General features: G+C 54.4%; 242 protein-coding genes, 5 tRNA genes, 1 other RNA gene, 7 pseudogenes and 1 riboswitch (2 of these 256 cut by a window edge). Of the genes and pseudogenes, 188 read left to right on the top strand and 67 right to left on the bottom strand.

Annotated elements, in window-relative coordinates; translation table 11 throughout:
* Positions 1-442: the 5' portion of a 5'-3' exonuclease gene (locus THINI_RS16070; protein WP_002709609.1), read on the bottom strand. It extends 437 nt beyond the left edge of the window; the window shows 442 of its 879 coding nt (coding positions 1-442); its start codon is at positions 440-442; its stop codon lies off the left edge, out of view.
* 113 nt (positions 443-555) lie between these two features.
* Between THINI_RS16070 and THINI_RS16075 the strand changes: the two genes are divergently transcribed.
* Positions 556-1146, top strand: coding sequence for a DUF1131 family protein (locus THINI_RS16075; protein ID WP_002709610.1), 591 nt, complete (start codon positions 556-558; stop codon positions 1144-1146).
* A 42-nt stretch (positions 1147-1188) separates the two neighbouring features.
* Here the strand turns inward: THINI_RS16075 and THINI_RS16080 are convergent, their stop codons facing one another.
* Positions 1189-1455: an oxidative damage protection protein gene (locus THINI_RS16080; RefSeq protein ID WP_002709611.1), complete on the bottom strand. Its 267-nt coding sequence runs from the start codon at positions 1453-1455 to the stop codon at positions 1189-1191.
* Between the two features lie 21 nt (positions 1456-1476).
* Entirely contained in the window at positions 1477-2520 is a 1044-nt protein-coding gene (gene mutY / locus THINI_RS16085; protein ID WP_002709612.1) for an A/G-specific adenine glycosylase, read from the bottom strand.
* Positions 2521-2574: 54 nt separating this feature from the next.
* Here mutY and THINI_RS16090 point away from each other — a divergent pair.
* The 22 genes and pseudogenes from THINI_RS16090 to THINI_RS16190 all read left to right on the top strand — a co-directional run bounded on the left by THINI_RS16090 (position 2575) and on the right by THINI_RS16190 (position 17920).
* Positions 2575-2648 (top strand) — tRNA-Gly (locus THINI_RS16090).
* Between the two features lie 228 nt (positions 2649-2876).
* Positions 2877-4109: a tyrosine-type recombinase/integrase gene (locus tag THINI_RS16095; RefSeq protein WP_002709613.1), complete on the top strand. Its 1233-nt coding sequence runs from the start codon at positions 2877-2879 to the stop codon at positions 4107-4109.
* Positions 4110-4179: 70 nt separating this feature from the next.
* On the top strand, positions 4180-4713 hold the full coding sequence (locus tag THINI_RS16100; protein WP_002709614.1) for a ProQ/FINO family protein: 534 nt from the start codon (positions 4180-4182) through the stop codon (positions 4711-4713).
* A 15-nt stretch (positions 4714-4728) separates the two neighbouring features.
* Positions 4729-4932: pseudogene (locus tag THINI_RS27370) on the top strand (type II toxin-antitoxin system RelE/ParE family toxin); the annotation flags it as partial.
* Entirely contained in the window at positions 4910-5218 is a 309-nt protein-coding gene (locus tag THINI_RS16110) for an addiction module antidote protein (protein WP_002709616.1), read from the top strand. The pseudogene THINI_RS27370 and the gene THINI_RS16110, both read left to right, overlap by 23 nt.
* A gap of 399 nt (positions 5219-5617) precedes the next feature.
* On the top strand, positions 5618-6664 hold the full coding sequence (locus THINI_RS16115; RefSeq protein WP_002709617.1) for a phage major capsid protein, P2 family: 1047 nt from the start codon (positions 5618-5620) through the stop codon (positions 6662-6664).
* Between the two features lie 3 nt (positions 6665-6667).
* On the top strand, positions 6668-7525 hold the full coding sequence (gpM, locus tag THINI_RS16120) for a phage terminase small subunit (RefSeq protein WP_002709618.1): 858 nt from the start codon (positions 6668-6670) through the stop codon (positions 7523-7525).
* A gap of 18 nt (positions 7526-7543) precedes the next feature.
* Entirely contained in the window at positions 7544-8272 is a 729-nt protein-coding gene (locus tag THINI_RS23650) for a GPO family capsid scaffolding protein (RefSeq protein ID WP_002709619.1), read from the top strand.
* A 154-nt stretch (positions 8273-8426) separates the two neighbouring features.
* Positions 8427-9407, top strand: a complete 981-nt coding sequence (locus tag THINI_RS16130; protein WP_002709620.1) for a hypothetical protein — start codon at positions 8427-8429, stop codon at positions 9405-9407.
* 129 nt (positions 9408-9536) lie between these two features.
* Entirely contained in the window at positions 9537-9944 is a 408-nt protein-coding gene (locus THINI_RS16135) for a hypothetical protein (RefSeq protein WP_040839502.1), read from the top strand.
* Positions 9941-10222, top strand: coding sequence for a hypothetical protein (locus tag THINI_RS16140; protein ID WP_002709621.1), 282 nt, complete (start codon positions 9941-9943; stop codon positions 10220-10222). The genes THINI_RS16135 and THINI_RS16140 overlap by 4 nt, the downstream gene beginning before the upstream one ends.
* Entirely contained in the window at positions 10219-10515 is a 297-nt protein-coding gene (locus THINI_RS16145; RefSeq protein ID WP_002709622.1) for a helix-turn-helix transcriptional regulator, read from the top strand. Before THINI_RS16140 ends, THINI_RS16145 begins: the two co-directional genes overlap by 4 nt.
* The gene (locus THINI_RS16150; protein ID WP_002709623.1) at positions 10512-10715 is read left to right on the top strand and encodes a hypothetical protein; all 204 of its coding nucleotides are present in this window, start codon (positions 10512-10514) and stop codon (positions 10713-10715) included. The genes THINI_RS16145 and THINI_RS16150 overlap by 4 nt, the downstream gene beginning before the upstream one ends.
* A complete protein-coding gene (locus tag THINI_RS16155; protein ID WP_002709624.1) occupies positions 10709-11017 on the top strand; it encodes a hypothetical protein in 309 nt (102 codons plus the stop codon). The genes THINI_RS16150 and THINI_RS16155 overlap by 7 nt, the downstream gene beginning before the upstream one ends.
* Complete coding sequence (locus THINI_RS16160) at positions 11014-13044, top strand: replication endonuclease (RefSeq protein WP_002709625.1); 2031 nt, start codon at positions 11014-11016, stop codon at positions 13042-13044. Before THINI_RS16155 ends, THINI_RS16160 begins: the two co-directional genes overlap by 4 nt.
* Positions 13041-13502, top strand: a complete 462-nt coding sequence (locus THINI_RS16165; protein ID WP_002709626.1) for a hypothetical protein — start codon at positions 13041-13043, stop codon at positions 13500-13502. The genes THINI_RS16160 and THINI_RS16165 overlap by 4 nt, the downstream gene beginning before the upstream one ends.
* Positions 13503-13702: 200 nt before the next feature.
* Positions 13703-14050, top strand: coding sequence for an IS66 family insertion sequence element accessory protein TnpA (tnpA, locus tag THINI_RS16170; RefSeq protein ID WP_002706643.1), 348 nt, complete (start codon positions 13703-13705; stop codon positions 14048-14050).
* Between the two features lie 102 nt (positions 14051-14152).
* Entirely contained in the window at positions 14153-14500 is a 348-nt protein-coding gene (tnpA, locus tag THINI_RS16175) for an IS66 family insertion sequence element accessory protein TnpA (RefSeq protein ID WP_002706643.1), read from the top strand.
* A 60-nt stretch (positions 14501-14560) separates the two neighbouring features.
* Positions 14561-14770, top strand: coding sequence for an IS66 family insertion sequence element accessory protein TnpB (gene tnpB, locus THINI_RS16180; RefSeq protein WP_281054679.1), 210 nt, complete (start codon positions 14561-14563; stop codon positions 14768-14770).
* A gap of 177 nt (positions 14771-14947) precedes the next feature.
* The gene (gene tnpC / locus THINI_RS16185; RefSeq protein ID WP_050988073.1) at positions 14948-16525 is read left to right on the top strand and encodes an IS66 family transposase; all 1578 of its coding nucleotides are present in this window, start codon (positions 14948-14950) and stop codon (positions 16523-16525) included.
* 1046 nt (positions 16526-17571) lie between these two features.
* Positions 17572-17736: a hypothetical protein gene (locus THINI_RS25330; RefSeq protein WP_002709629.1), complete on the top strand. Its 165-nt coding sequence runs from the start codon at positions 17572-17574 to the stop codon at positions 17734-17736.
* Positions 17717-17920, top strand: coding sequence for a hypothetical protein (locus THINI_RS16190; RefSeq protein ID WP_002709630.1), 204 nt, complete (start codon positions 17717-17719; stop codon positions 17918-17920). Before THINI_RS25330 ends, THINI_RS16190 begins: the two co-directional genes overlap by 20 nt.
* Positions 17921-17936: 16 nt before the next feature.
* Here THINI_RS16190 and tnpC (THINI_RS16195) read toward each other — a convergent pair.
* From tnpC (THINI_RS16195) to tnpA (THINI_RS25335), 6 genes and pseudogenes are all read right to left on the bottom strand, one after another.
* A pseudogene (tnpC, locus tag THINI_RS16195) lies at positions 17937-19561 on the bottom strand (IS66 family transposase).
* Between the two features lie 35 nt (positions 19562-19596).
* Positions 19597-19965 carry an IS66 family insertion sequence element accessory protein TnpB gene (tnpB, locus tag THINI_RS16200; RefSeq protein ID WP_002706841.1) on the bottom strand — a complete coding sequence of 123 codons (369 nt, stop codon included), beginning with the start codon at positions 19963-19965 and terminating at the stop codon, positions 19597-19599.
* Positions 19965-20126, bottom strand: coding sequence for a hypothetical protein (locus THINI_RS24465; RefSeq protein WP_245536635.1), 162 nt, complete (start codon positions 20124-20126; stop codon positions 19965-19967). The genes tnpB (THINI_RS16200) and THINI_RS24465 overlap by 1 nt, the downstream gene beginning before the upstream one ends.
* A gap of 53 nt (positions 20127-20179) precedes the next feature.
* Entirely contained in the window at positions 20180-20548 is a 369-nt protein-coding gene (locus THINI_RS26705; protein WP_081485865.1) for a transposase, read from the bottom strand.
* Between the two features lie 178 nt (positions 20549-20726).
* The gene (locus tag THINI_RS26710; RefSeq protein WP_040838909.1) at positions 20727-21107 is read right to left on the bottom strand and encodes a helix-turn-helix domain-containing protein; all 381 of its coding nucleotides are present in this window, start codon (positions 21105-21107) and stop codon (positions 20727-20729) included.
* A 43-nt stretch (positions 21108-21150) separates the two neighbouring features.
* Complete coding sequence (gene tnpA, locus THINI_RS25335) at positions 21151-21315, bottom strand: IS66 family insertion sequence element accessory protein TnpA (protein WP_245536636.1); 165 nt, start codon at positions 21313-21315, stop codon at positions 21151-21153.
* An 89-nt stretch (positions 21316-21404) separates the two neighbouring features.
* Between tnpA (THINI_RS25335) and THINI_RS24760 the strand changes: the two genes are divergently transcribed.
* Together THINI_RS24760 and THINI_RS16220 are read left to right on the top strand one after the other, a co-directional pair.
* The gene (locus tag THINI_RS24760; RefSeq protein WP_002709631.1) at positions 21405-23282 is read left to right on the top strand and encodes a hypothetical protein; all 1878 of its coding nucleotides are present in this window, start codon (positions 21405-21407) and stop codon (positions 23280-23282) included.
* 173 nt (positions 23283-23455) lie between these two features.
* Positions 23456-23737: a hypothetical protein gene (locus THINI_RS16220; RefSeq protein WP_002709633.1), complete on the top strand. Its 282-nt coding sequence runs from the start codon at positions 23456-23458 to the stop codon at positions 23735-23737.
* Between the two features lie 181 nt (positions 23738-23918).
* On the opposite strand, the gene THINI_RS16225 is transcribed toward THINI_RS16220, so the two are convergent.
* The 3 genes from THINI_RS16225 to THINI_RS16235 form a co-directional block, all read right to left on the bottom strand.
* Positions 23919-24602, bottom strand: a complete 684-nt coding sequence (locus THINI_RS16225) for a hypothetical protein (RefSeq protein ID WP_002709634.1) — start codon at positions 24600-24602, stop codon at positions 23919-23921.
* A 2-nt stretch (positions 24603-24604) separates the two neighbouring features.
* Complete coding sequence (locus THINI_RS16230; RefSeq protein WP_002709635.1) at positions 24605-25075, bottom strand: hypothetical protein; 471 nt, start codon at positions 25073-25075, stop codon at positions 24605-24607.
* Between the two features lie 144 nt (positions 25076-25219).
* Entirely contained in the window at positions 25220-25411 is a 192-nt protein-coding gene (locus THINI_RS16235) for a hypothetical protein (RefSeq protein WP_040839504.1), read from the bottom strand.
* Positions 25412-25701: 290 nt separating this feature from the next.
* On the opposite strand from THINI_RS16235, the pseudogene THINI_RS24475 reads away from it, so the two are divergent.
* Positions 25702-26711 (top strand): annotated as a pseudogene (locus THINI_RS24475) (ISAzo13 family transposase).
* Here THINI_RS24475 and THINI_RS16250 read toward each other — a convergent pair.
* Positions 26629-28407, bottom strand: coding sequence for a sodium:solute symporter family protein (locus THINI_RS16250; protein ID WP_081485866.1), 1779 nt, complete (start codon positions 28405-28407; stop codon positions 26629-26631). The pseudogene THINI_RS24475 and the gene THINI_RS16250 sit on opposite strands and share 83 nt — an antisense overlap.
* 12 nt (positions 28408-28419) lie before the next feature.
* Positions 28420-28677, bottom strand: a complete 258-nt coding sequence (locus THINI_RS16255) for a DUF4212 domain-containing protein (RefSeq protein ID WP_002709636.1) — start codon at positions 28675-28677, stop codon at positions 28420-28422.
* Positions 28678-29079: 402 nt separating this feature from the next.
* Here THINI_RS16255 and glnL point away from each other — a divergent pair, with 402 nt between their 5' ends.
* Together glnL and ntrC are read left to right on the top strand one after the other, a co-directional pair.
* A complete protein-coding gene (gene glnL / locus THINI_RS16260; protein ID WP_040840959.1) occupies positions 29080-30117 on the top strand; it encodes a nitrogen regulation protein NR(II) in 1038 nt (345 codons plus the stop codon).
* 2 nt (positions 30118-30119) lie between these two features.
* On the top strand, positions 30120-31538 hold the full coding sequence (ntrC, locus tag THINI_RS16265; RefSeq protein WP_002709638.1) for a nitrogen regulation protein NR(I): 1419 nt from the start codon (positions 30120-30122) through the stop codon (positions 31536-31538).
* On the opposite strand, the gene THINI_RS16270 is transcribed toward ntrC, so the two are convergent.
* From THINI_RS16270 to THINI_RS16310, 9 genes are all read right to left on the bottom strand, one after another.
* Complete coding sequence (locus THINI_RS16270; protein ID WP_002709639.1) at positions 31510-33138, bottom strand: sulfatase-like hydrolase/transferase; 1629 nt, start codon at positions 33136-33138, stop codon at positions 31510-31512. The genes ntrC and THINI_RS16270 overlap by 29 nt on opposite strands.
* Before the next feature lie 80 nt (positions 33139-33218).
* Positions 33219-34448: a glycosyl hydrolase family 18 protein gene (locus tag THINI_RS16275; RefSeq protein WP_169314635.1), complete on the bottom strand. Its 1230-nt coding sequence runs from the start codon at positions 34446-34448 to the stop codon at positions 33219-33221.
* Positions 34449-34519: 71 nt separating this feature from the next.
* Positions 34520-35929, bottom strand: a complete 1410-nt coding sequence (gene glnA / locus THINI_RS16280; protein ID WP_002709641.1) for a glutamate--ammonia ligase — start codon at positions 35927-35929, stop codon at positions 34520-34522.
* A gap of 127 nt (positions 35930-36056) precedes the next feature.
* Positions 36057-38231 (bottom strand): glutamine synthetase III family protein, encoded by a 2175-nt coding sequence (locus THINI_RS16285; protein WP_002709642.1) that lies wholly within the window; start codon positions 38229-38231, stop codon positions 36057-36059.
* A gap of 187 nt (positions 38232-38418) precedes the next feature.
* Positions 38419-39612: a cation diffusion facilitator family transporter gene (locus THINI_RS16290; RefSeq protein WP_002709643.1), complete on the bottom strand. Its 1194-nt coding sequence runs from the start codon at positions 39610-39612 to the stop codon at positions 38419-38421.
* Complete coding sequence (locus THINI_RS16295) at positions 39609-40775, bottom strand: homoserine kinase (protein WP_002709644.1); 1167 nt, start codon at positions 40773-40775, stop codon at positions 39609-39611. The genes THINI_RS16290 and THINI_RS16295 overlap by 4 nt, the downstream gene beginning before the upstream one ends.
* Before the next feature lie 4 nt (positions 40776-40779).
* The gene (locus tag THINI_RS16300) at positions 40780-41079 is read right to left on the bottom strand and encodes a hypothetical protein (RefSeq protein WP_002709645.1); all 300 of its coding nucleotides are present in this window, start codon (positions 41077-41079) and stop codon (positions 40780-40782) included.
* A 2-nt stretch (positions 41080-41081) separates the two neighbouring features.
* A complete protein-coding gene (locus tag THINI_RS16305) occupies positions 41082-41807 on the bottom strand; it encodes an LOG family protein (RefSeq protein WP_002709646.1) in 726 nt (241 codons plus the stop codon).
* Between the two features lie 36 nt (positions 41808-41843).
* A complete protein-coding gene (locus THINI_RS16310; protein WP_002709647.1) occupies positions 41844-42080 on the bottom strand; it encodes a BolA family protein in 237 nt (78 codons plus the stop codon).
* A 107-nt stretch (positions 42081-42187) separates the two neighbouring features.
* Here THINI_RS16310 and THINI_RS16315 point away from each other — a divergent pair, with 107 nt between their 5' ends.
* The 3 genes from THINI_RS16315 (at position 42188) to sctL (ending at position 44068) form a co-directional block, all read left to right on the top strand.
* Complete coding sequence (locus THINI_RS16315) at positions 42188-42682, top strand: Crp/Fnr family transcriptional regulator (protein WP_002709648.1); 495 nt, start codon at positions 42188-42190, stop codon at positions 42680-42682.
* Between the two features lie 95 nt (positions 42683-42777).
* Entirely contained in the window at positions 42778-43473 is a 696-nt protein-coding gene (locus THINI_RS16320; protein ID WP_002709649.1) for a SctK family type III secretion system sorting platform protein, read from the top strand.
* Positions 43451-44068 carry a type III secretion system stator protein SctL gene (gene sctL / locus THINI_RS16325; protein WP_002709650.1) on the top strand — a complete coding sequence of 206 codons (618 nt, stop codon included), beginning with the start codon at positions 43451-43453 and terminating at the stop codon, positions 44066-44068. The genes THINI_RS16320 and sctL overlap by 23 nt, the downstream gene beginning before the upstream one ends.
* Here sctL and sctO read toward each other — a convergent pair.
* The 10 genes from sctO to THINI_RS16375 all read right to left on the bottom strand — a co-directional run bounded on the left by sctO (position 44022) and on the right by THINI_RS16375 (position 53683).
* The gene (gene sctO / locus THINI_RS16330; protein ID WP_002709651.1) at positions 44022-44444 is read right to left on the bottom strand and encodes a type III secretion system stalk subunit SctO; all 423 of its coding nucleotides are present in this window, start codon (positions 44442-44444) and stop codon (positions 44022-44024) included. The two genes, sctL and sctO, sit on opposite strands and share 47 nt — an antisense overlap.
* A gap of 5 nt (positions 44445-44449) precedes the next feature.
* Positions 44450-45784 carry a type III secretion system ATPase SctN gene (sctN, locus tag THINI_RS16335; protein WP_002709652.1) on the bottom strand — a complete coding sequence of 445 codons (1335 nt, stop codon included), beginning with the start codon at positions 45782-45784 and terminating at the stop codon, positions 44450-44452.
* A complete protein-coding gene (locus tag THINI_RS16340) occupies positions 45781-47832 on the bottom strand; it encodes an FHIPEP family type III secretion protein (protein ID WP_002709653.1) in 2052 nt (683 codons plus the stop codon). The genes sctN and THINI_RS16340 overlap by 4 nt, the downstream gene beginning before the upstream one ends.
* 27 nt (positions 47833-47859) lie before the next feature.
* Positions 47860-48387 carry an NfeD family protein gene (locus THINI_RS16345; protein ID WP_002709654.1) on the bottom strand — a complete coding sequence of 176 codons (528 nt, stop codon included), beginning with the start codon at positions 48385-48387 and terminating at the stop codon, positions 47860-47862.
* 81 nt (positions 48388-48468) lie between these two features.
* Positions 48469-49521, bottom strand: a complete 1053-nt coding sequence (locus THINI_RS16350) for an EscU/YscU/HrcU family type III secretion system export apparatus switch protein (RefSeq protein ID WP_002709655.1) — start codon at positions 49519-49521, stop codon at positions 48469-48471.
* Complete coding sequence (sctT, locus tag THINI_RS16355) at positions 49518-50300, bottom strand: type III secretion system export apparatus subunit SctT (protein ID WP_002709656.1); 783 nt, start codon at positions 50298-50300, stop codon at positions 49518-49520. The genes THINI_RS16350 and sctT overlap by 4 nt, the downstream gene beginning before the upstream one ends.
* Positions 50300-50572 (bottom strand): type III secretion system export apparatus subunit SctS, encoded by a 273-nt coding sequence (gene sctS, locus THINI_RS16360; protein ID WP_002709657.1) that lies wholly within the window; start codon positions 50570-50572, stop codon positions 50300-50302. Before sctS ends, sctT begins: the two co-directional genes overlap by 1 nt.
* Before the next feature lie 4 nt (positions 50573-50576).
* Positions 50577-51230 carry a type III secretion system export apparatus subunit SctR gene (gene sctR, locus THINI_RS16365; protein ID WP_002709658.1) on the bottom strand — a complete coding sequence of 218 codons (654 nt, stop codon included), beginning with the start codon at positions 51228-51230 and terminating at the stop codon, positions 50577-50579.
* Entirely contained in the window at positions 51230-52291 is a 1062-nt protein-coding gene (gene sctQ, locus THINI_RS16370; RefSeq protein WP_002709659.1) for a type III secretion system cytoplasmic ring protein SctQ, read from the bottom strand. Before sctQ ends, sctR begins: the two co-directional genes overlap by 1 nt.
* Before the next feature lie 135 nt (positions 52292-52426).
* Positions 52427-53683 carry a hypothetical protein gene (locus THINI_RS16375; protein ID WP_002709660.1) on the bottom strand — a complete coding sequence of 419 codons (1257 nt, stop codon included), beginning with the start codon at positions 53681-53683 and terminating at the stop codon, positions 52427-52429.
* A gap of 237 nt (positions 53684-53920) precedes the next feature.
* Here THINI_RS16375 and THINI_RS16380 point away from each other — a divergent pair, with 237 nt between their 5' ends.
* The 7 genes from THINI_RS16380 (at position 53921) to sctJ (ending at position 58113) form a co-directional block, all read left to right on the top strand.
* Positions 53921-54598 (top strand): hypothetical protein, encoded by a 678-nt coding sequence (locus tag THINI_RS16380; RefSeq protein WP_002709661.1) that lies wholly within the window; start codon positions 53921-53923, stop codon positions 54596-54598.
* Positions 54599-55981 (top strand): type III secretion system inner membrane ring subunit SctD, encoded by a 1383-nt coding sequence (gene sctD, locus THINI_RS16385; protein ID WP_002709662.1) that lies wholly within the window; start codon positions 54599-54601, stop codon positions 55979-55981. It abuts the gene before it with no gap.
* On the top strand, positions 55956-56168 hold the full coding sequence (locus THINI_RS16390) for an EscE/YscE/SsaE family type III secretion system needle protein co-chaperone (protein ID WP_002709663.1): 213 nt from the start codon (positions 55956-55958) through the stop codon (positions 56166-56168). The genes sctD and THINI_RS16390 overlap by 26 nt, the downstream gene beginning before the upstream one ends.
* Before the next feature lie 117 nt (positions 56169-56285).
* Positions 56286-56459, top strand: a complete 174-nt coding sequence (locus THINI_RS25340; RefSeq protein WP_002709664.1) for a hypothetical protein — start codon at positions 56286-56288, stop codon at positions 56457-56459.
* A gap of 77 nt (positions 56460-56536) precedes the next feature.
* Positions 56537-56899 carry a tetratricopeptide repeat protein gene (locus tag THINI_RS16395; protein WP_040839506.1) on the top strand — a complete coding sequence of 121 codons (363 nt, stop codon included), beginning with the start codon at positions 56537-56539 and terminating at the stop codon, positions 56897-56899.
* Between the two features lie 16 nt (positions 56900-56915).
* Entirely contained in the window at positions 56916-57476 is a 561-nt protein-coding gene (locus THINI_RS16400) for a hypothetical protein (RefSeq protein ID WP_002709666.1), read from the top strand.
* A gap of 34 nt (positions 57477-57510) precedes the next feature.
* Positions 57511-58113, top strand: coding sequence for a type III secretion system inner membrane ring lipoprotein SctJ (gene sctJ, locus THINI_RS16405; protein WP_002709667.1), 603 nt, complete (start codon positions 57511-57513; stop codon positions 58111-58113).
* Here the strand turns inward: sctJ and THINI_RS16410 are convergent.
* The 4 genes from THINI_RS16410 to THINI_RS16425 are packed head-to-tail and all read right to left on the bottom strand — an operon-like array spanning position 58107 to position 61274.
* Positions 58107-59018, bottom strand: a complete 912-nt coding sequence (locus THINI_RS16410) for an LpxL/LpxP family acyltransferase (RefSeq protein ID WP_002709668.1) — start codon at positions 59016-59018, stop codon at positions 58107-58109. The two genes, sctJ and THINI_RS16410, sit on opposite strands and share 7 nt — an antisense overlap.
* Complete coding sequence (locus tag THINI_RS16415) at positions 59015-59755, bottom strand: competence/damage-inducible protein A (RefSeq protein ID WP_002709669.1); 741 nt, start codon at positions 59753-59755, stop codon at positions 59015-59017. The genes THINI_RS16410 and THINI_RS16415 overlap by 4 nt, the downstream gene beginning before the upstream one ends.
* On the bottom strand, positions 59752-60864 hold the full coding sequence (hemH, locus tag THINI_RS16420; RefSeq protein ID WP_002709670.1) for a ferrochelatase: 1113 nt from the start codon (positions 60862-60864) through the stop codon (positions 59752-59754). The genes THINI_RS16415 and hemH overlap by 4 nt, the downstream gene beginning before the upstream one ends.
* Positions 60861-61274 (bottom strand): phosphate-starvation-inducible protein PsiE, encoded by a 414-nt coding sequence (locus tag THINI_RS16425; RefSeq protein WP_002709671.1) that lies wholly within the window; start codon positions 61272-61274, stop codon positions 60861-60863. Before THINI_RS16425 ends, hemH begins: the two co-directional genes overlap by 4 nt.
* Positions 61275-61322: 48 nt before the next feature.
* Here THINI_RS16425 and THINI_RS16430 point away from each other — a divergent pair, with 48 nt between their 5' ends.
* From THINI_RS16430 to THINI_RS16440, 3 genes are all read left to right on the top strand, one after another.
* A complete protein-coding gene (locus THINI_RS16430; RefSeq protein WP_245536638.1) occupies positions 61323-62117 on the top strand; it encodes an inositol monophosphatase family protein in 795 nt (264 codons plus the stop codon).
* 3 nt (positions 62118-62120) lie between these two features.
* Positions 62121-62924: a glutamate racemase gene (murI, locus tag THINI_RS16435; RefSeq protein WP_002709673.1), complete on the top strand. Its 804-nt coding sequence runs from the start codon at positions 62121-62123 to the stop codon at positions 62922-62924.
* A 121-nt stretch (positions 62925-63045) separates the two neighbouring features.
* On the top strand, positions 63046-63588 hold the full coding sequence (locus THINI_RS16440; protein WP_002709674.1) for a protein disulfide oxidoreductase: 543 nt from the start codon (positions 63046-63048) through the stop codon (positions 63586-63588).
* Here the strand turns inward: THINI_RS16440 and THINI_RS16445 are convergent.
* The 3 genes from THINI_RS16445 to THINI_RS16455 are packed head-to-tail and all read right to left on the bottom strand — an operon-like array spanning position 63585 to position 65923.
* Positions 63585-64295: a sulfite exporter TauE/SafE family protein gene (locus THINI_RS16445; RefSeq protein WP_002709675.1), complete on the bottom strand. Its 711-nt coding sequence runs from the start codon at positions 64293-64295 to the stop codon at positions 63585-63587. The genes THINI_RS16440 and THINI_RS16445 overlap by 4 nt on opposite strands.
* The gene (gene hspQ, locus THINI_RS16450) at positions 64295-64624 is read right to left on the bottom strand and encodes a heat shock protein HspQ (RefSeq protein WP_002709676.1); all 330 of its coding nucleotides are present in this window, start codon (positions 64622-64624) and stop codon (positions 64295-64297) included. The genes THINI_RS16445 and hspQ overlap by 1 nt, the downstream gene beginning before the upstream one ends.
* Positions 64625-64675: 51 nt before the next feature.
* Entirely contained in the window at positions 64676-65923 is a 1248-nt protein-coding gene (locus tag THINI_RS16455) for a multifunctional CCA addition/repair protein (RefSeq protein ID WP_040839508.1), read from the bottom strand.
* A 209-nt stretch (positions 65924-66132) separates the two neighbouring features.
* Here THINI_RS16455 and THINI_RS16460 point away from each other — a divergent pair, with 209 nt between their 5' ends.
* The 5 genes from THINI_RS16460 to THINI_RS16475 all read left to right on the top strand — a co-directional run bounded on the left by THINI_RS16460 (position 66133) and on the right by THINI_RS16475 (position 70201).
* The gene (locus tag THINI_RS16460) at positions 66133-67404 is read left to right on the top strand and encodes an NAD(P)/FAD-dependent oxidoreductase (protein WP_002709678.1); all 1272 of its coding nucleotides are present in this window, start codon (positions 66133-66135) and stop codon (positions 67402-67404) included.
* 70 nt (positions 67405-67474) lie between these two features.
* Entirely contained in the window at positions 67475-68305 is an 831-nt protein-coding gene (nadC, locus tag THINI_RS16465) for a carboxylating nicotinate-nucleotide diphosphorylase (RefSeq protein ID WP_002709679.1), read from the top strand.
* Positions 68302-68415 carry an LPS translocon maturation chaperone LptM gene (lptM, locus tag THINI_RS24480; protein WP_002709680.1) on the top strand — a complete coding sequence of 38 codons (114 nt, stop codon included), beginning with the start codon at positions 68302-68304 and terminating at the stop codon, positions 68413-68415. The genes nadC and lptM overlap by 4 nt, the downstream gene beginning before the upstream one ends.
* A 3-nt stretch (positions 68416-68418) precedes the next feature.
* On the top strand, positions 68419-69669 hold the full coding sequence (gene lysA / locus THINI_RS16470; RefSeq protein WP_002709681.1) for a diaminopimelate decarboxylase: 1251 nt from the start codon (positions 68419-68421) through the stop codon (positions 69667-69669).
* A gap of 187 nt (positions 69670-69856) precedes the next feature.
* Positions 69857-70201 (top strand): FecR family protein, encoded by a 345-nt coding sequence (locus tag THINI_RS16475; protein WP_002709682.1) that lies wholly within the window; start codon positions 69857-69859, stop codon positions 70199-70201.
* 4 nt (positions 70202-70205) lie between these two features.
* Here THINI_RS16475 and THINI_RS16480 read toward each other — a convergent pair whose 3' ends face one another.
* Positions 70206-71144 carry a zinc ABC transporter substrate-binding protein gene (locus tag THINI_RS16480; protein WP_002709683.1) on the bottom strand — a complete coding sequence of 313 codons (939 nt, stop codon included), beginning with the start codon at positions 71142-71144 and terminating at the stop codon, positions 70206-70208.
* A 27-nt stretch (positions 71145-71171) separates the two neighbouring features.
* Here THINI_RS16480 and znuC point away from each other — a divergent pair, with 27 nt between their 5' ends.
* The 4 genes from znuC to THINI_RS16500 all read left to right on the top strand — a co-directional run bounded on the left by znuC (position 71172) and on the right by THINI_RS16500 (position 73702).
* On the top strand, positions 71172-71945 hold the full coding sequence (znuC, locus tag THINI_RS16485) for a zinc ABC transporter ATP-binding protein ZnuC (RefSeq protein WP_002709684.1): 774 nt from the start codon (positions 71172-71174) through the stop codon (positions 71943-71945).
* Entirely contained in the window at positions 71938-72726 is a 789-nt protein-coding gene (locus THINI_RS16490) for an iron chelate uptake ABC transporter family permease subunit (RefSeq protein ID WP_002709685.1), read from the top strand. Before znuC ends, THINI_RS16490 begins: the two co-directional genes overlap by 8 nt.
* A 111-nt stretch (positions 72727-72837) precedes the next feature.
* On the top strand, positions 72838-73353 hold the full coding sequence (gene coaD, locus THINI_RS16495; protein WP_002709686.1) for a pantetheine-phosphate adenylyltransferase: 516 nt from the start codon (positions 72838-72840) through the stop codon (positions 73351-73353).
* 97 nt (positions 73354-73450) lie between these two features.
* Positions 73451-73702 (top strand): YfhL family 4Fe-4S dicluster ferredoxin, encoded by a 252-nt coding sequence (locus THINI_RS16500; protein ID WP_002709687.1) that lies wholly within the window; start codon positions 73451-73453, stop codon positions 73700-73702.
* 73 nt (positions 73703-73775) lie between these two features.
* On the opposite strand, the gene THINI_RS16505 is transcribed toward THINI_RS16500, so the two are convergent.
* On the bottom strand, positions 73776-74234 hold the full coding sequence (locus tag THINI_RS16505) for an META domain-containing protein (RefSeq protein WP_002709688.1): 459 nt from the start codon (positions 74232-74234) through the stop codon (positions 73776-73778).
* 154 nt (positions 74235-74388) lie between these two features.
* Between THINI_RS16505 and THINI_RS16510 the strand changes: the two genes are divergently transcribed.
* The 5 genes from THINI_RS16510 to THINI_RS16530 are packed head-to-tail and all read left to right on the top strand — an operon-like array spanning position 74389 to position 80229.
* A complete protein-coding gene (locus THINI_RS16510) occupies positions 74389-74889 on the top strand; it encodes a HugZ family pyridoxamine 5'-phosphate oxidase (protein WP_002709689.1) in 501 nt (166 codons plus the stop codon).
* A gap of 3 nt (positions 74890-74892) precedes the next feature.
* Positions 74893-75657, top strand: coding sequence for a YdcF family protein (locus tag THINI_RS16515; RefSeq protein WP_002709690.1), 765 nt, complete (start codon positions 74893-74895; stop codon positions 75655-75657).
* Entirely contained in the window at positions 75658-76374 is a 717-nt protein-coding gene (tsaA, locus tag THINI_RS16520) for a tRNA (N6-threonylcarbamoyladenosine(37)-N6)-methyltransferase TrmO (RefSeq protein ID WP_002709691.1), read from the top strand. It begins immediately after the preceding gene.
* A gap of 19 nt (positions 76375-76393) precedes the next feature.
* The gene (dacB, locus tag THINI_RS16525; RefSeq protein ID WP_002709692.1) at positions 76394-77878 is read left to right on the top strand and encodes a D-alanyl-D-alanine carboxypeptidase/D-alanyl-D-alanine endopeptidase; all 1485 of its coding nucleotides are present in this window, start codon (positions 76394-76396) and stop codon (positions 77876-77878) included.
* Positions 77879-77931: 53 nt separating this feature from the next.
* Entirely contained in the window at positions 77932-80229 is a 2298-nt protein-coding gene (locus THINI_RS16530) for a hybrid sensor histidine kinase/response regulator (RefSeq protein WP_081485868.1), read from the top strand.
* Here the strand turns inward: THINI_RS16530 and THINI_RS16535 are convergent.
* From THINI_RS16535 to THINI_RS16545, 3 genes are read right to left on the bottom strand one after another with little or no spacing between them, the layout of a single operon-like run.
* The gene (locus THINI_RS16535) at positions 80197-80535 is read right to left on the bottom strand and encodes an Hpt domain-containing protein (protein ID WP_002709694.1); all 339 of its coding nucleotides are present in this window, start codon (positions 80533-80535) and stop codon (positions 80197-80199) included. The genes THINI_RS16530 and THINI_RS16535 overlap by 33 nt on opposite strands.
* A gap of 10 nt (positions 80536-80545) precedes the next feature.
* Complete coding sequence (locus THINI_RS16540) at positions 80546-81166, bottom strand: response regulator transcription factor (protein WP_002709695.1); 621 nt, start codon at positions 81164-81166, stop codon at positions 80546-80548.
* A 12-nt stretch (positions 81167-81178) separates the two neighbouring features.
* The gene (locus THINI_RS16545) at positions 81179-81928 is read right to left on the bottom strand and encodes a hypothetical protein (protein WP_002709696.1); all 750 of its coding nucleotides are present in this window, start codon (positions 81926-81928) and stop codon (positions 81179-81181) included.
* 235 nt (positions 81929-82163) lie between these two features.
* On the opposite strand from THINI_RS16545, the gene THINI_RS16550 reads away from it, so the two are divergent.
* On the top strand, positions 82164-82526 hold the full coding sequence (locus THINI_RS16550; protein WP_040839516.1) for a cystatin domain-containing protein: 363 nt from the start codon (positions 82164-82166) through the stop codon (positions 82524-82526).
* Positions 82527-82556: 30 nt separating this feature from the next.
* Here THINI_RS16550 and THINI_RS27375 read toward each other — a convergent pair.
* From THINI_RS27375 to THINI_RS16560, 3 pseudogenes are all read right to left on the bottom strand, one after another.
* A pseudogene (locus tag THINI_RS27375) lies at positions 82557-82715 on the bottom strand (IS1595 family transposase); the annotation flags it as partial.
* Between the two features lie 3 nt (positions 82716-82718).
* Positions 82719-83944: pseudogene (locus tag THINI_RS16555) on the bottom strand (ISL3 family transposase).
* Between the two features lie 31 nt (positions 83945-83975).
* Positions 83976-84770, bottom strand: a pseudogene (locus THINI_RS16560) (IS1595 family transposase); the annotation flags it as partial.
* Between the two features lie 145 nt (positions 84771-84915).
* Here THINI_RS16560 and THINI_RS16565 point away from each other — a divergent pair.
* The 10 genes from THINI_RS16565 (at position 84916) to THINI_RS16610 (ending at position 98430) form a co-directional block, all read left to right on the top strand.
* Entirely contained in the window at positions 84916-85275 is a 360-nt protein-coding gene (locus THINI_RS16565) for a lysozyme inhibitor LprI family protein (RefSeq protein ID WP_002709698.1), read from the top strand.
* A 110-nt stretch (positions 85276-85385) separates the two neighbouring features.
* Entirely contained in the window at positions 85386-85841 is a 456-nt protein-coding gene (locus THINI_RS16570) for a LysM peptidoglycan-binding domain-containing protein (protein WP_002709699.1), read from the top strand.
* Between the two features lie 123 nt (positions 85842-85964).
* Complete coding sequence (locus THINI_RS23655) at positions 85965-87833, top strand: clostripain-related cysteine peptidase (protein ID WP_050988076.1); 1869 nt, start codon at positions 85965-85967, stop codon at positions 87831-87833.
* Between the two features lie 100 nt (positions 87834-87933).
* On the top strand, positions 87934-88371 hold the full coding sequence (locus THINI_RS16580) for a DUF302 domain-containing protein (protein WP_002709701.1): 438 nt from the start codon (positions 87934-87936) through the stop codon (positions 88369-88371).
* 60 nt (positions 88372-88431) lie between these two features.
* The gene (locus tag THINI_RS16585) at positions 88432-89097 is read left to right on the top strand and encodes a porin family protein (RefSeq protein ID WP_002709702.1); all 666 of its coding nucleotides are present in this window, start codon (positions 88432-88434) and stop codon (positions 89095-89097) included.
* Between the two features lie 72 nt (positions 89098-89169).
* On the top strand, positions 89170-91095 hold the full coding sequence (locus THINI_RS16590) for a hypothetical protein (RefSeq protein ID WP_002709703.1): 1926 nt from the start codon (positions 89170-89172) through the stop codon (positions 91093-91095).
* 78 nt (positions 91096-91173) lie between these two features.
* Entirely contained in the window at positions 91174-92310 is a 1137-nt protein-coding gene (locus THINI_RS16595) for a ComEC/Rec2 family competence protein (protein WP_169314636.1), read from the top strand.
* A gap of 86 nt (positions 92311-92396) precedes the next feature.
* The gene (locus tag THINI_RS23660) at positions 92397-92894 is read left to right on the top strand and encodes a DUF2799 domain-containing protein (protein ID WP_169314637.1); all 498 of its coding nucleotides are present in this window, start codon (positions 92397-92399) and stop codon (positions 92892-92894) included.
* A gap of 170 nt (positions 92895-93064) precedes the next feature.
* Complete coding sequence (locus THINI_RS16605; RefSeq protein ID WP_002709706.1) at positions 93065-94837, top strand: autotransporter assembly complex protein TamA; 1773 nt, start codon at positions 93065-93067, stop codon at positions 94835-94837.
* On the top strand, positions 94834-98430 hold the full coding sequence (locus THINI_RS16610) for a translocation/assembly module TamB domain-containing protein (RefSeq protein ID WP_002709707.1): 3597 nt from the start codon (positions 94834-94836) through the stop codon (positions 98428-98430). Before THINI_RS16605 ends, THINI_RS16610 begins: the two co-directional genes overlap by 4 nt.
* A gap of 2 nt (positions 98431-98432) precedes the next feature.
* Here the strand turns inward: THINI_RS16610 and THINI_RS16615 are convergent, their stop codons facing one another.
* Positions 98433-99758 (bottom strand): UDP-glucose dehydrogenase family protein, encoded by a 1326-nt coding sequence (locus THINI_RS16615; protein WP_002709708.1) that lies wholly within the window; start codon positions 99756-99758, stop codon positions 98433-98435.
* 185 nt (positions 99759-99943) lie between these two features.
* On the opposite strand from THINI_RS16615, the gene THINI_RS16620 reads away from it, so the two are divergent.
* From THINI_RS16620 to zapD, 54 genes are all read left to right on the top strand, one after another.
* Positions 99944-100028: transfer RNA gene (locus THINI_RS16620), tRNA-Tyr, on the top strand.
* A 65-nt stretch (positions 100029-100093) separates the two neighbouring features.
* Positions 100094-100167 (top strand) — tRNA-Gly (locus tag THINI_RS16625).
* Between the two features lie 28 nt (positions 100168-100195).
* A tRNA-Thr gene (locus tag THINI_RS16630) sits at positions 100196-100271 on the top strand.
* Positions 100272-100304: 33 nt separating this feature from the next.
* The gene (tuf, locus tag THINI_RS16635; protein ID WP_002709709.1) at positions 100305-101495 is read left to right on the top strand and encodes an elongation factor Tu; all 1191 of its coding nucleotides are present in this window, start codon (positions 100305-100307) and stop codon (positions 101493-101495) included.
* Positions 101496-101554: 59 nt separating this feature from the next.
* Positions 101555-101630 (top strand) — tRNA-Trp (locus THINI_RS16640).
* Positions 101631-101729: 99 nt separating this feature from the next.
* Complete coding sequence (gene secE, locus THINI_RS16645; RefSeq protein WP_281054702.1) at positions 101730-102134, top strand: preprotein translocase subunit SecE; 405 nt, start codon at positions 101730-101732, stop codon at positions 102132-102134.
* Entirely contained in the window at positions 102134-102667 is a 534-nt protein-coding gene (gene nusG / locus THINI_RS16650; protein ID WP_002709711.1) for a transcription termination/antitermination protein NusG, read from the top strand. Before secE ends, nusG begins: the two co-directional genes overlap by 1 nt.
* 54 nt (positions 102668-102721) lie before the next feature.
* Positions 102722-103153, top strand: coding sequence for a 50S ribosomal protein L11 (gene rplK / locus THINI_RS16655; protein WP_002709712.1), 432 nt, complete (start codon positions 102722-102724; stop codon positions 103151-103153).
* A 1-nt stretch (position 103154) separates the two neighbouring features.
* Positions 103155-103850 (top strand): 50S ribosomal protein L1, encoded by a 696-nt coding sequence (rplA, locus tag THINI_RS16660; RefSeq protein WP_002709713.1) that lies wholly within the window; start codon positions 103155-103157, stop codon positions 103848-103850.
* A gap of 266 nt (positions 103851-104116) precedes the next feature.
* Positions 104117-104635 carry a 50S ribosomal protein L10 gene (rplJ, locus tag THINI_RS16665; RefSeq protein ID WP_002709714.1) on the top strand — a complete coding sequence of 173 codons (519 nt, stop codon included), beginning with the start codon at positions 104117-104119 and terminating at the stop codon, positions 104633-104635.
* 28 nt (positions 104636-104663) lie between these two features.
* On the top strand, positions 104664-105041 hold the full coding sequence (gene rplL, locus THINI_RS16670; protein WP_002709715.1) for a 50S ribosomal protein L7/L12: 378 nt from the start codon (positions 104664-104666) through the stop codon (positions 105039-105041).
* Between the two features lie 153 nt (positions 105042-105194).
* Positions 105195-109280, top strand: a complete 4086-nt coding sequence (gene rpoB, locus THINI_RS16675; RefSeq protein WP_002709716.1) for a DNA-directed RNA polymerase subunit beta — start codon at positions 105195-105197, stop codon at positions 109278-109280.
* 18 nt (positions 109281-109298) lie between these two features.
* Complete coding sequence (rpoC, locus tag THINI_RS16680; protein WP_002709717.1) at positions 109299-113492, top strand: DNA-directed RNA polymerase subunit beta'; 4194 nt, start codon at positions 109299-109301, stop codon at positions 113490-113492.
* Between the two features lie 170 nt (positions 113493-113662).
* Complete coding sequence (gene rpsL, locus THINI_RS16685) at positions 113663-114037, top strand: 30S ribosomal protein S12 (protein ID WP_002709718.1); 375 nt, start codon at positions 113663-113665, stop codon at positions 114035-114037.
* 22 nt (positions 114038-114059) lie between these two features.
* Positions 114060-114530, top strand: a complete 471-nt coding sequence (gene rpsG, locus THINI_RS16690; protein ID WP_002709719.1) for a 30S ribosomal protein S7 — start codon at positions 114060-114062, stop codon at positions 114528-114530.
* Between the two features lie 18 nt (positions 114531-114548).
* Positions 114549-116654: an elongation factor G gene (fusA, locus tag THINI_RS16695; protein WP_002709720.1), complete on the top strand. Its 2106-nt coding sequence runs from the start codon at positions 114549-114551 to the stop codon at positions 116652-116654.
* 2 nt (positions 116655-116656) lie between these two features.
* Positions 116657-117847 (top strand): elongation factor Tu, encoded by a 1191-nt coding sequence (tuf, locus tag THINI_RS16700; RefSeq protein ID WP_002709709.1) that lies wholly within the window; start codon positions 116657-116659, stop codon positions 117845-117847.
* Between the two features lie 5 nt (positions 117848-117852).
* Positions 117853-118164 (top strand): 30S ribosomal protein S10, encoded by a 312-nt coding sequence (gene rpsJ, locus THINI_RS16705; protein WP_002709721.1) that lies wholly within the window; start codon positions 117853-117855, stop codon positions 118162-118164.
* A gap of 142 nt (positions 118165-118306) precedes the next feature.
* Positions 118307-118939 (top strand): 50S ribosomal protein L3, encoded by a 633-nt coding sequence (gene rplC / locus THINI_RS16710; protein WP_002709722.1) that lies wholly within the window; start codon positions 118307-118309, stop codon positions 118937-118939.
* Positions 118940-118950: 11 nt separating this feature from the next.
* Positions 118951-119553, top strand: coding sequence for a 50S ribosomal protein L4 (gene rplD / locus THINI_RS16715; RefSeq protein ID WP_002709723.1), 603 nt, complete (start codon positions 118951-118953; stop codon positions 119551-119553).
* Complete coding sequence (gene rplW, locus THINI_RS16720) at positions 119550-119843, top strand: 50S ribosomal protein L23 (RefSeq protein WP_002709724.1); 294 nt, start codon at positions 119550-119552, stop codon at positions 119841-119843. Before rplD ends, rplW begins: the two co-directional genes overlap by 4 nt.
* Before the next feature lie 14 nt (positions 119844-119857).
* A complete protein-coding gene (rplB, locus tag THINI_RS16725; protein ID WP_002709725.1) occupies positions 119858-120685 on the top strand; it encodes a 50S ribosomal protein L2 in 828 nt (275 codons plus the stop codon).
* A 12-nt stretch (positions 120686-120697) separates the two neighbouring features.
* The gene (gene rpsS, locus THINI_RS16730; RefSeq protein ID WP_002709726.1) at positions 120698-120970 is read left to right on the top strand and encodes a 30S ribosomal protein S19; all 273 of its coding nucleotides are present in this window, start codon (positions 120698-120700) and stop codon (positions 120968-120970) included.
* 9 nt (positions 120971-120979) lie between these two features.
* A complete protein-coding gene (gene rplV / locus THINI_RS16735) occupies positions 120980-121312 on the top strand; it encodes a 50S ribosomal protein L22 (protein ID WP_002709727.1) in 333 nt (110 codons plus the stop codon).
* Positions 121313-121321: 9 nt separating this feature from the next.
* Positions 121322-122014 carry a 30S ribosomal protein S3 gene (rpsC, locus tag THINI_RS16740; RefSeq protein WP_002709728.1) on the top strand — a complete coding sequence of 231 codons (693 nt, stop codon included), beginning with the start codon at positions 121322-121324 and terminating at the stop codon, positions 122012-122014.
* 12 nt (positions 122015-122026) lie between these two features.
* Positions 122027-122440 carry a 50S ribosomal protein L16 gene (rplP, locus tag THINI_RS16745; RefSeq protein WP_002709729.1) on the top strand — a complete coding sequence of 138 codons (414 nt, stop codon included), beginning with the start codon at positions 122027-122029 and terminating at the stop codon, positions 122438-122440.
* Positions 122440-122637: a 50S ribosomal protein L29 gene (gene rpmC / locus THINI_RS16750; RefSeq protein ID WP_002709730.1), complete on the top strand. Its 198-nt coding sequence runs from the start codon at positions 122440-122442 to the stop codon at positions 122635-122637. Before rplP ends, rpmC begins: the two co-directional genes overlap by 1 nt.
* An 8-nt stretch (positions 122638-122645) precedes the next feature.
* Positions 122646-122915, top strand: a complete 270-nt coding sequence (gene rpsQ, locus THINI_RS16755; RefSeq protein ID WP_040840981.1) for a 30S ribosomal protein S17 — start codon at positions 122646-122648, stop codon at positions 122913-122915.
* 16 nt (positions 122916-122931) lie between these two features.
* Positions 122932-123300, top strand: coding sequence for a 50S ribosomal protein L14 (rplN, locus tag THINI_RS16760; RefSeq protein ID WP_002709732.1), 369 nt, complete (start codon positions 122932-122934; stop codon positions 123298-123300).
* Between the two features lie 30 nt (positions 123301-123330).
* On the top strand, positions 123331-123648 hold the full coding sequence (rplX, locus tag THINI_RS16765; RefSeq protein ID WP_002709733.1) for a 50S ribosomal protein L24: 318 nt from the start codon (positions 123331-123333) through the stop codon (positions 123646-123648).
* An 8-nt stretch (positions 123649-123656) separates the two neighbouring features.
* Positions 123657-124196: a 50S ribosomal protein L5 gene (rplE, locus tag THINI_RS16770; RefSeq protein WP_002709734.1), complete on the top strand. Its 540-nt coding sequence runs from the start codon at positions 123657-123659 to the stop codon at positions 124194-124196.
* 17 nt (positions 124197-124213) lie between these two features.
* On the top strand, positions 124214-124519 hold the full coding sequence (gene rpsN, locus THINI_RS16775; RefSeq protein WP_002709735.1) for a 30S ribosomal protein S14: 306 nt from the start codon (positions 124214-124216) through the stop codon (positions 124517-124519).
* Between the two features lie 15 nt (positions 124520-124534).
* Complete coding sequence (gene rpsH, locus THINI_RS16780; protein ID WP_002709736.1) at positions 124535-124930, top strand: 30S ribosomal protein S8; 396 nt, start codon at positions 124535-124537, stop codon at positions 124928-124930.
* Between the two features lie 14 nt (positions 124931-124944).
* Positions 124945-125484, top strand: coding sequence for a 50S ribosomal protein L6 (gene rplF / locus THINI_RS16785; RefSeq protein WP_002709737.1), 540 nt, complete (start codon positions 124945-124947; stop codon positions 125482-125484).
* An 11-nt stretch (positions 125485-125495) separates the two neighbouring features.
* Entirely contained in the window at positions 125496-125849 is a 354-nt protein-coding gene (gene rplR, locus THINI_RS16790) for a 50S ribosomal protein L18 (protein ID WP_002709738.1), read from the top strand.
* Between the two features lie 58 nt (positions 125850-125907).
* The gene (rpsE, locus tag THINI_RS16795; protein WP_002709739.1) at positions 125908-126417 is read left to right on the top strand and encodes a 30S ribosomal protein S5; all 510 of its coding nucleotides are present in this window, start codon (positions 125908-125910) and stop codon (positions 126415-126417) included.
* A 3-nt stretch (positions 126418-126420) separates the two neighbouring features.
* Positions 126421-126609, top strand: coding sequence for a 50S ribosomal protein L30 (gene rpmD, locus THINI_RS16800; protein ID WP_002709740.1), 189 nt, complete (start codon positions 126421-126423; stop codon positions 126607-126609).
* 1 nt (position 126610) lies between these two features.
* Positions 126611-127048: a 50S ribosomal protein L15 gene (rplO, locus tag THINI_RS16805; protein WP_002709741.1), complete on the top strand. Its 438-nt coding sequence runs from the start codon at positions 126611-126613 to the stop codon at positions 127046-127048.
* Between the two features lie 12 nt (positions 127049-127060).
* A complete protein-coding gene (gene secY, locus THINI_RS16810; RefSeq protein WP_002709742.1) occupies positions 127061-128410 on the top strand; it encodes a preprotein translocase subunit SecY in 1350 nt (449 codons plus the stop codon).
* A 31-nt stretch (positions 128411-128441) separates the two neighbouring features.
* Positions 128442-128555 (top strand): 50S ribosomal protein L36, encoded by a 114-nt coding sequence (gene rpmJ / locus THINI_RS24485; protein ID WP_002709743.1) that lies wholly within the window; start codon positions 128442-128444, stop codon positions 128553-128555.
* Positions 128556-128630: 75 nt separating this feature from the next.
* Positions 128631-128987 carry a 30S ribosomal protein S13 gene (gene rpsM / locus THINI_RS16815; RefSeq protein ID WP_002709744.1) on the top strand — a complete coding sequence of 119 codons (357 nt, stop codon included), beginning with the start codon at positions 128631-128633 and terminating at the stop codon, positions 128985-128987.
* A gap of 32 nt (positions 128988-129019) precedes the next feature.
* A complete protein-coding gene (gene rpsK, locus THINI_RS16820; RefSeq protein WP_002709745.1) occupies positions 129020-129424 on the top strand; it encodes a 30S ribosomal protein S11 in 405 nt (134 codons plus the stop codon).
* Positions 129425-129436: 12 nt separating this feature from the next.
* Entirely contained in the window at positions 129437-130057 is a 621-nt protein-coding gene (gene rpsD / locus THINI_RS16825; RefSeq protein WP_002709746.1) for a 30S ribosomal protein S4, read from the top strand.
* Positions 130058-130083: 26 nt separating this feature from the next.
* The gene (locus tag THINI_RS16830) at positions 130084-131088 is read left to right on the top strand and encodes a DNA-directed RNA polymerase subunit alpha (protein WP_002709747.1); all 1005 of its coding nucleotides are present in this window, start codon (positions 130084-130086) and stop codon (positions 131086-131088) included.
* A gap of 24 nt (positions 131089-131112) precedes the next feature.
* The gene (rplQ, locus tag THINI_RS16835) at positions 131113-131496 is read left to right on the top strand and encodes a 50S ribosomal protein L17 (RefSeq protein WP_002709748.1); all 384 of its coding nucleotides are present in this window, start codon (positions 131113-131115) and stop codon (positions 131494-131496) included.
* Positions 131497-131656: 160 nt separating this feature from the next.
* Complete coding sequence (locus THINI_RS16840) at positions 131657-132034, top strand: hypothetical protein (RefSeq protein ID WP_002709749.1); 378 nt, start codon at positions 131657-131659, stop codon at positions 132032-132034.
* 10 nt (positions 132035-132044) lie between these two features.
* Positions 132045-133016, top strand: coding sequence for a biotin synthase BioB (gene bioB / locus THINI_RS16845; RefSeq protein WP_002709750.1), 972 nt, complete (start codon positions 132045-132047; stop codon positions 133014-133016).
* 9 nt (positions 133017-133025) lie between these two features.
* Entirely contained in the window at positions 133026-134930 is a 1905-nt protein-coding gene (gene mnmG, locus THINI_RS16850; protein WP_002709751.1) for a tRNA uridine-5-carboxymethylaminomethyl(34) synthesis enzyme MnmG, read from the top strand.
* Entirely contained in the window at positions 134930-135502 is a 573-nt protein-coding gene (rsmG, locus tag THINI_RS16855; protein WP_002709752.1) for a 16S rRNA (guanine(527)-N(7))-methyltransferase RsmG, read from the top strand. The genes mnmG and rsmG overlap by 1 nt, the downstream gene beginning before the upstream one ends.
* 13 nt (positions 135503-135515) lie before the next feature.
* Positions 135516-136313 carry a ParA family protein gene (locus THINI_RS16860; RefSeq protein WP_040839522.1) on the top strand — a complete coding sequence of 266 codons (798 nt, stop codon included), beginning with the start codon at positions 135516-135518 and terminating at the stop codon, positions 136311-136313.
* The gene (locus tag THINI_RS16865) at positions 136307-137161 is read left to right on the top strand and encodes a ParB/RepB/Spo0J family partition protein (RefSeq protein ID WP_002709754.1); all 855 of its coding nucleotides are present in this window, start codon (positions 136307-136309) and stop codon (positions 137159-137161) included. Before THINI_RS16860 ends, THINI_RS16865 begins: the two co-directional genes overlap by 7 nt.
* Positions 137162-137248: 87 nt before the next feature.
* A complete protein-coding gene (gene rpsT, locus THINI_RS16870) occupies positions 137249-137515 on the top strand; it encodes a 30S ribosomal protein S20 (protein ID WP_002709755.1) in 267 nt (88 codons plus the stop codon).
* 73 nt (positions 137516-137588) lie between these two features.
* A complete protein-coding gene (gene coaE / locus THINI_RS16875) occupies positions 137589-138188 on the top strand; it encodes a dephospho-CoA kinase (protein WP_002709756.1) in 600 nt (199 codons plus the stop codon).
* 60 nt (positions 138189-138248) lie between these two features.
* Positions 138249-139070 (top strand): cell division protein ZapD, encoded by an 822-nt coding sequence (gene zapD / locus THINI_RS16880; RefSeq protein WP_002709757.1) that lies wholly within the window; start codon positions 138249-138251, stop codon positions 139068-139070.
* A gap of 70 nt (positions 139071-139140) precedes the next feature.
* Here zapD and THINI_RS23665 read toward each other — a convergent pair whose 3' ends face one another.
* On the bottom strand, positions 139141-139671 hold the full coding sequence (locus THINI_RS23665; protein WP_002709758.1) for a DUF2914 domain-containing protein: 531 nt from the start codon (positions 139669-139671) through the stop codon (positions 139141-139143).
* A 164-nt stretch (positions 139672-139835) separates the two neighbouring features.
* Between THINI_RS23665 and THINI_RS16890 the strand changes: the two genes are divergently transcribed.
* From THINI_RS16890 to THINI_RS16905, 4 genes are all read left to right on the top strand, one after another.
* Entirely contained in the window at positions 139836-140087 is a 252-nt protein-coding gene (locus THINI_RS16890; RefSeq protein ID WP_002709759.1) for an exodeoxyribonuclease VII small subunit, read from the top strand.
* A complete protein-coding gene (locus tag THINI_RS16895) occupies positions 140087-140980 on the top strand; it encodes a polyprenyl synthetase family protein (RefSeq protein ID WP_002709760.1) in 894 nt (297 codons plus the stop codon). The genes THINI_RS16890 and THINI_RS16895 overlap by 1 nt, the downstream gene beginning before the upstream one ends.
* A gap of 64 nt (positions 140981-141044) precedes the next feature.
* A complete protein-coding gene (dxs, locus tag THINI_RS16900) occupies positions 141045-142937 on the top strand; it encodes a 1-deoxy-D-xylulose-5-phosphate synthase (protein ID WP_002709761.1) in 1893 nt (630 codons plus the stop codon).
* Between the two features lie 75 nt (positions 142938-143012).
* On the top strand, positions 143013-143636 hold the full coding sequence (locus THINI_RS16905; RefSeq protein WP_002709762.1) for a DoxX family protein: 624 nt from the start codon (positions 143013-143015) through the stop codon (positions 143634-143636).
* Between the two features lie 52 nt (positions 143637-143688).
* Here the strand turns inward: THINI_RS16905 and THINI_RS16910 are convergent, their stop codons facing one another.
* Positions 143689-143946: a hypothetical protein gene (locus tag THINI_RS16910; protein WP_002709763.1), complete on the bottom strand. Its 258-nt coding sequence runs from the start codon at positions 143944-143946 to the stop codon at positions 143689-143691.
* Between the two features lie 134 nt (positions 143947-144080).
* Here THINI_RS16910 and THINI_RS16915 point away from each other — a divergent pair, with 134 nt between their 5' ends.
* The 3 genes from THINI_RS16915 to THINI_RS16925 all read left to right on the top strand — a co-directional run bounded on the left by THINI_RS16915 (position 144081) and on the right by THINI_RS16925 (position 146156).
* Positions 144081-145121 carry a c-type cytochrome gene (locus tag THINI_RS16915; RefSeq protein ID WP_002709764.1) on the top strand — a complete coding sequence of 347 codons (1041 nt, stop codon included), beginning with the start codon at positions 144081-144083 and terminating at the stop codon, positions 145119-145121.
* An 85-nt stretch (positions 145122-145206) separates the two neighbouring features.
* Positions 145207-145680, top strand: coding sequence for a DUF302 domain-containing protein (locus tag THINI_RS16920; protein WP_002709765.1), 474 nt, complete (start codon positions 145207-145209; stop codon positions 145678-145680).
* Positions 145677-146156, top strand: coding sequence for a DUF302 domain-containing protein (locus THINI_RS16925; RefSeq protein ID WP_002709766.1), 480 nt, complete (start codon positions 145677-145679; stop codon positions 146154-146156). The genes THINI_RS16920 and THINI_RS16925 overlap by 4 nt, the downstream gene beginning before the upstream one ends.
* A 14-nt stretch (positions 146157-146170) precedes the next feature.
* Here THINI_RS16925 and THINI_RS16930 read toward each other — a convergent pair whose 3' ends face one another.
* The gene (locus THINI_RS16930) at positions 146171-148195 is read right to left on the bottom strand and encodes a coiled-coil domain-containing protein (RefSeq protein WP_002709767.1); all 2025 of its coding nucleotides are present in this window, start codon (positions 148193-148195) and stop codon (positions 146171-146173) included.
* A gap of 159 nt (positions 148196-148354) precedes the next feature.
* On the opposite strand from THINI_RS16930, the gene rpoH reads away from it, so the two are divergent.
* The 4 genes from rpoH (at position 148355) to THINI_RS16950 (ending at position 151661) form a co-directional block, all read left to right on the top strand.
* Positions 148355-149224: an RNA polymerase sigma factor RpoH gene (rpoH, locus tag THINI_RS16935; protein ID WP_002709768.1), complete on the top strand. Its 870-nt coding sequence runs from the start codon at positions 148355-148357 to the stop codon at positions 149222-149224.
* Positions 149225-149772: 548 nt separating this feature from the next.
* Positions 149773-150354, top strand: a complete 582-nt coding sequence (locus THINI_RS16940; protein ID WP_002709771.1) for an HNH endonuclease — start codon at positions 149773-149775, stop codon at positions 150352-150354.
* A 69-nt stretch (positions 150355-150423) separates the two neighbouring features.
* Positions 150424-151200, top strand: a complete 777-nt coding sequence (locus THINI_RS24765; RefSeq protein WP_002709772.1) for a T6SS effector amidase Tae4 family protein — start codon at positions 150424-150426, stop codon at positions 151198-151200.
* Complete coding sequence (locus tag THINI_RS16950) at positions 151185-151661, top strand: hypothetical protein (RefSeq protein WP_002709773.1); 477 nt, start codon at positions 151185-151187, stop codon at positions 151659-151661. The genes THINI_RS24765 and THINI_RS16950 overlap by 16 nt, the downstream gene beginning before the upstream one ends.
* 10 nt (positions 151662-151671) lie before the next feature.
* On the opposite strand, the gene THINI_RS16955 is transcribed toward THINI_RS16950, so the two are convergent.
* A complete protein-coding gene (locus THINI_RS16955) occupies positions 151672-152196 on the bottom strand; it encodes an SPOR domain-containing protein (protein ID WP_002709774.1) in 525 nt (174 codons plus the stop codon).
* A gap of 98 nt (positions 152197-152294) precedes the next feature.
* On the bottom strand, positions 152295-152900 hold the full coding sequence (locus THINI_RS16960; protein ID WP_040840993.1) for a GNAT family acetyltransferase: 606 nt from the start codon (positions 152898-152900) through the stop codon (positions 152295-152297).
* A 159-nt stretch (positions 152901-153059) separates the two neighbouring features.
* Here THINI_RS16960 and THINI_RS16965 point away from each other — a divergent pair, with 159 nt between their 5' ends.
* The 5 genes from THINI_RS16965 (at position 153060) to THINI_RS16985 (ending at position 156147) form a co-directional block, all read left to right on the top strand.
* The gene (locus THINI_RS16965) at positions 153060-154103 is read left to right on the top strand and encodes an IS701 family transposase (protein ID WP_081485965.1); all 1044 of its coding nucleotides are present in this window, start codon (positions 153060-153062) and stop codon (positions 154101-154103) included.
* Between the two features lie 77 nt (positions 154104-154180).
* Positions 154181-154579: an HIT domain-containing protein gene (locus THINI_RS16970; protein ID WP_169314638.1), complete on the top strand. Its 399-nt coding sequence runs from the start codon at positions 154181-154183 to the stop codon at positions 154577-154579.
* Between the two features lie 144 nt (positions 154580-154723).
* On the top strand, positions 154724-155284 hold the full coding sequence (locus tag THINI_RS16975) for a Uma2 family endonuclease (RefSeq protein WP_002709777.1): 561 nt from the start codon (positions 154724-154726) through the stop codon (positions 155282-155284).
* 22 nt (positions 155285-155306) lie between these two features.
* The gene (locus tag THINI_RS16980) at positions 155307-155528 is read left to right on the top strand and encodes a DUF4926 domain-containing protein (protein ID WP_002709778.1); all 222 of its coding nucleotides are present in this window, start codon (positions 155307-155309) and stop codon (positions 155526-155528) included.
* Between the two features lie 190 nt (positions 155529-155718).
* The gene (locus THINI_RS16985) at positions 155719-156147 is read left to right on the top strand and encodes a DUF4384 domain-containing protein (protein ID WP_040839528.1); all 429 of its coding nucleotides are present in this window, start codon (positions 155719-155721) and stop codon (positions 156145-156147) included.
* Here THINI_RS16985 and THINI_RS16990 read toward each other — a convergent pair.
* The gene (locus tag THINI_RS16990) at positions 156134-157075 is read right to left on the bottom strand and encodes a toll/interleukin-1 receptor domain-containing protein (protein ID WP_169314639.1); all 942 of its coding nucleotides are present in this window, start codon (positions 157073-157075) and stop codon (positions 156134-156136) included. The two genes, THINI_RS16985 and THINI_RS16990, sit on opposite strands and share 14 nt — an antisense overlap.
* Positions 157076-157196: 121 nt before the next feature.
* On the opposite strand from THINI_RS16990, the gene THINI_RS16995 reads away from it, so the two are divergent.
* The 7 genes and pseudogenes from THINI_RS16995 to THINI_RS26715 form a co-directional block, all read left to right on the top strand.
* On the top strand, positions 157197-157640 hold the full coding sequence (locus tag THINI_RS16995) for a caspase family protein (RefSeq protein ID WP_040839529.1): 444 nt from the start codon (positions 157197-157199) through the stop codon (positions 157638-157640).
* 14 nt (positions 157641-157654) lie between these two features.
* Positions 157655-158881, top strand: coding sequence for an ISL3 family transposase (locus THINI_RS17000; protein ID WP_002709781.1), 1227 nt, complete (start codon positions 157655-157657; stop codon positions 158879-158881).
* Between the two features lie 23 nt (positions 158882-158904).
* Complete coding sequence (locus tag THINI_RS17005; RefSeq protein WP_040839530.1) at positions 158905-159621, top strand: LysM peptidoglycan-binding domain-containing protein; 717 nt, start codon at positions 158905-158907, stop codon at positions 159619-159621.
* A gap of 63 nt (positions 159622-159684) precedes the next feature.
* A complete protein-coding gene (gene ybgF / locus THINI_RS23675; RefSeq protein WP_169314640.1) occupies positions 159685-161343 on the top strand; it encodes a tol-pal system protein YbgF in 1659 nt (552 codons plus the stop codon).
* Between the two features lie 62 nt (positions 161344-161405).
* Complete coding sequence (locus THINI_RS25775; protein ID WP_281054703.1) at positions 161406-161681, top strand: HRDC domain-containing protein; 276 nt, start codon at positions 161406-161408, stop codon at positions 161679-161681.
* The gene (locus tag THINI_RS17025) at positions 161662-162669 is read left to right on the top strand and encodes a reverse transcriptase/maturase family protein (protein ID WP_002709783.1); all 1008 of its coding nucleotides are present in this window, start codon (positions 161662-161664) and stop codon (positions 162667-162669) included. The genes THINI_RS25775 and THINI_RS17025 overlap by 20 nt, the downstream gene beginning before the upstream one ends.
* Positions 162593-162796, top strand: a pseudogene (locus THINI_RS26715) (hypothetical protein); the annotation flags it as partial. The gene THINI_RS17025 and the pseudogene THINI_RS26715, both read left to right, overlap by 77 nt.
* Before the next feature lie 194 nt (positions 162797-162990).
* Here THINI_RS26715 and THINI_RS17030 read toward each other — a convergent pair.
* Complete coding sequence (locus THINI_RS17030) at positions 162991-163569, bottom strand: Uma2 family endonuclease (RefSeq protein WP_002709784.1); 579 nt, start codon at positions 163567-163569, stop codon at positions 162991-162993.
* Positions 163570-163849: 280 nt separating this feature from the next.
* On the opposite strand from THINI_RS17030, the gene clpB reads away from it, so the two are divergent.
* A complete protein-coding gene (gene clpB, locus THINI_RS17035; RefSeq protein WP_002709785.1) occupies positions 163850-166462 on the top strand; it encodes an ATP-dependent chaperone ClpB in 2613 nt (870 codons plus the stop codon).
* A 69-nt stretch (positions 166463-166531) separates the two neighbouring features.
* Here the strand turns inward: clpB and THINI_RS17040 are convergent, their stop codons facing one another.
* Positions 166532-166795: a GlsB/YeaQ/YmgE family stress response membrane protein gene (locus tag THINI_RS17040; RefSeq protein ID WP_002709786.1), complete on the bottom strand. Its 264-nt coding sequence runs from the start codon at positions 166793-166795 to the stop codon at positions 166532-166534.
* 240 nt (positions 166796-167035) lie between these two features.
* Here THINI_RS17040 and THINI_RS17045 point away from each other — a divergent pair, with 240 nt between their 5' ends.
* The 3 genes from THINI_RS17045 to THINI_RS17055 are packed head-to-tail and all read left to right on the top strand — an operon-like array spanning position 167036 to position 169897.
* Positions 167036-167833 (top strand): TerC family protein, encoded by a 798-nt coding sequence (locus THINI_RS17045; RefSeq protein WP_002709787.1) that lies wholly within the window; start codon positions 167036-167038, stop codon positions 167831-167833.
* A complete protein-coding gene (locus THINI_RS17050; RefSeq protein ID WP_154724440.1) occupies positions 167830-168771 on the top strand; it encodes an esterase-like activity of phytase family protein in 942 nt (313 codons plus the stop codon). Before THINI_RS17045 ends, THINI_RS17050 begins: the two co-directional genes overlap by 4 nt.
* Before the next feature lie 4 nt (positions 168772-168775).
* Entirely contained in the window at positions 168776-169897 is a 1122-nt protein-coding gene (locus THINI_RS17055; protein ID WP_002709789.1) for a S1C family serine protease, read from the top strand.
* 10 nt (positions 169898-169907) lie between these two features.
* Here the strand turns inward: THINI_RS17055 and thiC are convergent, their stop codons facing one another.
* Complete coding sequence (gene thiC / locus THINI_RS17060) at positions 169908-171797, bottom strand: phosphomethylpyrimidine synthase ThiC (RefSeq protein WP_002709790.1); 1890 nt, start codon at positions 171795-171797, stop codon at positions 169908-169910.
* A gap of 34 nt (positions 171798-171831) precedes the next feature.
* Positions 171832-171925, bottom strand: a riboswitch (TPP riboswitch).
* A 154-nt stretch (positions 171926-172079) separates the two neighbouring features.
* On the opposite strand from thiC, the gene THINI_RS17065 reads away from it, so the two are divergent.
* Complete coding sequence (locus tag THINI_RS17065; protein ID WP_002709791.1) at positions 172080-172367, top strand: hypothetical protein; 288 nt, start codon at positions 172080-172082, stop codon at positions 172365-172367.
* 67 nt (positions 172368-172434) lie between these two features.
* On the opposite strand, the gene THINI_RS17070 is transcribed toward THINI_RS17065, so the two are convergent.
* Positions 172435-172890, bottom strand: coding sequence for a universal stress protein (locus THINI_RS17070; protein ID WP_002709792.1), 456 nt, complete (start codon positions 172888-172890; stop codon positions 172435-172437).
* Positions 172891-173037: 147 nt separating this feature from the next.
* Here THINI_RS17070 and THINI_RS17075 point away from each other — a divergent pair, with 147 nt between their 5' ends.
* From THINI_RS17075 to lpxC, 18 genes are all read left to right on the top strand, one after another.
* Positions 173038-173250, top strand: coding sequence for a hypothetical protein (locus THINI_RS17075; protein ID WP_002709793.1), 213 nt, complete (start codon positions 173038-173040; stop codon positions 173248-173250).
* Positions 173251-173273: 23 nt separating this feature from the next.
* An RNA gene (gene rnpB / locus THINI_RS23925) (RNase P RNA component class A) lies at positions 173274-173627 on the top strand.
* Positions 173628-173901: 274 nt separating this feature from the next.
* Positions 173902-174357 carry a division/cell wall cluster transcriptional repressor MraZ gene (gene mraZ, locus THINI_RS17080; protein ID WP_002709794.1) on the top strand — a complete coding sequence of 152 codons (456 nt, stop codon included), beginning with the start codon at positions 173902-173904 and terminating at the stop codon, positions 174355-174357.
* Positions 174358-174369: 12 nt separating this feature from the next.
* Positions 174370-175305, top strand: a complete 936-nt coding sequence (gene rsmH / locus THINI_RS17085; protein ID WP_002709795.1) for a 16S rRNA (cytosine(1402)-N(4))-methyltransferase RsmH — start codon at positions 174370-174372, stop codon at positions 175303-175305.
* A complete protein-coding gene (ftsL, locus tag THINI_RS17090) occupies positions 175302-175574 on the top strand; it encodes a cell division protein FtsL (RefSeq protein ID WP_002709796.1) in 273 nt (90 codons plus the stop codon). Before rsmH ends, ftsL begins: the two co-directional genes overlap by 4 nt.
* Positions 175575-175624: 50 nt before the next feature.
* Positions 175625-177430, top strand: a complete 1806-nt coding sequence (locus THINI_RS17095; RefSeq protein WP_002709797.1) for a peptidoglycan D,D-transpeptidase FtsI family protein — start codon at positions 175625-175627, stop codon at positions 177428-177430.
* Positions 177427-178920, top strand: coding sequence for a UDP-N-acetylmuramoyl-L-alanyl-D-glutamate--2,6-diaminopimelate ligase (locus THINI_RS17100; RefSeq protein WP_002709798.1), 1494 nt, complete (start codon positions 177427-177429; stop codon positions 178918-178920). Before THINI_RS17095 ends, THINI_RS17100 begins: the two co-directional genes overlap by 4 nt.
* A complete protein-coding gene (locus THINI_RS17105) occupies positions 178917-180263 on the top strand; it encodes a UDP-N-acetylmuramoyl-tripeptide--D-alanyl-D-alanine ligase (protein ID WP_002709799.1) in 1347 nt (448 codons plus the stop codon). Before THINI_RS17100 ends, THINI_RS17105 begins: the two co-directional genes overlap by 4 nt.
* The gene (mraY, locus tag THINI_RS17110; RefSeq protein ID WP_002709800.1) at positions 180263-181345 is read left to right on the top strand and encodes a phospho-N-acetylmuramoyl-pentapeptide-transferase; all 1083 of its coding nucleotides are present in this window, start codon (positions 180263-180265) and stop codon (positions 181343-181345) included. The genes THINI_RS17105 and mraY overlap by 1 nt, the downstream gene beginning before the upstream one ends.
* A gap of 11 nt (positions 181346-181356) precedes the next feature.
* Complete coding sequence (gene murD, locus THINI_RS17115) at positions 181357-182706, top strand: UDP-N-acetylmuramoyl-L-alanine--D-glutamate ligase (RefSeq protein ID WP_002709801.1); 1350 nt, start codon at positions 181357-181359, stop codon at positions 182704-182706.
* On the top strand, positions 182703-183938 hold the full coding sequence (gene ftsW, locus THINI_RS17120; protein ID WP_002709802.1) for a putative lipid II flippase FtsW: 1236 nt from the start codon (positions 182703-182705) through the stop codon (positions 183936-183938). Before murD ends, ftsW begins: the two co-directional genes overlap by 4 nt.
* Entirely contained in the window at positions 183931-185055 is a 1125-nt protein-coding gene (gene murG, locus THINI_RS17125; protein WP_002709803.1) for an undecaprenyldiphospho-muramoylpentapeptide beta-N-acetylglucosaminyltransferase, read from the top strand. The genes ftsW and murG overlap by 8 nt, the downstream gene beginning before the upstream one ends.
* On the top strand, positions 185056-186492 hold the full coding sequence (gene murC, locus THINI_RS17130) for a UDP-N-acetylmuramate--L-alanine ligase (protein ID WP_002709804.1): 1437 nt from the start codon (positions 185056-185058) through the stop codon (positions 186490-186492).
* Complete coding sequence (locus THINI_RS17135) at positions 186489-187409, top strand: D-alanine--D-alanine ligase (RefSeq protein WP_002709805.1); 921 nt, start codon at positions 186489-186491, stop codon at positions 187407-187409. Before murC ends, THINI_RS17135 begins: the two co-directional genes overlap by 4 nt.
* A 74-nt stretch (positions 187410-187483) precedes the next feature.
* Positions 187484-188233: a cell division protein FtsQ/DivIB gene (locus THINI_RS17140; protein WP_169314641.1), complete on the top strand. Its 750-nt coding sequence runs from the start codon at positions 187484-187486 to the stop codon at positions 188231-188233.
* Positions 188214-189461, top strand: coding sequence for a cell division protein FtsA (gene ftsA, locus THINI_RS17145; protein ID WP_002709807.1), 1248 nt, complete (start codon positions 188214-188216; stop codon positions 189459-189461). Before THINI_RS17140 ends, ftsA begins: the two co-directional genes overlap by 20 nt.
* An 18-nt stretch (positions 189462-189479) precedes the next feature.
* Positions 189480-190676 carry a cell division protein FtsZ gene (gene ftsZ, locus THINI_RS17150; protein ID WP_002709808.1) on the top strand — a complete coding sequence of 399 codons (1197 nt, stop codon included), beginning with the start codon at positions 189480-189482 and terminating at the stop codon, positions 190674-190676.
* A gap of 190 nt (positions 190677-190866) precedes the next feature.
* A complete protein-coding gene (gene lpxC, locus THINI_RS17155) occupies positions 190867-191784 on the top strand; it encodes a UDP-3-O-acyl-N-acetylglucosamine deacetylase (RefSeq protein ID WP_002709809.1) in 918 nt (305 codons plus the stop codon).
* Here the strand turns inward: lpxC and THINI_RS17160 are convergent.
* The gene (locus THINI_RS17160) at positions 191781-192200 is read right to left on the bottom strand and encodes a hypothetical protein (RefSeq protein WP_002709810.1); all 420 of its coding nucleotides are present in this window, start codon (positions 192198-192200) and stop codon (positions 191781-191783) included. The genes lpxC and THINI_RS17160 overlap by 4 nt on opposite strands.
* A gap of 97 nt (positions 192201-192297) precedes the next feature.
* On the opposite strand from THINI_RS17160, the gene THINI_RS17165 reads away from it, so the two are divergent.
* The 4 genes from THINI_RS17165 (at position 192298) to THINI_RS17180 (ending at position 198277) form a co-directional block, all read left to right on the top strand.
* A complete protein-coding gene (locus THINI_RS17165; protein WP_002709811.1) occupies positions 192298-193266 on the top strand; it encodes a M23 family metallopeptidase in 969 nt (322 codons plus the stop codon).
* Between the two features lie 116 nt (positions 193267-193382).
* On the top strand, positions 193383-196085 hold the full coding sequence (gene secA, locus THINI_RS17170; RefSeq protein ID WP_040839534.1) for a preprotein translocase subunit SecA: 2703 nt from the start codon (positions 193383-193385) through the stop codon (positions 196083-196085).
* A gap of 37 nt (positions 196086-196122) precedes the next feature.
* Positions 196123-197331, top strand: a complete 1209-nt coding sequence (gene argJ, locus THINI_RS17175) for a bifunctional glutamate N-acetyltransferase/amino-acid acetyltransferase ArgJ (protein WP_002709813.1) — start codon at positions 196123-196125, stop codon at positions 197329-197331.
* Positions 197332-197338: 7 nt separating this feature from the next.
* Positions 197339-198277, top strand: coding sequence for a Nudix family hydrolase (locus THINI_RS17180; RefSeq protein WP_002709814.1), 939 nt, complete (start codon positions 197339-197341; stop codon positions 198275-198277).
* Between the two features lie 18 nt (positions 198278-198295).
* Here the strand turns inward: THINI_RS17180 and THINI_RS17185 are convergent, their stop codons facing one another.
* The 5 genes from THINI_RS17185 to THINI_RS17205 all read right to left on the bottom strand — a co-directional run bounded on the left by THINI_RS17185 (position 198296) and on the right by THINI_RS17205 (position 203703).
* On the bottom strand, positions 198296-198499 hold the full coding sequence (locus THINI_RS17185; protein ID WP_002709815.1) for a YdcH family protein: 204 nt from the start codon (positions 198497-198499) through the stop codon (positions 198296-198298).
* A gap of 15 nt (positions 198500-198514) precedes the next feature.
* Positions 198515-200047: a DEAD/DEAH box helicase gene (locus THINI_RS17190; protein WP_002709816.1), complete on the bottom strand. Its 1533-nt coding sequence runs from the start codon at positions 200045-200047 to the stop codon at positions 198515-198517.
* Between the two features lie 206 nt (positions 200048-200253).
* The gene (radA, locus tag THINI_RS17195) at positions 200254-201615 is read right to left on the bottom strand and encodes a DNA repair protein RadA (RefSeq protein WP_002709817.1); all 1362 of its coding nucleotides are present in this window, start codon (positions 201613-201615) and stop codon (positions 200254-200256) included.
* On the bottom strand, positions 201608-202897 hold the full coding sequence (locus THINI_RS17200; RefSeq protein WP_002709818.1) for an HlyC/CorC family transporter: 1290 nt from the start codon (positions 202895-202897) through the stop codon (positions 201608-201610). The genes radA and THINI_RS17200 overlap by 8 nt, the downstream gene beginning before the upstream one ends.
* Positions 202894-203703, bottom strand: coding sequence for a cytochrome C assembly family protein (locus tag THINI_RS17205; protein WP_002709819.1), 810 nt, complete (start codon positions 203701-203703; stop codon positions 202894-202896). The genes THINI_RS17200 and THINI_RS17205 overlap by 4 nt, the downstream gene beginning before the upstream one ends.
* 136 nt (positions 203704-203839) lie before the next feature.
* Between THINI_RS17205 and ffh the strand changes: the two genes are divergently transcribed.
* From ffh to trxA, 13 genes are all read left to right on the top strand, one after another.
* Positions 203840-205225 (top strand): signal recognition particle protein, encoded by a 1386-nt coding sequence (gene ffh / locus THINI_RS17210; protein ID WP_002709820.1) that lies wholly within the window; start codon positions 203840-203842, stop codon positions 205223-205225.
* Between the two features lie 202 nt (positions 205226-205427).
* Positions 205428-205700 (top strand): hypothetical protein, encoded by a 273-nt coding sequence (locus THINI_RS25350; protein WP_154724441.1) that lies wholly within the window; start codon positions 205428-205430, stop codon positions 205698-205700.
* 323 nt (positions 205701-206023) lie between these two features.
* Positions 206024-206377: a hypothetical protein gene (locus THINI_RS17215; protein WP_002709821.1), complete on the top strand. Its 354-nt coding sequence runs from the start codon at positions 206024-206026 to the stop codon at positions 206375-206377.
* Between the two features lie 241 nt (positions 206378-206618).
* Positions 206619-207866: a hypothetical protein gene (locus THINI_RS17220; RefSeq protein WP_002709822.1), complete on the top strand. Its 1248-nt coding sequence runs from the start codon at positions 206619-206621 to the stop codon at positions 207864-207866.
* 124 nt (positions 207867-207990) lie between these two features.
* The gene (locus THINI_RS17225) at positions 207991-208707 is read left to right on the top strand and encodes a DUF1287 domain-containing protein (RefSeq protein WP_002709823.1); all 717 of its coding nucleotides are present in this window, start codon (positions 207991-207993) and stop codon (positions 208705-208707) included.
* Between the two features lie 169 nt (positions 208708-208876).
* Positions 208877-209131, top strand: coding sequence for a 30S ribosomal protein S16 (gene rpsP, locus THINI_RS17230; RefSeq protein ID WP_002709824.1), 255 nt, complete (start codon positions 208877-208879; stop codon positions 209129-209131).
* A 7-nt stretch (positions 209132-209138) separates the two neighbouring features.
* Positions 209139-209645 carry a ribosome maturation factor RimM gene (gene rimM / locus THINI_RS17235; protein WP_002709825.1) on the top strand — a complete coding sequence of 169 codons (507 nt, stop codon included), beginning with the start codon at positions 209139-209141 and terminating at the stop codon, positions 209643-209645.
* Between the two features lie 5 nt (positions 209646-209650).
* Entirely contained in the window at positions 209651-210400 is a 750-nt protein-coding gene (trmD, locus tag THINI_RS17240; RefSeq protein WP_002709826.1) for a tRNA (guanosine(37)-N1)-methyltransferase TrmD, read from the top strand.
* Positions 210401-210409: 9 nt separating this feature from the next.
* Positions 210410-210754 carry a 50S ribosomal protein L19 gene (rplS, locus tag THINI_RS17245; RefSeq protein WP_002709827.1) on the top strand — a complete coding sequence of 115 codons (345 nt, stop codon included), beginning with the start codon at positions 210410-210412 and terminating at the stop codon, positions 210752-210754.
* A gap of 202 nt (positions 210755-210956) precedes the next feature.
* Entirely contained in the window at positions 210957-212771 is a 1815-nt protein-coding gene (locus tag THINI_RS17250; RefSeq protein WP_245536639.1) for a putative bifunctional diguanylate cyclase/phosphodiesterase, read from the top strand.
* A gap of 15 nt (positions 212772-212786) precedes the next feature.
* Entirely contained in the window at positions 212787-214136 is a 1350-nt protein-coding gene (gene mpl / locus THINI_RS17255; protein WP_002709829.1) for a UDP-N-acetylmuramate:L-alanyl-gamma-D-glutamyl-meso-diaminopimelate ligase, read from the top strand.
* Between the two features lie 12 nt (positions 214137-214148).
* A complete protein-coding gene (locus THINI_RS17260; RefSeq protein ID WP_002709830.1) occupies positions 214149-214772 on the top strand; it encodes a UbiX family flavin prenyltransferase in 624 nt (207 codons plus the stop codon).
* Positions 214773-214796: 24 nt separating this feature from the next.
* Positions 214797-215162 carry a thioredoxin gene (trxA, locus tag THINI_RS17265; protein ID WP_002709831.1) on the top strand — a complete coding sequence of 122 codons (366 nt, stop codon included), beginning with the start codon at positions 214797-214799 and terminating at the stop codon, positions 215160-215162.
* A gap of 52 nt (positions 215163-215214) precedes the next feature.
* Here trxA and THINI_RS17270 read toward each other — a convergent pair whose 3' ends face one another.
* Positions 215215-215823: a metal-dependent hydrolase gene (locus THINI_RS17270; protein ID WP_002709832.1), complete on the bottom strand. Its 609-nt coding sequence runs from the start codon at positions 215821-215823 to the stop codon at positions 215215-215217.
* Positions 215824-216202: 379 nt separating this feature from the next.
* On the opposite strand from THINI_RS17270, the gene aroC reads away from it, so the two are divergent.
* From aroC to THINI_RS17295, 5 genes are read left to right on the top strand one after another with little or no spacing between them, the layout of a single operon-like run.
* Complete coding sequence (gene aroC / locus THINI_RS17275) at positions 216203-217300, top strand: chorismate synthase (protein ID WP_040839537.1); 1098 nt, start codon at positions 216203-216205, stop codon at positions 217298-217300.
* Entirely contained in the window at positions 217297-218490 is a 1194-nt protein-coding gene (locus tag THINI_RS17280; protein ID WP_002709834.1) for an MFS transporter, read from the top strand. Before aroC ends, THINI_RS17280 begins: the two co-directional genes overlap by 4 nt.
* Entirely contained in the window at positions 218474-219259 is a 786-nt protein-coding gene (locus tag THINI_RS17285; RefSeq protein ID WP_002709835.1) for a biotin--[acetyl-CoA-carboxylase] ligase, read from the top strand. Before THINI_RS17280 ends, THINI_RS17285 begins: the two co-directional genes overlap by 17 nt.
* Entirely contained in the window at positions 219259-220017 is a 759-nt protein-coding gene (locus THINI_RS17290) for a type III pantothenate kinase (protein ID WP_002709836.1), read from the top strand. The genes THINI_RS17285 and THINI_RS17290 overlap by 1 nt, the downstream gene beginning before the upstream one ends.
* Positions 220002-220646 (top strand): hypothetical protein, encoded by a 645-nt coding sequence (locus tag THINI_RS17295; RefSeq protein ID WP_002709837.1) that lies wholly within the window; start codon positions 220002-220004, stop codon positions 220644-220646. Before THINI_RS17290 ends, THINI_RS17295 begins: the two co-directional genes overlap by 16 nt.
* A gap of 1 nt (position 220647) precedes the next feature.
* Here THINI_RS17295 and THINI_RS17300 read toward each other — a convergent pair whose 3' ends face one another.
* Positions 220648-220745, bottom strand: partial view of a hypothetical protein gene (locus THINI_RS17300; RefSeq protein WP_002709838.1) — the 3' portion only. Its footprint extends 538 nt past the window's final position; only the last 98 of its 636 coding nucleotides appear in the window; the start codon falls outside the window, past its right edge; the stop codon is at positions 220648-220650.

Raw genomic sequence — 220745 nt, forward strand, 5'->3', positions numbered from 1 at the left:
CATGTTCACCGACTAATTGCGCCAGATCCTTGTCGCCACTGATGATCATGCAGGCGTGGCCGTTTGCCTGATGTTGCTTTGCCCATGTGCCGATAATGTCGTCAGCCTCAAAGTGATGGCTGGCGGCCTGCACGATCCCCAGCGCATCCAGAAAATCACGGCACAGCTGGAACTGGTATTTTAGTTCATCCGGGGCAGGGGGGCGGTTGGCCTTGTAGGCGGGGTAAATCGCCTTGCGTTTGGAAGTATGCAGGCTGGTGTCGAAAGCAAAGCCAATCTGCTGCGGCTGTTCGGTTTGCAGCAGGTTGTAAACAAAGCGCAAAAAACCCAGCACCGCATTGACCGGGTTGCTATCCCTGTCTTGCGGAATATGGCCGCGCACGAACCACGGGCGGAACACATAAATGCTGGCGTCGATCAGCCAAACAGGGCTTTCAGGCACGAGGATTTCCGGTAATAGGGTAAATTCTGGACTATAAACATTCGACTATAAAAATGCACGGGCAGACTTTTTATGAAAGAATTAACGCGAGACCATGAAATAAAGGAGTAGGTATGCTGAATTTGCGCACGGTACAGTGGATGGTTCTGGCGACTTCCGCATTATTCACAGTGACAGGATGCAATGAAAAAATTGGTGCTACAACCCCGGTAGCGGTAAAACCGATAGAAACCTTGTCTGTGGATGGTGTCGGGCCAATCAATGCGGACACGCCGTTCAACCTGCATGAAATTGGCATGGCATTCCAGGGTTTGAATGTAACGCAGCAGACCAATTACAGCGAAGGTCAGCCCTACCACGTTATTACGGTCAAAAAAGATGTCAAGGAGCTGCTGACCATCAACCCGGATGTGAAAGAAGACAAAATCTTTTCCGTTATGGTGCATGACAACTTGGTCGCCAACGGTCTTGGTCACGCCATCGGTATGAAATTCAACGAGATTTATTCATCCGGCAGTACCGAGGAATGCGCAGCCGGGGCGGAGGAGCTTTCCGGGAAAGTACTGTGTTATGCGCCCAAAACCGGCAATATCCTGTATCTGTTTGGTGGTAGCTGGAATGGGCCAGATGGCGCAGTTCCACCCAAGGATGTGTTAGCTGGCTGGCAGCTGGATGCCATTATCTGGAAGCCGCCAGCAAAATAGCTGAAAGTAGAGGGGCGGTTGGACTCCGCCCCCTTACCAACCTCAAACGGGCTTGAAGTTGTCGATCGTGCTCGCGCCTTCGCCGAAGAAGAATTTTTCCATTTCCTCTTCCAGGAATTTGCGGTCTTTGGCGTTGATCGGACTGAGGCGGTATTCGTTGATCAGCATGGTTTGCTGGCGCAGCCATTTCCCCCAGGCTTCCTTGGAAACATGTTCATAAATGCGTGTGCCCAGTACACCGGGGTAGGTTGGGCGCTCCAGCCCTTCTGCTTCGCGCCCCAAGTGGACGCAGTTCACCATGCGTGTCATAAGATTCCTCAGGTTTCTTGCTTACGTATTCTGAAAAAACTGGCGCACTGCCGCTGACAGCCCGCCGCCAAATTGTGTGCCTGCTTTATACCAGAGCCAGCCTTCGCCTTCCATTATCCGTGCTGTTTGCGTGTCGAAATCGACCTGTAACGGATGTAGGTGCAGGCGGTAGTGTGAAAAGGTGTGGGTAAGCGTCGCCAGCCGTTGGGAAATGATGCAGGTTTGTCCGTGTATTTCTAGTAACCAGTCAGCCATGACGTTTTCGTCAGCAAATTCGGGGAAACTCCACAGCCCGCCCCAGATACCGGTCGGTGGGCGTTTCTGGAGCAGGATTTCACCTGCCGGATTGCGTAGCAGCAGCGCGATGGCAGATTTTTCTGGCAAATCCTTTTTCGGGCGCTTGCCGGGGTAATCCTGTGGCGTGCCTTGCTGGAAACCTTGGCAGCCGGATTGCAGGGGGCATAGCAGGCAGGCAGGTTTGCTGCGGGTACAGAGGGTGGCTCCCATGTCCATCATTGCTTGGGTGTAGGCCGCATTGCGGGTAGTTGGCAAGTGTTGTTCGGCATATTGCCAAAGTTGTTGCAAAACGCGCGGTTCCCCCGGCCAGCCGCTGATGGCGTGGTAGCGGCTCAGTACCCGTTTGACATTGCCGTCCAGAATGGCGTGTGGCTGGTTGAGGCTGAGGGATAAAATGGCTCCGGCGGTGGAGCGGCCAATGCCGGGCAGGGCTTGCATGGCGTCAATATCAGTGGGGAATTCACCGGCATATTGCGCTTGCACGATTTGCGCGGCTTTGTGCAGGTTACGGGCGCGGCTGTAATAACCTAACCCTTCCCAGCGCTGTAGCACATCATCCAGCGGCGCATCCGCCAGCGCTTGTACTGCGGGAAAGCGCTGCATAAAGCGCTGGAAGTAAGGGATGACGGTAGCTACCTGGGTTTGCTGCAACATGATTTCCGACACCCAGACACGGTAAGGGGTGGGGTTATGCTGCCAGGGTAAATCCTTGCGCCCGTGCTGGTCGAACCATGCCAGCACGCGGGCAGCGAAATCGGTTTCTGCCATTGTTATCTTGCGGTAAACCTTTTACTATTGCGGGCTGACAGCCTATCTCACTACGCGGGTGTAGTTCAATGGTAGAACGGCAGCTTCCCAAGCTGCATACGAGGGTTCGATTCCCTTCACCCGCTCCAACCCATAATTTCCATATTGCCACAAACGGCTAAAATAGCGCTAAGTGACTGATAAAAAAGAGGCGCTGATTCTACGCAAGACTACCCATAAACACATGAAGCGCAAAACATACCGGGTATGAAAGCGGGTAGAATTTTGTGGGCGGTCTGTCAGGGTGCTTTCAAGCGGGTATGAAAAGCGGGTATATTGCCCTGTATCCGTTGATAGCTAAGGGAGTTCGTTTGCAAATGGGCAAAACCGTCACACTGCTTTCTGATCTGGAAGCGCGTAATGCCGAAGTCAGGGAAACCACCTACCGGATAAAGGATGCGCCAGGGCTATATCTGGAAATAAACCCGAACGGCTCCAAAATCTGGCGGCTACGCTACCGCAACCCGCAGACCAAAAAAGAAACCATGTTCACCGTCGGAACCTTCCCGGAAACGAAATGCGCAGAGGCACGCCCCGCAGCCGAAGAAGCCAAGGCGCTGGTGAGGCAGGGCATAGACCCCAACACCAAAAAGCAACGCGACCGCCTCCGTGGTAGCGGCAAAACCTTTCAGGAGGTTGCGCTCGAATGGCACGAAAACCAGATTGGCCGATGGAAAAAGAGCAACGCTGAACAAGTGATGCGCTCGCTCGAACTGGATGTTTTCCCCCATATCGGCAAGCAACCCATCGACGATCTGGAAGCGCCCGACGTGCTGGCGATACTGCGGCGCATCGAAGGGCGCGGCACTCTGCCCCAGGCGCAAAAGGTCAGGCAGCGCATCAACGCCGTTTTCAGGTTCGCCGTGATCGTCGGCTATATCAAGGGAAACCCTCTGCCTGAAAATATGAAGGGCGCAATCAAGGCGTATAAGCAAAAGCACTTCAAGGCGCTGACGGTTGACGACCTGCCCGAATTCTTGCGCGATCTGGCAGCATACCGCTCGGAAGTGTTGCGCCGCGCCGTGGAATTTACCTTGCTGACCTTCGCCAGGACGGGATCGGTAAGAATGGCCGAATGGCAGGAAATCGACTGGGAAAACGCCTTGTGGCGCATCCCGGCGGAACACATGAAAATGGAAGAGCCGCACATCATCCCGCTATCAAAACAGGCATTGAAACTGCTGGAAGAACTGCGGCCTTTCACCGGGGATTCACACCTGATCTTTTACACATCCCGGCGCAACCAGCGCATCAGCGAAAACGCCATGCTGCAAGTTATCCGGCGCATAGGCTGGAGCGACAACACCACCATCCACGGGTTCCGTGCCATCGCATCCAGCACCCTGAAAGAGAACGGCTTCACCCATGAAGTCGTGGAAAAGCAACTGGCGCACCAAGGGCGCGACAAGATAGCGGGAGCCTATGACTACATGGCCAGGTACATGGGCGAACGCAAAAACATGATGCAATGGTGGGCTGATTTCCTCGACGAACAGCAGCATGGGCGCGGCAAAGTCATCATCGGCAACTTTGCGCAGGGCAGGGCATGAACCTGCTACACTGACCCAATACAACACCGGGCAACCGGGAAACCTTGCCACCACTGAGCGAGTGCAACACATGAGCGACACACCCAAAAAGACACTGACCCTCACCCGCAAACCTGCCAGCACTGGCGCATCGCCATCTGCTACCGTTACACGCACCGGCAAGCGCGTCATCCGGCGCGACGATCTGCCCAACGTCCAGCGACCGGGGAAGGGCGGCAAGCCAGCAGCGGCCAAGGCCAAACCGAAGAAACCACCCCGCAAACCGCAACCCAAAAAGCAGGTAACACCGCCGTCAGAACTCAAGATGCGCGAACTGAACGACCGCCTGAACGGGTTCCGCGTCTGGCTGACCTATCAGCCCTTGGCGCTCGGCATCGAAAAGCACATCTTCAAACTGGTGAACGATGAACACTTTCCCGGTGCATCCAAGAAAGTCGTGCAGAAACTACTGCGGATGCACACCAACCACGGCCTATACCTGCAAGCCATCCAGCGCGGCGGCGCTCGCTACACCCTGGACGGCACGGAAGAGGGCGACATCAGCCAGCAGCACCAGCAGCACGCCGCCGAAACCCTCACTACCCGCCAATCAGCCAGGACATAGACAGTTGGAGATTGGAAACCCGTTGGGGATGGTGTATGTGAACTGCGTGTCGATGTGGGCGCGGGCTACCGCATCTACTATGGGCGGTATGGTGAGGAGCTTGTCATTCTCTTGTGTGGTGGCGACAAAAGCAGCCAGCAAGCCGACATTAAGCAAGCAATCCAGTATTGGAAAGATTTCAAGGCGGAAAAGCATCATGGGAACAGTACCTTACAGTAGCGCTGATTATCTGGTAACAGATGAAGACATCATGGAATACCTGAATGCAGCAATCGAAGATGGCGACAACAGTGTGTTGCTGCTGGCACTGCGTAATGTCGCCATTGCTAAAGGTGGTTTTGCGAAACTGGCAGAAGTTACCGGCCTGAATCGTGAAAGTTTGTATAAGGCATTGTCAGAACAGGGGAACCCGCATTACGGCACTGTGGCGGCAATTATGCGCGGTTTGGGTTTCCGGTTTGCAGTAATGCCAGACCAAGGCAATAATCACTTACAGGCAGCATGAAGGTGACAGGCTGAACAAGCACAAGCGGCGGGAGCCGCTACCAGACCACAACACCACCAGCCGGGACAACCCCGGCTTTTTTGTTTACACCCATAAAAAAATGTTCACAAAAACCGGATGCAATGATTTGCACGAAAATTCACAAATCCTTGCATTTGCAAAAATGCGAAACCAAAGCAGGGCGCGGCCTTGATGCGGTTTTCGTGCATTGCATTTGTGCAAAGTATTTTTAAGCGAGTCCCCCCGCCCCGACACCGTTTAGATTGTAGCAAGGGCTGGTGTAAAACTCCTGATAAATAAGAGACTTGAAAAAATTTATAAGCATGTTTTAATGGAGGCGTGGGCAACCACACAAGCGCGTCGTGAAGACGTTTTAATCCGAATCATGGAAAAACGAAAATGCAAAGCAACACTCGTCTTTGCTTCAATCGTTACCTTGCCGAAGTGGCGACAGCCAACAGACTGGACAAGGCAACGGGAGAAGCATTCAACTACTCACCAGAAGCACAACAATCCTTTTACAAAATGGTCGGGGAAAAAGCCGACTTTCTGAAACGCATCAATCAGATTACCGTCACCGCTCAACTGGGGCAGAAAATCGGGCTTGGCGTAAGCAGACCGATTGCCAGCCGAACCAACACCGACGAATCAGAACGCCAGACCCGCTATGTGGGCGAACTGGACGGCGACACATACCACTGCCAACAAACCAACTATGACACGCACCTGAAATATAGCCTCATGGATTCATGGGCGCACCTGGACGACTTCGGCACGATCTACGCCAGCCAGATTGCAAAACAGGTTGCGCGTGACCGTCTCATGATCGGCTGGCGTGGTGAAAATGCAGCGGCTGAAACCGACGTAACCACAAACACGCTATTGCAGGATGTGAACGAGGGATGGACTACCAAAGTCCGCAAGAAACAGCCTCACCGCTTCATGGGGTACGGGTCAGACGGGAATCCGACCGAAGACACCTACACGGTAGGCGATGGCAGCAAATACGGAACGCTTGACGCGCTGGTGTTCGACATGACAGTGAACCTGTTGGACGCATGGCATCAGGAAGCGGATGACCTTGTTGTGATGGTCGGGCGTGAAATATGGGTAGCGCACGGGCTGGCGCTGCTGGCAAACACCAGCTTGCCGACAGAACGTAATGCACTGCAAACGTGGTTCGCGTCAAAGACTGTAGCGGGCTTGCCTTGCATCATGCCGCCTTACCTGCCAAGCCGTGCCGTGATCGTCACCAGTTACGACAATCTGAGCATCTACCACCAGACGGGAACCCTACGCCGTACCATCATCGACAACCCAAAGCGCGACCGGGTAGAAGAATACCTCTCTGAAAATGAGGCGTATGTCGTGGAAGACTTCGGCAAATTCGCCGGAGTCCGGCACGGTGCAATCTTGCTGCCCGATGGGGCGGGCGGCTGGGCGTAAGCCATGATTTCACCGGCTGCACAACATCGGGTGAAAGTCGAATCAGGGCGGAATCCCGCCCCTGATTCACAGTCTGCCGACCGTACCGCAAACGGCCAGTATCGCGCTTTCCTGTACAAGCTGAAATCTGACCGGAAGCGGCTTTCAAGCATCCGCAGCCAGACCCGGCGCGTGGAAGTGAAACGCGAAATCCTCACGGAATACAGCGACTATCTGGACGGTGTGTTGTCTGCCGACTGTGGCGGGCAAGATAGCGTGGTTGTCTGGTGCGCACTGTGGGCGGCGGATGTGGGCAATATCAGCAGGGCGGTACAACTCGCAGGCTATGCGCTCAAACACGATATGCAGCAACCGGACGGCTTTTCCCGCTCTCTGGTGGAATCCATTACCGAAGAAATCAGCAAGGCGGCACTAGCGGGCAACCCTGCCGACCACCTGCCAGACCTGCAAACACTGTGGGCGCTGGTGGCTGGGCAGGATATGACCGACAGCATAGCCGCCAAACTCTGCAAGGCTTATGGGATGGCACTGGCTGAAACCGACCGGAACCGGGCGGCGGAACTGCTGGAACAGGCACAAGCACTGCAATCGAACATAGGCGTAAAAGGCCACCTGAAAAAACTGCAAGGAGTAAAACCCGTGACTATCACCACCGACACCGCCAAGCGTTACGACCTGCCAACCAGCAGAGCGGCGAAGCTCGCCGGGGTATCAGTCCCGACATTCCTGAAACTGGCCTCACTCAATCCGGCGGAATTGCCTTATGTCTGCTTTGAATCAGGCAAGCACAAGGCTTTTCGATTCTGCCACCGTGACGTTGAAACATTCCTGCAAAAGCGCACACACGGCGCTGCTGCATAAGCAAAAGGACACATGATTATGAAACTGAAAACCGACTTTATCCGCGCAGCCGTCGAAGGCAAAACAGCAGACGGACGCGAAATTACCGGGCAACAAATTGAACAGATGGGGCAAAGCTACAAACAGGACACCTACAACGCCCGTATCTGGCCTGAGCATATCCGGGGCATCATGCCGGATGGTTTATTCAAGGCGCTTGGCGATGTGGTAGAAACCAAGGCCGAACGCATCAAAGAGGGTGCGTTAGCCGGGAAAATGGCGCTCTATGTGAAAATTGAGCCTCACCCAGACCTAATATCAATGGTTCGCAGCGGGCAGAAAGTCCACCTCAGTGCAGAGATACACCCACAATTCCCGACAACGGGCGGTGCGTACCTGATGGGGCTGGGTGTTACCGATTCCCCCGCATCCCTCGGCACGGGAATTATGCAGTTCAGCACCAGCAACCGTACTGATTCAGTATTCACCGACCCGCAGGAAATCACCAGCAACCTGAACCCGGCAGAAACCCCAGAAGAAGCGGAAAAGGCCGCGCATTTCAGCAAGATGGTGGATTACTTCACCGACGAACTGAACCGTGTACGCACAGAACGCGATGCACTCAAGGATGAACTGGAAAAAGTCAAAGCCGATTTTGCAGTGGAACGCGATGATCTCTTAGGTCAGATTCCAGCCGATGGCTACAAATTCCGTCCGCTTACCACGGGTGCAGAACTGGACGGGGAGCATTTGGGGAAATGGCGCTAGGCTAAAGCCACCGGCAACCTGATCAGCACTTGCCAATCGCTGCCGATTGTCACAAAGTCGGCTAAACCGCAGGCAATAAAAAAGGGGAAGTTAGCGGCTTCCCCTTTTTGCGTGTCCCTGTGGATGATCTGACTATCTGACAGGAACTTGGAGTATGGAGCTAAAAAACGATGTTGGCAATCCTTGGGGAATGACCGACGGGGAAATGGAGTATTACGGAAAACTAAGTACCCAGCATCAGGAATATTTGCCGTGGTTGTTTATCAATTATGACGAAGAAGCAGAAAGCAATGCACTCAACATAAAGAAATCAATTAATATAATGCAAAACCGGAAAGCGAATATTAAAGTATGGCAATACCATTATAAATGGAATATTGAGCACGAACGGGCAAAGCATTTTCTTAGTGCTTCAATGTCAATTCATCATTTGGCTATGTTGGTCTTCCCTTTTTTGTCACAAGAGCAAGAATATAAGGTTTTCTGTGGTGCTGTAGTTAGCATGATATGCAATCAATCTATACAAGTAAGTTCATTTCCGTGGCAGGGTGAATATTATCAATTGGTTGAGCCATATATAGGCCAGAAAGCAATAAACGCCTTAACTGATGAACGGTCAAGTATTCAGCTATATTCAAACCTTACTGATAGTGGTTTGAAAAATTTGGCAAAGGTAGCACATGCTGAATTTGTAAGGGCTACTGTGAAGAATTGGCATTTGTCAAAATGTGCAGAAATATGGACAAGTTACCTTGAATATATGACTATACATGGGGCGCTGCCGTCAAGGCTGCATTTCGGTGTTGAATACCGGGGGGAACAGCCGGAAATATTAATTCAGAAGCAAGAAGAAAATCATTTTAAGAGTGCAAAAGAGCGGAGAAATACATTTGCTCGGGAGTTTAAAGAGTATGCAGAACGTCATAGGTTTGATTCTCTAGGCGATATACCACGAGATCATAAGTCAGCATATATAAATGAGTTTGCAGACCGGTATCCGCAGGATCAAAAAGCAGGGGAAAGTAAAGAAGAACGAAGAAATAAGTACATAGCAACTTTGAATAAAGACTGGGAAATTCTACAGCAAGAAAATCCGCCAAGGATAGGGAAGGGTTTCACAACAAATCAGACATAGAACAAAAGCAAAGCAAATCAGAACTTTTTCACGTTTTCGGACATTTTCGGATATTGATTTTCGGACATTGGGCTTAGGCAGAATGAAAAAAGGCCAGCAATGGGGCTGGCCTGAAAAGAGTCTGCCGAAATGATACAACAAACCGCGAACGAATGCGCGAAATCATTCGATTTTTCAGATTTGACCGCCAGCGCAATCAATGCGCAAACTATAGCCGTCCGTAGAAACTACGGACAAACAGCAAAATCCGGTGGCTATCATCCACTCACTTGGCGGCAACACCGCCACCTTTTGCACGGCGGTTTTTTTTCGCCTGTAGAATACGGAAACGGTTTTATGCCGGGCGTCCGTGGACTACAAGACGGTGAAAACCGAAGTAAGCGGGAGGTGTTCCAAGAGAGCCTTGATAGCGTCCGGCAATTTTTGCCAACTATCAAAACTCAACTTGGAGCCGTCATCATGACCGCTATAACTCACCCAATGGGCAACCCTGCCCGCCGTGCGTCTGCACACCTCACTGTCGGAGGTGTCGCATGATCAGCTACAAATCCCCCATTACCTCGATCAGCCTGCACTCATTCGACGATCTGTCGCTGAAAGTCGCAGAACTGGAAGCCATGCTTGCCACTATCACCGATCTGGGCAATGTCGACCCGACAACTGGCTGTCTGATCAGTGCAGCGGAACGCCTCGCCAACTGGCTGCAAGCCGACGTGGAAGCCCTGCACACCGCCTACCGCAACCAGCACGGCGGATACCTGACCAACACCACCCCGTCACAATCCACCGAAGAAGAAGCGGAGGTGTCAGCATGAGCCTGTTACCACCCCGCAAACGCAAAGGCCAGCCGACCACCACCACCAGCGGCGGCAATGATGGCAACCTGCCACCCTCCCTGCCCGTCATTGACGACCGCATCATCAGGAACAAAAAGCCCGATTACGAACTGTCGAAAATCGTCGGCCTTGCCGTCCCAACGATCTACAAGCATGAAGCGCTCGGCACATTCCCCCCCAGGGTGAAAATAACCGGCAAGTCATCCGGCTGGCGCTGGAGCCAGGTCAAGCAATGGATCGAAGGCAAACGTGACTGGAGGGCGGCGCAATGAGTAAGCCAATCACCCCAACGGTGGAAATTTCCACCATTCCTTTCGATGATCGTGTGCAACTGGTGCATGAAGAGATCCAACGCCGCAAGCAGGAAACCATGCCAGAAAATCCGGGTCACTTTGTCGCCCGCCTCTGGATTTCATGGTTGAACAAGAACTTTCTGGACGTGCCAGCAGGCCAGGAGGTGCAATCATGCTGATGAAAAACCTTATCGCCAGCATGACGCCAGCAGAGCGCGTGAAGCTGTTCCTCTCTGACTGCAAGGCGCTGGAAACACACGCGGGCATTGTTGAACTTGGCGTGAATGGCGTTATCGCCAACCGCGCAATGGCTGAATCATCGCTTGAACACGTTGAAACCCTGTTGGCGCACCTTACCGACTTCCTGCAAGTCATCAAGGCCGACATGCAGGCCAGTAGCAAGGCAAAGAACAGCTATCAGCCTCCTCGGCTACTGCTAAAAGAATGTCCGCTGGCGATGTTTGAGGGGATGGAATCATGATGCAGCCAACCAACCACCCGCAAGACTTCGGGTTCATCCAAGAGCAACTAGCCCGCATCCCGGAAGAGTTCCACGGCATGGTAATGTCGCATTACGCGGCAGAGTACCAATCAGGCGAACACGAAGGCGCAGGACGCCGCGACGCCAACAACTGGCTGTTGGACGCCGCAGAGGTCTATGCGCTCGCAGTGCAAAAGCGCCTTGTTGCCCATGAGCGCCTCGCCCTGCTGTCAGCCAAGCATCTGGAGCTTTTCGGGCTGGATGCAACCGCCGCATGGGCGCGTGAGCAAGGCGCTCGCGTGCCACCATACCCAAAAGAACGCGCCGAAGGTGAGCCGCCCGCAGACCCGCACCAGCCAAACAGCCGCGCCGCCGTATCCTCAAAACTCTGCGCCGCCGAATGGTGGAACTGGCAACTGACCCGCCAACACCGCCAGCGCTCGGAACAAGCCCAGCGCAACGCGCTAAACGTCTGCAAGCGTCAATATGGTGGTTCCCCCTACTCTTCAGATGAAGCCGTGGAAAATTACAAGTGGAGCCAGACCCAGCTTGAAGCCTGGAAAAAGCAGGCGTATCTGATCAGTAATGAAGGCGACCAGTTCAGCCTCGACAGTGCCGACCACCAGCACGCCGCCAGCTTCATCAAGTTTGCCGAATTCATGGTACGGGTGAACGGCATGTCCAACATCGCCGCCGATAACTACATCGGCGCTGATGTTATCGGCCTGCTACCGGAAAAGCTGACCGGCGACAAGGGCGAAGGCGGGAGCCTTGCCGACGTATGCCATCTGGCAACGCTGGACAAGGCAGACCCAGAACAATGGATAGGGATTGCATTCACCCTCACCACGCCGTCGCGCTACCACATATTCAGCACGGCGGGCGGCAAGCTGCGCAGGAACCCGCGCTATGACCGCAGCACCACGCCAGCCGACGCCCGCGACTGGCTGCAAGAGACATGGAAGCTCACCCAAACCGCCTGGAAGCGCGCAACCAAACACATCGAATCCATCAACGGGTTCGGTTTCCGCATGGATGAAAGCCACCATGACGGGGTGAGCCATTACCACTATGCCATCTGGGTACAGGCGAAGGATGCGCAGCGCGCCACCCAGATTTTCTATGACAAGGCATTGCGCGGCGGCTACACCGACAGAAGCATCCTTGCCAAGGTACGCGCCGCCACCACCACCGAAGAGGTGCAAAAATGGGAACGTCGCCAGTGCCGTTACGGCCAGGACAAAGACGCCACCGAACCGGGCGCGGATGTGCGCCGCCTCAACTTCAAGGTGATGCGTTCGGCCAATGGCATGGTCAGCTACATGGTGAAATACATCACCAAGGGCTTGACCGGCGCGGACTGGGACGACCTCAAAGCCGGGGAAGCATCCAGCCAGACCATTATCAACATCATGGCGCGAAAATCTGTCTGGGGTTTGCGCCAGTACGCTTTCTGGAATGCCCCCTCTGTCATGGCATGGCGCGAACTGCGCAGGCTCGAAGACGAACAGGATGATCCTGTACTGGAAGCCGCCCGCCTCGCCGCCCGCGCCAGTGACTGGAAGGCATACACCGAAGCCAACGGCGGCGCAGCCTGCCCTGCCAATGAACGCCCCATCCGCATGTTCCGCGAAAACAAGGAAGACTGTGAAACCGGCAGCGACGCCCACAACCGTTACGGCGAAGTCATCCAGCAGGTACGCGGCCTGTTGGTGGAAGGCGTGGAAGTACGCACCCGCCTGAAAGACTGGTATTTGCTGAATATCGGTTCCCTGCAAAAACTGCTGGTGCAGCAGTATCTGCGTCATTCCGACACTGCCCGCGCCGATTTGCCCATCACCTTCTCGGATGACATTCAGGCCGTGATCGAACAGGCCAAGGCGCAAGGCAAGCTTACCCGGCTGGCGGATCACGCAGGCATCGTAATGTTCCCCTCTTCTTCTCTTCCGGGCGGCTCGCCGCCCCTTGGACTCGTTGGAGCATCTTCCCACGGGAAATCAGGCCAAGGTCAGGAGGTGCAGCCATGAGCAAAGACTTACCCAAGTGGATGCAACACGCAAATGGCGACATCCCCGACCCTACCCCGGATGAAATCGCAGAGGATTCTGAACTGCACCACCGCCTGGCGTTCAAGTGGCTGAACAACATCCCGCTTACCCCGGAGGAAAAGCGCCGGGATGATGCGATGTGGGAGGCAATCAGCACCTACTACCAGGGCATGGACGGCAAGGCATCCTCCCTGCTGGCGCGTGTCGACTGGCAGAAGGTGTTCATCGTGACTGCCCGCGCCCTTGCGGTGCTGGCGGTTGGGGCACTCACCTTCCAGTACAGCAAATACTTCGCAGCATTCGGTGCTGGTGCGATTGCCTTCATGGGTCAATTCACCATGGGGATTTTCTTCCTTGTGGCGATCCTACAAAGCACCAACGGTTTGCAAATCATGACGGCAGCACTCGGCTTATACCTGCTGGTAAACAGTTTTTAAGGGCAACAACAAATGAAAATTGATCTTCAAAAAATCCTGAATTCAGGTAACGACGATAGCGTTCTGTTCAATTACAAAGGCAGGGCGATTAAAAACCATAGGCTGATGCAATGTAAGCGCTTCTAAATCCCCCTCCTTTCAGCGCCCCACGTAATCCCGGACACTCAGCCCATCAGCAACAGATTGCATGGGAGAACACGATGAATCCAGGTCAAGATGGGCGTCTGGCGTACTGGCAAGCCCAGCTCCAACGCTTCCAGTCCTCCGGCCTTTCCGGAGTCCAGTATTGTGAACAGGAACAGTTGAGTTACCACGGCTTTGTCTACTGGCGGCGCAAATTATGCGGTACGGCGGGCAAGCCGCCCGGGGATGGCAAACGCCCGGTATTGCCAGAGCCTTCCGGTTTCGTGACTGTCCGCCCGGCGCAGCCGGGGACAGACGCCCGGACGGGCGATGGCCTGGAGCTGTCCCTGCCGAATGGCCTGGTGATCAGGAATATCCACCCCGGCAATGTGGCCTTGCTGCGCCGGTTGCTGGGGCAGTTGTAATGGCCCGTTATTTCGTAAGCGCTTCTAAATCCCCCTCCTTTCAGCGCCCCACGTAATCCCGGACACTCAGCCCATCAGCAACAGATTGCATGGGAGAACACGATGAATCCAGGTCAAGATGGGCGTCTGGCGTACTGGCAAGCCCAGCTCCAACGCTTCCAGTCCTCCGGCCTTTCCGGAGTCCAGTATTGTGAACAGGAACAGTTGAGTTACCACGGCTTTGTCTACTGGCGGCGCAAATTATGCGGTACGGCGGGCAAGCCGCCCGGGGATGGCAAACGCCCGGTATTGCCAGAGCCTTCCGGTTTCGTGACTGTCCGCCCGGCGCAGCCGGGGACAGACGCCCGGACGGGCGATGGCCTGGAGCTGTCCCTGCCGAATGGCCTGGTGATCAGGAATATCCACCCCGGCAATGTGGCCTTGCTGCGCCGGTTGCTGGGGCAGTTGTAATGGCCCGTTATTTCCGCCCCGCCGGGGAGATGCCGGACATTTACCTTTACCGCCCGCCCATTGATTTCCGCAAGGCCGCCCAGGGGGCTGGCGGCGATCGTGGCGCAGGAATTGGGCCACGACCCGTTTGCCGGGGCGCTGTACGCCTTCACCAACCGCCAGCGCACGAAAATCAAATGCCTGTATTGGGAAGACAATGGCTTTGTGCTGTATTACAAAGCCCTGGCGGAAGAGAAGTTCCATTGGCCGCAAACGGGGATGGCGGGGTGATGGCGCTGACGGCCCAGCAGATCAACTGGCTGCTGGACGGTTATGACATCAGCCTGCTCAAAGGGCATAAAAGTTGTGCTACGGGGCGCTGTTTTAGCGACTTATCCTGATGATTTGTTATCATTTAACCCATGGATTTAGCACCGCCGCCAGCCCCAAACCACATCCCATAGCGACCTGGACGCTGCCCGCCTGCGCCAGTTGCTGGCGCAGCAAGAGGCGGAATTTGCCGCCGTCCTGAAACAGCGTGACCACCATATCCAGCTCCTGGAAGAAATGCTGCGCCTGGCCAAAATACAGCGGTTTAGCGCCCAGTCTGAAAAGCTCCCCTTCCAGATTGACCTGTTTGATGAAGCCGAGTTGGCAACCGCGCTGGAGGACATCGCCGGACGACTGCCGGAGGCGGAACCCGCCAGGCCCCGCCCCAGCCAACGCCAGCGCGGCTTCCCGCCCGGGCTGAAGCGCCAACGGGTGGAGCTGTTGTTGGGTGATGCGGAAAAAGCCGGGGCGACCCGCACGTTTTTCACCAAGGTCAAGGAAGAGCTGGACTACATCCCGGCGCAACTGGTGGTGCTGGAATACTGGCAGGAAAAAGCCGTGTTTGCCGCCGGGGCCAGCCAGGATCCCGCCCCGGCAACGGCAGATGGCGGGCCAACGCTGGTCGCCGCCGCCCGTCCGCCCCATCCGTTGGGCAAATGCCATGCCAGCCTCAACCTGCTGACGCAGGTCATCATCGCCAAATACGCCGATGGCCTGCCCCTGTACCGCCTGGAGGGCATTTTCAAACGCCACGGCGCGGAACTCAGCCGCAGCAGCATGGCCCACTGGATCATCCGTCTGGAGGACAGCTTCAAACCCCTGCTCAACCTGCTGCGCGAAACCCAGAACAGCGGCGCTTACCTGCAAGGCGATGAAACCCGCATCCAGGTGCTGAAGGAGGACGGCAAAACCGCCCAGGCCGACAAATGGATGTGGGTGGTGCGGGGCGGCCCGCCGAACCAGGTGGCGGTCTTGTTTGAATACGACCCCAGCCGGGCGGGGAGCGTCCCCGAACGCCTACTGATGGACTTCCACGGCATTTTCCAGGCCGACGGCTATTCCGGTTACGCCGCCGTGTGCCGCAACAACGCCATCACCCGCATTGGCTGCTGGGACCATGCCCGCCGCAAGTTCGTGGAGGCCGTCAAGGCGGCGGGCGGCAAACAGGCCCGTGGCAAACCCACCCTGGCGGATATTGCCCTGGGCATGATCCGCAGGCTCTACCGCATCGAGGACAACATCAAGGGTCTGGACACGGCGGAGAAATACCGCCTGCGCCAGCAGTTGAGCGTGCCCCTGCTCAACGAACTGAAAACCTGGCTGGAAACGCAGGTCGGCAAGGTGATGAAAGGCGGCCTCACCCGCAAGGCGATGGAATACTGCCTCAACCAGTGGGAATACCTGAGTGGCTACTGCCAACGCGGCGACCTGCATATCAGCAATGTGCTGGCGGAGAACGCCATCCGCCCCTTTGCCGTGGGCCGCAAAGCCTGGCTGTTTGCCGACACCCCGCATGGCGCGCGCGCCAGCGCCGCCTGTTATTCCCTGATTGAAACCGCCAAGGCCAACGGCCTCGAACCGTATGCCTATATCCGCTATCTGCTGGAGCATATCGCCCAGGCCGACACCCTGGAAAAATGGGAGGCCCTCCTGCCATGGAATGTGCCGCTGGAGAAATGTGCGAAAAAAGTCCCTTTTTTTGACAAGGGCAAGTAGGGCGATTTAACGGCGCTTACGAAAGACGCATGGATTCAAGCAACGGAATCAGCCTTTCAATCTGGCGTGGAGAAAACTCTTTTGCGTCTGATCAAGCAATTAGGACGCAATCTAAGCGTGAATGTTGATGCTGAATTTCTTGCGAATATGAACACTGAACAGAAATCACCACAAGTTCTGTTTCTGGATGACTTCCGGTAGGAATCCCACTGGGATTCCCTCAAGTGCAATGCAAATGTCCCGTGGCTGTCCCGCTTCTGTCCCGTGGCTGTCCCGCTTCTGTCCCGTGGCTGTCCCGCTTCTGTCCCGTGGCTGTCCCGCTTCTGTCCCGTGGCTGTCCCGCTTCTGTCCCGTGGGACATCCGCATCTTGTCACTGTGACAGGTGCGTGACCGTATGAGTAAAAACACTCGAACCCGTCAAGTCCGAAGTGAAAGCGAAGCGGAAAAAGCGTTAGCTTTTTTTCACGTAGCCGAAGGGAAGACTTGTTTGCACGATCTCACCCCGCAACCAACGGGCGCGGCTGTAGAACCTTAATACGGCTGCTGAAAGAAATAAGCTAGGCATGAGGGGCAAAGGCTATTCCGCCGCCTGCCCCTCTGCCATGTGGCGAACATCGCCGAAGGCATTAATTACCGTTTTGAAACCTTCCGCCGATTTGCCTACTCAATGGTAGCAAGCTTCATCACTGGTCAGGCTGGCTATGCTGATCAAACTGCCCATATGGCTCCCTCACTGGCTTGTCGGATGCTTATCAGTTGGGGATTCTACCAGCGCTTTCAAGGTTCATGGGGCAAGACCCCGAAACACATAATGAGCCTACAATGATTAACACATTGTAAATTAATGGAAATTTACGATTATTTGCCGGAAAACCTTGTCGGCCTAAATGATAGTGTTGTGCTGGCTTTTGTTTGTCGGTAATTGTGAGGAAAAGCAGGCATTCAACACCCCAACGGCGAACCCGCACACATCAAAACCCACCTATCAAAGATTGATTACGAAAATTGTTGAACAATCCGTTTAACGAATCATCCAGAGGTATTAATGCAAAACTCGATCATCGGCTTGCGACTTCCGCCAGATTTGAAACGCGAATTTGCCGATATTGCCAGCCAACAAAACACCACGATGTCAGTATTGACCCGTGGGCTTATAAACAATTTCATCAAAAAACACAGGAAACAGAACCGTGAAACAGCTAATCCTTAACTTGACCGACGCCGAATACGACCTTTTGACTGTAAAGGCTGGAAATGGCGACTTGCAGCAAATCATGCGCATCGCAATCGATAATTATTTCTGCACGCACCGTCACACATCGACAAACACCCCGCCCCTTGACTTGAGCGGAAGAATGGCAATTTTGCGCAAACTGGCAACGCCAGAAATGTAAGCGCCGTTAAATCGCCCTACTTGCCCTTGTCAAAAAAAGGGACTTTTTTCGCACATTTCTCCAGCGGCACATTCCATGGCAGGAGGGCCTCCCATTTTTCCAGGGTGTCGGCCTGGGCGATATGCTCCAGCAGATAGCGGATATAGGCATACGGTTCGAGGCCGTTGGCCTTGGCGGTTTCAATCAGGGAATAACAGGCGGCGCTGGCGCGCGCGCCATGCGGGGTGTCGGCAAACAGCCAGGCTTTGCGGCCCACGGCAAAGGGGCGGATGGCGTTCTCCGCCAGCACATTGCTGATATGCAGGTCGCCGCGTTGGCAGTAGCCACTCAGGTATTCCCACTGGTTGAGGCAGTATTCCATCGCCTTGCGGGTGAGGCCGCCTTTCATCACCTTGCCGACCTGCGTTTCCAGCCAGGTTTTCAGTTCGTTGAGCAGGGGCACGCTCAACTGCTGGCGCAGGCGGTATTTCTCCGCCGTGTCCAGACCCTTGATGTTGTCCTCGATGCGGTAGAGCCTGCGGATCATGCCCAGGGCAATATCCGCCAGGGTGGGTTTGCCACGGGCCTGTTTGCCGCCCGCCGCCTTGACGGCCTCCACGAACTTGCGGCGGGCATGGTCCCAGCAGCCAATGCGGGTGATGGCGTTGTTGCGGCACACGGCGGCGTAACCGGAATAGCCGTCGGCCTGGAAAATGCCGTGGAAGTCCATCAGTAGGCGTTCGGGGACGCTCCCCGCCCGGCTGGGGTCGTATTCAAACAAGACCGCCACCTGGTTCGGCGGGCCGCCCCGCACCACCCACATCCATTTGTCGGCCTGGGCGGTTTTGCCGTCCTCCTTCAGCACCTGGATGCGGGTTTCATCGCCTTGCAGGTAAGCGCCGCTGTTCTGGGTTTCGCGCAGCAGGTTGAGCAGGGGTTTGAAGCTGTCCTCCAGACGGATGATCCAGTGGGCCATGCTGCTGCGGCTGAGTTCCGCGCCGTGGCGTTTGAAAATGCCCTCCAGGCGGTACAGGGGCAGGCCATCGGCGTATTTGGCGATGATGACCTGCGTCAGCAGGTTGAGGCTGGCATGGCATTTGCCCAACGGATGGGGCGGACGGGCGGCGGCGACCAGCGTTGGCCCGCCATCTGCCGTTGCCGGGGCGGGATCCTGGCTGGCCCCGGCGGCAAACACGGCTTTTTCCTGCCAGTATTCCAGCACCACCAGTTGCGCCGGGATGTAGTCCAGCTCTTCCTTGACCTTGGTGAAAAACGTGCGGGTCGCCCCGGCTTTTTCCGCATCACCCAACAACAGCTCCACCCGTTGGCGCTTCAGCCCGGGCGGGAAGCCGCGCTGGCGTTGGCTGGGGCGGGGCCTGGCGGGTTCCGCCTCCGGCAGTCGTCCGGCGATGTCCTCCAGCGCGGTTGCCAACTCGGCTTCATCAAACAGGTCAATCTGGAAGGGGAGCTTTTCAGACTGGGCGCTAAACCGCTGTATTTGGCCAGGCGCAGCATTTCTTCCAGGAGCTGGATATGGTGGTCACGCTGTTTCAGGACGGCGGCAAATTCCGCCTCTTGCTGCGCCAGCAACTGGCGCAGGCGGGCAGCGTCCAGGTCGCTATGGGATGTGGTTTTGGGGGCTGGCGGCGGTGCTAAATCCATGGGTTAAATGATAACAAAATCATCAGGATAAGTCGCTAAAACAGCGCCCCGTAGCACAACTTTTTATGCCCTTTGAGCAGGCTGATGTCATAACCGTCCAGCAGCCAGTTGATCTGCTGGGCCGTCAGCGCCATCACCCCGCCATCCCCCGTTTGCGGCCAATGGAACTTCTCTTCCGCCAGGGCTTTGTAATACAGCACAAAGCCATTGTCTTCCCAATACAGGCATTTGATTTTCGTGCGCTGGCGGTTGGTGAAGGCGTACAGCGCCCCGGCAAACGGGTCGTGGCCCAATTCCTGCGCCACGATCGCCGCCAGCCCCTGGGCGGCCTTGCGGAAATCAATGGGCGGGCGGTAAAGGTAAATGTCCGGCATCTCCCCGGCGGGGCGGAAATAACGGGCCATTACAACTGCCCCAGCAACCGGCGCAGCAAGGCCACATTGCCGGGGTGGATATTCCTGATCACCAGGCCATTCGGCAGGGACAGCTCCAGGCCATCGCCCGTCCGGGCGTCTGTCCCCGGCTGCGCCGGGCGGACAGTCACGAAACCGGAAGGCTCTGGCAATACCGGGCGTTTGCCATCCCCGGGCGGCTTGCCCGCCGTATAGTCTTTTCATTTTAGTCGGCTACACTTTGTCTGTTGAATGCGTAATCAATCGCGTCGTCCAGGGTGCTACCTTTTCCCATGGCCAGACGCGCATAATGTTTCAAGGTTGCCCAGCATTGCTCGATGGGGTTGAGATCAGGCGAATAAGCGGGTAACTGAATGATACGAATCTGGTATTTCATGGCAATCGCCTCCAGGTCACCGCCTAAATGGAAGCTCGCATTGTCCCAGACAAGCACATAAGGTTTGGGCTTTTCCTGACCTTGCTGCAACGATTTTCCCAAGGCTTCCAACCATTGTTCAACAATCATCCGGTTAATGTTGCCGGTCACTACCCACGGCATTTGCCAGCTTTGATCAGAGGCGCGGATAGCGCTGATCCAGTTGCGTTTATGTCCCCGGCCTCCAGGGCGGGGATGTCACAAGGCTCCCCTTTTTTTGCCCAGCCCCACTCATAGCGTTCGGTACTGTAGAATCCTGCCTCGTCCGCAAACAGGATATGATCCTGACCGTATTTTTTCTCCAGATGCCCAAGTAGCCACAGGAAAACCCAGCGGTCTAGCGGTTTGGCTTGCTGGTAGAAAGAACGTTTTTTTTATGGCTCCAACCGATCCGTTGCAGCCATTTATGCAGGCCACGATAAGAAATGGCCTTGCCATAATGCGCTTCAAAGCGTGGCAGCAAATCCTCGATGCGTTCAAACGGGGTTTCGCTCTCCACCCATTGCCGAAAAGCTTCAACGTCTTTCACCTTATGGCTGTGCCCAGGGCGGGGATGTGTCCGGGGTTGGAGGCTGCCGGTTTCTTCCCTCAGGGCCAACCATTTGTCCAGGGTGCTGCGGGCTATGGAAAACGTCCCACAAACGTGGGATTTATGTTTGCTCTTGTCATAGGCAGCAACAACACGTTCACGGAGATCCTTAGAGTAGTAAGTCGGCATGATGAAGGATGGGGAAGTTGATCATCCGTTCTATTGTAGCTGACTAAAATGAAAAGACTATACCGCATAATTTGCGCCGCCAGTAGACAAAGCCGTGGTAACTCAACTGTTCCTGTTCACAATACTGGACTCCGGAAAGGCCGGAGGACTGGAAGCGTTGGAGCTGGGCTTGCCAGTACGCCAGACGCCCATCTTGACCTGGATTCATCGTGTTCTCCCATGCAATCTGTTGCTGATGGGCTGAGTGTCCGGGATTACGTGGGGCGCTGAAAGGAGGGGGATTTAGAAGCGCTTACGATGCAATGGGCGAAGGCGGCGACCTTCGGGCTGTATGCCGTCGCCATCTTCATGCTCTATGTCAGTGACCTGTGGGGTATTGCCTCATTCATCGCCAAGAACAGTAACGACTTCATTGCACTGGCAGTGTTTAGCGTTATTGCATTCACCCTGTCCTACTTCCTCGCATCGAGCAAAGAAGCGACTTACGAGGATATTGCCATCCATCGTTCAGAGGGCTGGAAGCTCACCGGGGCGCAAGTGCTGGCAATGTGCCTGTTTGCGTCCAGTGGTGTGCTGTTTGAAATGTTCAGCACGACGGGCAACCAGCAACACATTGCCAATAGTGCGGCTGAATCATCCAGCATGATGAAAAGCATCCAGCAAACTGACGTTTCAGTATTGGGCAGTTCCGGGCTTACTCAAAACCTGATGGATGCACAAGCCAAACTGGCAACCTGCCAGAAAACCCTGGAGAAGATGCAGGCAAAAGGCAGGAAATACGATTGCGCGGAATCAGAGGCGCGTGTTCAGGCCGTGAAAGAAAGCATGGCCATGAGTAACCAGCTTGCGCAGGACGCCAGCGAACAGGCGTTCAATAACAAGGTTGAATCCATGCTGAAAGTCCGCGATTCATTCGACAAGCCAATGTTTCAGGCAATGGCGAAATATACCGGCACGGATAACAACACCGGCATGGTGCTGGTTATTGCGGTACTGATTACCATCTTTGAATTGCAGCACATCATGGCGCTGTTTGCTTATTCCAACGCGCTACGCAGGATCAAGCAAAGCGGCAATGAGAAACCTGCTGGTAATGGCTACAATCCGGTATTCACACCCTCCCCTGCCCCATCTGCTGGCACGTCACCACTGCAAGCGATGAAACAGGAGTTCAGCAACATGGTTGGATCTGCACCGGCAGTAATCGCCAACGAATACGCCAGGGCGCAACAATCACGCCAGCAGGTTTATTCCAAGGCAGCGGATAAGCTGGATTCAGTTCAGGACGATCTGAATAAGCACGCGGCATTTTTAAAACTGCTGGTCATGGAAGCACAAGCGAGTGTTAACCATAGCATGGAACCCACGCAGGAAAATATCAGGAATGTTATTGCCCATGTTTTAAGACGCCACCAGCAAACTACCGGGCAGAATACCCAGCATGTAGACCTGGACAAGCTGACCGGGTTGGTTATCGGTAAAATCAAGCCAGCGGCTAATAGCCAATCTGGTGATGTTAAAACCTACCGTGCTGAATTGCGCGAAGGCGAAAAGGTTTATTCTGATTCACCACTGGATAAGCCGCGCCCTGCCCCACATTTGAGTGTGGCGGACACCGTGAAGCAAATCCAAGCCGACGTAAAGGCCAGCGGCGCAACCTCACCAGACGCGGTTCAGGCGGCTGTGTTTGATGCGTTTGCAGCCATGCCCAACCCTGCCCCACTGAATGATGTTGCCCTGAATAAGATTGCCGACAAGCTGGTAATCAATGCCGCGCATACCCACTCCCCCACCGTTCCACGAAACGGTCAGGAAACCGTTCTGGATACCGTGCCCGCACGGTCTGAAACGGTAGCAGCCACCGTGCCCGCACGGTCACAAAACGGTTCCAGCGAAACGGTTCAAAACGGTCTGGAAGGTGAGGCAAAACAGGTGGAATCTGACCTATATCCTGAGTGGGTCGGTAGGGTATCAGCCGGGAAAATTTCACCGGGAGCCAGGGATGCAAAACGCTTTATCAGCCAGCGCACCAAGAGCAAGGAAGACAAGGTTGGCTTGACGGTGCAGGAAATGGGGCGTATCTGGACGCTATGGAATGAGCGCGCCGTTAAGGAAGGTGTGCTAAAGCACAATCCTGATTGGAGCAATGGCAAGCCAAAATACATACTGGCTTAACAAGGGTGGGCAGGGGAGGTTAAAATCCTCTGCCCATATTTACAATAAACAGGGGAACCATGAAACGGGGAAATTTAAAAAAACTGGAAAAACAGATGAAACACCTAAAGGCATTCCTGATCCTGACATTATCAATATTTGGAATGGTTTTTCTCTACTACTACTGAAACCTCATGATAAAAGAATACCTGCCATACCTCACCCAACTGGCGCGCCTGCTGTTTTCGCTATTCTGCCTGTATCTGGTTTACCAGCTCACGCAGCAATGGGCGCTCGATCTATACGGGGAACTGATGTTTCCCGGCTGGATTCAGGTTTCTCTATTCGCCATCGCAGCGGGCGGCATATTCCCAAGGGCGCAACATTTCAGCCTGGACAACGACAGCGACATCAGGATGCTGACGGGCGGGTTATGGGCGTTTTGGTTGGGAATGGCTGCATCATTCCTGCCGTGAAGGGCAGGGCAGGGAACAATAACCCGGCTTTCATAAGTCATTGAAAAGCCGGGTACACTTCAAAAGTGACCGGGTAGGATTCCGGGTATCGAACAAGCAGATAAAATTAAACATGCAATTTAATCAATGTTTTATTTGAATAGTTTAATTCCCTTCACCTCATACTCAAGTTCGATTCCCATTATTCCATATAATCGCCCATTTTCGGCGCATACGGATCCATGATCACAATCTTGCCGTCCTTGACACTGCGCATCAAGTTGTCGCCGTGCAAATCCCAGTTCAGATATTTCTGGTTTTCACGGTAATACAGGCACAGTTTGCGCATGTCTTCAGCCAGTTCTGCTCCATAACGTTCGGCAACGTAGCTCCAGACCTTGAGGCGGTCTTCCTTTTCCATCCAGTCGATTTCGTGGACGTGTTCGGTAAAGAATTCAGCGTCGGCTTCGTCCAGGTGCTCCAGGCGTTCCATGACGTAGATAGCGCGGTAATCCGGCTCTTCAAAGGTGAACAGGTGGATGCAAGCCGGGTCAATGGGGTGGCCATCCTCGTCCAGTACTCCGACACGCTTGACGAAAGGCACATTTTGCAGCTCGTATTTCTGGATGGCATCCATGAAATACTCCAATCCAAGTGACTGCTTTTCCAGCAAAACGTAGTTGCGCCACGTATCACTGGTGAGGTCTGCTGTGAAGGCTCGCTTGCATTGGGCGCATTTCATGCTGAGCTTCTTGCCACCATCAAAGCATTTCATTTCGTAAACTTTGGTGAGGAAGGTGTTTTCACATTGGGGGCAGTCCATCCGTTTGAATTTGCCGCTGAGGAAGCAGTCCAGGATTTCCTTGCTGGAGTCGACGTGTTCCATGGTTAGTACTCAATACCGTTTCTGAGGAGAAGGGGGGAGCCGAGCTGGATGATGCCTGGAAAATAGTCATCAATCCATAGCCCGACACTGATCCCCTGATGGAGCATGAAAGCGCGTTTTTTTCTACCATCGGTGGTGTAAATGCGGATGCCTTCATCATGCAGCTTGCCGCGGATTTCCTGCAAGTTGTCATCCATGTCGCCACGCAGGGTACAGATGACCGGTTCCCAGTCACCTTCACGGTAAGCGTCAATCAGTGACATGTAAAATTCCGGGTCGGCGGTGATGGTGTTGTCAAAGTCGATGGCAACAATGCGCGAAGTGGTAGAATCGGCCAGCGCATATTGGTCAACCCTGAATTCATCGAAGGTCGAGGTGATTTCATGTTCACCATGCTCTTTGATGCGCGTTTCCAAAATGCGGAATGCAGCGCATGGCAATTTGCTGTGATAGTAAAAAACCAGATCTGACATGCAGTTTTCTCTCTAGCGGGATATAAGTGTTTGCGTTTTTGTGTTCTCAGGGTAGTGGCAATCTGTGTTGGCTGCAATGATTTAGGGCAAAGAAAAAGGCTCCCGGGGGAGCCTTTTTCAGAGCTGGTTAGCAATTAGCCGGAATTAGTGGCCGGTTGCAACACCTGCGCCACGAGGAACACGGACATCTTCAACCAGATGCTGGATATGCTCAGGTGGCGGAGCAGTTACGCGGGAAACTGCCCATGCAACTACGAAGTTCACGATTGCACCCACGGTACCGAATGCTTCAGGGGAGATCCCCATGAACCACTGGTCTGGCTTGTCAGGCAGCATGTTAGGGGATTTCCCTGAAAGATTCCCCCGCAATGGCTACACTTGTCTTATCGACAAGCGGAGTCCCTATCCCCATGCCCCCCGAACCCCAAACAGCTAACCCGATCCTGAGTGAATCCCAGATAGCCGACCTGAAACTGGCGGCCTCGAAAATGTCTGGCAGCACCCGCCGTGCGTTCCAGGCGGACATGAGCCGGAAATATTGTGCAGGCAACGCCCGCCAGACTGAAAGGTGTTTTGGCTGGGGTCGGGAGGGGGTGCAGTTGGGTTTGGAGGAACAGCGCAGCGGCATGGTTTGCGTGGGTGCGCAGGCGGCGTATTGTGGCCAGAAGCGCTGGGAGGAAACCCAGCCGGAAGCGGCAGCCGCCTTGCTGGCGCTGGCGGAAGCACATAGCCAGCAAGACCCGACATTCCGCAGCAGCATCGCCTACACCCGCCTGACGGCGGCGGAAGCCATCCGGCAGTTACAGGCCATGGGTTTCAGCGGTGGACAAGTGCCCGCCCCCAGCACCATGGCGCGGATACTCAACCGGAATGGCTACCGCCTGCGCAAGGTGGAGAAAGCCAAGCCGCAAAAAAAATTCCAGAAACCGACGCCATCTTCGCCAATATCCAGGCCAACGATGGGCAGTTTGCCGATGGGGCGGTCAAACGCCTGAGCATGGACTGCAAGGCGACCGTCAACATCGGTGACTACTCACGGGGCGGGAAAACACGGGGTGACAATAAAGCCGCTGACCATGAGATGGGCTGCAAAGAGAAATACATCCCTTTTGGCGTACTGGATGAGGACAGTGGGCAGGTTTACCTGACCTTCGGCAGTTCCAGCAAAACCAGTGACTTCATCGTGGATTCCCTGTGCCGGGTATGGGAACAGATGCCTTCTGCTGACAAGGACGCCTGCCAGTGCATCCAGATCAAAGCGGACAATGGCCCGGAAAGCAGCGGGATCAGGACGCAATTCCTCAAGCGCATGGTGGAATTCGCCAACCATACCGGTAAGACAGTCCACCTGCTGTACTACCCGCCTTACCACAGCAAGTACAACCCGATTGAACGCTGCTGGGGGATTCTGGAACAACACTGGAACGGCACCCAGCTCAAGGATGCCGAAACCCTGCTGGAATGGGCAAAAACCATGACCTGGAAAGGCATCAACCCCATGGTCGAATTCAGTCGCAAGGTTTATGAGAAGGGTGTGACCCTCAGCAAAAAAGCTATGGAGGCTGTTGAGGCGAGGCTGGAAAGAAATGCTGCTTTACCAAAATGGGACATTCTGATTCGCCCTGTTTTTGGGTAATGTCTTTGAGGTAAATCACCTTAGTGCCCTTGACGAAGAACCAGCCTTTGTACCAGAAGATGTAAATCATGGTAACAAGGATACCAGACAGCATACCGGCAATAGCACCTGAGCTGTTAATGCGCTTGGAGAAGATACCCATCATCAGAGCCGGGAAGATGGACGCTGCTGCCAGACCGAACGCCAATGCTACTACCTGTGCTGCAAACCCTGGTGGGTTCAGGCCCATGTAGCCAGCGACCAGAATCGCAACGGACATGGTGATACGGGAAGCCAACAGTTCGTTCTTCTCGGAGATGCGAGGGTTGATGATACTCTTGATCAGGTCATGAGAGATGGAAGAAGCGATAGCCAGCAGCAGGCCAGCAGCAGTAGACAGCGCCGCAGCGATACCACCGGCAGCAACCAGGGCGATTACCCAGTTAGGCAGTTGTGCGATTTCAGGGTTGGCAAGAACCATGATGTCGTTGTCAACCTTGGTGACTTCGTTGCCTTTCCAGCCAGCAGCAGCGAATTTGCCATCCATCAGGCCATCGTGCTTCTTCTGTGCTTCGTCAACTTTCGTTTGGGCAGCAGCTACATCGCCACCTTCTTTTTCGGCAGTTGCCAGCGCAGCTTTGGCTTCGGCCAGGCCACCATCGCTGTAGTACTGGATTTTGCCGTCACCGTTGGCATCAGCCATCACCAGCAGCTGGGTTTTTTCCCAGGTTTTCATCCACTGGGGACGTGCCTCATAGGCCAGTTCGCCTTCAGGAGTGTTAACAGTGTTCATCAGATTCAGACGAGCCATTGCGCCTACAGCAGGAGCAACGGTGTACAGCAGTGCGATGAATACCAGTGCCCAACCAGCGGAAGAACGTGCGTCACGTACTTTCGGTACAGTGAAGAAACGGATGATAACGTGTGGCAGGCCAGCAGTACCGATCATCAGCGTCATGGTCAACAGGAAAGTGTTGATCATTGGCGCGTTGGCGGTAGTGTAAGCCTTGAAGCCGAGGTCAGTTACAACTGCATCCAGCTTGTCCAGCAGGTACATGCCGCTACCGTCAGACAGGGTAGAGCCTAGGCCCAGCTGCGGGATTGGGTTGCCGGTCAGGTTAAAGGAGATGAACATGGCAGGCACGGTGTAAGCCAAGATCAGAACAACGTACTGCGCGATTTGGGTATAAGTGATACCTTTCATACCACCCAATACAGCGTACACGAATACGATTGCCATACCGATGTAAAGGCCAGTATCTACGGAAACTTCCAGGAAGCGGGAGAAGGTTACACCAACGCCCTTCATTTGGCCGATTACATAGGTCAGGGAGATGACGATCAGACAGATGACACCTACGATACGTGCAGTCTGGGAGTAGTACCGGTCACCGATGAATTCAGGAACCGTGAACTTGCCAAACTTGCGCAGGTATGGAGCCAGCAGCATCGCCATCAGTACGTAACCGCCCGTCCAGCCCATCAGGTAGGCAGAAGCGTCGTAGCCCTTGAATGCGATGATACCCGCCATGGAGATAAAGGACGCAGCCGACATCCAGTCAGCGGCTGTTGCCATACCGTTGGCAACAGGATGAACGCCGCCACCGGCAACGTAGAATTCGCCAGTTGAGCCCGCACGCGCCCAAATGGCAATGCCGAAGTACAGAGCAAAGCTCAGACCGACGACGATATAAGTCCAGAGTTGAAGTTCAGTCATTTGCTTCCCCCATCAATCTTCATGAACGTCGAATTCGCGGTCGAGCTTGCCCATGCGCCAGGCATAGAAGAAGATCAACGCGACGAATACATAAATAGAACCTTGCTGGGCGAACCAGAAGCCGAGTTTGTAACCACCAAGGTGAATACCATTCAGCGGACCAGCGAACAAAATGCCAGCCCCGAAGGACACGACAAACCAGATAACCAGGCAAAGGATGAGCAAGCGAACATTCGCCGCCCAGTATGCCTGTGCAGATTTTGACAACATAATTAAGACTCCTCCGTTGTTGCACAAACGCACCGAGTTTAGCGTGAATGTAAATGGAATGTAAATTGGCAAAGCGGCGAATTTTATGGATTGCCCAACATTTTGTAGATATTTGTGCGCTGCTGTAAGGGAATATTAGGGATTTCTGACCTTGTTTACCATAATATTGTCGACAATATGCCATTCCAGTATAGAGGAGAGATACGTCTGGGTTTGGTTGTGGTGTGGTAAAAAAGCAATGGAATATGCCCCTAAGCCACAATGATTCGAATGCACCAATATAGGGCATTACAATGCCTGTCTGTTATAATTTAACTGCGAATATTGTACAAGTTGTTGATAAGTTGAAGTGATTTTGAGTGGCATTAATATTGCAATGTTCCCGCCATGAAAAATGTGAACATGAAAAGAAGCGAATTGCTGGAGATCCTGACCTGCTCCATTCTGGTGCTGGACAGCGATTTGCATGTTGTTTACATGAACCAGTCGGCGGAAATGTTGCTGGGGCAAAGCCAGCAGCGCGTCGGTGGTTTGCCGGTAGGGCAGTTCCTGCGCAGCAATGGTGTGCATGAGAGCCTGGAAATTGCACTACAACAGGGCGACCCGCAATCCATCCGCGAATGCCCGGTGGAATTGGCCTCTGGTGAGCAGATCACCATTGATTGCGTGGTGACGCCGCTTTCCCAGCATGGTTTTAAGAACCAGTTGCTGCTGGAAGTGCATCGCATTGACCGCAAGCTGCGCATTGTGCGTGAGGAACAGGCAATCCACCAGCAGCAGGCTGTACATGAACTGGTGCGCGGCATTGCCCACGAGATCAAAAACCCACTGGGTGGCTTGCGTGGTGCTGCCCAGTTGCTGGAAAGCGAACTGGAAAACCCTGAGCTGAAAGAATACACCCAGATCATCATTTCCGAGGCCGACCGCCTGAAACATTTGGTTGATGGTATGTTGGGGCCAAGTCACTTGCCGCACACCGAATCTGTGAATATCCATGAGGTGCTGGAACATGTGAGGCATCTGGTCAGCTCGGACGTTTCTTCCAATGTCAGCTTTGTGCGTGATTATGACCCCAGCCTGCCCGAATTCCAGGGTGACCGGAACCAGTTGGTGCAAGTGGTGCTGAATATTGTCAGTAACGCGGTCAAGGTGCTGGGTGATGGCGGCGTGGTCGAGTTGCGTACCCGCATCCTGCGCCAGTTCACCATCCATCAGACCCGTTACCGGCATGTGCTGAAAATCGAAATTTGTGACAATGGCCCGGGTGTACCAGAACACTTGCGGGACAAGCTATTCCTGCCTATGGTCAGTGGCCATCCGGGTGGCAGTGGCCTTGGCTTGGCCATTGCGCAATCCCTGGTACGCCGCCATAACGGCCTGATCCACTGTGAATCCGTACCGGGTCACACTTGTTTTTCCATCCTGATTCCACTGGAGTGAACATGGCTCACACTGAAAACATCTGGGTCGCTGATGATGACCGCTCTATCCGTTGGGTGCTGGAACGCGCCTTGCAGAAAGCCGACATCGGTGTGCGCAGTTTCGAGTCTGCCGACCAGGTGATTGCTGCTCTGCGCACCCAGCAGCCAGATGCGCTCCTGACCGACATCCGGATGCCCGGTACTGATGGCCTGCACTTGCTGGAACGGATGCAGCGCGAATACCCGGATGTTCCGGTCATCATCATGACGGCGCATTCCGATCTGGAAAGCGCCGTTTCTGCCTATCAGGGTGGGGCGTTTGAATACCTGCCCAAGCCGTTTGATGTCAACGAAGCTGTGGAGCTGGTGCGGCGTGCCTGCAAATCACGCCATGAAAAAGAACACGGCGAAATTGCCGAAGCCGCCATTGAGCTGCTGGGCGGGCGCGACATTATTGGCCATGCGCCAGCCATGCAGGAAGTGTTCCGTGCCATCGGGCGGCTGTCCAAGTCCAGCATCACCGTGCTGATCACGGGCGAATCCGGTACTGGTAAGGAGCTGGTGGCCAAGGCGTTGCATACCCACAGCCCGCGTTCCAACAAGCCATTCATTGCGCTGAATACCGCCGCCATTCCACGCGAGCTGCTGGAGTCGGAACTGTTTGGGCACGAAAAAGGTGCATTCACCGGCGCGTATGCACAACGCAAAGGGCGTTTCGAACAAGCCGATGGCGGCTCCCTGTTTTTGGATGAAATTGGTGACATGCCTGCGGAATTGCAAACCCGATTGCTGCGGGTGTTGGCAGAGGGCACGTTCTACCGCGTAGGCGGGCATACGCCGGTGCGGGTGGATGTGCGCATCATCGCAGCTACCCACCAGCATCTGGAAGATCTGGTCAACAAGGGCGCATTCCGCGAAGACTTGTTCCACCGCCTCAACGTCATCCGCATCCACAATCCGCCATTGAGGGAACGGCGCGAAGACATCCCGTTGCTGCTCAACCATTTCCTGCGCCGTGCCGCCGAGGAGTTGCAGGTGGAGGCCAAATCCCTGTCGGTGAAAGTGACGGAATATCTGCAAACCCTGCCGTGGCCGGGCAACGTGCGCCAACTGGAAAACACTTGCCGCTGGCTGACCGTGATGGCCTCCGGGCGTGAAATTGTCATGGATGATCTGCCTGCCGAGCTGCTGGAAAGCGACAGTGGCAAGCCGGAAATTCCGGACAACTGGGAAAAGGCGCTGGCGCAGTTCGCTGATTACAAGCTCAGTCGGGGAGCCAGCAACCTGTTGACCGAACTCAACCCCATTTTTGAGCGTATCCTGCTGCAAGCCGCGCTGAAAAAGACCGGTGGGCGCAAGATTGAAGCTGCCGACCTGCTCGGGTGGGGGCGCAATACCCTCACCCGCAAGCTCAAGGAACTGGAGATTGAGGAGGGTTGAGGAGGGCAGCCTGATTTTTGGGTATGGCTTCCTCGAACCCGCAGAAATCGCCGGAACATGCCTGCATGTGTACCAGCTTGTCGGTCAGGTAGCGGCTTTCAAAACCGGCATAGCGCAGCGCCAGTGCATCCAGCATGGCGATGTCGATCGTATCGAAACTCATGCTGTTGAGCATCTGGCGGGTGACGTAGCCCTTGCTTGAATCCCAGGCATTAAAAAAGGTGCGGAACCGGTCTTGTCCGCTGAAATCCGTCGCCTCGAAATGGGCGGCAACATCGCCGGGTATATGGTCGCCAAAGGCCAGCACAATGGTGCGTTCGGGCAGTTTTTGCAGTTGGGTGAGGAGTTTTTCATAGGCTTTGACTGACAGTTGTAGGCGTTTGCTATAGTCCAGCATGATTGAGCATTGTTTGCCGGAAAGCCCGGGTTTGCAGCGGCGAGGGTCGGGTTTCAGCTTTTTGTCATGCGGCGAGTGTTGGCGCATGGTGGCAATGAAGGTGAATAGCGGTTGCTCGTTGAGTTTCACCTGTTTGAGGGCTTCGTCGAAAAAGATTTCGTCCGGCATCTGGTTCCATTTGCGTTTGTCACACTCTGGCATGGCCTTGCAGTCGATGAACTCCTGAATGCCCAATTGCTCGTGAAAACGTTGGCCGCCGTAAAATCGCCCGGCGATCGGGTAAATGGTTTTGGTTTTGTAGCCTTGTTCCGTCAGTTGGTGGGCGATCCGTCCATCCAAGCGCCCGGGGGCAAACAGGTTAATGGTTTTCCAGCCATTGCCGTACAGGGGTGGGGCAACGCCATGCAGGAACGCAATTTCTTGTACCCAGGTGGAGCCTCCTGCCGTATGTACCTTGAGCGGATAGGCATCCTGGAAAAACCGGCCGGTTGGCTTGAAGCCCACTATTTGTTCAGGGTGAAAGGTGGATTCTTCCAGGATCACAATAATATTGGGTTTTTGGTTGGGTGCGTGGGTAAAGGTTTCCGCTTGCCGGTCGGCTTTGAAACAGCAATAGCTGCTGTCATGGGCGTGTTGGGGTTCTTCCAGTTGGGTGCGCCAGATACTTTGCACGAAAACGGGCAGGGTATTTTTGTACTGGGATGTCCATTGTAGGTCAACGTAAAATGTGGGTAGGTTCAGGGTTACCAGTAGGGCGACACTGCCACCAAGGCCGAAAGCTGTCAGCCTGCGGGTCTGAGGGCTGGGTTTTTCCAGCAGGAAAACGATGATCAACAATAACAGGTAACCCATTATCAGCAAGGTGGGGGTTAGCCCCATTTCCAGCAAGGTTTCTGGGCTGAGCGCGGCTACCACCAGATCGGGTGCGACCAGTTGTGACCCCAGGAACTGGTATTTGATGGCGGCTCCTGCCCATAAGCCAGCAATGACGGTTGACGCCAGCCCAACGGCAAACCAGACCCTGCACCCCAGTAATGCGGTGCTGCTGAACAAGGTTACCCATACCAGTACTGTGTACAGGTGGTTATAAATAAACCCGCCGATGCCCGCGCTGCCATGCTCCATGAGCAAAACATAGGGCATGAACAGGGTAATGGGTAGGGCGATCAGGGCGGGGATGTGTTTTCGCCAGCGTGACAACATGGTTATTCCAATCAGAAATTGCGTGGTACAGAATAACCAGTTTGTCATCAATTTGTAACATTGGTTGCATTACGCCTGTCTTATTTTTGCAACATATCTCCAATGACCTGACGCAGTGGACGGCTGCCCACACTGGCATCAGGTTGCAGAGCGGCATCCAGCGCTAGCTCCCAGATCATGATTCCCCCCAAACCTTGCTGGCGGGCGAAGCTGATTTTGGCCTTGATTGCACGTGCATCATTGAAATTACAGAACATGTCATCCGCAGAGTTGGCAGCATCCACGCCAAACCAGGCCATTTGCGCGGTTTCATCCCACTGGTAGTGTGCGGGTATGCGGTTTTGCATATGCATTTCTGCATAGCTGCGCTTGAAATAGGTTGGCGCTACCCGCCAAGGGGTGCGTGGCTGCGTGATGCCTTCGCCGGGGGTAGTTTCACCACCCTGCCAGCAGGCAACGTCGAAACTGATGCCCAACCCCAGCTTATGGCGTGGGACGCCAGTCTCCACGAATGCATTGACCCAGTTTTCGATGGAAGGGACTTGGTGGCTGAAGCCGGGGAACACCAGCCCGCCATTTTGCAAAGGGCTGTCAAACCAGGGAATCCAGCCCTCATGGGGTTGGGCCATGTCGTAGGCCATCAGGTTGATCTGGTCAAATTTGTTAGCCAGCTGCGCTATGATGTGGCGGTCGCGCAGGGTTGTGGCGGCGGTTAGTAAGGGTGGGCGACCCAATAGTGGGCTGATGCGGGTTTGCAAGGCAGCATGCAGTTCGTGGATGAATGCCCTGAAGTCGGGGTTGTCACGGTTTTCATCCAGCGTGACCGGCTCCATGTCAATGTCCACGCCGTCGTAGCCATCCTCATCCAGCATTTGCAGGATATTGCGGATAAGCGCTTGGCGCGTGCCAGCCTGGATGGCGGGGCTGAACAGGTCGTGGTGTGCTGCGATGACCAGTAGGATGGGGCGTTGGTTGGTGTGTGCGGTTTGCACAGCCTGATGGCGGCTTTCCGGCAGGTAATTGTTGGTGGTGGTGTCGAGCGTCCCGTCAGGGTGGGGTATGGCCGAGGCATGGGCAATATGGGTCAGCATGGCGTAGTCTTCTGCACCGAGGAAAGGTATCTCGCGCCCGTTATGGCGGTAGGCGGGCAGGTAACCTGTGACCCATTGGGTTTGTTGGTTCGTGTGCAGTGGTTTGGGTGTTATACGGTGATTGGAATAAAACCAAAGTGCGATGAATGTTAGCGTCACAGTGATGACGGTGCTGGCGACTAACAGCTTGCGTGTGTGGTGGTGGGTGGGGTTATGCATGGCAAGTGATTTTGCCAAAAAGAAAACGCCCCGGTAAGGGGGCATTTTCCGTCAGCATGGCAATCCGCAGATTAGCAGCTGTAGTACATGTCAAACTCAACCGGGTGAGTGGTCATGCGGATGCGGGTCACTTCTTCCATCTTCAGGGCAATATAAGCGTCAATCATGTCGTTGGTGAAGACACCGCCCGCCGTCAGGAAGTCGCGGTCTTTGTCCAGCTCTTCCAGCGCCATGTCCAGAGAGTGGCAAACTTTTGGGATCAGCTTGTCTTCTTCGGGTGGCAGGTCGTACAGGTCTTTGTCCATGGATTCGCCTGGGTGGATTTTGTTCTGGATGCCATCCAGACCTGCCATCAACATGGCGGCGAATGCCAGGTATGGGTTGGCAGTCGGATCAGGGAAGCGCACTTCGATACGGCGGCCTTTCGGGCTGCTAACGAACGGGATGCGGATGGAAGCGGAACGGTTACGCGCAGAGTATGCCAGCATGACCGGTGCTTCGAAGCCAGGCACCAGACGCTTGTAAGAGTTGGTGGAGGCATTGCAGAAAGCGTTCAGGGCTTTGGCGTGCTTGATGATACCGCCGATGTAGTACAGTGCCATTTCAGACAGGCCAGCGTAGCCGTCGCCCGCGAACATGTTTTCACCGCCTTTGGCGATGGACTGGTGGACGTGCATACCGGAGCCGTTGTCACCTACGATAGGCTTGGGCATGAAGGTAACGGTCTTGCCGTACTGGTGGGCAACGTTGTGGGTAACATACTTTTGCTTTTGTACCCAGTCAGCGCGCTCAACCAGTGTGGAGAAGCGGGTGCCGATTTCGCACTGGCCAGCAGTGGCCACTTCGTGGTGATGTACTTCGACCGGAACACCCATTTCTTCCATGATGTTACACATGGTGGAACGGATGTCGTGCAGGGAGTCAACCGGTGGTACAGGGAAATAGCCACCCTTGACGCCAGGGCGGTGACCCATGTTGCCATCAGGGTAGACTTTTTCGGTATTCCAGCCAGCTTCTTCAGAGTCGATCTTGACGAATGTGCCGCTCATGTTGGTGCCCCAACGCACATCGTCAAAGATGAAGAATTCAGGTTCTGGGCCGAAGAAGGCAACATCACCGATGCCGGTGGATTTCAGGTATTCTTCTGCGCGGCGGGCGATGGAGCGCGGGTCACGCTCGTAGCCTTCCATGGTGGCAGGCTCGATAATGTCGCAGGTGATGTTCATGGTCACATCCTGGAAGAATGGATCCATGGTGGCGGTGTTTGCATCCGGCATCAGGATCATGTCGGATTCGTTGATGCCTTTCCAGCCGGCGATGGAGGAGCCGTCAAACATTTTACCTTCAGTGAAAATGTCTTCGCCGAATTCGCTGACAGGAACGGTTACGTGCTGTTCCTTGCCCTTGGTGTCAGTGAAACGGAAGTCGACGTATTTTACGTCATTGTCTTTGATCATATTGAAAACGTCTTGTGCAGACATTGCTGGCCTCCAAATGAGTGTAAGAACTAAAAATAGGCTTAGGGTCGATGCAGCATGTTACGCAGAGTCGCAGAATCTGTAAATGGCCAAGCAGGGGCGAACTAGTGTTCACCCCTGCCAGTAGGCTTTATTTGATGAATAGCATTTCGCTGTATTTGGGCAGAGGCCACATCTCATCAGCAACCAGGGTTTCGAGTGTGTCAGCGTGTGCCCGTACTTCGTTCATTAAGCCGCGCACGGTGTCTGCCAAGAACGCCATGTGCTCTTGTACGTTAGCAAAATCATGTTTGGCGCGGGCTTCACCCAGTTTGCCAACTGCGGCCATCATCGCATTGGCTTCTGTTGCCACCGATTGCGCCACGCTGTTATCCAGGGAGATGCCCAGATCCTGCAAGTTGCCGGTGGTTGCGGACAGTTCGGAGAGGTAAGTCACCGCTGCCGGGTAGATCATGGTAGTTGCCATGTTGACGACCAGCTTGGCTTCTACGTCAATGCTGTTGATGTATTGTTCCGCATAGACTTCAAAGCGGCTGTGCAGCTCGACCGGCGTCAGGACGCCAGTGCGCTCGAACAGGCCGGCAATTTCCGGGCTTAACAGTTCAGGCAATGCGTCGGCAGAGGTTGGCAGGTTTTTCAGGCCGCGCTCTTCGACAGCGGCTTTGTGCCATTCTGGCGAATAACCGTTGCCGCCGAAGACAACATTGCCGTGCTGTTCCATCACCACTTTCAAGACTGCCAGGGTGGCGGTAGCAACGTCTTTGCCGCTCTTGAGTTCAGCTTCCAGCTTGTCGGCAATCCAGTCCAGGGAATCTGCCAGCATGGTGTTCATGGCGATCAGCGGGCCGGATACGGATTGTGAAGAGCCAACGGCGCGGAACTCGAAGCGGTTGCCGGTGAATGCGAACGGGGAAGTGCGGTTACGGTCGCCGGGGTCGCGCTCAAAGTGCAGGATTTGGGATAACCCCAGATCCATCTTGCCACCTTTTTCAGTCTTGAGGATTTTGCCTGCCTTGATGTCATTGAAGACTTTTTCGAGCTGGTCGCCGAGGTAAACCGACAGGATCGCTGGAGGTGCTTCATTCGCCCCCAGGCGGTGGTCGTTAGAGGCGGACGCGATAACGGCACGCAGCAGTGGGCCAAATTGGTGCACGCCACGGATAACCGCACCGCAGAATGCCAGGAAGTGCAGGTTTTCTTCCGGCGTATGGCCGGGGTCAAGCAGATTGCCCTGGGTGCTGTTGCCGACAGACCAATTGACGTGTTTGCCGGAACCGTTGACGCCCGCGAACGGCTTTTCATGCAACATGCACAGGAAACCGTGGGCTTTGGCGGTCATTTTCATCACGGTCATCAGCAATTGCTGGTGATCGGCGGCGACGTTGGCGGATTCAAAGTAAGGGGCAACTTCAAACTGGCCAGGCGCCACTTCGTTGTGGTGCGTTTTGGCCGGAATGCCGAGGCGGTAGAGCTTGTCTTCGAGGTCTTGCATGAAAACTTGCACGCGCTCGGGGATTGCGCCGAAGTAATGGTCGTCGAATTGCTGGCCTTTGGCAGGTGGCGCGCCAAACAGGGTGCGGCCAGCCAGCAGGATGTCGGGGCGGGCGGTGGCGAAGGTTTCGTCGATCAGGAAGTATTCCTGTTCCGCGCCGCAGCTGGAGTTGAGGGTGGCGACCTCGGTTTCGCCCATCAGCTTCAGCACGCGCTGGGCAGCCTTGTTCATGGCTGCGTTGGAGCGCAGCAGGGGGATTTTTTTGTCAAGCGCTTCGCCCGTCCAGGACAGGAACACGCACGGGATCATCAGGGTTGCGCCATTGGGCGTGTGCATGATGTAGGCAGGGCTGGTTGGATCCCACGCGGTATAACCGCGCGCTGCATTGGTCATGCGCAGGCTGCCGTTCGGGAAAGAGGAACCGTCCGGTTCGCCCTTGATCAGCAGGCTGCCGCTGAAGTCAGTGATGGCATTGCCTTCCGGGCTGGTGATGATGAAGCCATCATGCTTTTCAGCCGTGGCATTGGTCATCGGGTAGAAGATATGCGAGAAGAATTTCGCGCCTTTGGCCATCGCCCATTCTTTCATGGCAGCAGCCACGACATCCGCCGTTGCCGGGTCGAGAGGTTCGCCAGTCTGGAAAGTTTTCTTCATGGACTTGAAAGCGGTTTTGGAGAGCTTTTCTTCCATGGTGGCCAGGTTGAAGACATCACAGGCCCAAATGGTGTTGAGTGGATCTGTTTTACCAAGATCCATTGGGGAACGTTGATTGATGGTATGGATTGCCTGGGAACGCGCCAGATTGCTGCTCATCTATTAACCTCATGATATTCATTAAAAGCAGAAGTCGGCGGCGCACTATGCCAATACGCAGCCGCAACAGAGTGAAAAGAAGCAATTTATGTGCCATCCTGGGCGATTAGATAGCCGCTTGAGATGCCCGCTGATTGAAAGGGATTGTTATCAGAAGGAGGCCAGCAACGCCCTACAGCAGAGCGTTTTAGATACTTTGGGCACTAACTTTGTGCATAAAGTTTATCTGCTGAATACATGTGATGGTTTTGCAGGCATTTTCAAAGTGTATGAGTGCTGCGCTGGGTGGTGCGCTGTCCAGGATGATTTCAAGCTGGATTTTACCTGCGATGTAATGCAGGTCGATGTCACGAATGTGTGGCCAGAGGCTGGCTGTGCCGGGAACCGCTTCCAGCGCATCCAGTAGCTCCTTGCGGGATGGCAGGTTTTGGCAGGGGTGGGCGGTTTCATCATCTTCGGGGTCGATGTGGATGATGACATCTTTAATGTCGGGAAAACGCTTGCGCAGGCGGTACATTACCTGATCGCTGATGAAATGGCCTTCCGAGACGCTGATGCGCCCGTTGACCTGCAAATGCGCGTCGGCCAGCACGTGCCCGCCCATGCGCCGGGTGCGTAGCAGGTGGACGTTTTCCACGCCCTCGATTTCGGCGATGAAGTCGTGGATTTCCTGCACCTCTTCCGGCGCGAGGCCGGTGTCAACCAGTTCGCTGGTGCTTTCCATGATCAATTGCCCGGCCATGTACAGGATCATCACGGCCACCACCATGGCTGCTAACGGGTCTAGCCAGGGGAAGCCGAATTGCGCGCCTGCAATGCCTACCAGTACCACGACGGAAGAAATCGCATCCGAGCGGTGATGCCACGCATTGGCTTTCAGCATGGGGGAGTGGATGCGTTTGGCTGTATGCATGGTGTAATGGTAAAGCGCTTCCTTGCCGATAATGGCGATGGCGGCAAAGGCGATGGCGATCGCCTGGGGTATGGGTAGGGGTGCGCCAGAAAATAGCCTGCCCCATGCCTGGAGGAAAATGGCGACTGCCACGCCCGCCAGCATCAGGCCCAGGATAACGGTTGCCAGCGTTTCAATACGCCCATGCCCGTAAGGATGGTTGTCATCCGCTTCCTGATGGGCGAGATGTGAAGCCAGCAGTACCACGAAATCACTGGCGAGATCCGAGAGTGAGTGGAAACCATCCGCAATCAGGGCTTGTGACTGGGTAAGGAAGCCACCGGCAATTTGCGCCAGTGATAGCACGGTATTGAGGGCTGCGCCTACCAGCGTTACCTTGCGGGTTGCTGCCTGGCGTTCTTCGCGGCTGATACGGGGTGTTTCCGGCAGTGTTTCGATGTGGTGTGTGTGATGATGGTGGGCGCTCATTCCACGTTTCCTGTTTGCAGCACAATGGTGTGTTCACGGCCTTCGCTGCGGGTTTCCAGCACGCGATGGCCGTGGATACGCGCCCAGGCAGGGATGTCATGCAACGCGCCGGGGTCAGTGCAGACAGCAGTGACCGTGACGCCCGCAGGCAGGTTTTCCACGGCTTCCTGCACGCGGATGACGGGCAGCGGGCACAACAGGCGGCGGGCATCCAGCATGATGTTTGCCGGGAGGGCCTGGTCTTCTGCGATGCGGTGCAGCAATTTGTCGCGGAATTCGGTCGGGTCTTTTTGCAAGATCATGTCTCCGTCACGCGGGTTCAAAACGGCGTCAAGCCGCGATAGCCAGAAGCGCAGGGCAGCGGCGCGCAGGGTGGCTTGCCAGTAGTGCTGCTCGACAGGCTCCCACGGGCGCACAGCCTGGTAAGCGCTGATGAGCGCCTGCAAGCGGGGAATGGCTAACGAACCATCCGGCTGGCAGCACCAGTCATTCACGACTACGGCCAGATCGTACAGCCAACTGCCGTTACAGGCAAAATACAGGTCGAGGATGCCGCTAAGTTGACCACCGTTGAACAATACATTGTCGCGGAACAGGTCGGCGTGGGTGATGCCTGTAGGCAGTTGGCCGAACGGGATGGTTTGCTGGTGGTTGAGTTCGGTGCGCAGCAGTTCTGCTTCGTCGCCAGCAAGCTGCGCCAGCACCTTGTTCCCCATCGCCATCCGCCACTCATGTCCCCGGTTTTGTGCGCGGTACAGCGGAAAACGCTGCCCACTGACGTGCATCTGCGCCAGTATTGTACCCAGCGCAGCGCACTGTTCCGGCGTAGGTGTTTCCAGATGGCTACCCGGTAAGCGCGCCACCAAGGCGGCAGGTTTGCCTTTCAGTGTGGCAAGCATACTGCCATCGTGCTGGTGTTGTGGGCAGGCAACTGGAATGCCCGCATCCGCCCAATGCTGCATCAGCGCCAGGAAATATTCGAGGTCTTCAGGGGAGTGCTGCTCAAACAGGGTGAGGACAAACGCCCCACCCGTGGTGGTCACGAAGTAATTGGTGTTTTCGACGCCTGCCTCAATGCCCGCGAAACCAAACAATTCGCCAACAGGATATTGGCGTAGGAATTCGGCAAGTTCTTCAGCACTGACAGGGGTATAAACCGACATTGGTTTACCAGGAAAACAGGTTCCAGCTGGGGATCATCATGTCGTTGTCCTGATGCGCATTCTGGCTTGTGCCCTGGGAAGCGGTGGAATCGACCAGGTTATAGCCTTCCGCGCTGCCGGTGGGCACATAGCGGATTTCGCTGCGCATGGCTGGCACACGTTCTTCCTCGATAACGCCCTGGCTGCCTTCGATGCGGATGGTTTCGACTTTCAGTTTGCCGCTGGGGCTGGCGTCGTCTTCTGCCCAGGCATGGCTGGCAGTCAGCATCGTCAGGCCCATTGTCAGCAGGATAATCTTTGTCATTGTTATAACTCCATGAATTTGGAACGCTCTTCTGCGGATGGGCCGGAGATGGCGCGTTCGTAGTAGGCGAAAATGTGTCCGACGATGGCGTCCGCTTCATCCAGCATGACGAACAGATCCAAGTCTTTGGGCGAGATTGTACCCTGTTTTACCAGCGTATTCCTGAACCATTCCACCAGCCCTTCCCAGAAAGGTGAGTGCACCAGAATGATGGGGATGCGGCGGGTTTTGGCGGTTTGCACCAAGGTGAGGATTTCCGCCAGTTCGTCCAGCGTGCCGAAGCCGCCGGGCATCACTACGTAGGCCGAGGCGTGTTTCACAAACATGACCTTGCGGGAGAAGAAATGGCGGAAATACAGGGAAATGTCCTGGTAGGCATTGCCGTGTTGCTCGTGCGGTAACTGGATGTTGAGGCCGATACTGGGCGATTTGCCTTGTTGCGCGCCTTTGTTGGCAGCCTCCATCAGGCCCGGGCCACCGCCGCTGACCACTGCGAAACCGGCATTTGAGAGTTTGTGGGCGATGTCTTCGGTTAACCGGTACAGTGGGTCGTCTGGCTTGGTGCGGGCGGAGCCGAAGATACTGACGGAGGGGCGGAGGTGGGCAAGCCGTTCAAAGCCATCCACGAATTCGCCCATGATCTGGAAAATTTTCCAGCTTTCACGGGTCAGTTCCTCGTCACTGATCGGTAGCAGGACGGGGTGGTTGGCGCGGGTTTTATCATCCATGGCGGGTTCCTGTTGTTATTATAAAAAACGTGCCGGTCAGCTGGTTTCGGCGGGTGTTTTGGCGCGGATCGTGAGGGCATGTAGCTGGCCGGAAGTAATGGCTGCGTTTAGGGCAGCATACACCAGTTGGTGGCGCTTGAGGGTGTTCAGCCCTTCAAACGCCGCACTGATGACATCAGCTTCGTACTTGTAGCCATCGCCGCTGATGCTGACTTGCGCATCCGGGATATGGCTTTGGATCATGGCGGCCACGCCATCGTTACTGATACTCATGAATGTCTCCGGGTAATACAAAGCAGGGGATTATACTATGTGTTTGCCGACAGCGCTTATTTTAGCGCGTATAATGTCAGCATTCGAGATCATGAGGACTTAAGACAATGCAAAACGTGAATGCCCATTTATTGGAACAGGTCAAGGATACCTGCCAGGAGTTCTGCGCTGCCCTGACGGATGACGAGGTTTCCAAGTTTGTCCGCTATACCCGAGTCCGGGAATTGGGGGCGCAAGAAGTGGTGGCGGACATCGGCGAAATCAGCGACCGTTTCTATTTGGTGATTGGTGGGGCAGTCAAACTGCTGCAAGTGGATGGTGAGCGTGAATTTGAGGTGGGTTCCATCGAGCCGGGCAGCTTGGTGGGCGAAATGTCTTTCTTTGACCGTCAGCCACGTACCGTGCGGCTGCGGGCGCGGCGCAGTGGTGTGCGCCTGCTGGAAATCAACCGGCAGATGTACAACCGTATCCGCATTGAAGAGCCGTATATTGCGACCAACCTGCTGGAGTTCGTGATCCGCAGCCTGGATTTCCTTATCCGCAATTTGAGCGATGAAAACGCCAAGCTGCACAAGCAGGTGACAGGGCTGGGTTACCGCTGATTCAGGCAAGCTGGCAGCTTTGTCAGGAAACGCCTGCCCATCCTGAAACGAGGTGGGCAATATCGTCAGCATGATCCAACGCATGTACTGACACAATGAATACTTCCAACCATTTTAATATTTCAGAAGAACTGACACAGGCCGTCTGGCGCTTCAATTTCCGGCCTGATTCCTACCTGCATCCCAGCTGGTTCAATACCATGCCGGAGGGGGGGGTTCTGCAAGGCTTGTTCTCGCAACACCATGGTGAAAGCCGTCTGGTACGGCACATGATGGAACGGCTGGGCTTACAGGACAGCGTATTTTTCGATTTCAGCAAGCCATTATCGCGCTTGGCGCTGTGGCGCGGGCAGGAACTTGAGCAACTGGTGCTGTATCTGGGGGCTGTTTTCCATTTCAAAATCCTGCGGCGGGTCGTGACCCGTGATGACATTACGCGCATTCAGGGCGTACTGGGGGATGACCTTTACCGTTTCCTGCAACAGCGGGCACCGGTGCTGACCCACAATGTGACGGTGGAAATTGGTTTCCCTGAGCACATGGGTCTGAAGAAACGCTTTGCATTGGCGGGGATGTTATGCCTGCACGCCGCTTTCGCGGGGTATCCGCCCGCCTTCTGGAAGCGGGTTATCTACAAATTGAACCGGGAATGGTACGTGCTGTGGAAACGTCATGCCAAACGTGGGCGCGAACTGGATGCCTTGGCGTCCGAATGCGCAGTCCTGGTGCAAAAAGTAGCGATTGAAATCAAGATGGGGGTTAGCCGCGATGGCAAGATTCTTTTCAATTAAGCCGGTTGAATCACAAATCCGTGCTGGTCAGCGTATTCTGAAAGCCAATGATTACGAACAGCTGGTTGATTACGAACGCCTGCTGTCTGACCTGGAGCAACACCACCGGCGACGTGAGGAAGTGGTTTCGGTCGCCCTGGGGAAGTCAATCAAGCGTGGGCTGGAACAGGGCCGGGAGCGCGCCAACCAGGAAGCGGCGGAGAAAATGGCTCTGTTTGGTGGGCGTGTTAGTGACACGCTCCATATGTTGGAAGGGGAGCTGGTTGAGCTGGTGATGGATGCCGTCCGCAAAGTCATTTATGGCATTGATGTGGAAGAGCGGGTGCGCCAGGCTGTTCGGGGTGGGCTGGAACTGGTGCGCGGCAGCCACAAGCTGGTGGTACGGGTACACCCCACCATGCAGGCAACGGTTTCCGAGCAACTGGACAACATACCCCACCGTTTCACCAGTCTGGAAGTGGTTGGTGATGATCAGGTGGCGGAAGACGGTTGCACCCTCGAATCCGACATCGGTATTGTCAACGCAGGGCTGGAACAACAAATCCAGGTTATTGAACAGTCTCTTCGGGCGAACTTTTTGCGCCCTGGAGCTTGATGATCTCTTTCAATTTTTCCAGTTTCAGGTTGGCTTCGCTGGATTGTTGCTGGGCAAGTTGTACCTGGGTTTCAGCCGTTTCCAGCCCTTTGAAATGCTCCTTCAGTTCAGCTTGCAAGCGTTCTTCCTGCTGGCGTAAGTCTTCCAGGGTTTTCTGATAATTAAATAAAGCCTGCGGTGCAAACGGCTGGTTTTTCAGGTTGGCGAACAGCGCTTCTTGGTGTTGCAGGCGCCAGTGGGCAAAATCAGTCAGTTCCTGTTGCTTTTGCCGGGTCAGCAATTCGTGCTCTGCCAAGATACGGCGTTGTTCCTGTAATTCGACAAAACGCTGTTCCATGCGGCGGGCGCGGATTTTTTTGAGTTGTTCAAGGCTCATGGGGATTATCCTGCCAATTGTATCAGCCAGTTGACGGTCGCATCAAAGCTGGAATGTTCGTCCGGGGGCTGTTTGAGGAAACGCTGGATTTCGTCCATTTTGCGGATGGCTTCGTCCGCCAGTGGGTCGGAGCCATGCTTGTATTCGCCCACCCGTAACAAAAATTCGATTTCCTTGTATTTGGCCAGCAGGTTGCGTAGGTGGGAAGCCGCCGCACGGTGTTGTGGGCTGACCAGTTGCGGCATGATACGGCTGAGGCTGGCGAGAATGTCGATTGCCGGGTAATGGTTGGCTGCTGCCAGATCGCGCGACAACATGATGTGGCCATCCAGCAGTGAACGTACTTCGTCGGCGATCGGGTCGCTCATGTCATCGCCTTCCACCAACACTGTGTAGAAAGCCGTGATGGAACCCCGGTCGGAATTGCCTGCCCGTTCCACTAGCTTGGGCAGTTCCGAAAAGACTGAGGGTGGGAAGCCGCGCCGTGCCGGGGCTTCACCGGCGGCCAGGCCGATTTCACGCTGGGCGCGGGCAAAACGGGTGAGGGAATCCATCAGCAGCAGCACGTTGTTGCCTTTGTCCCGGAAATATTCCGCGACAGAGGTGGCGACATAGGCGGCCTTGAGGCGCTCAATCGCTGGGCGGTCGGAGGTGGCTACCACCAAGATGGTTTTTTTCATGCCTGCCTCACCCAATGATTCCTCAATGAATTCGCGCACTTCACGCCCGCGTTCGCCAATCAGTGCCACCACATAAACATCGACTTCGGCGTGCGTGACCAACATGCTGAGCAGGGAACTTTTGCCGACGCCCGCCCCGGCGAATACGCCGATGCGCTGGCCGATGCCGCAGGTAATAAGAGCGTCCAGTGAGCGGATGCCGAGTGATAACGGGGTGCAGACCCTGTTACGTGCCAGTGGGTCGGGGGGTGTGGCGTAAATAGGGTAATGCTGTTCAGGTTCCGGTATTGCCTGCCCCCGGTTGTCCAGTACCCTGCCGATGCCGTCCAGCACGCAGCCGCGCAAGCCTTCGCCGACCCCGACTTCCAGAACTTTGCCGGTGGTGATGACCTGGGTATGGCCGGATACTCCCTGCATTTCGCCAATGGGTGCCAACAGGGCGATATTTTGCTCGAAACCAATCACTTCGGCGGGTATTTCGCGGCTGTCGCCACTGTTGCGCAAGATGCAGAGTTCGCCCAGTTTTACCCGTGGGACAATAGCGCGCACCACGGTTCCCGTCACTTGCACAATGCGCCCGTGCAAGGTTAGCGGCTGGCAAGTTTCCAGGGCTGTACGCATTTTGTCGGTGACGTGGCTTAACGGGGTGCGGGGTCTCATGTCAGGCGCACCTCGCCAACCGGGTTGAGGGATACGCTGGAGGTGAGTTCCTGTACCGAGATGACCGGTAGTTCGGGGAAGGTGGCTTCAATATGCCGCCGCAAGTGCCGCCGCAAGTCCAGGTTGGTGAGGATGACTGGGCGGACTTTGTCCTTGGCGTGTTCATTTTCCAGCTCACGCAAGGTGTTGCTGAAACGCTCAGTGGCTGCGGGTTCGAGGGCGAAAAACACGCCATTGGGTGTCTGGCGCAGGGTATTCTGTAACAGTTTCTCGGTTTCGGGGGCAAACATGTATACCGGCAATACCCCGGTTCCATTGGTAAAGGTATAGGATAGTTGCCGCTTCAGGCTGATGCGTACCCTCTCTGCTAACATGCTGGTGTCTTTTTCGGCTTCCCCGAATTCCACCAGAGTTCCCAATATTTGCCGTAGGTCGCGGATGGAGATGCCTTCATTTAATAAGCGGCGGAAAACATCTACGGCCTTGGGGGTGGTGACGGCACGTTGCACTTCCCGCACCAGTTCCAGATAACCGGCTTGTTCCAGCTTACTGTATAGCGTGTGGATTTCTTGGATGCCGATAAATTCGGAAGCGTGTTTACGTAGCGCGTAAGCCAGGTGCAGGCCAATCAGGTTGATGTTGTCAGGCGTTCCGCGTGGGTTGGCTACCAGTTCAGCACGGGTTGTGTCGTTTGCTGGTTGAGGGGGCGGAGTGGCGGGCGTGTCGGGTGGTGCTGCCGGTTTAAGTTTACCTTGCGCAACCGGTACGCCACGAATGGCGATCTGGTAAACATCATCATCCAGCAGGGAGGATAGGCGCAAACTGACGCCGGGTAACGGCACGCCCATGTCCTGGTAAAAATCACGGCGGATGCGCATGAAATCCTGGTTCAGTGCGTCCAGGGAGAACAATGACTTGGCTGGCGCGGGCAACTCAACCAGCACCGGCGACAGCGGAGCCATGTCTTCCAGTGCCAGTTTGGCGTCGGTGGCGGGTAGCTGGGCAGGGCTCTTGCCTGCATCCTGCTGGCCGATCACGGTGGTGACCTCTGTGTCGGCAAATTCCATGCGGGTTTGCACCTTGCGCAGGGTCATGCCTGTGAGACCGAGCAGGATACCGATGAACAAGAATACGGTGGTCGGAAAACCGGGAACCAGCCCCATGGCGCTGACTATGCCTGCCGCTGCCAGCAATGCGCTGGGCTGGCTCAGCATCTGCCCGCCAATGTCGGAGCCGAGGTTGTTATCATCTTCGGTGCGCACGCGGGTGACAATAATACCCGCCGTAATGGAAATGAACAGTGCCGGAATCTGCGATACCAGCCCGTCACCAATGGTCAGGATAGAGTAAACCTGCAAGGCGTCCCCCATTGCCATGCCACGTTGCATCGAGCCAATCGCTAGGCCGCCGAGTATATTGACCAGGATGATGATCAAACCGGCAATGGCATCCCCTTTGACGAATTTCATTGCGCCATCCAGCGCGCCATACAACTGGCTTTCCTTTTCCAGGTTTTCGCGCCGGTGACGGGCTTCGGCCAGGGTGACGACGCCGGCGCGCAGGTCGCTGTCAATACTCATCTGTTTGCCGGGCATGGCGTCGAGGGAGAAACGGGCGCTGACTTCCGCGATCCGTTCCGAACCTTTGGTGATGACGATGAATTGCACAATGGTGATGATCAGGAACACCACCAGGCCGACAATCAGGTTGCCGCCAACCACGAATTCGCCGAAGGTCTGGATGATGTGGCCTGCGTCGGCTTCCAGCAGGATCAGGCGGGTGGTGGCAATGCCCAATGACAGCCGGAACAGCGTGGTCAGCAACAGGATGGATGGGAACGATGAAATGGCCAACGGGTGCGGGATGTAAATCCCCAGCATCAGCAGCAGGATGGCGATGCTCATGTTCAGGCCAATCAGTATGTCGATTACCAGGGTTGGCATTGGCAGGATCATCATGGCAATAATGGCCACCAGCAACAATGCCAGCGCCACATCGCTACGGCGCGTTAGCGCACTCAGAAAATCTTGTGATTGGGCGGATTGCATGGAATGGCTGCTCCCGTGTCCTGTATGTTATTGCGGCTGGCTGACAGGCGTGATGAACAGGGTGCGATCCTTGATGGCGATTACCCGGACGCGGGTTCCCGCTGCGCAGTCAGTACCTGACAGTTGCCACTCCTGGTTATCTAAGCGGATGTTGCCGGAACCCTCCACCAATGCCTGTTCCAGCGTAATGACCTGGCCGATGAACTGTTTGCCAGGGTATTCGGTGAAAACCTTTTTCAGTTCCGCCCACAAATCAGCCAGCAGGGGAGCACCCAACACACCGAGTACGACCAGAAATAACTGCCAGCGCCACAAGCTGTCCGGGTTAAGCAGCATCAGTACGCCTGCCAGACCTGCGCCAATGCCCAGCCATTTCTCCCACCCGTCCATAAACCGGCGTTGGTACTGTTTGAGCAGGCCGTTCCTGTTTTTAAGGTTCTGGGTGGTACGAAAAACCGTGTAGTGCGTTTGCGCCCGCAGGTTGGTTTGCCTGAGTCCGCTCCACCAATTTCGCACCCGTTGGGTAAATGTTTTGTTATGATTTTCTGGTTCCATAATGAGTCCATTATAAACAGGAGCGCCCGTTTACAGTGTTTAGCTTATCGTAAAATCGGCTGCGCCTGTCCTGCTGAAAAGCTACTTGTTTGCGTTGGTCTGCCGTAGTAATTGCGCCACTCTACTGATAGTGGGGTCGGGTATGTACTGGTCAATCTTGCCCTTGTCTACCAATTCCTGTGCCAGGGCGGGGTCGCTGACCAATGGCACGTTTTCGGCGGTGCCGATTTCAGCCATTTTCCGTGCCATATTACCTTTGCCGATGGCGACAATAATCGGCAGCGGGGTCACGCCCCGTTCGTATTGCAATGCAACCGCCATGCTCATGTCGAGGATGATCAGCCGGGCGGTGCGGATACGTTTCTGGATGTCCTGCTCTGCCAGTTCGCGGCGGATGCCTTGGCGTGCGCCGCGTACATGAGGGTCGCCGTAAATGTCTTTCATCTCGCGTTTGACCTCTTCCTTGGTCATACGCTGGTCTTTGATGAATTGCTGGCGCTGGAACAGGAAATCGAGTACTGCCATGAACAGCAGCAGCGGCAGGACGTAGAGGATGAGCTGGCGCAGCAAGTATTGGATAACGCTTTGCTGGCAGGGCACATTGCATTGTTCGACAGCATGTACCAGTTCGCTGATAGCGGTGCGTAACACAACTAGCAGGACTGCCGCTACGATGATGGTCTTGAGCAGGGAAAGCAGGGTGGTGACGAACTGTTTGGCTGAAAAAGTCCGCTTAAAACCGCTGGACAGGCTGATTTTATCCGGGCGTGGGATCACCGGGTCAATGGAAAACAGGAATCCGTGCTGGACGATGTGGGCAAGCACGCCAGCCACGGCGGTCATCATGGCAAAGGGTAGGGCGATGGTGAGCAGGGCTTTTTCTATCAGTGCCTTGATGCCGATGCCGAGCGCCTGCGTGAAATCCAGGGAAAACAGGCGCGGCACGAGGTAAAACATTTCCTTGAACTGATCCAGTATCCACTCCCAGGCCAGAAAGAAATACACCACGGCAAACAGCATGATCAGGGCGGAGGGCACGTCCTTGCTCTGCGCTACTTGGCCTTTTTCGCGGGCTTTTTCAAGTTTGCGCGAGGTCGGCTGTTCGGTTTTTTCCTGGGAGCTGTCGCCGCTCATCGTAGCAGGTTATCCAATATTTTCAGGTTATTGCCCATGCTGAAAAAGCCATCTTTCAGGTATGTGGCGATGAAGCCGATATACAAGGCCAGCACAAAAAATGTCACGCCACTCTTGATCGGCATGGCGATCAGGAAGGCATTCAGTTGTGGCAGGAAGCGCCCGACCAGCCCCGTGCCAATATCAATCAGGAACATGATGCCCAGCAGCGGCCCCGCCAGCAGTAGGCTGGTGTACATGAGCAAATCCAGTTGCTGGAGGAAAAATGCAGCGACTTTCGGGGTGAATGAAGGGAAAAACTGGTCGATGGGCCAGGTTTGGTAACTGAGGAACAGGGTTTCCAGCAGTACCAGAAAACCGCCCGACACCAGCAGCAGGGTGGTCAGGAGCATATTGAACAGGTTACCCAGTGGCGACACCATGTTAGCGGTCATCTGGGAGAAAAACAGCCCGCTCATGACTCCGCGCTGCATGTCGATCAGAAAGCCGGCAGCCTTGACGGCCCAGAATGGCACGCTCAGGGTAAAGCCCAGCAGCATTCCCAATAAACCTTCCTTGACCATAATGCCAAGCATACTGAGGACATCGGGCTGGATATTGAGGAATTGTTCATGGGTCAAGGGTAGCACAAACATGGATAGGATCAGGATGATGCCATTGCGCAGGGTGCTGGGGAGAAGTGGTTCGGTGAGAACAGGCAGCAGGGCAAAGGTGACCAGAACCCGTGGGGCGGTGAAAGCCCAGGCAATCAGCCAGCTCTGGATGACGGCAAGATCCATCAGTGATGTTTCACCAAGGGAATCTGGTCAAACGCATTCTGGGTAAAAGTGATCAGCTCTGGCCCCAGCCAGCGTACCGTGGCGGCAATGGCGAACATAATGGCGATCAGTTTAAAACCATGCGGCAAGGTTTGTTCCTGGATGGAAGTCAACGCCTGTAACAGGCCAATGATAAGCCCGACCACGGTTGCTGCCAGAATGGCGGGCAGAGACAGGTACAGGATCAGTTGCATGGCTAGGGAAGTGTTGTGGATAATGTCGGTTGTATTCATGGTGTCAGTAACTCAGGATCAAACCGTGGATGAGGCGCGACCAGCCATCGACCAGCACAAACAGCAGCAATTTGAAGGGCAGCGAAATCACCATCGGTGACAGCATGATCATGCCCATCGAAATCAGCAGATTGGAAATGATTAGGTCGATTACCACAAAAGGCAGGTAGAGCAGGAAGCCGATCTGGAATGCCGTGGTCAGTTCACTCACCATGAAAGCGGGTGTCAATACCAGCAAATGGTCAGTGGTGATGTCTTGGGAATATTTTTCCGGCCAGATTTTCTGCGTGGTCTGGACGAAAAACTGCTGTTCGGTGTTGCTGGAGTGTTTGGAGAGAAATTGCCGCAGTGGTTCTGTGCTGTTTGCCAGTGCATCCGGCAGCAAGGGGTTGCGGATGTCTTCAACGGCGATGCCATGGCTATTGAATATTTCATAGGTTTCCATTGCCACCGGTGCCATGATGTAAATGGACAGGATGATGGCGATGCCGCTGACGGCGATATTGGGTGGCTCCTGTTGCAGACCCAGCGCGCTGCGGACAATATGCATGACCACCACCAGTTTGATGAAGGAGCTGATCATGATGGCCAGAAACGGCGCTAGCCCCAGCAGGGTGAGCGCCGCCACCAGGATGACGGGATTGGGGAAGCTTTCCATTACTGGTTAGCCCGGGCTTTCTTGTTGAACAGGTTGAGGATACGCACCCCGACCCGTCCGTTGATTTCAACCAGTTCCCCGGTGCCGATCAGGCGGTGCTGGGAGCGTATCTGCACCACTTCCGGCAGGCTACGCCCCAGTTCCAGTATATAGCCGGGGCGTAACTGCCGCACTTCACTGAATGACAGGGTTTTTTCCCCCAGGTCAAAAGACAGCTGTACCGGTATCTGGCTGATGTGTTCAAGATTTTGTTTTTGTTCGTTATCACTCATGGGCATCCACTCGCTGTTGACAGTCAGGGTTGAACGCTGCGCCTGGTTGAGCGCGGCTTCGCAGTAATAGCCCGAATCCAGGCGTAACCTGAGTAAACCTTCCTCCTCGAAACGGGTATCTTCCAGCAGGATCAGGTCGGAAGGCTCCAATTGGTTGATTTCCTGCATGGAAAAAATGACGCGGCTGATTTCAATCCATAATGGGGTCTGGTGCTCTTCCCACTCCGGGTTGGGTGTTGTTGGCCAATGGCTGAGGCGTTCCTGGACATGGGGGTAGAGTTGCGGGTCAAGCATTAACAAGCCAAAACCTTCAAACCGGGGGGTATTGCTGTCCGGGGCGACGGTTTGCATGGTGAAACCCAGCGGCATGGTGTATTGCGGGCTGGCCGGTTCAGCGGAAGTGGACTGGATGCTGATTTTCATGCCCAGCCCGCGTTCTGCCTGGCGCAGCAGAGCGCTGAGAGCATTTTCAATAATGCTGATGGCCAGGTTTTCGGGCAGCTCCCGCAACAAGCCGCCAGGTACAAAACGGCTGATTTGATCCTGCATGGGCCAGTCGGAAAGCCATAAACTCGCCGTAGTGCTGCCGATTTCCAGTGTCAAGTTGACAGGGCAGGCATGTTGGGTATCAATATCGCCCGCATGGAGTTGAAACTGAAACAGTAAACCATCGTCCAGCGGAAAACTGAAACCGGATGTTTTGTTCAACAGGATATTGTTCAGGCGCACCGAGTGTGATGCCTGAGCAGGGAGCCTGATTGGAGTGAAGCGAATCTGCGGGTTTCCCATTATGATTGTTATCCTGGATGCCGCCTGATCAGCGGCAAGACAGTGGTTTATGGTCGAGAATTTACGGTCTCAGTTTATAAGTCTGAGACGGCTTTTGGCAGAGTGCAATCTTGTCCAGCCATGCGGTGGCAATATTCAGACTGAGCGGTTGGTGTCCCAGGATTGCAACCGGCTAGTGTTTGGATTGACGTTGACTGCCCCCAGATAATAGCCTTCAAATGCGCCCTGTGGTTGCCAGGCGTCTCCCTGGAAATTGATGTCAACTGCGCCAATATTGGTGCTCCAGAATCGGTGTGAGCCATCGTTGTTGCGCCCCATGTAAATGGCGTTCCAGCCCTGTACTGCTGATTCCTGGTCTCCTGGCAGGTCGAAGTAGTAGGCGGCTCCTGGTGTCAGGGCATCGCCCTTGACGGGGTTGAACAATGCCGTTTCGCCTTGCAGGTTACTGACGCCATTGACGCTGACCTCCCCGGCTTGCGCGGTGCGGACTTTGGAAATGAAGCCGCCGTCAAAGCTTGAGTTGTCATGCTGGTCATACCAGGATGACAATAGTAACCGCCCGGCATGGCTGTTGAAGTCATCTTCGCCAATGGTGTCGAGGGTGGCTTTCAGGTTGAGCAGGCGCATGGGAGTGGCGCAATCGAAGGCATAGTCCTGACGGTTGGCAAAAACGTCATTGATGGCGTCGGAAGCTTGTACCGGGTTACCGACATTGTCGGTTTCGCGCATCAGCAGATAGTGGTTGGAACCGCGTTGTACGACCTCCCAGTAATTGTTGCGCCCTAGCACTGTTTCGGTGGTGGTCTGGCCGCTGCTGCTGGTGTAGTTGCGGGTTTCCGGCTGTTGCAGTTCACCACCGGTTATTTGTACCAGATCTTCACTGAAAGCCCAGCCATCCCCCAGGGTCGAAACTGTCTTCAACATGTTCTCGCGGAAGCGCAAATCATACATGTCGGCTGAGTCCAGCGTTTCGCGGGACGTTTCATTGCCGACAGCATCGCGGATTACTAGGGTATCACCTGCGCTCAAGCGGTGGTCGGCATTCGCGCCATCCAGGACGGAAGCAGTCTGCCCGGTTGGTGCGCTGCCATCACTGCTGCTGGTGTGAATGCCGCTAAGAATTGCCTGCTCGGACTCGCTCAGCGTCAGTGGTTCCGGCTCGGCAGGGGCAGGGGTTTCGCCGTCGTCGGTCTGCTGTTGTTGCTGTTGCCCCATTCGCTGTAACAGCAGGGCAATCAGCGGCAGGATGGCGGAGCCGAGCAAGCTGTTAAACGGCTGGCCGGAGCTACTTTCCCGTGCCTGTGTTTGACGGCTGCCACCCAACAGGGATGAGGATGCGCCCAGTGTCCCCAACTGGCTGACGGGTGCAGATAAAGCTACTCCTGTTGGCATTATGCTCACTCCTGAATGCATGTCAATTTATGTGTAAAGATAAATTTAAGCGTTTCCTAGTGTAATAGGGTTAGGGGGGGCGATGAGTGGATGATATTGGCGGATAACCAGATGGCCATTATCGGGGTGATTTCCATTAGGGGGAGTTTCTTCTACGTTTGTCATTCAATTGCTGGATGTATGTGGGTATACCGATAAATTTAGGGAATGTTTTGTCTGTCGGGGGAACATCTGATCATGCGTAAAGCAACATTATTTTGTCGCTGGTGGTTGCTGCTGTTGCTGTTAGCGGCAGGTGTGGTGGCTGCTGCGCCGGTTCCCTGGAAGGCGGAAAAATACTCGCATTTTTCTGATCAGGAGCCTTTGGCTGATTTGTTGAAAACGCTGGCCGCCTTGCAGGACATCCCTATTGTGGTCAGCCCCAAGGTCAAGGATGTGGTCAGCCTGCACATGCAAGAGCGCACGCCAGAAGACATGTTCAATGAATTGGTCAGGAATTATGGCCTGATCTGGTACTACGACAAGGAAGCGTTGTTTGTTTACAAGGAAGATGAAGTGCAGACAGGTTCTGTTAGCATGAAAAAAATGTCCCCACAGGAGTTCACCAACTCACTGAAACGTCTTCAGGTGCTGGATGAACGCTTCCAGTGGGAAGTGTCCGAAGTCGACAACATCATTTATTTTACCGGCCCTGAGCGTTTTGTGAGTTCAGTGCTGGATATGGCCAAGGTCATGGATACCCAGGATTTGGCGCGCCGTCAGGTTTACCGTTGGGTAGACCGCAAAGGCGTGGTGAATTACAGCTCGGAAGACCCGGTAGGGGGTATGGGCGCGGCCTGGGACGTGAAAACCGATGAAAAATTCCCCGGCTTTGACGTGGTTGATGTAGTCAAGAACAAGCAAAAGGCTGAGTAAATGGCAGTCCAGCATACTTCTTTCGTCCTCAAGGTACTGAACGGTTTTAATGCCGGAGCCGTGGTCAGGCTGAAAACAGGCAGCCTGGTGGTTGGCAGTTCCATGAGCAGCGACATCATCCTGCATGATGACAATATTGCTGGCCAGCATATCCAGTTGCTGATCACGCCGGGCAGCATCACCCTCCAGCCGCTGGCGCGTCCCGTTTTTGTGGATGGCGTCGAAGTGACGGGTGAAAGCGTGGATTTGCGGGCATATCAGACCGTCAGGCTGGGCAAGGTGGAGCTACAGGTGGCGGATAGCCGGGTTGCCGCGCCGCGCCCATCGGCATCCGGTAAAGCAGGCGCTGCGGCGGCGGCCAGCGTCAAAAAGCCGGTTACAACCGCTAAGCTGCCACCATCGCCACCCCCCGCCGCCCGGCAGGCAATCCCGGAGCACAGGCAGCCTGTCTCCAAGGGTTGGAGTGGCAAAACCTGGCTGGCCTTGGGTTTGGGGTTGCTGCTGCTCGCCAACCTGGTTTATTGGTCGCCCCGGCTCAACCATTGGCTGGAAATGCTGGGCGTTGTGGAGTCACCGGAAAGACGTGCGGCTGCCTTGCTGGAAGAGTTGGGGCAGCGGGATTTTAAGCTGGTTGATGAGGCAGATGGTTCTGTGCGCGTGGAGGGGTATACCGGCACAGTTGAGGAGCGTAATAAACTTCTGGGGAGGCTTCAGGCAGCAGATGTCAACGCGCGCTTGCATATATGGGCACAAGACGATATGGCGGAAAACGCCAACATGGTGTGCCGCGCGATGGGTGAACCCAAGATCATCATCAAGTCGGGTGAAACGGGTGGTGAGTTACGGGCAGAAGGTTTTGTCAGCAAGTCAGTGGTTTGGGAGCGTATCCGTGCCAGCATCCTCAATGATGTGGGTGGTGTCGTTCACGTTAAGGATGACAAACTCCAGTCGATGGACGGTTATTTGGCTGCTTTCATGCAGTTCATCGAGAAAAAAGGGCTTTCCAGCCGTATCAAGGCTACTACCGATGGCAAGAGCGTTATAGTCAATGGCGAGGTTACCCAGCCAGAGATTGAGTTATTAAAAACATTGCGGCAGGAGTTCGTTAAGAAGGAAGGGAAAGGCCCTCCCATTGAACTGAAAGTGACTGACATCCGTGACAGGATCATCTTGGCCATACGGAGTGTCAGTGTCGGCAAAGTACCGTTCCTGGTTGCAAAAGATGGCAAAAAATACATGGAAGGCTCTACGTTGGGTGAGAAATACTTTGTTAAGTCCATCAAGCCTGACCATGTGGTGTTGACCAATAACGGGATAGAGATCCCTTTTTACTATGGAATTGACAAGGGGAAGCGTGATGCTGACAGTCGAAGAGAACCTTAAAAATGATCTGTCTGGTGTTTACAAAAATGATCTATTGGATAAATTCAATCAGGCGGCCTCAGAAGTCCGTTCGGAGCTTAACCAAGGTGTTTCACCTGATGAATACGATAAGTTGAATAGATTCTTACAGGCATTGGAAGCCAGTTGCGAGGTCGTTGAGCAGGTTTGGACGCAAGCTCACCAGTAGAGCTTCGATCAAAAATGGGCATGGAACGCAATGTTTTAACAGGAAGTTATATATTCCCTGCGTTTGGTGGTTAGTCACCGGGAATTTTTTGTGATGATTAATTTTAGGAGATAAAATATGGATCCGAGTGCATTAGTCACTTCTGTTACTGGAAGTAATACTGCTGCCATTCAGGCATCGGCAGATATGACGGAAAGCAATACAGAACGTGAGCTGGAGCTTGCAGCTGATAGCGCTGAATTCAATACGGCTAAAAGTGTGGCTGACATGGCTGCACAGCAAACACAATAATATTGTTGTTGGTTTATTGTTAATGAAATGGGGCTGCGGCTTTGCCGTAGCCCTCTTGCGGAATAGGTGTGTCAATTATGCAAGTGAGCAGCGAATTACTCCAACTATTGTCTCAAGCAGCTTATATAGCCTGTTTTCGTGGTGATACCAAACGCTCTCAGGTTATCATGGAAGGGGTGAGTGTTATGGGTAAAGAGCAAATTCCTATTAAAATAGGGTTGGTTATTGTTAATTTCTATGCAGGCCAATACCGGCAGGCTGTTGATATACTGCGTCGCCAGGTTTTGCAAGAAGATCCGGAGCATATGACAGCCAAGTGCTTTTTGGGAATGTCTTTGAAACAACTGGGTGAAGTTGCAGAGGCTAAAGAGTTTTTAGAAGAGGTTATGCATAAAGGCTCTAAAGATGAGCGTGAACTTGCAGCTGCTTACTTAAATTAAGGAAAGGTGAGCTACGATGTTTGATGCTAGTGCTTTGGTTAATCCCGCGGTTACCAATAATGTATTGGATCAGCAACAAACGTTGCCAATGCCTGCGCTGCAGGATGTTATGAAATTTGACAATTTATTCGGGCAGGGGAAGAGTGTTGCCGATGTTGCAGTCACTGAGGATTCAAGTATTCTACAGCTGCAAGATATTGATGATGATGGGCTGGCAAGCTTTTCATCATCCATGATGGATGAAATTTCAACAATAGATGGTTCTTATGGTAAGTTGATGAGCGATTTCTTCAATCGACCTAAATTTACAGACTTCTTGCCTGATAAAGGCTTGGAGAAAGCCAACGAAATGAGGACTTATCCACACGTCTCCCCAGAGGCTAAAGACCCTGCCGAAACTTATCAGAATTTGGCTGATAAAACCCGGCAATTTAATACAGCAGCTATTCAATATGCAGATAATATGACTGATTGGAAAGTTAGGTCGTTAGCTTGGTTTAGTGGTATGAAGATTGTTTCTCATGCAGTTAAACAGGTTTCCGAAGGCTTTAAAACGCTGTTCAGGGCTGCCGGTTAACTGTTGCAAATCAAATGAAGCTATAGGTTGAAAAATGATAACAACTAAAAGTGCAGTTCAGATTGCAAGTTTGCTTGTATGTTTGTTGCTAGCTGGTTGTAAAACAGAGCTATATAGCAACCTGCCGGAAAATGACGCCAACTCCATGCTTTCCATCCTGCTGAACAACAAGATTACAGCAGAAAAAACCTACGACAAGAAAGCAGAAGCCTATTTCCTGCATGTGGAGGAATCCCAGATCCCCCAGGCGGTAACCATCCTGAAGGAATACGGCTATCCGAAAGAAAAGGTCGCTAGCATCGGCGAATTGTTCAAAAAGGAAGGGCTGATTTCCTCCCCATTGGAAGAGCGTGCCCGTTTCATTTTTGCCCTCTCCCAAAGCGTGCAGGAAACTCTTTCGCAAATTGATGGGGTGTTGGTGGCACGGGTACACGTTGTCCTGCCGGAAAACAACCCGATTGAGGAGGAGGTCAAGCCATCTTCCGCGTCAGTCTTCATCAAATACAACCCGGCCTACCGGCTGGAAGACATGAAATCCGAAATCAAGCTAATCGTTGAAAAGAGTATCGAAGGTCTGAGCTACGACAAGGTTTCGGTAGTCATGGTGCCAGCCCAATTCATCAGCTCCAGTCAGTAAACTGGTTTCTCTTCAGCAGGGCGGGTGCGGAACAGTTTCAGCACCCACATGTATTGCGCCGGTTGTTGTTCGATCAGTGTTTGCAGGGCGCTATTCAAGGTGGTGGCATCCAGTGTCTCGTCCTTGCTTGGGTAGTCTTGCAGCGGTGGGGAGACGGCAATATTGTACTGCCCACTGGCTTCATCGAAACTGACCATCACAGGCAAAGCTGTGGCTTTTCCCAACTTGCACAAACGCGCCGCCGTGGTCAGGGTAGCTTTGCGAACGCCAAAAAACGGCGCAAAGACAGAATGTTTGGCTCCATGATCCTCATCCGGCAAGAAAACCATCAATAGTCCCGGCTCCAACGCCCTCACCAGTTTCATCAAGCCTTCTTCGCGGGCGACGATGAATTCCGCACTTTTCAGGCGGCTGCGGGCAATCAACCAGTTGGCGACCGGGTTGCGGAAAGGTTTGTAGGAGCCGTAAATGCGGTAGTGTTGGCCAATAACGGCAGGCGCAAATTCCAGCCAGACTGAATGCCCCAGCATCAAAATGACATTCTTGCCATCCGCGATGGCCTGGTCAATATGTTCGCGCCCCTGAATCCGGGTACGTTGGCACAGCCACTGGCGGGGGCGGAAAAACAGCACGCTGTAATCCAGCAGGGCGCGCACATAGTACTGCAAGTGCTCTTGCGCCAGTTGCTCCTGCTGTATTGCCTGCATTCCTGGAAAACACAGGCGCAGATTGGTCAGAACAATATGCCGCCGTTTGTGGTTGCGCCGGTACATCAGGCTGCCAAGCTGTTTGCCTAGCCAGTGGCGGGTACGCCAGGGCAGCCATGCCAGGATGAAGAGCAGCCCCACCCCTAACCACGCGGGCCAATGTTTGGGAGTTAGCAGCGACGGGGGGAAGGGATTCACGGCAGCCGTTCACAGTTCACATGATTGGCGAACACCCACGTCTCGAACCATTTCGCTGCGCGTTGTACTGCCGCCGCCTTGCCTTTGAGGCCGAAATCAATCTGACGGCGGGTGGCGGTGCTGGGCAGGCTGGAAAGGCGCACGTCCGGGAAGGTTTGCAGCAGCTCTTCCATCATCGGGATCAGCTCACTTTCCTGCACTTCGCGCAGCAGCCAGCGCCGCTCCACTTCGGGGCTGGTGTCGAAGTATTGCGGGTAGAAGGTATCCAGTGCCCACTCTGTCATTGGCCAGGCCATGTCGGGGAAACCGGGTACAAAATGGTGGTTGGCGATCTTGAAACCGGGAATCTGGTTTACCGGGTTGGGGATCAGGGTGCAGCCGTCTGGTAATTCGCTCATGCGGATACGGTTAGGGTAGGCACCTTCGCCAAAGCGGCTTTCGATCAGGGCAACCGCCTGTGGGTGGCGCAGCAATTGGCGTCCTGAAGCAGCAGCGGCAGCTTGCCGGGTCAGGTCATCCGGCGTTGCGCCAATGCCGCCGAAGCTGAATACAATGTCTTTACTTGGCAGGGTTTCGCGCAGGGTTTGTACCAGCAAGTCCCAGTCGTCGCCGATCATACGCATCCACGCCAGTTGCAGGCCGCGTGCTTTCAGAAAACCGATGATGGTGGCCATGTGCTTATCCTGGCGCAGGCCGCTGAGGAGTTCGTCACCGATCAGTATCAAGCCGATTTTCACTTTTTGGCTCCCTTGTCGATGGCGCGTTGCAGGGTTTTTTCCGCCCGTTTTTGTTGCGCAGCTTCAGTCCAGCCGGGTGAGGTTTCCGGCCAGCCTTGGGTGTGTTGCTGGATGATGTCGGCGAGCGCCTGGATGTGTTTGCCATTGGCATTGAGGGCGGGGATGTAGTGATAGTTTTCCCCGCCTGCGTGCTGGAAATATTCGTGGTTTTCCTGCTGGATTTCTTCCAGCGTTTCCAAGCAGTCGGCGGCGAAACCGGGGCAGATGACATCCACGTTCTTGATGCCTTCGCCGGGCAGCGCCTGCATGGTCTTGTCGGTGTAGGGTTGCAGCCATTCCGCCTTGCCAAAACGCGACTGGAACGTGACACGGTATTCTTTGGGTTTGAGGTTAAGTTCTTGCGCGAGCAAGCGCGCGGTTTTGTGGCATTCGCAATGGTAGGGGTCGCCCAGCGTCAGGTTGCGTTTGGGGATGCCGTGGAATGACATGACCAGCAGTTGCCCGCGCGGGTGTTTTTCCCAATGTTGCAACACGCTGTCAGCCAGTGCGCTGATATAACTGGGGTGATCGTGGTAATGGTTGACCAGCCGCAGTTCCGCCATCCAGCGCCAGCGCTTGAGTTCGTCGAACACCTTGTCGAAGGTGGTGGCATTGGTGGCGGCGCAATACTGCGGGTACAGCGGCAGGATCAGGATGCGCCGAGCGCCCGCTTCCTTGAGCTTGCGCAGGGCCGAAGGGATCGAGGGGTTGCCGTAACGCATCGCCAGCTCGATTTTCACCGGGCCTTCAAAGCGGATGTCGAGTTCCTTCTGCAAGGCTTTTTGTTGTTGCAGGGAAATCGCCATCAGTGGGGAGCCGTTTTCTGTCCACACCTCTTTGTATTTGGCAGCGCTGGCGGCGGGGCGCTTGTTGAGGATGATGCCGTAGAGGATTGGATACCAAGCCAAGCGGGGGATTTCCACCACGCGCGGGTCAGACAGGAATTCACGCAAGTAGCGGCGCAGCGAGGGCTTGTCGGGCGCATCGGGCGTACCCAGGTTGACCAGCAATACGCCGGTGCATTCCGCCTTGCCGTGGAAATAATCCTTTTCGTTGAGGAAGCGGTTCACTGTGGAAAATGCCCCTGCTTGACTTGTTCATACGGGTATTTCACATGGCCGAAACGTACCACCAGCACTGCAAATGCAATCAGCAGGATGGAACCGGAAATGGCCAGCATCTGCCAGGTATCCATCGCTTTCATGTCCAGGATCAGGTAACGCGCCAGGGCGACCATGCCGATGTACAGCGGCATCCGCACCGGAACTGATCCAGATTGCAGGTAGACAATGACCATCGTGATGATTTCGAGGTAAATGAACAGCAATAGCAAATCTGCGATCTGCACACTCATGTGTCCAACCATGGTAAATATTTCCTGCCCGACTGCTACGATGGTTGCCAGCGTGATGATGATCAGCAGGGCATATTCCAGCCAATGCAATGCTTTTTGGCTGATCGACAGCGGCGAATTGTTCATAGGCTGGTATCCTTAGTATCGTTAGCGTGAAATTGTTTGGTAGGTTAAATGATGCAGCCCGATTTGCAAGTATTGATGGCGGAAATACGTCAAATTGCCCAGGAAGAGATCCTGCCCCGGTTCGCACGGGTGGGTTATGAAGTCAAGCACGACGGCAGCCTGTTGACGGAGGCTGATTTGGCGACGGATCGGCGTATTCGCGAATTTCTGCAACGCGCATGGCCGCAAATCGCCTTTCTGAGCGAGGAAATGGAACGCCATGAACAGGAGCGTCTACTGCGTGAGTCAGATTCCCTCTGGTGTCTCGACCCACTGGATGGTACTAGCAATTTCGCTGCTGGCCTGCCGCTGTTCGCTATCTCATTGGCACTGTTCCAGCAGGGCGAAGTGGTGCTGGCGCTGACTTACGACCCGATACGTGACGAAATGTTTAGCGCGCAGCAAGGGCAGGGCGCGTGGCTGAATGGCAAGCCCTTGCAGTGCCAGAAAAGCGGTTTCCCATTGTGCAATGCGGTGGCAATGGTCGATTTCAAACGTCTGCCCGCCCGCCTCAAGTGCGCATTGATGGAAAACTCTCCCTATGGCTCGCAGCGCAACCTCGGCAGTTGCGTGTTGGAATGGGCGTGGATGGCGGCCAACCGTGGCCATCTCTACTTGCACGGCGGCATGAAACTGTGGGATCTGGCGGCAGGAACGCTGATCCTGGCCGAAGCGGGCGGTTATGCTTGTACGCTGGATGGCGAAGCGGTTTTCAAACCGGCGATGGAGCCACGCTCGGTGGTCATTTCCCCGGATAAGGCATTGTTTGACGCCTGGTTCCACTATTTGCAGGCGAACCGTTAAGCCATGCCCATTCAGCAGCCGATTGGCGTATTTGATTCCGGGTTGGGCGGGATTTCGGTATTGCGCGAAATCCACCGTCTGTTGCCTGCCGAAGATTTGATTTACGTGGCGGATTCCGGCCACGCACCTTATGGCGGCAAGGAGCCGGATTATATTCGCCATCGCAGCCTGCGGGTGGCCGATTTCCTGCTGGGACAGGGGGTGAAAGTGCTGGTGGTGGCATGCAATACCGCCACTGTCCACGCGGTCGAATTCCTGCGCGCCACCCTGCCGATCCCGGTGGTCGGCATTGAGCCTGCCGTCAAACCTGCCGCGCGCCTGACACAGAGTGGCGTCATCGGCGTGCTGGCCACCCAGCAAACTGTCAACAGCCCACGACTGCGCCTCCTGATCCATGAACATGCCAGTGGCGTGGAGGTGATCACGCAAGCCTGCCCTGGTCTGGTCGAGCATGTGGAAGCTGGTGATTTCAGCAGCGAAGACGTGCTGCAATTGCTCAAACACTACACCTTGCCGTTGCTGGACGCGGGGGCCGATACGCTGGTGTTGGGTTGCACGCATTACCCGTTCCTCTCTGGCGCTATCCATGCCGTGACCCACGGGCGCATGACAGTGCTGGAAACCAGCACGCCAGTGACGCACCAACTGATGCGCATCCTGGAAAAGCATGAACTGCGCAGGACAAGTTCTGCGCCGGGAACCATCAGGTTCTACTCCAGCCGTCACGACGAGCAACATTACATCAGTATGCAGACCCTGTGGCAGAACCGCCTCGACCTCGTGTTGCTACCAGCCCCTTACCGTTGAAAATACTGGCGGTCACGGCGAGGGCAGGCAGGTGATGGGGTTTGCGGCGTTGAAGTGAAATCCCCTCTGCTGGTAGCTGCTTGTGCTAGAATGCCCGCGTTGCATCATAGACCAACATTATATGAAAGAAACCACAACAGATTCGGATGCTCCGGGCAAACGTCGCCGCTGGCTACGCTGGCTGCTGGAAGGGTTGATTATCTTCGCCATCATTTTCGGGCTGCGCACCTGGCAGCAGCGTGGGATGCTGGAAGGCGAAGCGCCGGATTTTGAGCGGGTATCCCTGAATGGTGGGGACATCCACCTCGACGATTACCGTGGCCAGCCGATCCTGCTGCACTTTTGGGCCAGCTGGTGTCCCATGTGTGAGCTGGAGCAGGATAGCATCACGGCCATTAGCAAGGACTGGAAAGTCATTACGGTCGCCTTCCAGTCAGGGGGCAAGGATGAGGTGCAGCGTTACCTGGAACGTAAAAAACTGACGGGTTGGATTACGGTGGTGGATGAGGATGGCTCACTGGCGGCGCAATACGGCATTCGCGGCGTACCTACCAGCTACGTGCTGGATGCGGAAGGCAGTATCCGTTTTCGCGAGGTTGGGCTGACTTCGGGGTGGGGCTTGCGTCTACGTTTGTGGCTGGCTGACTTGCTGGTCGGTGCTTAGAATCCGGCCAGCGCTTGTCCTAGCAGCAGCAAGCCTAAAGCAACCATCAGCAAACCTGCTACGCGTTTGACGGCTTGGTTACGGGTGAAACGGCTGAGAATAGCCGCCGCCGCGCCCATCAACAGCAAGATCGGCAAGGTTCCCAGACCAAACGCCAGCATTAACAACGCACCCTTGCTGATGCTGCCCGCCGTGAATGCCCAGGCCAGCACGCTGTAAACCAGCCCGCAGGGCAGCCAACCCCAGATAAAACCCAGTGGCAGGGCTTTTGCTGGGGAATCCACTGGCATGAAACGCCGTCCGGCAGGTTCAATCCAGCGCCACAAAACCCGACCGGCTTTTTCAATATGGGCAACACCCTGCCAAATACCGGCCACGTACAGGCCGAGCGCAATCATAAAGGCGGCGGCAAAAATTTTCAGGCCAAGGTTGAAGGTTACGGCATGATCAGCTGACAGGATAGCGAGGAAAGTTGCCCCCAACCCCCCCATTAACGCGCCCGCCAGCATGTAACCGCTGATGCGCCCGGCATTGTAGGCCAGTAACATGGGCAACAGGCTACCCATCTGTTGGCGGCGGGTGGGCGGTAGGCCAAAGGTCAAAGCGCTAACAATGCCACCGCACATGCCAATGCAATGGACACCACCCAACAGCCCGACCATGAAGGCGGCCAGGTATTGGGAATGGTCAAGCCAGCCCCCATCCATTAGTTGAGCGTTTGTCGGGCTTGATAATGGTCACCGTTAAAGCCGGTGAAGAAATTTTCCAGCAGCGGGTGTTCGACAGGTTCGATGAGGTCGTCTGCTTCTGCTTCCAGGTTGCATTCCGCCACATAGGCGACCCGGCCATCCTGGTCGATCAGGACGTGATACCAAGGCTCTTCCTTGCTGGGGTTGCCCGCTTCCACGTTTTTCTCGAACCATTCCTCAGTGCCCTGAAAATCCGGGTCTACGTCGAAGATGACGCCGCGATAATTGAATAGCCGATGGTGAATAACCTGGCCGATGCCGAAAGAAGCGGTTTTTTCTTCCATCATGACGATACCTCAATGCTCTCTAATAACTTTGATTTGCCTCCCAATATGCGGCTACTCGCCTGCAATATCAAGACTCCCTAATATTTCTTTGACCCTATTTACTCGGCGGTGATGGGTTTCTTCCTTGATTTGTATGCCCTGAAAGCCTTGCTGGATGATTTCCCGGGTATCCACTCCCTGACAGGCGGCCAAGGCTTGCCGGAACATGTCTGCCTGAGGGTAGGGCCGGTTTTCAAACCCGGTACGCCCACGTGCATCGGCTTCGCAGGCCAGCAGCAGTTGTTCAAAACGTTCTGGCTTGCGGAAGGCGTCGGTGGCTTCCAGCACTTTCAGCAGGGTCTGCGGGCGTAATTCCTTTGCCTTATGTATATGACCATGAAATTTTGCCACATGTTCAGCGAGTTCACGAAAACGGTTGGGAACCCGCAGGCGTTCACACAGTTCTGTCGTCAATTGGTAGCTGACAAGTTCATGCCCATGATGGCTGGGGAGGACTTCTGCGGGCGTTAGCCCTTTGCCGAGGTCGTGGGTGAGGGCGGCGAAACGCACTTCTGGTTCCTGGCTCAGTTTGGCGGCTTGTTGCAAGACCAGCAGGGTGTGGATGCCGCAATCAATTTCCGGGTGGTATTTCGCCGGTTGTGGTATGCCGAACAGACGGTCGATTTCGGGGAACAGTACTCGCAATGCGCCACATTCGCGCAACACCTGAAAAAACTGCTCAGGGGCGGGTTCCGCCAAGGCGCGTACGGTTTCCTGCCAGACCCGTTCGGGAACCAGCGCATCCACTTCGCCTGCATCCACCATCGCGTGCATCAGTTGCTGGGTTGCGTCGGCCACCCGGAAACCCAATGGGGCAAAACGCGCGGCAAAGCGGGCAACCCGCAGGATACGTACCGGGTCTTCGCTGAAAGCTAAGGAAACGTGCCGCAGCAGTTTTGCCTGCAAGTCAGCTTGCCCGCCGTAGGGGTCGATAAGGTTACCGCTTTCATCCTGTGCCATGGCGTTGATCGTTAGGTCGCGTCTGATCAGGTCTTCTTCCAGGCTGACTTCAGGTGCTGCATGGAACTGGAAGCCGTGGTATCCCTTGGCAGTTTTGCGTTCGGTACGCGCCAGCGCGTATTCCTCGCTGGTCTGGGGGTGCAGGAATACCGGGAAGTCGTTGCCTACCGGTTTGAACCCTTGCGCTTGCAGGTCTGCGGGGGTTGCACCGGTTACTACCCAGTCACGGTCTTTGATCGGCAAACCCAGTAGCTGATCGCGCACAGCCCCACCGACGAGATAAGTTTTGGTTTCACTCATGAATTTTACACAGCTTGTCTGTTTGCGTAGTCGGGAAGTATATCTTTTTTCTTGTATATTAGCATCCTCTAATTTATTGAAAACTAAGGGCAACATTGACCTGACGCTTGAATTGTGTTGTTATTCTGATTGCTTAGAGATGAACGCTGGCAAATACCCATTTGATAAAAAGTATTCCCACATCAATCAATAGTTAGGAGTTCGCGCTAATGGCTCATGTCGTTATTCTAGGTGCCGGGACAGGAGGAATGCCCGCCGCTTATGAAATGAAAGAAATGCTTGGTAAGGCACACGAAGTCACCGTCATCAATGAACGTGATTACTTCCAGTTTGTGCCTTCCAACCCTTGGGTTGCAGTCGGCTGGCGTACCCGTTCTGACATCACTTTCCCGATCGAAAAATACCTTAGCAAGAAAGGCATCAACTTCATTGCCGCACGCTGCGACAAGATTGACACCGAGGGTAACGCCCTGCACTTGGATAACGGCCAGGTTATTAACTACGATTATCTGGTTATTGCCACCGGCCCGAAACTGTTCTTCCAGGAAGTGGAAGGCGCAGGCCCGCACGGCGGCCACACCCATTCCGTGTGTGACGTTACCCATGCGGAAACGGCTTACGGTGATTACCAGAAAATGCTGGAAAAAGGTTCCGGCCATATCATCGTTGGGGCGATGCCGTTCGCCAGCTGCTTCGGCCCTGCTTACGAGTTCGCTTTCATCGTTGACGCTGACCTGCGTAAGCGCGGCGTGCGTAACAAGTTCAAGATGACTTATGTTTCTTCCGAGCCATACATCGGTCATCTGGGTTTGGGTGGCGTAGGCGATTCCAAAGGTATGTTGGAGTCCGAACTGCGCAACCACCACATGAGCTGGATCGTCAACGCCAAGACCACCAAGGTCGAAGCTGGCAAGATGCACGTTACCGAGATGAACGCCAAGGGTGAAGTGGAAAAAGAACACGAAATCGCGTTCGACTTCGCCATGATGCTGCCAGCGTTCAAGGGCGTTGATGCCGTTGCTGCGGTAGAAGGTCTGTGCAACCCGCGTGGTTTCGTCATCGTTGACGAACTGCATCGCAGCCCGAAATACAAGAACATCTACTCCGCAGGTGTCTGTATCGCGATCCCGCCAGTCGAAGCAACGCCGGTTCCAACCGGCGCGCCAAAGACCGGTTACATGATCGAATCCATGGTAACCTCTCTGGTTCATAATATTGCTGATGAACTGGCTGGCAAGGAACCACACACCACCGGTACCTGGAACGCCATCTGTCTGGCGGACATGGGTGACACCGGTGCGGCCTTCGTAGCACTGCCACAGATCCCACCGCGCAACGTTGCATGGTTCAAGAAAGGCAAGTGGGTACACATGGCCAAGATCGCGTTCGAGAAGTACTTCATCCGCAAGATGAAGAAAGGCAGTTCCGAGCCGTTCTACGAAAAGTCCATCCTGAAGATGATGGGTATTACCCGTATCTAAAGAATCTGACGAGGAGTCAGGGGCGCATGATGGGAGGCGTAGTGCCTCCCATTTTTATTTTGAGGTATTGATGAATTTACCAAACGATTTGCAAGAAACCGTTGCTCGCGCACTGGCGGAAGACATCGGTACGGGGGATGTGACGGCAGGGCTGATTCCGGCTGATAAACAGGCGGTTGCCAATGTTATTTGCCGGGAAGATGCCATCATTTGTGGTACGGCATGGTTTGACGAAGTATTCCGTCAGTTGGATGCAGCAGTACAGGTGGCATGGCAGTGTCAGGATGGCGGCAAGGTGGGTGCAGATGCGCTGCTGTGTACCCTGCGTGGAAGCGCCCGCTCCATTCTCAGTGGTGAACGTGCGGCATTAAATTTCCTGCAAACCTTGTCGGCAACGGCAACTGCTACCCGTTGTTATGTCGATCTGGTCGCGCATACCAACTGTCGGATTCTGGATACCCGTAAAACCTTGCCAGGCTTACGCACTGCGCAGAAATACGCCGTTTTATGCGGTGGCGGAACCAATCACCGCATCGGTCTGTATGACCGTGTGCTGATCAAGGAAAACCACATCATGGCGACTGGTTCGATTACGGCTGCCATCCAGCAGGCTCGCAAGTTGCACCCCGGAATCCTGGTCGAAGTCGAAACCGAAACCATGCAGGAACTGGCGGAAGCGACTGCCGCGCAGGCTGACATTATCATGCTGGACGATTATGATCTCGATACCATGCATGAAGCGGTGCGGATGACTGCCGGGAAAATTCCGCTGGAAGCTTCCGGCAGTGTCAGCCCCGAAACCGTGGTGGCGATTGCCGAAACGGGGGTGGATTTCGTTTCCATCGGCAGCATTACCAAGCACATCCGCGCAGTCGATTTGTCGATGAGGTTTGTGAAATGAAAAACTGGCTGGGGTTGGCTATCGTATTGGTCTTATTGGCAGGTTGTGGCAACAAGGGGCCGCTCTATCTGCCCGATGACGCAAAAGCAAAACAGGAACAGGCGAAGTAAATAATGGATCATTTTGAATACCGCAACGGCCAGTTGTTTGCCGAAGACGTGGCAGTTGCCGACATTGCCCACGCACACGGCACGCCTTGCTACATCTATTCCCGCGCCACGCTGGAGCGTCACTGGCACGCTTTTAACGACGCTTTCGGCACGCAGCCGCATCTGGTTTGTTACGCTGTGAAAGCTAATTCCAACATTGCCATTCTCAACCTGTTTGCGCGGCTGGGTTCCGGCTTCGATATCGTGTCGGGTGGAGAACTGGAGCGGGTGCTACGGGCAGGTGGTGACCCTGACAAAGTGGTCTTTTCTGGCGTTGGCAAGAAAGCAGTGGAAATCCGCCACGCGCTGGAAGTCGGTATCCGCTGTTTCAACGTCGAGTCCGAAGCAGAGCTGGATCGTATCAATGCCGTTGCGGGTGAAATGGGCAAGGTCGCGCCGGTTTCCTTGCGCGTGAATCCGGACGTGGATGCGCAGACCCACCCCTACATTTCTACCGGCCTGAAAGAGAACAAATTCGGCATCGAGATCGGGCGGGCGGAAGCGGTTTACCTGAAAGCAGCGGCGATGCCCAACCTGAAAGTTGTCGGTATCGACTGCCACATCGGTTCGCAATTGCTCACGTTGACGCCGTTCATGGATGCGCTGCAACGGGTGCTGGCTCTGGCGGAACGGCTGGCGGAACAGGGTGTGCAAGTCCATCACCTCGACATTGGTGGTGGTTTGGGTGTGCGCTACAAGCATGATCAGCTTGCGCCCAGTCCGGCAGATTACATGGCAAATCTGTTTACTGATGAGCGTCTGCGTCAGTATGAAATTTTCGTCGAGCCGGGCAGGGCGATTGCAGCCAACGCCGGTATCCTGGTGACGGAGGTCGAGTTCCTGAAAATGGCGGAATACAAGAATTTCGCGGTGGTGGATGCGGCCATGAATGACTTGATCCGCCCGGCCTTGTATAGCGCGTGGCAGGAAATCATTCCGGTGGTTCCGCGCAGTGAGGGCAAAACCGAGACTTATGATGTCGTTGGGCCGGTGTGCGAGACGGGCGATTTCCTGGGTAAGGAGCGTGACCTCAATATCCAGCCGGGGGATTTGCTGGCGGTGCGTTCATCCGGTGCGTATGGTTTCACCATGGCTTCCAATTACAACACCCGGCCACGCGCGCTGGAAGTGATGGTGGATGGCAGCGCCATGCATGTGATCCGCCAGCGTGAAACGTTCGAGGATTTGGTGCGGGGGGAGGCGATTCTTCCTTAACTATTCCAAAACTATTTCAATCCTTTTATTATTTATTTTGATTTTTAAAAATCTGCCTTTACCGTCCGGCGGTTTTTTTTTGCGTTCCATGCCTTTATGGTGAGGTTATCGAACAGATGGCATGTAATCTGGTCTACACGGTTAGCAAGTGAGTTGCATGTGTCAAATATAAAGGACGGAGAGGTTTATGCCAGCACCAACAGCAACGGTGAATAGAAAGGAAGCGGGGGTTGTTCTTTCCAAACGGGGTAAGGTGACGGCACGAAATCCGGCTGGTGATTCCCGTATTCTAAAACGTGGCGACCCGATTTATGCCGACGATATGGTGCACACTGTGCGTGGTGCCAATGTCCAGTTAAAAATGGATGACCGAAATATCGTGATGCTGCGCGGTGGTTGTTCTTTTCGTGTCAGTATTTACCAGTCGCTAGACAATTCACCGGCGACTGGCCAGCGTTTTGAATACATTGGCGGCGTTTTGCGTGAAAGCCGCCGTGAATCTGTCCCGCTGCTGGACTTGGGTATCCAGTAAGCTCTTATTCCAGGCAGCGCTGGAAAGCATCGGCAGCGTTTTGCAGCAGCTTTACATAGGTGGTGTCGTCCAGCGGCAGTTGCATTCCCAGCGGATCCAGTTGCCCGATGTGGATAGCCGTGCCTTCAACCAGTGTCTTGACCAGCGCCGGTGAGAACTGGGGTTCCTGAAATAGGCAGACCGCCTGCTTTCCTTCGATAATGTTGCGGATGTCCTGCACATGGCGCGCGCCCGGCAGGCGGCCTGCGTCCAGCGTTACCGCGCTGGCGAAGTTCAGCCCGTAGTGGGTGTCGAAATGTTGCCAGGCATCATGAAAGCTCAGATAAGGGCGGTTAGCGTAAGGTGCCAGTTGCTGGCGGATGCGGGCGTCAGCCGTTTCAATCTGCTGGATAAGCTGTGCCGTATTGGCCTGATATTGGTCGGCATGGGCAGGGTCTAGTGTACTCAATGTATTACTGATTGCCCGGCTCATGGTAATGGCATTTTGTGGGTTTAGCCACAGGTGCAGGTCTTCGGTGTGTGTGTCGCTGTGGTCTGTGTCGTCGTGTCCGCTGTCGGTGGGTTCGTCTGTATGACTCGAACGGGCGTGCAAGTGGTGGATGCCGTCGGCGTTGCCCAGGTCAATGACTTGCGTGCTGGCGGGCAGGTTGGCCAGTGGTTTGTCGAGAAAGGTTTCCAACCCGCTGCCGATGCGGAACACGGCCCTGGCGTTTTCCAGGGTGCGCATGTCGGAAGGTTTGAGCGCGTAATGGTGAGGGGATGCACCATCCGGCAGCAGTTGGCGGATGTCCAGCAGGCTGTTATTGCCGCCTGCAATGGCGTATACCAGCGCCTGGATGGGTTTGATGGTGCTGACGATCAGGGGCTTGGCGTTTGGCTCTTGCTGGCAGGATTGTAAAACGGGTAAGCAAAACAGCAGGAAAATCGTTAAAATACGGAACATTTTTTTACTCATACAGTTTGGCGGAGCATGTCCACCCCATTATTGGCAAAACTGGAAAACATTGGTTTGCGTTCAGGGCAACGTGAGATTCTGCACGATGTCAGCCTGGAAGTGTACCCGCAAAGCATCCTCACCCTGATTGGCCCCAATGGCGCGGGTAAATCCACCGCACTGAAAGTGCTGTTGGGTTTGCAGAAGCCCGACCGTGGCACAGTGTGGCGGATGCCCGGTTTGCGGGTGGGTTATGTGCCACAGAAGTTCCACCTTGACCGCTTGCTGCCACTGACGGTGGAACGTTTCATCGGCTTGAAGCTGCATCGTCATGATGCTGTGGCTGTGCGTGAGCGTGTTGCCGAAGTAGGGGTGGAAAGCTTGCTGGGACAGGCGGTGCAATCCCTTTCCGGCGGTGAGTTGCAGCGGGTGTTACTGGCACGCGCTTTGCTCAATGAGCCGCATTTGCTGGTGCTGGATGAGCCGGGGCAGGGTGTGGATGTTTCCGGCCTGAGTGAGCTTTACCAGTTGATCAACCGTCTGAAACAGGAACATGGCTATGGGGTGTTGATGGTATCCCACGACCTGCATCTGGTGATGGCGGCGGCTGACCAGGTGCTGTGCCTGAACCAGCACATCTGTTGTTCGGGTCAGCCGGAAGCTGTATCACGCCACCCGGAATACCTGCGCCTGTTTGGCGGTTTGCGGACTGCTGGTCTGGCGGTCTATACCCACCATCATGATCATCAGCACGATATGCACGGTTGCATCCTGCCATTGGGCGGCAGCAAGGGGAATGGGCATGGATGACTTTATCCTGCGGGCATTGCTGGCCGGGATGGCGGTGGTGCTGATGGGGGGCGTGCTGGGCGTGTTCCTGTTGTGGCGGCGGATGGCGTATTTTGGCGATACCTTGTCGCATTCGGCCTTGCTCGGCGTGGCGCTTGGTTTCCTGACGGGTATGAGCCTGAACCTGTGGGTGATGCTGGTTTGTGTGGTGGTGGCGTTGTTGATGCTGTACGTGCAGCGTAATCCGGCGCTGGGTACGGATACCCTCTTGGGCATTATCGGTCATGGCGCGTTGGCGTTGGGGACAGTTGCGCTGGCTTTCCTGCCGGATGTCAGGGTTGATCTGATGGCTTACCTGTTTGGTGATATTCTGGCCGTAACCCGGCTGGATGTTGCTTTGACCTGGGGTCTGGCGGTGCTGGTGCTGGCGGTGCTGGGGTGGCTGTGGCGGCCTTTGTTGTCTCTGAGTGTCCATGCCGAGTTGGCGCAGGTGGAAGGGGTCAATGTCGGCTGGGTCAGTACGGCTTACATGTTGCTGGTTGCCTTGATGGTGGCGGTGGCGATGAAAGTGGTGGGTGTGTTGTTGCTGACGGCGTTGTTGATTATCCCGGCGGCCACTGCGCGGCGGTTTGCCCACACGCCTGAACAAATGGCCGTGTTGGCGGTGGTGGCGGGTTTGTTGGCCTTGCTGGCGGGGATGGGTGTTTCGTTGCAACTGGATACGCCGACTGGCCCCAGCATCGTGGTGTCAGCCAGTTTATTGTTCATTTTGGTGCAAGCCTTGCCGCAACGTGGTGCCTGAGCAGTATCGTTAGGCAAAAATTGATTGTGCGCCGCACAATAAAGTGCTACAACGTGGTGCTTAGGGTTCTCCCTAAGTGTTTAACCATTAAATCAAGTGTGGCCTGAGTTTATGGAAATTACCGCTGTCTACCCTGGGACTTTCGACCCTGTGACCAAAGGGCATCTTGACCTGATCAAGCGCGCCAGCAAATTGTGCGCCCATGTGGTGGTTGGGGTAGCTTCCAACCCGAAAAAAAAGCCGTTATTTCCGCTGGCTGAGCGGGTGGCGATGATTCAGCGCGAAGTGGATGAGCATGGGCTTGCCAGCCGTGTGAGTGTGAAAGGCTTCGAGGGCTTGCTGGTGGATTTTGCCCGTGAGCAGAATGCGCGGGTGTTGATCCGGGGGATGCGGGCCGTTTCCGATTTTGAGTTTGAGTTCCAGTTGGCGAGCATGAACCGCAGTCTGGCACCGGATGTAGAATCGGTTTTTTTGATGCCCGGTGAGAGCTTTTCCTTTATTTCCTCCACTTTGGTGAAGGAGGTGGCGGTTCTCAACGGGGATGTCACGCGCTTTGTCGCGCCGCATGTATTGGATGCGTTGAAGCAGAAAATTGTCCATATCCGCCGTAAACGGGGTCTGGATTAAGCGTACTGAAATATTGTTATTTTGATACTGGTTAATGTTATCTTGTCTTTTGGATTGATAAGATCGCCTGAAGCATAAATCAAGAGGAGCATTTTTTATGGCATTGATGATTACCGACGAGTGCATTAACTGTGATGTGTGTGAACCGGAGTGCCCGAATAGCGCCATTTCGGCGGGTGATGAAATCTATGTGATTGACCCCAATCGTTGCACTGAATGCGTCGGCCATTATGATGAGCCACAGTGCGTGGCCGTTTGCCCGGTGGATTGCATTCCGGGTGACCCTGACCACGTAGAAAGCAAAGATCAATTACAGCTGAAGTATGAGAAGCTGATGGCGCAAGGTTAAGGAAAGCCGTTGGCCTAAGGGTATGCGACTGACGCCCGCTGATGCGGGCGTCGTTGCGTCTGGAGGGCAGAAGCTATTTTCTGCTGCTAACCGGTTTGGCGGCGGTGAATACCATCAGGATTTTGCGGTTAGTGTCGAGCAGGTGAAGTTGTTCACGGGTCACCGCATACAGGCCGGCTTTACCCAATTGTTCCAGATAGTGTTGTTCCAGTTGGCCACGCCCGTCTGCGCAAGCCATCTTGGTCGCGCCGAGTTGGTCTGTGCTGAATACACCGTCGCTGCTGGCAGTGTAGTTGCCAAAATAACGGTTGCAGCCGCCATTACCGCCGATACGGCTAGTATCGAAACTGAGGGTCGGTGCATTTTCCGGGCCGACCGCTTGGCCATCGAGGGTTTTCAGGTTCCACTGCGTACTGACCAGGCTCATGGCCGGTTCGGTATCCCTGGATTCGAGTGTGCAGGCCGAGACGATAGCGAGTATCGCCAATACAGCTACGATTTGTGCTGCAAATGAAGCAAAAAATGCTTTCATGGTTGCATGGCTCCCTGTGATCTATTGTTATTGTTTATTGAGTGATGAGTTTGCAAAAAGTTTCATCTATAACCCTTAATAATGCACCTATAGGACAGCCCGGCGCAAACTGGGCTGATGAGTTGTATGATGGCCTGATTTGAGGATCGATGTCATGGGCAAGAACCCTCGGGAAATACTGGGGCAATTACTGGATGGAAGCAAAACCCTGCAACTGGCAACGCTGGACGCAGAGGGGGAGCCTTCGATCAGTTATGCGCCATTTGTGCTGGATGCAGCAGGCAATTTCTACATTTTCGTCAGTGGCCTTTCCAGCCACACGCAGGAAATCCTGCGCCATCCGCAGGTGGCGGTGCTGGTGATTGCGGATGAGCAGGATGCACGGCAGATTTTCGCCCGCACCCGCGCCACCTACCGTTGTGTGGCGGAAACGGTGGTGCGGGAAGATGCTGCTTTTCCACCGATTCTGGATGCGATGGAAGCACGTTTCGGTAGTGTGGTCGGAGTGCTGCGCGGGTTGGGGGATTTTGTGCTGTTCCGGCTGAAACCACAGTCGGGGCGGTTTGTGATGGGTTTCGGGCAGGCGTTTGTGCTGGCGGGCGAAGGCTTGCGCGATTTCGGGCACATCGGGCCGGATCAGTTACAACAAGGATAATGCATGTTGGTTTTCAAAAAGCTGGTCGGCGGCATGATGATGCCGTTGTCGCTGACTTTGTTGCTATTTCTTTGCGGGCTGTTGTTTCTCTGGTTCACGCGCAGGCATAAAACCGGCAAGGTGTTGGTGACAGCAGGTATGCTGTTATTTCTGGCGCAGGTTTACGGTTGGGGTTTTGAACCGGCGCTCAAATCGCTGGAGCGCGAGATTCCGCCGGTTGCGGCTGTGCCTGCCGGTGGTGGTTATCACTGGGTCGTGGTATTGGGTGGCGGCTCATATTCAGACCAAGCCATTCCTTTGTATTTGCGCTTGAGTAAGGATTCGTTGGCTCGGTTGGTAGAGGGTGTGCGCCTGTACCGGCAACTGCGCGGAGCAAAACTGCTGGTATCGGGTGGGCAAGTATTTGGTTTTGGTTCTGATGCCGAGGCCATGCGTGATCTGGCGGTGCAGTTAGGGGTGAACCCGGCGGATATTGTGACTGACACGGCATCGCAGGATACCGAAGCGCAGGCCGTTATCGTCCGCAAGGTGGTTGGTGACGCCCCGGTGCTGCTGGTGACCTCGGCTTCGCACATGCCGCGCTCAGTTAGCCTGTTCCGCAAGGCTGGGGTGGAAGTGCTGCCAGCGCCTACGTATTTCATGGCGCAGAGTAATGAGGCTTTCAGCCCCACCGACTTGTTCCCCAGCGTTGACGGGTTCAGCGAAGCGCAGCGGGTGGTGCATGAGTGGATGGGGATCATTTGGGCGAAGTTGCGCGGGGTTATGTAGATGAATTCACTAACCCCCCCAGTTCCCCCCATCGGCATTATCTCCTCCCCCTACAAAGAAAAATTCGGCATCCCCCGTCAGCCCGGTTTGGTCACGGCAGCCCATGCCACCCTTACCCTACTGCCCCCCTACAACCAGCCTGAAACCGTGCGTGGCCTGGAAGGCTTCTCCCACGTTTGGGTCATCTTCGTCTTCCACGCTACCCAGCAGCAAGGTTGGAAGCCCACCGTGCGCCCGCCGCGTCTCGGCGGCAATGCCCGCATGGGCGTATTCGCCACCCGTTCCACCTTCCGCCCCAACCCCATCGGCCTGAGCGTGGCCGAGCTGCGCGGGATTCAGGTGCAAGGCAACAACATCACGCTCGAACTCGGCGGCGCAGATCTGCTGGATGGCACGCCAGTGCTGGATATTAAGCCCTATCTTCCGTATGCTGACGCCATTCCTGACGCCCGCGCAGGTTTTGCGCCGGAAGCGCCCGCCGCGCCACTGAGCGTGCATTTTTCCGCGCTGTCTGATGAACAGTGCAGGCAAAAACAGACGCGGTTGAACACCGATGTGCGCCAGCTGGTTGAACAGATTTTACGGCAAGACCCGCGCCCGTCCTATCAGCAGGGGCAACAGGAGGGGCGAGTCTACGCCATGCGTCTATATGATTTCGACCTGCGTTGGCGTTACACCACAGACGGTATCGAAGTGCTGGAACTGGCTGATAGTTAAAAACCACAACGAATCCACTATGTTGAAAAGATTTCTGATAACAATAGGGCTATGCGCCTGCATCGGGCTGGTAGAGGCGGCAACCGTGGCGCAACCGGCAGTGCCCGCGCGCCCCGCTCCCCAGCCTGCTGAGCTGGCCTTGGTTCGCCACACCCAAACCCTCGATCTGCCGGAAAACATTACGGCGCTGATGCAGCAGTACAAGATTCCGGTGGAAAACCTCAGTGTTTACATTCGCGACCTTAACGCTGATGTGCCGATGGTGGTGCATAATGACAAAGTGCCGCGCAACCCCGCCTCCACCATGAAACTGGTCACGACCTGGACGGCGCTCAAGCGGCTCGGCCCCGCTTATACGTGGAAAACCGAAAGCTGGTTGCGTGGTGAGCTGAAAGACGGCGTGCTTAACGGCGACCTGATCCTCAAGGGCTACGGTGACCCGTTCCTGACGGACGAATCCTTCTGGCAACTGTTACACGACCTGCAACTCAAGGGGCTGAAAGAGGTGCGTGGCAACCTGATCGTGGACAACAGCTATTTCAGCCTCCCCGACTACAATCCGGCGGATTTCGACAATGAGCCGACCCGTGTCTACAACGCCCCGCCTTCCGCGCTGATGTTCAATTTCCAGGCCAGCCGCTTTCTGTTTGAGGCGGACAGCAGCACCGGCAAGGTGGGGATTACGCCATTCCCGCTGATCCCCGGTCTGCAACTGGAAAACAGCATGGTGTTGTCGAAAGGCAAGTGCAGCAAGGCGCATTACCGCCCCGACTTTGAGCCGGATGGTGCTGCAATTCGGGTTAAAGGCGCGTATTCGGCGGATTGTGGGAAAAACTTCGTGCTGAGGGTCATGTCCACGCCTGAGCAGCACGTATTCAATGCTTTCCGCGATATGTGGCGTTCCTTGGGCGGCGTGTTCAATGGCAAGCTGCAAACCGGGCAGGTACGGGAGGGCGATGTGCTGCTGGACACGCACGAGTCACGCACGCTGGGCGAGCAAATCCGTTTCGTAAACAAGTGGAGCAACAATGTGATGGCGCGGCAAATGCTGCTGACCGTTGGTGCTGCGCTGGGTGGCGCGCCTGCAACGCTGGACAAGGGGCGCATTGCGATTGCCGGTTTGTTGCACGAGGAGGGCATTGATTACAGTGGCATGATTGTGGATAACGGCTCCGGCCTTTCCCGCCATGCGCGCCTGACCGCCCGCCAGTTGGGTGAGTTGCTGGAAGCGGCCTGGCGTGACCCGTATATGCCAGAGTTCATGGCCTCCATGCCCTTGCTGGGCGAGGATGGCACATTGGCAGGGCGTTTCAAGGGCGATGACCTGAAAGGGCGCAGCCATATGAAAACCGGCACGCTCAATGATGCCACCGCCATTGCCGGTTACATGCTGACCCGCAGTGGTAAACGCCTGATTGTGGTGTTGCAGCATAATGGCAGGGAAGCCCAGGGCAGTGGGCGCAGGTTGCAGGATGCGATCCTGAAATGGGCGTTTGAGCAGTAGTGTTGCGGTTATGCTGCCTTGCTCTGTGTGCTATTTTGCTGGCTACCCCGGCCATGGCAAGGCAGGAACCATTGGTGTTGCCTGCATCTTTAGGAACAGAGAGCCTTTCTGCTAGCCCCTATGCCGAATTCCTTGAGGATTCCACCCGGCAATTGTCTCTGGAACAGGTCGCTTCTCCCCTCTATGCCAACCAGTTTCAGACCAACACGAGTGGCAATGCGCTGAATTTCGGACGTACCCGTTCGGCTTGGTGGGTGCGTTTCAGCGTGGTCAATACGTCCCCATCCAGCCAGCAATGGTATATGTTGCTGGATGCCTTGCTGGGGGATGAGTTTGCCCTCTATATCCTGCCGGAAAAGGCGGATGTACGGCAGGAAAGTACCACGGTTACTGCTCAATACATCCAATCGTTGGAGGGTTTTCGGCGGCGTGCCTGGGAAATGCACTTGCCGTCGGGGGAAACGTTCCAGGTATACATGCGGGCAACCAATGGGGATTCCATCCTGCGCCTGCCGGTTGAGTTCCTGTCAGCCGATGCCATGCTGATGCGCAGCAATCACAATCACCTGCTACTGGGTGGTTTGTATGTGGCGATGTTATTGCTGGCGACTTATCAGTTGCTGATGTTTGTGAGCCTGCGTGAATCCAGTTATCTGTTTCTGGCGACCCATATTCTGGCGATGTTTGCCACGATTCACCGTACCAATCCGGTTTTTTCTCATCTGGCATTTTTAAGTGATACGGGGTCTTACTTCTTTACTGCACCGACCTTTATTGCCATTGCTTCGTTCTTGTTGTTTAGCCGCCAGATTCTGGATTTGCCCCGCAATAATCCCCGCTTGAGTCGGGTTTATCTGTTATCAGCCGTGGTTTGTATGGCCATGATTGCCATCACCGGGGCCATTCCGGGAGGATCGGTGCTGCCCAGCTGGTTAGGTTTGGGGTTATATCTGTTGGAAATTCCGGTCAGTTTGTGGCTGGCGTTTCGAGGCAACAGGATTGCGTTGTATTTTGGTGTGTTGCATGTCATTGCCTTGTTTACGCAAGCCTGGAACTGGTGGCATGTGGTTTTTAGTGCGCAGGTTTGGGATACCTCGCAAGACCTGTACATGGGCTTGATCAGCCTGCAACTGATTTTCCCGGTATCGTGGTTGCAGGCTTTGCGTGTGCGTTTTCTACGCGAACAGGTCAAGCAGGCGGCGGCAGAACACAAGGCTAAAGACGAATTCTTGGCCGTCATGAGCCATGAATTGCGCACGCCTTTACATGCCATTGTTGGTTTGACCGGGTTGTTGCGGCTGGGTTCACAGGCGGAAAAGCAGGGTGAATACCTGGAGCGCTTGCATACTGCCGCCCAGCACCAGTTGCATCTGGTAGGCAATATCCTCGATATGGCGAAAGCTGCCAGCCATACCCTGCAACTGGACTGTCGGCCTTTCCGGCTGGATCTTGCCATCCACTCGCTGCTTGCCATGGTGCAGCAGGCCGCGTGCCAGAAAGGGCTGGAGCTTGTCCTGCAACTGGACGGGCTGGAAGGTGTGACGCTGCTGGGTGACAGGCTCAGATTGACGCAGGTGCTGATGAACCTGCTGGGGAATGCAGTCAAGTACACCCGCTACGGTTACGTTACCCTGACGGTTGTGGTCAGCCCGGTGTCTGACGGGCGCTGCCGGGTACGCTTCGTGGTGGCGGATACCGGTATCGGCATCCCGCCGGACAAGCTGGGACACTTGTTTGAACCGTTTTCGCAGGTCGCCGGGCAGGCGGTGCTGCAACAGGGCGGGGTCGGCTTGGGGCTTGCGATCAGCAGGCAACTGGTGGAAGCCATGGGGGGCGCATTGACGGTGGCCAGCCAGCCGGGCGAAGGCAGCGAGTTTGCCTGTGAAATCACCTTTGCAGTGCCTGAGGCGGGGCTGGAAACTGCCTCGGAGGCCATGACACAACACGCCTTGCCGCCGGGTTTGCGGGTGTTGCTGGTGGATGATTCAGAAATCAACCGTTTCGTAGGCGTGGAAATGCTGCACAATCTGGGGGTGGAGGATGTGGAGCTCGCTCCGGATGGGGAGGCTGCCATCCTGCAACTCCAGCAGCAGGATTTCGATGTGGTGCTGCTGGACATCAGTATGCCGGGGATCGATGGCTTTGCGGTGACGCGCTGGGTGCGTCGTCATGGGCGTGATCCTCAGGTTCCGGTCGTCGCCCTGAGCGCGCATGTGTTGCCGGGTGTGCAGCAGGAGGGCATGGCGGCGGGGATGGATGCATTTCTGGGCAAGCCGTTTGAGTACGCTGAACTGGTGGTGGCAATCCTGGGCGTGTTGTCAGGTGGGCGGGGGGATAACGAGGGTCGATAGCGCTTCCAACTGCTGCTGGCAGGTATCGGCAAGCGTGTTGCGGAAAGCCTCTGTCCTGGTTGCCGGGTTGGCGGCTTCGAGTTGCAGGAGCAGGGGCAGCATCGCATCCAACCCTAGCAGTTTGGCCACGGAGAGCAGTTTGTGCGCTTGCCGGGCAGCTGCTTGCCATTGCTGGTTTTGCAGCAGCGTGTCAAGAGTGGCGTAATCCCTGTTGAGTTCCGGGAGCATTTTGCGCATGAAGACGGACAGTTGCTGCGGGTTGAGTTTGTTACCCAGAGGCATGGTTGGCGTTGGCGTGTTGCTCATGCTCCGGGACTCAGGCCAGCAGGCCACGTTGGCGGGCAGCCTTGACGGCTTCGACCCGGTTTTTGGCTCCCAGGGCTTGGAAGATATTGTGCATGTGACGCTTGACTGTGCCTTCAGCCAGATTCAGTTCGAGGCTGATTTGTTTGTTGCTGTGTCCCTGTGCCAGCAGTTGCACGATGGTGTACTGGCGTTGGGTGAGCGATGATTTGACTTGGCAACCGGAAGGGATAGCCATGTTCTCCCATAGCTGGCTTGGCAGGTAGGTTTTGCCGCTGCTGACCAGTGAGATGGCATGTTGCAACTCTTCCGCGCAGAGCAGTTTGGGGATGTAACCCTTGATGCCAAGCTGGAAGGCGGACTGGATAACTTCAGGGGCGGTGGTCGCTGACAGGATGCATACCGCCAGTGCGGGGTGCGTTGCCGACAACTGTCTGATTTCATCTGGCCAGGGTTGGTAGCCGGGCATTCCCAGATCGAGCAGGGCCAGGTCAATGGGTTGCTGGTTCAGGATGCGGTGGACTTCATGCCAGTCGCCAGCCTGATGCCACTCGAAATGGGGGAACTGCGTGCTTATTAGCATGATCAGGCATTCCCTGAACATGGCATGGTCATCGGCCAGTAGCAATCTCATTCACCTATCCCCTCAGAAACGTCGGTTCAGCTCAAGCCTGAAGCCCTCGCGGCCACCCAGTTCCGCGCTGGTGCGTAAAGACAGGTCGTTACCCAGTCTGGCGTAGTATCCGGCCTGCCAACTGGTGGCGTGTTTGTCTTTCAGGCCGATGTTAGCAGTTACTTCCCCAAACGGGGTGGTGGTTTTGCCGACGTAGTTGCCGTCACCCTGCTGGTAGCGCAAGGCCAGGCTGAATGCGCCAACGGGGGTTGTGACCCCGGCCATCGGCATCAGTGATTGGAAAGTGTTGGTTTCCTCAAAGGCGTCTGCCTTATAACGAGTGAATGTATAGGTGATTGTGCTGAAATACTGGTCTTTTCTGGCGACCGCAGTCCCACCCAGGCTGTAAATGCTGCCATCAGCGTCAATGCGCACATCAGGCAGGTTTAAGCCCGGTAAAACAGGCAGTTTGGCTGTGCCTTCTCCCGTCATTTTACCAACCGAGCCAAACAGGTTGATATTGGGGGTCAGCCAGCGGTCGAGTTTGAGGGTGGCGGATTGCACGTCACTGCTGGCCGCGATCCGTTCTTTCACATTGGCTAAGGGCGTGAGTGCGGGGTGGCTGAAGCTCAGGCTAGTCAGGTCGTAATCCTGTTGGCGGGTTTCAAGATTGAGGGATATACCGGTTTTTTTTACGGGCATTTCGGTTGTTTGGGCGTTTGCAACCATGGAAGGTAGTAACAGGCACATGCCTGACAGTAAGTGACGGATTATTACCAGCATAAAAAACTCGCAAGTTCTACTCGGGGTGGCGGCAACTATAGCATGAGATAAGCATTTTTCATGATTTTCATACATCCAATGTGGCAGAAAATACAACTTTAGATGTACGCCGTGTATCTTTGGTTGGATTGCTGAATATTAGGTTAATGGCTAATCTTTGTATGTGGAAATTAATCGTGTAAGTCGATAGGGTGACTTACATTGATATTGATTTATGTTTCTTGGGGTGCAATACATGATTAAGTATTCAATTGTTCTCTTGGTTTTAGTGTTCTCTTTATCAGCTTGTACTGATGAAGCCGTCAAGCAGCCGCCTTCAGCCCCAGAGGCTGCAATAGCTGGCGGGTATTCCAGAATCACCAATCCTGATGCGGATGAGGAATTGTTCCAGGTGACTAAATTCCTTGGTTCCGAGATTGGTCTACAAACGGGCAACACGTCCATGGGCGTGGAAAAAGTGTTGGAGGCATACCGTCAGGTGGTCGCTGGCATCAATTACCGCGTGAAGTTGCAGATGACGGATGGTTCACAGTATGAGGCGGTCGTTTACATGGACTTGAAAGACGAAATTAGTTTGACCAGTTTGGAAAAACTGTAAATTTTTAGGCTCATTATGTGTTTCAGGGTCTTAGCCCATCAGCAGGGACAACAAGGAATGTAGAGCAGCTTGTCCGCGTTTCCTGATGTTGTGCAGGCACTCGAAGAAGGCGAGGTAACACGGCAGTTTTTCCTGGGAAATGCCCCGGTGCGGGCGTAACCATGAACGTAGCAGCGACCAAAAACCTTGGCTCTATGTGGAATACCGTGGGTAACTGAACTCCAGTTTGCCGCACAGGAAGTAAACCATGTTGATGAGGTTGTGGGTATTGCGGAACCCCCGCGCCCGCCGTTTGGCCAACTGTATTTTGTGGTTGATGCCTTCGAGGATGCCGTTGGAGATGTGTGATTCAACGAACCGGATGATCCCCGACCAGTGCGCCCGGACGGTGTTGGCAAACGTCTGGAAGGCCGGGATGCCAGCAGAATCCACCTCATCACACCATTGTTGCAGGAAGGCTTCCGCCGTTTTCCTGTCGGGCATTGTCCACAGGTCGTTGAACAGCACCTTGAGACGGTGGGCAGTACCCAGCGTGGGGTAGAGGGTGATGAACGCTGCCAGTGACTGCTCCTGCTGTTCTGACAGGTTATCGTAGTTTTTCAGGAAGGTGTACTTGTGGCCTTTGAGGTCGGCATGTTCCTTGCGCTCCAGCTTGCGCACCTTGTCCATGGCCTTGTTCAGCAACTGGGTGACGTGGAAATGGTCAAAGGTGATGGCGGCATCCGGGAAGGCTTCCCTACTCCGGCAATGAATGCAGGCGACAGGTCAATGCTGACATCGGTGATTTGTGACGGTTTCACCTCATGGCTGGCTAGGTGTTTCTGGATCTGGGACAGCGTTTCCTTGCCCTTGCCTTCGGTGGCATGGGCGACGCGGCGGGCATCCAGGTCAACCCCCACGGTGATGTAGTTGTGCCCTTTGCGGGTGGAGGTCTCGTCCACCCCCAGCCGGGTGATGCCGGACGGGTCATCCTGCTGGCGGCCTTCACAAACCCAGTGGTTGAACACCGTCCAGATGCGTTGCGGGTTGACCCGCATCAGTTCCGCCACCCGGTTGACCGGCATCTCCCGTTCGATCAGTGCCATGGCCAGCGCCTCAAACAGCAGCGTGAAGCCACTTCCGGGACGCGCCCAGGGGACGGCAACCGTCTCAACCTGACCCGATCCGGTGCGGATGCGCGGGACACGGCAATGCAGGTAACAGGTATGCTCAAAGAAGTTCAGGTGCTGCCAACGCCGCTCCACCGTGTCATGCACCGGGCAAGGTTCCCCGCTTTGGTCGGCAAAACGGCTGCCACGCGCGAAGCTGATACGGATGTGCAATTCCTGGCGTCCTTCCGTCCCGCTGAAGTCGATGCTGTCCACCTGCCAAGGTGAGGTCAGCCCCAAGGCCATTCCAAATAGTGTGTCGCTGTTCATACCCTTAGGATAATCTACCCACTACGATTCACATAGAGCCAAAACCTTCCATGGTGTTGACGTGGACTTCATGGAAACCGTCGCCATCCTCATCACGGGCATATTCACCCGCGCCGTGGTTGACTGTCTTATGATCGTAACCCCACTCTTCCAACTGGCTGTAAATGCTGTACTCGTCGGTATACACCAGCGTGCCAGCCGCCACGGCTTCCAGTATCAGGGGCTTGATCGTGGCCTGTTTGACGTTCGCCAACATACGGATCACTACCTCCCCAGAGCGTTGGATCATGCCAAAGATGGGCGGTTTGTCTTTCTCCAGCGTGCCGCGCCCCGGTGCGCCTTTCAGCCCCCGCCACCGCCCCTTGCGGCCTGCACGCATAACGGCTGCCGGGTGTCCCTTATGCCCAGCTTTGACGTAAACTTCATCCAATTCAACATTCCCAGACAGGCTTACCGGTGTTTTTTTCTCAATACCCTGCCGTAACTGGCCCGTCATGGCCTGCACATCGTCTTTGTTCAATCCCAGTTCGTGGGCGATTTGCTGGTTGGACAGGTTCAGCGGCATCAGGTACAGGCATAATATCCATACCTTCAGCGGCTGATGATGCCCCTCAAACACCGTCCCCGTCAGGTCATCAAAACGCTTGTTGCAACCTTTGCACTGGTAGCGTTGCCGTTCCGGCTGCCGGTCATCTTTGCCCCGGCGGATGGTTTCCCGTGAACCGCAATGCGGGCACACCACCCCATCAGGCCAGTGCAACGCGCGGACTTGCTGGTAGCAGGCTTCATCACTGGTCAGGCTGGCTATGCTGATCAAACTCCCCACCGGCTTCCCTATTCTGGCTTATCGGATGGTTATCAGTTGGGGGAGGTCGTTGCCAATTTCAAGGGGCATTCGGCAAGACCCCGAAACACATAATGAGCCAATTTTTATTGTTCCCCCAATCCGTATATTTATTTAGGAGTGTCTTATGAAAAAACTGTTCCTTGCCTCTGTATTGCTGGCATTTTCTGGTGTGGCTACTGCTGGTACTGGTTTGAATTGTACAGATGAAGATGTCTTGAGTGACCCTAATAATCTGGATATTTGCGAAGCACAAGTTAATAGCGGATTGAATGGTGCTTACAAACAATTGCAAGATCTTCATAAAGACGATAAGGCTAAAATAGCTGCCCTGAAAAAAATGCAGCTTGGCTGGATTCAGATGCGTGATGCACAATGTGATTTTGAAAGCCGTAATTCTGCTGGCGGCGGCGGTGTTGCCCAAACAGCGATGCGTTGCATTATCCGCATGACCATGCAGCGTGATGAAGAGTTGCAAAACCTGTAATCAGGTTTATTGTTTCCTCCTTCTTGGCCATTTGTTGTTTTTGATGAATGGCCATTTTAAATAAGGCGTTGATAAGTGCTGCTTGTTTTGGGTGGCAAGGGGTTTTTTGTATGAAAAATTCAGTATTGAAGGTAATGGCGGTAGTTTTGCTAATGGGGGTGGCGGGTTTGGCGCATTCCGCTTCTTGTGCCAAAGGTGTTTGCGTAGTCCAGCAGGGTGACACTTTAGGGTCAATTGGCCAGCAGGTAAACTTTTCCTGGCAACAACTGATGAAAATAAATGGTATCACTGATGTCAAAAAAGTCATGGTCGGCCAGAAGATAAAGTATGCTGCAGATAAAGCTGCCAGTAGCAAACAGACTCCTGCTACTCCTACAGGCGGTGTTTCCTGGTCTGGGGTTCCACGTCAGTCGGTACATTATGTGATGGCAGGTGATACGCTGTATTCCATCTCACGAGCAACCGGTGTTAGCGTGGAGAAGCTGATTAGCTTAAACAGCCTAAAAAAACCTTATGGTATCAGGGAAGGACAGCTTCTGAATACTTCAGATGTTATGTATGACTGAAATACCCAGTGGTAATTAAATCTCCGGTATTGGTGTGATTGATATTATTTAAATATCGGTCGGTTTTAGGGGAAGATGAGTATATGCAGTGAGTGTATGGCTTGTTCAGTTGGGGTTCTGGTAATGAAGTTTTATGTCAATACTTTCCGAAATATGGGGATGCAGTTGGGTGTTTTGTGCCTGACCATGATGTTGGTGGGTTGTGGCAGCGGTGGCAGTAATGCTGCCGCCGCCAAACACACGGTGCTGGTTTATATGGTTGGCTCTGATCTTGAAAGCGATGGGGGGGCTGCCACTGCTGATATAGCCGAAATGGTGAAAGTGGGTTCATCTGATAACGTGAAAGTCGTGTTGGAAACTGGCGGGGCGGATACTGATGGCTGGCGCACCGTCAAGCGTCGTTTAGTGCAACAGGGTGGTGTGCAAACCTTGGCGGATCTCGGTAGCCTGAACATGGGGCTGTCCCAAACCTTGCAAGACTTCGTGACCTGGGGTATCCAGACCTATCCGGCGGACAAGTATACGCTGGTGATGTGGAATCATGGTGGCGGTTCGGCAACGAATGATGGAGAAGTGTATGGGTTTGATGAAGTACACGGCTATGATGGTTTATCCCTGCCGGAAATCGACCAGGCACTGAACACCAGTCTGGCGGTTACGGGTAAGCAGTTTGAGGTCATTGGGTTCGATGCCTGCCTGATGGCGACTATGGAAGTGGCCAATATTGCCAGCCGTTATGCCAATTATTTGGTCGCATCCCAAGAAACTGAGCCGGGAACCGGATGGGACTATACGGCTTGGCTGCAAGCCTTGCAGCAGGATTCCGGTATGAAAGGTGATGCATTAGGTTCGGTCATTGCCGATAGCTATCTGGCTTCTAATCAGGACGCATCGGGTATTACCTTGTCGGTCACTGATCTTGGCAAGGTAGAGGCGCTGATGGCAGGTGTTGGCACACTGGCGGGCAAGGCAGAGACAAGTCTCATGACCAATGGTTCCAGCGCCCGCTTGCCGTTGGCCAAGGCTAGAAATCTGTCGGCTAGTTACGGCAAGAATCCTGTCAGGGGTAACTATCTGGATATGGTTGACCTGAAACACCTGGCACAAAACCTTGTCGGTGTTTATCCGGCAGAAGCGGCTAATATCACCAGGTTGCTGGATGAGGCTGTTGTTTATAAAGTGGGCTCGCCTGACCAGCACTATTCCCATGGTTTGGCGGTATACATGCCGCACCGGCAAATTGACAGCAGCGATGTCAGCAAGCAGCAGACGCTCCAGAATATTTTACGCCATTATGCAGATAGCAGTGCGCCACCCAGTTGGCAAAAGCTGTTAAATGACTATGTGCAAGATGCTTACAATGACACCTTGCCACCTGTTTTTCAGAGTGAAAGCCGCGTTGGCGATACCATTAGTGCGACAGTGGCGGATGAGGATCTGGCGCAGGTGGTGGTCATGATGGGCGAGCGACTGCCCGGCAATCAGATACGGGTGTGGCGGCTGGATTCCCCGGATACGATGGATACCTCTGGCAAAACTACTGCTGGGTTGGAACTGGGCGCCATTACTTTGGATGGGCATCCGGTTGCGGTCTATTTGGTTGATACTGATCCAGTCAGCAAAGATGAGTATTACGACATTCCTATCACTTATAATGGTAAAGAAGCGGCGTTACGGATCAAGATGGATGACTCAGAAGCCAGCGAGCCGGAACCGGTAGGTTTGCTGGTACAGGATGAGAGTGGGGCGGCACCTCGTGTTGAAGAGCCTGAGTCAGGTGCGATCATTCAGCCTTATGTCCAGATCATCAGTCTTGCAGATGGGGAGGATACACTGGAGCCTTACGGGGAAAGTTTTGTGTGGTCGGAAGATGACGATATGGATTTTTCCATCGAGGAACAGCCGCCGGGTACTTATGTCTTTATGATGATGGCGGAGGATTTTTCAGGCAATCTCGGGTTAGGTGAACCCTACACGATGACCTCGCCTTAAAAAGTACGGCTTGTGACGTTTTGGAGGGGCAGTCGTTTTTATGACTGACCCCGTTATGGGTTATTTTTTGTTTGAGTGTTTTTATTGAGGAGAGTTATTCATGTTGGTTAAGACTTTTAGTATTTGTGTAATGGCGCTGACCGTATTGGCTACGCCGGTATCATCCATGGCAGATAATGATATGATTATTATACGCCAGATTGAAAAGACGCCGGAAGTTTTTGCCAAGGAGGTGGAGGATTATGCCAAAAAACGGGAATGGAACTTTTTAGGGGCACACAAGGTAAAAAAGGGCGAGATTACACTGGTAAAGTTTTGTGTTGCTGAAGTGGGTAAGCAATTGTGGAAACAAGGTCTGCAAATGAGCGCTTTGGCACCATGCGGTAACATTGGCGTTTACCAAAAAGATGGCAAAACAGAAATTTCTGTCTTGAATCCACGTTATATGAATATTTTGGCTCCTAGTGCAGAAATGGAAAAGCTGAGTGCGGCTGCTGAAAAAGACGTTATGGAAATGCTGGATGCGCTTGCTAAGTGATTTGCTGCAAGCCTATCAGTTTTTAAAGTAATAGAGTGTTATAAACAGGGGTGGGGTTTTATGGAAGTATTCTTGGGGAACAGAAGCCTTAGTGCTTTTGTAGTGGTTTCCGTATTGATGGGTGCTGAAACGGCATACGCTGGTGGTATTGGGGAACGTTATCTGGCAGTGGATGCTGGTATCACTGAAAACAGCGATAATACCGATTTGTATTATTTCGACGCTGGTTCTGGGGATTATTTGGCAGAACGTGCTGATCAGGCAGTCGGGGTTCGCGCCGGTTACAGGGTAACGGATAAGGTGGCGATTGAAGCCGGGTATGTGGATTTGGGGAGAACTTTTGATGCTGTAGAATATCCAGATGGCCTATATGGCATGGGTGAACAAAAAACCAGAGCCTTGACATTAGGTGTGGTTGGCTCTGCGGCGTTAGGTCATCAGGTGAGTGCTTATGCTAAAGCAGGGGTTGCCTATTATCAATCTAAAGCCACTTATGATGATGTGTTGTTACCTGCTGAACTCAAAGTATCCGATACCGGGTTTACACCGACTGTAGGTTTGGGAGTGGGTTATCGTTTGTCGAATCACTTGGCTGTGAATACGGGATTTGATTATTACCATGAGTTAGGTCAGCGGGAAGACCTGTTTGATAATGCTGATAATAGCCTTGAAACAGTTAAAAGCAGTACGGGCGTGTTGTCTTTAGGGCTGGGTTATAGTTTCTAGTGTTAATAATTGAGGGTGGCAGTGCTACTGTCGGCGTATTGATTAAGGGCTTTTATAAACAGGAAAATAGATATGTATACGATAAAGCATTTAAAGCTGAAGGTATTGTCAGCACATATTGCGGCTGCCGTGTTAGTGACGGCTTGTGGTGGCGGGAGTTCAGGTGGTGGCAATACCACGCCTAGTGTGGCGACCGTATCCGCTCGTCTTGCCTCACCGGCTATTGAAGGGCTGGCTTATGTCGGCAGCCAGTCATCGTCCGGCAAAACCGGCGCTACCGGCGAATACAGTTGTCAATCCGGCGAAACCGTCAGTTTCAAGCTGGGCAGTGTGGTACTGGGTAGTGTTACTTGCCCACAGGCTTCAGGGCAGGCTACCAGTCTGTTCACGCTGGCGGGTGGCGGCGTTACCCCGGATACGCTGCTGGCCGATATGAAAAAAGCGTCTGGTACGCTGGAGGTGTTGGCTTTTGACCAATGGGCTAACCGCCTGACCTTGCTAGCGTCACTGGATAGAAACGATGACCTGACGGATGGGGTGCAACTGCCAGCCGGTTTGGATGTATTACCATTCCTGCAAACCGGGCGCGTCAAGTTTGACCAAGACGCTTCCTTGTTTGAACCGCAGGTACGGCAGGTGCAGCTACAGGCAGCCAAAGCCGGTTTGTATCAACATGAGTTATACGTTTCATGCCCGTCTCCGCTGTTAAAGGAACTGGAAGCGGGGTCTAGTGGGACGCTGCGTTTCCCCGGTTATGATGTAACGGCGGTTGACCGTAATGCCGGGGAGGAAAAGTCGGTTGTGTCCCATGATGACCAAGGGCGTGTCAATCATGTGGTGAAAACAGCAGCCAACGGCGATAAGACCGAGATTTCCATCGTACACGAGGCTGAAGGCAGAGCAACCTCAGAAACCCAAGTGTCTGCAATCGGTAAAAATGAACATCAGATGCAATATGATGCTGAGGGTGGCATGGTCAGGGAGGTATTTATTACCTTTGCTCCTGATGGCAGCAAGCAGCAGGAAATGGTGATCAGCCGCACGTTTGATGCTAACCACTATCTGGTTCAGGAAAATACAACGACAGATGATTTCCGGGCGAACACTCGAAATGTCAAGGCGCACACCTATTATCCTGATACCCAGTTCAACCGTATCGGTAATGAGCTGTTGGTGGAAAAGGTGACCATGAATGGGGATACCCAGGAATACCGGACGACTACCCAACGGACATTTGACGCAGCCGGTAATGTCACCAGTGGCACTTCGGAAGAAAGGGATGCGGGTGGCGCTCTGCTCAGCAAAAAGGTTGAGAACTACGCCTACAATGACGATGGTCGTGTGACCCAGCGGGAGTATCTGGTTCAGGATGCCAGCGGCAATACCCTGTCCGGTAATTACACTAACTTGACCTATACGGCGGAAGGCTACCCCAGGACTGAAGAGCGTGTTTACAAAGTCAATGGGAATGAAACCGGGCGTTATAAGGATACCTTCCAATATGACAACAATGGCGCAGCGCAGAAAGGCAAATTGACCACCAAGATTCGCGTGCATTACCACCCTGATTATGAGGGGGGTAAGAGTCCGACACGGGTCTTCCAATTGACGTATGCTTACAATGACCAAGGGGTGCGCACAACCGTCAAGGAAAAAACCACGGAATATCAGGATGGCAACGGTGTGAAACTGGCGACGCCAGTTATTACCTCATCGGTGGAACAGTGGGAATATGATGCCAACAACAATCCGGTCAGCATTAAACACGACGAGAATGGTGATGGCGTATTTGATAACACCAAATCTTATACCTGGCAGCCGTTTTCTACTTTGGGTGCACGGGAGATTTGCTCAAATTATGACTTGTTCCCTAACCATGACAGCGAATGGCAGGTCAGCAGTGCTTCTGATGACGGCGGGGAAGTTGCTTTACAGCCTATGACGCCTTCTCAGGGGGACAATAATGGGTTGATATGGTTGTTGTTGATTTTTGGTTAAATGAAGTTATCCAAGTATTTAGTAGGAAGACTCAACATTGCCGCCTGTGAAAGCAGGCGGTTTTTTTCAAGAAAGGTCATGATGATGGATAAAGCGCTAACAATGACAATGTTGCCTGCAAACGAAGGTGATTGCCTGCTGATCACTTACGGTGCAGACGACGACAAAAAACATGTTCTGATTGATGGTGGGCTTGCCTCGACTTATAAAAAGGCTATCAAGCCGTATCTTGCCGAGCATGGCATTCACGAACTGGAATTATTAGTGGTTACGCACGTTGATCGTGACCATATTGAGGGCGTGTTGTCTCTGCTCAAGGATGATTCCCTCGCGATAAAGGTCAATAACATCTGGTTTAACGGCTGGTATCATTTGATTGGTACGACACCCGCCCCACCTGCACCCGTAGAGCCGGTGACAGCACTTGACCCTGATGAACCCGCACCCGTGTTCGGGGCAGTTATGGGGGAGGAACTCAGCCCGCTGATCCAGCAAAAAGGCTGGGCGTGGAACCGGCAGTTTGGCGGGGCGGCGGTCGAGTTGTCTAGCGTGCCGGACAACATCATCCGTTTCGGCGACTTGCAACTGACCCTGCTTTCGCCCAGCCGCAAAAAGCTGGAGGAAATGATCCCCGTGTGGGAGAAAGAATGCGGTCAGGCGGGCATGGTTCCCGGTTTCCCTCATATCCCGACGCCAGCGGGCAGGTCCATTTTGACGGAAGCCGAAAAGTTGCAGATCGACATTGATGAGTTGGCGGAGCAAACAACCAAAAAAGATCCATCCAAAGCCAATGGTTGCAGTATTGCGTTTATGCTGGAATATCAGGGCAAAAAATTCCTGTTATCCGCTGACGCCCACCCTGATTTGCTGGAATCGGAACTGAAGCGTCTGGGCGCGTCAGTTGACAACCCGCTCAGTGTTGACCTGTTCAAGATTCCCCATCATGGCAGCCAGAATAATCTGTCAAAAACCTTGCTGGAACTGCTGGATTGCAAACATTACCTGGTTTCAACCAATGGCAACCGTTTCCGGCATCCTGATGATGTAGCCATGGCCAAGCTGGTCAAGTTTGGTACTGCGGGTTCCACCCTGCATTTCAACTACAAAACCCGCTTTAACCGCCATTGGGAAAAAGCCGAATGGCAAGAAACTTATAACTACCGCATTGAATTCCCGGCAGAAGGCGAGAGTGGCTATAAATCGTTAAGCTTCTGAGGGAATTTTTCAACACAATTCATGTTTATTTGACAAGGGAGATACACACGATGAAATCTGCATGGTTGGTCATGGGAGTCAGTGTTTTGCTGACATCATGCGCGACATTGGAACCGGAAGAATGCAAAACCGCCGACTGGACGAAGCTCGGTTACGCTGACGCCATGGATGGTAGCAGCATGCGCTTGGGTGATTACGGCAAGGATTGCGCCAAAGCTGGGGTGACACCCGACCAGAATGCTTATATGACTGGCTATAACAGCGGTGCAAAAGCCTTCTGCACCTACGACAGGGGTGTTGAGGTGGGGGAAAAAGGCAAGTATGTCTCTGACATTTGCAGCAAGCCAGGGCTGGCCGAGGATTTCAACCGTGGTTTGGCTAAAGGCAAAAAGCTGAATGAAAAGCAGAAAGAGATCAGCCGCAAGGAAGATGAGCGCAGCAAGATTGAACAGAAGCTGAGTGACATCAAGGCTGGAAAACTGCAATCCTCCGCCCAGGAAGTTGATCTCATGCACCGGGAAAAGGGGTTGGTCGAGAAGGAAATTGAAGCTCTCAAGCGGGAAAAGGAAAGCATTAGCCTTTAAGTCTCCGCAGTCTTGCTGATATATGGCGAGAATTGCACATTCATCCTGTTGTTGGTGTCAGGCTCAGTTCCTGCCTTGACGCCAACTTTCTGGTATTTTGTCTGGGGAAAGGATGAGTATCCTATAATAACTGCTGGTCAAAGCTGAAAGGATTGCGATTGGAGCCGTACATGAAACAACTCGTCTGGGGTTTGTGCCTGTTGGGAATGAGTGTGCCGGGGGGGGCGGCATTCTTCCAGCAAACCGAAGAGGATGTGGCTGCCAAAAGCGAATCCCCCGTCAAGGTCAGTATTCAGGGGGCTGATACCGCGCTGGCGGATAACTTGCGTGCCTTTATGCCATCACTGCGTAACCTGAAATGTGATTCTTCCAGTGCCAGGGTGGGGCGTTTTATCGAATCTGCCGAAGAAAAATTGCAGGAAGGCGCGCAGGCGATGGGCTATTACGATGCCCGTTTCAAGGTGATTTCCACGCAGCAGGCCAATTGCTGGGCGTTGAATGTGGCCGTGCAGCCGGGGCAGCCGGTCAAGATTACCCAGGTCGAGATCGAGCTGAGCGGGGAGGGCAAGGATCTGAAGGCGTTCCGCGATATTGCCGCCATTCCCCCCTACCAGTCGGGTGATGTATTTGTGCACCAGCCCTACGAAACCTTCAAGGCCAATCTGAGCCGTACCGCCAACAACCTCGGCTTTTTCGATGCGGAATACCCTGTGCATGAAATACGGGTCAACCCCGACACCCGTCAGGCGCAGGTCGTGCTGCATTTCGACACCGGCGCGCGTTACCAGATCGGTAAAGTGAGCGTAAGGCAGGATGTGTTGGCCGAAAAATACCTGAACCGTTATTTGCGGGTGCATGACGGCGATACCTACAATGCCGAAAACCTGTTGAAACAGCAACAGATTCTGGAGGGCAGCGGTTATTACAGCGATGTGCAAGTGAGCGGGGATTACCAGGATGCGCAAGGCGGCCTGGTGCCGGTGGAAATCGAAGCGCAGCGGCGCAAGCGTTACACCTACACCGGCCAGTTTGGTTATGGCACTGACACTGGTTTCCGGGTCGAAGCGGGGATGGATATTCACTGGGTGAACGACAAAGGGCATCAGCTCCAGGCCGATGCGCAAGTGGGGCAGGCCGAACAGTCGGTGGAGGCAACCTACAAAGTACCGCTGTGGCATCCCGAACACGAATACACCAGCCTGTCCGCTGGTTGGCAGCATAGTGATAACGATGATATTGAAAGCAAGGGCATCAAGGTCGGGCTGGACTACAATCGCCGCGCGGCAGATGACTGGCAGCAGACCGTTTTCATCAACTATCTGGATGAAACTACCCAGGTGACGGGGGAGCCGGAAACCCGTTCCCAACTGGCACTGGTGGGTGCAAGGGTGAAAAAAACCAAGACCGACGATCTGCTGTTCCCCGCTAAGGGCTGGCAGCTGGCGGCGGAAGTACAGGGGGCTAAAGAAGGTGTGTTAAGTGATCAGAACCTGTTGCAGGGCAAAGTGAGCGGCAAATACCTGCAAACCTTGCGTCATAATGACAAGCTGCTTCTGGAAGGCGCGGTGGGCACGACCCTGACGGATGACCTGAACGAAATGCCTAAATCGCTGCGCTTCTTCGCCGGTGGCCAGAATTCGGTGCGTGGTTACGATTTTGAATCCCTCGGTGAAACCAATGCGGCGGGTGACGTGATCGGTGGCAAGCATTTGTTAACCACCAGTGTTGAATACGAGCACCCGCTGGCGGATAAATGGAGCGCGGCGGCTTTCGTCGATGCCGGTAATGCCTTCGACGATTGGGGTAGTGTGGATATGAAAGTGGGCGCGGGTGCTGGGGTGCGTTACAAATCCCCGCTGGGGCCGATCCGTGCCGACCTTGCCTCCCCCAAGGATGACCCCGGCGACGTGCATTTCTACTTCAGTCTGGGGCCTGACTTGTGAGGAACTGGCTGAAATACCTGTTGGTGCATCCGCTGGCGGTACTGTTGTTTGGGGTATTGCTGGTGCTGACGCTGGTTGCTTTCCTGGCGCTGACCCGTACCGGTACGCACTGGCTGCTGGGTGGTGCGCAACGGTTTGTGCCCGAGCTGCATCTGGAAGGGGTGGATGGCGCACTGGCGCACGGCCTGACGTTGGACAAACTACGTTGGCAGGATACCAGCGTGGAGGTGGAAGCCAGCGGCGTCAAGCTGCAAAACGAACTTGATTTCGGCACGCCTTCCACCTTGCGGGTTGAAAACTTGCACGCTGAGCGGTTGTTGGTGCGCCCGCTGCATACGGCGGAGACGGCACAAGGCGACAAGCCATTCGAACTGCCGACCATTGTGTTACCGTTCAACATCGACGCCCGCAAAGTCAGTATTGGCGAGCTGGAAATCGACACGGGTGGGCAGCCCCTGCAATTCCGCGATGTGACCCTCAGCGGGCGCACCCGTGACGGGCGTTTGCAGATTGAAAGCCTCAAGGCGGAAACCTACGATGCAGAGGGCAAGGCCGACCTTGACCTGACAGGTACGATGGATCTCGGCAAGCCACATGAACTGGATGCAACCATCAAGCTTGATTCCGATAGTCGGGTATGGGGTGTGGGCAAGGGCACTATCCAGCTGGGTGGTGAATTGCAGCACTACGACCTGGATGTGGATGCAGACTGGAAATATGCCGCTTACCCACGCTATCAGGGCAAGTTGCAAGGCAAGGGCACGTTTGCCGGGCTGGATATCAGCAGCCTGCAACTGGATGGCGAGGCTGGCAAAGTCAACGCCAGCGGCCATATCGGCTGGCAGGCTGGTTTCCACTGGGAGGCAAAACTGGATGGGCAGCAGGTCAACCCCGCCCCGTTCGCGCCCGAATGGCCTGCCGATCTGGCGGTAGCGTTAACGTCCAGCGGTAAACTTGCGGAAGGCAAGACCGACATTGCGCTGGATATTTCCCGTTTGCAGGGCAAATTGCGCGAGTATCCGGTGGATGTCAAAGGGCAGGGCGACTGGAACGGCAAGCTGCTGGCATTGCAGTCGCTGGATGCGCGGGTCGGCGATAATAGCCTGAAGGCTACTGGTAGTGCCGGCCAGCAACTGGATGTTAAGTGGCAACTGGATGCCCCCAAACTGACTCAGCTTTACCCCAAAATCAAGGGGCAGGCCAAAGGCAACGGCGTGCTGCGTGGCCAGCCGGATGGCTCGCAACTGCAACTGGATGTGGCGGAACTGTCGGGCAAGGTGGAAGGTTACGACCTCAACGCCAAGGGCAAACTGGACTGGGGCAATGCCAAACTGGCGGCGCAGGATGTACTGATCCAGTCCGGCAACAACCGGCTGGAAGTGTCCGGGCAAGCCACCGAACCATTCGATTTGCGCTGGAAAGTGGACGCGCAGAATCTTGCCAAGGCATGGAAAGGGCTGGAAGGCAGTCTGGTCGGCGAAGGTCTGCTCAAGGGTACGCTGGCCAAACCGACAATTCAGGCTGACCTCAAAGGCAAGGGACTACGCTTTCAAGAATACCGTCTCGGCGCACTGGATATGCAGGTGCAACAAGCCGGTGGGCATTATGACATCAAGGCGCTGCTGAAGGATTTCCAGGCGGGCGACAATGCGGTTGAGTCCGCCAAGCTGGGTGGGCAGGGCACGCTGGAAAGCCATCGCGTAATGGCACAACTTGACCATAAAGCAGGCAAGGCCGCCCTGACCGCCAGTGGTGGTTGGAAGAATGGCCAGTGGCAGGGAACCATTCCGAGCCTGTCTCTGCGGGATACGCCTGCTGGTAACTGGAATCTGACGGAGCCGACCAGGCTGAAGGTTTCCACCAAGGCGTTTTCCAGCTCCAATATTTGCTTGGCAGGGCAGGGCGCGCGCGCTTGTGGCAAGCCGGCCTGGACGCCGCAGGCAGGTTTCAGCATCAGTGGCGTGTTGCAACAGATTCCGCTGGTGATGCTGCGCCCATGGTTGCCGGATACAGTGAAACTGGCTGGCGTGGCCAATGCCGATTACCGTTTTGAACAGCGTGGCGGCAAGCCGGTCGCCGACGTTACTCTGCGCCTGCCTGACAGCACGGTCAGCGTGCGCAACGCCAAGGGCAAGGTGGAAACCTTGCAATACGCCAATGCACTGGCCAATCTTAGCCTCAATGACAGGAATTCTGATGTTAAGGCGCAGCTGGATGTGGTTGGTTATGGCAAGTTGCGGGCAGATGGTACGCTCGACCTGTCGCCGCAGGATGGCAATCACCGCATCAATGCGCGTCTGACGGCGGATATGCCTGATATTGGCTGGATGGAACGTTTTTCCCCACAGATTGACCGTTTGCAGGGCAAAATCGTTGGCAACATCGGTATTACCGGCTTGGTCAGGAAACCGTCTGTCACTGGGGATGTCAGGTTGCTGGATGCGCAGGTGCATTTGCCGGAAGCTGACGTAACCCTCAACAGTATTAATCTGACGATGAAAGCCAATGGCAGTGAGCGGGCGCTGGTCAGTGGCAACTTGCGGGCGGGTGTAGGCACGATGACGGCAGATGGTAGCCTGTCGCTGGCCAACTTGCCCAAGTGGCAGGCCGATATAAACCTGCGCGGTAATAATCTGGCGTTGATGGATACCCACGAGGTGCAAGCGACAGTTTCCCCTGATTTGCAGATTCAGGCCAGCCCTTCAGAAGTGTCAGTTACCGGCAAATTACTGATTCCGGAGGCAACTATCAGTTTGCGTGAAATTCCCCAATCGGCCAGTGCCTTGTCGGATGATGTGATCATTGTCGGGCGTGCCCCGGCGGGTCAGCAGGAACCAGTGGTGCTGGTCAGGGAAGCACCTTTGAACATCAAGCCGAATGTCAGCATTGAACTGGGTGACAAGGTGAAATTCACCGGTTTCGGTCTGGATGCACGTCTGACCGGCAGGCTGCGGGTATTGCGCACCCGTCAGGACATCGTGGCCGAAGGGGTACTGAACGTGATCAATGGTGTTTATAAGGCGTATGGGCAGAACCTGAAAATCGAGCGTGGGCGGCTGCTGTTCAACGGGTCGCTGGATAATCCGGGGCTGGATGTGCGGGCGGTGCGCGAGGTGGATGATGGCGATATCAAGGTTGGTATTGCGCTGCGGGGAACTGTGCAGCAGCCGGAATCGGAACTGTTTTCCAGCCCGCAACAGACGCAAAGCGATACGCTCAGCTATTTGCTGACTGGGCGTGCCTTGTCGGGGGTACGTGGCGGCCAGTCATCCCTGCTGATGGATGCGATTACTGGTCTGGGGATTAGTGGAGGGGATAGTCTGGCGCAACAGCTTGGGGGTGGTCTGGGGTTGGATGAGGTTGGGCTGAAAGCGAAAAATGGCAACTTCCAGCAAAGTGAACTGGCACTGGGCAAACGCTTGGGGCCACGTTTGTATGTGCGCTATATCGTGAGCCTGTTTGATTCCCTGCAACGGGTGGCGATTACTTACCAGATCAACAAGCATTTGCAGGTGGAGGCGCAGGCGGGCATCCAGCAAGGTGTCGACCTGATTTACAAGGTCGACACCAACAAGGGGCCGCTGGGGCCGTAGGCTTAGCAGCCGCGCCCGATGGCGTAATAGGTGATACCTTTTTTCGCCATTTGCTCAGGCGAATACAGGTTGCGCCCATCCACGATTACTGGATCTTTCAATTTGGTCTTGATTGCATCGAAATTGGGGCTGCGGAATTGTTGCCATTCGGTGACGATGGCCAGGCAGTCTGCTCCATTGAGTGCGTCTTCGGCGGTTTTGCAGAGTGTCAGGTCTGCACGTTCGCCATAGATGCGGGTGCATTCTTCCATCGCTACCGGGTCAAATGCCTGTACCTTGCAACCCTGTTGCCACAGCATTTCCATCAAGGTGCGGCTGGAGGCTTCGCGCATGTCGTCGGTGTTGGGTTTGAACGCCAGACCCCAAAGGGCGATGGTTTTGCCTTCCAGCTTGCTACCGTAATGCTTTTGCAGTTTGGCAAATGGTTTTTCCTTCTGACGGTAGTTGACAGCTTCCACTGCTGATAGCAGTTCTGCCTTGTAGCCGATTTCGCGTGCGGTACGTTCCAGCGCCTGTACGTCTTTGGGGAAGCAGGAGCCGCCGTAGCCGCAGCCGGGGTAAATGAAGTGATAGCCGATACGCGGGTCGGAGCCAATGCCGATACGCACTTTTTCGATGTCAGCGCCCAGCAGTTCCGCCATGTTGGCCAGTTCGTTCATGAAGCTGATCTTGGTGGCAAGCATGGCGTTGGCTGCGTATTTGGTCAACTCGGCGGAGCGGATGTCCATCACCACCAAGCGGTCGCGGCTGCGGTTGAAGGGGGCGTACAGTTCGCGTACCAGCTCTGTGGTACGTGGGTTGTCGGCACCGATCACGATGCGGTCGGGTTTCATGAAGTCTTCAATGGCCGCGCCTTCCTTGAGGAATTCGGGGTTGGAAACCACGTCGAATTCGATGCTGACACTGCGAGCTTCCAGTACCGCCTGCATGGCAGCACGCACTTTGTCGGCAGTGCCGACCGGAACGGTGGATTTGTCCACCACGATGCGGTAGCTGTCCATGTGTTCGGCGATGGAACGGGCGACGGTGAGCACGTAGCGCAGGTCGGCGGAGCCGTCTTCATCCGGTGGTGTGCCAACCGCGATGAACTGGAACAGGCCGTGGCGCACGCCTTCTTCAGCGGATAGGGTGAAGTTAAGACGACCCGCTGCAATGTTTTCCTTCACCATATTGTCGAGGCCGGGCTCATGGATGGGAATTTCCCCATTCAGCAACATATTGATTTTACGTTCATCAACGTCCACGCACAGGACATCGTTGCCTACCTGAGCCAGACAGGCTCCCGTGACCAGGCCAACGTAGCCTGAACCGTAAATGGTAACTTTCATGAATGGTTTTCCGGTAAGTGACTGGATTTTTGCATAGGGTGCAAATTATGATTGTTGCGTTTCATTTTTGTGTCAAATTAGGCGACAAGCTTACCAGTTTGGCTGCCGAAAATTAATGACAAATTTCTGGTTTTAGCAGGTTGACATTGACGGGGGATTCACTCACAATGCCTGCCTTTCCAGTCGGAGGGGTTCCCGAGCGGTCAAAGGGGACAGACTGTAAATCTGTTGGCTCTGCCTTCGAAGGTTCGAATCCTTCCCCCTCCACCATATTGGTTTATACGTTCAGCTTGATTCATGTCGTCATGCGGTGCGGTGTGGGTAAACGGCTTCAGGCGGGTGTAGTTCAATGGTAGAACCTCAGCCTTCCAAGCTGATGGTGTGGGTTCGATTCCCATCACCCGCTCCAATTCTGGCTGAGTCGTTTGATAGTTTTTGCTCTTGTAGCTCAGATGGTAGAGCGCACCCTTGGTAAGGGTGAGGTCGGCAGTTCGATTCTGCCCAAGAGCACCAGTTATTAAAGAATTTAACGGGAAGTTATCGGAAATGGCAAAAGGTAAATTTGAGCGCACGAAGCCGCACGTAAACGTAGGTACAATCGGCCACGTCGACCACGGCAAGACGACGCTGACAGCAGCGCTGACAGTGTGTCAGTCCCGCAAGTTTGGTGGCGAGGCAAAAGCCTACGACCAGATTGATGCGGCTCCGGAAGAAAAAGCACGTGGCATCACCATTTCCACGGCGCACGTAGAATACGAATCCGACACCCGCCACTACGCGCACGTCGACTGCCCAGGGCACGCTGACTATGTTAAGAACATGATCACTGGTGCTGCACAGATGGATGGCGCGATCCTGGTTTGTTCCGCAGCTGACGGCCCAATGCCGCAGACGCGTGAGCACATCCTGCTCTCCCGTCAGGTGGGCGTGCCTTACATCGTTGTCTACATGAACAAATGTGACCTGGTTGATGACGAAGAGCTGCTCGAGCTGGTCGAAATGGAACTGCGTGAACTGCTGTCCAGCTACGACTTCCCTGGCGACGACACCCCAATCATCAAGGGTTCCGCACGCTCCGCCCTGGAAGGCGACCAATCCGACATCGGCGAGCCATCCATTGCCCGCCTGATCGAAGCGCTCGACACCTACATCCCTGAACCAGAGCGAGCCATCGATGGTACTTTCCTGATGCCGGTAGAGGACGTATTCTCCATCTCCGGTCGTGGCACGGTAGTAACAGGCCGTATCGAACGTGGCGTTGTCAAGGTAGGCGAAGAAATCGAAATCGTCGGCATCCGTGCCACCCAGAAAACCACCGTCACTGGTGTTGAGATGTTCCGCAAGCTGCTCGACCAGGGCATGGCGGGTGACAACGTTGGCCTGCTGCTGCGCGGCACCAAACGTGACGACGTGGAACGTGGCCAGGTACTCTGCAAGCCGGGTTCCATCAAGCCGCACACCAAGTTTGAAGCGGAAGTCTACGTCCTGTCCAAGGAAGAGGGTGGCCGTCACACCCCGTTCTTCAAAGGCTACCGCCCACAATTCTACTTCCGTACCACCGACGTGACGGGTGCCTGTGACTTGCCGGAAGGTGTGGAAATGGTCATGCCGGGTGATAACGTCAAGCTGGTTGTCAGCCTGATCAACCCGATTGCGATGGAAGACGGCCTGCGTTTTGCGATCCGTGAAGGTGGCCGTACTGTCGGTGCCGGTGTTGTTGCCAAGATTATTGAGTAAGTAATTACTTGAGTTTTAAAAGAGCGGGGAGTATCCTCCCTGCTCTTTGTTACGTTTACAGGCCAATAGCTCAATTGGCAGAGCGGCGGTCTCCAAAACCGCAGGTTGGGGGTTCGATTCCCTCTTGGCCTGCCATCTTTTCAGATGGCTTTGGATAATAAATTGTAGATTGAAGTTGCGCAGCCACAGTCTGGTTGTAGTGTATTGCCCAAAGTCATTCGGCTATCAGGTTTGGTGAAAAATATAATGTCAGCACATACCGAAGAACAGGGTTCGTCGCTTGATACGGTAAAGCTCATCGTTGCGCTTATTCTGCTGTTAGCAGGTATCGCAGGGTTCTATTATTTTGAAAACTGGCAGGGGCAATCCGTGTCAGTGCTTTGGCGTGTCCTGGGTTTGCTGGCGATCGTCGCTTTGGCTTTCGTCGTTGCACTGTCCAGTCATTCCGGCAAACGTTTGCTGGGATTTATGAAGGATTCTCGCCTTGAAGTCCGCAAAATGGTTTGGCCAACCAAGGCGGAAACCATCCAGACCACGCTGATGGTCATGGTGATTGTTGTGATCCTGTCCATTTTCTTGTGGGGTGTTGATTCCCTGCTGGGTTGGGGTGTCAAAGGTCTGCTTGGAGGTGGAGCCTGATGGTGAAGCGCTGGTATGTGGTGCAGGCTTATTCTGGTTTTGAAAATCAGGTAAAGCGCTCTCTGGAAGAGCGCATTGTGCGTTTTGACTTGCAGGATGCCTTTGGTCAGGTGCTGGTGCCTACCGAGGAGGTCGTGGAAATGCGCGATGGCCAGAAGCGCCGTAGTGAGCGCAAGTTTTTCCCCGGTTACGTGCTGGTGGAAATGGAAATGAATGACGACACTTGGCACATGGTAAAGGAAACCCCCAAAGTGCTGGGTTTTATCGGCGGTAAGGCAGACAAGCCAGCGCCCATTACCCCGAAAGAAGTGGATAACATCATGCGTCGCGTGGAAGAGGGGGCTGAGAAGCCGCGTCCTAAAGTCCTCTTTGATGCGGGTGAGGTGGTGCGCGTAACTGATGGGCCATTCAAGGACTTCAACGGCGTGGTCGAAGAAGTCAATTATGAAAAAAGCCGCCTGTTGGTTGCAGTACAAATTTTTGGTCGCTCGACGCCAGTCGAGCTTGAGTTCTATCAGGTCGAAAAAAGCTGATCTGGTAGGTTAGGGGAGCCGTAAGGCGTTATTACCCATTTATAGGAAAATAGCATGGCAAAGAAAGTAATCGGCTATATCAAGCTGCAAATTCCTGCTGGTAAAGCCAACCCCAGCCCACCTGTTGGTCCGGCACTGGGTCAGCGTGGCCTGAATATCATGGAATTCTGCAAGGCATTCAATGCCGCCACACAGAACATCGAGCCAGGCCTGCCAACTCCGGTAGTCATTACTGCGTACAGCGACAAGAGCTTTACGTTTGTGATGAAAACCACGCCGGCGTCCGTACTGTTGAAAAAGGCTGTTGGCTTAAAGTCTGGTAGTGCACGTCCTAACAGCAACAAGGTTGGCAAAGTGACTCGCGCACAGCTGGAAGAGATTGCCAAGATGAAAATGCCTGACCTGACAGCGGCGGATATGGATGCAGCGGTACGCACCATCGCGGGCAGCGCCCGTAGCATGGGTCTTGAAGTGGAGGGTGTGTAACATGGCAAAGTTGACCAAACGCCAAAAGGCAATCGCTGAAAAAGTTGACCGCAATAAGGCTTACGCCATTGCTGAAGCACTGGATGCACTGAAATCCCTGCCGCGCGCAAAATTTGTTGAGAGCGTGGATGTTAGTGTTAATTTGGGCGTTGATCCGCGTAAATCTGACCAGGTTGTGCGCGGCGCCACCGTGCTGCCAAACGGTAACGGTAAAACTGTCCGTGTTGCCGTGTTTGCGCAAGGCCCTAATGCCGACGCCGCGAAAGAAGCGGGTGCCGACATTGTTGGTTTCGATGATCTGGCGGCTGAAGTCAAAGCCGGCAAGATGGATTTCGACGTGGTTATCGCCAGCCCTGACGCTATGCGTGTTGTTGGCCAACTGGGTCAGATTCTCGGCCCACGTGGCCTGATGCCAAACCCGAAAGTGGGTACTGTAACCCCTGATGTTGCCGGTGCTGTGCGTAATGCCAAGGCTGGCCAGGTGCGTTACCGTACTGACAAGGCCGGTATCATCCATTGCTCCGTTGGCAATGTCGACTTTGATACCGACAAGTTGGTTGGCAACATCAATGCATTGGTAGGCGATTTGGTGAAAATGAAGCCTTCCACGTCCAAAGGCGTTTACCTGAAAAAGATTTCTGTATCCACCACTATGGGTACAGGTTTGGCAGTCGATACTACATCACTGTCTTACTAAGGGATTGGGGCAGAAGAAGCTCCATCTCCGGCTTCCAGGGAAGGGAGCCGCCGCAAGGCAACAAGATATACAAGGATGTATGTCGTCAAAGACCGCAGGCGCTTCTTCGGAAGCTTAATGGTTCTGCACCTGTTGTAGAGAACCTGCGCAGATGGCGTAACCCGAGTCAGTAAGATGGTTTGGGACGCTGTTTCCTTCATCAGCCGGTGTGTGTCGGTAGATGATTGATAAATGGTGGATTATCCGCCAAACCAGGAGTAGATAACGTGGCATTAACACTGCAAGAGAAGAAAGAGATTGTCTCTGAAGTGGCCGCTGTTGCTGCAAGTGCTCATTCCATGGTTGCTGCTGAGTACCGTGGTTTGACCGTAGCCCAGCTCACCACACTGCGCCAAAACGCACGTAAGGGTGGGGTGTATCTGCGGGTAGTGAAGAATAATCTGGCGCGTATCGCTGTCAAGGACACGGCTTTTGAATGTGTGCAAGACAGTCTGGTCGGCCCGTTGGTGTTGGCGTTTTCCCAGGAAGACCCAGGTTCAGCGGCACGCCTGATTAAAGACTTCAAGAAAGACAAAGCCAACGACAAGATGGAAGTCAAATTTGTTGCTATCGACGGCAACATGCTTCCAGCCGAAGAGTTGGAGCGTCTGGCGAAACTGCCGACACGCGATCAGGCGCTGGCCACTTTGGCTGCTGCACTGCGCGCGCCGCTCGACAAGTTCGCACGTACACTTGCTGCATTGCGTGACCAAAAAGCTGAAGCCGCTGGCATCAGTTTGGATTGATTACTGATTTAGGTTTTGGAGAATCAAAATGGCTTGTACTAAAGAAGATATGTTGGAAACGTTTGCCAACATGACTGTCACTGAAATCGTTGACCTGATTTCAGCAATCGAAGAAAAGTTCGGCGTTACTGCTGCTGTTGCGGTGGCTGCTGGCCCTGCTGCCGGTGCTGAAGCTGCTGCTGCTGTTGAAGAACAGACCGAATTCAACGTTGTCATGACTAGCTTCGGCGCTAACAAGATCAACGTTATCAAGGTTGTTCGTGGTTCCACCGGTCTGGGTCTGAAAGAAGCGAAAGACATGGTTGAAGGCGTCCCTTCCGTTGTGAAGGAAGGCGCAAGCAAGGAAGAAGCAGAGAAGCTGAAGAAAGAACTGGAAGAAGCAGGCGCTACCGTCGAACTCAAGTAAGATTGAGGGCGGAGCGTGTTGCGCTACTTTTAGTTCTTGTAAAAACAGAGGCTGACAGTACATTTTGTGCTGTCGGCCTTTTATCGCTTGTTATGGTGAGCGAAAATCCGGCGGTGTTGGAAGCCGGGGTTCTGATTCCAGAGAGGAAAGACGATGGGACTGAGTTATACCGAAAAAAAACGGATCCGCAAAGACTTTGGGAAGCGCGCACAGATTCTGGAAGTGCCAGACCTTCTCACGATTCAGTTAGATTCCTATCGGCATTTCCTGCAAGAGGGTATGCCTGTCATCAATCGCCGTGAGGTTGGTTTGCACGCAGCATTTTCCTCCGTTTTCCCAATCGTTAGTTACAACGGTTATACGGTTCTGGAGTATGTTGACTACAAGGTGAGTGAGCCAATATTCGATGTGCAAGAGTGCCAGTTACGCGGCCTGACTTTCCAGGCGTCGCTGCGTGTCAAATTGCGTCTGGTCATTTATGACAAGGATGCACCTGTAGATGCCAAGGTCGTCAAATCCATCAAGGAACAGGATGTTTATCTGGGCGAGCTGCCGCTGATGACCGACAAGGGTACCTTCATCATCAATGGCACCGAACGTGTTATCGTTTCCCAGCTGCACCGTTCGCCAGGCGTATTTTTCGAACATGACAAGGGCAAGTCCAACACGGCTGGCAAATTGCTGCACAGTGCCCGTGTCATCCCTTACCGTGGTTCCTGGCTCGACTTTGAGTTTGACCCGAAAGATTCCATCTTCGTGCGTATCGACCGCCGCCGCAAGTTGCCTTCGACTATCCTGCTGCGCGCGCTCGGCATGAATAATGAAGAAGTTCTTGACTATTTCTTCGATAAGACGCTGGTACATCTGAGTGATGACAGTGTTGAAATGGAAATGGAGCCTGCCCGCCTGCGGGGTGAGCTGGCTTCCTTTGACATCATGCTGGATGGTGAGGTGCTAGTGGAAACCGGTCGCCGCATTACCGCCAAGCATATCCGCCAACTGGAAAAAGCCGACCTGAACAAGCTGGTAGTGCCAGCAGAGTATATGAATGGCAAGATTCTGGCGCGTAACATCATTGATACTTCCACCGGCGAACTGCTGGCGAATGCCAATGATGAAATCAGCGGGGATTTGCTGGAAAAGCTGCGTGATAACAGTGTGACGCAATTCCATGTGTTGTATACCAACGACTTGGATCGCGGCCCGTTTGTGTCCAACACCTTGAAGATCGACACTACCGCCAGCCAGCTGGAAGCGCAGATTGAAATTTACCGCATGATGCGCCCGGGTGAGCCACCTACCAAGGAAGCGGCAGAAAACCTGTTTAACAACCTGTTCTTCACGGAAGACCGCTATGACCTGTCTGCGGTCGGGCGGATGAAATTCAACCGTCGCTTGGGGCGTGACGAAGCAACGGGTTCTGGGGTGCTGGATCAGGGCGACATTCTGGATGTGCTGAAAAAGCTGATCGACATCCGTGATGGCCGTGATGATGTGGATGACATTGATCACCTTGGCAACCGCCGCGTGCGCAGTGTGGGTGAAATGGCGGAAAATGCTTTCCGGGTTGGCTTGGTGCGTGTTGAGCGTGCGGTCAAGGAACGCTTGACCATGGCAGAAAGCGAAGGTTTGATGCCACAGGAGCTGGTCAATTCCAAGCCTGTATCTGCTGCCATCAAGGAATTCTTTGGTTCCAGCCAGTTGTCCCAGTTCATGGACCAGAATAACCCGCTGTCTGAAGTGACACACAAACGCCGTATTTCGGCCCTTGGTCCAGGCGGCCTGACCCGTGAGCGTGCCGGTTTTGAGGTGCGCGACGTACACCCAACCCACTATGGCCGGGTATGCCCGATTGAAACGCCGGAAGGCCCGAACATCGGTCTGATCAACTCACTGGCCGTATATGCGCGCACCAATGACTATGGTTTTCTGGAAACGCCTTACCGTAAGGTTATCGATGGCAAGCCGACCATGCAGATTGATTACCTGTCTGCGATCGAGGAATCCAACTACGTCATCGCCCAGGCGAGTGCGGAGCTGGACGAAGCAGGTAGCCTATCTGACGAGTTTGTTTCCTGCCGTCATCGCAACGAATTTACCCTGAAACCTGCGGCAGAAGTCCAGTACATGGACGTTTCCCCCAAGCAGATCGTGTCGGTTGCTGCGTCCCTGATCCCGTTCCTGGAGCACGATGACGCCAACCGCGCACTGATGGGTTCCAACATGCAACGTCAGGCTGTGCCTTGCTTGCGTGCTGACAAGCCGTTGGCGGGTACGGGGATGGAGCGCGCAGTGGCGCAGGACTCCGGTTCAGCCGTTTCTGCGCGTCGTGGCGGGGTGATTGATTCCGTCGATGCTGGCCGCGTGGTTGTGCGTGTCAATGACGAGGAAGCCAATGAGCAACAAGGCGGCGTCGACATTTACAACCTGATCAAGTACACCCGCTCCAACCAGAATACCTGCATCAACCAGCGCCCTATCGTCCGGGTTGGCGATGTGGTGGCGCGTGGCGACGTGCTGGCGGATGGTTCTTCCACCGACCTGGGTGAGCTGGCGTTGGGTCAGAACATGTTCATCGCCTTTATGCCGTGGAACGGGTACAACTTCGAGGACTCCATCCTGTTGTCTGAGCGGGTGGTGGACGAAGACCGTTATACCTCCATTCACATTGAGGAAATGTCCTGTCTTGCCCGTGACACCAAACTGGGGCCGGAAGAGATCACTGCCGATATTCCGAATGTCAGCGAAAGCCTGCTGGCCAAGCTGGACGAATGCGGCATTATCCATGTGGGTGCGGAAGTCAAGCCAAACGACATTCTGGTCGGCAAGGTCACGCCGAAAGGTGAAAGCCAGCTGACGCCGGAAGAGAAATTGCTGCGTGCAATCTTCGGTGAAAAGGCCTCTGACGTAAAGGATACTTCCCTGCGTGTGCCGACAGGCATGACCGGTACGGTCATCGATGTGCGTGTTTTCACCCGCGATGGTGTGGAACGTGATGCCCGTGCGCTGGCGATTCAGGAAGAGGACTTGAAAAAAGTCCGCAAAGATTTACGCGATGAATTGCGTATTTATGAAGCGGATATCTTCGACCGTTTCGCCAAGCTGGTCGTGGGCAAGGAGGCTGTTGGTGGCCCTAACCGCCTGACCAATGGTACGGTTGTGACCCAGTCCTATCTGGATAACCTGGAGAAGAAAGACTGGTTCGCCATCCGTATGCAGGATGAAGACGTAAACACCCAGCTCGAATCGTTGGCAGGTCAGATCGAAGAGAAGAAAAAGCTCTACGAAACCCGTCTGCACAAACAACGCGACAAGCTGATGGCGGGTGACGATCTTGCGCCGGGTGTGCTGAAAATGGTCAAAGTCTACATCGCGGTCAAGCGCCGGATGCAGCCAGGTGACAAAATGGCGGGCCGTCACGGTAACAAGGGCGTGGTTTCGCGCATCGTTCCGGTCGAAGACATGCCGTATCTGGAAAATGGCCAGACCGTCGATATCGTGCTGAATCCACTGGGCGTACCTTCCCGTATGAACGTTGGGCAGGTACTGGAAACCCATCTGGGCTGGGCAGGTAAAGGTCTGGGTGAGAAAATTGGCCGTATGATCGACACCAAGGCCAAGGTTGACGAGTTGCGCCAGTTTATCAGCAAGGTCTACGCTACCGGTGGCAACCCGCAACAAGACAAGGTGGTTGAGGCGTTGTCTGACGTTGAGGTTGTCGAGTTGGCGAATAACCTGCGTAAGGGCGTGCCTATGGCAACCCAGGTATTTGACGGTGCGGATGAGGCCGAAATCAAGGCGATGCTGAGACTTGCCGAGCTGCCAGAAAGTGGCCAGACCCCGTTGTTCGATGGCCGTACAGGCGACGCTTTCGAGCGCAAGGTAACGGTTGGTTACATGCATATGCTCAAGCTGAACCACCTGGTTGATGACAAGATGCACGCACGTTCGACTGGCCCATACAGCCTCGTTACCCAGCAGCCGTTGGGTGGTAAGGCGCAGTTCGGTGGCCAGCGCTTCGGTGAGATGGAGGTGTGGGCGCTGGAGGCCTACGGTGCGGCCTACACCTTGCAGGAAATGCTCACAGTCAAGTCGGACGATGTCAACGGACGTAACCGGATGTACAAGAACATTGTGGATGGCGACCACTACATGGAAGCCAGTATGCCTGAGTCCTTCAACGTATTGATGAAGGAGATCCGCTCACTCGGTCTGAATATCGAGCTGGAACGCGACTAAACACGGGATTGAAATGCGATGAAAGATTTATTGAACTTCCACAAGAAAGAACAGGAAAGCCACGACTTTGATGCAATCAAGGTTGGCTTGGCGTCACCTGAGGTCATCCGTTCATGGTCATTTGGCGAGGTCAAAAAACCTGAAACCATCAACTACCGTACTTTCAAACCGGAACGCGACGGCTTGTTCTGCGCCAAAATTTTTGGTCCGGTCAAGGACTACGAGTGCTTATGCGGCAAGTACAAACGCCTCAAACACCGTGGCGTGGTGTGCGAAAAGTGTGGTGTTGAAGTTACCCAGACCAAGGTGCGCCGTGAGCGTATGGGTCACATTGATCTGGCCAGTCCGGTTGCGCACATCTGGTTCCTCAAATCGCTGCCATCCCGTATCGGTCTGATGTTGGACATGACCCTGCGCGATATTGAACGCATCCTTTATTTTGAGACTTTCGTCGTAACCGAGCCAGGTATGACCACGCTGGAGCGCTGCCAGTTGCTGAGTGATGAGGCTTATCTGGAAGCGATCGAAGAGTTTGGCGATGAGTTTGAGGCCAGCATGGGTGCGGAAGCCATCCTGGAGTTGCTGAAAACCATCGACCTTAAAGATGAAGTCAGCAGGATGCGCGAAGAGATCAATGAGACTGGTTCCGAAACCAAGCTCAAGCGTCTTGGCAAGCGCCTGAAACTGATGGAGTCTTTTCTCAGCTCTGGCAACAAGCCTGAGTGGATGATTATGACTGTGCTGCCGGTGCTGCCCCCGGATTTGCGTCCCTTGGTGCCGCTGGATGGAGGCCGTTTTGCAACTTCCGACCTGAATGACCTGTACCGCCGCGTCATTAACCGTAACAACCGTTTGAAGCGTCTGCTGGAGCTGAATGCGCCGGACATCATCGTGCGTAACGAAAAGCGCATGTTGCAGGAATCCGTCGACGCGCTGCTGGACAACGGTCGCCGTGGCCGCGCCATTACCGGCTCCAACAAGCGTCCGCTCAAGTCCCTGTCTGACATGATCAAGGGCAAGCAAGGCCGTTTCCGCCAAAATCTGCTGGGCAAGCGTGTTGACTACTCTGGCCGTTCGGTTATCGTGGTTGGTCCTGCACTGCGTCTGCACCAGTGCGGCCTGCCCAAGAAAATGGCACTAGAGCTGTTCAAGCCATTCATTTTCGGCAAGCTGCAACGCCGCGGTCTGGCGACCACCATCAAGGCGGCCAAGAAACTGGTTGAGCGTGAAACGGCGGAAGTCTGGGACATCCTCGCGGAAGTCATCCGCGAACATCCGGTCATGCTTAACCGTGCGCCAACCCTGCATCGTCTGGGCATCCAGGCATTTGAGCCTACCCTGATTGAAGGTAAGGCCATCCAGTTGCATCCACTGGTGTGTTCCGCATTTAACGCCGACTTCGACGGTGACCAGATGGCGGTGCACGTGCCATTGTCGCTGGAAGCGCAGCTCGAAGCCCGCACCCTGATGATGGCGACCAATAACGTACTGTCACCGGCAAATGGCGAGCCTATTATCGTGCCCTCCCAGGATATCGTTCTGGGTCTGTATTACATGACCCGCGATGCGGTGAATGCGAAAGGCGAGGGCATGGTATTTGCTGATCCGGCAGAGGTGCAGCGTGCCTATGACACTGGCAATGCTTCCCTGCATGCCAAGGTTAAGGTACGTATCAAGGATAGTATCAAGGATGAGGACGGTGAAATTATTTACCGGACTCGCCTGATTGATACGACAGTTGGCCGTGCGCTGCTGACTAGCGTTATGCCGGAAGGTCTGCCATTTGAGCTATTCAATACAGTTCTCAAGAAAAAGGCCATTTCCCGGCTGATCAACGAAGCCTACCGCCGCGTGGGTCTCAAGGCGTCGGTTATTTTTGCTGACCAGCTGATGTATACCGGTTACCGTTATGCGACCCGTGCGGGTGTATCCTTCTGTTCCGATGACATGATGATTCCGGAAAAGAAAAAGGATCTGCTGAAGGAGGCGGAAGATGCTGTGCTGGAAATTGAGGATCAGTTCCGCAGCGGTTTGGTCACCCAGGGTGAGCGCTACAACAAGGTTGTCGATATCTGGGCGAGCACCAACGAAAAAGTTGCCAAGGCGATGATGGAAAAAATTGGCAAGGAAGAAGTGTTGGATGCGGATGGCAATACCGTCATGCAAGAATCCTTCAACTCCATCTATATGATGGCCGACTCAGGGGCACGGGGTTCCGCCGCCCAGATCCGTCAGTTGGCTGGTATGCGCGGCTTGATGGCGAAACCGGATGGTTCAATTATCGAAACGCCGATTACCTCCAACTTCCGTGAGGGCCTGAACGTACTCCAGTACTTCATTTCCACCCACGGTGCGCGTAAAGGTCTGGCGGATACCGCGCTGAAAACTGCAAACTCCGGTTATCTGACCCGCCGTTTGGTGGATGTTGCCCAAGATATGGTGGTTACCATTGATGACTGTGGTACGACTCAGGGTATTCGTATGCGTCCAATCATCGAAGGTGGTGACGTGGTGGAGGCGCTGGCCGAGCGTGTGTTAGGTCGCGTCGTGGCCCAGGATGTTACCCGTGGCGAAGACGTGCTGATTCCTGCGGGCACTTTCCTGGATGAGGCGTGGGTCAAGCAGATTGATGCCTTGGCGGTGGATGAAATTGTGGTGCGTTCCGCGATTACCTGTGAGACCCGTTACGGTGTATGCGCCAAATGTTATGGCCGTGATTTGGCGCGTGGCCACGTCGTCAACAAGGGCGAGGCTGTCGGGGTTATTGCGGCACAGTCTATCGGTGAGCCGGGAACCCAGTTGACCATGCGTACCTTCCACATCGGTGGTGCGGCTAGCCGGGCAGCTGCGGAAAGCAGTATTTCCGTCAAGTCTGCCGGTCAGGTTCACCTGATCAACGTCAAGACTGTGCGCAACAAGGATGGCAAGCTGGTGACGGTTTCCCGTTCCGGTGAACTGGGTGTCGTGGATGAAAGTGGTCGTGACAAGGAGCGCTACAAGCTGCCTTATGGTGCGATCCTGTCCATCGACCAGTATGCACAGGTGCAAGCAGGCCAGGAAGTGGCAACTTGGGATCCGCATACGCACCCGATCATTTCCGAGGTGTCCGGGCGTGTCAGCTTCAGCGACTTCACGGATGGCGTCACTGTCCAGACCAAGATCGACGAAATCACCGGCCTGTCTTCCATCGAAGTCATGGATCCTAAAAACCGCCCTACAGCCGGACGTGAGCTGCGCCCTACTGTGCGCTTGCTGGATGAAAACGGTGAAAATGTCTTCTTCGAGGGTACCAAGATCCCGGTACAGTACCCGCTGCCAGCGGGTGCTATCGTCAGTTCTACCAATGGCGCGACCGTACAGGTGGGCGAGGTCATTGCCCGTCTGCCGCAAGCCTCTTCCAAGACCCGTGACATCACGGGTGGTTTGCCGCGCGTTGCTGACCTGTTTGAGGCGCGCAAGCCGAAAGACGGTGCTATCTTGGCAGAGAAAACCGGTACGATTTCCTTCGGCAAGGAAACCAAGGGCAAGCAGCGCGTGGTTATCACCGGCGAAGAGGGTGAGCAGCATGAAGAGTTGATCCCCAAGTGGCGGAATCTGGATGTGTTCGAGGGTGAAAAAATCAATCGTGGCGAGGTCATCGCTGATGGCGAACCTAACCCGCATGACATTTTGCGTCTGTTGGGTGCGACTGCGCTGGCCGAATACCAGGTCAAGGAAATCCAGGACGTTTACCGTCTGCAAGGTGTAAAAATCAACGACAAGCACATCGAGGTCATTGTCCGTCAGATGATGCGTAAGGTTGAGGTGGTTGACCCGGGTGACAGCAAGTTCCTGCGTGGTGAGCAAACCGACTTCTGGCGTGTGGTCGAAGAAAACAAGCGCCTGGAAGCCGAAGGCAAGCTCAGGATCGTGTTTGAACGCCTGCTGATGGGCATCACCAAGGCGTCGTTGGTGACAGACTCCTTCGTCTCTGCTGCGTCCTTCCAGGAAACCACCCGCGTCCTGACAGAAGCTGCGGTGCGTGGTGCACGTGATGAGCTACGTGGCTTGAAGGAAAACGTCATCGTTGGCCGTCTGATTCCAGCAGGTACGGGCTTGGCTTACCACGATGACCGTCGCAGCCAGCGTAACGAGTTTGCTTACGAGCGCCGCCCTGATTCCGGCGAAACCCTCAGTTTTGGTGAGCCGCTGGACATGGATTCCGGTGAATAACCTGGATGGGTTCAACTTTAACTGATTGATAGGGAAAACCTCCTTGACAGGAGGCTCCCTGATCCCTAAAATTTGGCGTCCTCAAACAGACCGATTTTCGGTCTGTTGTTTTTATGGGGACAAGGCAAGCCAGGCAAGTTCCTCGTGATTCCAGGAGACATTTTCAGAATATGGCGACAGTAAACCAGTTGGTGCGCAAGCCGCGCCAAAGCAAAGTAGAGAAAAGCAAGGTGCCAGCGCTGGAGGCTTGTCCGCAGCGTCGTGGTGTTTGTACCCGTGTTTATACGACCACCCCGAAGAAACCGAACTCCGCAATGCGTAAGGTTGCTCGTGTGCGTCTGACCAACGGTTTTGAAGTCACCAGCTATATCGGTGGTGAAGGTCATAACCTCCAGGAGCACTCTGTGGTACTGATTCGTGGCGGTCGTGTGAAAGACCTGCCCGGTGTGCGTTATCACACTGTTCGCGGTAGTCTGGATACCCAGGGTGTCAAGGATCGCAAGCAGGCCCGTTCCAAGTACGGTGCCAAGCGTCCCAAAAAGTAATTTGAGAGCATGAGATTGAGTTATGCCTAGAAGAAGAGAAGTCCCCAAGCGCGAAGTTCTGCCTGATCCGAAGTTCGGAAGCCAGCTGCTGACCAAGTTCATGAATGCAGTTATGCAGGACGGTAAAAAATCCGTCGCGGAAAAAATCATTTACGGCGCGCTGAATGAAATTGCTGGCAAGAAAGGCGGCGATGGTCTGGAAGTGCTGGAAGATGCGCTGGATAACGTTCGCCCTGCGGTAGAGGTCAAGTCCCGCCGTGTCGGTGGTGCTACTTACCAGGTGCCGGTTGAAGTGCGTCCTTCCCGTCAGAATGCGCTGGCGATGCGCTGGTTGATTGAGGCTTCCCGCAAGCGCGGTGAAAAATCCATGGCGCGCAAGCTGGCTGGTGAGTTGATGGATGCTGCCGAAAAGCGCGGCACTGCGGTGAAGAAGCGTGAAGACGTGCATCGCATGGCTGAAGCTAACAAGGCGTTTGCCCACTTCCGCTGGTAATGGCGAGAGTAACCCAGCGTGGCGCGTAGCACTCCCATTGAGCAGTACCGTAATATTGGTATTATGGCGCACATTGATGCCGGCAAGACAACTGCGACCGAACGCATCCTGTTTTACACGGGTGTGTCTCACAAGATTGGGGAAGTGCATGATGGCGCGGCGACCATGGACTGGATGGAGCAGGAGCGCGAACGTGGTATCACGATTACATCTGCTGCCACTACCTGTTTCTGGTCGGGGATGGATAAGCAGTTCCTGCAACATCGTGTCAATATCATAGATACGCCGGGGCACGTGGATTTCACTATAGAGGTGGAACGTTCCCTGCGGGTGCTGGATGGCGCGGTGTTCGTGTTGTGCGCGGTCGGTGGTGTGCAGCCTCAGTCCGAGACTGTTTGGCGTCAGGCGAACAAGTACCGCGTGCCGAGGATGGCTTTTGTCAATAAAATGGATCGTTCCGGGGCTAATTTCCTGCGCGTTTACGAGCAGTTGAAGGCCAAGCTAAATGCTAACCCGGTACCGTTGCAGTTACCTATTGGCGCAGAAGACCATTTTGCTGGCGTCGTTGACCTGATTCGCATGAAGGCTATTATGTGGAATGAGGCGGATCGTGGTGTTACCTATGAGGCTGTTGATATTCCGGCTGATATGGTGGATTCCTGTCAGGAATGGCGCGAAAAGATGGTCGAGGCTGCTGCTGAAGCTGACGAAGAGTTGATGGATAAATATCTCGGTGAGGGCGATCTGTCTGCCGAAGAGATTATCCGTGGCCTGCGCAAACGCACTATCAATCTTGAGATTGTGCCGATGACCTGTGGTTCTGCTTTCAAGAACAAGGGGATTCAAGCGGTCTTGGATAAGGTGATCGAGCTGATGCCTTCGCCGGTTGATGTGCCTGCCATCAAAGGGCATCTGGATGACAGGAATGAAACGGAAGCGGAGCGGCATCCGTCGGATGATGAGCCGTTCGCTGCGTTGGCATTCAAGATTGCGACCGACCCGTTTGTCGGTACTTTGACCTTTTTTCGGGTGTACTCCGGGGTTTTGACGACGCAGAGCGCGGTTTATAACCCGGTCAAGGGCAAGCGTGAGCGGATTGGGCGTTTGGTTCAGATGCATTCCAATTCGCGTGAAGATATTGATGAAGTCCGGGCGGGCGATATTGCTGCTGCGGTTGGGCTGAAAGAAGTGACGACTGGCGATACCCTGTGTGATATGAATCAGGTTATTACGCTGGAGCGTATGGACTTTCCTGATCCGGTTATTTCCATTGCCGTTGAGCCAAAATCTAAGGCTGACCAGGAGAAAATGGGTCTTGCCCTAAGCAAGCTGGCTCAGGAGGATCCGTCTTTCCGCGTGCGTACTGATGAGGAGACAGGCCAAACCATCATTTCTGGCATGGGTGAGTTGCATCTGGAAATTATCGTTGACCGGATGCTGCGGGAATTCAAGGTAGGCTGTAATGTTGGCGCGCCACAGGTTGCGTACCGCGAGACGATCCGCAAGTCAGTCGAATCGGAAGGCAAGTTTGTGCGTCAGTCTGGTGGTCGCGGTCAGTATGGGCATGTCTGGTTGCGGATAGAGCCACTGGCTGAGGGTAAGGGCTACGAATTTGAAAATGCCATTGTGGGTGGCGTGGTTCCTCGGGAATTCATTCCGGCCATAGACAAGGGTGTGCAGGAGCAGATGGCAAATGGTGTGTTGGCTGGTTTTCCGCTAGTTGACGTGAAGGTCACTGCTTTTGATGGTTCCTATCATGATGTGGACTCCAGTGAAATGGCGTTCAAAATTGCTGGCTCCATGGGGTTGCGTGCGGGTGTGCTAAAAGCCGATCCGATATTGCTGGAACCCATGATGAAGGTGGAAGTGACAACCCCGGAAGATTACATGGGGGATGTCATCGGTGACTTGAACCGTCGTCGGGGTCTGGTGCAGGGCATGGATGACGATAACGGCGGCATGATTGTGCGTGCAGAAGTGCCATTGGGTGCAATGTTCGGTTATGCAACCGACCTGCGTTCCGCCACCCAGGGGCGCGCATCGTACAGTATGGAATTTGCAAAATATGCGGAAGCGCCTGCGTCAGTTACCCAGGCGATTGTTAGAAAAGAAACAGGTGAATAGCGATGGCAAAAGGTAAATTTGAGCGCACGAAGCCGCACGTAAACGTAGGTACAATCGGCCACGTCGACCACGGCAAGACGACGCTGACAGCAGCGCTGACAGTGTGTCAGTCCCGCAAGTTTGGTGGCGAAGCAAAAGCTTACGACCAGATTGATGCGGCTCCGGAAGAAAAGGCACGTGGCATCACCATTTCCACGGCGCACGTAGAATACGAATCCGACACCCGCCACTACGCGCACGTCGACTGTCCAGGGCACGCTGACTATGTTAAGAACATGATCACTGGTGCTGCACAGATGGATGGCGCGATCCTGGTTTGTTCCGCAGCTGACGGCCCAATGCCGCAGACCCGTGAGCACATCCTGCTCTCCCGTCAGGTGGGCGTGCCTTACATCGTTGTCTACATGAACAAATGTGACCTGGTTGATGACGAAGAGCTGCTCGAGCTGGTCGAAATGGAGCTGCGTGAACTGCTGTCCAGCTACGACTTCCCTGGCGACGACACCCCAATCATCAAGGGTTCCGCACGCTCCGCCCTGGAAGGCGATCAATCCGACATCGGCGAGCCATCCATTGCCCGCCTGATCGAGGCGCTCGACACCTACATCCCTGAACCAGAGCGAGCCATCGATGGTACTTTCCTGATGCCGGTAGAGGACGTATTCTCCATCTCCGGTCGTGGTACGGTAGTGACAGGCCGTATCGAACGTGGTGTTGTCAAGGTGGGCGAAGAAATCGAAATCGTCGGCATCCGTGCTACCCAGAAAACCACCGTCACTGGTGTTGAGATGTTCCGCAAGCTGCTCGACCAAGGCATGGCGGGTGACAACGTTGGCCTGCTGCTGCGCGGCACCAAACGTGACGACGTGGAACGTGGCCAGGTACTCTGCAAGCCGGGTTCCATCAAGCCGCACACCAAGTTTGAAGCGGAAGTCTACGTCCTGTCCAAGGAGGAAGGTGGCCGTCACACCCCGTTCTTCAAAGGCTACCGCCCACAATTCTACTTCCGTACCACTGACGTGACGGGTGCCTGTGACTTGCCGGAAGGTGTGGAAATGGTCATGCCGGGTGATAACGTCAAGCTGGTTGTCAGCCTGATCAACCCGATTGCGATGGAAGACGGCCTGCGTTTTGCGATCCGTGAAGGTGGCCGTACTGTCGGTGCCGGTGTTGTTGCTAAAATTATTGAGTAATAGTTATGTCTGATCAAAGAATCCGTATTCGTCTGAAAGCTTTCGATCATCGTCTGATTGACCGTTCCGCGACTGAAATCGTCGAGACTGCCAAGCGGACGGGTGCGCGTGTCAAGGGGCCAATTCCTCTGCCAACGCGCACAGAGCGCTATACAGTGCTGATTTCACCGCATGTTAACAAGGATGCGCGTGACCAGTATGAAATCCGTACCTACAAGCGTCTGATGGATATTATTGATCCGACTGACAAGACTGTAGACGCCCTGATGAAGCTGGATTTGGCTGCCGGGGTAGATGTACAAATCAAGCTTAACTGATTTGTAAAAAAGTTCATGGACGGCAGAGAATTTTCTGCTATAATGCGCGGCTTTCCACGGCTCGACCTAGGTCGAGCCGAGTTTTTCTAGAATTCATATAGAATGAAAGTTGCTCGATGTGAGTAATTGAAGAGGTATGCAAATGGCTATCGGTCTGCTGGGTCGCAAAGTTGGTATGACCCGCATATACAGCGAGGATGGTGGTTCTACCCCTGTCACTGTGCTTGAGGTTGCGCCGAACCGTGTTTCCCAGGTCAAGACGCTGGAAACGGATGGTTACAATGCTGTCCAGTTGTCTGTAGGTGAGAAGAAATCTTCCCGCGTTTCCAAGTCAGAAGCTGGTCATTTTGCCAAGGCGGGCGTGCCTGCTGGTACTTTTGTGCGTGAGTCGCGCGTCGATGATGCGTTTGGCTACGAACTGGGTGCCGAGCTTGCAGTAAGCATGTTTGAGGCTGGTCAGAAAGTTGATGTGACAGGTGTTAGCAAGGGTAAAGGCTTTGCTGGTGTCCTCAAACGCCATCATTTCGCTGGCCAAGACCGCACTCATGGTAACTCTTTGTCACACCGGGTTCCGGGTTCCATTGGTCAGAACCAGACCCCAGGGCGTGTTTTCCCTGGCAAAAAAATGGCTGGTCACCTGGGTGCTGTACAGCGTACTGCCCAGAATCTGGAAGTGGTACGTGTAGACGCTGAGCGCAATCTGTTGCTGGTTAAAGGTGCTGTTCCGGGTGCCAATAACGGTGATGTGGTTGTCAAGCTGTCAGTCAAAGCATAAAGGTGGCGGCAATGGAATTACAGGTTGCAAATGGCGGGTCTGTTGCGGTAAGCGATGAGATATTTGCCCGCGAATTTAATGAGGGGCTGGTGCATCAGGCAGTGGTTGCTTATATGGCGGCGGGTCGTGCAGGCACTAAGGCGCAGAAAACCCGCTCTGATGTGAGCGGTGGCGGTTCCAAGCCGTTCCGCCAAAAGGGTACAGGCCGTGCACGCGCCGGCAGTATCCGTAGCCCGTTGTGGCGTACTGGTGGTAAGTCTTTCGCGGCACGCCCGCGTGATTACAGCCAGAAGCTCAATAAAAAGATGTACCGTGCAGCGATGCGCTCCATTTTCTCTGAGTTGGTGCGTCAGGATCGTTTTATGGTGGTTGATTCTTTCAGCGTTGCTGAGCCGAAGACTAGGCTAATGCTGGCGAAGCTGAAAGAATATGGTTCCAATGATGTGCTGCTGGTTTCCGATATTGATGATGTCAATGTCCTACTGTCAGCACGTAACATTCCTTACTGCGAAGTTGCTACTGTTGCAGGCCTGAATCCGGTTAGTCTGGTAGGTCATGAAAAGGTTGTAGTGACAACTGGTGCAATCAACAAGATTCAGGAGTGGCTGGCATGAGTATGGAGCGTCTTTACCATGTCCTGGTTGCCCCGCGCGTGACGGAAAAGACTGTCCGTGCCTCTGAAAAGGCTAATCAGTATGTGTTCAAGGTTGCAAAAAATGCAACCAAGCAAGAAATCAAGGATGCTGTCGAGACTTTGTTTGAAGTCAAGGTTGACCAGGTTCGTACCATCAACGTTAAAGGCAAGCAGAAGAACTTTGGGCGTCGCGCCGGTCAACGCAGCGACTGGAAGAAGGCTTATGTAAGCCTGTCCGAAGGTTTCTCTCTGGATGCGGCAGCAGAATAAGGCAAGGGTGAATCATGGCAGTCGTTAAGGCAAAACCAACCTCTCCAGGGCGTCGATTCCAGGTCAAGGTTGTCAACAAGGAATTGCACAAGGGTGCGCCGTTCAAGGGTTTGGTGGAGAACCAGCGCAAGAGTGGTGGGCGTAATAATACTGGTCGTATCACTACCCGACATGTGGGTGGTGGTCATCGCCAGCACTACCGTATCATCGACTTCAAGCGTCGCAAGGATGATATTCCTGCCCGCGTAGAGCGCTTGGAATATGATCCGAACCGCAGTGCCAATATTGCCCTGTTGTTGTACGCCGATGGCGAGCGCCGTTACATTATTGCGCCGAAAGGTTTAAGCGCGGGTGCGGAAGTTGTTTCCGGCATTCATGCGCCAATCTCTGTTGGTAACAGTTTGCCAATGCGTAATATTCCGGTTGGTAGTGTTATTCACTGCATTGAGTTGAAAACAGGTAAAGGTGCCCAGTTGGCACGTAGCGCTGGTGCTTCTGCCCAATTGGTTGCGCGCGAAGGTGCTTATGCGACTATCCGCTTGCGCTCTGGTGAGATGCGGAAAGTTCCGGTTGATTGCCGTGCAACCATTGGTGAGGTTGGTAACTCTGAACATGGCCTGATTAAGTTGGGTAAAGCGGGTGCCAAACGCTGGCGTGGTGTTCGTCCTACTGTCCGTGGTGTGGTTATGAACCCGGTAGACCACCCGCATGGTGGTGGTGAAGGTCGTACTTCCGGTGGTCGTCACCCGGTTACTCCTTGGGGTGTTCCAACCAAGGGTTACAAGACTCGTAGCAACAAACGCACTGACAAGATGATTGTCCGTCGCCGGAACAAGAAGTAAGAGGATTAAACAGTGCCACGTTCACTAAAGAAAGGTCCTTTCGTTGACCATCATCTGATCAAAAAGGTTGAAACTGCCAAAGCGGCCAATGACCGTCGTCCTATCAAGACTTGGTCGCGTCGTTCCATGATCCTGCCGGAAATGATCGGCCTGACTCTGGCGGTTCATAACGGCAAGCAGCACGTTCCGGTGCTGGTGAATGAAAACATGGTAGGCCACAAGTTGGGTGAGTTTGCGCTGACCCGTTCTTACCGTGGTCACGTAGCCGACAAGAAGTCGAAGTAAGAGGTAGAGATGGAAGTTGCAGCTAAATTGCGCTTTGCGCGTATTTCTCCTCAGAAGTGTCGCTTGGTTGCTGATCAGATTCGTGGTCTGCCAGTTGATAAAGCTTTGAATGTTCTGGCGTTCAGCCCTAAAAAAGGTGCTGCAATGGTCAAGAAGGTTCTGGAATCTGCTATTGCTAATGCAGAACACAATGAAGGTGCTGATGTTGACGAACTGTGCGTCAAGACCATCTTTGTTGATCAGGGCCCAACAATGAAGCGTATCATGCCGCGTGCTAAAGGACGTGCCAACCGCATCCTGAAGCGTACCAGTCACATTACTGTCGCTGTAGGCGAGAAATAAGGTTTTAGTATGGGTCAGAAAGTACATCCAACCGGTATCCGTCTTGGTATCGCAGCTGACTGGCGTTCCAAATGGTACGCTGAAGGCAAAGACTACGCAGATTTCCTGCACAAGGATCTGGAAGTCCGTTCCTTCCTGAAAAAGAAGCTGAAAGAGGCTTCCGTCAGCCGTATCCAGATTGAGCGTCCGGCCAAATCCGCATTCATTACCATTCACACTGCCCGTCCTGGCGTGGTGATTGGCAAGAAAGGCGAAGATATTGAGAAGCTGCGCGCAGAAACTGCTTCCAAGCTGGGTTTGCACGTCAATAACGTCAAGCTCAATATTGAAGAAATCCGCAAGCCGGAACTGGATGCGCAGTTGGTTGCAGAAAGCATTGCCAGCCAGTTGGAGTGTCGTATTATGTTCCGCCGTGCCATGAAGCGTGCCGTAAGTAACGCCATGCGTTTGGGTGCTCTGGGCGTGAAAGTGAGTGTTGCAGGTCGTCTGAATGGTGCAGAGATTGCCCGTACTGAGTGGTATCGCGAAGGTCGTGTGCCGCTTCATACCCTGCGTGCCGACATTGATTATGCAACGGCTGAAGCGCTGACTACTTACGGCATTATCGGCGTAAAGGTCTGGATCTACAAAGGCGAAGTCTTCGATCTGGAGCAAAAACAGCAATCTGGCCAAAATCAGGGTCAGGGCAGAAAGAAGAAGTGATAGAGGTTTGAGATGTTACAACCCAAGAGAACCAAATTCCGCAAGCAGATGAAAGGCCGCAACCGTGGTCTGGCGCTGGCGGGAAGCAAAGTCAGCTTCGGCGATTTCGGCCTGAAAGCTGTGGAACGTGGTCGCCTTACTGCCCGTCAGATCGAATCTGCGCGTCGTGCCATTAACCGTTATGTACGTCGTGGCGGCAAAATCTGGATCCGCGTGTTCCCTGACAAGCCAATCAGCAAGAAGCCATTGGAAGTTCGTCAAGGTAAAGGTAAGGGTAACGTTGAATACTGGGTTGCACTGATCCAGCCAGGCAAGGTTCTCTACGAAATTGAAGGTGTGGCAGAAGAAGTTGCGCGTGAGGCATTCCGTCTTGCATCCGCTAAACTGCCGATGAAAACAACATTCGTTTCTCGTCAGGTGATGTAATGAAAGCAGCAGAACTCAGCCAGAAATCTGCAACCGAGCTCAAAGAAGAGCTGGTTGAAAACTTGAAAGAGCAGTTTAAGCTGCGTATGCAAAAGGCAGCCGGTCAGCTGTCACGCCCTTCCGAAGTGAAGCGCGTGCGCCGTGAAATTGCCCGTATCAAGACAGTGCTTGCGCAAAAGCAGGCGGCAGGTGAATAACGATGAGCATGAATGAAGAAGGCAAAGTAGAACGCAGCCTGATGGGGCGTGTTGTTAGCAACAAGATGGATAAGTCCATCGTCGTGCTGATGGAACGTCAGGTTCAGCATCCGGTGTATGGCAAGTTCATCAAGCGTTCCAAGAAATATCATGTTCATGACGAGAACAATGAGTGCCGCGAAGGCGATACCGTATTGTTCAAGGAGTGCCGTCCTTTGTCCAAGACAAAGCACTGGACTCTGATCAAGATTGTTGAACGTGCCCCTGAGCAGGCATAAGGGACGGAGAATATAAATGATCCAGATGCAATCCATTCTGCAAGTTGCAGATAACAGTGGTGCCAAGAAAGTCATGTGCATCAAGGTTCTGGGTGGTTCTCACCGTCGTTATGCCGGTATCGGCGACGTTATTAAGGTGAGTATCAAGGACGCGATTCCTCGTGGCAAGGTTAAAAAGGGTGACGTATATAATGCAGTCATCGTTCGTACCGCCCATGGTGTTCGTCGTCGTGACGGTTCCAAAATTCGCTTCGACAATAATGCAGCGGTTTTGTTGAACAACAAGCTCGACCCGATTGGTACCCGTATTTTTGGACCTGTTACCCGCGAGCTGCGTGGTGAGAAGTTCATGAAGATTATTTCACTGGCACCTGAAGTACTGTAAGGCTGCCGCGACTAGAGTAGGTGACATAAGATGCGCAAGATTCGCAGCAATGACGAAGTAGTTGTCATCACCGGCAAAGATAAAGGCCGTCGTGGCAAAATTACGCAGGTGTTGGCAAATGGCAAGGTTTTGGTCCAAGGCGTTAACCGTGTAAAAAAACACGTTAAGCCAAACCCAAATGCAGGTGTTCAGGGTGGCATTATTGAGAAAGAAATGCCGATGGATGCCTCAAATGTAATGCTGGTTAACCCTGCTACTGGTAAGGGCGACCGTGTTGGATTCAAGCTCCTGGAAGATGGCAAGAAAATCCGTGTCTTCAAATCCAATGGTGAGCGCGTAGACGCTTAAGGTGTAAAATGGCAAGACTGCATCAGTTTTACCGCGATACTGTCGTCAAGGAATTGACCGATAAGTTCGGGTACAAGAACACAATGGAAGTTCCGAAAATCACCAAGATTACCCTGAATATGGGTCTTGGTGAAGCTGTCGGTGACAAAAAGATCATCGAACATGCTACTGGCGATATGGCAAAGATCGCAGGTCAGAAGCCTGTTGTCACGATGAGCCGCAAGTCAATTGCAGGCTTCAAGATTCGTGACGGCTGGCCAATTGGCTGTATGGTTACGCTGCGCAGTGAAAAGATGTACGAGTTCCTGGACCGTTTGATCAATATCTCCATCCCGCGTGTGCGTGACTTCCGTGGTTTGAATGGGCGTGCTTTTGATGGTCGTGGTAACTACAACATGGGCGTCAAAGAGCAAATCATTTTCCCGGAAATTGATTACGACAAAATCGACGCTTTACGTGGTATGAATATTACCATCACCACTACAGCAAAAACTGACGAAGAGGGACGGGCACTGCTCGAAGCCTTCAAGTTCCCCTTCAGACAGTAAGAGGTTTAGAAGATTCAATGGCCAAGAAATCCATGATCGCCCGTGAAGCACGTCGTACCGCTGCCGTCGCCAAGTACGCAGCCAAGCGAGATGCACTGAAAGCAATTATCAGCAGCCCCGAAAGTTCTTTCGAAGCTGTGATGGAAGCGAACGAAAAGCTGCAAAAGCTGCCGCGTGACAGTAGTCCGGTTCGCCAGATGACCCGTTGCAACCTGACTGGTCGCCCACATGCTGTTTATCGCAAATTCGGCCTGTGCCGTAACAAGTTGCGTGAAGCTGCCATGCGTGGTGATGTTCCAGGTTTGACCAAGGCTAGCTGGTAAGGGAGAGAAACAAAGATGAGCATGAGTGATCCTATCGCCGATATGCTGACCCGCATCCGTAACGGTCAGATGGCAAGCAAGGCGAGTGTTGCTTTCCCTGCCTCCAAGCAGAAAAAAGCTATTTTGGAAGTGCTGCAAAGTGAAGGCTACATTGCTGGTTTTGAAGCAGGTGAAGCGGATGGCAAGCCTGTCATGACTGTAAAACTGAAATATTTTCAGGGCAAGCCGGTTATCAGCAAGCTGAAGCGTATCAGCCGTCCCGGTCTGCGTATTTTCCGTGGAAAGGATGAATTGCCGACAGTCATGGGCGGATACGGTGTAGCTATTGTATCTACTTCCAAAGGCGTCATGAGTGACCGAGCAGCCCGCGCCTCTGGCCAGGGTGGCGAAGTCATCTGCACGGTTGAATAAAGGCGGACTTTGAAATGTCAAGAATTGCAAAGAAACCGCTGGCTCTGCCGAAAGGCGTAGAAGTCAGCATCAGTGGGCAGAGCCTGAAAGTCAAAGGAAGTAAAGGTTCTTTTGACTTTCCAGTGCACGATGCTGTAGAGGTCTCTCAGGACGACAATGTGCTGAAATTCGCCGCCAAGCGTGAAGGTGATTCCGCTGGCTGGGCGTTGGCTGGTACTACCCGCGCGTTGGCAAATAACATGGTCATCGGCGTTAGTGAAGGCTTTGAGAAAAAGCTGCAACTGGTTGGGGTTGGTTATCGTGCCCAAGCCCAGGGCAGTAAGCTGAATCTTAGTCTGGGTTTTTCACACCCAGTCGTGCATGAAATGCCTGAGGGTATTACGGTCGAAACCCCGAGCCAGACAGAGATTGTCATTCGTGGTAGCGACAAGCAAAAGGTTGGTCAAATTGCGGCAGAAGTTCGCGCATACCGTCCACCAGAGCCTTACAAAGGCAAGGGTGTCAAGTATGTGGATGAAGTGATTCTGCGCAAAGAGACCAAGAAGAAGAAGTAAGGTGAGCTAAGATGGACAAGAAAGTATCCCGTATTCGTCGAGGCAAGCGCAGCCGCATGAAAATGCGCGAATTGTGTGTTAACCGTCTGAGTATTCACCGTACCTCCATGCATATTTATGCGCAGGTCGTCACTTCTGATGGTTCTCAAGTTCTGGCTTCAGCTTCAACGCTGGATAAGGATCTGCGTACAGGTCTGGATTATACAGGTAACGTTGCGGCTGCTGCGGCAGTCGGTAAGTTGGTTGCTGAGCGTGCGTTGGCAAAAGGTATTGATTCTGTTGCTTTTGATCGCTCTGGTTTTAAATATCATGGTCGCATCAAGGCGCTGGCAGATGGCGCTCGTGAAGCCGGTCTGAAATTCTAAAGATATTCTCCCGGTAATTGGTAAAGCCGGGGGTGGATTGAAACTAAAGGTTTATCCAATGGCGAAGGCAGAAAATACACAAGCACCGTCCGACGGTCTGCAAGAGAAACTGGTACAGGTTAACCGTGTTGCGAAAACCGTAAAAGGTGGCCGTATCATGAGCTTTACCGCCTTGACAGTGGTAGGTGACGGCAATGGTCGGGTTGGTTTTGGTTATGGCAAGGCACGTGAAGTGCCAGCCGCCATCCAGAAAGCAATGGATCAGGCGCGCCGTAATATGGTGAGCGTATCGTTGATTGACGGCACTTTGCAGTACCCAATCAAATATGAGAAAGGCGCTGCGCGTGTCTACATGCAGCCGGCTTCCGAAGGTACAGGTGTAATCGCTGGTGGTGCGATGCGTGCGGTACTGGAAGTTGCTGGTGTACGCAACGTGCTTTCCAAATGTATGGGTACCCGTAATGCTGGTAACGTAGTGCGTGCGACTATCGCTGCGCTGGGTTCCATGCAGGATCCTGAAATGATTGCTGCCAAGCGCGGCAAAACCGTTGCCGATATCAAGGGGTAAGATATGACTTCCGCGAAACAACTCAAACTGACGTTGGTGCGCAGTCTGAATGGCCGCCTGAAGAGTCATCAGCAGTGCGCCCGTGGTCTTGGTATCCGCAAGATCCACAATCCGGTTACTGTGATCGATACCCCGGAAAACCGTGGTATGATCAACAAGATTTCCTACATGTTGAAGGTTGAGGAAGCTTAAGATGAAACTGAATACGCTACAACCTGATGCAGGTAGCCGTCCTGATCGCACCCGTGTAGGTCGCGGTATCGGTTCTGGCTTGGGTAAAACTGCTGGTCGTGGTCACAAAGGTCAGAAATCCCGTAAAGGTGGTTTCCATCACCGTAAGGGCTTTGAAGGCGGCCAGATGCCGATGCATCGCCGTTTGCCAAAATTTGGCTTTACTTCTCGTATTGGCCGTCGCACTGCTGAAGTTCGTTTGAGCGAACTGGCGAAAGTCGAAGGCGATATGATCGATCTGCTGGCTCTGAAAGCAGCAAATGTGATTGACGCCCAAACCTTGCAAGCCAAGATCATCCTTTCCGGTACAGTTGACAAAGCTGTTACTGTCAAGGGTGTTGGGGTGACCAAAGGTGCGCGTGAAGCCATTGAAGCAGCGGGCGGCAAGGTCGAAGAATAACGGATAACAAAGATGCGCAAGAACCCTACAGGTTCCCTTGGGGGCTTTGGAAACATGCTTGAGATTCGCCAGCGGTTGGTTTTCGTACTGCTGGCGTTGATCGTTTACCGGATCGGTGTACATGTTCCTGTTCCAGGAATCAATCCGGCAGCGTTTGCCCAGTTTTTTGAGCAAAACAGTGGCACTATCTTGGGAATGTTTAACATGTTTTCCGGTGGCGCATTGCAAAACTTTAGCATTTTTGCGCTGGGGATCATGCCATATATTTCTGCCTCCATCATTATGCAGTTGATGGCGACAGTTGTACCTTCGCTTGAACAGATCAAGAAGGAAGGCGAATCTGGTCGGCGTAAAATTACCCAGTATACTCGCTATGGGACTGTAGTGCTGGCGTTGTTCCAAAGTTTTGGTATAGCCATTGCCTTGGGTGGCCAAGAAGTTAGTGGCGGCCAGACAGTTGCATTGTCGCCTGGTGTTAGCTTTATCATCACTACCGTCGTTACCTTGGTGACTGGAACCTTATTCCTGATGTGGCTGGGTGAGCAAATTACCGAACGAGGCATTGGTAACGGTATTTCCCTGATTATTTTTGCAGGTATCGTTGCTGGCTTGCCCAAGGCGATTGGCGGTACGTTGGAACTGGTGAATACGGGTGAATTATCGCCTTTCTTGGTGATTGTGTTGCTGGCATTGGTGTTGTTGGTGACTGCATTTGTCATTTTTGTTGAGCGTGGCCAGCGCCGCATCACGGTTAATTATGCCAACCGTCAGCAAGGCCGTAAAATGATGATGGGGCAATCCAGCCATTTGCCGCTGAAGTTGAATATGGCTGGGGTTATCCCGCCAATCTTTGCGTCCAGTATCATCCTGTTCCCGGCTACACTGGGTAAATGGTTCAGTGAGGCGAGTAATCTGGGCTGGATTCAAGGCTTCTTCAATATGCTGCAACCTGGTCAGCCCTTGTATGTGATGTTTTACGCGGCGGCCATTATCTTCTTCTGTTTCTTCTATACCGCGTTGGTGTTTAACTCGCGTGAGACAGCCGACAACCTGAAGAAAGCAGGTGCGTTTATTCCGGGTATCCGCCCCGGTGAGCAAACATCGAAATATATTGATGGCGTTATGACCCGTTTGACCGCAGTCGGTGCCATCTACATTACGCTGGTTTGCTTGTTGCCGGAATTCCTGATTCTCGGTTGGAATGTGCCCTTCTATTTCGGGGGCACCTCACTGCTGATCATTGTGGTGGTTGTGATGGATTTCCTGTCCCAGTTGCAAGCGCACATGATGTCACACCAGTACGAAGGTCTGATGAAGAAGGCCAATTTCAAAGCGCAGACACGCCCAGGCACATTGCGCTGATCTGCTGAGTTATCGTCGAGAGGTTTTTATCATGAAGGTTCGAGCTTCAGTAAAAAAGTTGTGCCGTAACTGCCGGGTTATCCGCAGGAACGGTGTAGTACGTATTATCTGTTCTGACCCGCGCCACAAACAGCGCCAAGGTTAAGAACTGGTTTGGGTTGATAATTAGAAGGGGTTCTGGCACAATCGCCCGTTTTCCCGGTAGTCTGGAGAGATTTCAATGGCTCGTATTGCGGGTATCAATCTTCCTGTCAACAAGCATGTTGTCATTGGCCTAACCTCAATTTATGGGGTCGGCCATCCACGTGCTGCTGACATTTGTAAGGCAGCGGATGTTGTGCCTAGCACCAAAATCCGCGACCTGAGTGAAGATGAAGTTGAGCGCATTCGTCTGGAAGTAGGCAAGTTCCTGGTTGAAGGCGATCTGCGTCGTGAGGTTTCCATGAACATCAAGCGTTTGATGGACATGGGTTGCTATCGTGGCATTCGCCACAGACGTGGCCTGCCTATGCGTGGCCAGCGTACCAAGACCAATGCACGCACCCGTAAAGGGCCGCGCCGTCCAATTCGCAAGTAATAGTAATACTGAGATTGCAGGTAGAGTAAGTAATGGCAAAACAGCCTAGAAAAGGTGCAACTGTTGGCCTTCGCAAGAAGGTAAAGAAAACTGTCACTGACGGTGTTGCGCACATCCATGCATCATTCAATAACACTATCGTAACCATCACCGACCGTCAGGGCAATGCTTTGGCGTGGGCGACTTCCGGTGGTTCCGGTTTCCGTGGTTCCCGTAAGAGCACCCCGTTCGCAGCCCAGGTTGCGGCTGAGCGCGCTGGCAATGCAGCCAAAGATTATGGCCTGAAAAACCTTGATGTTGAAGTCAAGGGGCCTGGCCCTGGCCGTGAGTCGGCTGTGCGTGCGCTGAACAATGTTGGTTTCAGGATCAACACCATTGTGGATGTAACGCCGATTCCGCACAACGGCTGCCGTCCGCCAAAAAAACGTCGTGTGTAACGGGAGATAGTCATGGCACGTTATATTGGACCTACCTGCAAGCTGAGCAGACGCGAAGGCACAGACCTGTTTCTCAAGAGCCGCAGTGTGTCGCTAGAAAAAAAGTGCAAACTGGATAAAGCCCCAGGCCAGCACGGTGAAAACAAGGCACGCCTTTCCGACTACGGCGTACAGTTGCGTGAAAAGCAAAAAGTTCGCCGTATCTACGGTGTACTGGAACGCCAGTTCCGTAATTACTTCACTGAAGCGGCACGCCGCAAGGGTTCCACAGGTGAAAACCTGCTGCAACTGTTGGAGTGCCGTCTTGACAACGTTGTTTACCGCATGGGCTTTGGTTCTACCCGCGCCGAATCCCGCCAGCTGGTAAGCCACAAGGCAATCAGCGTCAACGGCCAAACCGTCAACATCCCATCCTATCAGGTTAAACCCGGTGATGTTGTGGCTATTCGTGAGAAAGCCAAGAAGCAGACCCGCATCCAGGATTCCGTCGCTGTTGCTGAACAGATGGGTTTCCCCGCATGGGTTGATGTGGATGCCAAGGGGTTGACAGGTACGTTCAAGTCAGTACCAGACCGTAGCGATCTGCCAGCCGAAATTAATGAATCACTGATTGTGGAATTGTACTCCAAGTAATCATTGATCAGGTTCGAGAGACAAGTATGACCTCGAAAACAACAGAATTGCTGAAGCCGCGTAATGTTCAAGTGCAAGAAGCAGGTTTAAACACCTACCGTATTACACTGGAGCCACTGGAGCGCGGATTTGGCCACACACTGGGCAATGCCCTGCGCCGTATCCTGCTCTCCTCCATTCCGGGCAGCGCGGTAACGGAAGTGCAAATTGCCGGTGTTGTACATGAATACACCAGTATCGAAGGTGTGCAGGAAGACGTGGTTGAGATTCTGCTGAACCTCAAAAATCTGGCCATCCGTCTGAATGCACGTGATGAAGCGACCCTGACCCTGAAGAAAAAAGGCAAGGGTGTCGTGACCGCAGCGGATATTGAACAGGATCACGATGTTGAAATCATCAATCCCGAGCATGTCCTGGCGCACATCACCAAGGATGACACCGAACTGGAAATGAGCCTGACTATTACCCGTGGTCGTGGTTATCAACCGGCTTCCGTGCGCCGTGGCCCTGATTCACCTGAGTTGCCGTTGGGAACTCTGGTGCTGGATGCAAGCTACAGCCCGATTACGCGCGTTGCTTACAATGTTGACAGCGCGCGCGTGGAACAACGCACTGACATGGATAAACTGGTACTGGAAATCCAGACCAACGGTTCCATCAATGCGGAAGAGTCGATCGGCATGGCCGCACAGATCCTGCAACAGCAGTTGGCGGTATTCTTTGATCTGCGTATTGAAGAACCGGTACGCCGTGAAGAGTCCCAGCCAGAGATCGACCCGATCCTATTGCGCCCGGTTGATGATCTTGAACTAACTGTACGTTCAGCCAACTGCCTGAAGGCAGAGAATCTGTTCTACATTGGCGACTTGGTACAGCGTACTGAGACTGAGCTGCTCAAAACGCCAAACCTGGGCAAGAAGTCACTGACTGAAATTAAAGATGTGCTGGCACAGCATGGTTTGACTCTGGGTACCAAGTTGGACAACTGGCCACCAGCAGGTCTTGACCACCGTGAAAGCAAAGTGGGTTAACCACGGTTTTGAAGGATATAGAAGATGCGTCATCGTAATACTGGTCGTCAACTGAGCCGTAACAGCAGCCACCGTAAAGCCCTGCTGCAAAGCCTGACCAACTCACTGATCCGCTACGAAGCGATCAAGACAACCCTGCCAAAGGCAAAAGAACTGCGCCGTGTGGCGGAGCCGTTGATCACCCGCGCGAAAGAGGACTCTGTCCACAATCGCCGTATCGCTTTCTCCCGTCTGCGTGATAAAGACGTGGTGGGTAAGCTGTTCAACGAAATCGGCCCACGCTTTAAAGGCCGCCCAGGTGGCTATCTGCGTATCGTCAAATGTGGCTTCCGTGCTGGCGACAATGCCCCAATGGCATATGTTGCCTTGGTTGATGATGCAGACGGTGCTCGGGCTGCTGCGGAGTAAATCATTGTAGGAGCTTGCCGTGCAGCGCGGGTCGCCTAATGGCTGGCTCCTATAGCAAAGGCCGACATTGTTCGGCCTTTTTGCGTTTGGTCAGCTTGCTTTATATCATTGAGCCGCTAAAGTAGCTTGCTAGACTACGCATTTTTTGGATTGGATCACCATGCAAGACAGCTCCAATGTCATTAAAGCGGATGAAGCCCGCAAGACAGCCAAGATATTTTATTATGGGAATATTTTGGCTGTTCTGATTCCTTTCCCTGTGTTTATCTTGTGGTTTGGGGCATCCATGTTTGTATATGCGATGTTTCGTCACCACCCAAATTCCAGGGTAGGCTACTATACACAAATCGGTGCATATCATTATTACGGTCTGGCTGGTGCGCTGGTACCGATTTTGACGTTTGCCCCAGGTGACTTCTTCAAAAACTGGTGGTGGGCGTTATGGATATTCTGTGTGGTTGTGTTGCTGCCGCTCTCCATTCGCCAGATCATGCAGATAAACCGCGAAGAATGGCAGGATACGACCCAAACTCATTGAGGGAAAAGCAATGTCGGAATTACGTCATGACTGGCGCATCGAGGAAGTGAATGCGTTGTTGGCGATGCCTTTCAGTGACCTGATGTTTCAGGCACACCAGGTGCACCGGGACAATTTTCCAGCCAATCAGGTTCAGGTCAGTACCCTGCTGAGCATCAAGACGGGAGCCTGCCCTGAAGACTGTGGCTATTGTTCGCAAAGCGCCAAACATGATACTTCGTTGGAACGTGAACGTTTGTTGCCTTTGCAGGAAGTGATGGAGGCGGCTCAAACGGCGCGTGATCATGGTGCAACCCGCTTTTGCATGGGTGCTGCTTGGCGCAACCCGACCGATAAAAATCTCGATCGTGTGGTCGAAATGGTTCAGGCGGTCAAGGGCTTGGGGATGGAAACCTGCGTCACGCTGGGGATGTTGACTGACCGGCAGGCGCTAAGACTTAGGGATGCAGGGCTGGATTACTACAACCACAATCTCGACACTTCCCCTGAGTTTTATGGCAATGTCATTTCCACTCGAACCTATCAGGATCGTTTGGATACGCTGGATAACGTGCGTAATGCAGGCATTAATGTATGCTCTGGTGGCATCCTTGGCATGGGTGAAACCCGTCTTGACCGCGCCCGGTTATTGCAGCAACTGGCGAACATGAAGTTCCACCCGGAATCCGTGCCAATCAATGATCTGGTCAGGGTTGAAGGGACACCACTGGCAGGGGCAGAAAAGCTTGATCCTCTTGAGTTTATCCGCGCTGTCGCGGCTGCCCGCATCATGATGCCGAAATCCTATGTGCGCCTGTCCGCAGGTCGTACCGAGATGACGGATGAAATGCAGGCATGGTGTTTCTTCGCAGGAGCCAATTCCATTTTCTATGGCGACAAGCTGCTGACGACTGACAACCCGGAGGAAAGTCAGGATATGCAGTTGTTTGCCCGTTTGGGGATCGAAGCGGAAGCCGGACGCCCCGGTAACGCCTTTTTGTGAGATGATTCCATGCGCTACCCACAATCTTTTGATGTGATCGTTATCGGCGGTGGGCACGCCGGGACGGAAGCTGCGCTTGCCGCCGCGCGGATGGGTAGGCGAACGCTGTTGTTAACCCACAATATTGAAACCATCGGCCAGATGAGTTGTAACCCGGCGATTGGTGGTATCGGCAAAGGCCATCTGGTCAAGGAAGTGGATGCGCTGGGTGGAGCCATGGCGCACGCTGCTGATCGTGGCGGCATCCAGTTCCGCATCCTCAATTCCAGCAAGGGCGCCGCAGTACGTGCCACCCGTGCCCAGGCCGATCGGGTGCGTTATAAAGCGGCCATCCGTTTCATCGTCGAAAACCAGCCTAACCTGCAAGTTTTCCAGCAGGCTGTCGATGACCTGATTGTTGAAGGCGATCGTGTAGCAGGCGTGGTTACCCAAATGGGGCTGCGCTTTTCTGCCCGTGCGGTGGTGTTGACGACTGGCACTTTCCTCGGTGGCAAAATTCACATTGGCTTGAGCAATCATGCTGGCGGCAGGGCGGGTGACCCGCCTTCCATGGCACTCGCCCAGCGTTTGCGCGAATTGCCATTCCGTGTTGATCGCCTGAAAACCGGCACGCCTCCGCGCATTGATGCCCGCAGTATCGACTTCAGCAGGCTGGAGGCGCAACCGGGCGATACGCCAACCCCAGTATTTTCATTTCTGGGCAGCGTGGAGGAGCACCCACAGCAGATTGCCTGCTATATCACCTATACCAACACCACTACGCACGACATCATTCGTAGCGGACTGGATCGTTCTCCGATGTATACGGGTGTCATTGAGGGGATTGGCCCACGTTACTGCCCGTCGATTGAAGACAAGGTTGTACGTTTTGCCGACAAGGAACGTCACCAGATTTTCATCGAGCCGGAAGGGCTGGATACCCATGAGGTTTACCCCAACGGTATTTCCACCAGCTTACCGTTCGATGTGCAATATGAGCTGGTGCGTTCGATGGCTGGATTGGAAAATGCCCATATCACCCGCCCCGGCTATGCTATCGAATACGACTTCTTTGACCCGCGTGACCTCAAGCCGACCCTGGAAACCAAAGCCATGCAGGGTTTGTTTTTCGCTGGGCAAATCAATGGTACGACTGGCTATGAAGAGGCCGCTGCGCAAGGTCTGCTGGCTGGCTTGAACGCGGGTTTGTACGTGCAGGAAAAAGATGGCTGGTATCCACGACGTGATCAGGCTTACATCGGTGTGCTGGTTGATGACCTGATCACGCTGGGAACCCGCGAACCCTACCGCATGTTCACCAGCCGAGCCGAACACCGCTTGTTGTTGCGCGAAGACAACGCCGACCTACGCCTGACCGAGAAAGGCCGTGAATTGGGGTTGGTGGATGACGCACGTTGGGCGGCTTTCTGCCAGAAACGCGAAGCCACTGAGTTCGAACAGCAGCGGCTGCGTTCTACCGTCCTGCATCCGTCGGATGTCAGCGCGGAAGATAGCCAGCGTGTATTTGGCGACACGCTTGCCCGCGATTACAAGCTGTACGATTTGCTGCGTCGCCCCAACGTTACGTATGCTGGATTGACCAGTTTGCCAGCGGTTGGCAGTCTGGTAGCGGATGAAAAGGTCGCCGAGCAGGTTGAAATCCAGTGCAAATACGCCGGTTATATTGAGCGCCAGCAGGATGAAATCCACAAGCAGCGCCGCAACGAGGAAACCCGTCTGCCTGACTGGCTAGATTACGTCCAGGTGCGCGGCCTTTCCAACGAAGTGCGGCAGAAGCTGCAAGCCCAGCGTCCTGCCACGATCGGTCAGGCTGCCCGTATTCCGGGGGTCACGCCTGCGGCCATCTCCCTGTTGCTGGTGCATCTGAAGAAATCCTCGGCAGCGGGCGGCAATCATTTGCAGGCCAGTGCCTGATGGATGGTGCGCAACAGGATAAACTTGGGCGCTACCTGCAACTGCTGCAACGCTGGAACAAGGTTCACAACCTGACAGCGGTGCGTGACCCGGCGCAAATGCAGGTATTGCACATTGATGACAGCCTCAGTGTCGCGCCTTACATCCGTGGTGAAACCTGTCTGGATGTAGGCAGCGGCGCAGGTCTTCCTGGCATTCCCCTCGCCATCATTCAGCCTGGGCGACAGTTCACGGTGCTCGACACCAACGGCAAAAAAACCCGTTTCATGCAGCAAGCGGTGTTGGCGCTGGGTCTGCAGAATGTGAGGGTTGTCCAAACCAGGGTAGAAAGCTGGAAGCCTGGGCACTGTTTTGATGCCATTATCAGCCGCGCCTTTGCCTCCCTGCATGATTTTGTGAGCTTTACCGGCAAACATGCCTGTGAAAATGGTATCCTCTACGCCATGAAGGGGCGCTACCCTGACAGCGAACTGGCGGAGCTGCCGTCAGGCTGGGCAGTGCAGGCGCAACATGCATTACACGTACCCGGTCTGGATGCAGAGCGGCATCTGTTGGAACTACAGCGAGAATAGCGAGAATAACCCCATGACGCGAGTGATCGCCATTGCCAACCAGAAAGGCGGCGTAGGTAAAACTACTACCACGGTCAATCTGGCGGCATCCTTGGCCGCGATGAAGCGCCGCATCCTGCTGGTGGATATGGATCCACAAGCCAATGCCACCACCGGTATTGGGATTGACAAGCATGGCCAGTCCAGCACCCTGACCGATGTCTTGTTGGGCGAGTCACATGTCACTGAAATTCTGCAAAAACTACCGGAAACCTCCCTGCATGTATTGCCTGGCTCACCGGAACTGACGGTGGCTGAAATTACCTTGATGAGCAAGGAACGGCGTGAATACCATTTGAAAGATGCACTTGCACCGATGCAAGGCGCTTACGACTATATCCTGATTGACTGTCCTCCTTCCCTCAATATGCTGACAGTCAATGCTTTGGTGGCAGCAACCGGCGTCATTATTCCCATGCAATGCGAATATTACGCGCTGGAAGGTCTGAGCGCCTTGGTGGGGACGATCGAGCGCATCACCCAGACAGCCAACCCGGATTTGAAGGTCATGGGCTTGGTGCGCACCATGTATGACCCGCGCAGCAACCTTTCCCGTGATGTTTCCGAACAAATCAACGCTTTTTTCCGCAACAAGGTCTACAACACCTCCATTCCACGCAACATCCGGCTGGCGGAAGCGCCCAGCCACGGCTTGTCGGCGCTGGAATATGACAAAAGCTCCCGTGGAGCACTGGCGTATTTGGCGCTGGCTGCTGAACTGTTGCGTAAAGATACCGGCAAAATTGCATCAGATGGGGAGCAGGCATGGTAAAGAAACCCGGGCTTGGGCGCGGTCTTGACATCCTGCTCAGTTCAGCGCGCGGCAACAGCGAACAAACCGACGACGTGTCTTTGCGCACCCTGCCGGTAGAACGTATCCGCCCAGGCCAATACCAGCCACGTACCCGCATGGATCCCGACGCTTTACAGGAACTGGCCGATTCCATTAAGGCACAAGGGCTGGTGCAGCCGGTTGTAGTACGCAAGCTGGGTAGTGGTGAGTATGAGTTGGTTGCCGGCGAACGCCGCTGGCGCGCGGCACAGCTGGCCGGGCTGCATGAAATCCCTGCTGTAGTGCGCGAAATCCCTGACCAGGCCGCTGCGGCCATGTCGCTGATCGAAAATATCCAGCGTGAAGACCTGAATGCCTTGGAAGAGGCCAATGCCCTGCGCCGTCTGATTGGCGAATTTGGCCTGACCCACCAGCAAACTGCGGAAGCGGTCGGGCGTTCCCGTGCGGCGGTCACCAATTTGTTGCGTCTGCTGGATTTGCAGGACGGAACCAAGGCTTTGGTGGATGCTGGCCAGCTGGAAATGGGCCATGCACGAGCCTTGTTGGCGCTGCAAGGCCAGCAGCAGGTAGAGGTTGCGCAGAAAGTCGCCCAACGCCAGCTTTCTGTGCGTGAAACCGAGCGTTTGGTCAAGCTATTGCTGGAGGAGGGCAAGAAATCCGCCGTGGAGTTCAAACCGGCTCCTGAGGTGCTCAAGCTGGAGCAAAAGCTTGCCGATACCCTGGGGGCCAAAGTTGCCATCCGTTACAACCGCACAGGTAGGGGTAAACTTGTCATTGAATACAATAGCCTGGACGAGCTGGACGGTATCCTTGGGCATATCCAGTAAATTTTCGCTGCAAGGTGTTGAAGCAGGCGGCGAATCCCTGCATAATACGCGCCTTGTTTTTCGGATTGGTTTTTCGGGAGAATACCCTTGCCTAACATAGCCTCAGCCAGAAAGCGTGTCCGTCAGGCGGCCAAGCGCCGTATGCACAATAAGCACCTGCGTTCGCGTCTGCGCACCCAAATCAAGAGTGTGGTGAATGCCATTGCATCCGGCGACCGCGAAGCAGCCATCAATGCATACAAGGCGGCAGTGCCAGTCATCGACTCCACAGCCGACAAGGGTATCATCCACAAGAACAAGGCAGCCCGTCACAAAAGCCGCCTGAACGCACACATCAAGGCTCTGCAAGCCTGATCCAGTATCGTGGGTTGATGCATCTTCCAAGGCCGGTTTGTATGAACCGGCCTTTCGTGTTTGTGGTGATTCCATGCTGAAGGTAGGCTTAACCGGGGGGATTGGTTGTGGCAAGTCCACCGCCATCAGACGTTTCCGTGAGCTGGGCATAGCCGTCATTGAAGCTGACCTGGTGGCGCGTGAAGTGGTAGAGCCAAAACAACCTGCTTGGCAGGAAATTGTGCAAACGTTTGGTGCACAAGCCTTACGGGAAGATGGTTTTCTGGATCGCACTTGGTTGCGGCAAGCTGTTTTCAGCGATCCTGAACGCTTGCAGCAGTTGGAATCTATACTGCATCCACGTATCCGTACTGAAATCGAAGGGCGGATGGCAGCGCGTACAGGCAGCCCCTATGTGGTTGTCGATGTACCGTTGCTGTTTGAAAAGGGTTATACTCAACTTTTCGACCGGATTTTGGTGGTTGACTGTTCTCAGGAACAGCAGCGGGAGCGGGTCAAGTTGCGTGATGGTAGTAGCAATGACTTAATTGAGTCCATTATGCAATCACAAGTAGCGCGTGATGTCCGGTTGCAACATGCCGATGATATTGTTGAAAATTCCTCATTAATTAATGTTTTTTATCAGAAAATTGATGATTTGCATAGTAAATATGAGAAACTGAGTAATGTTTAGTTGATTGCCCTGCTACTTTCTTGGTATAAATGCTGGTAAATAGGGTCTGCGAAGCATTTTATGGTTAACTACAAGCAACCTTTGGGCGAAGAGATTCGCCGCCTCTCCGAGCATCACATGATTAGCTACGAGCAACCGCTTAACGAAAAAATTCGCTTGTTCATGCGGTTGGAATTGCTCATGGGGCGTTTCAAGTATCATATTTCCGCCGATCCCAAACCCGAGGATACGGTGGCAGCTCTGCATCTGCTGCTGGATTTGTATAATCTTTCTGCTCGCTTGGATGTCAAAAGCGAAATTCTGAAAGAAATTGACCGGATGGGGCAGTCGACCCGCTTGTTGTTACGCAATGAAGATGCGGATACTGCCCGTTTGGACGGTGTGCTGGAAAAGCTCAATTACCATAGCGATGTGCTCTACCAGCAGCGCGGCCAGCTCGGTCAGCACCTGAAAAACCACATGTTCTTCAATAGCCTGCGCCAGCGTTCATCTTTGCCAGGCGGCTTGAACGGTTTCGATATTCCCCTGTTCCACTACTGGCAGGAACAGTCGGTTGAAGTCCGGCTCGAAGACTTGCGGGAATGGATCGCACCTTACGTAACCGCAAATGCAGCAGCGCACGATATTCTGGATATTGTACGTCAATTTGGCGAGCGCCAGCAGGAAGTGGCCAAGGAAGGTTTTTTCCAGTCCATGCTGGAAATGCGCAAGCCTTACCAGATGATGAGTGTGGAACTGCCGGATAATGTTGATTATTACCCTGAGATCAGTGCTGGCAAGCAGCGCTTTACCCTGCGTTTTGTGAACGCGGACATGCTCGCGGAGCGGGGCAAGCAGATCAATAAGGATGTGCATTTCACGCTGGTGCTGTGTTCCTTCTAGCCGGGTTTGGCTGCTGTGTTTCTGGATTGGTAAGCGGGCATCAAGCCCGCTTATCGTTAGTGGGGAAGGGTCAGTGTGCGAGCTTTTCCCAAATTGGCCCGGTGGTGCTGGCTGATGGTGGTTTTGGGGCGGTGGTTGTGTCGGGTTGCTGGGCTGGTTCCTCGCTTGTTACAACCGGGTCAACCACCAGGGTTTCCTGTTTCAGGATCGCGCCATCATCATTCAATATGGTTACTGTCCAGACGCCTGACAGGTTGGCGCTGATATTTTTGCTGGAGTGCACCCGCCAGCGTTCCCCCGCAACCGGAAATTGCAACCCAAGCTGGAACGCCCCGTCTTTCTCCCAGCGATGGGTAATGATATGGCCTTGCAGCCCCGTCAGTTCAGTAAAGTAATGGATTTCCTGCCCGGCGCTGATTCGCGCCAGTTGGTCAACGGGTTCGCGGTTGCTGATGCCGGTTGTGAATGCAGAACGTGAAACTTGTGGGGCAATAACTGCGGCTTGGGCTGTTGCTGCTGGCAGGGCATCTTCGGCCCAAACGGTATTCCCGGTGCTGGCCACCATCAGGAAAGAGGCTGTTAACAGATAGGTGTTTCTCATTGTTCAATGGCTCTCTTAATAATTAGATAATTAGAATATTATAATACTCATGGTATAGTTTACCGCATTTGCTTCAGGTTCACCAAAGAATGCCTGCAACAGGCTTGCCCCTGACGGCGACTTAGGCTTTACTACCTTATTTGCAGTGACAGGCAGGTTTAAAAATGCCGAGAAAACAGGTGGCGGTAACGAGCGATGCGCAGCCAGACTTTGAGGCGGCCATGGTGGAGCTGGAGGCTTTGGTGCAGCGCATGGAAAGCGGTGAGCTTTCGCTGGAAGGTTCCTTGCAGGAGTTTGAACGCGGTGTGCAGTTGACCCGTATCTGCCAGGAAGCGCTCAAGGCTGCGGAACAGCGCGTCAAGCTGCTGGCATCTGATGGCCAGGAACGCGATTTTCCGCCACAAGAGGATGCCTGATGCTGAATCTCCATGACCGCCTACAGGGCTGGCAGAAACGGATCGAGGTCGTGCTGGATGACGTTTTGCCGCCGTCTTCCACGCATCCGGCCAAACTGCACGCAGCACTGCGTTACACGGTATTGAATGGTGGCAAGCGGATGCGCCCCTTGTTGGTGTATGCGGCGGGCGAAGCCTTGGGTATCGCTGCTGATCGGCTGGATATTCCGGCAGCAGCCATCGAACTGATACATGTTTATTCGCTGGTGCATGATGACCTGCCGGCCATGGATGATGATGACCTGCGCCGGGGCAAGGCTACCTGTCACAAGGCGTTTGACGAGCCAACCGCGATACTGGTGGGTGATGGTTTACAGGCGTTGGCTTTTCAACTGTTGGCTGCCCACCCGCGGATGTTGGCTTCCCCAGCTCAGCGGTTGCGCATGATCGAACAGCTTGGGCAGGCTGCCGGTTCCCGTGGTATGGTGGGTGGGCAGGCCATTGACCTCGCTGCCGTCGGCCAGGAACTGACGGAAATGGAGCTGGAAAACATGCACATCCACAAGACTGGGGCTTTGATCCGCGCCAGTGTGCTGTTGGCGGCCTACAGCGTGGAGGCGATGGATGCGCAACGTTTGCAGCAACTGGACCATTTCGCCAAGTGCATCGGGTTGGCATTCCAGGTGCAGGATGACATTCTGGATGTGGAAAGCGATACCCAGACGCTGGGCAAGACCCGTGGGGCAGATGCGGCGGCAGGCAAGCCCACTTATCCTTCCATCATCGGGATGGCTGCGTCCAGGGCCAAATTGCAGGATTTGTATGACGAGGCCATGAATGCCTTGCTATCATTCGGTGAATCCGCTGACATGTTGCGGCACTGTGCCGAGTTTACGGTCAAGCGTATCCGATAAATAAAAAACGGGAATCTCCGCCGCAGTGCCTTGTATTCGTTTTGATGATTAGGGGTTGGCCAACGTGCTCGAAAGAATAAATTTCCCCGCTGATTTGCGGCGGCTGGAACTGGAGGCGCTCCCGGCGCTGTGTGCTGAACTGCGTGAATTTCTGTTGGATTCGGTATCGAATGGGGGAGGGCATTTTTCCTCCAATTTGGGTACGGTCGAGCTGACCGTAGCGCTACATTATGCCTTTGATACCCCGCAGGACAAGCTGGTGTGGGATGTCGGGCATCAGGCTTATCCACACAAAATCCTGACCGGGCGGCGGGATCTGATGGATAGTATCCGCCAGAAAGATGGTCTGGCCGGTTTCCCCAAGCGCTCCGAAAGTGAATACGATACCTTTGGGGTGGGGCATTCCAGCACCTCCATCAGTGCTGCGTTGGGGATGGCGTTGGCGGCGCAACAGAAGGGTGAGGACTACCATTCCATTGCCATTATTGGTGATGGTGCCATGACGGCGGGTATGGCGTATGAAGCGCTCAACCACGCGGGCGACCTGGACGCCAACCTGATTGTGGTGTTGAACGACAATGAAATGTCGATTTCGCCGAATGTGGGCGCGTTGCGCAAATACCTGACGCGCCTGCTGTCTGGGCGTATGTATTCGAGTATGCGTGAAAGCGGCAAGAAAGCGTTGTCGCACAGTAAATCCCTCTCCAAACTGGTTAAGCTGACCGAAGAGCATATGAAGGGCATGGTGTTGCCCGGCACCTTGTTCGAGGAAATGGGCTTCAAATATTACGGCCCGATTGATGGCCATGACGTGGAAGAGCTGGTGCATGTGCTGGAAAACCTCAAGCAGATCAAGGGGCCGCGCCTGCTGCATATCCTGACGCAAAAGGGCAAGGGGTATGAGCCAGCCGAGGAAGATCCTTGTGCCTATCATGGGGTAACACCTTTCAACCTGAAAACGGGTTTGGTTTCCAGCAGCAAGAAATCGACCCCCACCTACACCCAGGTGTTTGGCCAGTGGTTGTGCGACATGGCGGCGCAAGACAAGCGTTTGGTCGGGATTACGCCCGCGATGCGCGAAGGTTCCGGTCTGGTGGCGTTTTCCGAACAGTTCCCGCAGCGTTATTTCGATGTTGGTATTGCGGAGCAACATGCGGTGACACTAGCGGCGGGGCTGGCCTGTGAGGGGTTGAAACCGGTGGTGGCGATCTATTCCACCTTCCTGCAGCGGGCGTATGACCAGTTGTTGCACGATGTTGCCATCCAGAACCTGCCGGTAGTGTTCGCGGTTGACCGCGCCGGTTTGGTGGGGGCGGATGGGCCGACGCATTCAGGCAATTACGACCTTTCCTTCCTGCGCTGCGTGCCGAATATGGTGGTGATGGCTCCGGCGGATGAAAACGAATGCCGCCAGATGTTGTATACCGCTTTCCAGCTGGATTGCCCAACAGCGGTGCGTTACCCACGCGGTAAGGGGACAGGTATTGAACCGCACACTGAGATGCAGGCGATGCCGGTTGGGAAAGCGGTGAAAGTGCGTAATGGCGGCAATTCCATCGCTATCCTGTTATTTGGTTCATTGCTGGCCGAGGCACGGGCGGCAGCGGAAGAGCTGGATGCGACCCTGGTCAACATGCGTTTCGTCAAACCGCTGGACAAAACCATACTGCGCGAACTGGCGCAGTCGCACGAGTTGCTGGTGACGCTGGAAGACAATGCGGTTATGGGTGGCGCGGGCAGTGCGGTGAACGAATACTTGCATGAAGCCGGGCTGGCCGTGGAGGTGATGAACCTGGGCTTGCCGGATGTGTATATTGAACATGCCCAGCGTGAAGAGCAGCTTGCCGCCTGTGGGCTTGATGCACTGGGCATCGTGGAAAAGGTGCGCTCTGGCTATGGTGGGCGGATTCACATTGGATTAAGCTTGTGTCCTGTGCCACAATACGTCGCGAATTGAAGTGTTAGGGATCGGCTATAATCCTATGAAAAGTTTGGTTCCGCCTGTATTTCCCAATTCCTGAGGAGTTGTTCCATGAAGTTTCTTGTTGGCTTTTTCAGCCTCGAATGGATGCGCGTTTTCGATTTTCTTGCTCCACTGGCTATCCGTCTGTTCCTTGCACCGATGTTCTGGATTTCGGGCGTAAAACGTTTGGGTTTGTTCTCCAGCTCTGATTTCGTCATTTACAACCCGTTGACTTGGCTGAATACGGAAGCCTTCCAGCAAAGCGTTGCCAGCATGGGCAATACGCTGTTTTCCGGGTTGGGCGCGGAAACTCTGGTGATCCTGTTGGGTATTATCGAAATTACGGCGGCCATCCTGTTGGTGTTGGGTTTTGCTGTGCGTTGGGTAGTGCTGGCACTGATGTTTGTCGTAGTGGTGCTGGGCTTGATCGCGATGGGAGATGCTGGTTTCCTCAACAGTATGCAACAATTGATCATGAGCCATGGCTATACCAATATGACCAACAATGTCACCGAGGTCTATCTGGTTTACTTTATCCTGTTGCTGGCGCTGTTCTTCATGGGCGCGGGTCGCTGGGTCAGTCTGGACTGGTACATCTACCGCAGTTTCGTTAAGCGGATTGATAATAAGTCTGCTGCTGCCATGCATGATCCTTTCGAGATTGATGCGACTGACGAACCTGGCATCCATTGATGCCTGAACCAAAAAGGCTGCTGATGGCAGCCTTTTTGTTGATGGGTTCTGCTTAGCGGAGTTCGCTGCGTTCACGGCGTGCTTTCATTTTTTCGTCATTGCGCTTCATTAGTTGTAGGGTCAGGTAGATTTTTGCGGGTATGGAAAGGAACAACCCGCTTGCAATCAGCCCTGCTACCGTGGCGACTCCCTTCACACCGTGGGCGGTCGCGATGTCGGTGAAAATCACCAGCCCCACCCCTACTGCGCTGATGCTCAGGCCAACGATGATCAGGGTGTACATGAGGCGGGTTAGTTGCTGTTCTTTCATGGAGTGCCTTTTGGATGATGCGGTGGATGCCCTATTATCCAAGCAAAAATAGGCGCGTAATTGACATGTGTCAAAACGGCATTAGTTTTTGCTAATATACTGACTTACATCAAGTATCTGGGTCGGAAATCATGATGGGTTGGAAGCGAATCGGGTTGGCAGTGGCATTGTCCTGCATGGCGGCGCTGGCCTCTGCCGAGGATGGCAAGGTGCTGTTCCAGCAGCATTGCGCTTCCTGTCATGGCGAGGCGGGCATTGGGGGTATTGGCTTGCCGTTATCAAAGCCGACTGTTATGGAGTCGCTGACTGACGATTATATCCGCAAAACCATCCGCAGTGGCCGCCCAGGTCGGATCATGCCTGCGTTTGGGGAAATGTCGGATACTGAAGTTGGTGCCATTGTGGGCTACATGCGTACCTGGGGGGCATCAAAGGTGGAAGAGCCAGCCCAGCCTTTGTCAGGCGTGGCCGCCAAGGGCAAACCGCTGTTCGAGCAGCACTGCGCCAGTTGCCATGGCAAGGATCTGAGTGGCGGTTCGGAAGGTACCGGCGTTACCTTTTCCCGCAAGCGCGAAATGGCCATCATGCCACCCGCCCTCAACAATGCCGGTTTCCTGCAAGCGGCCACTGACGGCATGTTGCGCTATATCATCCAGCATGGCCGCGACGGTACGCCCATGCCTGCTTTCAAAGCTACCCTGCAACCAGCGCAAATGGATGATGTGATTGCCTACGTGCGTGCCAGTGAGCTGAAAAACCAGCTGGAAGGTCAGGCGCTGGAGGATGAATCCCTGACCGTGATTTACGACGTGCCCGGCACGTTTGAAGAAACTGTGGCGCGGGTACGGGAAGCTATCCGTTCCAACAATTTCCGCGTTTTTCCTGACCGTTATCTGGAAGAAGGTTTGACGGATGAGCTTTCCGTCAACACACGCCAAGTTTCCCTGCGTTTCTGCAATTTCAACAAGTTGTATGAGGCGCTTAAGCTGGAGCCACGCTTGGGCGTCATCCTGCCGTGCAGCCTGACCGTCATTGAACAGGAGGGTGGTGGCGTCCAGATTGTGGCGGCGAATGTGGAAGTGCTCGCAAAGCTGTTCAACAATGACCAACTGGATGAGGTATTTGCCCACATCAAAGCCAGTTACGACCTGATTCTGGATGAAGTGACGTTTTGACGTGACGTAATAGTGAGCAGAGTTGCATTTTTCTGGTAATATATTAGAATTCTCTAATATTTTTATGAGAGATGGGCTTTACACAATGAAGTTTTGGGATAAGTGGATGTACGCGGGTGCATTGCTGTTTGGCTTTGCGGCGGCGGGTTCTGTGGCTGCCAGCAATGAGACCAGCCTGACCCTGATACATGATTCACCTTATTCATTTGAGGAAACGCTGGCGTCGTTACGGGAAACGATCCGGGCGCACAATTTCAGGGTGTTCCCCGACCGTTATCTGGAAGAGGGGTTGGTCGATGAGTTTTCCGTCAATGAGCGTCAGGTCAGCATCCGTTTTTGCAATTTTCATGATTTGCATGAGGCTATCCAGATAGAACCACGGATCGGGGTGGTTTTGCCCTGCGCGATTACGGTCGTGGAACGGGAAGATGGTTCTGTGCAACTGCTGACAGCGAACGTGCAAGCCATGATGGCTCTGTTTGATAATGACAAGCTGGCCAGTGCTTTTCGCGGCATCGAGGCCAAGTACACAGCAATTCTTGATGAGGTAACCTTATGAAACCCCCTGTCCTGTTAACCTTGTTGGCGTGGTTGCTGCTGAATGCCGGACTTGCCCATGCCAATGACAACCTGCTGACTGTGCGCGTGGCGCAGGGATTTGAACCGGCACTGCAACAAGTTCAGGACGTGCTGGCAGGGCACGGTTTTACGGTGGCGCATATCCAGAAGTGTGATGGTGGCCTGCATGAGATGGGCTATGAAACCGATAATTACCGGGTGGTGTTTTTTGGCCGCCTAGAAGATGTGCGTGAGCTGAGCAAAACACATCCTGAAATGATCCCCTTGTTCCCATTCAAACTGGCGGTTTATGCTGAAGGCAAGGATACCATCCTGTCAGTGCTGAACCCTTCCAGCCTCGCGCCGATGTTACATGCGGATGATAGCTTGCAGGCGTGCCTGGATGGGTGGGAAAAGGATTTCCGTGCCGTGCTGGCTGACATGCAGGGTTCTGTTACGGTGGCGTTGGCACATTGAGGGCCGCCCGCCCTTTACGCGGTGGCGCTATAGTGGCGTATTTGTTGGCCTAGCCGTTGCAGGATGGCGTCGCGCTGTTGCAGGGCTTTTTCCTTGTGTAGCAATTGCTGGTTGAGCTGGGCGATGATGGTGTCCTTGAGGGTGATGACCTTATCGCGCTGTTCAATCTTGTGCTCAAATGCCAGCCGGTCGCTTGTCATTGCCTGCTGATTGCCGGTCAGGGTAGCCAAGGTATCCAATTGCTGCATTAGAGTGGCTTCCCGCTGCGCATATTCCCGTTCACGTTCGCCCAGTTGGTTTTCGCGCTGCTGAATTTTGTGCAGGGTGGTTTCGTGGGCGGCTTCCCGTTGCTGGTATTGGTTGATCAGGGTTGTCAGTTGGTCTTGCAGCCCCTGCAATGCGCTTTCGCGCTCGGCAAATTGGCGTTCACGGTCGCTCAGGTGGGTTTCGCGTTGCTGGAGGGTCTGCTCCTGTTGTTGGAGGATTTGCAGGGCGTTTTCGCGTTCGGCTTCCTGTTGCTGCTGTCTGGCGGTTAAGTCTGTCAGGGTATTAATGTGCTGTAAGAGCAGGGCTTCGCGGCTGGTGTGCTGGCGTTCGCGCTCGGCCAGGTGTTCTTCGCGCAAGTGGAATTCGTCTTCCCGTTCTACCAGGATTTGTTCGCGTTCGCTGAGCAGACGGCTTTGTTCCAGGATGTGCTGGTCTTTTGCCTGCATACTCTGGTCGCGTTCGCCCAGTTGTTTGGCAATCGCGTCGACTTGTTGTTCCTGCTGCTGGATGAACTGGTCTTTTTCCGCCAGCAGTGTATCCCGGGCGCTGATCAGGCTGGCGTATTCGGCCAGGCGTTTTTCTTTGTCCAGCAGGATATTTTCCATTTCTGTGACATGCGAGCCATGGGCATCGAGACGCTGCTGGTGTTGTTGCAGGTTGTGGTCAAGCGCCAGTATTTGTTCTTGTAGTGAGGCAATCGACTGGTCACGCCGTTGGATGTGTTGGTCACGTTCCTGGATTTGCAGGAACTGGGCGGTGATTTGTTCGTCACGGCGGTGCAGGGTGCGTTCACGCTCGTGGATGGCCTGGTCGCGGATGCCGACTTGGCGGTCACGTTCCTGCAAATGCTCCCCGGCCTGAAGGAGCATTTGTTCGCGTTCCTGGCTGATGCGTTCCTTTTCATGTAAGAGGCGTGTTTGTTCGGCCAGCTGTTCGTTACGCAGGCTGATCTGGTCGACTTTGCGGCGTACCAGGACATCACGCAACCGCAGTTGCTGGTCTTTTTCCAGCAGCAAGTCATCGCGGCGTTGCAGTAGTCGGTCAACGTCGCGCAGGCGCATATCGCGCTGCTGGACTTGTTGGTCGCGTTCTTTCAGCTGGCGGTCACGTTCGGTGAGGTGACGGTTGCGCTCGTGCAGGAGCTGTTCCTGGGTATAAGTGCGCTGTTGGTTGTCGCGTATCCAGCGGTTGAGTTCTTCGAGTTGGCGGCTGAGTTCCTGGATATTGTCGTCGCGTTTGGCCAGTTGCTTGTCGCGGTTGTCGATTTCGCGGTCGCGCTTGCCAATGTGGTTATCCTTTTCTTCCAGACGGCGGTTGCGGATGTGGATCTGGTCTTCGCGTTCGAGGATGTATTTTTCTTTCTGGCTGGCCAGTTGCTCGATTTCACGGGTGTGGTTTTCCAGGTCGCGGATGAGCTGGTCGCGCTCACGGATGGTGTCTTCCTTGTTCTGGAGTGCGGCATCGCGTTGGGTGACCTGCTGTTCGAGTTCTTGGGCATTGTCTTGGCTGGAATGGAGCAGTTTTTCCTTTTCGTGGAGCAGTTGCTCCTTACGCTCCATGTGTTGGTCGCGTTCACGCAGGGATTGCTCCAGCGTGTCGATCAGCTTGTCCTTGTGTTGGATGGAGGTGTTGAGTTCCCGTAACCGTTCTTCGGTTATTTGCAGCCGTTCATAAGCGTCGCGCCAGCGGTCAATCAAGGTCTGGCGGTCGGCGGCGGTCAGGAAACGGTTCCCCTCGATTTTTTCGATCAGTGTCAGCTCTTCGCGGTTCATTGTTATTATTTCAGCAGCTTATCCGGTTATCATACATGATAATGTGCTAAATATAACAGGGCATGAATCAACCATAAAAACGGAACCCGACAAGGGTATTAGCACTCTAAGCCAATGAGTGCTAAGATGAGCCATAAAGTCAACAGGAGGCTACCACACATGACAAACGCATTGATGCTTAGAGGACAAACCTTACCCGTTCCGGTGGGGAATCTGGAAAGCTACATCCATGCGATTCACGCCATTCCCGTGCTGGAAGCAGAAGAAGAACGCGAGCTGGCAGATCGCCTGAAATATGCAGGCGATCTGGAAGCGGCACGTCAACTGATCCTGCACAACCTGCGCTTTGTTGTCAAAGTGGCGCGCGGGTACAGCGGCTACGGCCTGCCCCTGGGGGATCTGGTACAGGAAGGGAATGTGGGATTGATGAAAGCCGTCAAACGTTTTGAGCCGGATATGAATGTACGGCTGATTTCCTTTGCCGTGCACTGGATTCGGGCAGAAATCCACGAATTTATCCTGCGTAACTGGAAGATCGTCAAGGTGGCGACCACCAAGGCGCAACGCAAACTGTTCTTCAACCTGCGCAGCAGCAAGCAGCGTCTGGGCTGGTTGAACCATGAGGAAGCCCAGTCCATGGCGGATGACCTGGGTGTCACCACCGCTGAAGTGTTGGAAATGGAAAAACGCCTCAGTGCCCACGACGTGGCTTTCGACCTGGGTGTAGATCAGGACGACGAAGACACTGCCAGCTTCTCGCCCAGCCAGTATCTGGCGGCGGATGACGCCGACCCGGCGGAAACGCTGGAAGCGGAAGAGTGGGATACCTACACCCGCGAGCGTTTCCAGAATGCAATGGCAAGCTTGGATGCACGTAGCCAAGATATTTTAGCCAGCCGTTGGCTGGTTGAAAACAAGGCGACCTTGCATGAATTGGCGGAAAAGTACAGCGTGTCAGCCGAGCGTATCCGTCAGCTGGAGAATGCCGCGATCAACAAGTTACGCCAAGGCGTAATGGAAGCCGCATAAAGGCAGTTTTCTTGCCGCAGATATGAAAAAGGCCGCGTAAGCGGCCTTTTTTTGTCAAAGATGCTGACGTTTAACCGAAGAACGCTACCGACAGGAAACTGAACCACGCAAACGCAATCATCCCTATAACGATCAGCATCGGGATGCCAAAATCCCAGCTCAACATATCTACATACCTCTTTAATCTTTGTAGCGGAAAGGATAAAGCAATACCCCACCCCTGACAAGATCAGCGGATGCTTATATAAATACTTTTGGCTGGGGCTACCTTCGGGTAGCCAGGGAAATGGCTTTAGCCCGAGAAAACAACCGAAAAGAAGCTGAACCACGCAAACAGGATCAGGGCAATAACGATTGCTGCTGGCAGGCCATAGTCAAAACTCAACATGTCATTTCCTCTTGATAAGAATCACTTGATGCTGGGTAGTATGCCGAAAGATATTCAGTAGTAACTTGACATGGCTCAAGAATAACGGAATCCTTTCATCTGCTTGTCATGATGCCGGTGCAGACTGTGCGGCGTGGTCTGTCACGGCAAGGAAACGGAGATGCTCAGGTTAAACCAACTCATCCTGCGCACGGATGTTAGTGGGATGCCGCTGGAATGGATACATTTTCAAACAGCGGTCAAACTGTATTACACCGATCAGGTAGCTTATACCTGTGGGACTCCCATTCTCAAAATTCACGGTGGCATCAACGCCAAAACCGGGCGGCAAAGCCGGATTGAGCTGAATTCCATCATTGCCACTTTCGGCAGTAAGCATAAGTTGTACGACTATTATGTGCCGCCCCTCAATAACCCGACCCTGTTCCGGCGTGACGACCAAATCTGCCTGTATTGCGGGGAACGTTTTCTGGAACGGGATTTGTCCCGCGACCATGTGCACCCGCTGGTGAAAGGCGGGCGCGATGTGTGGACGAATGTCGTCACCGCCTGCAAGCATTGCAACAGCCGTAAGGGTGGGCGTACCCCGGAACAGGCGCACATGCCGCTGTTGGCAATTCCATTCCAGCCCAACTTTGCGGAATATGTTTATCTGCAAGGGCGGCATATCTTGGCTGACCAGATGGAATTCCTGAGCGCGCATTTCCCGCGTGATAGCATATTGCGTGAGCGTAGCCAGTAGGCTGGATTTTATCCGGTTGGTTGGGGCATTTTTTTCTATAGTAAAAGTTGGTTCATCGTGGAGTAGCCTATGCCTGCATCAAATTCGTTCTGGAACCGCCTGTTTGCCTGGTTGTTTGGGCGGAATACCAGTAACGCCCCTGGCAGTAGTATGACAGCCCCACCGCCTGTGCCATCAATGCCTGTTTCCTCGGGTTCTGCCACGAATGTACCGTCTTCTCCTGTTGTTAGCCCGCTGCCTGTAGCAACAGAACCTGCGCCACCGGAGCCTGCATCACCGCCAGTAGCTCCGTTAGGTGATGGCCCTGAGCTACCGCCACCGGAGACGCCAGTCAGTAGCACGTTGCCTGAGGAAGGTGTCCAGCTGGGGTTTATCCGGCTCTGGAACAATCATCCGGCAATTGCAGAGGGGGATGTGTTCCCCTGCAAGGATGCGGAAGGTACCCCCAACTTCGGCAACCAGTGCGGTATCATGATGGGAACCTGCCTGTTGCGCAGCGGCTTGCTGGCTGGCTACGATAAATCGGTTTGTTGGTATGCCGGGCACAAGGGGCATACCTTGCGGGCGCGGGAAGTGGCTGAGTGGATGCGCCGCCATCCGGATCGCTTTGGTCTGGTGGAAGTACGCAGCAATGTGACCTGGGGCGCATTCAAGGGACGCACGGGTCTGGTCTGTTTTCATAACTTCTGGGGCGAAGGTAACCAGGGCGACCATATTGACCTGTGGGATGGTACGGGCATCGTGCGCCGAATGGTTGACCCAAGCCTGGAGGGGCCTGGCATGGCGCATGGCTCACTGGATTATTTTGAACGTTCCGAGGAGGTCTGGTTTTGGCCCATACATTAGGATGGCTGGCAATAATCCCGCTGGTGTTGCTGCCGCTGGCCGGGTGTGATTCCGGTTCCCAGCCGCAGCAGCGCCCATTGGCCTTGCCAGAACGCCTGGAAAAGCCACATGTGACGGATCAGGCGCAAGCAGGGGGCTTGCATCTGGCGTTGTGGGATGATGGCGGCGGCTGTAAATTGCAGGTGGGGCAGACTGAGCCGTCAATCTGGCTCAAGCCGATGGCTCCTTGCTATTTCATGTTGGCGGCAGGAGGGCAGCGCGCGCAGGTTTTCCGGCATAACAAGACCACGCTGGTAATGGCAGTGTTGGGAACGCCCGCTAAGGGCAAACATTGCGGTCAGGAGGTGCAGGGGTTGATTATCAACGGGGGCGTCAAACCTTCCACTTACATTATGCAGGGCAGTGTGTATTGCGCGGAGCAGGGCTTGCAGAATTTCCAGTATGACCTGTTGGCCAAGTGAATGGTTGAAGTCAGTTACCTTCCACGATAAAGCTTTCGCCGAAATTGGTCGGGAAGCGGTTGCGTATTTTGTCGCGCATTGATTCCGCTTGCACACGGCTGGCGTAAGCGCCGACCCGTAACTTGAACATCAACCCACGTGGCGTATTCAGGCTGACAAGATAGGCGTTGTAGCCGCCCCTGACCAACTGGTCGCGCCAGACATACAACTGCCGGGAATCGTAGCCAGCCGCGATTTGTACGGCGTAGCGGTTGTCAGTATATTCGGTGTCTTCACGGGGGCGGGTGACGGGAGCGGAACGGCGTTGGGTTGCCCGGATGTAGTTATTGTCAGGTTCCCATACATCGTTATTGCCACTGTTGCCATTGCCGCCCAGCCCAGCGGCCCAGCCGGAAATGTTCGGTTTGTAGTTGATGAAAGGCAATTTGCCCGCACGGTACAGCAGCACCAGCAGGACTGCACCTGCGACCAGCATCAGCGAATGGATCATCTTGAAGACAAAGCCGCGTTGTCTTGAACGGGAACCTGCTGACATCCTGCCTGAACTCTTCACTCCAACCTCGTTTTCCGCTGTGTTGTTGCCCTATGACTATAGACAAAAAGGTTGGGGTGCGGAAACCAAAATACGGCCTTTCAACCATCCGCGAGCGTTTTCACCCAGAACACCATCGGTTTGGGGGATTCCGCTACCTCGTTGATGTCTTTCCAAGTGTAGGTGGTGCGCAACTCGGGATGTTGCTCGTAACCGAACCTGCGCCAGATGGTGTCCAGCGGGGTGTAACGGGCTGGGCGTAAGGGGTGGTCGACAGGGCGTTCCACCCCGCAGAAGGTCAGGTGGGTGAAGCCGCCGAGATGGCGGGCGTGGTCTTCGCGCCCTTGGAAAAAGGTCTTGTAGAGGCTGCGCCCACGGTATTCTGGCAGCAGCACTGATTCGGCGCAGTAGAACAGGGTTTGCGGGTTGAAGCCGTGCGTGATGAATGGCTTCTGGAAGTCGGCTTCTTCATGCGCCATGGGCAGGCCGGTGGATGCGCCCACAATCTTTTCCCCATCCAGCACCAGCACGGCGATGCTGGCGGGGGAGTTGAGGTAGGTTTGCAGGTAACGGGCTTCGTATTCCTCAGTGCCGTCGTAGAGGTAAGGGAACTCGCGGAAGACCGTGATACGCAGGCGGGCAAGGTCGGCCACGTAAGGGGCGATGGCGGAGCCGGAGAGATGCAGGGTGTGTAATGAGTCATTCATGGTCATGGCCCAGTGGCAAACGTTATCATCTACTATCGTACTTGGCGGTTTTGTACAATAAGCTTTTTGGGGTCTGTTGATTGAGTTAGGACTTACGCATTGACGAAGCAGCCCTGTCTGTGTCAGGAATAAGTTTTTCACGCGACATAAAAGCCAATGATAAGAAGGCCCAAACGCCCACCGACAGCCAATTGCACCCTGCCAATGTACATGGGGTTTCTGATGAGTGAACCGAAATCAAGCACCTGCACCCGCCTGTCGGAAGTGATGGGCATCTCGCATGACAGTGTAAACCGCTTCCTGTTGCGGGAAGCCTATGAGCCAAAAGACCTGTTCAACGAAGCATCGCGGCTGCTGAACCTGGTGGGCGGGACATTGAATGTGGATGACAGTACGCTGGACAAACCCTACAGCCAGCATATGGAGCTGGTTGGACACTTCTGGTCAGGCAAGCACCACCGGGTGGTCAAGGGGCTGAACCTGATCACGTTGTATTACAGTGACCCGCAAGGGCGCAGCCTGCCGGTCAACTACCGGGTGTATGACAAGGCAGAGGGCAAGACCAAGAATGATTATTTCCTCGACATGCTGGAGGACGTGTTGGCATGGGGGCTGCAACCCGCCTTCATGACCGGGGATAGCTGGTATTCCTGTGTGGGCAACCTCAAAACGGTAAGAAACCACCGCATGGGGTTCCTGTTCGCTGTGGAAAGCAACCGCCGGGTATCCACCGAAAAGGGGTCATGGGTGCAGGTACAGAAACTGGACATCCCTGCTGACGGGCTGAGGGTCTGGTTACGCGAATTTGGCGAGGTAAAGCTGTTTCGGACGCAGTTAAAAGACCAACTGCGCCATTACGTGGTTTTCCTCCCGAATGCTGACGCCTATGACACCTTCCAGCAAGCGGATTTCCAGACCCTGCATGACCAGCATTGGCAGATTGAGCAATACCACCGCATGATCAAGCAGGTCTGCCATATCGAGAAATTCCAGGTACGCGGCAACGTCCCGATACGTAACCATATCTTTGCCGCCTTGTGCAGCTATGTCCACCTGCAACAGATGCAGTTTGTTGACATCATCAGCAACGCCTACCAATGGCAACACGACTTGTACACGGATGCTGTGGCTGCTTTTGTCAGCCGCTTCATGCAAGGCAAGCAGCACCTCAACCCACAATTTCAGGCCGCCGTCAATGCGTAAGTCCTATGAGTATAAAGTCAAAGTTTTTCTTGTGGGGGGCATTATTGTTTCTGGCGGGGGTCAGTAGTGGCGGTTACTTGTTTTCGGAAACCATTCCCCGTGCATTCCTGCCTTCGCCGTCCTGTGGTAAGCATTGCTACACCAAACAGGAAATCGCTGGATTAATCACCTCCGCCGCCATTCAACAGGCGCCCTTTCTGGTGCCGGATGTCGTGCAGGAGTCAGACACCTGTCTGGCAATCCCGTATCCGAACCCTGCGCCACGCACAAAGACCCACTACGTGCTCTTTCCCAAACATGATGTGAAGAACATCGCCATGCTCACACCCGAAGATGTGCCGTATGTCCTTGGCTGTTTTGCCATGCTTCGCGAGTTGGTGCAGAGGGACAAGCTGGAAAATTATTACGTGAGAACGAATGGGCCGGGCAAGCAGGAAATTGCCTACCTGCATTTTCATCTTATTGCCAACAAGTGAGTGGTTAATGCTTGATCCATGGCAAACTTGTCCACAGGCAATCCTTGATTTGCTCTGGTCCTAACCCCCATGTGGGCTTCTTTGCCTTTGGTTCTGTGCTGGGCTAAGCTGTTGGTATCACGGCGAGTAAGCAAGAGGTGCAACATGGGCGCATTGCCAAAATCGACTTACATGACCCCGGAAGAATACCTGCAATGGGAACGTGGCCGGGGGGATGATGAAAAATACGAGTATGTCGACGGGCAGGTTTATGCCATGGCGGGAGCCAGCCGGTCGCATAACCGTATTGCTATGAAATTTGCCAACCTGCTGTTCAATCATCTGGAAGGCAGTTTGTGTGAGGTGTACCAGTCCGACATGAAAGTAGGCATCCGCTCGCTGGAAACCAACCGCTATTACTACCCGGATGTGCAGGTCAGTTGCGAGGAAGAAACCGACCCTTATTACAACACCTCGCCTTGCCTGATTGTCGAGGTGCTGTCAGACACGACCGCCCACAAGGACCGTACCGAGAAACTGACCGCCTACCGGCTGTTTGCGAGTTTGCAGGAATACGTGCTGTGTTCGCAGGATACGCCGCATATCGAGGTCTACCGGCGCGCTACCGAGTGGGAGCGGGAAATCTACACGGTGGGGCAGTCGCTCACGTTGGCGTCGGTCGGGCTGGAGGTGGCGGTGGATGATGTTTACCGGTTTCTGATGTAATTGACAGGGTGTGAGGTAATGGATGAGCAGTAAAATTAGGGAGCTGGACGTTGTTGCACTATTACACGGTCTCCCCGCAAGAGGCTTGCTTGCCGGGCAAGTGGGGACAGTAGTTGAGGCACTCGATGATGGCGTCTTTGAAGTCGAGTTCTGTGATGATAATGGCCGAGCCTATGCAATGCTGGCATTGCGTCAGGATGAGTTGATGGTGCTGCATTATTTGCCGGTAGCGGAGGCTGCATAGGCGTCAGAACGTAGGATATTGAGGTTTACCGGTTTTTGATGGGCGAATTTAGAATCTAGGGGATACAATGAGAAAGTGTGTTGCCAAAGGGCTAGTGGGGATTGTTATTGCCATGATCTACAGCGGAGCTGTTGCTGATGGTGCAAGTAGCAAAGGTGGGGGAGAACCAATTGTAGGTTGTGCCTTGACCATGACAAAAGATGCTACTGGCAGTGGATTGTCAATCAAGGCGAATACGGATAGCGATAGCTACAAAAAAGGCGACTTCCTGACACTGACCGTTACTCCAACTGAAGATGCTTATATCACGGTCATTGATCAGGGTTCAGGTGAGACGGATAGGAACTTCAAGCTGTTCAGCGATGAAGAAGTGAAAGGTAATGAAACCTACACTTTCCCACCTCCCGGTGCGGGCAGGTTGCAGATTTCCGGTTCCACTGGCAACAACCTGTTTGAAGTTATCGCCAGCAAGGTTCCACTTGCTGAAGCTGGCCAAACGGAGCCGAAACAGGAAGAGCGCAAAAGCAAGGATGTCAATCTTGTGCCGGATGCAGAAGCAGCAGAGCCTGAACCTGTTGTAACCCGTTGCACCTTGTCATTTGAAATCAGGGAAAAATAGGCACGTCCACTTCCGTGGTTAGGGCATGGCTGCGGGTGCGTAATGCTTCTACCGCAGCCCAGAATTCCATGTTGCTGCCATAGCGTCGGTGGGGCAGGTGCTCAGGTTTGCCTTCTGGCGTCCACAGCAGAATATATTTATCCACGCCGTTACTGCCGGGGGTGGCTGGAATTTTCACCGGCTGGCTGGCGGTTGCTGCATTCAAATGGATGGTTCCCACGCCCCGTACAGGTAACTTCATTTCAACCGTGCCGCTGGTGTAGTCGATATTCCACAGGCTGAGATAGCCTTCGGCAGGGGCAGTGTAGAGCAGGGTGAAATATTCTCCCGGTTTTATATGGCCGTCGGATTTCAGCGCAAGGGTAATTTCCGGTGGTTGTGATAGTGACAGCATATCGACAATGACACCTTTGATGTCGTTGTACGCTCCGGCAATAGCTACCATGAACAACGCGGCGGCGCTGAGGGATTTCCAGTGTCGGGATAGCTTATCAAAAAGTCTTTTTCGCACAGTCAATTGCTCTGCCTTTGTAGCTGGCGATAGGGTAGTTTGCGTGATGGCTTGCAGGAGTTGCCGGAAACGCGGGTCGCTGGCATCCCCTTCCCAACCCTGCAAATCAGCGGTGTGGATACGCCCGAATGGCATCGGGAGTTCTACTGGTTGATACATGACAGGCACGAGCGCTTTGCGCTGCAACGCCTGACTACTTTCTTCCCTGACCCATAGGGAATTGATTGATGCTTCCGACCAAACCGTGACGATACGGTGGGCATTGTCCAAATGGCTTTTGATGGCATCCTCGAAACTTTGTCCTGGCAGCAGGTCTGCATCCCACCACACGGAATAGCCTGCGGTTTCTAACGCCGTGGCGAGTTTCTGCACCCAGGGTTTGTCGGTGCGGCTATAGCTAATGAATACGTCGTGCATGATTCTATTGCGGTGATTTATATCACGCACATAATAAACCAGTTTATGCTGTACTTTGTCCATTAATCAGTACGGTGTATGATAAGTTTTTATTCATAGGAATTTTTAGGGGATATTCAGCATGATGGGGCTGCGGCTGAGTTTGGGGATAAGCATAGTTTTGCTCGTTGGTGGTGTCTGTGCCGCGAGTAAGGATGTGAATCTGGTGCAGGAAACCGAGCAGTTTGATAAGGGGAACAAAGTAGCTATTGTAATCGGCGTAGAAAATTATGATCAGCGTCTGACCGGCTTTCGCCAATTGGATTATGCGGAAGATGATGCGAAGCAGGTTGCCGAAGTCTTGCAGGACTTGGGCTATAAAACTGAACTTCTAGTTAATAATCAAGCAGGTCGTGACATAGTGCTCAGCCGTATTCGTGAGGTGGGCAAGACGTTGAAAAATGGCGAGGGTACATTGGTTTTTTATTTTTCTGGCCATGGGTTTGCAGCGGGACAAAATAATTATCTGGCTACCTATGGTTCTGTAGCTCATTTATTACGGCTCTATGTGAATCGTAGTGGGTAGATTATCCTAAGGGTATGAACAGCGACACACTATTTGGAATGGCCTTGGGGCTGACCTCACCTTGGCAGGTGGACAGCATCGACTTCAGCGGGACGGAAGGACGCCAGGAATTGCACATCCGTATCAGCTTCGCGCGTGGCAGCCGTTTTGCCGACCAAAGCGGGGAACCTTGCCCGGTGCATGACACGGTGGAGCGGCGTTGGCAGCACCTGAACTTCTTTGAGCATACCTGTTACCTGCATTGCCGTGTCCCGCGCATCCGCACCGGATCGGGTCAGGTTGAGACGGTTGCCGTCCCCTGGGCGCGTCCCGGAAGTGGCTTCACGCTGCTGTTTGAGGCGCTGGCCATGGCACTGATCGAACGGGAGATGCCGGTCAACCGGGTGGCGGAACTGATGCGGGTCAACCCGCAACGCATCTGGACGGTGTTCAACCACTGGGTTTGTGAAGGCCGCCAGCAGGATGACCCGTCCGGCATCACCCGGCTGGGGGTGGACGAGACCTCCACCCGCAAAGGGCACAACTACATCACCGTGGGGGTTGACCTGGATGCCCGCCGCGTCGCCCATGCCACCGAAGGCAAGGGCAAGGAAACGCTGTCCCAGATCCAGAAACACCTAGCCAGCCATGAGGTGAAACCGTCACAAATCACCGATGTCAGCATTGACCTGTCGCCTGCATTCATTGCCGGAGTAGGGGAAGCCTTCCCGGATGCCGCCATCACCTTTGACCATTTCCACGTCACCCAGTTGCTGAACAAGGCCATGGACAAGGTGCGCAAGCTGGAGCGCAAGGAACATGCCGACCTCAAAGGCCACAAGTACACCTTCCTGAAAAACTACGATAACCTGTCAGAACAGCAGGAGCAGTCACTGGCAGAGTTCATCACCCTCTACCCCACGCTGGGTACTGCCTACCGTCTCAAGGTGCTGTTCAACGACCTGTGGACAATGCCCGACAGGAAAACGGCGGAAGCCTTCCTGCAACAATGGTGTGATGAGGTGGATTCTGCTGGCATCCCGGCCTTCCAGACGTTTGCCAACACCGTCCGGGCGCACTGGTCGGGGATCATCCGGTTCGTTGAATCACACATCTCCAACGGCATCCTCGAAGGCATCAACCACAAAATACAGTTGGCCAAACGGCGGGCGCGGGGGTTCCGCAATACCCACAACCTCATCAACATGGTTTACTTCCTGTGCGGCAAACTGGAGTTCAGTTACCCACGGTATTCCACATAGAGCTTTTATTACAGGATTCAGGGTTGAGTGTTTCCAATGTAGTGAAGACAATCAGGAATACAGGCGTTCGCCGTGCCGTGCTGTTGGTAGATGCTTGCCGTAATGATCCTCGACCAGGTATCAGGAGTGGCGAAACCAGTTTTGAGGATGTGGATAGCGGCGAGGGGGTGCAGGTTTTTTATTCTACCCGTTTTGGGGATGTGAGTTGGGAGCATGACGCTTTCAAGCATGGGGTATTCAGTCATTTTCTGGTGCAGGGACTGTCAGGGCAGGGGACTCAGAATGGATTGGTGACATTTAACAGCCTTGCCAACTACGTTGAGCAACAGGTAGCGGACTGGACAAGCTCTAACATGAGCCAAACGCAGCAGCCATTTCGACGTAGTGATGGTGATTTCTTTGGCGATTTTGTATTGGCTAGGCCAGGTAATGGTAATGCTGTTTCACTATCGGGTGAACAGGGTGCGGATAATAGAGGGGCTTATTACGACTACTCTGGAGGAGCTTCAGATGTCACTTATAACTACGTTTCAGCTCCTGCGGCATCGACTACATATTACGATTATGCTCCATCTTCTACTGTCTTAAATCAACAAGATACTTATCTTGTTCAGCCAAGGGATACGATATTTCAGGTAATGCGTAATACCGGTGTGTATTGGAAAGACCTTGTGGAGCTGAACAATTTGGATGCGCCTGATTATGTATTAACCCCGGGTCAAGTGATCAGGTTGAGATAATTTTTTAGTGGGAAAAGAGGGATATTCAGCATGATAGGGCTAAGGCTGAGTGTGGCGATAAGTTTGGCTTTGTTGGCAGGTGCAGTGTGCGCCGAAACAAAAGATGTCAATCTGGTGCAGGAAACCCAGCAGTTTGAGCAGGGCAGCAAGGTTGCCATTGTGGTTGGGGTGAAAAGTTATGATCAGCGATTGAATGGTTTCCGCCCACTGGATTATGCTGGGGAAGATGCCAAACAGGTGGCGGCAGTCCTGAAGAACCTTGGCTATCAGGTGGAGTTGCTGGTGGATGGTCAGGCCAGCCCGAATGTGATCCTCAACCGGATTCGGCAGAAAGGCAAATTACCGGGTATCCAGAACGGCACGATGCTGTTTTACTTTTCGGGGCATGGGTTTGCGGTTGGTCATGACAACTATCTGGCGGCATGGGATTCGGTTGCCGAGGATTTGCAGGATTCCGGTTTGGGGATTTCCAAAGTGGTGGATGCCATCCGCAGTACGCAAGTGCGTCGGGCGGTGTTGCTGGTTGACGCCTGCCGCAATGACCCGCGTCCGGGCAGGAAAGGTGGCAGCGATAGCTACATGGATGTTGATACCGGTGAGGGCGTGCAGATTTTCTATTCCACCCGATTTGGGGATGTGAGTTGGGAAAATGACGCCTTCAAGCATGGGGTGTTCAGCTATTTCCTGATGCAAGGGCTGTCAGGGCAGGGGGCGCAAAACGGCCTTGTCACTTTTAATAGCCTCGCCAATTACGTGGAAGGTGAAGTGTCCAGGTGGACAGACAGCAACATGAGCCAGACCCAGCAGCCGTTCCGGCGTAGTGATGGTGACTTTTATGGTGATTTCGTGCTGGCGCGTTTGGGTGAGACTGTAAAATCTCCAGTTATTGAGATAAATGAAGAAGTTCATGTGGAGAAGCAACAATCTAATGAACGTAGTATTTACGACAATGCTTTTGCGACCTTGCTACAAGAGCCGAAAGAAGCTATACCAGAATTTCGTAGTTTCTTGGAAAAATTCCCCAAGAGTTCGCTTGCTGCCAGTGCTCACTATTGGATAGGAGAAGCTTTATATGCGGAAAAGGACTTTCAGAGTGCCATACAGGAGTTTTTGATTGTCCTCAAAGATTACAAAGATAGTGATAAAGCTGCCGATGCAGCCCTAAAGATGGGGTACAGTTTTTATGAGTTGAAGGACTGGGATAAGGCCAGAAAGACCTTAGAAGATGTTCAACGATTTTTTCCAGAAAATAAAGAGGTTGTTGCGTTGGCAGGGGAAAAGCTTGCTAAAATAAAAAACTTGTCACCAGATTCTGGAAAAAAGAGTAAAGGCTTATCAGATCGCGCTTTATATGATGATGCTTTTGCGACCTTGCTACAAGAGCCGAAAGAAGCTATACCAGAATTTCGTAATTTCTTGGAAAAATTCCCCAAGAGTTCGCTTGCTGCCAGTGCTCACTATTGGATAGGAGAAGCTTTATATGCGGAAAAGGACTTTCAGAGTGCCATACAGGAGTTTTTGATTGTTCTCAAAGATTACAAAGATAGTGATAAAGCTGCCGATGCAGCCCTAAAGATGGGGTACAGTTTTTATGAGTTGAAGGACTGGGATGAGGCCAGAAAGACCTTAGAAGATGTTCAACGATTTTTCCCTGAGAATAAAGAGGTCATTAAATTGGCAAAGGAAAAACTCCAAATAATAACAGAGCAAAGCAAGAAATAGGGGTAGGTGCTCAATTTCTACAATGGACAGATGGTTGGATTGACTACCGCGAAGCCCTGCCACTGGAAGATTTTGACCGCTATTCGCGCTTGCGGGATTTGCGCCGCGAACTGGCCGAAGCTGATGGAGTGCCCGTTTATACGGTATTTTCCAACGCGCAACTGGCCAAAATGGTGACGGAGCGGGTCAATACCGCCGCCGCCCTGGCAGGGATTGACAGGGTGGGCGACGCCAAGCTGGAAAAATACGGTGCACAGTTTTTGCAGTTGTTGAAAGCCGAATTCCCACCCGCCAGCCAACCAGCGGAGCAAGCCAGCCATGCAGCGCACGCGGATTGACCTCGCCGATATTGCCGACTGGCATAACCTGCATCTGGCTGTCTGGAAAGCGGCACGCGGCAAACGCCAACGCCCCGAAGTCATCCGCTTCACCAACCGTCTGGATGCCAACCTCGCCAAACTGGCGGATGACATTCTGTGTGGGCAAGTCCCCCATGGCCGTTACCGTGAATTCCATATCCATGACCCCAAAGAACGCCTGATCCACGCCGCCTATTTTGAAGACCGGGTTTTGCATCATGCCATCATGAATTTGGCTGAACCGGTGTTTGAGCGCTGTTTGGTAGGTTCCACCTATGCCTGCCGCCCGGAAAAAGGGGTGCACAAAGCCATCCAGCAAGTGCAAGCCAACCTGCGGCGCTATCCGTGGTATGTGAAGGTAGACATTTCCGGCTATTTTCCCAATATCGACCATCATCTCCTGTTCGGGCTGCTGCAACGCCGTTTCAAGGGCGATGACTTTCTCTACCTGCTGTGGCGCATTATCGACTCGTACCATGCCGCGACGGGCAAGGGCTTGCCGATTGGCTCCCTGACTTCGCAACATTTCGCCAACCACTATCTGGATGGCGCTGACCGCTTCCTGCTGGAAAGCCTCAAAGTCAGGGCGCACGTCCGATACATGGATGATACGCTGCTCTGGTGTGACAGCCGGGAAGAAGCGAAAGCCAAACTGGCGGAACTGCGCGGCTGGTTGTATGAGCAGCGCCGCTTGCAGGTCAAGCCTGATCCACACATCAACCGCAGCGGCAGGGGCGTCAGTTATTGCGGCTACCGGGTGTTGCCCGGAACGGTGTTGCTCAGCCGCCGCAAACGCCAGCGCTACCAGCAATTGCGCCTGCAATGGGAACAGGCATGGCTGGATGGTGAAATCACCGAACTGGAATTGCAGCAGGCTTACCAGTCGGTTCATGCCATCACGCTCCACGCCGACAGCGACGCATGGCGTAGGCAAAACTTGCGTTTGTACCCGCCACCGGCTATGTAAAGGGGGTGGGTGGCCGTCAAGCGCCAACCGCGTGTTGCGCGGTGGCTCGTGGAACAACACGCCAAGGAACGTGCGTTCTGCTAACCGCAACAACAACACGCCGGACAACCGGAACAACAATAACGGGTTCCGCCTCGCTTCAGCTCAAACGCCAGCAGCAGCGGCAGTTGACCAGACCGCCATCCTGTCCGTGGTGTTCGCATCACGGCGAAAAGCCAATGCCCCCCGGCATGTCAGTAGGGAGATTGCCGAACGCTTGCCGGTGGGGATTTTCCTGATTCGTCCCGCTTCAGGATGGGAAGCGCCAATGGGGGGAGGTTGTCACGCTTCCCGCGTAAATCCCCAGTCGATACTCAAATCCGGGAACAAGCCGACAGGCGTCGGTTCTTCCAGCCCGACAAGGTGTGGATGCGGGTTGTATTGCCCCCCGTCATTGAGCGTATAGATCATCAGCCAGTGGTCGGTCGGGTGAACGATCCAGTATTCCTTGACGCCATGTTTTTCGTATAGCTGGCGTTTGGTGTCCATGTCCTTGATGGCGGTGGAGGGCGATAGTACTTCGATTGCCCAGTCGGGAGCGCCCCGGCAGCCTTTGTCATCCAGCTTGTTACGATCGCAGATTACGGCAACATCGGGTTGTACGGTAGTATCGACATCATCATCCGCTTCATCCTGTTTGGGTAGACGTATGTCGAATGGGGCGGAATAGACGCTGCAACGCCGGTCAGCCAGATAAGCGCGGATCTGAAAGCCCATTTCAAAAGCGAACAGTTGATGCAGGCGGGAGGGCGCAGCCATCATGTATGCAACGCCATCAATCAATTCCCAGCGTTCATCCTGCGGCCATTGGCGGTAGTCGCCGTAAGTGAAGCGCTCTTTCAGTTTTTCTGCTGCTGTCATTACCTTGCTCCTGCCTGCTCATGCTGACTTTTGCTGTTCCAGCCTTTCGCCTTCGTCTTCCGCTAATGTTAGCACAGCACCAACAGGACGCCTCAACTCTGGAAAAACGGGGTCTGTAAGAGCGTATTGCATACGCCCTCTCCCGTTCTTCTTCCTCCCTGTAAACCCTGACCTAAATCAAACTTATCCACAACTCCACCTTGATTTCTCCCGCCCGCTCCCCCATATCCCCACTAATTCAACGTTATTACGTTTAAACAGATTTTACGGGGTAGCCCACATGAGAATGGATAAACTGACCAGCAAATTCCAGTTAGCCTTGCAGGATTCCCAGTCCCTTGCCCTGGGGAAGGATCACCAATTCATCGAACCCGTCCACCTGATGATCGCGCTGCTGGATCAGGAAGGCGGCTCCACGCGTGGCCTGCTGACCAAGGCCGATGTCAACGTCAACCAGCTTCGCTCCAAATTGGGCGAAGCGCTGGATCGTATCCCGACCGTTTCCGGCGGCGACGCAGGCAGCGTGCATGTTTCCAATGATCTCAGCAAGTTGCTGAACGTCACCGACAAGATCGCCCAGCAGCGCAAGGACCAGTACATTTCCTCCGAACTGTTCGTGCTGGCGGCGCTGGAGGATAAAGGTGTGCTCGGCAACCTGTTGCGTGAAACCGGCGCGACCAAGGGTGCGGTGGAAAAGGCCGTCGAATCCATGCGCGGCGGCCAGACCGTCAACGATCCGAATGCCGAAGACCAACGTCAGGCGCTGGAAAAATACACCATCGACCTCACCGAACGCGCCGAGCAAGGCAAGATCGACCCTATTATCGGGCGTGACGAAGAAATCCGCCGCATGGTGCAAATCCTGCAACGCCGCACCAAGAACAACCCGGTGCTGATCGGTGAACCCGGCGTCGGCAAGACCGCGCTGGTCGAAGGTCTGGCGCAACGCATCGTCAACGGCGAAGTTCCCGAAGGCGTCAAAGGCAAGCGTCTGCTGTCGCTTGACCTCGGTGCACTACTGGCCGGTTCCAAATACCGTGGCGACTTTGAGGAACGCCTCAAGGCTGTGCTGACCGACATCGCCAAATCCGAAGGCAACGTCATCCTGTTCATCGACGAAATCCACACCATGGTCGGCGCGGGCAAGGCCGAAGGCGCGATGGACGCAGGCAACATGCTCAAGCCCGCCCTGGCGCGTGGCGAACTGCACTGCGTCGGCGCGACTACGCTGGACGAATACCGCCAGTACATCGAAAAGGACGCCGCGCTCGAACGCCGTTTCCAGAAAGTGCTGGTCGACGAGCCGAGCGTGGAAGACACCATCGCCATCCTGCGCGGCTTGCAGGAAAAGTACGAAGTGCATCATGGCGTCGACATCACCGACCCGGCGCTGGTCGCCGCCGCCACGCTGTCGCACCGCTATATCACCGACCGCCAGTTGCCGGACAAGGCCATCGACCTGATCGACGAAGCCGCTTCCCGCATCCGTCTGGAAATCGACTCCAAGCCGGAAGCGCTCGACAAACTGGAACGACGCCTGATCCAGCTCAAGATCGAACGCGAGGCGTTGAAAAAGGAATCCGACGAAGCCTCCAAAAAGCGTCTGGCCGACTTGCAGGCCGAAATCGACCGTCTGGAACTGGACTATTCCGATCTGGAAGAGGTCTGGAAGGGCGAAAAAGCTGCGATGCAGGGCACGACGCACATCAAGGAGGCGCTCGACCAAGCGCGGCTGGAATTCGATACCGCCAAACGTGCGGGTAACCTGCAACGCATGGCCGAACTGCAATACGGCAAGATTCCCGAACTCGAACAGCAACTGGCTGCTGCCGATGCCGCCGTGAATAGTCAGCAGGAAACCAAGCTGCTCAAGAACAAGGTAACGGATGAAGAAATCGCCGACATCGTGTCGCGCTGGACAGGCATTCCGGTTAGCAAGATGCTCGAATCCGAAAAGGAAAAGCTGCTGCAAATGGAAGACGTGCTGGGTAAGCGCGTCATCGGCCAGCGCGAAGCGGTCGTGGCTGTTTCCAACGCCATCCGCCGCGCGCGTGCCGGGCTTTCCGACCCGAACCGCCCGAGTGGTTCCTTCCTGTTCCTCGGCCCGACCGGGGTGGGCAAAACCGAGCTGACTAAGGCACTGGCAAAATTCCTGTTCGACACCGACGACGCCATGGTGCGCATCGACATGTCAGAGTTTATGGAAAAGCATTCCGTCGCGCGTCTGATTGGTGCGCCTCCGGGCTATGTCGGTTATGAGGAAGGCGGCTACCTGACTGAAGCGGTACGTCGTCGTCCGTATTCCGTGATCCTGCTGGACGAGGTGGAAAAGGCACACGCCGATGTATTCAACGTACTGCTGCAAGTGCTGGATGATGGTCGTTTGACCGACGGGCAGGGGCGCACCGTTGATTTCCGCAACACCGTCATCATCATGACCTCCAACCTCGGTTCGCACCTGATCCAGGAAATGACCGGCGAGGAAAACTACGAGCGCATGAAGGCAGCGGTGATGGAGGTGGTGGGTACGCATTTTCGCCCTGAATTCATCAACCGTATCGACGAAACGGTGGTGTTCCACCCACTGGATCAGGCTGAAATCCGCCAGATTGCCGACATCCAGCTCAACAACCTGCGCAAGCGTCTGGCAGCGCGCGATTTGGGTATCAGTGTTACCGAGGCGGCACTGGATCATATCGCTGAGGCTGGTTTTGATCCGGTTTATGGCGCACGCCCACTCAAGCGCGCGATCCAGCAGCAGGTCGAAAACCCGCTTGCGCAGCAAATCCTCGGTGGCAAGTTCATGCCGGGGGATACCATCATGGTGGATGTGGCAGAGGGGCAGTTGACGTTCTCGCCATTGATCGAAGCAGAAGTGCTGGGCGAAGGCTGATCCTGGTTGCCAATAAACAAAGCGCCGCAGAAATGCGGCGTTTTGTTTTGTAAGGGGAAAACGGGTGCGCTAAACCCGTTTTACCAACCCGATGATGAACAACAGGATGACAGCGCCAATCACCGCCCAGATAAGGGTTCCCAGAATTGGGCTAACGCCAAGGTTAATGGACAACACTCCGCCAATGAATGTGCCGATAACAGAACCGACGATACCGACAATAATGTTACCAATCAGGCCAAATCCCGCACCTTTCATGATAACGCCAGCCAGCCACCCGGCAACCGCGCCGATACCCAGCATGATTAGAATTTGTGTAACTTCTGAACCCATAAACAGACTCCTTGTTAACTGTGGGAAATTTATTTTCGGCAAGCGCCAAAACCAGTATAGGCACTAATTCTGCTATGAGTTATCTAATTGTATTTATTGAGGCTATTAACGGTGGTGTTGGGTTGGCCAGCGGTCATGCAAACGCCCTCAACGCAACAGCCGACGTATGGCAGGGTTTTGTGGCGACCTGTTGGGCGGCTGTATTAGACTGGCGCAATTTTTCAAGATACGAAGGTCTGTATGGAATGGTTGTGGGACATTAATATCTGGAGCGCCCTGCTTACCCTAACGGTGCTGGAGATTGTGCTGGGGATCGACAACATCATTTTCCTAACCCTATTGGTGGGGAATCTACCGCCAGAAAAGCGTGCATTTGCCCGTCAGTTCGGCCTGCTGGCGGCGATGGGAACCCGTATCCTGCTGTTGCTATCGATTGCTTGGTTGGCGCGGCTGGTGGAACCGTGGTTTGAAGTCATGGGGCATCCGGTTTCCGGGCGTGATCTGGTGCTGCTGCTGGGTGGTCTGTTCCTGATCTACAAGGCGGTGATGGAAATCCACGGTAGTCTGGAGGGCGGGGACGAAACGCATGGCCCCAAGCATGTGGCGACCCTGATGCCCTTGGTTATTGCGCAAATTGCCATCATCGACATTGTGTTTTCACTGGATTCGGTGATTACTGCCGTGGGTCTGGCTGACCATGTACCGGTGATGGTGGCTGCCATTGTCATCGCCATTGGGGTTATGATGTTTGCCGCCAAACCCATCGGCGAATTCGTGGAAGAGCACCCGACCGTCAAAATGCTGGCGCTCTCCTTCCTGGTGCTGGTGGGCGTGGCGCTGGTCGCGGAAGGGACTGGTCACGAGATGCCCAAGGGATACCTCTATTTCGCGATGGCATTCTCATTCGCGGTGGAAATGCTCAACCTGCGTTTGCGCAAGAAAACTGCCGCGCCAGTACATTTGCACCAGATATACGACGATGAGCGCAAGGCAGCTACCAACCAAGAAGGCGGCCAGCCGGGGGCAAGGTTGAGGTGAGGCCGTTGGTTATAGCTTTGCTGGCGTCGTTGTTGTTGGTGGTGCTGGCGCCAGCAGGCTCGGCAGCAGCCCCGCAACTGGAAATCCGCGACACGGTGGCGATTCCCCCACTCACTGTCGATGGTATCCAGATCAGCGAGTTGTCAGGCTTGGCCTGGGATCAGGATGAGCAATTGCTCTACGCCATTTCAGATAAGGGCAGTCTCTTCCATTTCAAGCTGAGCCTGAAAGGTAACCGTATTGCTGCCGTTGACCCCGTTTACGCCGCCAAGCTGACGGATAAGGGTGGCGAACCGGTCAAGAAAGGCAGGCGTGATTCCGAAGGCTTGACCGTGATGAATGCAGACAATGGTAAGCGGGGTGATACGCAACTGGTGATCGCGTTTGAGGGTGTGCCGCGCATTATCCGTTTTACCCCGCAAGGGCGCGCCATCAGCAATATCGAATTGCCTGCGGCTCTGCAAGATCGGCGTGCCTACCAGCATGGTAACGATGCCCTCGAATCCGTCACGTTTCACCGCCGTTATGGCTTCATTACCGCGCCGGAAATGCCGTTGAAAGGCCAGCCGCAAAATCTCCATACGCTGTATTCCACCAAAGGCAAGCGCTGGTCTTTTATGGCGCACCCGGCAAAAAACAGTGGCATCAGCGGTCTGGAAACCTTGCCCGATGGCAATTTGCTGGTCATGGAACGGGCCTGGTCAGGTATTTTTAACCCGTTGGTGGTTAGCTTGCGTTATCTGGATTTCAAGCAGTGTTCCAAGGATGGCGCGTGTACTGCCCAGGATTTGAAAGTGTTATCCAGCCATTTGTTGGTTGATAATTTTGAAGGGCTAACCCATATTCAAGGCAATCAGTATTTGATGGTCAGCGATGATGGCAATGAGGAATTGCTGCGTACCGCCCTGACCCTGTTTACCCTTGATCTGGTTAAGTGAGCCTATGACCGAGAATCGTGCCTTAAACCTGTTTCTGTGGATTTTGCTGGGTATCCTGCTGTTGTGGGTAGCGCAGCCGGTCTGGACGCCGTGGTTACGGGGCGCGCCCCCCGCAGTCGAACCCCGCCCGGTGCAGGTGCGTGGCGATTTGGCGGCGGATGAGCAGGCCACCATCAGTATTTTTGAACAGAACAGCCCTTCGGTGGTTTATATCACCACGGTGGAACGGGTCGTGAGCCTGTGGAGCCGCAATGTGCAGGAAATTCCCAGTGGCACGGGCACAGGGTTTGTATGGGATAAGTTCGGCCATATCGTGACCAATTACCATGTGGTGGAAGGTCATAAGAGCGCCAAGGTGAGGCTTTCTGACCAGCGGCTATTTGATGCTAGCGTGGTGGGGGCAAGCCCGGAGCATGATTTGGCGGTGTTGCAATTACAGGAGACGGCTGATACTCCACCGCCTGTCCAGGTTGGCAGCAGCAGCGATTTGCGGGTTGGGCAAAAGGTATTGGCGATTGGTAACCCGTTTGGGCTGGATCATACGCTGACTACTGGCGTCATTTCCGCGTTGCGGCGCAGTATTGACAGTGACGATGGCAGTATGGATGGTTTGATCCAGACTGACGCGGCCATTAACCCGGGCAATTCTGGCGGGCCGTTGCTGGATAGCGCTGGCCGTCTGATCGGCGTCAATGTTGCCATTTACAGCCCGTCGGGCGCATCAGCGGGCATCGGGTTTGCTATTCCCGTGGATGTGGTAAATCGGGTGATTCCCCGGTTGGTTAAGGATGGGCGTTACACCCGCCCGATATTGGGTGTGTCGGTGGATGATTCCATCAGTGAGACGATTAATGAAAAGCTGGGGACTCAGGGCGTGCTGGTGTTACAGGTGCAGCCCGGTTCACCAGCAGCGTCAGCGGGCATTCGCCCTACAGGGCTGACCAGGAATGACGACCTGTTGCTGGGTGATATTATTCAGGCGATTGATGGCCAGCCGATTACAAGTGTCAATGAGTTGAATAGCGTATTGGACAATTACCCGCGCAACAGCCGGGTTAACGTTAGGTTGTTGCGCGGGGGCAAGCAGCAGCTCGAAGTGGATGTCGTGTTATCACTTGTCCGATAGGGTGTGCGGTCTATGCCTGATGGTAGATTTTGCTACCTGTCTTTACAAACTCCACCGCTTTTTCTTCCATGCCCTTCTGTAACGCTGCTTCGGCCTCCACCCCTTGCTTGGCGGCGTAATCACGCACATCCTGGGTGATTTTCATCGAGCAAAAATGTGGGCCGCACATGGAGCAGAAATGTGCCACTTTGGCAGAATCCTTCGGCAGGGTTTCATCGTGGTATTCGCGCGCACGGTCAGGGTCGAGGCCGAGGTTGAACTGGTCTTCCCAGCGAAACTCGAAACGCGCCTTGGACATGGCATTGTCGCGGATTTGCGCCCCTGGCCAGCCTTTGGCAAGGTCAGCGCCGTGGGCGGCAATCTTGTAGGTGATGATGCCGACGCGCACGTCTTCCTTGTTGGGCAAGCCCAGATGTTCCTTGGGGGTGACGTAGCACAGCATGGCACAACCGTACCAGCCGATATTGGTAGCGCCAATGCCGGAGGTAATGTGGTCATAACCGGGGGCGATGTCGGTAATCAGCGGGCCAAGGGTGTAGAAGGGGGCTTCAAAACAGTCTTGCAATTCCTTGTCCATGTTTTCCTTGACCATGTGCAAGGGCACGTGGCCGGGGCCTTCAATCATGACCTGTACGTCATGTTCCCACGCAATTTTGGTCAGTTCGCCTAGGGTTTCTAGTTCAGCGAACTGGGCGCGGTCGTTGGCGTCGGCCACGGAGCCGGGGCGTAAACCATCCCCCAGCGAGAAGCTTACGTCGTAAGCCTTCATGATCTCGCAGATGTCTGCAAAGTGGGTGTAGAGGAAATTTTCCTTGTGGTGCGCCAGACACCATTTCGCCATGATGGAGCCGCCACGTGAAACGATGCCGGTTACGCGGTCAGCGGTGAGTGGCACGTAGGCCAGACGCACGCCAGCGTGGATGGTGAAATAGTCCACGCCTTGCTCGGCCTGCTCAATCAGGGTGTCGCGGAAGATTTCCCAGGTCAGGTCTTCAGCCTTGCCGTTGACCTTTTCCAGTGCCTGATAAATCGGAACCGTACCGATGGGCATGGGGGCGTTGCGCAGAATCCACTCGCGGGTTTCGTGGATATTCTTGCCAGTGGAAAGATCCATCAATGTGTCGCCGCCCCAGCGGGCAGACCAGGCCATTTTCTCGACTTCTTCTTCGATGGAGGAGGTGACTGCCGAGTTGCCGATGTTGGTGTTGATTTTGACACGGAAATTGCGCCCGATGATCATGGGTTCCAGTTCCGGGTGGTTGATGTTGGCCGGGATAATGGCGCGGCCAGCGGCAACCTCGGAACGCACGAATTCGGGGGTGATTTCTTCCGGCAGGTTTGCTCCCCAGGCGTGCCCCTGATGCTGGCGCAGCAGTTTGGCGTAGCGCAGGTCGTTGCGCAGTTCCTGCAATTTCAGGTTTTCGCGGATGGCGACGTATTCCATTTCTGGCGTAATGATGCCCTGGCGCGCGTAGTGCATTTGTGAAACGTTTTTACCGGCTTTGGCACGGCGCGGCGCACGCAGGTGGGCGAAGCGCAGGTGGACAAGGCGTGGGTCATCCTGGCGTTCGCGGCCATACTCCGAGGTGGGGCCGTCCAGCTGTTCGGTGTCATGGCGTTCCAGAATCCAGTTCAGGCGTACATCGGGGATGCCTTCCAGCAGGTTGATGCTGACATCCGGGTCGGTGAAGGGGCCGGAGGTGTCATAGACTGGAATGGGGGGGTTCTCTTCCGCGCCGAAACTGGAGGAAGTCGGATGCTGGTCGATTTCACGCATCCCTACGCGGATGTCTGGGCGGGAACCTTGCACGTAGATTTTGCGGGAGTTGGGGAAGGGTTGGGTGACTTCGCTGGATAGTTCAGCCGTTTTTTTCAGGAAGGATTCGGGTATTGCGCTCACTATATATTCTCCATGAAAGACGGGGAATTTCTCCATGCTGGCGCAGGAGCCTCCCTCCACCGGTATGATCCGTATCAGGTTCCAAGGGTATGATCTCAGCCTGCAAACAGGCACCCCCGGCTCGTTAATGCCGCACTGTAACAGATTCATCACCAATCAGGTATAACCCACCGTGCCGGGTTGGAATAGGTGGTTGGGTACAAATTTGATTTTTTTAAATATGTATTTTAGCAGATTCTTATATTATGCTCTGGTTTCCCCTAGCTAATATAGGAGCTTTGCATGAACGATTTGGTAGCACGCACTTATTGTGTCGTGCCGTCGGAAGTGCTTAAGGCGTTATTGTTTGCAGGGGTTGTAGGACTCGTCTTCGTCAGCATCGTAAAGTTGATGGGGGTCGAAGTACCCGCAACCCTGGTTGTTGGATTGGTTGGTTTTTTCTTTGCGGGTGCCATTCTGGTTTCCCACGGCCTTTCCATCCTGCGCAAACCCGGCCTGATCCTGCTGGTGGGCACGGTTTCGATCGTGACCACTGTGCAATTGCAAAATGCCATTTTGAGCATTATCTGAGTATTTGATTACCCTTAACATCACTGCCCCGGTACAGAGCATCTGTGCCGGGGCTTTGCTGTGTCTGTCATGCGGGTTTGTTGCGTAAAACCAAGACATCACAGTTGGCCGATTTAACGATGGAGTCTGCGGTGGAGCCAAGGAAGCCGAGCAGGCCTTTCTTGCCGCTGTGGGCAATCACAATCAGGTCAACCTGTTTTTCCGTGGCGAAATCCAGAATGGCGGTAGGCGTGGAAATGCCTTCTTCGATTGCGCGGTCAACACTGATCGGCAGTTTGTACTGTTCTGTCAATTCGTGCATTTTTTTCTCGGTTGAGGCCAGATGCTGTTCACGAAGCTCTTCACTCAGGATCAGCCCTGATGGTTCACCAAAGGGCTCGGCACCAATGGGTACATCCTGCACGACATGTAACAGGGTCAGGCGGGCATCGTGAGCTTCAGCCAGTTCCAGCGCCCTTTTGATGACGTCGTTGCTTCGGGCTGAGAAATCAATCGGAGCCAGTATATGGCGGTAGTGTTGCATACGACCCTCCTATTTTTGCACCACTATTTGCGTTTCTTTTAGTTTAGGGCAGGGCAGCCCTTGGAAAGTTGAGCTATATCTGTATATTACACGATTGTGGTGTAATGATTCAGGTTCCAGACAGGTTCTGGCAGACAAGGAGAGTGTGTGTTCAAGTGGGTTGTCAACAGTGTTACTGACACGCTGATTGCTTTTATCCTGGCAACAGTGTTGTTGTGGTATGGGGCGGTCAGTTATCCGGAGTTTTTCCCTAAAAGCTTTCATCAATACTGGGGTGTTGCCAAGCCTGAGCCGGTTGCTGCATCCATCCATGAAGTGGCGGTTAGTCAAGTTTCTGCTGCCATGCAGGTGCAACATTGATGTTAATCTGCTAGTGTTGCGGGCGAGCTGATCGGGCAATCGCTGTTCCATGCGTGAGCATGGGGTGGAGGAAAGTCCGGGCTCCATAGGGTAAGACGCCAGGTAACGCCTGGGCGGCGTGAGCCGACGGAAAGTGCCACAGAAATGATACCGCCAACCGGTTCGCCGGAGGTAAGGGTGAAATGGTGCGGTAAGAGCGCACCGCGTCGCTGGTAACAGCCGACGGCACGGTAAACCCCGTCTGGAGCAAAACCAAATAGGGATGCGATGGTGTGACCCGCACTGCATCCGGGTAGGTTGCTAGAGGTGTACGGTGACGTGCATCCCAGATGAATGATTGTCCACGACAGAACCCGGCTTACAGATCAGCTCATTTCTTTTTCATTCTTTTAATTCCCCCGCTTTTTGAAAGCTTTCCCTTCAGGAATTTAAAGTTATTCCTGCGGTTTTATTTTTATCCTATTGAATAATAAGCATATTAATTGTTTATATTTAACCCTGCTTTTGCTTTAAGCCTAAATAGTTGCAATTTAAGGTGATTTCTTCGGGATTTTATTGACAGGGTGGGGATGTCTGCCTATATTTCCTCGTAAGTGGAAAAAAGTGGAAAAAAGTGGGTAAGTTTCCCAGATCGGGTGGAATATAGCAGGCATGTTTCGTGGTATTTCCCATATCTCTATTGATACCAAGGGCAGGCTGGCCATGCCTGCCCGGCATCGTGATGATATTGCGGAAAATGCAGGCGGACAGATTGTCATTACGGTAGACCACACTGATAAGTGCCTGCTGGTTTATCCCATGAATCAGTGGGTAAAGGTGGAGAAAAACCTGATGGAGCTGCCCAACATGGATCGTCGGGTGCGTAATATGCAGCGCCTGATTCTGGGTCACGCCGCTGAATTGGAACTTGACTCACAGGGACGTGTCCTGTTGCCAGCCCCTTTACGCGAATATGCGGGTCTGGAGAAAAAGGCGGTACTTGTTGGTCAGGCCAACAAGCTGGAGCTGTGGGATGCCGATGCCTGGAATGCTGCCCGCGACGAATGGCTGCGGGAGGCGCAGGAGGATGATGAAGCCAGCGAAGTCCTGAGCCAGATTCGCATGTGATGGTGGTGCAATGTGAGTGAACCGGTCTGGAAACATGACACGGTGCTGTTGCAGGAGGCGGTTGAAGCGCTGAATGTGCAGCAAGCCGGTGTTTACGTTGATGGGACGTATGGCCGGGGCGGGCATTCTGCCTTGATCCTGGAAAAATTGGGCGTGGGCGGGCGTTTGGTGGTTATCGACAAGGATCCGGTTGCCGTCAGCCATGCACGCGGGCTGTATCAGCATGACCCGCGGGTGTTTGTCTGGCATGGTTCATTCCGCGATTTTCCACTGGCACTGGCCGAGGCTGGTGTCAATGGAAAAATTCAGGGGTTGTTGCTGGATCTGGGGGTTTCCTCCCCACAACTGGATGATGCGGCGCGTGGCTTCAGTTTTATGCGTGAAGGTCAGCTGGATATGCGGATGGACATGTCCAGTGGTGAAAGCGCCGCCCAATGGCTGGCTCGGGCGGGTGAAACGGAAATTGCCGATGTGCTGTGGCGCTATGGCGAGGAGCGTTTTTCCCGGCAGATAGCGCGTGAAATCGTCCGCGACCGGATGCAGCACAGGCTAGAGACAACCTTGCAGCTGGCCAACTTAATTGCAGGCGTTGTGCGTAAGCGTGAGCCGGGAAAGCACCCTGCTACCCGCAGTTTTCAGGCAATAAGGATAAAAGTAAACCAGGAACTGGATGATGTTGAAGAGTGTTTACACAAATCGGTTGGGTCGCTTGCCCCAGGCGGGCGGCTGGCTGTTATCAGCTTCCATTCCCTGGAAGACCGTATCGTCAAGCACTTCCTGCGTGATGTCTCCACGCCGCCACGTTTGCCCAAGGGGTTGCCTGTAATGCAGGAAACCATCCAGCCACCGATGAAAACCCTAGGTAAATCAGTCCGGCCATCGGCTGTCGAGGTTGAAGCCAATGCGCGCGCCCGCAGCGCCATTATGCGGGTGGGGGAACGCACATGAGCCGGGGTAGCTTGCTGGGTCTATTCTTGTTGTATGCGCTGGTGATCGCCATGGCGCTGACCGTGGTGGCGAACCGCCATCATGCACGCCAGCTGTTTGCTGAATTACAAAAACTGGAAAAGGAACGGGATGAACTGGGTGCTGATTGGAGTCGTTTGAAACTTGAACAAAGCACTTTGCTAAACCAAGTGCACGTGGAAACACGTGCCAAAAATGAATTGAAGATGCAGAAACCTTCTGCTGACAACATCAGGGTCATACGCGAGTGAAACGTAGGCATCTCAAATCACCGGTTTTTCAAGGTAGGCGTCTGTTCCTGATGCTGGCATTGCTAGTGGTGATCGGCATCTTGATGTTGCGGGCAGCATGGCTAGAAATCTTTCAGCAGGAGTGGCTGCAAAAGCAGGCTGACAAGCGCCAGATGAGGGAGGTGACCGTACAGGCTTATCGCGGCATGATCACCGACCGCAATGGTGAGCCGATGGCGGTCAGTTCCCCAGTAACCTCTCTATGGTGCAACCCGCAGGATTTGCTGCAAGCACGTGAGGATTTGCGTCACGATTACGAACTGGCACGGCAGGTGGCGGATGCAACCGCAGGCGATACCAATGCGGAAGAACGGGAAGCGCAAGAGCTTGCCGCTGCCCGTTTTGCACGTCTGGAAGAAGGTTTCCGCCATATCGAACGTGAACTGGAAATGGAAGAGGGCAGCTTGCTGGCCAAGTTGCAACAGACCAGCAACAAACAATTCTTCTACCTTGGCCGCCAGTTGCCGCTGGAGGTGGCTGACGAAATCCTCGATCTGGATTTGCCGGGTGTGGCCGGAACCCGCGAATACCGCCGCTACTACCCCCTGGCGGAAACCGCCGGGCATGTTGTCGGCATGACTAATATTGATGGTGATGGCATCGAAGGCATCGAAAAGGCCCGTAATGAAATCCTGGCGGGTAAGGACGGTAAAACCCGCGTGGTGCGTGACGCCAAAGGCAAGTTGGTGGAAAGCGTCATCAGTGTGGAAGAAATGCAGCCAGGGCAGGATGTGCGACTCAGCCTTGACCGCCGCATCCAGTACCTTGCCTACAAGGAACTCAAGACCCGTGTATACGAACTCAACGCCAAAGCCGGTTCCCTGATTGTGCTGGATGCGCATAGCGGGGAAATCCTGGCGATGGCCAACGTGCCTTCTTTCAACCCCAATAACCGCAAGGAACTGACACCATCCCTCTACCGTAACCGCGCGGTGACGGATAAATCTGAACCCGGCTCCACCCTCAAGCCGCTGACGCTGGCGGCAGCGCTGGAAGCGCGCGTCATTGGGCCGGATGTGCAAATCAATACTTCGCCCGGTTACATCAACTTTGGCAAATACAGGGTCAAGGATCCACGTGATTACGGCCCTGTCAGCCTGCCGACCTTGTTGGCAAAGTCCAGTAACGTCGGTGCAAGCCGGGTCGCATTACTGATGAATGCGCGTGACCAGTGGATGTTCCTGAGCCGCGTAGGCTTTGGCCGGGTTCCGGATGCCGGTTTCTCGGGGGAAACTGCCGGACAGCTCACCAATTACACCCAGTGGGGCAAGGTTGACCGGGCTTCCCATGGTTATGGTTATGGTTTGTCTACCAGCCTGTTGCAACTGACCCATGCGTATGCGCCCTTTGCCGCCAACGGGGTATTCATGCCTGCGACCATTTACAAGTTGGACAAGCCGCTGCTTGGGCAACAGGTGATGGCTCCGGAAACCGCCCGCGCTGTTGTGCGCATGATGGAGGCGGTGGTGCAAAAGGGGGGTACGGGTGAGCAGGCGATGGTGGATGGCTACCGTGTTGCAGGCAAAACCGGTACTGCTTACAAATACATAGACGGCAAATACCGTGATGACCGTTACATGACCAGTTTTATCGGGGTAGCCCCCGCCAGCCGCCCGCGTTTGGTGGTGTCGGTGCAGATAGATGAACCCAAGATTGACGACAGCGGTGGTCGCGCCGCTGCCCCGGTGTTTTCCAGGGTCATGGCGGAAGCCCTGCGGCTGCTGGATGTGCCGCCGGATAATTTGCCCGATACCAGGCAAGCGGAACAGACATTGCAGTCACAACCGCTAACGGCCAATGCAGGAGGTACGACATGACGCCAGCGATGTCGTTACGCACGTTACTGGCCGGTATCGTCGAGTCCGCACCGGATATGAGCGTGAATGGCCTGACCCTAGACAACCGCAACATTCAACCGGGCATGGCGTTTGTCGCCTTGCGCGGAACCCGTCAACACGGCCTTGCATACGCCGAAGCTGCTGCCCGCGTGGGCGCGGTAGCAGTGCTGTATGAGCCGGAAGACGGTTTGCAACAGCCACCCTTGTCGGTCGAGCTGACGCCTGTGCCTTCCTTGCGGGAGCACTTGGGCGTCCTCGCCGACCGTTTTTATTCCAGCCCCAGCGCCGAATTGTTTATGGTCGGCGTGACCGGGACAGACGGGAAAACCTCCGTTAGCCATTTCGTGGCCGAAGCCCTGAACGCAGATGCCCATGATGCTGCGGTTATCGGCACCTTGGGGGTCGGCTTGCCCGGCGCATTGCAACCGGCAACCCATACCACGCCTGACGCGCTGACTGTCCATGGTCTTTTGCGCAAATTACGTACCGCAGGGTTTGCCTCGGTGGCGATGGAAGTTTCTTCCCATGCGCTCGACCAGGGCAGGGTCAACGGCGTGCGTTTTGACGTGGCGGTGCTGACCAACCTGACTCGGGATCACCTCGACTATCATGGCACGGTGCAAGCGTATGCGGATGCCAAACGCAAGCTGTTCCACTGGCCGGATCTGAAAGCCGTGGTACTGAACCTGGATGATGACTTTGGCCGCCAGTTACAGGCAGACATGCAGGATAAACCCTTGCAGGTGATTGGCTACGGCGTTGGTGACCCGACCAGCTATCCTGCCGGTTCTCTGGTGGCGGTTGACCCGCTCTTCGACCATGCTGGTATCAGCGCCACAGTGGTGCTAGGTGAACAGCGGGGAACCCTGCAAGCGCCGGTGCTCGGCAAATTCAACCTGTATAACTTACTGGCAGCTTTGAGTGTCCTGCTGGCAAAAGGAGTACCCTTTACTGATGCCCTGCAACGCCTGCAACAGGTACGGGTTGTACCAGGCCGCATGGAACGGATTGCGGCCAACAGTGATGACGGCAAGCTGGTGGTGGTGGATTACGCCCATACGCCCGGCGCGCTGGAGCAGGTATTGCAGGCCGTGCGCGCCCATACCCGTGGCCGCTTGCTGTGCGTGTTTGGCTGCGGTGGCGACCGCGACAGAGGTAAGCGCCCATTAATGGCTCAAAAAGCAGAATCTGCTGCTGACGTGGTAATCGTAACCGACGATAATCCGCGCTCCGAAGATTCACAGCAAATATTTGAGGACATCATGCAGGGCATTTCCAACAAGTCGGGCGTGACATTTGAGCACGACCGCGCCAAGGCTATCCGCCTCGCTATCCAGCAGGCGCAAGCGGGCGACACCGTGCTGATCGCCGGTAAAGGGCACGAAACCGTACAAATTCTCGCCAATGGCACAGTGCCATTTGACGACCGCATCCAGGCAGCGCAAGCGTTGCAGGAGTGTGCGGCATGACCTGGCTGATGTTATCTGAAGTCGCGCAAATGGCTGGCGGCAAGCTGCTTGGCAATGACGTGGCGGTGGAGCGCATTGAGCGCGACTCCCGTCAGGTTAAGGCAGGCGACCTGTTTCTGGCGTTGAAAGGTGAACGTTTCGACGCGCACGATTTTGTGCCGCAGGTAGCTGGCAAAGCCAGCGCCGCGCTGCTTTCGCAGGCGGTTGATGCCAACATCCCGCAGGTACTGGTGGATGATGTGCGTCTGGCGCTGGGGCGGTTGGCGGCGGCGTGGCGCAAGCGCTTCCATAAACCACTGGTTGGCCTGACCGGCAGCAATGGCAAGACCACTCTGAAAGAAATGCTCACTGCCATCCTTTCCCAGCAAGGCCACACGCTGGCGACGGCTGGCAACCTCAACAACGACATTGGTATGCCGTTGACACTGCTACGTCTGTGCGCGCAGGATGATTTTGCCGTAATCGAAATGGGCGCGAACCATTTCGGTGAAATCGACTACCTGACCCGCATTGCCTGCCCGGATGTGGCAGTGCTCAACAATGCCGGGGCCGCGCACCTGGAGGGTTTCGGTGACATCGCCGGGGTAGCCCGCGCCAAGGGCGAAATCTTCAACGGCCTGGGTGAGCAGGGCGTGGCCATCATCAATGCCGATGACACCTACGCCAGCTACTGGCTGGGGCTAAACCCAACACGCAAGGTGCTGACCTTCGGCATGAACGCGGCAGCAGACATACAAGGCAGCGTTGATGCCAGCAACTGTCTGCAAGTGGTCGCCAACGGCCAGCAGGTAAGCATTAACCTGAAATTGCTGGGCCGTCACAACATGATGAATGCGTTGGCGGCAACGGCGGCAGCATTGGCGCTGGGAATCAAACTGGAAACCATCCGCAGCGGGCTGGAATCGCTGCAACCGGTCAAAGGGCGGCTAAACCCTAAAACCGGCCAGCATGGCGGCATGGTGATTGATGACACCTACAACGCCAACCCTACCTCGACCGCAGCGGCAGTCGAGGTGTTGGCCAGCTTGCAAGGCAGGAAAGTGCTGGTTCTTGGTGACATGGGTGAACTGGGCGAAACCGGCGCGCAACTCCATGCAGCGATTGGCCAGCAGGCGGTGCAAGCCGGTATTGATGCCGTATTCACGCTCGGTGGACTGAGCGCGAATGCCAGCAAGGCTTTTGGCCAGTCAGGGCGTGCCTTCAGCGATCTGGAGGAGCTGTTGCTGGCGTTGAATGATGTATTGCAGCCCGGCACGCATGTGCTGGTGAAAGGTTCCCGCGCCTCCCGCATGGAACGTGTGGTGGATGCGTTGACGGCGATGGCTGTCAAGGAGGCTGCGTAATGCTGGTATGGTTGTTTGAATTTCTGGGTGAATATTACCGTGGTTTCAATGTATTCCAGTACCTGACCTTACGGGCGATTCTGGGTTTGCTGACTGCCCTGTTCATCGCCTTGTGGACGGGGCCGGGCATGATCCGGGCGCTGACCCGCCTGAAAATTGGGCAATATATCCGCGAAGATGGCCCCCAACATCAGATGAAAGCCGGTACGCCAACCATGGGTGGCGTCATGATCATTCTGGCGATTGCCATTTCCACCCTGTTGTGGGCGGATCTGGATAACCACTACGTATGGGTGGTGTTGTTTGTCACCCTGGGATTCGGCCTGGTAGGCGGTCTGGATGATTACATCAAGCTCAAGCAACGCCGCAATCTGGGTCTGACCGCGCGGCAGAAAACGGCTGGCCTGACCGTGATCGGGTTTGCTGCTGCGTTTTACCTGTTTTTTGCCGCCGAGACTGCGACAGAAACTACCTTATTCCTGCCAATATTGAAAGATGCGCACTGGAACATGGGGTGGCTGTTCATCCCCTGGGTGTATCTGGTGGTGGTGGGTTCCAGCAACGCGGTGAACCTGACGGATGGCCTGGATGGGCTGGCGATCATGCCGACCATCATGGTCGCAGGCGGTTTGGCGATTTTTGCCTATGTCAGTGGCCATGCCACCATTTCCCAATATCTCGGGGTTCCGCGCGTGCCGGGCGCAGGGGAAATCGTGGTGTTCTGTGGGGCCATTTTCGGTGCGGGGTTAGGGTTCCTGTGGTTTAACACCTACCCTGCGCAGGTATTCATGGGCGATGTCGGCGCGTTGGCATTGGGTGCGGCATTGGGCATCGTGGCTGTGGTCGTCCGGCAGGAAATCGTACTGGCGATCATGGGCGGCGTATTTGTGCTGGAAACCCTGTCGGTGATCCTGCAAGTCGGCTATTTCAAGGCCACTGGTGGCAAGCGGATTTTCCGCATGGCTCCACTGCACCATCACTATGAGAAAAAGGGCTGGCCTGAGCCACGGGTCATTGTCCGTTTCTGGATTATCACCGTTATTCTGGTGATGATTGGTTTGGCAACGTTGAAGATTCGTTAATGGGAAGCTGAATGGCAACGCATACTGACAACTGGAAAACGCTGATCGTCGGCCTCGGCCAGACGGGGCTTTCGGTTGCGCGCCACCTGCATCGGCAGGGCGTGGCGTTCGCCGTTGTTGACAGCCGCACAAACCCGCCGGGCAAGGATGAATTGCTCAACCAGTTCCCGGCCACGCCTTACCACTTTGGTGAATTTGCTGCCGCAGCGGAACTGTTTGCCCAGGCGCAAACCCTGGTTGTCAGCCCCGGCATCGCCATTGCGACCCCTGAAATCCGTGCTGCGGGCGAACGTGGTGCGGAACTCATTGGCGATATCGAGTTGTTCGTGCGCGCAGCCAAAGCACCCATCGTGGCGATTACCGGTTCCAACGGCAAAAGCAGCGTCACCACGCTGGTCGACCTGATGGCACAAAAAGCCGGGATACAGTCTTACGCAGGCGGTAATCTTGGTTATGCCGCGCTGGATTTGCTGGAACAACCCGTGCCCGGCTTGTACGTGATGGAGCTTTCCAGCTTCCAGTTGGAAACCACACATTCCCTGCAGGCGGTTGCTGCTGTTGTTTTGAATGTCAGTGAAGATCACATGGATCGTTACCCCAGCTTCACAGATTATGCATTAGCCAAGCAAGTTGTGTACCAACACTGCGGATGTGCGGTAGTAAACCGTGATGATTCGGTGGTTATTAATTTGCCGCATGGTGCTACTTATAACAACAGCGTCAGTTTTGGCTTGGATGAGCCTGCCGCAGGCCAATACGGGATCCGTGAGCATGACGGCAAACAGTGGTTGGCCAAAGGCGAAACCCTGCTGCTGGCTGTCGATGCAATGAAACTGCCCGGCGCGCACAACCACGCCAATGCACTGGCATCACTGGCGTTGGGTGAGGCAGCCGGTATCCCGCTGGCAGGAATGTTGGCTGCCCTGTGCGAATTCACTGGCTTGCCACACCGTACCCAGTGGGTGCGCGAGCGCAATGGTGTGAACTGGTACAACGACTCCAAGGGAACCAATGTCGGCGCGACGCTGGCGGCACTGGCCGGCCTGCCCAATAAAACCGTGTTGATTGCAGGCGGGCAGGGCAAGGGGGCGGATTTTTCCCCGCTACGCCCTGTGGCTGCCGACAAGGCCCGCGCGTTGATCCTGATTGGTGAAGACCGCCAGAAAATTGCCGATGTGGTGGAAGGTTATGCTACCTATGTATTCGCCAGCAATATGGATGAGGCCGTGATGATAGCAGCCGAGCTGGCGCAACCGGGTGACAATGTGTTGCTTTCGCCCGCCTGCGCCAGCTTCGATATGTTTAAAGGTTACACGCACCGTGGCGATGTGTTTAGCGAAGCCGTCAGGAGGTTGCCATGATTACCCTGCCGTCCATGCAAGCTGAAATGCCCGCTTCCAGCCCGTGGGGGCCGTACATCGACCGTGACCTACTGGTCGCGCTGCTGGCGCTTATCGGTATTGGCATCGTCATGCTGGCTTCGGCTTCCATGTGGGTGGCGGAAAAGCAGTACGAAGACCCTTATTTCTATTTGCAGCGCCAATCCATTTATTTGCTGCTGGGACTGGTGGTGGCTGTGGTCATGTACCAGATTCGGGTGGATTTCTGGCAGCAACTGGGTGTGCGCCTGCTGCCGATTGTGCTGGCCTTGCTGGTGTTGGTACTGATTCCGGGTATTGGCAAGGAAGTGAATGGTAGCCGCCGTTGGCTGAGCTTTGGTTTCATGTCCGTACAGGTGTCTGAAATGGCCAAGTTGATCATGTTGATGTACCTCTCGGGCTACCTGATCCGGCATGGCAAGAATCTGGCGGATTCGCCGTCCTATCAACCTTTGCTGATCCCGCTGGTTGTGTTGGGCATAACCGGTGGGTTGCTGTTGTTGGAACCGGATTTCGGTTCCACTATCGTCATTTTCGTGACCGGTCTGGCTTTGTTGTTCTTGGGTGGGGTTTCCCTGAAACGGCTGGCCATTTTGCTGGGTGGTGCGTTACTGGTGATGATACCGGTTTCCATGATGGGTTATCGCAGCGCACGTTGGGATGCGTTGATGAATCCCTGGGCGCATGAGGCTGACAAAGGCTACCAAACCGTCCACGCCCTGATGGCGATTGGTGATGGCGGCTGGTTTGGCAATGGCCTGGGTGGAGGCATCCAGAAGCTGTTTTACCTGCCTGAAGCCCACAACGATTTCATTTTCTCGATCCTGGCGGAAGAGTTCGGCTTCATTGGTATGTTGCTGGTGCTGGCGCTTTATGGCTGGCTGGTGGTGCGTGCGTTCGTGATTGGTTTTCAGGCAGACAAGGTGGGCAAACATTTTGGCGCTTATGTCGCGTATGGCATCGGTTTCTGGATGGGGTTCCAGGTGATCTTGCACATCGGCGTTAATCTGGCGGTGTTGCCGCCCAAGGGTCTGACCCTGCCACTGATGAGCTACGGCGGCAGTAGCCTGATGGTAACGCTGGCGGCTATGGCGTTGTTGATGCGGGTGTACCGTGAAACCCAGTTCGCCTTGTTGGGGCTGCCCGAGCGCCATGCAGTGGGCGTGCAGACATCCCGCCCCCGTCCGGTGAGGAGGAGGGCTGCCCGTGGCTAAGCAGGCACAACGTCCTATCATGATCACGGCAGGCGGCACTGGCGGGCATGTTTACCCCGGTTTGGCTGTTGCCCGCGCCCTGATTGCGCAAGGCATCCCGGTGGTATGGATGGGTACGCGCAAGGGGCTGGAAGCACGCGTTATCCCCGCAGCCGGTATCGAAATGGCGTGGTTGGATGTAAGTGGCCTGCGCGGCAAGGGTTGGCAAACCATCGTCATGGCACCAGTCAACCTGATCCGCGCGCTGGTGCAATCCGTTGGTATCATGCTGCGCCACCAACCGGCGGCGGTGTTGGGTATGGGCGGTTTCGTCGCAGGCCCTGGCGGGCTGGTGGCGGCGCTAATGGGCAAGCCGGTGGTGATCCATGAACAGAACGCGGTTGCTGGTTTGACCAACAAGCTGTTGTCGAAAGTCAGCCGCCGGGTACTGGAAGGTTTTCCCAATACCTTCGTCAGCAGTAGCAAGGTGATGGCGACTGGCAATCCGGTACGGCAGGATATTGCCAGCCTGCCTGCGCCAGAAGAACGACTGGCGGCGAGCACGGATGAGCCGGTACATGTGCTGGTGGTTGGTGGTAGTCTGGGCGCGCAGGCGCTCAACCAGATGGTTCCGCAAGCACTGGCGCAACTGGATGCTTCTATCCGCCCGCTGGTGCGGCATCAGGCCGGGGTGAAAAACATTGATGACGCCCGCAATCAGTACGTCGCTGTGGGTGTTGATGCCGAGGTCTCGCCCTTTATTGAAAACATGGCGGAGGCTTACGCCTGGGCGGATCTGGTGATCTGCCGTTCCGGCGCGTTGACTATTGCTGAACTGGCGGCGGCAGGCGTGGCGGCTTTATTGGTGCCGTTCCCTTACGCCGTGGATGACCACCAAACCGCCAATGGCAAATATCTGGCTGACAATGGCGCGGCCCTACTGATCCAGCAGCGCGACCTGACACCGGAAAAACTGGCGGGTGTACTGAACGGATTGTGTTCTGACCGGGTGAAGCTGCGGCAGATGAGCATGGCTTCGCGTGCACTGGCGAAACCGCAGGCTACCGCACAAGTGGCCGCTATTTGCGCCGCTTATGCCGGTTATGCATTCGACAACAATAAATCAGGAAAACAATAGATGAAAATCGGAAATGACCAACTCGCCCGCAAACGCATCAACCGGCTGCATTTCATCGGCATCGGTGGCGCGGGCATGGGCGGAATCGCCGAGGTGGTCGCCAACCTGGGTTACAACGTATCTGGTTCGGACGTGGCGGAAGGCGCAATGACACGCCGCCTGCAATCGCTGGGTGTGACGGTTTACAAAGGTCACAAAGCCGAACAGGCGGAAGGCGCTGACGTGATCGTGGTTTCCACTGCGATTGACAACAGCAACCCGGAAATTATCGCCGCGCGCGAGCAACGCATCCCGATTGTACGCCGCGCTGAAATGCTGGCTGAACTGATGCGTTTCCGTCAGGGCATTGCGGTTGCCGGTACACATGGCAAGACCACCACCACCAGCCTGACCACCAGCCTGTTGGTTGAAGGCGGGATGGATCCGACCTACGTCATCGGTGGCAAGCTGAACAGTTCCGCCAGCAATTCCAAGCTCGGTACTGGCGAATATCTGGTGGCGGAGGCGGATGAAAGCGATGCGTCGTTCCTCTACCTGCAACCCATGATTGCGGTCGTGACCAATATCGACGAAGACCACATGTCCACTTACGGTGGTGACTTCGCCAAACTGAAGCAGACGTTCATCGAATTCCTGCATCACCTGCCGTTCTACGGTCTGGCGGTGTTGTGCGTGGATGATGAGTACGTGCGCGAAATCATGCCGGAAGTCAGCCGCCCCACCGTGACTTACGGCATTGATCAGGAAGCCGACGTGCAAGCGAGTAATGTCCGTTACGACGGTACGCAAAGTCATTTCACGGTGCATTGCGTGAAAGGTGACCGTACATTGGATATTACCCTCAACCTGCCGGGCCGCCACAATGTGCTGAATGCGCTGGCCGCTATTGCGATTGCGACTGAGCTGGATGTGCCGGATCAGGCCATCATCGACGGGCTGCACAAGTTTGACGGGGTTGGCCGCCGCTTCCAGCAATACGGCGACATTACGTTTGCGGTCGGCAGGAAAGCCACGCTGGTGGATGACTACGGCCACCATCCGCGCGAAATGAAGGCCACGCTGGATGCTGTGCGTAACGCCTGGCCGACCCGCCGTCTGGTGCAGGTTTTTCAGCCGCACCGCTATACCCGCACCCGTGACCTGTTCGAGGATTTCGCGCAAGTGCTGTCGGAAACCGATGTGCTGGTGCTGATGGATGTGTACCCCGCCAGCGAACAGCCGATTCCGGGCGCTGACGGGCGTGCCTTGGCGCGCGCCATCCGCATCCGTGGCAAGGTTGACCCGATTTTCGTCACGGATGTGGAAGACGTGCCGGGCGTGCTGAAACACATCCTGCAAGACGGCGATATCATCCTGACCCAAGGGGCGGGTAGCGTCGGTGGCTTGGCCGCCAGCTTGCCGGAAAAACTGACAGTGAAACCGGAGGCTGATGCATGAGCCAGAGCATGAAAGACAAGTTCGGCAAAGTGGCAGTCCTATACGGTGGCTGGGCAGCCGAACGCCCGGTTTCCCTGAAAAGTGGCGCAGCCGTGCTCAAAGGCTTGCAGGAAAGCGGCGTCAATGCCCACGGCATCGACGTTGACCGCAACATCCTCAACACATTGCAGGCTGGCAAGTTTGACCGCGTGTTCAACATTTTGCATGGTGCAGGTGGCGAAGATGGCGTGTTGCAAGGCGCGCTGGAAATCCTCGGCCTGCCTTATACCGGTTGCGGAGTCATGGCTTCCGCCATCAGCATGGACAAGCTGATGACCAAACGGGTTTGGGCGGGCGCAGGTTTGCCAACACCCGCTTACTGTGTGCTGACTGCCGATACCGATGTTGCTGCGGTGGTGGCAGAGCTGGGTTTGCCGCTGATGGTGAAACCGGCCACCGAAGGTTCCAGCATTGGCATGAGCAAGGTGAAAGCCGCTGAGGATCTGGCAGGCGCTTACCAGAAAGCTGCCGGATGCAGTGCCGTGGTGATCGCCGAGCAATGGATCACGGGCACGGAATATACCGCCGGGATGGTAGCAGGCCAGTCGCTGCCGTTGATCCGCCTGGAAGTGCCGGGCGAGTTTTACGACTACGAAGCCAAATACGTTTCTGGCGATACCCGCTACCATTGCCCGTGTGGGCTGGATGCGGCGGAAGAACAGGCCATGCAACAACTGGCCCGGCAGGCATTTGATGCCGTGGGCGGGCGCGGCTGGGGTCGGGTAGACCTGATGCGTGACGGCAATGGCAAGGCATGGTTGATCGAGGTCAACACCAACCCTGGCATGACAGACCATAGTCTGGTTCCCATGGGTGCGCGCGCCGTGGGCATGGATTTTAACGCGTTGGTAGTGCGTATTCTGGAGACAACGCTGTAATGGCAAAACCACGTCGGCAAACCGTCAAGCGTCCCCGCCCAGGTTTCCAACTGACGCAGATTCCACCGCGTCTGTTGAAACTGTTCAGCGTGCTGGCGTTGGTGCTGGTATTGCTGGGTGGTGTATTGGGCGCGCGTGCGCTGCTGAATAATCCAGAAAACCTGTCCATTAGTCGGGTTGATGTTCAAGGCGATATGAAATTTATCAAAGATACTGAATTACAGGAAGTTATTGAAAAATATACTCAGACCAATCTGTATCTTTTGGACACCGAGGCTTTGGAAGCCGATTTGGAAACCCTGCCATGGGTACGCTCTGTCACTTTGCGGAAAGCATGGCCCGACCAGTTGATCATTATGGTTGAAGAGCAGCATCCCGTCGCCTTCTGGGGGAAGGAACGTTTGATGAACCAGTATGGTGAACTGTTTGCTGCGGAATTGCCATCCATGCGGGGTATTTTCCCGACACTTTACAGCCCTGAGGACATAGGCCGTGAGATGGGCGAACGTTACATTCAGGTCAAGGGGTGGTTAAGGGATTTGCCAGTGGAAATTTCGGAACTGACCGAGGACGAAGGCGGTTCCTGGCGGTTAAAAATCAAGAATGGGCCGGAAGTCTTGATCGGCAGTGAAGACCAGGAGCGCCGGGTGGCAAGGTTCAAAGTGGGTTTTCAGCGCGAATTGACCAGAAAGCTGGATAATGTGCGCCGGGTAGACTTGCGTTATACCAACGGTTTTGCAGTGGAATGGAAGCAATCCCCAGTAGGCTCAAGGGATTCAACGGGCGGAGTCGCAGGAGTGAATGATGTCAAAGAAAGAGCATAACGTGATTGTAGCGTTGGATCTGGGAACCTCAAAGGTGGTTGCTATGGTCGGCGAGATCAATGACGCCGGGGGACTGGAAATTATCGGTATCGGTTCATACCCATCGCGTGGGATGAAAAAAGGCGTGGTGGTCAATATCGAATCCACCATTCAGTCCATCCAGAGGGCGGTGGAAGAAGCCGAACTGATGGCGGGCGTACAAATCCGCTCGGTTTACGTTGGTATTGCGGGCAGCCATGTACGCAGCCTCAATTCCCATGGCATTGTGGCAATCAAGGACAAGGAAGTGACCGCCAGCGATGTCGAGCGAGTAATGGATGCTGCGCGCGCAGTGGCGATCCCTGCCGACCAGCGCATCCTGCATGTGTTGCCGCAGGAATATGTGATCGACCAGCAGGAAGGCATCCGCGAGCCGGTGGGCATGTCAGGCGTGCGCCTGGAGGCGCGGGTGCATCTGGTGACGGCAGCGCATAGCGCGGCGCAAAACCTGGTCAAGTGCGTGGAGCGCTGCGGCTTGCATGTCGAGGACATTATCCTCGAACAGGTTGCCTCCAGCTACGCGGTGCTGTCGGAAGATGAAAAGGAACTCGGCGTCTGCCTGGTCGACCTGGGTGGCGGTACCAGCGATATTGCGGTGTTCATGAATGGTTCGATCCATCACACGGCGGTTATCCCCATCGCGGGCGATCAGGTGACTAATGACATTGCCGTAGCGGTCAGGACGCCAACCCAGCACGCCGAAGAAATCAAGATCAAGTATGGCCGGGCGCTGCGTATGCTTGTCGATGAAGACGAGCTGATCGAGGTGCCGGGCGTCGGGGAGAGGGAACCACGCAGCCTGTCGGTGCAGACCCTCGCGTCGGTGATCGAACCCCGCTATGAAGAACTGTTTTCACTCGTCCTTCAGGAACTGCGCCGCAGCGGTTATGAGGAACGGATTGGTGCAGGTATCGTGCTGACTGGCGGCTCATCCAAAATGAGGGGTGTGCGCGAGTTGGCTGAGGAGGTGTTCCACATGCCGGTACGTATCGGTATGCCGAGGAACATCGGTGGCCTGCGCGGTGAAGTCGAAAACCCTATCCATTCCACTGGGGTAGGGTTACTGCTGTACGGGATGGCGCAGCAGGCTTATGGGTTCAAACGCGGATATTCTTCCACCCCCAGCGTCATGTCAGCGGAAGATAGTTGGTGGGAGCGTTTGAAAAACTGGTTCAACGGAAGTTTTTAACAGTCGGAGAGTACGGGCATGTTTGAATTAATGGATAGTGCAGCCAAAGGTGCTGTAATCAAGGTGATCGGTGTCGGTGGTGGTGGTGGCAATGCCGTCAAGCACATGGCGACATCCGGTATTGAAGGCGTTGACTATATCTGCGCCAATACGGACGCCCAGGCCCTGCAAGGCATGGGTATCAAAAGCATTTTGCAGTTGGGTGCATCCCTGACCAAGGGTTTGGGTGCAGGCGCGAAACCTGACATCGGGCGCGAAGCCGCCCTGGAAGATCGTGACCGCATCCGTGAACTGATCAGCGGCACAGACATGCTGTTCATCACGGCGGGTATGGGTGGCGGCACTGGCACAGGTGCAGCCCCGGTCATTGCGGAAATCGCCCGTGATATGGGCATCCTGACCGTAGCGGTCGTGACCCGCCCCTTCATGCTGGAGGGGATGCGCCGCAAACAATCGGCTGATTACGGCATTACCGAACTGGCCAAGTATGTTGATTCCCTGATCACCATTCCCAACCAGAAACTGCTGACCTCACTGGGTAAGAATGTTTCCATGCAGTCAGCATTTGCGGCGGCCAACGATGTTCTGCTGAATGCAGTGCAGGGCATTTCAGAACTGATCACCAGCCCTGGCCTGATCAACGTGGACTTTGCCGACGTGAAAGCCGTCATGTCCGGTGGTGGTGTCACCATGATGGGGACTGGCGAGTCGCAGGGTGAAGACCGTGCTTCCAAAGCCGCTAACATGGCCATTTCCAGCCCGCTGCTGGAAGACATCCGTCTGGATGGCTCGCTGGGTATCTTGGTCAGCATTAGTGGTGGCATGGATATGACCATGCACGAGTTCGAGGAAGTTGGTGCTGTGATCAGCCAGTTTGCTGCCGATGAAGCCAATGTCATCATCGGTACGACCATGGATGAAACCCTGGGTGACAGGATCCGGGTGACTATCGTCGCTACCGGCCTGGAAGAAACCGGAGTAACCGTTGCGGCTGCAAAGCCATCATTGTCCGTTGTGGGGCAGCAGCAGGCTCGTGCTAAGCAAGTGAGCGTCGATGAGCAGCGCAGCCGTCGTGTGCGTGATTTGCCACCGGTTGAGCTGGCGCGGGATGTCCCGGGTGTGAAGAGTTTTGGCCGGGATACCGCTGCATACGGTACCCGTGGTACCGAAAGTAGCCTGGATATTCCGGCATTCCTGCGTAAGCAAGCTGACTGAAGCCAGCCGATTGTTGTGTTAATGACCGATATGCCCGTTATGGCATTGGGGTGTGTTCCCCAATGCCATTTTGGCGCTGTAATGTAATTTTTTGGAAAATGTTGAAACTTGTTCAGTCTACAACAGCTCAAATTGACTAGAATTTACTTATTCTAAAAAATAACGCGCCAACAACGAAAGGGAGCTTACCTTGTTAAGGCAACGGACATTAAAAGGGACGGTATCAACGGTTGGTATCGGCCTGCACTCCGGGAAAAAGGTCTCCATGACCTTGCGCCCTGCGCCTTCCAACACTGGCATTGTTTTCCGCCGTGTCGATATGGAACCGCCTTTGCTGCTGGATCTGCACCCTGAACGGGTGGGCGAAACCATGTTGTGTACCGCCCTGATCGACAAAGAGGCAAAAGTGGCGACGATTGAGCACCTGCTGTCCGCCTTAGCGGGGCTGGGGATTGATAACCTCTATGTCGACCTTGACGCTGCTGAAATTCCCATCATGGATGGCAGCGCCGCGCCTTTCCTCTACCTGCTGCTGTCTACTGGTATCGAGGAACTCAAAGCCCCCAAACGTTTCATCCGTATCAAGAAAACCATTGAGGCCGGTAAGGGCGATGGTTGGGCCAAACTGATGCCCTTTGATGGATTCAAGGCCAGTTTCGAGATTGAATTCAACCATCCAGCTGTCAGTGCCACCGCACAATCACTGGAAATCGACTTTTCCCGTCAGGCTTACGCCAGCGAGATTGCGCGCGCGCGTACTTTCGGGTTCATGCGTGACGTGGAAATGCTGCGTTCCCGCAACCTGATCCTGGGTGGGGCATTGGAGAATGCGATTGTGCTGGATGAGTTCCGGGTGTTGAACCAGGACGGTTTGCGCTATGCGGATGAGTTCATCCGTCACAAGATTCTGGATGCCATTGGCGACCTGTATACGCTGGGGCATGGCATTATTGGTGCTTACCACGGTTACAAATCCGGCCATGCCATCAATAACCTGCTGGCCCGTGCTTTGTTGCAACAACAGGATGCTTGGGAAATGGTCAGTCTGGATGAGCGGCAGAAAGGTCAGGTCATTTTCGTCGACAATTATGTTTTTGCTGGCATCTAGGCCAAGGGGCGGCTGGCTGTTGCCGCCAGCCGCTTGAGTGCATCCTGAAGTTCTTTATCATTAATGCCTTGGGCGATACTTTGCAAAGTGTTTGCAGTAGCGTCTGAAAGCCTGTAATCGCCTGTTTTTTGCTCATAGCTTGCAAGAGGCAAGCCGATCACCTTAATATCAACGCTGCGAATGTTAGTGTTTAAGCATGTGCTTAAATATTTACGTAACAGGTGCTGCTGGAAGCGGGCTTGTGTCGCCAAGTGAGGGTCATCGGTCAGTAGTGTCACGCGCTGGTTTTTTAATAAAGGCCAGAAGCGGTTTTCAACAGGAATAGAAAAAAAGTGAGCAATTATTTCAGTCAGTTCATCCAGTTGATGGAGTTTTGCGTTAATGCCTTCGTCAAGCAACTGATTAATTTTTTTCATAATCCGACTCCTCCCCCCCAGGCCGCTACTCCTGCTACCATTAGAGTCCCATGATCGCATTTTTTGAACTCATAAGGAATCTGAGAGATTTACTATCATGCAGGTAATTTGTCTTAGTGATGATGGCTCGCGTCGTACCTCCTTCATCCTGCACCCCTGGAAACACCTGATTATTCCGGCTGGCGTTGTTGCCTTGTTGTTGGTGGGACTTTCCATCAACCAGATGTTGGGTCTGTACCGGCTGGATGCGACACCGCAGAACGCTGACATTTCCCAAGCTGAGGCTGGCAAACTGCTGTCTGCCCTGGAAGAGCAAATTTCAACCGTCGACCAGATCAAGAAAGCATACGCCAACTATACGGTGGATGTTGACACCTTGTCGGTGCGTTTGGGAACAATGGAAGCTGAAATCGCTCGCTTGAATGCCTTGGCGAAACGTGTTGCCAACAAGGCCAAGCTTGATCCGCAGGAATTTTCGCTGGATGACAAACCCGCCCGGGGCGGTGTTGACGTGGAGGCGGCGGAAGATGGCGTTGTTGAGCGCCAGAAAATTTCCTCAAATGACTTGCTGAGGGCTTTCCAGGCGGCTGAAAATAACGTCGACCGCCAGAAAGGCATGTTGGCAACGCTGGATCAGATACTGGAAGGTCTGACTTTACAGGAAGAGGTCATGCCATCGGGGCGTCCGGTGCACAGCGGTTATATTTCATCCGAATTTGGTTTCCGGCGTGACCCGTTCAATGGCCGCCAGAAAATGCATAAGGGTGTGGATTATGCAGGCCCTACCGGGACAGACATCTTTTCAGTCGGTGGTGGGGTCGTTTCCTTCGTTGGCCGTAAGGCTGGCTACGGCAACGTAGTGGAAATTGACCATGGCGAAGGGGTAATCAGCCGTTATGCCCACCTGAATGCCATCAAGGTCAAGGAAAGCCAGGTGGTGAAAAAAGGCGATATGGTTGCTTGGATGGGTAGTACCGGACGCTCTACCGGCCCGCATCTGCACTTGGAAGTGTTGAAAAACGGTGAACAGGTCAACCCCCGGGAATACCTTGGTTACGAAGAATAATTCACCGTACAGCCAGTTAAACCGTATATAATCAAGACAAACCGTCCGGTGCAGCGCGAGTGGATATGGCGTTGCACCGGACTTTCTATTTGGAAAGGATACAAGAGAGAAAACGTATGCTGGGTTCCGTAGCCAAAGCAATTTTTGGCAGCCGCAATGACCGCCTGGTCAAGTCTTATTCCAAAACAGTCAAAAAAATCAATGCTCTTGAAGAGCAATGTAAAGCCTTGCCAGATACCCAACTGACCGCGAAAACTACCGAATTCCGTAACCGTCTGCAACAGGGTGAAGCCCTGGAAAACCTGCTGCCCGAAGCTTTCGCCGTGGTGCGCGAGGCCAGCCAACGGGTGTTGGGGATGCGCCATTACGATGTACAGATGATCGGTGGCATGGTGTTGAATGACGGCAAGATTGCCGAAATGAAAACCGGTGAAGGTAAAACCCTGGTAGCGACATTGGCGACTTATCTGAACGCCTTGCCGGGTAAGGGGATGCATGTCATCACCGTCAATGACTACCTCGCCCAGCGCGATGCCGCGCAAATGGGTAAGGTGTACAGTTTCCTTGGTATGTCTACCGGCGTCATCGTCAATGGGTTGAATTCTGAAGAACGCCGCGCGGCCTATGGCGCTGACATTACCTACGGTACCAATAACGAATTTGGTTTCGACTACCTGCGCGATAACATGGCTTTCCGCATGGAAGACCGGGTACAGCGCCCACTGAACTACGCGATTGTGGATGAGGTCGACTCGATCCTGATTGACGAGGCGCGTACCCCGCTGATCATTTCTGGCCCCAGCCATGATGCTTCCCAGCTTTATATCGCCATCGACAAACTGATTCCCCAGCTGGTCAAGCAGAAAGAGGAAGACGGGCCGGGTGACTATTCGGTAGATGAAAAAGCCCGCCAGGTTTACCTGACAGAAGCCGGGCAGGAACGTGCTGAACAACTGCTGTGGGAAGCGGCAGTCTTGCCGGAAGGCCAAGGGCTGTACGATAGCGTCAGCATCAGCGTCCTGCATCACCTGAACGCCGCGCTGCGTGCCCACGCACTGTTCCAGCGCAACGTCGATTACATCGTGCGTGATGGCAAGATCGTGATCGTGGATGAGTTCACTGGGCGCACCATGCCGGGTCGCCGCTGGTCAGAGGGTTTGCACCAAGCCATCGAAGCCAAGGAGGAAGTGGAAATTCAGGCGGAAAACCAGACCCTGGCTTCCATCACTTTCCAGAATTATTTCCGTCTGTATGAAAAACTCTCGGGCATGACCGGTACGGCTGATACTGAAGCCTTCGAGTTGCAGCAGATTTATGGGCTGGAAGTGGTGGTTATCCCGACCCATCGCCCGATGGTGCGTATCGACTCCAACGACCTGATCTATCTGACTGCTGAGGAAAAGTACGAGGCCATCATCAAGGAAATTCAGGAGCAGGTCGCCAAAGGCAGGCCGGTGCTGGTGGGTACGGCATCCATTGACACCTCCGAATTGGTTTCCAACAAGCTGAAAGAACTGCGGATTCCACACGAAGTCCTCAACGCCAAGCAGCATGAACGGGAAGCGCACATTGTTGCCAACGCGGGTCGCCCCGGTGCGGTTACTATCGCCACCAACATGGCGGGCCGTGGTACTGACATCGTGCTGGGCGGTAGTGTGGAAGAGGAAATCCGCCAGTTGGGTGAAAACCCCGACCCGGAAGCCGCCGCCAAAATCCGCGCTCTGTGGCAGAAGCGTCACGATGCCGTGGTGGCATCCGGCGGTTTGCACATCCTGGGTACGGAACGGCACGAATCCCGCCGTATCGACAACCAGTTGCGTGGCCGTTCGGGGCGTCAGGGCGACCCGGGTTCCTCACGCTTCTTCCTGTCGTTGGAAGACAACCTGATGCGCATTTTTGCCTCTGACCGGGTCAAGGGCATGATGCAGAAACTGGGGATGGAAAAAGGCCAGGCGATCGAAGCCGGGCTGGTTTCCAAATCCATCGAAAACGCTCAGCGCAAGGTCGAAGCCCACAACTACGACATCCGTAAACACCTGCTGGAATATGATGACGTGGCCAATGATCAGCGCAAGGTCATTTACGCCCAGCGCAATGATCTGCTGGAGGCGGAGGACATCAAGGAAACCATCGACGCCATCCGAGAAGATGTGGTTGATGCCATGTTCAGTACCTACATTCCACCGGGCAGCGTGGATGAGCAATGGGAACTGGACGGCCTGCACAAGCAGCTGTATACCGATTTTGGTCTGGATTTGCCCATCAAGTCATGGCTCGCAGCAGAAAAGAACCTGTACGAAGAAACCTTGCGCGACCGCGTTCAGGAAAAGGCTGCGGCCCTCCTTCAGCAGAAGGAGGACATAATTGGCGCACCCAACATGCGTCGCCTGGAGCGCGATGTCATGCTGCACGTGTTGGACAGCGAATGGAAGGAACATCTGGCGGCGATGGATTACCTGCGCCAAAGCGTTGGGCTGCGTGGCTATGCACAGAAAAACCCCAAGCAGGAATACAAGCGCGAAGCCTTTGAAATGTTCGAGCAATTGCTGGAACGTATCAAGCATGACGTGATTGCCTTCCTGATGCGCATCCAGTTGCAGGAACCGCAACAAGCGATGGCGAATCTGGAAGCGCGTCCCGAGCAGCCGATGGAGTTTTCCCACCCTGATGCCAATACCTTTGAGGAAGAGGAAGAAGTGGTGGATGCGGTCGTGGGCGGTGACACCTACCAGCGGGAAGGGGACAAGGTTGGGCGTAACGACCCGTGCCCCTGTGGTTCCGGCAAGAAATACAAGCAGTGTCACGGTAAACTGAGCTAAGCAATAACGGGAAGCAGTTTTAGCAGGAGTAAGTAACATGGCAGTCAACTTGCAAGCCCCCGAAACCCTGTTGCCGGTCGCTGGTGTGCGGCTGGCGTCGGTCAACGCAGGCATTCGTTACAAAAACCGTAACGATATGTTGCTGATGGAACTGGAACCGGGCAGCCATACTGCCGCCGTGTTTACCCGCAATGCCTTTTGTGCCGCGCCGGTGCATGTCTGTCGCCACAACCTGCAACATTCCAACCCGCGCTACCTGCTGATCAATGCAGGCAATGCCAATGCCGGCACCGGCGAACAAGGGATGCAGGCTGCGCGCGAATGCTGCGAACAGGTGGCGCAGCAGGGCGCGTGCTGGGCGGAACAGGTGCTGCCGTTTTCCACCGGCGTGATTGGGATGCAACTGCCGGTGGAAAAGATGACGGCAGCCTTGCCCGAGGTGTTTGGCAAGCTGGATGCCAATGGCTGGTTGGAAGCTTCGCGCACCATCATGACCACTGACACGGTAGCCAAAGCCATCAGCCGTCAGGTGGAAGTTTTCGGCGAAACCATTACCATCACCGGTATCGCCAAGGGCGCGGGCATGATCCACCCCAATATGGCGACCATGCTGGCCTATGTGGCCACTGATGCCTTGCTGGAAAAAGAAATCCTGCAAAGCCTGCTGAATGACGTAGTGGAAGAAACCTTCAATTGCATCACCGTCGATGGTGACACTTCTACCAATGACTCCTTGGTCGTGGTGGCGACCGGTAGCTCGGGTGTGTATGTCGGTGGTGATGGCTTGCCTGTGTTCCGGCAAGCCTTGCAGGAAGTGTGCCTGTATCTGGCGCAAGCCATCGTGCGAGACGGTGAGGGGGCCACCAAATTCATCAGCATTGAGGTGCAAGGTGCAGCTACCCGCGCCGAAGCCCGGCTGGTCGGCAATACGGTGGCTTTATCCCCATTGGTCAAGACCGCGTTGTTTGCCAGTGACCCCAACTGGGGGCGGATTCTCGCGGCAGTGGGGCGTAGCCCGGTTGATGGGCTGGATGTCAGCTGCATCAGTATCTGGCTGGGGGATACCCTGTTGATTGAAGATGGTGAACCCGCTGCCAGTTACCACGAAGAACTGGGGCAGGTTGAAATGAAACGCGATGAAATCACCATCCGCATCCATCTGGGGCGTGGTGATGCCAGCGCGACGACCTGGACATGCGATTTTTCATACGATTACGTCAAGATCAATGCCGAATACCGGAGCTGATCGGTCGGTGAGTGTAGTCGAACCGTGGTTGCATGTCATGGCCGCAGTCATCCGGGGGCAAGAGGGCAGGATACTGTTGGCGCAACGCCCGCCTGGCAAACACCAGGGGGGCAAATGGGAATTTCCCGGCGGTAAGCTGGAGGTTGGCGAAACCCCATTGCAGGGGCTGAAGCGCGAACTCCATGAAGAGCTAGGCATAGAAGTCCAGCACGCCCAGCCCCTGATCAAGGTACGGCATGTTTACCCCGAAACGGCGGTGTTGCTGGATGTTTGGGAAGTAGACGTTTTTACGGGTGAGCCACATGGCCGTGAAGGCCAGCCTGTAGGTTGGTTTGAAACGGAACAACTGTCTGGGCTGGAATTCCCGCCTGCCAATTACCCCATTGTAACGGCTGCCCGCCTGCCTGAGGTTTGCCTGATTACCCCCGAACCCGAAGACCCAGCGGTTTTCCTGCATAAACTGGAAGTGGCGTTGCAATCCGGTATCCGCTTGGTGCAGTTCCGGGCGAAGCGCTTGTTGCCTGATGAATATCTTGCTTTGGCGCGGGAAACGGCTAGGCTTGCGCATTCCTTTTCAGCCAGGGTTCTCCTGAATTCACCGCCGGTTATGTTGCCGGAAGCAGATGGATTGCACTTGACCAGCGCCCAATTGTGGCAGGATCATGATTGGCAACCCCACAATGGGTGGCTTTCCGCTTCCTGTCACAGCAGGGAAGAGCTGGCACAGGCAGCAGAAATCGGGGTCGATTTTGCCTTTTTGTCCCCGGTATTGCCCACGTTGTCCCATCCCGGGGCGGCACATTTGGGCTGGGAAGCTTTCGCGGCTTGCGTGGAACAAGTCAATTTCCCGGTATACGCCCTGGGTGGACTGGATAACAGCCATGTCGTGGCAGCACGCAAGCGTGGAGGGCAGGGCATCGCCGCCATCCGCAGCTTGTGGAGTTAAGGCAGAACTTGCCGTTCTTTAAGCGTTGAGGTCAGGGATCAGCTGGCTGTTGATGCGCGAAATCATGTCCTTGATTAGCAGTTTGCGTTTTTTCATGCGCGAAAGTGCAAACTGGTCGTGGCCTGGTTCCTCTATTAACGCAGTGATTGCGTCGTCAAGCTCGCGGTGTTCCTGCGTCAGGGCAGCCAGTTTGGCGTGCAGTGCTTCCGTGTCTAGATGCATGTGTATGAATACTGGTTATTTGGTCAGGATACGACGTTTCTTTTCCTTGTAGCGGATGACAACCTGTTTTTCCTTGGGTTTGTCATGCTGTTGCGGCATGTAATCCGGCTTTTCCCAGCTACCGATTTCGTAGGAACCGCCAGTATCACGGCGGGAAGCAGGATTCATACCCAAACCACCGCCGACATCGCGTTTACGCTGTGCGCCACCGTTCAAACGGCCATAAGGGCCTTTGCGCTGGCGTTGCTGTTCGGGTGAGGGTTGTTGCTGCTGTTCGGGTTTGCTACCGCGCGGCCCTTGCGGGTGATTGTTATTGCGCCCCCGGTTGTGGCCATTTTGTGTGGCTTGTTGCTTGCCTTTGCCACCTTTTTTCTGCTGCTGTTTGCCACCGCTGGAGCGTGGTGAGCGTACCGCAGGGGTGAAACCGGAGGTGTGTTCCAGTGGGGCGAGGCCGGGCAATGTGCATTGCTCGATGGAGTCGCCGAGGAAGTCTTCGATCTTTTTCAGGCTCTCGCGTTCGCGTGGCAGGACAATGGCAATAACGGCTTCTTCGCGGGAATCCGCTGGAATGCCTTGCAGACGCGCTTCATAATCTTCAACCTTGGGTGGAAGCTCGGAGTTGATGATGTGCTCTTCGCCTTGCAGGTTGGGGAATACACCATCTTGGTCGGCGTAAATAAGGATGGGCGCAGTCTCGCCATTACGCTCTGCTTCCGGCAAGTCCACGGCAATTTCAGCTGTATGGCCGTGGTTGGCAAGGCTTTCGGCTAACGCTCGGGCGGATTTGTTGGTAACGGTGTAAATGATGGTCGGTTCACCAGAAAATTCATCCAGCAAGTGATCCATCAGGGCAATCTTGTGGGTATAGTCATCCGCCAGATGCACAACCTGTGGAATCTGCAACAGCGGGTTGCGGTCATCTTCTACTTCCAACTCTTCCGCACCTGCCAATACCGCGCGGGCATAAGCGGTAATTTCATCTTCCTGACGCACAAACGCAATCACTGGGCAGGCAGTGGCGCGTTCCGACAGGATTTTGTTGATCAGGCCATGCAAACCCTTGTGGTAGATGGCGCTGAGGTCGTCGATGATCAGCATTTCCAGTTTGGAAAAATCGGCCTTGTTGTTGTCCACCAGGTCATTGAGGCGGCCAGGGGTGGCGATCATCAGATCCAGCGGGCGGCGCAACAGGCGCATTTGTGGCTGGTAAGGGCGGCCACTGACGATGAAACCGGAACGGATCTGTTGTTCATCGCCGGTGAGGCGCTTGATGGTGTAGTTGATCTGGTTCACCCGGTCGCGGCGTGAGGTCAGGATCAGAATGCGTGCATGACGGTGTTCTTCCAGAGGATGGGCCATCACGTAGTCGATGGCGGGTATCAGGAATGCCCCGGTTTTGCCGGAAGCTGATTGAGTCCAGACAATGACGCTTTTATTTTGCGCCATCAGTGGGATCAGCTGCTTTTGCAGTTCAGTCGGGTTCTCGTACCCGGCGGCCTGAATTTTCGCCGCAAACTCTGGATTTAAGCCTAATTCTGAAAAAGACAAGACACATACTCCCCGTCTAAGGATGTGGGTGAGAGTAATTAATAAAACTATCGAATTGGAGAGAGGAAGCCAGCAACAATGTGCCCTCAGCTATTTGCCCGTAACCCGTATTTTGTAACGTAAATTTAAGTTGCTTCCCGAACCGATGATAAAATTATTATATCTGTTGCGGGTAGTCAACAATTATGCGCGCTATTGTCGCAAATTTACATCACAATTTCGATTGCTTTTTCCAATCTTGCAATGGCTACTACCTTCATGCCCTCAATCGGATGGCGTGGTTTATTACCTTTCGCTACGATAGCCTGTTTAAAACCGTGTTTGGCAGCCTCACGCAACCGCTCCTCGCCGTTTGGTACGGGACGAATCTCGCCAGCCAGCCCAACCTCTCCGAAAACCACCAGATCAGCAGACAAAGGACGATTGCGAAAACTTGAGAGCGCTGCAAGCAACAATGATAAATCGGCAGCGGTTTCTGAAATCTTAACACCACCGACAACATTTATGAATACGTCTTGATCGAACATTGAAATTCCGCCGTGCCTGTGTAGCACTGCCAGCAGCATGGCCAGGCGGTTTTGTTCCAGGCCAAGGGTGACGCGGCGGGGGGCTGCCCCATGGCTTTCATCGACCAGCGCCTGCACTTCCACCAGCAGCGGGCGGGTGCCTTCGCGCGTGACCATGATGACGCTGCCCGAAACAGGTTCCTCGTGGCGGGAGAGGAAAATGGCCGAAGGGTTGCTGACGCCTTTCAGGCCCTGTTCGGTCATGGCGAATACGCCGAGTTCGTTGACTGCGCCGAACCGGTTCTTGACAGCGCGCAGGATGCGGTAACGGCCGCCGGGGTCGCCTTCAAAATACAGCACGGTGTCGACCATGTGTTCGAGTACGCGCGGGCCTGCCAGTGTGCCTTCCTTGGTGACATGGCCAACCAGAAACATGGCGGTTTGGGTCTGTTTGGCGAAACGCACCAGTTTGGCGGCGGATTCGCGGATCTGGCTAACCGAGCCGGGCGCGGATTGCAGGCTATCGGTGAAAATGGTCTGGATGGAGTCGACCACCATCAGACCGGGCTGTTCCTGCGCGGCCAGGGTGAGGATGTTTTCTACGCAGGTTTCGGTCAGCAGGCGTAGGTTGTCGGTGGGCAAGCCCAACCGCCGGGCGCGCAGGCCGACTTGTTGCAGGGATTCTTCGCCCGTCACATACAGGCTTTTCAGCTCGGTGAGTGTGGCCAGGGTTTGTAGCAGGATGGTGGATTTTCCAATGCCGGGGTCGCCGCCAATCAGGACGACAGAACCAGCCACCAGCCCGCCGCCCAGTACCCGGTCGAGTTCGGCCTGATGGGTGGCGATGCGCGGGTCTTCGCTCAGGCTGACTTCGTGCAGGGAACGGATGGCGGTTTGTTCGCCTGCGTAGCCGCCGGAACGGTGCTGGGGGCTTTTGTTGGCGGGGAGGGCGACACTTTCTTCCAGCGTGTTCCATGCGCCGCAATCGCCGCATTGGCCGCTCCATTTGCTGTGCAGGCTGCCGCAGGCGGTGCAGTAATACTGGAGCTTGGCCTTACTCATCCATTTCCGCCCGGATACGCTGGATTTGGGGGTGGATGATCAGCGTTTTGACCGCATTGTTGCGGGTTTTGCGGATTTCCAGCGGGTAATCGTCAATCAGCACGGTCATGCCGGGTACGGGGATGGATTCCAGGTATTCGAGGATCAGGCCGTTAATGGTTTTGGCGTCTTCTGCGGCAAAATTGCTGCCCAGTTCGCGGTTGATGTCGCGGATGGATAGGGAGCCATCCACCCAATAGCCGCCGTCTTCCATCTGGCGTATTTCGCGAGTCTGGGTTGCAGGTACGGTGGAAAACTCGCCGACGATTTCTTCCAGAATGTCTTCCAGGGCGACCAGGCCGAGGATTTCGCCGTATTCATCCACCACCAGGGCGATGCGGCGGTTTTCTTCCTGAAAGTTCAGCAGTTGTTGGGTCAGGGTAGTGCTTTCCGGGATGAAATAGGCGGGGCGGATGCTGGCTTCAAACCGTTCCCGGTCAAGGTGGCCGTCGCGGAACAGTGGCAGCAGCTTGCGCAGGTGGACAAAGCCGATCACGTTATCGAGATTTTCCCGGTATACCAGCAAACGGGTGAAGTTGCTGTTGACGATCTGTTCTTCCAGTTCGTTCCAGTCGTCGTTCAGATCCAGCCCGACCAGCTGGTTGCGGGGAATCATGATGTCTTCAACCGTGGTGGTTTCCAGATCCATGACCCGTAGCAGCATGTCGAGGTGGTTTTGTGGAATGTGTGTGCCTGCGGAACTGACCACGGTGCGCAGTTCATCATGGCTGAGAGCGACCCGGCTGGTTTCATCGCTGTGCGCGCCGAACAGTTTCAGTAGGTTGTTGGTGACCAGGTTCAGCAGCAAGACGAACGGCCACATGATTTTCATTAGGACAGCGTAGATGCGCGAGGCGATGAAGGCGATCCGTTCCGGATGCATGGCAGCCAGGGTCTTGGGGGTGATTTCGCCAAAAATCAGCAGCAGGAAGGTCAGGATGCCGGTGGCGATTGCCAGGCCCGCGTCGCCAAACAGCCGTAGCCCCAGCAGGGTAGCAAGCTGGGTGATGAGGATGTTAATGAAGTTGTTGCCTAGCAGGATCAGGCTGATCAGCCGGTCGGGTTTATCCAGCAACTTTTGCGCGAGTAGTGCGCCCGCATGGCCTTTTTCCGCTTGATGTTTCAGCTTGTAACGGTTCAGCGACATCAGGGCTGTTTCCGACCCTGAGAAAAAGGCTGATAGCAGGAACAGGATAAACAGGGCCGCAAACAGGATGCTTAACGGTAGGTCGTTGATGCTCACAATGGTTTTACCAGGAATTCCAGGACGAACTTGCTGCCAAAAAACGCCAGCATCAGCAGGAAAAAGCCACTTAGCGTCCAGCGGATGGCGATACGCCCGCGCCAGCCATACAGCCAGTGTCCGGCTAGCAGTGCTGTAAACACCACCCACGCGATAATGGACAGGACAGTCTTATGTACGAGATGTTGGCTGAACAGGTTATCAATATACAACGCCCCGCTCAGCAGCCCGAATGACAACAGGATAACGCCTAACAGGATCAGCTTGAACAGCAACGATTCCATATCCAGCAAGGGCGGCAGGGTACGGATCAGGCCGCCCGGGTGGTGGTTGTGCAAGTGTCGGTTTTGCCATGCCAGCAGCAGCGCCTGTAAGGCGGCCAGCGTCAACATGCTGTAAGCTAGCAGGGATGTGAAAATGTGTATCTCCAGCCCATTATTTAGGTGGATGGCGGTGGAATGGTCGCTTTCCAGCAAGGGCAACAGCATGGCGGTCAGGCTGAATGGCGCGACAAATACCCCGAGAGTTTCCAGTGGGCGGCTGAGCATGGTGACAAACAGCAACATGCTGGTCAGCCACATGACAATGGAACCTGCCGTCGTGAAATTGATGGAAATTTCAGTTGGCTGCCAGATATTCTGCAAGATAGTCCACCCATGCAAACCCAGCGCCGTCAGCCACGCCAGGATCAGCAGATGCCGGTATTGGGGCGGTTTTCCCTGTAAACGGTTACGCAGGCGCACACCAATCAACAGCCACGTCGCCACCCACGCCAATGCTGCCAGCAGATTGATCGTTATTGTCATTCTCAAACAGGTTTCAAGTGTTAGCTAAAAAATTCAGTATAAGCGGCCTTCCTTCTGGAATGCATTCACTTTTACACAAGACTTTGATGTTATGATAGCAACTTGTGCCTGAATTGGGACTAGAAAGAAGTCAATCATGTTCGAGAATTTGAGCGAACGTCTCTCGCAGACGGTAAAAAAACTACGCGGCCAGGCTCGCCTGACCGATGAAAACATCAAGGATGCGCTGCGTGATGTGCGGATGGCGCTGCTGGAGGCGGATGTTGCCCTGCCGGTAGTGCGCGAATTTACCAATCGGGTGCGTGAGCGGGCAATTGGCCAGGAAGTCCTGGAAAGCCTGAGTCCTGGCCAGGCGCTAATCAAGGTGGTGAATGATGAGCTGGTAGCCATCATGGGCAGTGCTAATGAATCCTTGTCCCTGAATGCCCAGCCGCCTGCTGTCATCCTGATGGCGGGTTTGCAGGGTGCAGGTAAAACCACCACGGTAGGCAAGCTGACCCGTTTCCTTAAGGAGCGGCAAAGCAAATCCGTGATGGTGGCCAGTTGCGACGTATACCGCCCAGCAGCCATCAAGCAGCTGGAAACTATCGCGGGTCAAACCGGTGGGGTTTTCTTCCCCAGTGAACCAGCCCAGAAGCCGGTGGAAATCGCCAAGGCAGCTCTGGAGCATGCCAAGCGCAAGTATATGGATGTGCTGATTATCGACACGGCAGGCCGTTTGCACGTTGACGCTGGCATGATGGCTGAAATCCAGGACATCCATGCTGCCGTGAAGCCGGTGGAAACACTGTTTGTGGTTGATAGCATGACGGGGCAGGATGCAGCCAATACCGCCAAGGCATTTGGTGATGCCCTGCCGCTGACTGGCGTGGTGCTGACCAAGGCGGATGGTGATGCGCGTGGGGGGGCTGCGTTGTCAGTGCGGCAGATTACCGGCAAACCGATTAAGTTCATCGGGATGGGGGAAAAGCTGGATGCATTGGAGCCGTTTTACCCTGATCGGATGGCCTCCCGTATCCTCGGTATGGGCGACGTACTCAGCCTGATCGAAGAGGCGCAGCGCCAGGTCGACCACAAGAAAGCCCAGCAACTGGCCAAAAAGCTGAACAAGGGCAAGTCATTCGATTTCGAGGATTTGCGCGATCAGATGCAGCAAATGCTGAAAATGGGTGGCATGGCGGGTTTGTTGGACAAGCTTCCGGGGGCTGGCAATCTGCCTGCCAATGTCAAGGATCAGGCAAATGACAAGGAAGTCCGCCGCATGATTGCCATCATCAATTCCATGACGCTGGAAGAACGCCGTAACCCTGATGTCATCAAGGCGTCACGCAAGCGCCGGATCGCCGCCGGGTGTGGCTTGCAGGTGCAGGATGTGAACCGCCTGCTCAAGCAGCACCAGCAAATGAGCAGGGTCATGAAACAGTTTTCCAAGGGCGGTGGCTTGCGGAAACTGATGGGGGGGCTGAAAGGCAAGATGCCCGCCGGTGGAGGCTTCCCGCCAATGGGGGGGTTCCCGGGGTAAGGCAGGGCAAGGCTGATTGTTTGCAGTTTTTATGCTGCTTGCCATTTTTGGGACAAGATGGATTTGCCTACTGATTTGTCTGGTTGTATGATGCGCTTCATCCAGAGATTATAATGGTCTGGATTACGATCTGTATCAGCGCCAGTCTGGGCGAGATAAAGATTTCCCTTTCCGAATCAATAGTTTAGAGAGTTTTACTACTATGAAAATGAAATCTCAAATGGCTATCGCTGGCCTGTTGTTCGCTGGTCTTCTGGCAACTGGTTGTAGCCAACAGCAGTCTACTGGTGGCCAGCAAGTTGCTGAACCTGAGCCAGCGCCAGCGCCAGCGCCTGTTGCTCCAGCACCGGCTCCAGCACCGGCACCTGTTGCCCCAGCCCCGGTTGTTCCTCATGTTAAGGCCAAGGGCAACTACAAAGGTCCTGTTTCCATGGATCCTGCTTCCGCAGCAGCCATGCAGCAATACCAGAAGTAATTGCTTTGCGGGAAAACTGTACCCTTTAGAATGGGTTAAGTTACCGGAAAAGCCTCTTGTGAATGCAAGGGGCTTTTTTATTGCATGAGCTAGAAAAATAATAATAACTTATTAATATATAATTTCTTTTTTGTTTGAACCTTTTGCTGATTTGATGCAACCTATTTGCCACCTTATCGGGCTACCTGTAGGGGGCGATGTCAAGGCTTTAGCCTGCTGATACGTGAATTAATGCTAAATTTGCTCGGATTGGAGTGAAGAAGTCCCTGATTATTTGCTACAATTCAAATGCTTTCCCTTAAACAATGAAAGAGACCAAGACGATGAAGATCAAATCCCAACTGACACTGGCAACCCTGATTGTTGCTGGCATGTTCGCCACTGGCTGCCAACAGATGAGCCAGCAGACCGCCCAGCAAGCCGCACCTGCCGCTGAAACAGCTGCTCCCGCCGCCGCCGCTCAGGATGCCAACTACCACTGCCATGAAGATGCGCCGCCTTGTGCAACCAAGTGCCATAGCCATCCGGGAGCCACCCCTGGGCATAAACACGTATATGGCTGTGTTGCAGGTCAGAAGCGTCCAATGGTTCCTCAGGTCAAGGCCAAGGGCAACTACAAAGGTCCGGTCATGATGGATCAGTCTTCCAAGGATGTCATGCAGCAATACCAGAAGTAATTTCTGGTTGTTGTCAGTGGTTGCTGGCTGTTGATGCCAATGTGCCAAAAACCGCAAAAGAGCTGCCCAGTTACGGTGTGACTGGGCAGTTTTTTGTTGAAATTCTCGATAAGTCGATCTAGGCTAGCAGCCTTCGGGAACTTATGGGTGCTTTTTCCTGTCACTGAAGCAGGGGAAGATCAATTGGGCGTCTATACTATCCAGTGTTCTTTTTGATCAATCGAATCAAGTTGTGGATTTCATGAAAAAAACATTTGCATTGGCATTGTTGCTTGCCGTTATTTCGTTTCTGCCTTCCATTGCATCCGCCAGTGTCTGGCCGAATGAGAACGAATGGAATGACATGTGGGAAGATAATTACCGCCAGTGGGTACGCACCAACTGGAAAGACGACATTTTCATGGATCCAGCCAAGCCCATTTACTACAAGTACGAAAATGACTGCGCGGATGCCGTATACGCCATGCGCCTGATTTTTGCATTCGAGCATCGCTTGCCATTTGTCATCAACAATAGGGACAAGGCCGGGAAATTGATCAGCAACAGCATGTCGACCTGGGATAATCTGCCACCTGACCGGCGTGTGCGGCAATTCATGGATTATGTCGCCGACATGACCAGCAGTGAGTCACTGCGTAATGATACTTACCCCGTCGCCTTGGTTGACATCAAACCGGGGGATGTTTATGTGGCGCCTGGCGTGCATTCCTACCAGATTGCCGATGTAACGGATGCGGGCATTGCGGAAGTCATGGCCTCGACTACCCCGAAGCAGGCGCGCTATTTGTTGCGCACGCCTTCTTTCCCGTTTTATGTGCCGGAAGACAAGCGCCTGGGTGATGGCTACCGCCGTTTCAAGCAACCACAAAACATCATGAAACCGGCCAGTGCGCAACCCGGTTACAGTGAGGAACAATTCCATCTGGCGGCTGACCTTGCTTACGACTATGTGGCTTTTACCGACATTATTTCCCACAAGCTTGCCAAGCGCCCGGAGACGGCGGATGAAAAAACCCAGCGCCTGCTGCTGGCCTTGTGCATGTATGCCAATGACCGCGCCGTTTATGTGTATGACGCCTTGTGGTATTTGCAAAAAATCCGCGGTGAAGGCCGCCGTTGCATGAATGCCAGGGAATATGATGACCATTCCACACCTGGTCGTGACAAACGCCTGAAAATGTTCTTTGATTCCATTCGCCGCCATCTGGATCGTATCGGGCGTTTTGATCCGCGTTCCCAGCCGGCACGTTGGGCAAAAGCCGTGTTCGCTAACGATCAGCCACCGCCACAGGAAATGAAAAGCCTCGATGGGTTCTGTGAAGTTCAAATGACTTTAGTGGACGAAGGTGAAAAAGACTACAAAATGAGCTTGCGTGAATTGCGTCAGAATGTTGAGGCGGGCGCGTTGGTTTCAGACCCGCATGCGCCATTGCCATACCGCTGGGGCATCGAAAAAACGCCGTTTAATTCTGGATGTCCGACTTATTAAGCCTGGGTATTCTTTTGTCGGGTTAGTCTGGCATTCCATAGGGGACTATTATAAAACTAAATTGGAATGCCAGATTGGTTAAGGGAGTCTGTTCACTCGATATGTGGAAACAGGAGTGGGGTAAATGAGTAGTATTTTTAGTGGGTTGTGTCGCCCGGGTTTGGGGCTGGCAGTACTGTTGTCGGGTATGGTACTGGTTGTTGGGCTGGAGGGTTGTTCTTCGCAGCAGACAACGGCGACAGCGGATGTGCAACGTTCAGGAGCTGCCCGTACCAACGTGGCGACACCAGACCGTTTGTCGTATGCGGCTCTTGACCGGCTGCGCCATCGGGTCGTGTATGATGGGCGTTATGTGCCGATTGCCTATCCGAATGGGGATGTGCCGGCCAATATGGGGGTGTGTACCGATACAGTGATCCGGTCTTACCGGAAGCTGGGGATAGATCTGCAACGTTTGGTGCATGAGGATATAGAGCGTAACTTTTATGCCTATCCACGCTTGGCAAAATGGGGGCTGAGTGCGCCAGACAGTAATATTGATCATCGGCGGGTACATAACCTGAAAGCATTTTTTACCCGTCATGGCGCAGCCCTGCCTGTGACTGGCAAGGCAGCTGATTACCGCCCGGGTGATCTTGTTACTTGGAGCCTTGGGGGTGATCAGGAACATATCGGGATTGTTGTTAGTCGGAAGTCTTCGACTGACCCTAACCGCTATATGATTGTCCATAATATTGGTGAGGGTGAGAAGATGGAGGATGTTTTGTTTGCCATGCCCATCACCGGGCATTACCGGTATTTTCCAGGCAATGGTGGTACGAAATACGCTGCTGCTTCGTAAGCCGGGTAGCTGATAAGCCCATTCGTGAAAAAGCCCCTGTATGCAGGGGCTTTTTTGTTATAGGCAGCTAATCAGTGCTTCACTTTTTCTGAAATTAACGTAGAATTGCGCGTTTACTTCGGGCAGCCCACCTGCCCTGCGTTAACAGTATTTTTTGTAAGGTTTTGTAATGGTTAATATTCGTTTGGCTAGGGGTGGTGCGAAAAAGCGCCCATTTTACCATATCGTAGTCAGTGACAAACGCAAGCCGCGTGACAGTGGCTACATTGAGCGGGTTGGCTACTTCAACCCGGTAGCGCGTGGCCAGGAAGTGCGTCTGCATGTTGAGCAAGACCGCGTTGCCTACTGGTTGGGCTGTGGTGCACAGCCCAGCGAACGCGTTGCCAAGCTGCTGAAAGAAACAGCCGAAACGGCTGTGGCCTAACCGCAGAATGCCCCAGCCGGACATGATTACGTTGGGAAAAGTTTCCGGCGTATTTGGCGTCAAAGGTTGGGTAAAAGTGTTTTCACACACCGAGCGGCGTGAAGCGATCCTGGAATACAATCCCTGGTTCGTACAAATCGGCGGTAAGTGGAAGGCTTGCAAACTGGTTAATGGACAAGTGCAGGGAAAAGGGATCGTTGCCCAGCTTGGCGGGGTGGCAGACCGGGATGCTGCTGAAAAACTGGTGGGTTGTGCCATCGCTGTTCCACGTGAACAGTTGCGTAGGTTGGGGCAGGATGAATATTACTGGACTGATCTCATGGGCATGGAAGTCATTACCAGCGGAGGCATGAGCCTTGGCAAGGTTGACCACCTGTTTGAAACCGGAGCCAATGATGTGCTGGTTGTCCAGGGTGAGCGGGAACGTTTGTTGCCGTGGATCATAGGTGATGTCATCAAGTCGGTTTCGTTGGATGAAAAGCGCATCGTGGTTGACTGGGATGCGGATTTCTAACGGCCATGCGGTTTGATGTTGTCACGCTGTTTCCGGAACTGGTTGAAACTGTCGTTAAATGCGGTGTGACTGGCCGGGCGGCGGAGCGGGGGCTTATCGCTTTGCGGCAATGGAATCCGCGCGATTATGCAGCCGATGTGCACAGGACGGTAGATGACCGCCCTTATGGCGGTGGCCCGGGCATGGTGATGAAAGGCGACTGTCTGTTACAGGCAATACGTGACGCCCGTCAGGAAAATCCGGGCAAGGTGGTTTACCTGAGTCCGCAAGGCACGCCGTTAAACCAGGCTCTCGTTAGCGAACTGGCAGGGGAGCGGGGTATCATCTTGCTGTGTGGCCGCTATGAAGGCATTGACGAGCGTGTCGTAAAGCTGGAAGTCGATATGGAATGTTCCATTGGAGACTACGTGCTCAGTGGTGGTGAATTGGCGGCAATGGTGCTGATTGATGCGCTGACCCGTTTGCTGCCAGGTGCTCTTGGGCATCATGAATCAGCGGTTCAGGATTCCTTTTTTGATGGATTGCTGGACTGCCCGCACTACACCCGGCCAGAGATTCTGGAAGGAATGGAAGTGCCTACAGTATTAAAAAGCGGCAATCACGCAGAGATTGCCCGCTGGCGCAAAAAACAGGCGCTGGGAAAAACATGGCGACGCAGGCCGGAATTGTTACAGGCACGGCAGTTGACGGACAGTGAGCGTGTGTTGCTGGACGAGTATATAAATGAGTTTGAAAGAAGTACGGAACTTCATTAGAGGATCATCATGAACACGATTATTCAACAACTTGAACAAGAGCAAATGACCAAGGCAATCCCTGATTTCAATCCGGGCGACACCGTTGTTGTTCAGGTACGTGTCAAGGAAGGCGACAAAGAGCGCCAACAGGCTTACGAGGGTATTGTGATTGCGAAGAAAAATCGTGGTCTGAATTCTTCTTTCACCGTGCGAAAAATGTCTTACGGCGAAGGTGTTGAGCGTGTGTTCCAGACTTTCAGCAACAGCATTGCGGGCATCGAAGTGAAGCGCCGTGGTGATGTTCGCCGCGCCAAGCTATATTACCTGCGTGGCCGTACCGGTAAATCTGCGCGTATCAAGGAAAAGGTCTAAGCCCTTTCTTTGGCTGTTTTGCCGAGCCGGCAGCACTGAAGCGGGTGCTGCCGGCTTTGTTGCGCCTACTGTTTTTGGCATCGCGGGGTGTTGCCAAGCCGTTTCATCGCCTGAGCCTGTACATCACAGTATTGTACGCTTATCATTAGCGCCAAAATAATTATTCAGAATAAGGGACGCCCTACGTGGCGTGGGGGCTGGTTTGGCCGACTTTTTCAATATCTTACCCAATAGTGCCATGTTGGTTTTGCTGTTGACCGGTGGCGTGGTACTTGCTATAGCCGGATGGTCATGGTTTGTGCGACGTCATTCCCGACGGCAATTGCAGCTTGCACAGCAGAATATGCTGGTTTCCGCCTTGGCCGATGTGCAGGAAGCGGCAATTCTGGTGGATGCCAATGGCATGGTAGGTTTCATCAATCCAGCAGCGGAAAAGATCCTGAAATATAAAATCCGCAGTGCACGCGGCAAGCACTTCAGCGACCTGTTTGCCCTGATTGAACCGGTGACCCACAACCCGGTTCCCTGGCTGGATAAAGCCAAACGCAACGACCGCCCGATGTTACGGCACGCCCTGTTGAACGCCAGTGGCCTGAACGAAGTGCAGATGACCTATACCGTGCAGCCCATTACCTATGAGGATGCCAGCCAACCCTGTTACATGTTGCTGTTGCGCGACCAAACGGAGTTGTATGCCTTGCAATTGCGTCTGGATCACGCGGAAATGCACGATGCCCATACCCGGTTGTTGAACCGCAAAGGTTTTGAGTTGCGTCTGAAAGTGGCGATTGACCAAGTGCACAAGCATGGGGTTAAACATTCTTTTTGCCTGATTTCCATGGATCAGTTCAAGCTGGTCAATGATTCCATGGGGCATACCGGTGGTGATGTGCTGATTGAGCGCATTGCGGACATGCTGAAAGATGAAATTGATGGCCGCCGCGATGTATTGGCGCGTTTAGGGGGGGATGAGTTCGGTATCCTGTTCCAGGAAATCGAGCCGTCGGTTGCCATCCGCGCGGCTGAACATGTGCGGCGGCGGTTGGAGCAGTACGATTTCCAGTGGAACAAAAAACGCCAGAAAGTCACTGCCAGTATTGCATTTGTACCTTTGTACAAAAACCTCAGGACACCCAACCGGATATTGTCGGATGCGGATGTGGCTTGCCGGATAGCAAAAAGCCGGGGCGGCAACCGTATCCATATCTACAAGCCAAATGATCAGGAAATCCTCAAGCAGCAGGGTACGATTGTATGGTTGGGCAGGTTGAAAAAAGCTTTTGAGGCCGGTAATTTCCGTCTGGTGGCGCAGCCTATCCATCCCCTGGAGCCAGCAGAATTTAAGAAGCCGTTTTGCCATTATGAAACGCTGGTGCGCCTTTATGACGAGAATAACCAGCCAGTCCCGCCGGATGAGTTTATCCCGGCGGCAGAGGCCTATTCCATGATGCCGCGCCTGGATCGCTGGGTAGTCAGTAAGCTGATCCAGACCCTGAAAGAAGTGACCCAGAAAGTGCCCCGCCCGGTGTTTGCGGTCAATCTTTCGGGGCAAAGCCTGGATGAACCGGCGTTCCTACAGTTTGTGCTGGATGAAATCCAGACCGCAGGCATCAGCCCAGGGATGCTGTGCTTTGAGATCACCGAGCGGGTGGCCATCCACAACCTTGAATTGGCGCAACACTTTATCGAAACCCTGAAAGGGCTGGGGTGCAGCTTTTCACTGGATGACTTCGGTACAGGTGTCAGCTCGTTTGGCTACCTGAAATCCCTGCCGGTGGATTACCTGAAAATCGACGGCAGTTTCATCAAGGACATCGCCAATGACGACGTGGCGAACGCGATGGTGCGCTCAGTCAATCAGGTAGGGCATCTGATGGGGGTGAAAGTGATTGCGGAATACGTCGAAAATGACCGGGTCATACAGATTCTGCGCGAGATTGGTGTAGACTTCGGCCAGGGTTACGGCATTTCCAAGCCTATCCCGATCGAAGAAGTTATCCGTAACCACGTTATTTAAGGATTCGGCCAAGCGGTGAAAATTCATATTCTGGGTATCTGCGGCACCTTCATGGGCGGTATTGCCCTGCTGGCGCGCGCCAACGGGCACGAGGTTACAGGTTCCGACGCCAATGTTTATCCGCCCATGAGCACCATGCTGGCCGAGCAGGGGGTAGGGATCATGCAGGGCTATCAGCCGCAGGATTTGCCGCAGGATGCTGACGCCATCGTGGTCGGCAATGTCATGCGCCGTGGCCTGGAGGTGGTGGAGCATGTGCTGGATTACGCCCTGCCATACATTTCAGGCCCGCAATGGCTGTATGAAAATATCCTGTGTGAGCGTTGGGTGCTGGCCGTTGCGGGTACGCATGGCAAAACCACTACCGCCAGCATGTTGGCCTGGATTCTGGAATACGCTGGGTTGCAGCCCGGTTTTCTGATTGGTGGCGTGCCGGAAAATTTCGGTGTTTCCGCGCGTCTCGGCGATGCGCCGTTTTTCGTGGTGGAAGCGGATGAGTACGACACGGCCTTTTTCGACAAGCGTTCCAAATTTGTGCATTACCACCCGCGTACTGTCGTCCTGAATAATCTGGAATATGATCACGCCGACATATTTCCGGATCTTCAAGCCATCAAGACCCAGTTTCACCATTTGATGCGTACCGTACCAGGCAATGGTTTGGCTGTAGTCAATGGGTGCGACGCCAATCTCAGGGAAACATTGGCCATGGGCTGTTGGACGCCAGTGGAAACGTTTGCCGACGGTGATTGGCGGGCGGAATACCTGCAAGCTGACGGCAGTGAGTTTCGCGTATTCTGCAAGGGCGAAGCGCACGGGATTGTGCGCTGGAGCCAGCTTGGGGAACACAACGTCAATAATGCGCTGGCGGCGATTGCAGCCGCGCGTCACGCGGGTGTTCCTACCGCCCATGCAATTGCTGCGCTGGCAGAATTCCGGGGTGTGAAGCGCCGTATGCAGGTGCGTGGCGAAGTGCGCGGCGTAACAGTATACGATGACTTTGCCCATCACCCGACAGCTATTGTCACCACCCTGGCTGGGTTGCGGGCGAAAGTTGGCAACACGCGCATCATTGCGCTGCTGGAACCACGCTCCAACACCATGCGGTTGGGGACGCACAAGGCGGCGCTGGCGGCATCTTTGCAGGCGGCGGACAGCGTTTTCCTCTACCAACCGCCGGGGTTGGACTGGAATCTGGCCGATGTGGTGGCGGATATTGGCAGCAAAGGCCAATTGGCGCAGGATATTGACCGGCTTGTTGACAGTGTGGCGCGGCAAGCGCAGGCTGGAGACCATGTTTTGATTATGAGTAATGGCGGTTTTGGCGGCATCCATGACAAGCTGTTGGGCAAATTGGCGGGTTAAGGATCTGTTTGTTTGAAAACCATTACCCTGATCATGACTGGCGCATCGGGCGCACAATATGGCTTGCGGCTTCTGGAATGCCTGTTGAAAGCAGGCTGCCAGGTGTATTTGCTGCTATCGCGTCCGGCGCAGGTGGTTATCAATATGGAAACGGAACACCGCCTGCCGGGACGTGCCAGTGAAATCCAGCATTATTTCAGCCAGTTGCATGGGGCGCAGCCCGGGCAGTTGCAGGTGTTCGAACGTGAGCAATGGACAGCGCCGATTGCCAGCGGCAGCGCGGTGGCCGAAGCAACCGTGGTTTGCCCTTGCACCACCGGCACGCTTTCCGCCATTGCCTGTGGCAGCAGCCGCAATCTGATTGAGCGGGCAGTGGATGTTGCCCTGAAAGAACGTAAGAAACTGATTTTAGTGGTGCGTGAAACCCCGTTTTCCGAGATTCATCTGGAAAACATGCTGAAACTGGCACGGATGGGGGTTATCATCATGCCCGCCAATCCGGGGTTTTACCAACGCCCGGCATCCGTGCAGGAACTGGTTGATTTCATGGTGGCGCGGGTACTGGACCATCTGGATATTCCGCAGACCTTGTTACCCCGCTGGGGTCAGGAACAGGCGGAACCACAGGATTTTTGATTCGAGACTATTTAGGAGTATGCCATGGCTGCCGAAGAAATGACCGCGCAGACGTTTGAAGAAACCATTACCGGCAATGATATCGTCATCATTGACTTCTGGGCTCCCTGGTGTGGCCCATGTCGTTCATTTGCACCCATTTTTGAGAAAGTATCCGAAAACCACCCTGACATCGTGTTCGCCAAGGTGAATACCGAGGAAGAGCAGGAGTTGGCGGGACATTTCCAGATCCGTTCCATTCCGACACTGATGATTTTCCGTGAGCAGGTCATCCTGTTTGCTGAAGCCGGCATGTTGAGCGAGCCGCAACTGGAACAGGTTATCAGTAAGGTGCGGGAGCTGGACATGGCCAAGGTTCACGCTGATATTGCTGCCCAGCAGCAACAGTAATTCCCTCTATTGGCCAGTGCAGGGGTGTAAGGTTGCGCCCCTGTCTGGCTTGCTAAATTCCCCACAAGGCGAAGAAGCTGACAAAGCCGATAGCCAAAATGCCGTAAAATTCGGCAACCCTGCCCCGGCCAATCGGAACCAGGGAAGACCGTGTTCCGGTAGGTGAATCCACAAACCTGACATTATCCAGGTCGTCCAGCAACAAATGCAGCACATAGCTGGCACTGGAAGCCAGGAATGCCGGCAGCGCCGCTGCATCCCCTGCTGTCAGGTAAGCAACCCACGCCACCCCCAAAGACAGGCAAACGGCCGCCAATACCGAGTGGGTATGCCCACCGCGCTTCATGATCTGATGCAACAGTTCCCAGAAACGGGACACCATGAACACTGCCACGGGGATTGCCAGCAGCAAATCAGTTGGCCGGTAAATGAACTGGATGACCGGCACAATGAAGGCAGCCAGGCCGCTGAACCAGCGCACAACCCTGAAACCGCTGGAATGGGTGTTATCAATGTCTGGCAGCAGGCCGCCGATATAACCACTGAGTGTGATAACAGCCAGAACTTCCCACCCCAACTGTGGTGCAAATGTGCTTGAAATGGTTGCGGCTCCGATGCCTGCTGCCAGCGCTGCCAGATGATACGAACTGTACTCTGCCATGATGATGCCCCTGTTAGCTGAAATTTGTTTTTACAATGCGTGCCCCACTAGGCTTTACCAGCTTCTGGATAAAGCTATAAACTCTTAGTAAAGATCAGGCCGAATAAGTTCCGGCCTCTTCTCTACCCCGTTGTTGTGTGTCTGAACCCTTGGGGAAAGGGGCAGCTTCCTCTCCTAGCGATTAGTTATGTATGCGGTGGTATTGCGCAAAAAAAAGGAGGGAGACAAGCTCCCTCGTTCGGGCTTTTGCGTCGAATTGGATGAATTATTTTTATTAATGACGTGGTGAAGTTTATGACAACAAAGCTGAATGGGGGATAAATGATCAGCAATAAAACAGGCTGCCAGGGTTTTTTATTTGCTGCTACAATCGTTGCCTATGTCAGGAAATAGCTTTGGAAAACTGTTTACCGTGACCTCCTTCGGCGAGAGTCACGGCCCCGCAATCGGTTGCATCGTGGATGGCTGCCCGCCCGGACTCGCCCTCACGGAAGCCGATATTCAAATCGACCTTGACCGGCGCAAACCAGGGCAAAGCCGTCACACGACCCAACGGCGCGAGCCTGACGAGGTGCAAATCCTCTCCGGCGTGTTTGAAGGCAGGACAACCGGAACGCCGATTGCCTTGCTGATCCAGAATACTGACCAGCGCTCCAAGGATTACAGCGACATCATGGATCGCTTCCGCCCCGGCCACGCGGATTACACGTATTACAAGAAATACGGTTTCCGCGATTACCGGGGTGGCGGGCGTTCTTCAGCGCGGGAAACCGCCATGCGGGTAGCGGCGGGTTCCATTGCCAAAAAGTGGTTGCTGGAACGTTACGGCGTCGTGATCCGCGGGTATCTCTCGCAGCTTGGCCCGATTGAAGCGGAAGCGCTGGATTGGGATGAAATCGCCAACAACCCGTTTTTCTGCCCCGACGCGAGCAAGGTGCAGGCGATGGAAACCTACATGGATGACTTGCGCAAGGAAGGCAACTCCGTCGGCGCAAAGATCACCACGGTCGCCTCCAATGTGCCACCGGGCTGGGGTGAGCCTATTTTCGATCGGCTGGATGCGGACATTGCCCATGCGATGATGTCGGTCAATGCGGCCAAAGGCGTGGAAATCGGTGCGGGTTTCGCCTGTGTGGCGCAAAAAGGTACGGAGCACCGCGATGAAATCACTATGGAGGGCTTCCTCGGCAACCAGGCGGGCGGTATCTTGGGCGGCATTTCGTCGGGGCAGGAAATCATCGTGCATACCGCTTTCAAGCCGACCTCCAGTATGCGCATTCCAGGCCGCACGGTGAATCTGGATGGCGAGCCGGTGGAAGTCATTACCAAAGGTCGCCATGACCCCTGCGTGGGCATCCGCGCCACGCCGATTTGCGAGGCGATGCTGGCTATCACGCTGATGGATCACGCCCTGCGTCATCGCGCGCAAAATGCGGATGTAGTGACTGAATTGCCGGATATTCCTGCTTCGCCTTGAATGTTCCAGTCTCCAGCTTAGACCCTCAGACAAAGCCGCCTTACGGGCGGCTTTCGGTTTTCTATTTCGCTTACTTCGCCGCGTTGGGTGTGTTCGTGCCTTACTGGACGGTATACCTGAAAAAAGCCGCCGGTTTTTCGCCCGCTCAAATCGGTGAGTTGATGGCGGTTTTCATGGCCACCAAGGTAGTTGCACCATTCCTCTGGGGCTGGTTGGCAGACCATTCCGGAAAGCGTTTGCGCATTATCCGTCTGGCCAGTCTGCTGGCGGTAGCTTGTTTTGCCGGGGCGTACTGGCGGCAGGATTACGGGTGGATGGCTTTGGTGATGGCCGGTTTCGGCTTTTTCTGGAATGCGTCGTTACCGCAGTTTGAGGCGTTGACCCTCAATCATCTGGGGGCGCAGGTCGGGCGTTACAGCTCGATACGGTTGTGGGGTTCCGTTGGTTTTATTGTGATGGTGGCAGGTTTGCCGACGCTATTGGCAAGCCACGGGATCGGGCTGGTAGTGGATGCCATGCTGCTGCTATTCCTGGGCATCTGGTTGTCAACCTGGCTGGTGCGGGACAAGCCACACGCTACCCATGCCGTCAGGAGCAGCCGTTTGCGTGAAGTGTTGCGGCAACCGGCGGTGTGGATATTGTTGCTGGCGTGTGCGCTCCAGCAGGCCAGCCATGGTGTTTACTACACCTTTTTCAGCATCTATCTGGAAGATCACGGCTATTCGCGCAGCTTCACCGGCTGGATGTGGGCGTTAGGGGTGATTGCCGAAGTGGTGCTGTTCCTGTTCATGCACCGTTTGATCCATCGCTTCGGCGCGGCGCGGCTGTTTATGTTGGCTATGTTCTTGACCGGTTTGCGCTGGGTGGTGCTGGGAACCTGGGTTGATGACATGCCGGTGCTGATGATTTCGCAAGGGCTTCATGCGGCCACTTACGGGTTGTTCCATGCTTCTGCTATCCACCTGATTCACCACCAGTTTCCGGGAAAATTGCAGGGCAGGGGGCAAGCGCTCTATTCCGGCCTCAGTTATGGTGCGGGTGGGGCAATGGGGAGTTTGTTGAGCGGCTATGCGTGGGAATACCTTGGCTCTGCCCAAACCTTTTATGCGGCTACCCTGGTGGTCGGGGTCGGCTGGCTGTTGGCTATGGTCTACGTGCGCGAGGAGGAAGCCGATGCCGTCAGCTCATGAGCCGTTGCAGGAAGCGGTCATCCGTTGTCAACTTGATGCGGGGGTAATGTCTGCACTAGGGGGTATCCATGTCTTCCCACAACTGGATTCCACCAACCGCTGGGCTTTGCAGCAGGGGCAGTGTGGCGATGTGTGCCTGGCCGAGCAACAGACTGCCGGGCGGGGTCGCCGTGGCCGTCAGTGGCAATCGCCGCCGGGCGTCAACCTGTATGTTTCGCTGCGCTGGTGCTTTGGGCAAGTCCCAGAACATTTGCCGTTGCTGAGTCTGGTGACTGGCTTGGCGGTGGCGGAGGCGCTCGAAGATTGCGCGATCCAGGGGCATGGCCTGAAATGGCCGAACGATGTGTACTATGATGGGAAGAAGCTGGGTGGAATCTTGTTGGAGGCGGTGGGCGCACTTGAGCAAATCGTCATCGGCATCGGCCTGAATGTGAACATGCCAGCACAGGCGGGCAGGGGCATAGAACAGCCCTGGGTCAGCCTGCAAATGGCCAGCGGCAAACTTGTAGACCGCAATCATTTGGCGGCTGCCGTGCTGAACCGCCTGTTGCCGCGCTTGCAGGGTTTCCCTGGTCTGGATATGGTGCAATTTCAGCGTGATTGGCAAGCTTGGGACGTACTTGACCAACGTGAAGTGCGTGTGCTGAGTGGCTCTGACCTGTTGGAAGGGCTTGCATCAGGCGTTGATCATCGCGGACAATTGCGCATTAAATTAAAAGATGGGTTAATAAAAAACTTGTCATCAGCGGATGTATCGGTACGTATTTAATGGTTTTGCTGGTAGATGCAGGCAATTCACGCCTAAAGTGGTCGGAACTGGATGCGGCTGGCAATTTGTCTGCCCAGCAGGCTTGCGCCTATGGTGAACGCCCGGCTCTGGCTGCCTTCCTTGATCTATTGGATGCCTATCCCGCGCTGGAGCACATTACTCTGGTGCATGTGCTGACCCATCTGTTCGCCGAAAGCGTGCAGGAAGCTTGCGCGCAACGCAGCGTCAGCCTGCACGTTGTGCACGCCGTCCCCAAAGCCTATGGTGTCAGCAGTGGCTACCAGAACCCTGCCACCCTGGGGGCAGACCGTTTCGTCGGGCTGGTTGCGGGGCATCGGCTGGCGGCAGGGCGGCCCTGTATCGTGATCGACTGCGGCACTGCCATTACGGTGGACGCGCTGGAACATGACGGGCGGCATTTGGGTGGGCTGATCTTGCCTGGGCTGCAACTGGCGGCAGATGCCCTGATCGCCCGCGCACAAGGCCGCCTGAGCCTGTCGTTTGAACACCCAGGTATCTTCGCCGACAACACAGGGAAGGCGATTGGTGGCGGCTGCCTGTTCGGCCTAATCGGAGCCATTGAGGGTATTTGCACACGGATGCAGCACGCGATGTCCGCAGTGCCGGTGCGTATCCTGACGGGGGGGGATTCCACCCACCTGCGCCCGTGGCTGCATGATGAATTCGTGGTGCAGCCGGATTTGCTGATGCATGGCTTGCGCTACATTACGGGGCAGGAAACATGCACCAGTTGCTGATTGGATTGTTGTTCCTGAACCTGTCGTTGCTGACCTGGAATGTCTGGCTGGCTCCCGCTAATGGTGGTTTTACGCCAGTTTTGGTGGAACCTAACATTCCACCACTGGAATTACGCCAAGATGTCGATCACGTGGTCTACAGCAGCACGACGGCAGGCACGGAAAGCAGTTGTTATACCATCGGCCCCTACAACAGCGAGCGGGCGGCGCAACTGGTGGCCGGTAGGGTACGCAACTTTGGCCTTGCGGTGCAGATCCGTAAGATGCAGAGCATGGAAACGCTCAATTTCTTCGTTTACATCCCGCCATTACCTGATTTCGCGCAGGCTGAGAAAACTGCGCAGGACATCGTGAAAAACGACGTACAGGATGTCTACATCATCAACGAAGGGCCGTATCAGAATGCTATCTCCCTGGGCTTTTTCAGCAACTTGAACAAGGCCAAACGGCACGCGGAATACATCCGCTATCTGGGCTATGACGCGCATTACACCGAACAGCAGGAACCGCGCGAAGTGTTTTGGGTGGACTACGATGAGCCGTTTGGCAGCAATGCGCCGGTTCTGGCGTGGAGTACGGCGGCGGATGCGACTTCCGAGGTGCAGCGGATTCCGCGGGCTTGCCAGTAAATCAATTGCCACATTCAGCGGCGATCATTTCCGTTTTGTAAGTCTGGTAAAGCGGGCTGCTGGCTGTATAGGGCCAGGTCGGCCAGTCGGTTCCGCCTG

This window comes from Thiothrix nivea DSM 5205, assembly GCF_000260135.1.
Classification (GTDB): domain Bacteria; phylum Pseudomonadota; class Gammaproteobacteria; order Thiotrichales; family Thiotrichaceae; genus Thiothrix; species Thiothrix nivea.

What these genes read in the sequence shown, in the direction of transcription:
- THINI_RS16570 (WP_002709699.1), top strand. Translation starts at nt 85,386, where the DNA reads ATGAAAAATTCAGTATTGAAGGTAATGGCGGTAGTTTTGCTAATGGGG.
- THINI_RS16145 (WP_002709622.1), top strand. Translation starts at nt 10,219, where the DNA reads ATGAGCCTGTTACCACCCCGCAAACGCAAAGGCCAGCCGACCACCACC.
- sctO (WP_002709651.1), bottom strand. Translation starts at nt 44,444, where the DNA reads ATGAGCCTTGAACAACTCAAAAAAATCCGCGCCCGCCGCATGGAACAG.
- clpB (WP_002709785.1), top strand. Translation starts at nt 163,850, where the DNA reads ATGAGAATGGATAAACTGACCAGCAAATTCCAGTTAGCCTTGCAGGAT.
- rplB (WP_002709725.1), top strand. Translation starts at nt 119,858, where the DNA reads ATGGCAGTCGTTAAGGCAAAACCAACCTCTCCAGGGCGTCGATTCCAG.
- trxA (WP_002709831.1), top strand. Translation starts at nt 214,797, where the DNA reads ATGGCTGCCGAAGAAATGACCGCGCAGACGTTTGAAGAAACCATTACC.
- THINI_RS16580 (WP_002709701.1), top strand. Translation starts at nt 87,934, where the DNA reads ATGTTGGTTAAGACTTTTAGTATTTGTGTAATGGCGCTGACCGTATTG.
- THINI_RS16910 (WP_002709763.1), bottom strand. Translation starts at nt 143,946, where the DNA reads ATGAAAGAACAGCAACTAACCCGCCTCATGTACACCCTGATCATCGTT.
- ffh (WP_002709820.1), top strand. Translation starts at nt 203,840, where the DNA reads ATGTTCGAGAATTTGAGCGAACGTCTCTCGCAGACGGTAAAAAAACTA.
- tnpA (WP_002706643.1), top strand. Translation starts at nt 13,703, where the DNA reads ATGAATCCAGGTCAAGATGGGCGTCTGGCGTACTGGCAAGCCCAGCTC.
- THINI_RS17105 (WP_002709799.1), top strand. Translation starts at nt 178,917, where the DNA reads ATGACCTGGCTGATGTTATCTGAAGTCGCGCAAATGGCTGGCGGCAAG.
- THINI_RS16890 (WP_002709759.1), top strand. Translation starts at nt 139,836, where the DNA reads ATGCCGAGAAAACAGGTGGCGGTAACGAGCGATGCGCAGCCAGACTTT.
- THINI_RS16480 (WP_002709683.1), bottom strand. Translation starts at nt 71,144, where the DNA reads ATGTTCCGTATTTTAACGATTTTCCTGCTGTTTTGCTTACCCGTTTTA.
- THINI_RS17025 (WP_002709783.1), top strand. Translation starts at nt 161,662, where the DNA reads ATGCAGCGCACGCGGATTGACCTCGCCGATATTGCCGACTGGCATAAC.
- rplX (WP_002709733.1), top strand. Translation starts at nt 123,331, where the DNA reads ATGCGCAAGATTCGCAGCAATGACGAAGTAGTTGTCATCACCGGCAAA.
- THINI_RS16285 (WP_002709642.1), bottom strand. Translation starts at nt 38,231, where the DNA reads ATGAGCAGCAATCTGGCGCGTTCCCAGGCAATCCATACCATCAATCAA.
- rpsC (WP_002709728.1), top strand. Translation starts at nt 121,322, where the DNA reads ATGGGTCAGAAAGTACATCCAACCGGTATCCGTCTTGGTATCGCAGCT.
- THINI_RS16905 (WP_002709762.1), top strand. Translation starts at nt 143,013, where the DNA reads ATGAAGTTTCTTGTTGGCTTTTTCAGCCTCGAATGGATGCGCGTTTTC.
- rpsJ (WP_002709721.1), top strand. Translation starts at nt 117,853, where the DNA reads ATGTCTGATCAAAGAATCCGTATTCGTCTGAAAGCTTTCGATCATCGT.
- mutY (WP_002709612.1), bottom strand. Translation starts at nt 2,520, where the DNA reads ATGGCAGAAACCGATTTCGCTGCCCGCGTGCTGGCATGGTTCGACCAG.
- gpM (WP_002709618.1), top strand. Translation starts at nt 6,668, where the DNA reads ATGATTTCACCGGCTGCACAACATCGGGTGAAAGTCGAATCAGGGCGG.
- THINI_RS16100 (WP_002709614.1), top strand. Translation starts at nt 4,180, where the DNA reads ATGAGCGACACACCCAAAAAGACACTGACCCTCACCCGCAAACCTGCC.
- rpoH (WP_002709768.1), top strand. Translation starts at nt 148,355, where the DNA reads ATGACAAACGCATTGATGCTTAGAGGACAAACCTTACCCGTTCCGGTG.
- rplK (WP_002709712.1), top strand. Translation starts at nt 102,722, where the DNA reads ATGGCAAAGAAAGTAATCGGCTATATCAAGCTGCAAATTCCTGCTGGT.
- THINI_RS17205 (WP_002709819.1), bottom strand. Translation starts at nt 203,703, where the DNA reads ATGACAATAACGATCAATCTGCTGGCAGCATTGGCGTGGGTGGCGACG.
- tuf (WP_002709709.1), top strand. Translation starts at nt 100,305, where the DNA reads ATGGCAAAAGGTAAATTTGAGCGCACGAAGCCGCACGTAAACGTAGGT.
- THINI_RS24765 (WP_002709772.1), top strand. Translation starts at nt 150,424, where the DNA reads ATGCCTGCATCAAATTCGTTCTGGAACCGCCTGTTTGCCTGGTTGTTT.
- THINI_RS17215 (WP_002709821.1), top strand. Translation starts at nt 206,024, where the DNA reads ATGAAGATCAAATCCCAACTGACACTGGCAACCCTGATTGTTGCTGGC.
- glnL (WP_040840959.1), top strand. Translation starts at nt 29,080, where the DNA reads ATGAAAAGAAGCGAATTGCTGGAGATCCTGACCTGCTCCATTCTGGTG.
- tsaA (WP_002709691.1), top strand. Translation starts at nt 75,658, where the DNA reads ATGAATTCACTAACCCCCCCAGTTCCCCCCATCGGCATTATCTCCTCC.
- THINI_RS16865 (WP_002709754.1), top strand. Translation starts at nt 136,307, where the DNA reads ATGGTAAAGAAACCCGGGCTTGGGCGCGGTCTTGACATCCTGCTCAGT.
- THINI_RS16565 (WP_002709698.1), top strand. Translation starts at nt 84,916, where the DNA reads ATGAAAAAACTGTTCCTTGCCTCTGTATTGCTGGCATTTTCTGGTGTG.
- THINI_RS17185 (WP_002709815.1), bottom strand. Translation starts at nt 198,499, where the DNA reads ATGCATCTAGACACGGAAGCACTGCACGCCAAACTGGCTGCCCTGACG.
- THINI_RS16345 (WP_002709654.1), bottom strand. Translation starts at nt 48,387, where the DNA reads ATGGAACCAGAAAATCATAACAAAACATTTACCCAACGGGTGCGAAAT.
- THINI_RS16830 (WP_002709747.1), top strand. Translation starts at nt 130,084, where the DNA reads ATGACCTCGAAAACAACAGAATTGCTGAAGCCGCGTAATGTTCAAGTG.
- THINI_RS17045 (WP_002709787.1), top strand. Translation starts at nt 167,036, where the DNA reads ATGGAATGGTTGTGGGACATTAATATCTGGAGCGCCCTGCTTACCCTA.
- THINI_RS17285 (WP_002709835.1), top strand. Translation starts at nt 218,474, where the DNA reads ATGCCGTCAGCTCATGAGCCGTTGCAGGAAGCGGTCATCCGTTGTCAA.
- coaD (WP_002709686.1), top strand. Translation starts at nt 72,838, where the DNA reads ATGGAAATTACCGCTGTCTACCCTGGGACTTTCGACCCTGTGACCAAA.
- THINI_RS17095 (WP_002709797.1), top strand. Translation starts at nt 175,625, where the DNA reads ATGCTGGCATTGCTAGTGGTGATCGGCATCTTGATGTTGCGGGCAGCA.
- lysA (WP_002709681.1), top strand. Translation starts at nt 68,419, where the DNA reads ATGGATCATTTTGAATACCGCAACGGCCAGTTGTTTGCCGAAGACGTG.
- mraZ (WP_002709794.1), top strand. Translation starts at nt 173,902, where the DNA reads ATGTTTCGTGGTATTTCCCATATCTCTATTGATACCAAGGGCAGGCTG.
- coaE (WP_002709756.1), top strand. Translation starts at nt 137,589, where the DNA reads ATGCTGAAGGTAGGCTTAACCGGGGGGATTGGTTGTGGCAAGTCCACC.
- rpsM (WP_002709744.1), top strand. Translation starts at nt 128,631, where the DNA reads ATGGCTCGTATTGCGGGTATCAATCTTCCTGTCAACAAGCATGTTGTC.
- rsmG (WP_002709752.1), top strand. Translation starts at nt 134,930, where the DNA reads ATGGATGGTGCGCAACAGGATAAACTTGGGCGCTACCTGCAACTGCTG.
- nusG (WP_002709711.1), top strand. Translation starts at nt 102,134, where the DNA reads ATGGTGAAGCGCTGGTATGTGGTGCAGGCTTATTCTGGTTTTGAAAAT.
- THINI_RS16135 (WP_040839502.1), top strand. Translation starts at nt 9,537, where the DNA reads ATGATACAACAAACCGCGAACGAATGCGCGAAATCATTCGATTTTTCA.
- aroC (WP_040839537.1), top strand. Translation starts at nt 216,203, where the DNA reads ATGTCAGGAAATAGCTTTGGAAAACTGTTTACCGTGACCTCCTTCGGC.
- THINI_RS16980 (WP_002709778.1), top strand. Translation starts at nt 155,307, where the DNA reads ATGAGCAGTAAAATTAGGGAGCTGGACGTTGTTGCACTATTACACGGT.
- THINI_RS16585 (WP_002709702.1), top strand. Translation starts at nt 88,432, where the DNA reads ATGGAAGTATTCTTGGGGAACAGAAGCCTTAGTGCTTTTGTAGTGGTT.
- THINI_RS16075 (WP_002709610.1), top strand. Translation starts at nt 556, where the DNA reads ATGCTGAATTTGCGCACGGTACAGTGGATGGTTCTGGCGACTTCCGCA.
- rplQ (WP_002709748.1), top strand. Translation starts at nt 131,113, where the DNA reads ATGCGTCATCGTAATACTGGTCGTCAACTGAGCCGTAACAGCAGCCAC.
- THINI_RS16095 (WP_002709613.1), top strand. Translation starts at nt 2,877, where the DNA reads ATGGGCAAAACCGTCACACTGCTTTCTGATCTGGAAGCGCGTAATGCC.
- THINI_RS16895 (WP_002709760.1), top strand. Translation starts at nt 140,087, where the DNA reads ATGCTGAATCTCCATGACCGCCTACAGGGCTGGCAGAAACGGATCGAG.
- sctT (WP_002709656.1), bottom strand. Translation starts at nt 50,300, where the DNA reads ATGGATCTTGCCGTCATCCAGAGCTGGCTGATTGCCTGGGCTTTCACC.
- THINI_RS16505 (WP_002709688.1), bottom strand. Translation starts at nt 74,234, where the DNA reads ATGAAAGCATTTTTTGCTTCATTTGCAGCACAAATCGTAGCTGTATTG.
- THINI_RS16150 (WP_002709623.1), top strand. Translation starts at nt 10,512, where the DNA reads ATGAGTAAGCCAATCACCCCAACGGTGGAAATTTCCACCATTCCTTTC.
- tnpB (WP_002706841.1), bottom strand. Translation starts at nt 19,965, where the DNA reads ATGGCCCGTTATTTCCGCCCCGCCGGGGAGATGCCGGACATTTACCTT.
- THINI_RS16545 (WP_002709696.1), bottom strand. Translation starts at nt 81,928, where the DNA reads ATGCTGGTAATAATCCGTCACTTACTGTCAGGCATGTGCCTGTTACTA.
- THINI_RS16860 (WP_040839522.1), top strand. Translation starts at nt 135,516, where the DNA reads ATGACGCGAGTGATCGCCATTGCCAACCAGAAAGGCGGCGTAGGTAAA.
- rpsL (WP_002709718.1), top strand. Translation starts at nt 113,663, where the DNA reads ATGGCGACAGTAAACCAGTTGGTGCGCAAGCCGCGCCAAAGCAAAGTA.
- rplD (WP_002709723.1), top strand. Translation starts at nt 118,951, where the DNA reads ATGGAATTACAGGTTGCAAATGGCGGGTCTGTTGCGGTAAGCGATGAG.
- tnpA (WP_245536636.1), bottom strand. Translation starts at nt 21,315, where the DNA reads ATGAATCCAGGTCAAGATGGGCGTCTGGCGTACTGGCAAGCCCAGCTC.
- THINI_RS16140 (WP_002709621.1), top strand. Translation starts at nt 9,941, where the DNA reads ATGATCAGCTACAAATCCCCCATTACCTCGATCAGCCTGCACTCATTC.
- THINI_RS16350 (WP_002709655.1), bottom strand. Translation starts at nt 49,521, where the DNA reads ATGAGCGGCGACAGCTCCCAGGAAAAAACCGAACAGCCGACCTCGCGC.
- rplR (WP_002709738.1), top strand. Translation starts at nt 125,496, where the DNA reads ATGGACAAGAAAGTATCCCGTATTCGTCGAGGCAAGCGCAGCCGCATG.
- ftsL (WP_002709796.1), top strand. Translation starts at nt 175,302, where the DNA reads ATGAGCCGGGGTAGCTTGCTGGGTCTATTCTTGTTGTATGCGCTGGTG.
- THINI_RS25330 (WP_002709629.1), top strand. Translation starts at nt 17,572, where the DNA reads ATGCAAAACTCGATCATCGGCTTGCGACTTCCGCCAGATTTGAAACGC.
- THINI_RS16250 (WP_081485866.1), bottom strand. Translation starts at nt 28,407, where the DNA reads ATGACTGAACTTCAACTCTGGACTTATATCGTCGTCGGTCTGAGCTTT.
- THINI_RS16440 (WP_002709674.1), top strand. Translation starts at nt 63,046, where the DNA reads ATGAAAGAAACCACAACAGATTCGGATGCTCCGGGCAAACGTCGCCGC.
- sctS (WP_002709657.1), bottom strand. Translation starts at nt 50,572, where the DNA reads ATGAATACAACCGACATTATCCACAACACTTCCCTAGCCATGCAACTG.
- THINI_RS17160 (WP_002709810.1), bottom strand. Translation starts at nt 192,200, where the DNA reads ATGAAAAAAATTAATCAGTTGCTTGACGAAGGCATTAACGCAAAACTC.
- trmD (WP_002709826.1), top strand. Translation starts at nt 209,651, where the DNA reads ATGCGGTTTGATGTTGTCACGCTGTTTCCGGAACTGGTTGAAACTGTC.
- THINI_RS17040 (WP_002709786.1), bottom strand. Translation starts at nt 166,795, where the DNA reads ATGGGTTCAGAAGTTACACAAATTCTAATCATGCTGGGTATCGGCGCG.
- THINI_RS16310 (WP_002709647.1), bottom strand. Translation starts at nt 42,080, where the DNA reads ATGAGTATCAGTAACGATGGCGTGGCCGCCATGATCCAAAGCCATATC.
- THINI_RS16920 (WP_002709765.1), top strand. Translation starts at nt 145,207, where the DNA reads ATGAAGTTTTGGGATAAGTGGATGTACGCGGGTGCATTGCTGTTTGGC.
- THINI_RS16515 (WP_002709690.1), top strand. Translation starts at nt 74,893, where the DNA reads ATGTTGGTTTTCAAAAAGCTGGTCGGCGGCATGATGATGCCGTTGTCG.
- THINI_RS26710 (WP_040838909.1), bottom strand. Translation starts at nt 21,107, where the DNA reads ATGCCGACTTACTACTCTAAGGATCTCCGTGAACGTGTTGTTGCTGCC.
- rpsN (WP_002709735.1), top strand. Translation starts at nt 124,214, where the DNA reads ATGGCCAAGAAATCCATGATCGCCCGTGAAGCACGTCGTACCGCTGCC.
- radA (WP_002709817.1), bottom strand. Translation starts at nt 201,615, where the DNA reads ATGAGTAAGGCCAAGCTCCAGTATTACTGCACCGCCTGCGGCAGCCTG.
- THINI_RS16160 (WP_002709625.1), top strand. Translation starts at nt 11,014, where the DNA reads ATGATGCAGCCAACCAACCACCCGCAAGACTTCGGGTTCATCCAAGAG.
- THINI_RS17030 (WP_002709784.1), bottom strand. Translation starts at nt 163,569, where the DNA reads ATGACAGCAGCAGAAAAACTGAAAGAGCGCTTCACTTACGGCGACTAC.
- THINI_RS24760 (WP_002709631.1), top strand. Translation starts at nt 21,405, where the DNA reads ATGCAATGGGCGAAGGCGGCGACCTTCGGGCTGTATGCCGTCGCCATC.
- THINI_RS16540 (WP_002709695.1), bottom strand. Translation starts at nt 81,166, where the DNA reads ATGAGATTGCTACTGGCCGATGACCATGCCATGTTCAGGGAATGCCTG.
- THINI_RS16425 (WP_002709671.1), bottom strand. Translation starts at nt 61,274, where the DNA reads ATGAACAATTCGCCGCTGTCGATCAGCCAAAAAGCATTGCATTGGCTG.
- THINI_RS16315 (WP_002709648.1), top strand. Translation starts at nt 42,188, where the DNA reads ATGCAAAACGTGAATGCCCATTTATTGGAACAGGTCAAGGATACCTGC.
- rplA (WP_002709713.1), top strand. Translation starts at nt 103,155, where the DNA reads ATGGCAAAGTTGACCAAACGCCAAAAGGCAATCGCTGAAAAAGTTGAC.
- rpsH (WP_002709736.1), top strand. Translation starts at nt 124,535, where the DNA reads ATGAGCATGAGTGATCCTATCGCCGATATGCTGACCCGCATCCGTAAC.
- THINI_RS16975 (WP_002709777.1), top strand. Translation starts at nt 154,724, where the DNA reads ATGGGCGCATTGCCAAAATCGACTTACATGACCCCGGAAGAATACCTG.
- THINI_RS23665 (WP_002709758.1), bottom strand. Translation starts at nt 139,671, where the DNA reads ATGAGAAACACCTATCTGTTAACAGCCTCTTTCCTGATGGTGGCCAGC.
- rplE (WP_002709734.1), top strand. Translation starts at nt 123,657, where the DNA reads ATGGCAAGACTGCATCAGTTTTACCGCGATACTGTCGTCAAGGAATTG.
- THINI_RS16305 (WP_002709646.1), bottom strand. Translation starts at nt 41,807, where the DNA reads ATGGATGATAAAACCCGCGCCAACCACCCCGTCCTGCTACCGATCAGT.
- rpmJ (WP_002709743.1), top strand. Translation starts at nt 128,442, where the DNA reads ATGAAGGTTCGAGCTTCAGTAAAAAAGTTGTGCCGTAACTGCCGGGTT.
- THINI_RS16460 (WP_002709678.1), top strand. Translation starts at nt 66,133, where the DNA reads ATGGCTCATGTCGTTATTCTAGGTGCCGGGACAGGAGGAATGCCCGCC.
- rpmD (WP_002709740.1), top strand. Translation starts at nt 126,421, where the DNA reads ATGACTTCCGCGAAACAACTCAAACTGACGTTGGTGCGCAGTCTGAAT.
- THINI_RS16340 (WP_002709653.1), bottom strand. Translation starts at nt 47,832, where the DNA reads ATGCAATCCGCCCAATCACAAGATTTTCTGAGTGCGCTAACGCGCCGT.
- rpoB (WP_002709716.1), top strand. Translation starts at nt 105,195, where the DNA reads ATGGGACTGAGTTATACCGAAAAAAAACGGATCCGCAAAGACTTTGGG.
- THINI_RS16270 (WP_002709639.1), bottom strand. Translation starts at nt 33,138, where the DNA reads ATGTTGTCACGCTGGCGAAAACACATCCCCGCCCTGATCGCCCTACCC.
- THINI_RS17000 (WP_002709781.1), top strand. Translation starts at nt 157,655, where the DNA reads ATGAACAGCGACACACTATTTGGAATGGCCTTGGGGCTGACCTCACCT.
- rplW (WP_002709724.1), top strand. Translation starts at nt 119,550, where the DNA reads ATGAGTATGGAGCGTCTTTACCATGTCCTGGTTGCCCCGCGCGTGACG.
- THINI_RS23650 (WP_002709619.1), top strand. Translation starts at nt 7,544, where the DNA reads ATGAAACTGAAAACCGACTTTATCCGCGCAGCCGTCGAAGGCAAAACA.
- THINI_RS16915 (WP_002709764.1), top strand. Translation starts at nt 144,081, where the DNA reads ATGGGTTGGAAGCGAATCGGGTTGGCAGTGGCATTGTCCTGCATGGCG.
- sctN (WP_002709652.1), bottom strand. Translation starts at nt 45,784, where the DNA reads ATGAGACCCCGCACCCCGTTAAGCCACGTCACCGACAAAATGCGTACA.
- THINI_RS17070 (WP_002709792.1), bottom strand. Translation starts at nt 172,890, where the DNA reads ATGCAACACTACCGCCATATACTGGCTCCGATTGATTTCTCAGCCCGA.
- THINI_RS16445 (WP_002709675.1), bottom strand. Translation starts at nt 64,295, where the DNA reads ATGGATGGGGGCTGGCTTGACCATTCCCAATACCTGGCCGCCTTCATG.
- THINI_RS16510 (WP_002709689.1), top strand. Translation starts at nt 74,389, where the DNA reads ATGGGCAAGAACCCTCGGGAAATACTGGGGCAATTACTGGATGGAAGC.
- sctL (WP_002709650.1), top strand. Translation starts at nt 43,451, where the DNA reads ATGGCAAGATTCTTTTCAATTAAGCCGGTTGAATCACAAATCCGTGCT.
- THINI_RS16255 (WP_002709636.1), bottom strand. Translation starts at nt 28,677, where the DNA reads ATGTTGTCAAAATCTGCACAGGCATACTGGGCGGCGAATGTTCGCTTG.
- THINI_RS16275 (WP_169314635.1), bottom strand. Translation starts at nt 34,448, where the DNA reads ATGCATAACCCCACCCACCACCACACACGCAAGCTGTTAGTCGCCAGC.
- ftsA (WP_002709807.1), top strand. Translation starts at nt 188,214, where the DNA reads ATGTCAAAGAAAGAGCATAACGTGATTGTAGCGTTGGATCTGGGAACC.
- rplF (WP_002709737.1), top strand. Translation starts at nt 124,945, where the DNA reads ATGTCAAGAATTGCAAAGAAACCGCTGGCTCTGCCGAAAGGCGTAGAA.
- mraY (WP_002709800.1), top strand. Translation starts at nt 180,263, where the DNA reads ATGCTGGTATGGTTGTTTGAATTTCTGGGTGAATATTACCGTGGTTTC.
- rimM (WP_002709825.1), top strand. Translation starts at nt 209,139, where the DNA reads ATGCCCCAGCCGGACATGATTACGTTGGGAAAAGTTTCCGGCGTATTT.
- THINI_RS16290 (WP_002709643.1), bottom strand. Translation starts at nt 39,612, where the DNA reads ATGAGCGCCCACCATCATCACACACACCACATCGAAACACTGCCGGAA.
- rplC (WP_002709722.1), top strand. Translation starts at nt 118,307, where the DNA reads ATGGCTATCGGTCTGCTGGGTCGCAAAGTTGGTATGACCCGCATATAC.
- THINI_RS17270 (WP_002709832.1), bottom strand. Translation starts at nt 215,823, where the DNA reads ATGGCAGAGTACAGTTCGTATCATCTGGCAGCGCTGGCAGCAGGCATC.
- tuf (WP_002709709.1), top strand. Translation starts at nt 116,657, where the DNA reads ATGGCAAAAGGTAAATTTGAGCGCACGAAGCCGCACGTAAACGTAGGT.
- THINI_RS16110 (WP_002709616.1), top strand. Translation starts at nt 4,910, where the DNA reads ATGGGAACAGTACCTTACAGTAGCGCTGATTATCTGGTAACAGATGAA.
- mnmG (WP_002709751.1), top strand. Translation starts at nt 133,026, where the DNA reads ATGCGCTACCCACAATCTTTTGATGTGATCGTTATCGGCGGTGGGCAC.
- THINI_RS16595 (WP_169314636.1), top strand. Translation starts at nt 91,174, where the DNA reads ATGATGATGGATAAAGCGCTAACAATGACAATGTTGCCTGCAAACGAA.
- THINI_RS16455 (WP_040839508.1), bottom strand. Translation starts at nt 65,923, where the DNA reads ATGAGTGAAACCAAAACTTATCTCGTCGGTGGGGCTGTGCGCGATCAG.
- lptM (WP_002709680.1), top strand. Translation starts at nt 68,302, where the DNA reads ATGAAAAACTGGCTGGGGTTGGCTATCGTATTGGTCTTATTGGCAGGT.
- argJ (WP_002709813.1), top strand. Translation starts at nt 196,123, where the DNA reads ATGGCAGTCAACTTGCAAGCCCCCGAAACCCTGTTGCCGGTCGCTGGT.
- THINI_RS16220 (WP_002709633.1), top strand. Translation starts at nt 23,456, where the DNA reads ATGATAAAAGAATACCTGCCATACCTCACCCAACTGGCGCGCCTGCTG.
- sctQ (WP_002709659.1), bottom strand. Translation starts at nt 52,291, where the DNA reads ATGGGAAACCCGCAGATTCGCTTCACTCCAATCAGGCTCCCTGCTCAG.
- ftsZ (WP_002709808.1), top strand. Translation starts at nt 189,480, where the DNA reads ATGTTTGAATTAATGGATAGTGCAGCCAAAGGTGCTGTAATCAAGGTG.
- THINI_RS16390 (WP_002709663.1), top strand. Translation starts at nt 55,956, where the DNA reads ATGCTGACAGTCGAAGAGAACCTTAAAAATGATCTGTCTGGTGTTTAC.
- THINI_RS16430 (WP_245536638.1), top strand. Translation starts at nt 61,323, where the DNA reads ATGATGCAGCCCGATTTGCAAGTATTGATGGCGGAAATACGTCAAATT.
- rplL (WP_002709715.1), top strand. Translation starts at nt 104,664, where the DNA reads ATGGCTTGTACTAAAGAAGATATGTTGGAAACGTTTGCCAACATGACT.
- THINI_RS17295 (WP_002709837.1), top strand. Translation starts at nt 220,002, where the DNA reads ATGCACCAGTTGCTGATTGGATTGTTGTTCCTGAACCTGTCGTTGCTG.
- sctJ (WP_002709667.1), top strand. Translation starts at nt 57,511, where the DNA reads ATGATAACAACTAAAAGTGCAGTTCAGATTGCAAGTTTGCTTGTATGT.
- THINI_RS16550 (WP_040839516.1), top strand. Translation starts at nt 82,164, where the DNA reads ATGATTAAGTATTCAATTGTTCTCTTGGTTTTAGTGTTCTCTTTATCA.
- ftsW (WP_002709802.1), top strand. Translation starts at nt 182,703, where the DNA reads ATGATTACCCTGCCGTCCATGCAAGCTGAAATGCCCGCTTCCAGCCCG.
- THINI_RS16615 (WP_002709708.1), bottom strand. Translation starts at nt 99,758, where the DNA reads ATGAAAGTTACCATTTACGGTTCAGGCTACGTTGGCCTGGTCACGGGA.
- tnpA (WP_002706643.1), top strand. Translation starts at nt 14,153, where the DNA reads ATGAATCCAGGTCAAGATGGGCGTCTGGCGTACTGGCAAGCCCAGCTC.
- THINI_RS16235 (WP_040839504.1), bottom strand. Translation starts at nt 25,411, where the DNA reads ATGCTGCCTGACAAGCCAGACCAGTGGTTCATGGGGATCTCCCCTGAA.
- THINI_RS16925 (WP_002709766.1), top strand. Translation starts at nt 145,677, where the DNA reads ATGAAACCCCCTGTCCTGTTAACCTTGTTGGCGTGGTTGCTGCTGAAT.
- rplS (WP_002709827.1), top strand. Translation starts at nt 210,410, where the DNA reads ATGAACACGATTATTCAACAACTTGAACAAGAGCAAATGACCAAGGCA.
- THINI_RS23655 (WP_050988076.1), top strand. Translation starts at nt 85,965, where the DNA reads ATGAAGTTTTATGTCAATACTTTCCGAAATATGGGGATGCAGTTGGGT.
- znuC (WP_002709684.1), top strand. Translation starts at nt 71,172, where the DNA reads ATGTCCACCCCATTATTGGCAAAACTGGAAAACATTGGTTTGCGTTCA.
- nadC (WP_002709679.1), top strand. Translation starts at nt 67,475, where the DNA reads ATGAATTTACCAAACGATTTGCAAGAAACCGTTGCTCGCGCACTGGCG.
- THINI_RS16295 (WP_002709644.1), bottom strand. Translation starts at nt 40,775, where the DNA reads ATGTCGGTTTATACCCCTGTCAGTGCTGAAGAACTTGCCGAATTCCTA.
- rplP (WP_002709729.1), top strand. Translation starts at nt 122,027, where the DNA reads ATGTTACAACCCAAGAGAACCAAATTCCGCAAGCAGATGAAAGGCCGC.
- THINI_RS16955 (WP_002709774.1), bottom strand. Translation starts at nt 152,196, where the DNA reads ATGTCAGCAGGTTCCCGTTCAAGACAACGCGGCTTTGTCTTCAAGATG.
- sctD (WP_002709662.1), top strand. Translation starts at nt 54,599, where the DNA reads ATGGCAGTCCAGCATACTTCTTTCGTCCTCAAGGTACTGAACGGTTTT.
- THINI_RS16840 (WP_002709749.1), top strand. Translation starts at nt 131,657, where the DNA reads ATGCAAGACAGCTCCAATGTCATTAAAGCGGATGAAGCCCGCAAGACA.
- secA (WP_040839534.1), top strand. Translation starts at nt 193,383, where the DNA reads ATGCTGGGTTCCGTAGCCAAAGCAATTTTTGGCAGCCGCAATGACCGC.
- rpsG (WP_002709719.1), top strand. Translation starts at nt 114,060, where the DNA reads ATGCCTAGAAGAAGAGAAGTCCCCAAGCGCGAAGTTCTGCCTGATCCG.
- THINI_RS17065 (WP_002709791.1), top strand. Translation starts at nt 172,080, where the DNA reads ATGAACGATTTGGTAGCACGCACTTATTGTGTCGTGCCGTCGGAAGTG.
- THINI_RS17135 (WP_002709805.1), top strand. Translation starts at nt 186,489, where the DNA reads ATGAGCCAGAGCATGAAAGACAAGTTCGGCAAAGTGGCAGTCCTATAC.
- THINI_RS16940 (WP_002709771.1), top strand. Translation starts at nt 149,773, where the DNA reads ATGCTCAGGTTAAACCAACTCATCCTGCGCACGGATGTTAGTGGGATG.
- THINI_RS17055 (WP_002709789.1), top strand. Translation starts at nt 168,776, where the DNA reads ATGACCGAGAATCGTGCCTTAAACCTGTTTCTGTGGATTTTGCTGGGT.
- THINI_RS16530 (WP_081485868.1), top strand. Translation starts at nt 77,932, where the DNA reads ATGGCAAGGCAGGAACCATTGGTGTTGCCTGCATCTTTAGGAACAGAG.
- THINI_RS16155 (WP_002709624.1), top strand. Translation starts at nt 10,709, where the DNA reads ATGCTGATGAAAAACCTTATCGCCAGCATGACGCCAGCAGAGCGCGTG.
- THINI_RS17220 (WP_002709822.1), top strand. Translation starts at nt 206,619, where the DNA reads ATGAAAAAAACATTTGCATTGGCATTGTTGCTTGCCGTTATTTCGTTT.
- THINI_RS16225 (WP_002709634.1), bottom strand. Translation starts at nt 24,602, where the DNA reads ATGGAACACGTCGACTCCAGCAAGGAAATCCTGGACTGCTTCCTCAGC.
- THINI_RS16490 (WP_002709685.1), top strand. Translation starts at nt 71,938, where the DNA reads ATGGATGACTTTATCCTGCGGGCATTGCTGGCCGGGATGGCGGTGGTG.
- rpmC (WP_002709730.1), top strand. Translation starts at nt 122,440, where the DNA reads ATGAAAGCAGCAGAACTCAGCCAGAAATCTGCAACCGAGCTCAAAGAA.
- THINI_RS17100 (WP_002709798.1), top strand. Translation starts at nt 177,427, where the DNA reads ATGACGCCAGCGATGTCGTTACGCACGTTACTGGCCGGTATCGTCGAG.
- THINI_RS16985 (WP_040839528.1), top strand. Translation starts at nt 155,719, where the DNA reads ATGACAAAAGATGCTACTGGCAGTGGATTGTCAATCAAGGCGAATACG.
- zapD (WP_002709757.1), top strand. Translation starts at nt 138,249, where the DNA reads ATGGTTAACTACAAGCAACCTTTGGGCGAAGAGATTCGCCGCCTCTCC.
- ntrC (WP_002709638.1), top strand. Translation starts at nt 30,120, where the DNA reads ATGGCTCACACTGAAAACATCTGGGTCGCTGATGATGACCGCTCTATC.
- THINI_RS17165 (WP_002709811.1), top strand. Translation starts at nt 192,298, where the DNA reads ATGCAGGTAATTTGTCTTAGTGATGATGGCTCGCGTCGTACCTCCTTC.
- murD (WP_002709801.1), top strand. Translation starts at nt 181,357, where the DNA reads ATGGCAACGCATACTGACAACTGGAAAACGCTGATCGTCGGCCTCGGC.
- THINI_RS16300 (WP_002709645.1), bottom strand. Translation starts at nt 41,079, where the DNA reads ATGACAAAGATTATCCTGCTGACAATGGGCCTGACGATGCTGACTGCC.
- dacB (WP_002709692.1), top strand. Translation starts at nt 76,394, where the DNA reads ATGTTGAAAAGATTTCTGATAACAATAGGGCTATGCGCCTGCATCGGG.
- THINI_RS16990 (WP_169314639.1), bottom strand. Translation starts at nt 157,075, where the DNA reads ATGCACGACGTATTCATTAGCTATAGCCGCACCGACAAACCCTGGGTG.
- murI (WP_002709673.1), top strand. Translation starts at nt 62,121, where the DNA reads ATGCCCATTCAGCAGCCGATTGGCGTATTTGATTCCGGGTTGGGCGGG.
- THINI_RS25340 (WP_002709664.1), top strand. Translation starts at nt 56,286, where the DNA reads ATGGATCCGAGTGCATTAGTCACTTCTGTTACTGGAAGTAATACTGCT.
- murC (WP_002709804.1), top strand. Translation starts at nt 185,056, where the DNA reads ATGAAAATCGGAAATGACCAACTCGCCCGCAAACGCATCAACCGGCTG.
- rpsP (WP_002709824.1), top strand. Translation starts at nt 208,877, where the DNA reads ATGGTTAATATTCGTTTGGCTAGGGGTGGTGCGAAAAAGCGCCCATTT.
- secY (WP_002709742.1), top strand. Translation starts at nt 127,061, where the DNA reads ATGCGCAAGAACCCTACAGGTTCCCTTGGGGGCTTTGGAAACATGCTT.
- rplV (WP_002709727.1), top strand. Translation starts at nt 120,980, where the DNA reads ATGGAAGTTGCAGCTAAATTGCGCTTTGCGCGTATTTCTCCTCAGAAG.
- THINI_RS16130 (WP_002709620.1), top strand. Translation starts at nt 8,427, where the DNA reads ATGGAGCTAAAAAACGATGTTGGCAATCCTTGGGGAATGACCGACGGG.
- hspQ (WP_002709676.1), bottom strand. Translation starts at nt 64,624, where the DNA reads ATGATGGAAGAAAAAACCGCTTCTTTCGGCATCGGCCAGGTTATTCAC.
- THINI_RS16500 (WP_002709687.1), top strand. Translation starts at nt 73,451, where the DNA reads ATGGCATTGATGATTACCGACGAGTGCATTAACTGTGATGTGTGTGAA.
- THINI_RS16930 (WP_002709767.1), bottom strand. Translation starts at nt 148,195, where the DNA reads ATGAACCGCGAAGAGCTGACACTGATCGAAAAAATCGAGGGGAACCGT.
- rpsQ (WP_040840981.1), top strand. Translation starts at nt 122,646, where the DNA reads ATGAATGAAGAAGGCAAAGTAGAACGCAGCCTGATGGGGCGTGTTGTT.
- rplN (WP_002709732.1), top strand. Translation starts at nt 122,932, where the DNA reads ATGATCCAGATGCAATCCATTCTGCAAGTTGCAGATAACAGTGGTGCC.
- THINI_RS25350 (WP_154724441.1), top strand. Translation starts at nt 205,428, where the DNA reads ATGAAAATGAAATCTCAAATGGCTATCGCTGGCCTGTTGTTCGCTGGT.
- THINI_RS17290 (WP_002709836.1), top strand. Translation starts at nt 219,259, where the DNA reads ATGGTTTTGCTGGTAGATGCAGGCAATTCACGCCTAAAGTGGTCGGAA.
- THINI_RS16230 (WP_002709635.1), bottom strand. Translation starts at nt 25,075, where the DNA reads ATGTCAGATCTGGTTTTTTACTATCACAGCAAATTGCCATGCGCTGCA.
- THINI_RS16165 (WP_002709626.1), top strand. Translation starts at nt 13,041, where the DNA reads ATGAGCAAAGACTTACCCAAGTGGATGCAACACGCAAATGGCGACATC.
- sctR (WP_002709658.1), bottom strand. Translation starts at nt 51,230, where the DNA reads ATGGAAAGCTTCCCCAATCCCGTCATCCTGGTGGCGGCGCTCACCCTG.
- rplO (WP_002709741.1), top strand. Translation starts at nt 126,611, where the DNA reads ATGAAACTGAATACGCTACAACCTGATGCAGGTAGCCGTCCTGATCGC.
- THINI_RS16605 (WP_002709706.1), top strand. Translation starts at nt 93,065, where the DNA reads ATGAAACAACTCGTCTGGGGTTTGTGCCTGTTGGGAATGAGTGTGCCG.
- THINI_RS16375 (WP_002709660.1), bottom strand. Translation starts at nt 53,683, where the DNA reads ATGCCAACAGGAGTAGCTTTATCTGCACCCGTCAGCCAGTTGGGGACA.
- glnA (WP_002709641.1), bottom strand. Translation starts at nt 35,929, where the DNA reads ATGTCTGCACAAGACGTTTTCAATATGATCAAAGACAATGACGTAAAA.
- bioB (WP_002709750.1), top strand. Translation starts at nt 132,045, where the DNA reads ATGTCGGAATTACGTCATGACTGGCGCATCGAGGAAGTGAATGCGTTG.
- THINI_RS16395 (WP_040839506.1), top strand. Translation starts at nt 56,537, where the DNA reads ATGCAAGTGAGCAGCGAATTACTCCAACTATTGTCTCAAGCAGCTTAT.
- THINI_RS16475 (WP_002709682.1), top strand. Translation starts at nt 69,857, where the DNA reads ATGCCAGCACCAACAGCAACGGTGAATAGAAAGGAAGCGGGGGTTGTT.
- rpsK (WP_002709745.1), top strand. Translation starts at nt 129,020, where the DNA reads ATGGCAAAACAGCCTAGAAAAGGTGCAACTGTTGGCCTTCGCAAGAAG.
- THINI_RS16080 (WP_002709611.1), bottom strand. Translation starts at nt 1,455, where the DNA reads ATGACACGCATGGTGAACTGCGTCCACTTGGGGCGCGAAGCAGAAGGG.
- THINI_RS16320 (WP_002709649.1), top strand. Translation starts at nt 42,778, where the DNA reads ATGAATACTTCCAACCATTTTAATATTTCAGAAGAACTGACACAGGCC.
- rpsD (WP_002709746.1), top strand. Translation starts at nt 129,437, where the DNA reads ATGGCACGTTATATTGGACCTACCTGCAAGCTGAGCAGACGCGAAGGC.
- THINI_RS16590 (WP_002709703.1), top strand. Translation starts at nt 89,170, where the DNA reads ATGTATACGATAAAGCATTTAAAGCTGAAGGTATTGTCAGCACATATT.
- THINI_RS16995 (WP_040839529.1), top strand. Translation starts at nt 157,197, where the DNA reads ATGATGGGGCTGCGGCTGAGTTTGGGGATAAGCATAGTTTTGCTCGTT.
- THINI_RS16535 (WP_002709694.1), bottom strand. Translation starts at nt 80,535, where the DNA reads ATGAGCAACACGCCAACGCCAACCATGCCTCTGGGTAACAAACTCAAC.
- THINI_RS16380 (WP_002709661.1), top strand. Translation starts at nt 53,921, where the DNA reads ATGCGTAAAGCAACATTATTTTGTCGCTGGTGGTTGCTGCTGTTGCTG.
- rpsE (WP_002709739.1), top strand. Translation starts at nt 125,908, where the DNA reads ATGGCGAAGGCAGAAAATACACAAGCACCGTCCGACGGTCTGCAAGAG.
- THINI_RS16400 (WP_002709666.1), top strand. Translation starts at nt 56,916, where the DNA reads ATGTTTGATGCTAGTGCTTTGGTTAATCCCGCGGTTACCAATAATGTA.
- THINI_RS17225 (WP_002709823.1), top strand. Translation starts at nt 207,991, where the DNA reads ATGAGTAGTATTTTTAGTGGGTTGTGTCGCCCGGGTTTGGGGCTGGCA.
- THINI_RS16115 (WP_002709617.1), top strand. Translation starts at nt 5,618, where the DNA reads ATGCAAAGCAACACTCGTCTTTGCTTCAATCGTTACCTTGCCGAAGTG.
- THINI_RS16960 (WP_040840993.1), bottom strand. Translation starts at nt 152,900, where the DNA reads ATGAATGACTCATTACACACCCTGCATCTCTCCGGCTCCGCCATCGCC.
- rpoC (WP_002709717.1), top strand. Translation starts at nt 109,299, where the DNA reads ATGAAAGATTTATTGAACTTCCACAAGAAAGAACAGGAAAGCCACGAC.